At 62.5% G+C, this 226,849-nt stretch carries 215 protein-coding genes, 2 tRNA genes and 7 pseudogenes (2 of these 224 only partly in view); 106 read left to right on the top strand and 118 right to left on the bottom strand.

Translation table 11 applies throughout. The features are described from left to right. The 5 genes in view from BLS26_RS27935 to BLS26_RS27915 are tightly spaced (at most 28 nt apart) and all read left to right on the top strand, a layout consistent with a single transcriptional unit that may run on beyond the window. A protein-coding gene (locus BLS26_RS27935; protein ID WP_092515743.1) for a peptide ABC transporter substrate-binding protein crosses the window boundary here: on the top strand, positions 1–948 show its 3' portion. It extends 849 nt beyond the left edge of the window; 948 of the gene's 1,797 nt are visible here — the last part of the coding sequence; the start codon falls outside the window, past its left edge; the stop codon is at positions 946–948. A gap of 28 nt (positions 949–976) precedes the next feature. Further along, positions 977–1,936: an ABC transporter permease gene (locus BLS26_RS27930; RefSeq protein WP_092515742.1), complete on the top strand. Its 960-nt coding sequence runs from the start codon at positions 977–979 to the stop codon at positions 1,934–1,936. Further along, positions 1,902–2,819: an ABC transporter permease gene (locus tag BLS26_RS27925; RefSeq protein ID WP_092515741.1), complete on the top strand. Its 918-nt coding sequence runs from the start codon at positions 1,902–1,904 to the stop codon at positions 2,817–2,819. Before BLS26_RS27930 ends, BLS26_RS27925 begins: the two co-directional genes overlap by 35 nt. Beyond that, positions 2,820–3,800: an ABC transporter ATP-binding protein gene (locus BLS26_RS27920; RefSeq protein WP_092515740.1), complete on the top strand. Its 981-nt coding sequence runs from the start codon at positions 2,820–2,822 to the stop codon at positions 3,798–3,800. Continuing rightward, complete coding sequence (locus BLS26_RS27915; RefSeq protein ID WP_305764654.1) at positions 3,797–4,795, top strand: ABC transporter ATP-binding protein; 999 nt, start codon at positions 3,797–3,799, stop codon at positions 4,793–4,795. The genes BLS26_RS27920 and BLS26_RS27915 overlap by 4 nt, the downstream gene beginning before the upstream one ends. 35 nt (positions 4,796–4,830) lie before the next feature. Here BLS26_RS27915 and BLS26_RS27910 read toward each other — a convergent pair. The 3 genes and pseudogenes from BLS26_RS27910 to BLS26_RS27900 all read right to left on the bottom strand — a co-directional run bounded on the left by BLS26_RS27910 (position 4,831) and on the right by BLS26_RS27900 (position 9,338). Beyond that, positions 4,831–5,759: pseudogene (locus BLS26_RS27910) on the bottom strand (dihydrodipicolinate synthase family protein). Between the two features lie 12 nt (positions 5,760–5,771). After that, positions 5,772–6,956 carry a CaiB/BaiF CoA-transferase family protein gene (locus BLS26_RS27905; protein WP_092515739.1) on the bottom strand — a complete coding sequence of 395 codons (1,185 nt, stop codon included), beginning with the start codon at positions 6,954–6,956 and terminating at the stop codon, positions 5,772–5,774. Between the two features lie 57 nt (positions 6,957–7,013). Further along, positions 7,014–9,338 carry a xanthine dehydrogenase family protein molybdopterin-binding subunit gene (locus BLS26_RS27900; protein WP_172804718.1) on the bottom strand — a complete coding sequence of 775 codons (2,325 nt, stop codon included), beginning with the start codon at positions 9,336–9,338 and terminating at the stop codon, positions 7,014–7,016. A gap of 102 nt (positions 9,339–9,440) precedes the next feature. On the opposite strand from BLS26_RS27900, the gene BLS26_RS27895 reads away from it, so the two are divergent. Then, positions 9,441–10,331 carry a hypothetical protein gene (locus BLS26_RS27895; protein ID WP_092515737.1) on the top strand — a complete coding sequence of 297 codons (891 nt, stop codon included), beginning with the start codon at positions 9,441–9,443 and terminating at the stop codon, positions 10,329–10,331. 115 nt (positions 10,332–10,446) lie between these two features. Continuing rightward, positions 10,447–10,905, top strand: coding sequence for a dCMP deaminase family protein (locus BLS26_RS27890; protein WP_092515736.1), 459 nt, complete (start codon positions 10,447–10,449; stop codon positions 10,903–10,905). A gap of 15 nt (positions 10,906–10,920) precedes the next feature. Here the strand turns inward: BLS26_RS27890 and upp are convergent, their stop codons facing one another. From upp to BLS26_RS27865, 5 genes are all read right to left on the bottom strand, one after another. Further along, on the bottom strand, positions 10,921–11,550 hold the full coding sequence (upp, locus tag BLS26_RS27885) for a uracil phosphoribosyltransferase (protein ID WP_092515735.1): 630 nt from the start codon (positions 11,548–11,550) through the stop codon (positions 10,921–10,923). A gap of 15 nt (positions 11,551–11,565) precedes the next feature. Then, positions 11,566–12,810 carry a URC4/urg3 family protein gene (locus BLS26_RS27880; protein ID WP_092518684.1) on the bottom strand — a complete coding sequence of 415 codons (1,245 nt, stop codon included), beginning with the start codon at positions 12,808–12,810 and terminating at the stop codon, positions 11,566–11,568. 8 nt (positions 12,811–12,818) lie between these two features. Beyond that, positions 12,819–14,066, bottom strand: a complete 1,248-nt coding sequence (locus BLS26_RS27875) for a GTP cyclohydrolase II (protein WP_092515734.1) — start codon at positions 14,064–14,066, stop codon at positions 12,819–12,821. A gap of 579 nt (positions 14,067–14,645) precedes the next feature. After that, positions 14,646–15,071, bottom strand: a complete 426-nt coding sequence (locus BLS26_RS27870; protein WP_092515733.1) for a DUF2147 domain-containing protein — start codon at positions 15,069–15,071, stop codon at positions 14,646–14,648. Positions 15,072–15,188: 117 nt separating this feature from the next. Continuing rightward, positions 15,189–16,211, bottom strand: a complete 1,023-nt coding sequence (locus BLS26_RS27865) for an NADP-dependent oxidoreductase (protein WP_092515732.1) — start codon at positions 16,209–16,211, stop codon at positions 15,189–15,191. 74 nt (positions 16,212–16,285) lie between these two features. Here BLS26_RS27865 and BLS26_RS27860 point away from each other — a divergent pair, with 74 nt between their 5' ends. Both BLS26_RS27860 and BLS26_RS27855 read left to right on the top strand, forming a co-directional pair. Continuing rightward, complete coding sequence (locus tag BLS26_RS27860; RefSeq protein WP_092515731.1) at positions 16,286–16,711, top strand: MerR family transcriptional regulator; 426 nt, start codon at positions 16,286–16,288, stop codon at positions 16,709–16,711. Positions 16,712–16,888: 177 nt separating this feature from the next. Then, positions 16,889–17,755, top strand: coding sequence for an SDR family NAD(P)-dependent oxidoreductase (locus BLS26_RS27855; RefSeq protein ID WP_092515730.1), 867 nt, complete (start codon positions 16,889–16,891; stop codon positions 17,753–17,755). Between the two features lie 183 nt (positions 17,756–17,938). On the opposite strand, the gene BLS26_RS27850 is transcribed toward BLS26_RS27855, so the two are convergent. The 5 genes from BLS26_RS27850 to BLS26_RS27830 form a co-directional block, all read right to left on the bottom strand. Next, positions 17,939–19,099, bottom strand: a complete 1,161-nt coding sequence (locus BLS26_RS27850; protein ID WP_244541708.1) for an amidase — start codon at positions 19,097–19,099, stop codon at positions 17,939–17,941. 167 nt (positions 19,100–19,266) lie between these two features. After that, a complete protein-coding gene (dctA, locus tag BLS26_RS27845; protein ID WP_092515729.1) occupies positions 19,267–20,562 on the bottom strand; it encodes a C4-dicarboxylate transporter DctA in 1,296 nt (431 codons plus the stop codon). A gap of 66 nt (positions 20,563–20,628) precedes the next feature. Further along, positions 20,629–21,879 (bottom strand): NAD(P)/FAD-dependent oxidoreductase, encoded by a 1,251-nt coding sequence (locus BLS26_RS27840; protein WP_092515728.1) that lies wholly within the window; start codon positions 21,877–21,879, stop codon positions 20,629–20,631. Continuing rightward, complete coding sequence (locus BLS26_RS27835) at positions 21,879–22,130, bottom strand: 2Fe-2S iron-sulfur cluster-binding protein (protein ID WP_244541707.1); 252 nt, start codon at positions 22,128–22,130, stop codon at positions 21,879–21,881. Before BLS26_RS27835 ends, BLS26_RS27840 begins: the two co-directional genes overlap by 1 nt. A 95-nt stretch (positions 22,131–22,225) precedes the next feature. Then, positions 22,226–23,542 (bottom strand): (Fe-S)-binding protein, encoded by a 1,317-nt coding sequence (locus BLS26_RS27830; protein WP_092515726.1) that lies wholly within the window; start codon positions 23,540–23,542, stop codon positions 22,226–22,228. A gap of 103 nt (positions 23,543–23,645) precedes the next feature. On the opposite strand from BLS26_RS27830, the gene BLS26_RS27825 reads away from it, so the two are divergent. Continuing rightward, positions 23,646–24,608, top strand: coding sequence for a LysR family transcriptional regulator (locus BLS26_RS27825; RefSeq protein ID WP_092515725.1), 963 nt, complete (start codon positions 23,646–23,648; stop codon positions 24,606–24,608). A 384-nt stretch (positions 24,609–24,992) separates the two neighbouring features. Here the strand turns inward: BLS26_RS27825 and BLS26_RS27820 are convergent. The 10 genes and pseudogenes from BLS26_RS27820 to BLS26_RS27775 all read right to left on the bottom strand — a co-directional run. Continuing rightward, positions 24,993–25,193, bottom strand: a pseudogene (locus tag BLS26_RS27820) (SRPBCC domain-containing protein); the annotation flags it as partial. Between the two features lie 935 nt (positions 25,194–26,128). After that, on the bottom strand, positions 26,129–27,220 hold the full coding sequence (locus BLS26_RS27815) for a hypothetical protein (protein ID WP_092515724.1): 1,092 nt from the start codon (positions 27,218–27,220) through the stop codon (positions 26,129–26,131). A gap of 33 nt (positions 27,221–27,253) precedes the next feature. After that, a complete protein-coding gene (locus tag BLS26_RS27810) occupies positions 27,254–28,831 on the bottom strand; it encodes a hypothetical protein (protein WP_092515723.1) in 1,578 nt (525 codons plus the stop codon). A gap of 19 nt (positions 28,832–28,850) precedes the next feature. Further along, positions 28,851–29,495, bottom strand: coding sequence for a hypothetical protein (locus BLS26_RS27805; RefSeq protein ID WP_157676603.1), 645 nt, complete (start codon positions 29,493–29,495; stop codon positions 28,851–28,853). A gap of 223 nt (positions 29,496–29,718) precedes the next feature. Beyond that, the gene (locus tag BLS26_RS27800; RefSeq protein WP_092515721.1) at positions 29,719–30,003 is read right to left on the bottom strand and encodes a hypothetical protein; all 285 of its coding nucleotides are present in this window, start codon (positions 30,001–30,003) and stop codon (positions 29,719–29,721) included. Positions 30,004–30,048: 45 nt separating this feature from the next. Then, positions 30,049–30,333: a hypothetical protein gene (locus BLS26_RS27795; RefSeq protein ID WP_092515720.1), complete on the bottom strand. Its 285-nt coding sequence runs from the start codon at positions 30,331–30,333 to the stop codon at positions 30,049–30,051. 101 nt (positions 30,334–30,434) lie between these two features. Further along, the gene (locus BLS26_RS27790; RefSeq protein WP_092515719.1) at positions 30,435–32,882 is read right to left on the bottom strand and encodes an arylsulfatase; all 2,448 of its coding nucleotides are present in this window, start codon (positions 32,880–32,882) and stop codon (positions 30,435–30,437) included. Between the two features lie 302 nt (positions 32,883–33,184). Continuing rightward, positions 33,185–34,894 (bottom strand): arylsulfatase, encoded by a 1,710-nt coding sequence (locus BLS26_RS27785; RefSeq protein WP_172804717.1) that lies wholly within the window; start codon positions 34,892–34,894, stop codon positions 33,185–33,187. Next, complete coding sequence (locus BLS26_RS27780; RefSeq protein ID WP_172804716.1) at positions 34,891–35,814, bottom strand: formylglycine-generating enzyme family protein; 924 nt, start codon at positions 35,812–35,814, stop codon at positions 34,891–34,893. The genes BLS26_RS27785 and BLS26_RS27780 overlap by 4 nt, the downstream gene beginning before the upstream one ends. A 614-nt stretch (positions 35,815–36,428) precedes the next feature. Then, positions 36,429–36,761: a sensor histidine kinase gene (locus BLS26_RS27775; RefSeq protein WP_244541706.1), complete on the bottom strand. Its 333-nt coding sequence runs from the start codon at positions 36,759–36,761 to the stop codon at positions 36,429–36,431. A 292-nt stretch (positions 36,762–37,053) separates the two neighbouring features. Here BLS26_RS27775 and BLS26_RS27770 point away from each other — a divergent pair, with 292 nt between their 5' ends. Continuing rightward, entirely contained in the window at positions 37,054–37,416 is a 363-nt protein-coding gene (locus tag BLS26_RS27770) for a hypothetical protein (RefSeq protein WP_092515716.1), read from the top strand. 142 nt (positions 37,417–37,558) lie between these two features. Here the strand turns inward: BLS26_RS27770 and BLS26_RS27765 are convergent, their stop codons facing one another. The 4 genes from BLS26_RS27765 to BLS26_RS27750 form a co-directional block, all read right to left on the bottom strand. After that, positions 37,559–39,400, bottom strand: coding sequence for an ABC transporter substrate binding protein (locus BLS26_RS27765; protein ID WP_092515715.1), 1,842 nt, complete (start codon positions 39,398–39,400; stop codon positions 37,559–37,561). A 204-nt stretch (positions 39,401–39,604) separates the two neighbouring features. Continuing rightward, positions 39,605–39,958, bottom strand: coding sequence for a response regulator transcription factor (locus tag BLS26_RS27760; protein WP_244541705.1), 354 nt, complete (start codon positions 39,956–39,958; stop codon positions 39,605–39,607). Positions 39,959–40,145: 187 nt separating this feature from the next. Further along, complete coding sequence (locus tag BLS26_RS27755) at positions 40,146–41,597, bottom strand: DUF1254 domain-containing protein (protein ID WP_092515713.1); 1,452 nt, start codon at positions 41,595–41,597, stop codon at positions 40,146–40,148. A gap of 62 nt (positions 41,598–41,659) precedes the next feature. Continuing rightward, positions 41,660–42,346 (bottom strand): hypothetical protein, encoded by a 687-nt coding sequence (locus BLS26_RS27750; protein WP_092515712.1) that lies wholly within the window; start codon positions 42,344–42,346, stop codon positions 41,660–41,662. A 232-nt stretch (positions 42,347–42,578) separates the two neighbouring features. Between BLS26_RS27750 and BLS26_RS27745 the strand changes: the two genes are divergently transcribed. The 5 genes from BLS26_RS27745 (at position 42,579) to BLS26_RS27725 (ending at position 47,174) form a co-directional block, all read left to right on the top strand. Further along, complete coding sequence (locus BLS26_RS27745) at positions 42,579–43,688, top strand: HlyD family secretion protein (protein WP_092515711.1); 1,110 nt, start codon at positions 42,579–42,581, stop codon at positions 43,686–43,688. A gap of 193 nt (positions 43,689–43,881) precedes the next feature. Then, entirely contained in the window at positions 43,882–44,529 is a 648-nt protein-coding gene (locus tag BLS26_RS27740; RefSeq protein WP_092515710.1) for a response regulator transcription factor, read from the top strand. 135 nt (positions 44,530–44,664) lie between these two features. Then, positions 44,665–45,156 (top strand): helix-turn-helix domain-containing protein, encoded by a 492-nt coding sequence (locus BLS26_RS37115; protein WP_092515709.1) that lies wholly within the window; start codon positions 44,665–44,667, stop codon positions 45,154–45,156. 111 nt (positions 45,157–45,267) lie between these two features. After that, entirely contained in the window at positions 45,268–46,341 is a 1,074-nt protein-coding gene (locus tag BLS26_RS27730) for a transporter (protein ID WP_092518678.1), read from the top strand. 272 nt (positions 46,342–46,613) lie between these two features. Beyond that, positions 46,614–47,174 carry a hypothetical protein gene (locus BLS26_RS27725; RefSeq protein WP_092515708.1) on the top strand — a complete coding sequence of 187 codons (561 nt, stop codon included), beginning with the start codon at positions 46,614–46,616 and terminating at the stop codon, positions 47,172–47,174. Positions 47,175–47,256: 82 nt separating this feature from the next. Here BLS26_RS27725 and BLS26_RS27720 read toward each other — a convergent pair whose 3' ends face one another. From BLS26_RS27720 to BLS26_RS27710, 3 genes are all read right to left on the bottom strand, one after another. Next, positions 47,257–48,018: a DUF4239 domain-containing protein gene (locus BLS26_RS27720; protein ID WP_092515707.1), complete on the bottom strand. Its 762-nt coding sequence runs from the start codon at positions 48,016–48,018 to the stop codon at positions 47,257–47,259. A gap of 60 nt (positions 48,019–48,078) precedes the next feature. Next, complete coding sequence (locus tag BLS26_RS27715) at positions 48,079–48,300, bottom strand: hypothetical protein (RefSeq protein ID WP_092515706.1); 222 nt, start codon at positions 48,298–48,300, stop codon at positions 48,079–48,081. A gap of 99 nt (positions 48,301–48,399) precedes the next feature. Continuing rightward, positions 48,400–49,719: a TAXI family TRAP transporter solute-binding subunit gene (locus BLS26_RS27710; protein ID WP_092515705.1), complete on the bottom strand. Its 1,320-nt coding sequence runs from the start codon at positions 49,717–49,719 to the stop codon at positions 48,400–48,402. 351 nt (positions 49,720–50,070) lie between these two features. On the opposite strand from BLS26_RS27710, the gene BLS26_RS27705 reads away from it, so the two are divergent. Continuing rightward, positions 50,071–51,513, top strand: a complete 1,443-nt coding sequence (locus BLS26_RS27705; RefSeq protein WP_092515704.1) for a DUF1254 domain-containing protein — start codon at positions 50,071–50,073, stop codon at positions 51,511–51,513. 124 nt (positions 51,514–51,637) lie between these two features. Further along, on the top strand, positions 51,638–52,072 hold the full coding sequence (locus BLS26_RS27700) for a DUF2721 domain-containing protein (protein ID WP_092515703.1): 435 nt from the start codon (positions 51,638–51,640) through the stop codon (positions 52,070–52,072). A gap of 119 nt (positions 52,073–52,191) precedes the next feature. Here the strand turns inward: BLS26_RS27700 and BLS26_RS27695 are convergent, their stop codons facing one another. Continuing rightward, the gene (locus BLS26_RS27695) at positions 52,192–52,500 is read right to left on the bottom strand and encodes a hypothetical protein (protein WP_157676602.1); all 309 of its coding nucleotides are present in this window, start codon (positions 52,498–52,500) and stop codon (positions 52,192–52,194) included. Positions 52,501–52,739: 239 nt separating this feature from the next. Between BLS26_RS27695 and BLS26_RS37325 the strand changes: the two are divergent. The 3 genes and pseudogenes from BLS26_RS37325 to BLS26_RS27685 all read left to right on the top strand — a co-directional run. Then, a pseudogene (locus tag BLS26_RS37325) lies at positions 52,740–53,090 on the top strand (PAS domain-containing protein); the annotation flags it as partial. A gap of 117 nt (positions 53,091–53,207) precedes the next feature. Continuing rightward, entirely contained in the window at positions 53,208–54,356 is a 1,149-nt protein-coding gene (locus BLS26_RS27690; protein ID WP_371361040.1) for a sensor histidine kinase, read from the top strand. A gap of 422 nt (positions 54,357–54,778) precedes the next feature. Then, entirely contained in the window at positions 54,779–55,060 is a 282-nt protein-coding gene (locus BLS26_RS27685) for a DUF3551 domain-containing protein (protein WP_092515700.1), read from the top strand. Positions 55,061–55,083: 23 nt separating this feature from the next. On the opposite strand, the gene BLS26_RS36950 is transcribed toward BLS26_RS27685, so the two are convergent. Then, complete coding sequence (locus tag BLS26_RS36950; RefSeq protein ID WP_244541704.1) at positions 55,084–55,278, bottom strand: hypothetical protein; 195 nt, start codon at positions 55,276–55,278, stop codon at positions 55,084–55,086. Here BLS26_RS36950 and BLS26_RS37320 point away from each other — a divergent pair. Both BLS26_RS37320 and BLS26_RS27675 read left to right on the top strand, forming a co-directional pair. Beyond that, entirely contained in the window at positions 55,201–55,458 is a 258-nt protein-coding gene (locus BLS26_RS37320) for a DUF3551 domain-containing protein (RefSeq protein ID WP_371361038.1), read from the top strand. The two genes, BLS26_RS36950 and BLS26_RS37320, sit on opposite strands and share 78 nt — an antisense overlap. A gap of 71 nt (positions 55,459–55,529) precedes the next feature. After that, entirely contained in the window at positions 55,530–56,915 is a 1,386-nt protein-coding gene (locus tag BLS26_RS27675; protein WP_092513362.1) for a transposase, read from the top strand. Between the two features lie 141 nt (positions 56,916–57,056). Here the strand turns inward: BLS26_RS27675 and BLS26_RS27670 are convergent. After that, positions 57,057–58,418: pseudogene (locus BLS26_RS27670) on the bottom strand (transposase); the annotation flags it as partial. A gap of 192 nt (positions 58,419–58,610) precedes the next feature. On the opposite strand from BLS26_RS27670, the gene BLS26_RS27665 reads away from it, so the two are divergent. Then, positions 58,611–59,237, top strand: coding sequence for a tyrosine-type recombinase/integrase (locus tag BLS26_RS27665; RefSeq protein ID WP_092515698.1), 627 nt, complete (start codon positions 58,611–58,613; stop codon positions 59,235–59,237). A 614-nt stretch (positions 59,238–59,851) separates the two neighbouring features. Continuing rightward, positions 59,852–60,028 (top strand): hypothetical protein, encoded by a 177-nt coding sequence (locus tag BLS26_RS36395; protein ID WP_172804715.1) that lies wholly within the window; start codon positions 59,852–59,854, stop codon positions 60,026–60,028. 208 nt (positions 60,029–60,236) lie between these two features. Here BLS26_RS36395 and BLS26_RS37315 read toward each other — a convergent pair. The 5 genes and pseudogenes from BLS26_RS37315 to BLS26_RS27640 all read right to left on the bottom strand — a co-directional run. Then, positions 60,237–61,799, bottom strand: a pseudogene (locus BLS26_RS37315) (GMC family oxidoreductase); the annotation flags it as partial. 188 nt (positions 61,800–61,987) lie between these two features. Then, positions 61,988–62,356, bottom strand: a complete 369-nt coding sequence (locus BLS26_RS37095) for an aldehyde dehydrogenase family protein (RefSeq protein ID WP_256385929.1) — start codon at positions 62,354–62,356, stop codon at positions 61,988–61,990. Next, a pseudogene (locus tag BLS26_RS36935) lies at positions 62,263–63,464 on the bottom strand (aldehyde dehydrogenase family protein). Before BLS26_RS36935 ends, BLS26_RS37095 begins: the two are co-directional and overlap by 94 nt. Positions 63,465–63,518: 54 nt before the next feature. Beyond that, positions 63,519–64,298 carry a glutathione S-transferase family protein gene (locus BLS26_RS27645; protein ID WP_092515697.1) on the bottom strand — a complete coding sequence of 260 codons (780 nt, stop codon included), beginning with the start codon at positions 64,296–64,298 and terminating at the stop codon, positions 63,519–63,521. Positions 64,299–64,486: 188 nt separating this feature from the next. Then, a complete protein-coding gene (locus BLS26_RS27640; protein ID WP_092515696.1) occupies positions 64,487–65,368 on the bottom strand; it encodes a LysR family transcriptional regulator in 882 nt (293 codons plus the stop codon). A 93-nt stretch (positions 65,369–65,461) separates the two neighbouring features. Here BLS26_RS27640 and BLS26_RS27635 point away from each other — a divergent pair, with 93 nt between their 5' ends. The 5 genes from BLS26_RS27635 to BLS26_RS27615 all read left to right on the top strand — a co-directional run bounded on the left by BLS26_RS27635 (position 65,462) and on the right by BLS26_RS27615 (position 69,543). Further along, entirely contained in the window at positions 65,462–66,601 is a 1,140-nt protein-coding gene (locus BLS26_RS27635; RefSeq protein WP_092515695.1) for a Gfo/Idh/MocA family protein, read from the top strand. Positions 66,602–66,738: 137 nt separating this feature from the next. Continuing rightward, positions 66,739–67,740, top strand: a complete 1,002-nt coding sequence (locus BLS26_RS27630; protein ID WP_092515694.1) for a quinone oxidoreductase — start codon at positions 66,739–66,741, stop codon at positions 67,738–67,740. Positions 67,741–67,820: 80 nt separating this feature from the next. After that, positions 67,821–68,438 (top strand): nitroreductase family protein, encoded by a 618-nt coding sequence (locus BLS26_RS27625; protein ID WP_092518676.1) that lies wholly within the window; start codon positions 67,821–67,823, stop codon positions 68,436–68,438. Positions 68,439–68,591: 153 nt separating this feature from the next. After that, positions 68,592–69,041 carry a carboxymuconolactone decarboxylase family protein gene (locus BLS26_RS27620; protein ID WP_092515693.1) on the top strand — a complete coding sequence of 150 codons (450 nt, stop codon included), beginning with the start codon at positions 68,592–68,594 and terminating at the stop codon, positions 69,039–69,041. 166 nt (positions 69,042–69,207) lie between these two features. Further along, positions 69,208–69,543, top strand: coding sequence for an antibiotic biosynthesis monooxygenase family protein (locus BLS26_RS27615; RefSeq protein WP_092515692.1), 336 nt, complete (start codon positions 69,208–69,210; stop codon positions 69,541–69,543). A gap of 566 nt (positions 69,544–70,109) precedes the next feature. Here BLS26_RS27615 and BLS26_RS27610 read toward each other — a convergent pair. After that, positions 70,110–70,184 (bottom strand) — tRNA-Gln (locus BLS26_RS27610). 316 nt (positions 70,185–70,500) lie between these two features. On the opposite strand from BLS26_RS27610, the gene BLS26_RS27605 reads away from it, so the two are divergent. From BLS26_RS27605 to BLS26_RS27595, 3 genes are all read left to right on the top strand, one after another. Further along, a complete protein-coding gene (locus BLS26_RS27605) occupies positions 70,501–72,285 on the top strand; it encodes an acyl-CoA dehydrogenase (protein ID WP_092518674.1) in 1,785 nt (594 codons plus the stop codon). Positions 72,286–72,333: 48 nt separating this feature from the next. Then, a complete protein-coding gene (locus BLS26_RS27600) occupies positions 72,334–73,515 on the top strand; it encodes a MalY/PatB family protein (protein ID WP_092515691.1) in 1,182 nt (393 codons plus the stop codon). Between the two features lie 681 nt (positions 73,516–74,196). Beyond that, positions 74,197–75,159 carry an IS110 family transposase gene (locus tag BLS26_RS27595; protein ID WP_092509475.1) on the top strand — a complete coding sequence of 321 codons (963 nt, stop codon included), beginning with the start codon at positions 74,197–74,199 and terminating at the stop codon, positions 75,157–75,159. A gap of 341 nt (positions 75,160–75,500) precedes the next feature. On the opposite strand, the gene BLS26_RS27590 is transcribed toward BLS26_RS27595, so the two are convergent. Then, complete coding sequence (locus tag BLS26_RS27590; protein WP_092515690.1) at positions 75,501–75,710, bottom strand: hypothetical protein; 210 nt, start codon at positions 75,708–75,710, stop codon at positions 75,501–75,503. A gap of 210 nt (positions 75,711–75,920) precedes the next feature. Here BLS26_RS27590 and BLS26_RS27585 point away from each other — a divergent pair, with 210 nt between their 5' ends. Next, the gene (locus tag BLS26_RS27585) at positions 75,921–76,487 is read left to right on the top strand and encodes an invasion associated locus B family protein (protein WP_092515689.1); all 567 of its coding nucleotides are present in this window, start codon (positions 75,921–75,923) and stop codon (positions 76,485–76,487) included. A 357-nt stretch (positions 76,488–76,844) separates the two neighbouring features. Further along, the gene (locus BLS26_RS27580) at positions 76,845–78,269 is read left to right on the top strand and encodes a PHB depolymerase family esterase (protein WP_092515688.1); all 1,425 of its coding nucleotides are present in this window, start codon (positions 76,845–76,847) and stop codon (positions 78,267–78,269) included. A 100-nt stretch (positions 78,270–78,369) separates the two neighbouring features. On the opposite strand, the gene BLS26_RS27575 is transcribed toward BLS26_RS27580, so the two are convergent. After that, entirely contained in the window at positions 78,370–79,515 is a 1,146-nt protein-coding gene (locus tag BLS26_RS27575; RefSeq protein WP_197681281.1) for an efflux RND transporter periplasmic adaptor subunit, read from the bottom strand. Positions 79,516–79,572: 57 nt separating this feature from the next. Beyond that, positions 79,573–82,749, bottom strand: coding sequence for an efflux RND transporter permease subunit (locus BLS26_RS27570; protein ID WP_092515687.1), 3,177 nt, complete (start codon positions 82,747–82,749; stop codon positions 79,573–79,575). A 202-nt stretch (positions 82,750–82,951) separates the two neighbouring features. Here BLS26_RS27570 and BLS26_RS27565 point away from each other — a divergent pair, with 202 nt between their 5' ends. Continuing rightward, positions 82,952–83,878: a LysR family transcriptional regulator gene (locus BLS26_RS27565; RefSeq protein ID WP_092515686.1), complete on the top strand. Its 927-nt coding sequence runs from the start codon at positions 82,952–82,954 to the stop codon at positions 83,876–83,878. A 2-nt stretch (positions 83,879–83,880) separates the two neighbouring features. Here the strand turns inward: BLS26_RS27565 and BLS26_RS36930 are convergent. After that, a pseudogene (locus tag BLS26_RS36930) lies at positions 83,881–84,100 on the bottom strand (hypothetical protein); the annotation flags it as partial. 60 nt (positions 84,101–84,160) lie between these two features. On the opposite strand from BLS26_RS36930, the gene BLS26_RS27560 reads away from it, so the two are divergent. The 9 genes from BLS26_RS27560 (at position 84,161) to BLS26_RS27520 (ending at position 94,610) form a co-directional block, all read left to right on the top strand. After that, positions 84,161–84,922 (top strand): crotonase/enoyl-CoA hydratase family protein, encoded by a 762-nt coding sequence (locus BLS26_RS27560; protein ID WP_092515685.1) that lies wholly within the window; start codon positions 84,161–84,163, stop codon positions 84,920–84,922. 168 nt (positions 84,923–85,090) lie between these two features. Next, positions 85,091–86,758 carry a bifunctional UDP-sugar hydrolase/5'-nucleotidase gene (locus BLS26_RS27555; RefSeq protein WP_092515684.1) on the top strand — a complete coding sequence of 556 codons (1,668 nt, stop codon included), beginning with the start codon at positions 85,091–85,093 and terminating at the stop codon, positions 86,756–86,758. A 115-nt stretch (positions 86,759–86,873) separates the two neighbouring features. After that, the gene (locus tag BLS26_RS27550; RefSeq protein WP_092515683.1) at positions 86,874–87,800 is read left to right on the top strand and encodes a histone deacetylase family protein; all 927 of its coding nucleotides are present in this window, start codon (positions 86,874–86,876) and stop codon (positions 87,798–87,800) included. Positions 87,801–87,873: 73 nt separating this feature from the next. Then, positions 87,874–88,125, top strand: coding sequence for an exodeoxyribonuclease VII small subunit (locus tag BLS26_RS27545; RefSeq protein ID WP_092515682.1), 252 nt, complete (start codon positions 87,874–87,876; stop codon positions 88,123–88,125). A 163-nt stretch (positions 88,126–88,288) separates the two neighbouring features. Then, positions 88,289–89,587 (top strand): hypothetical protein, encoded by a 1,299-nt coding sequence (locus BLS26_RS27540; RefSeq protein ID WP_092515681.1) that lies wholly within the window; start codon positions 88,289–88,291, stop codon positions 89,585–89,587. Between the two features lie 350 nt (positions 89,588–89,937). After that, entirely contained in the window at positions 89,938–91,863 is a 1,926-nt protein-coding gene (gene dxs, locus BLS26_RS27535) for a 1-deoxy-D-xylulose-5-phosphate synthase (protein ID WP_092518670.1), read from the top strand. Between the two features lie 188 nt (positions 91,864–92,051). Next, a complete protein-coding gene (locus BLS26_RS27530) occupies positions 92,052–92,612 on the top strand; it encodes a nucleoside 2-deoxyribosyltransferase (RefSeq protein WP_092515680.1) in 561 nt (186 codons plus the stop codon). Positions 92,613–92,614: 2 nt separating this feature from the next. Then, positions 92,615–93,370 carry a TlyA family RNA methyltransferase gene (locus tag BLS26_RS27525; RefSeq protein WP_092515679.1) on the top strand — a complete coding sequence of 252 codons (756 nt, stop codon included), beginning with the start codon at positions 92,615–92,617 and terminating at the stop codon, positions 93,368–93,370. Next, positions 93,363–94,610: a class I SAM-dependent RNA methyltransferase gene (locus BLS26_RS27520; protein WP_092515678.1), complete on the top strand. Its 1,248-nt coding sequence runs from the start codon at positions 93,363–93,365 to the stop codon at positions 94,608–94,610. The genes BLS26_RS27525 and BLS26_RS27520 overlap by 8 nt, the downstream gene beginning before the upstream one ends. A 144-nt stretch (positions 94,611–94,754) precedes the next feature. Here BLS26_RS27520 and BLS26_RS27515 read toward each other — a convergent pair whose 3' ends face one another. Further along, positions 94,755–94,946 (bottom strand): metal-sensing transcriptional repressor, encoded by a 192-nt coding sequence (locus BLS26_RS27515; protein WP_371360681.1) that lies wholly within the window; start codon positions 94,944–94,946, stop codon positions 94,755–94,757. A 225-nt stretch (positions 94,947–95,171) separates the two neighbouring features. Here BLS26_RS27515 and BLS26_RS37090 point away from each other — a divergent pair, with 225 nt between their 5' ends. The 5 genes from BLS26_RS37090 to BLS26_RS27500 all read left to right on the top strand — a co-directional run bounded on the left by BLS26_RS37090 (position 95,172) and on the right by BLS26_RS27500 (position 99,145). Next, on the top strand, positions 95,172–95,294 hold the full coding sequence (locus tag BLS26_RS37090; protein ID WP_256385887.1) for a hypothetical protein: 123 nt from the start codon (positions 95,172–95,174) through the stop codon (positions 95,292–95,294). A gap of 47 nt (positions 95,295–95,341) precedes the next feature. After that, positions 95,342–95,587, top strand: coding sequence for a hypothetical protein (locus BLS26_RS36015; RefSeq protein WP_157676599.1), 246 nt, complete (start codon positions 95,342–95,344; stop codon positions 95,585–95,587). Further along, the gene (locus BLS26_RS36010; protein WP_157676598.1) at positions 95,584–96,015 is read left to right on the top strand and encodes a hypothetical protein; all 432 of its coding nucleotides are present in this window, start codon (positions 95,584–95,586) and stop codon (positions 96,013–96,015) included. The genes BLS26_RS36015 and BLS26_RS36010 overlap by 4 nt, the downstream gene beginning before the upstream one ends. A gap of 69 nt (positions 96,016–96,084) precedes the next feature. After that, entirely contained in the window at positions 96,085–97,821 is a 1,737-nt protein-coding gene (locus tag BLS26_RS27505; RefSeq protein WP_092515675.1) for an ABC transporter permease subunit, read from the top strand. Positions 97,822–97,834: 13 nt separating this feature from the next. Beyond that, the gene (locus BLS26_RS27500) at positions 97,835–99,145 is read left to right on the top strand and encodes an AAA-associated domain-containing protein (protein WP_092515674.1); all 1,311 of its coding nucleotides are present in this window, start codon (positions 97,835–97,837) and stop codon (positions 99,143–99,145) included. A gap of 58 nt (positions 99,146–99,203) precedes the next feature. Here BLS26_RS27500 and BLS26_RS27495 read toward each other — a convergent pair whose 3' ends face one another. After that, a complete protein-coding gene (locus BLS26_RS27495; protein WP_092515673.1) occupies positions 99,204–100,070 on the bottom strand; it encodes a DUF1194 domain-containing protein in 867 nt (288 codons plus the stop codon). 179 nt (positions 100,071–100,249) lie between these two features. On the opposite strand from BLS26_RS27495, the gene BLS26_RS27490 reads away from it, so the two are divergent. Together BLS26_RS27490 and clpS are read left to right on the top strand one after the other, a co-directional pair. After that, positions 100,250–101,128, top strand: a complete 879-nt coding sequence (locus tag BLS26_RS27490; RefSeq protein WP_092515672.1) for a c-type cytochrome — start codon at positions 100,250–100,252, stop codon at positions 101,126–101,128. A gap of 93 nt (positions 101,129–101,221) precedes the next feature. After that, positions 101,222–101,527, top strand: coding sequence for an ATP-dependent Clp protease adapter ClpS (gene clpS, locus BLS26_RS27485; protein ID WP_092515671.1), 306 nt, complete (start codon positions 101,222–101,224; stop codon positions 101,525–101,527). Positions 101,528–101,530: 3 nt separating this feature from the next. Here the strand turns inward: clpS and BLS26_RS27480 are convergent, their stop codons facing one another. The 4 genes from BLS26_RS27480 to BLS26_RS27465 all read right to left on the bottom strand — a co-directional run bounded on the left by BLS26_RS27480 (position 101,531) and on the right by BLS26_RS27465 (position 105,396). Then, positions 101,531–102,457, bottom strand: coding sequence for a sigma-70 family RNA polymerase sigma factor (locus BLS26_RS27480; protein WP_244541703.1), 927 nt, complete (start codon positions 102,455–102,457; stop codon positions 101,531–101,533). Then, positions 102,454–103,212, bottom strand: a complete 759-nt coding sequence (locus tag BLS26_RS27475; RefSeq protein WP_092515669.1) for an SDR family NAD(P)-dependent oxidoreductase — start codon at positions 103,210–103,212, stop codon at positions 102,454–102,456. Before BLS26_RS27475 ends, BLS26_RS27480 begins: the two co-directional genes overlap by 4 nt. Before the next feature lie 79 nt (positions 103,213–103,291). Further along, entirely contained in the window at positions 103,292–104,065 is a 774-nt protein-coding gene (locus tag BLS26_RS27470) for an SDR family oxidoreductase (RefSeq protein WP_092515668.1), read from the bottom strand. Between the two features lie 137 nt (positions 104,066–104,202). Beyond that, positions 104,203–105,396 (bottom strand): adenylate/guanylate cyclase domain-containing protein, encoded by a 1,194-nt coding sequence (locus tag BLS26_RS27465; RefSeq protein WP_092515667.1) that lies wholly within the window; start codon positions 105,394–105,396, stop codon positions 104,203–104,205. Positions 105,397–105,526: 130 nt separating this feature from the next. Between BLS26_RS27465 and BLS26_RS27460 the strand changes: the two genes are divergently transcribed. Then, on the top strand, positions 105,527–107,221 hold the full coding sequence (locus BLS26_RS27460; protein WP_092515666.1) for a GMC family oxidoreductase: 1,695 nt from the start codon (positions 105,527–105,529) through the stop codon (positions 107,219–107,221). Positions 107,222–107,246: 25 nt separating this feature from the next. Here the strand turns inward: BLS26_RS27460 and aroC are convergent, their stop codons facing one another. Together aroC and BLS26_RS27450 are read right to left on the bottom strand one after the other, a co-directional pair. Beyond that, positions 107,247–108,335 (bottom strand): chorismate synthase, encoded by a 1,089-nt coding sequence (aroC, locus tag BLS26_RS27455; protein ID WP_092515665.1) that lies wholly within the window; start codon positions 108,333–108,335, stop codon positions 107,247–107,249. Between the two features lie 195 nt (positions 108,336–108,530). Further along, positions 108,531–109,130, bottom strand: a complete 600-nt coding sequence (locus BLS26_RS27450; RefSeq protein ID WP_092515664.1) for a histidine phosphatase family protein — start codon at positions 109,128–109,130, stop codon at positions 108,531–108,533. A gap of 258 nt (positions 109,131–109,388) precedes the next feature. Here BLS26_RS27450 and BLS26_RS27445 point away from each other — a divergent pair, with 258 nt between their 5' ends. Next, complete coding sequence (locus BLS26_RS27445; protein WP_074280304.1) at positions 109,389–109,877, top strand: RNA polymerase sigma factor; 489 nt, start codon at positions 109,389–109,391, stop codon at positions 109,875–109,877. A 144-nt stretch (positions 109,878–110,021) separates the two neighbouring features. Further along, the gene (locus tag BLS26_RS27440; RefSeq protein WP_092515663.1) at positions 110,022–110,792 is read left to right on the top strand and encodes an anti-sigma factor; all 771 of its coding nucleotides are present in this window, start codon (positions 110,022–110,024) and stop codon (positions 110,790–110,792) included. Positions 110,793–111,205: 413 nt separating this feature from the next. On the opposite strand, the gene BLS26_RS27435 is transcribed toward BLS26_RS27440, so the two are convergent. Beyond that, entirely contained in the window at positions 111,206–112,174 is a 969-nt protein-coding gene (locus BLS26_RS27435; protein ID WP_092515662.1) for a DnaJ C-terminal domain-containing protein, read from the bottom strand. A gap of 96 nt (positions 112,175–112,270) precedes the next feature. Next, a complete protein-coding gene (locus BLS26_RS27430; RefSeq protein WP_244541702.1) occupies positions 112,271–112,678 on the bottom strand; it encodes an RT0821/Lpp0805 family surface protein in 408 nt (135 codons plus the stop codon). Between the two features lie 119 nt (positions 112,679–112,797). Here BLS26_RS27430 and pdxH point away from each other — a divergent pair, with 119 nt between their 5' ends. Then, positions 112,798–113,439, top strand: a complete 642-nt coding sequence (gene pdxH, locus BLS26_RS27425; RefSeq protein WP_092515661.1) for a pyridoxamine 5'-phosphate oxidase — start codon at positions 112,798–112,800, stop codon at positions 113,437–113,439. Further along, complete coding sequence (locus BLS26_RS27420) at positions 113,439–114,194, top strand: SDR family NAD(P)-dependent oxidoreductase (RefSeq protein ID WP_092515660.1); 756 nt, start codon at positions 113,439–113,441, stop codon at positions 114,192–114,194. The genes pdxH and BLS26_RS27420 overlap by 1 nt, the downstream gene beginning before the upstream one ends. A gap of 26 nt (positions 114,195–114,220) precedes the next feature. Here the strand turns inward: BLS26_RS27420 and BLS26_RS27415 are convergent, their stop codons facing one another. Together BLS26_RS27415 and BLS26_RS27410 are read right to left on the bottom strand one after the other, a co-directional pair. Beyond that, on the bottom strand, positions 114,221–114,445 hold the full coding sequence (locus tag BLS26_RS27415; protein WP_092515659.1) for a hypothetical protein: 225 nt from the start codon (positions 114,443–114,445) through the stop codon (positions 114,221–114,223). A gap of 249 nt (positions 114,446–114,694) precedes the next feature. After that, the gene (locus BLS26_RS27410) at positions 114,695–115,672 is read right to left on the bottom strand and encodes a magnesium transporter CorA family protein (RefSeq protein ID WP_092515658.1); all 978 of its coding nucleotides are present in this window, start codon (positions 115,670–115,672) and stop codon (positions 114,695–114,697) included. Between the two features lie 339 nt (positions 115,673–116,011). Here BLS26_RS27410 and BLS26_RS27405 point away from each other — a divergent pair, with 339 nt between their 5' ends. After that, positions 116,012–116,689 (top strand): L,D-transpeptidase, encoded by a 678-nt coding sequence (locus BLS26_RS27405; RefSeq protein ID WP_092515657.1) that lies wholly within the window; start codon positions 116,012–116,014, stop codon positions 116,687–116,689. Between the two features lie 36 nt (positions 116,690–116,725). On the opposite strand, the gene BLS26_RS27400 is transcribed toward BLS26_RS27405, so the two are convergent. After that, positions 116,726–117,874 (bottom strand): extensin family protein, encoded by a 1,149-nt coding sequence (locus BLS26_RS27400; RefSeq protein WP_092515656.1) that lies wholly within the window; start codon positions 117,872–117,874, stop codon positions 116,726–116,728. Positions 117,875–117,957: 83 nt separating this feature from the next. On the opposite strand from BLS26_RS27400, the gene BLS26_RS27395 reads away from it, so the two are divergent. Then, positions 117,958–119,586 carry a fatty-acid--CoA ligase gene (locus tag BLS26_RS27395; protein WP_092515655.1) on the top strand — a complete coding sequence of 543 codons (1,629 nt, stop codon included), beginning with the start codon at positions 117,958–117,960 and terminating at the stop codon, positions 119,584–119,586. 52 nt (positions 119,587–119,638) lie between these two features. On the opposite strand, the gene BLS26_RS27390 is transcribed toward BLS26_RS27395, so the two are convergent. Beyond that, entirely contained in the window at positions 119,639–120,847 is a 1,209-nt protein-coding gene (locus tag BLS26_RS27390) for a hypothetical protein (RefSeq protein ID WP_092515654.1), read from the bottom strand. A 242-nt stretch (positions 120,848–121,089) separates the two neighbouring features. Here BLS26_RS27390 and BLS26_RS27385 point away from each other — a divergent pair, with 242 nt between their 5' ends. After that, positions 121,090–121,944, top strand: coding sequence for a DUF1499 domain-containing protein (locus BLS26_RS27385; RefSeq protein WP_092515653.1), 855 nt, complete (start codon positions 121,090–121,092; stop codon positions 121,942–121,944). A 126-nt stretch (positions 121,945–122,070) separates the two neighbouring features. On the opposite strand, the gene BLS26_RS27380 is transcribed toward BLS26_RS27385, so the two are convergent. From BLS26_RS27380 to ribB, 3 genes are all read right to left on the bottom strand, one after another. After that, positions 122,071–122,988 carry an MBL fold metallo-hydrolase gene (locus BLS26_RS27380; RefSeq protein WP_092515652.1) on the bottom strand — a complete coding sequence of 306 codons (918 nt, stop codon included), beginning with the start codon at positions 122,986–122,988 and terminating at the stop codon, positions 122,071–122,073. A gap of 192 nt (positions 122,989–123,180) precedes the next feature. Continuing rightward, positions 123,181–124,395 (bottom strand): acyl-CoA dehydrogenase, encoded by a 1,215-nt coding sequence (locus BLS26_RS27375; RefSeq protein ID WP_092518666.1) that lies wholly within the window; start codon positions 124,393–124,395, stop codon positions 123,181–123,183. 189 nt (positions 124,396–124,584) lie between these two features. Next, a complete protein-coding gene (ribB, locus tag BLS26_RS27370) occupies positions 124,585–125,661 on the bottom strand; it encodes a 3,4-dihydroxy-2-butanone-4-phosphate synthase (protein WP_092515651.1) in 1,077 nt (358 codons plus the stop codon). A gap of 230 nt (positions 125,662–125,891) precedes the next feature. On the opposite strand from ribB, the gene BLS26_RS27365 reads away from it, so the two are divergent. Continuing rightward, positions 125,892–126,248: a tripartite tricarboxylate transporter substrate binding protein gene (locus BLS26_RS27365; RefSeq protein WP_197681280.1), complete on the top strand. Its 357-nt coding sequence runs from the start codon at positions 125,892–125,894 to the stop codon at positions 126,246–126,248. Positions 126,249–126,250: 2 nt separating this feature from the next. Here BLS26_RS27365 and BLS26_RS27360 read toward each other — a convergent pair whose 3' ends face one another. Continuing rightward, positions 126,251–127,978: a cation:proton antiporter gene (locus BLS26_RS27360; protein ID WP_092515650.1), complete on the bottom strand. Its 1,728-nt coding sequence runs from the start codon at positions 127,976–127,978 to the stop codon at positions 126,251–126,253. A gap of 58 nt (positions 127,979–128,036) precedes the next feature. Here BLS26_RS27360 and BLS26_RS27355 point away from each other — a divergent pair, with 58 nt between their 5' ends. The 3 genes from BLS26_RS27355 (at position 128,037) to BLS26_RS27345 (ending at position 130,834) form a co-directional block, all read left to right on the top strand. After that, positions 128,037–128,576: a DUF3124 domain-containing protein gene (locus BLS26_RS27355; protein ID WP_092515649.1), complete on the top strand. Its 540-nt coding sequence runs from the start codon at positions 128,037–128,039 to the stop codon at positions 128,574–128,576. An 83-nt stretch (positions 128,577–128,659) separates the two neighbouring features. Next, on the top strand, positions 128,660–129,898 hold the full coding sequence (locus BLS26_RS27350) for a PLP-dependent aminotransferase family protein (protein WP_092515648.1): 1,239 nt from the start codon (positions 128,660–128,662) through the stop codon (positions 129,896–129,898). A gap of 57 nt (positions 129,899–129,955) precedes the next feature. Beyond that, positions 129,956–130,834 carry a DMT family transporter gene (locus tag BLS26_RS27345; protein ID WP_092515647.1) on the top strand — a complete coding sequence of 293 codons (879 nt, stop codon included), beginning with the start codon at positions 129,956–129,958 and terminating at the stop codon, positions 130,832–130,834. 4 nt (positions 130,835–130,838) lie between these two features. Here the strand turns inward: BLS26_RS27345 and BLS26_RS36925 are convergent, their stop codons facing one another. Beyond that, positions 130,839–131,102, bottom strand: coding sequence for a helix-turn-helix domain-containing protein (locus BLS26_RS36925; protein ID WP_244541701.1), 264 nt, complete (start codon positions 131,100–131,102; stop codon positions 130,839–130,841). A 106-nt stretch (positions 131,103–131,208) separates the two neighbouring features. After that, positions 131,209–132,489 carry an amidohydrolase family protein gene (locus BLS26_RS27335; protein ID WP_092515646.1) on the bottom strand — a complete coding sequence of 427 codons (1,281 nt, stop codon included), beginning with the start codon at positions 132,487–132,489 and terminating at the stop codon, positions 131,209–131,211. Between the two features lie 258 nt (positions 132,490–132,747). Here BLS26_RS27335 and BLS26_RS27330 point away from each other — a divergent pair, with 258 nt between their 5' ends. After that, positions 132,748–132,972: a hypothetical protein gene (locus BLS26_RS27330; protein ID WP_092515645.1), complete on the top strand. Its 225-nt coding sequence runs from the start codon at positions 132,748–132,750 to the stop codon at positions 132,970–132,972. Positions 132,973–133,169: 197 nt separating this feature from the next. On the opposite strand, the gene BLS26_RS27325 is transcribed toward BLS26_RS27330, so the two are convergent. Next, positions 133,170–134,339 carry an acetyl-CoA C-acyltransferase gene (locus BLS26_RS27325; protein ID WP_092515644.1) on the bottom strand — a complete coding sequence of 390 codons (1,170 nt, stop codon included), beginning with the start codon at positions 134,337–134,339 and terminating at the stop codon, positions 133,170–133,172. Positions 134,340–134,451: 112 nt separating this feature from the next. Then, positions 134,452–135,270 carry an aldo/keto reductase gene (locus BLS26_RS27320; protein WP_092515643.1) on the bottom strand — a complete coding sequence of 273 codons (819 nt, stop codon included), beginning with the start codon at positions 135,268–135,270 and terminating at the stop codon, positions 134,452–134,454. 136 nt (positions 135,271–135,406) lie between these two features. On the opposite strand from BLS26_RS27320, the gene BLS26_RS37085 reads away from it, so the two are divergent. Further along, entirely contained in the window at positions 135,407–135,535 is a 129-nt protein-coding gene (locus BLS26_RS37085; RefSeq protein ID WP_256385886.1) for a hypothetical protein, read from the top strand. Between the two features lie 12 nt (positions 135,536–135,547). Here BLS26_RS37085 and BLS26_RS27315 read toward each other — a convergent pair whose 3' ends face one another. From BLS26_RS27315 to BLS26_RS27305, 3 genes are all read right to left on the bottom strand, one after another. Next, the gene (locus tag BLS26_RS27315) at positions 135,548–137,131 is read right to left on the bottom strand and encodes an alkaline phosphatase (RefSeq protein ID WP_092515642.1); all 1,584 of its coding nucleotides are present in this window, start codon (positions 137,129–137,131) and stop codon (positions 135,548–135,550) included. A gap of 197 nt (positions 137,132–137,328) precedes the next feature. Further along, a complete protein-coding gene (locus BLS26_RS27310; protein ID WP_092515641.1) occupies positions 137,329–137,721 on the bottom strand; it encodes a hypothetical protein in 393 nt (130 codons plus the stop codon). Between the two features lie 141 nt (positions 137,722–137,862). Further along, positions 137,863–141,336: an indolepyruvate ferredoxin oxidoreductase family protein gene (locus BLS26_RS27305; RefSeq protein ID WP_092515640.1), complete on the bottom strand. Its 3,474-nt coding sequence runs from the start codon at positions 141,334–141,336 to the stop codon at positions 137,863–137,865. A gap of 197 nt (positions 141,337–141,533) precedes the next feature. On the opposite strand from BLS26_RS27305, the gene BLS26_RS27300 reads away from it, so the two are divergent. From BLS26_RS27300 to BLS26_RS27290, 3 genes are read left to right on the top strand one after another with little or no spacing between them, the layout of a single operon-like run. After that, positions 141,534–142,478 carry a hypothetical protein gene (locus tag BLS26_RS27300; RefSeq protein WP_092515639.1) on the top strand — a complete coding sequence of 315 codons (945 nt, stop codon included), beginning with the start codon at positions 141,534–141,536 and terminating at the stop codon, positions 142,476–142,478. 47 nt (positions 142,479–142,525) lie between these two features. Beyond that, entirely contained in the window at positions 142,526–143,080 is a 555-nt protein-coding gene (locus tag BLS26_RS27295) for a carboxymuconolactone decarboxylase family protein (protein ID WP_092515638.1), read from the top strand. 1 nt (position 143,081) lies between these two features. Beyond that, the gene (locus tag BLS26_RS27290) at positions 143,082–143,882 is read left to right on the top strand and encodes an SDR family NAD(P)-dependent oxidoreductase (protein WP_092515637.1); all 801 of its coding nucleotides are present in this window, start codon (positions 143,082–143,084) and stop codon (positions 143,880–143,882) included. Here the strand turns inward: BLS26_RS27290 and BLS26_RS27285 are convergent. Further along, positions 143,830–144,384 (bottom strand): response regulator, encoded by a 555-nt coding sequence (locus tag BLS26_RS27285; protein ID WP_092515636.1) that lies wholly within the window; start codon positions 144,382–144,384, stop codon positions 143,830–143,832. The genes BLS26_RS27290 and BLS26_RS27285 overlap by 53 nt on opposite strands. 391 nt (positions 144,385–144,775) lie before the next feature. On the opposite strand from BLS26_RS27285, the gene BLS26_RS27280 reads away from it, so the two are divergent. Then, positions 144,776–145,000, top strand: coding sequence for a hypothetical protein (locus BLS26_RS27280; protein ID WP_092515635.1), 225 nt, complete (start codon positions 144,776–144,778; stop codon positions 144,998–145,000). Between the two features lie 30 nt (positions 145,001–145,030). On the opposite strand, the gene BLS26_RS27275 is transcribed toward BLS26_RS27280, so the two are convergent. From BLS26_RS27275 to phnG, 9 genes are all read right to left on the bottom strand, one after another. Beyond that, positions 145,031–145,642 carry a pyridoxamine 5'-phosphate oxidase family protein gene (locus BLS26_RS27275; RefSeq protein WP_092515634.1) on the bottom strand — a complete coding sequence of 204 codons (612 nt, stop codon included), beginning with the start codon at positions 145,640–145,642 and terminating at the stop codon, positions 145,031–145,033. A gap of 152 nt (positions 145,643–145,794) precedes the next feature. Continuing rightward, on the bottom strand, positions 145,795–146,391 hold the full coding sequence (gene phnN, locus BLS26_RS27270) for a phosphonate metabolism protein/1,5-bisphosphokinase (PRPP-forming) PhnN (protein WP_092515633.1): 597 nt from the start codon (positions 146,389–146,391) through the stop codon (positions 145,795–145,797). Next, on the bottom strand, positions 146,388–147,539 hold the full coding sequence (locus tag BLS26_RS27265; RefSeq protein WP_092515632.1) for an alpha-D-ribose 1-methylphosphonate 5-triphosphate diphosphatase: 1,152 nt from the start codon (positions 147,537–147,539) through the stop codon (positions 146,388–146,390). Before BLS26_RS27265 ends, phnN begins: the two co-directional genes overlap by 4 nt. A 15-nt stretch (positions 147,540–147,554) precedes the next feature. Next, the gene (phnL, locus tag BLS26_RS27260) at positions 147,555–148,253 is read right to left on the bottom strand and encodes a phosphonate C-P lyase system protein PhnL (RefSeq protein ID WP_092515631.1); all 699 of its coding nucleotides are present in this window, start codon (positions 148,251–148,253) and stop codon (positions 147,555–147,557) included. Between the two features lie 9 nt (positions 148,254–148,262). Further along, positions 148,263–149,063, bottom strand: coding sequence for a phosphonate C-P lyase system protein PhnK (phnK, locus tag BLS26_RS27255; RefSeq protein WP_092515630.1), 801 nt, complete (start codon positions 149,061–149,063; stop codon positions 148,263–148,265). Then, complete coding sequence (locus BLS26_RS27250; RefSeq protein WP_092515629.1) at positions 149,056–149,940, bottom strand: alpha-D-ribose 1-methylphosphonate 5-phosphate C-P-lyase PhnJ; 885 nt, start codon at positions 149,938–149,940, stop codon at positions 149,056–149,058. Before BLS26_RS27250 ends, phnK begins: the two co-directional genes overlap by 8 nt. Beyond that, positions 149,937–151,040, bottom strand: coding sequence for a carbon-phosphorus lyase complex subunit PhnI (locus BLS26_RS27245; RefSeq protein ID WP_092515628.1), 1,104 nt, complete (start codon positions 151,038–151,040; stop codon positions 149,937–149,939). The genes BLS26_RS27250 and BLS26_RS27245 overlap by 4 nt, the downstream gene beginning before the upstream one ends. A gap of 2 nt (positions 151,041–151,042) precedes the next feature. Then, the gene (gene phnH, locus BLS26_RS27240; RefSeq protein WP_092515627.1) at positions 151,043–151,651 is read right to left on the bottom strand and encodes a phosphonate C-P lyase system protein PhnH; all 609 of its coding nucleotides are present in this window, start codon (positions 151,649–151,651) and stop codon (positions 151,043–151,045) included. Positions 151,652–151,654: 3 nt separating this feature from the next. Continuing rightward, positions 151,655–152,131: a phosphonate C-P lyase system protein PhnG gene (gene phnG / locus BLS26_RS27235; protein WP_244541699.1), complete on the bottom strand. Its 477-nt coding sequence runs from the start codon at positions 152,129–152,131 to the stop codon at positions 151,655–151,657. A gap of 123 nt (positions 152,132–152,254) precedes the next feature. On the opposite strand from phnG, the gene phnF reads away from it, so the two are divergent. Then, positions 152,255–152,983 (top strand): phosphonate metabolism transcriptional regulator PhnF, encoded by a 729-nt coding sequence (gene phnF, locus BLS26_RS27230; protein ID WP_092515626.1) that lies wholly within the window; start codon positions 152,255–152,257, stop codon positions 152,981–152,983. 3 nt (positions 152,984–152,986) lie between these two features. Here phnF and phnE (BLS26_RS27225) read toward each other — a convergent pair whose 3' ends face one another. The 4 genes from phnE (BLS26_RS27225) to phnC form a co-directional block, all read right to left on the bottom strand. After that, a complete protein-coding gene (gene phnE / locus BLS26_RS27225; protein WP_092515625.1) occupies positions 152,987–153,835 on the bottom strand; it encodes a phosphonate ABC transporter, permease protein PhnE in 849 nt (282 codons plus the stop codon). Further along, complete coding sequence (gene phnE / locus BLS26_RS27220; protein WP_092515624.1) at positions 153,832–154,716, bottom strand: phosphonate ABC transporter, permease protein PhnE; 885 nt, start codon at positions 154,714–154,716, stop codon at positions 153,832–153,834. Before phnE (BLS26_RS27220) ends, phnE (BLS26_RS27225) begins: the two co-directional genes overlap by 4 nt. An 83-nt stretch (positions 154,717–154,799) precedes the next feature. Further along, positions 154,800–155,732: a phosphonate ABC transporter substrate-binding protein gene (gene phnD / locus BLS26_RS27215; protein ID WP_092515623.1), complete on the bottom strand. Its 933-nt coding sequence runs from the start codon at positions 155,730–155,732 to the stop codon at positions 154,800–154,802. Between the two features lie 76 nt (positions 155,733–155,808). Continuing rightward, a complete protein-coding gene (phnC, locus tag BLS26_RS27210) occupies positions 155,809–156,624 on the bottom strand; it encodes a phosphonate ABC transporter ATP-binding protein (RefSeq protein ID WP_092515622.1) in 816 nt (271 codons plus the stop codon). Positions 156,625–156,848: 224 nt separating this feature from the next. On the opposite strand from phnC, the gene BLS26_RS27205 reads away from it, so the two are divergent. From BLS26_RS27205 to BLS26_RS27195, 3 genes are read left to right on the top strand one after another with little or no spacing between them, the layout of a single operon-like run. After that, positions 156,849–157,517, top strand: a complete 669-nt coding sequence (locus tag BLS26_RS27205; protein ID WP_092515621.1) for a chloramphenicol acetyltransferase — start codon at positions 156,849–156,851, stop codon at positions 157,515–157,517. Beyond that, complete coding sequence (locus BLS26_RS27200; RefSeq protein WP_092515620.1) at positions 157,514–158,704, top strand: alpha-D-ribose 1-methylphosphonate 5-triphosphate diphosphatase; 1,191 nt, start codon at positions 157,514–157,516, stop codon at positions 158,702–158,704. The genes BLS26_RS27205 and BLS26_RS27200 overlap by 4 nt, the downstream gene beginning before the upstream one ends. Positions 158,705–158,724: 20 nt before the next feature. Next, positions 158,725–159,420 (top strand): DUF1045 domain-containing protein, encoded by a 696-nt coding sequence (locus BLS26_RS27195; protein ID WP_092515619.1) that lies wholly within the window; start codon positions 158,725–158,727, stop codon positions 159,418–159,420. 13 nt (positions 159,421–159,433) lie between these two features. Here the strand turns inward: BLS26_RS27195 and BLS26_RS27190 are convergent, their stop codons facing one another. From BLS26_RS27190 to BLS26_RS27180, 3 genes are read right to left on the bottom strand one after another with little or no spacing between them, the layout of a single operon-like run. Next, the gene (locus tag BLS26_RS27190) at positions 159,434–159,817 is read right to left on the bottom strand and encodes a cupin domain-containing protein (RefSeq protein WP_092515618.1); all 384 of its coding nucleotides are present in this window, start codon (positions 159,815–159,817) and stop codon (positions 159,434–159,436) included. Positions 159,818–159,829: 12 nt separating this feature from the next. Then, on the bottom strand, positions 159,830–160,534 hold the full coding sequence (locus tag BLS26_RS27185) for an SDR family oxidoreductase (protein ID WP_092515617.1): 705 nt from the start codon (positions 160,532–160,534) through the stop codon (positions 159,830–159,832). A gap of 21 nt (positions 160,535–160,555) precedes the next feature. Beyond that, the gene (locus BLS26_RS27180; protein WP_092515616.1) at positions 160,556–162,355 is read right to left on the bottom strand and encodes a thiamine pyrophosphate-binding protein; all 1,800 of its coding nucleotides are present in this window, start codon (positions 162,353–162,355) and stop codon (positions 160,556–160,558) included. A gap of 219 nt (positions 162,356–162,574) precedes the next feature. On the opposite strand from BLS26_RS27180, the gene BLS26_RS27175 reads away from it, so the two are divergent. The 6 genes from BLS26_RS27175 (at position 162,575) to BLS26_RS27150 (ending at position 170,500) form a co-directional block, all read left to right on the top strand. Continuing rightward, entirely contained in the window at positions 162,575–163,468 is an 894-nt protein-coding gene (locus BLS26_RS27175; RefSeq protein WP_092515615.1) for an IclR family transcriptional regulator, read from the top strand. 164 nt (positions 163,469–163,632) lie between these two features. Next, entirely contained in the window at positions 163,633–164,871 is a 1,239-nt protein-coding gene (locus BLS26_RS27170; RefSeq protein ID WP_092515614.1) for an ABC transporter substrate-binding protein, read from the top strand. A gap of 75 nt (positions 164,872–164,946) precedes the next feature. Further along, positions 164,947–165,822, top strand: coding sequence for a branched-chain amino acid ABC transporter permease (locus BLS26_RS27165; RefSeq protein ID WP_092515613.1), 876 nt, complete (start codon positions 164,947–164,949; stop codon positions 165,820–165,822). Continuing rightward, positions 165,819–168,359, top strand: coding sequence for a branched-chain amino acid ABC transporter ATP-binding protein/permease (locus BLS26_RS27160; RefSeq protein WP_092515612.1), 2,541 nt, complete (start codon positions 165,819–165,821; stop codon positions 168,357–168,359). The genes BLS26_RS27165 and BLS26_RS27160 overlap by 4 nt, the downstream gene beginning before the upstream one ends. Positions 168,360–168,474: 115 nt before the next feature. Next, positions 168,475–169,428, top strand: coding sequence for a sugar ABC transporter substrate-binding protein (locus BLS26_RS27155; protein ID WP_092515611.1), 954 nt, complete (start codon positions 168,475–168,477; stop codon positions 169,426–169,428). 103 nt (positions 169,429–169,531) lie between these two features. Further along, positions 169,532–170,500, top strand: coding sequence for a tripartite tricarboxylate transporter substrate binding protein (locus tag BLS26_RS27150; protein WP_092515610.1), 969 nt, complete (start codon positions 169,532–169,534; stop codon positions 170,498–170,500). A gap of 6 nt (positions 170,501–170,506) precedes the next feature. On the opposite strand, the gene BLS26_RS27145 is transcribed toward BLS26_RS27150, so the two are convergent. The 3 genes from BLS26_RS27145 to BLS26_RS27135 all read right to left on the bottom strand — a co-directional run bounded on the left by BLS26_RS27145 (position 170,507) and on the right by BLS26_RS27135 (position 172,061). Beyond that, a complete protein-coding gene (locus BLS26_RS27145) occupies positions 170,507–170,803 on the bottom strand; it encodes a hypothetical protein (protein WP_172804713.1) in 297 nt (98 codons plus the stop codon). Between the two features lie 70 nt (positions 170,804–170,873). Then, a complete protein-coding gene (gene hemC / locus BLS26_RS27140) occupies positions 170,874–171,821 on the bottom strand; it encodes a hydroxymethylbilane synthase (RefSeq protein WP_244542037.1) in 948 nt (315 codons plus the stop codon). Between the two features lie 163 nt (positions 171,822–171,984). Beyond that, positions 171,985–172,061: transfer RNA gene (locus BLS26_RS27135), tRNA-Pro, on the bottom strand. A gap of 69 nt (positions 172,062–172,130) precedes the next feature. Between BLS26_RS27135 and BLS26_RS27130 the strand changes: the two genes are divergently transcribed. The 4 genes from BLS26_RS27130 to BLS26_RS27115 are packed head-to-tail and all read left to right on the top strand — an operon-like array spanning position 172,131 to position 175,635. Continuing rightward, a complete protein-coding gene (locus BLS26_RS27130) occupies positions 172,131–173,123 on the top strand; it encodes an L-threonylcarbamoyladenylate synthase (RefSeq protein ID WP_092515607.1) in 993 nt (330 codons plus the stop codon). Positions 173,124–173,158: 35 nt separating this feature from the next. Then, complete coding sequence (locus BLS26_RS27125) at positions 173,159–174,586, top strand: FAD-binding oxidoreductase (RefSeq protein WP_092518650.1); 1,428 nt, start codon at positions 173,159–173,161, stop codon at positions 174,584–174,586. Next, on the top strand, positions 174,583–175,032 hold the full coding sequence (locus tag BLS26_RS27120) for a GNAT family acetyltransferase (protein ID WP_244541698.1): 450 nt from the start codon (positions 174,583–174,585) through the stop codon (positions 175,030–175,032). Before BLS26_RS27125 ends, BLS26_RS27120 begins: the two co-directional genes overlap by 4 nt. A gap of 21 nt (positions 175,033–175,053) precedes the next feature. Beyond that, positions 175,054–175,635 carry a GDP-mannose pyrophosphatase gene (locus BLS26_RS27115; protein WP_092515606.1) on the top strand — a complete coding sequence of 194 codons (582 nt, stop codon included), beginning with the start codon at positions 175,054–175,056 and terminating at the stop codon, positions 175,633–175,635. On the opposite strand, the gene BLS26_RS27110 is transcribed toward BLS26_RS27115, so the two are convergent. Beyond that, positions 175,636–176,196, bottom strand: coding sequence for a TetR family transcriptional regulator (locus BLS26_RS27110; RefSeq protein ID WP_092515605.1), 561 nt, complete (start codon positions 176,194–176,196; stop codon positions 175,636–175,638). A gap of 154 nt (positions 176,197–176,350) precedes the next feature. Between BLS26_RS27110 and BLS26_RS27105 the strand changes: the two genes are divergently transcribed. Further along, on the top strand, positions 176,351–176,776 hold the full coding sequence (locus tag BLS26_RS27105) for a Tautomerase enzyme (protein ID WP_092518646.1): 426 nt from the start codon (positions 176,351–176,353) through the stop codon (positions 176,774–176,776). 49 nt (positions 176,777–176,825) lie between these two features. On the opposite strand, the gene BLS26_RS27100 is transcribed toward BLS26_RS27105, so the two are convergent. Next, positions 176,826–177,650 (bottom strand): 2-keto-4-pentenoate hydratase, encoded by an 825-nt coding sequence (locus tag BLS26_RS27100; protein WP_092515604.1) that lies wholly within the window; start codon positions 177,648–177,650, stop codon positions 176,826–176,828. Positions 177,651–177,658: 8 nt separating this feature from the next. Beyond that, positions 177,659–178,423: an SOS response-associated peptidase gene (locus BLS26_RS27095; RefSeq protein ID WP_092515603.1), complete on the bottom strand. Its 765-nt coding sequence runs from the start codon at positions 178,421–178,423 to the stop codon at positions 177,659–177,661. Positions 178,424–178,494: 71 nt separating this feature from the next. Here BLS26_RS27095 and BLS26_RS27090 point away from each other — a divergent pair, with 71 nt between their 5' ends. The 10 genes from BLS26_RS27090 (at position 178,495) to BLS26_RS27045 (ending at position 186,928) form a co-directional block, all read left to right on the top strand. Then, positions 178,495–178,998 (top strand): hypothetical protein, encoded by a 504-nt coding sequence (locus BLS26_RS27090; RefSeq protein ID WP_172804712.1) that lies wholly within the window; start codon positions 178,495–178,497, stop codon positions 178,996–178,998. Positions 178,999–179,083: 85 nt separating this feature from the next. Further along, positions 179,084–179,503 (top strand): NUDIX hydrolase, encoded by a 420-nt coding sequence (locus tag BLS26_RS27085; RefSeq protein WP_092515601.1) that lies wholly within the window; start codon positions 179,084–179,086, stop codon positions 179,501–179,503. Between the two features lie 75 nt (positions 179,504–179,578). After that, positions 179,579–179,956 (top strand): TIGR02301 family protein, encoded by a 378-nt coding sequence (locus BLS26_RS27080; RefSeq protein ID WP_092515600.1) that lies wholly within the window; start codon positions 179,579–179,581, stop codon positions 179,954–179,956. Between the two features lie 35 nt (positions 179,957–179,991). Beyond that, on the top strand, positions 179,992–180,627 hold the full coding sequence (locus tag BLS26_RS27075) for an HAD family hydrolase (RefSeq protein WP_092515599.1): 636 nt from the start codon (positions 179,992–179,994) through the stop codon (positions 180,625–180,627). Between the two features lie 232 nt (positions 180,628–180,859). Continuing rightward, entirely contained in the window at positions 180,860–181,126 is a 267-nt protein-coding gene (locus tag BLS26_RS27070; protein ID WP_092515598.1) for a hypothetical protein, read from the top strand. 251 nt (positions 181,127–181,377) lie between these two features. Beyond that, positions 181,378–182,259: a folate-binding protein YgfZ gene (locus tag BLS26_RS27065; RefSeq protein ID WP_092515597.1), complete on the top strand. Its 882-nt coding sequence runs from the start codon at positions 181,378–181,380 to the stop codon at positions 182,257–182,259. 36 nt (positions 182,260–182,295) lie between these two features. Then, positions 182,296–182,922, top strand: a complete 627-nt coding sequence (locus tag BLS26_RS27060) for a DNA-3-methyladenine glycosylase I (protein ID WP_092515596.1) — start codon at positions 182,296–182,298, stop codon at positions 182,920–182,922. Next, positions 182,919–183,533, top strand: coding sequence for a YfbR-like 5'-deoxynucleotidase (locus BLS26_RS27055; RefSeq protein WP_092515595.1), 615 nt, complete (start codon positions 182,919–182,921; stop codon positions 183,531–183,533). The genes BLS26_RS27060 and BLS26_RS27055 overlap by 4 nt, the downstream gene beginning before the upstream one ends. Before the next feature lie 78 nt (positions 183,534–183,611). Further along, positions 183,612–184,118 (top strand): tyrosine phosphatase family protein, encoded by a 507-nt coding sequence (locus tag BLS26_RS27050; RefSeq protein ID WP_092518644.1) that lies wholly within the window; start codon positions 183,612–183,614, stop codon positions 184,116–184,118. Between the two features lie 110 nt (positions 184,119–184,228). Further along, positions 184,229–186,928 (top strand): DUF2339 domain-containing protein, encoded by a 2,700-nt coding sequence (locus tag BLS26_RS27045; RefSeq protein WP_092515594.1) that lies wholly within the window; start codon positions 184,229–184,231, stop codon positions 186,926–186,928. Between the two features lie 3 nt (positions 186,929–186,931). Here BLS26_RS27045 and BLS26_RS27040 read toward each other — a convergent pair whose 3' ends face one another. From BLS26_RS27040 to BLS26_RS27005, 8 genes are all read right to left on the bottom strand, one after another. After that, entirely contained in the window at positions 186,932–188,683 is a 1,752-nt protein-coding gene (locus BLS26_RS27040; RefSeq protein WP_092518642.1) for a HAMP domain-containing methyl-accepting chemotaxis protein, read from the bottom strand. Positions 188,684–188,962: 279 nt separating this feature from the next. Next, positions 188,963–189,196 (bottom strand): hypothetical protein, encoded by a 234-nt coding sequence (locus tag BLS26_RS27035; RefSeq protein WP_092515593.1) that lies wholly within the window; start codon positions 189,194–189,196, stop codon positions 188,963–188,965. A 159-nt stretch (positions 189,197–189,355) separates the two neighbouring features. Continuing rightward, complete coding sequence (locus BLS26_RS27030) at positions 189,356–189,964, bottom strand: hypothetical protein (protein WP_092515592.1); 609 nt, start codon at positions 189,962–189,964, stop codon at positions 189,356–189,358. Between the two features lie 118 nt (positions 189,965–190,082). Then, a complete protein-coding gene (locus BLS26_RS27025) occupies positions 190,083–191,069 on the bottom strand; it encodes an MDR family oxidoreductase (RefSeq protein WP_092515591.1) in 987 nt (328 codons plus the stop codon). A gap of 190 nt (positions 191,070–191,259) precedes the next feature. Then, positions 191,260–192,501, bottom strand: coding sequence for an MFS transporter (locus BLS26_RS27020; RefSeq protein WP_092515590.1), 1,242 nt, complete (start codon positions 192,499–192,501; stop codon positions 191,260–191,262). 300 nt (positions 192,502–192,801) lie between these two features. Then, complete coding sequence (locus tag BLS26_RS27015; RefSeq protein WP_092515589.1) at positions 192,802–194,262, bottom strand: cell wall hydrolase; 1,461 nt, start codon at positions 194,260–194,262, stop codon at positions 192,802–192,804. 417 nt (positions 194,263–194,679) lie between these two features. Then, positions 194,680–197,562: a pyruvate, phosphate dikinase gene (gene ppdK, locus BLS26_RS27010; RefSeq protein ID WP_172804710.1), complete on the bottom strand. Its 2,883-nt coding sequence runs from the start codon at positions 197,560–197,562 to the stop codon at positions 194,680–194,682. A 90-nt stretch (positions 197,563–197,652) separates the two neighbouring features. After that, positions 197,653–197,808: a DUF3096 domain-containing protein gene (locus BLS26_RS27005; RefSeq protein WP_092515587.1), complete on the bottom strand. Its 156-nt coding sequence runs from the start codon at positions 197,806–197,808 to the stop codon at positions 197,653–197,655. A gap of 243 nt (positions 197,809–198,051) precedes the next feature. On the opposite strand from BLS26_RS27005, the gene BLS26_RS27000 reads away from it, so the two are divergent. Further along, positions 198,052–198,408: a DUF1236 domain-containing protein gene (locus BLS26_RS27000; RefSeq protein ID WP_092518640.1), complete on the top strand. Its 357-nt coding sequence runs from the start codon at positions 198,052–198,054 to the stop codon at positions 198,406–198,408. A 219-nt stretch (positions 198,409–198,627) separates the two neighbouring features. On the opposite strand, the gene BLS26_RS26995 is transcribed toward BLS26_RS27000, so the two are convergent. The 7 genes from BLS26_RS26995 to BLS26_RS26965 all read right to left on the bottom strand — a co-directional run bounded on the left by BLS26_RS26995 (position 198,628) and on the right by BLS26_RS26965 (position 205,025). Beyond that, entirely contained in the window at positions 198,628–199,230 is a 603-nt protein-coding gene (locus tag BLS26_RS26995; RefSeq protein WP_092515586.1) for a bifunctional 2-polyprenyl-6-hydroxyphenol methylase/3-demethylubiquinol 3-O-methyltransferase UbiG, read from the bottom strand. 3 nt (positions 199,231–199,233) lie between these two features. Beyond that, entirely contained in the window at positions 199,234–201,333 is a 2,100-nt protein-coding gene (gene glyS, locus BLS26_RS26990; protein ID WP_092515585.1) for a glycine--tRNA ligase subunit beta, read from the bottom strand. Continuing rightward, positions 201,333–202,268 carry a glycine--tRNA ligase subunit alpha gene (locus tag BLS26_RS26985; RefSeq protein ID WP_092515584.1) on the bottom strand — a complete coding sequence of 312 codons (936 nt, stop codon included), beginning with the start codon at positions 202,266–202,268 and terminating at the stop codon, positions 201,333–201,335. The genes glyS and BLS26_RS26985 overlap by 1 nt, the downstream gene beginning before the upstream one ends. Before the next feature lie 179 nt (positions 202,269–202,447). Beyond that, on the bottom strand, positions 202,448–202,639 hold the full coding sequence (locus BLS26_RS26980) for a hypothetical protein (RefSeq protein WP_092518638.1): 192 nt from the start codon (positions 202,637–202,639) through the stop codon (positions 202,448–202,450). A gap of 109 nt (positions 202,640–202,748) precedes the next feature. Further along, positions 202,749–203,657: a S49 family peptidase gene (locus tag BLS26_RS26975; protein WP_092515583.1), complete on the bottom strand. Its 909-nt coding sequence runs from the start codon at positions 203,655–203,657 to the stop codon at positions 202,749–202,751. 279 nt (positions 203,658–203,936) lie between these two features. Next, positions 203,937–204,713, bottom strand: a complete 777-nt coding sequence (locus BLS26_RS26970; RefSeq protein ID WP_092518636.1) for a tRNA1(Val) (adenine(37)-N6)-methyltransferase — start codon at positions 204,711–204,713, stop codon at positions 203,937–203,939. 84 nt (positions 204,714–204,797) lie between these two features. Continuing rightward, positions 204,798–205,025, bottom strand: coding sequence for a DUF2007 domain-containing protein (locus BLS26_RS26965; protein WP_092515582.1), 228 nt, complete (start codon positions 205,023–205,025; stop codon positions 204,798–204,800). Positions 205,026–205,222: 197 nt separating this feature from the next. On the opposite strand from BLS26_RS26965, the gene BLS26_RS26960 reads away from it, so the two are divergent. Continuing rightward, complete coding sequence (locus tag BLS26_RS26960; protein ID WP_092518634.1) at positions 205,223–206,233, top strand: polyprenyl synthetase family protein; 1,011 nt, start codon at positions 205,223–205,225, stop codon at positions 206,231–206,233. A gap of 40 nt (positions 206,234–206,273) precedes the next feature. Continuing rightward, the gene (locus tag BLS26_RS26955; RefSeq protein WP_092515581.1) at positions 206,274–206,900 is read left to right on the top strand and encodes a LysE family translocator; all 627 of its coding nucleotides are present in this window, start codon (positions 206,274–206,276) and stop codon (positions 206,898–206,900) included. 108 nt (positions 206,901–207,008) lie between these two features. On the opposite strand, the gene BLS26_RS26950 is transcribed toward BLS26_RS26955, so the two are convergent. From BLS26_RS26950 to BLS26_RS26940, 3 genes are all read right to left on the bottom strand, one after another. Beyond that, positions 207,009–207,896, bottom strand: coding sequence for a 4-(cytidine 5'-diphospho)-2-C-methyl-D-erythritol kinase (locus BLS26_RS26950; RefSeq protein WP_092515580.1), 888 nt, complete (start codon positions 207,894–207,896; stop codon positions 207,009–207,011). A 42-nt stretch (positions 207,897–207,938) separates the two neighbouring features. Further along, on the bottom strand, positions 207,939–209,735 hold the full coding sequence (locus BLS26_RS26945; RefSeq protein ID WP_092515579.1) for a tetratricopeptide repeat protein: 1,797 nt from the start codon (positions 209,733–209,735) through the stop codon (positions 207,939–207,941). A 437-nt stretch (positions 209,736–210,172) separates the two neighbouring features. After that, positions 210,173–211,834: an electron transfer flavoprotein-ubiquinone oxidoreductase gene (locus BLS26_RS26940; RefSeq protein WP_092515578.1), complete on the bottom strand. Its 1,662-nt coding sequence runs from the start codon at positions 211,832–211,834 to the stop codon at positions 210,173–210,175. 140 nt (positions 211,835–211,974) lie between these two features. Here BLS26_RS26940 and BLS26_RS26935 point away from each other — a divergent pair, with 140 nt between their 5' ends. Together BLS26_RS26935 and BLS26_RS26930 are read left to right on the top strand one after the other, a co-directional pair. After that, complete coding sequence (locus BLS26_RS26935) at positions 211,975–212,805, top strand: uracil-DNA glycosylase family protein (RefSeq protein WP_092518632.1); 831 nt, start codon at positions 211,975–211,977, stop codon at positions 212,803–212,805. Between the two features lie 8 nt (positions 212,806–212,813). Then, on the top strand, positions 212,814–213,581 hold the full coding sequence (locus tag BLS26_RS26930) for a hypothetical protein (RefSeq protein WP_092515577.1): 768 nt from the start codon (positions 212,814–212,816) through the stop codon (positions 213,579–213,581). A gap of 4 nt (positions 213,582–213,585) precedes the next feature. Here BLS26_RS26930 and BLS26_RS26925 read toward each other — a convergent pair whose 3' ends face one another. The 5 genes from BLS26_RS26925 to BLS26_RS26905 all read right to left on the bottom strand — a co-directional run bounded on the left by BLS26_RS26925 (position 213,586) and on the right by BLS26_RS26905 (position 218,429). Then, complete coding sequence (locus tag BLS26_RS26925; RefSeq protein ID WP_092515576.1) at positions 213,586–214,197, bottom strand: hypothetical protein; 612 nt, start codon at positions 214,195–214,197, stop codon at positions 213,586–213,588. A 34-nt stretch (positions 214,198–214,231) separates the two neighbouring features. Then, the gene (locus tag BLS26_RS26920) at positions 214,232–215,740 is read right to left on the bottom strand and encodes a glycosyltransferase family 39 protein (protein ID WP_092515575.1); all 1,509 of its coding nucleotides are present in this window, start codon (positions 215,738–215,740) and stop codon (positions 214,232–214,234) included. A gap of 138 nt (positions 215,741–215,878) precedes the next feature. Next, positions 215,879–216,619 (bottom strand): ribonuclease HII, encoded by a 741-nt coding sequence (locus tag BLS26_RS26915; RefSeq protein WP_092515574.1) that lies wholly within the window; start codon positions 216,617–216,619, stop codon positions 215,879–215,881. 94 nt (positions 216,620–216,713) lie between these two features. Beyond that, entirely contained in the window at positions 216,714–217,163 is a 450-nt protein-coding gene (locus BLS26_RS26910; RefSeq protein WP_092515573.1) for a VOC family protein, read from the bottom strand. 105 nt (positions 217,164–217,268) lie between these two features. Further along, positions 217,269–218,429 carry a PA0069 family radical SAM protein gene (locus tag BLS26_RS26905; RefSeq protein ID WP_092515572.1) on the bottom strand — a complete coding sequence of 387 codons (1,161 nt, stop codon included), beginning with the start codon at positions 218,427–218,429 and terminating at the stop codon, positions 217,269–217,271. Between the two features lie 194 nt (positions 218,430–218,623). Between BLS26_RS26905 and BLS26_RS26900 the strand changes: the two genes are divergently transcribed. From BLS26_RS26900 to BLS26_RS37310, 3 genes are all read left to right on the top strand, one after another. Next, positions 218,624–219,196 (top strand): glycosyl transferase, encoded by a 573-nt coding sequence (locus BLS26_RS26900; RefSeq protein ID WP_092515571.1) that lies wholly within the window; start codon positions 218,624–218,626, stop codon positions 219,194–219,196. Between the two features lie 294 nt (positions 219,197–219,490). After that, the gene (locus BLS26_RS26895) at positions 219,491–220,435 is read left to right on the top strand and encodes a helix-turn-helix domain-containing GNAT family N-acetyltransferase (RefSeq protein ID WP_092515570.1); all 945 of its coding nucleotides are present in this window, start codon (positions 219,491–219,493) and stop codon (positions 220,433–220,435) included. Further along, on the top strand, positions 220,432–220,590 hold the full coding sequence (locus tag BLS26_RS37310; RefSeq protein ID WP_371360673.1) for an RSP_7527 family protein: 159 nt from the start codon (positions 220,432–220,434) through the stop codon (positions 220,588–220,590). The genes BLS26_RS26895 and BLS26_RS37310 overlap by 4 nt, the downstream gene beginning before the upstream one ends. 146 nt (positions 220,591–220,736) lie before the next feature. Here the strand turns inward: BLS26_RS37310 and BLS26_RS26890 are convergent, their stop codons facing one another. The 4 genes from BLS26_RS26890 to BLS26_RS26875 all read right to left on the bottom strand — a co-directional run bounded on the left by BLS26_RS26890 (position 220,737) and on the right by BLS26_RS26875 (position 224,063). Continuing rightward, on the bottom strand, positions 220,737–221,906 hold the full coding sequence (locus tag BLS26_RS26890; protein ID WP_244541697.1) for an IS110 family transposase: 1,170 nt from the start codon (positions 221,904–221,906) through the stop codon (positions 220,737–220,739). An 83-nt stretch (positions 221,907–221,989) separates the two neighbouring features. After that, positions 221,990–222,178, bottom strand: coding sequence for a hypothetical protein (locus BLS26_RS26885; RefSeq protein WP_092515569.1), 189 nt, complete (start codon positions 222,176–222,178; stop codon positions 221,990–221,992). 239 nt (positions 222,179–222,417) lie between these two features. After that, on the bottom strand, positions 222,418–222,981 hold the full coding sequence (gene moaB / locus BLS26_RS26880; RefSeq protein ID WP_092515568.1) for a molybdenum cofactor biosynthesis protein B: 564 nt from the start codon (positions 222,979–222,981) through the stop codon (positions 222,418–222,420). A gap of 140 nt (positions 222,982–223,121) precedes the next feature. Next, positions 223,122–224,063: a neutral zinc metallopeptidase gene (locus BLS26_RS26875; RefSeq protein WP_092515567.1), complete on the bottom strand. Its 942-nt coding sequence runs from the start codon at positions 224,061–224,063 to the stop codon at positions 223,122–223,124. A 250-nt stretch (positions 224,064–224,313) separates the two neighbouring features. Here BLS26_RS26875 and BLS26_RS26870 point away from each other — a divergent pair, with 250 nt between their 5' ends. From BLS26_RS26870 to BLS26_RS26860, 3 genes are all read left to right on the top strand, one after another. Then, a complete protein-coding gene (locus BLS26_RS26870; RefSeq protein WP_092515566.1) occupies positions 224,314–225,447 on the top strand; it encodes a site-specific DNA-methyltransferase in 1,134 nt (377 codons plus the stop codon). A 93-nt stretch (positions 225,448–225,540) separates the two neighbouring features. Then, the gene (locus BLS26_RS26865) at positions 225,541–225,858 is read left to right on the top strand and encodes a hypothetical protein (protein ID WP_092515565.1); all 318 of its coding nucleotides are present in this window, start codon (positions 225,541–225,543) and stop codon (positions 225,856–225,858) included. Positions 225,859–226,197: 339 nt separating this feature from the next. Continuing rightward, positions 226,198–226,849, top strand: the 5' portion of a protein-coding gene (locus BLS26_RS26860; RefSeq protein WP_092518630.1) for a glutathione S-transferase family protein. The gene runs 35 nt beyond the window's last position; 652 of the gene's 687 nt are visible here — the first part of the coding sequence; the start codon lies at positions 226,198–226,200; its stop codon lies off the right edge, out of view.

The following is a 226,849-nucleotide window of genomic DNA, read 5'->3' as shown; positions in this document are numbered from 1 at the left end:
GGCGAATATGACTATGCCTGGAACATGCAGGTCGAGGACGAGGTCCTGCTGCGCCTCGAAAAGGGCGGCAAGGGCAAGACCATTTACGCGGTCGGCGGTGACATCGAGTTCATCGCCGTCAACTTCACCGATCCCTACACCGAGGTGGATGGCGAACGTTCCTCGATGAAGACCAAGCATCCGATCCTGTCCGATCCGAAGGTGCGCAAAGCACTGTCGCTGCTGGTCGACCGTGACGCCGTGCAGAAGGTGATTTACGGCCGCGCCGGCCGCACCACCGCCAACTATCTCAACGGGCCCGGACCGTTCGTTTCCAAGAATACCTCGTGGGAGTTCAGCATCGAGAAGGCGGGCAAGCTGCTCGACGAGGCCGGATGGAAACCGGGCGCCGACGGCATCCGCGAGAAGGACGGCAAGAAGCTGAAGCTGCTCTATCAGACCTCGACCAACGGCCCGCGGCAGAAGACCCAGGCCATCGTCAAGCAGGCCTGCCAGAAGGCCGGGATCGATGTGGAACTGAAATCGGTCGTCGCATCGGTGTTCTTCTCTTCCGACGTCGCCAATACCGATACCTACTCCAAGTTCTACGCCGACATCGAGATGTTCCAGATCCCGATGACGCAGCCCGATCCGGCCCTGCAGATGCGCCGCTATCATTCGCGCTACGTGGCCACCAAGGAGAACAAGTGGCAGGGCCAGAATTTTCCGCGCTGGGTCAACAAGGATTACGACGCGGCGGTCGATGCGGCGGAAAACGAAATCGACCCGGTCAAGCGCGCGGAACTCTACATCAAGTGCAACGACCTGATGTGGCAGGACAACGCCATGATTCCCGTGATGCACCGCATCAAGGTCGGCGCCTCCTCCAATTCGATGCGCCCGGTGATGAGCGGCTGGGCCAACGACCTCGACAACCTGCAGGACTGGTATCGGGAGGCGACGGGATAGCGTCGAAGGGCAAAGGGATTATTCCCTCATGGGCCAATATGTCCTGCGTCGCCTTCTGATCGCGATACCGAGTCTGCTCGGCATCTCGCTCGTTCTGTACACCGTGCTGGCGCTGGCGCCCGGCGATCCCTTTGGCGAACTGGCGACCAACCCGAACGTGCCGCCCGAAGTCGCCGCGGCGCTGCGGGCCAGCTTCGGCCTCGATGACCCGATCTATCTGCGCTACCTGCACTGGCTGGTGGCAATGGCGCACGGCGACTGGGGTTTTTCCTTTGTCAGCCGGATGAACGTCGACGCGCTGATCCTGCAACGGCTGCCGACCACGCTCTATGTGATCGGCTCGGCGCAACTGCTGGCCCTCTCCATTGCAATCCCGGTCGGCGTCTACGCCGCCACCAAGCCGTATTCGATCTTCGACCAGATCGCCAACACGCTCGCCTTCATCGGCTTTTCACTGCCGACCTTCTTCACCGGCCTGCTGTTCATCCTGGTGTTTTCGGTCAAGCTGGACTGGCTGCCCTTTGTCTATTCGACCGACGTCAAGGGAAGTGGCATCCACTGGGTGCTCGAACAGATCAAGCAGGCGATCATGCCGGTGATGGTGCTCGGCCTGTTCCAGGCGGCTTCCATGACCCGCTTCGTGCGCTCGGCGATGCTGGACGTAATCCGGCTCGACTACGTCACCACCGCCCGCGCCAAGGGGCTCGGTCAGGCCACAGTGATCGTCAAGCATGTGATGCGCAACGCCATGATTCCGGTCGTCACCCTGATCGCGCTGCAGATGCCGGCCGTGTTCGGCGGCGCCATCGTCACCGAACAGATTTTTCGCATTCCGGGCATCGGCTCGCTGCTGATTTCCTCCATCCTCTCCAATGACACGCCGGTCGTGATGGCCGTGACGTTCGTCTTTGCCTGCCTTGTCGTGCTCTTCAATCTCATCGCGGACGTCCTGTATGGTTGGCTTGACCCTCGCATCTCGCTCCGCTGAGCGACGCGGCTACTCGCCCTGGCGCGAGACCTGGCGGCGCTATCGCCGCCACAGGCTCGCCGTGGTCAGCGCGGTGCTGCTGCTGGTGCTGGCCGCGGCTGTTATCGTCGGCCCGTTCCTCTGGCGTATCCCGATCAACGAAATCGATTTCACCGCGCGGCTCGAAGGCCCCTCGCTCGCCCACCCCTTCGGCACCGACGATCTCGGCCAGGACATTCTCGCCCGCATGATCTATGGCGGGCGCATCTCGCTTGCGGTCGGGCTTGCCGCGATGGCGGTGTCTGTCATCGTCGGCACGCTGATCGGCGCACTCGCCGGCATGTCGCGCGGCGCGCTGGGCCATGGGCTGATGTGGCTCACCGACCTGTTTCTCTCGCTGCCGCAATTGCCGCTGCTGCTGCTCCTGATCTACCTGTTCCGCGACGGACTGAAGGCCGCGTTCGGCCCCGAGGGCGGCATCTTCATTCTGATCGTGCTTGTCATCGGCGGCCTGCGCTGGATGCCGGTCGCGCGCCTGGTGCGCGCCCAGTTCCTTTCGCTGCGCGAGAAGGAATTCGTCGAGGCCGCCCGCGCGCTCGGCGCCAGTCCGTTGCGGCAGATCGTCCGCCACATCCTGCCCAACGCGCTCGGACCCGTCATCATTGCCGGCACCATCGACGTCGCTGCGGCCATCATCGCGGAATCGACACTGTCGTTTCTCGGCCTCGGCTTTCCGCCGGATACGCCGACCTGGGGACGGTTGCTCTACGACGCCAAGGACTATCTCGACATCGCCGCACACTGGGCCATGTTCCCGGGCGGGGCGATCTTCATCGCCGTCGTCGCCATCAATTTCATCGGCGACGGGTTGCGCGATGCGCTCGATGCACGGCGGGTGATCTGAATGGCGCCGCTGCTCGAAATCAAGGGACTGAAGACCCACTTCTCCACCGACGACGGCATCCTGCAAGCCGTCGACGGTGTCGATCTCTCGATCAACAAGGGCGAGACGCTGTGCGTGGTCGGCGAATCCGGTTGCGGGAAAACCGTCACCGCGATGTCGATCCTCAAGCTGATCGCGATGCCGCCGGGCCGCATCGCTGCGGGCCAAATCATCTTCGAAGGCCGCGACCTCGTGCCGCTGACCAGCGATCAACTGGATGAAATCCGCGCCAAGGAAATCGGCTTCATCTTCCAGGAGCCAATGACCTCGCTCAACCCGGTGCTGACGATCGGCGAACAGATCGCCGAGAGCCTGCGCCGCCACGAGGCCGTGACGAGCAGGCAGGCAATCGCCCGCACCATCGAGATGCTGCAACTGGTGCAGATCCCGAATGCCGCGGGCCGCGTATATGACTACCCGCACCAATTCTCCGGCGGCATGCGCCAGCGCGTCATGATTGCGATGGCGCTGGCCTGCAAGCCCAAGCTCGTCATCGCGGACGAGCCGACCACCGCGCTCGACGTCACCATCCAGGCGCAAATCCTCGATCTCCTGCAGGACATGAAAGAGCGCTTCGGCATGGCGGTCATGCTGATCACCCATGCGATGGGCGTGGTGGCCGAGACCGCGCAGCGCGTGGTGGTGATGTATGCCGGAAAGGTCGTCGAGGAGGCCAGTGTCGACAGCTTGTTCGAAAGCCCGGGTCATCCCTACACGCAGGGCCTGATCCGCTCGATTCCCCGCATCGACCTCGCCGCCACCCACAAGACCCGGCTGGAGGCGATCGGCGGCTCGGTGCCGAGCCTGATCAATCCCGCCCCCGGCTGCCGCTTCGCCGCGCGCTGCCGCCATGTCATGAACATCTGTACCGAGGTGGAACCGTTGCTGCGCGAGATCGCGCCCGGTCACCGCATGGCCTGCCATCTCGGAGCCGTGCCATGAGCGAGCTTCCGATGAGCAAGCCTGAAACCAGCGAACCGCTGTTGCGTGTCACCGATCTCAAGAAGCATTTTGCCATCAAGGGCGGGCTGCTTTCGCGCGAGGTCGGACGCGTTCATGCCGTGGATGGCGTCTCGTTTGCGGTAAAGCGCGGCGAGACGCTCGGACTGGTCGGCGAATCCGGCTGCGGAAAATCCACCACCGCCCGCTGCGTGATGCGCCTGATCGAACCCAGCGAAGGCGAGATTATCTTTGACGGGCAGAATGTGCTGGGCCTCGACGGCGACGACCTGCGGGCGATGCGGCGCAACATCCAGATCGTATTCCAGGATCCGTTCGCCTCGCTCAATCCGCGCATGACCATCGGCGCGATCCTCGGCGAAGCCTTCATCATCCACAAGCTCGCCTCCTCGGCCAGCGAACGCGACGAGCGTGTCGCGAGCCTGCTGCTCAAGGTCGGGCTCAAGCCCGAGCACATGCGGCGCTATCCGCACGAATTTTCCGGCGGCCAACGCCAGCGCATCGTGATCGCGCGTGCGCTCGCGGTCGAGCCCAAATTCATCGTCTGCGACGAGCCGGTTTCGGCGCTCGACGTTTCGATCCAGGCGCAGGTGATCAATCTGCTGGAAGACCTGCAGGCCGAACTGAACCTCACATATTTATTCGTCGCCCACGACCTGTCCGTGGTCGAGCATATTTCCGACCGCGTCGCGGTGATGTATCTCGGCCGCATCGTCGAGCTTGCGCGCGCCAGCGATCTCTATCGCAACCCGCAGCATCCCTACACGCAGGCGCTACTCTCCGCCGTGCCGGTGCCGGACCCCAAGGTGAAGCGCAAGCGGATCCGTCTGCAGGGCGACGTACCGAGCCCGATGAACCCGCCGAAGGGCTGCCATTTCCACACCCGCTGCCCGATCGCCGAACCGCGGTGCCGCGAAACCTCACCGGAACTGAAGCAGGGCAGCGACGGACATTTCGTGGCGTGCCATCTGGCGTGAGGCGTGCGCGCCGCCTCACGCATGCGACGAGATAGTCACTTGCCCCAGCGCAACACCACCGGATCGAGCTGGCGCGCAATTTCGATCAGCCCTGCGCGCGTCTTCGGATGAAGTTTTTGCAGGGGATGGCGGACCATTTCCGATCCGATCACGCCGCCCTCCTGCATCAGGGCTTTACAGGCCTGCAGGCCGCATTGCCGGTTCTCGTAATTGATCAGCGGCAACCAGCGCGCATAGGCGGCCATTGCCTCGTCCCGGCGGCCGGCGAAGTACGGATCCATGATCTGCCTGATGCCATCGGGATAACCGCCGCCGGTCATCGCGCCGGTCGCCCCCGCCTCGAGGTCGGCCATCAGCGTAATCGCTTCCTCGCCATCCCAGGGACCTTCGATGGCGGTGCCGCCGGCGGCAATCAGATCGCGCAACTTGGCCGCCGCCATCGGCACCTCGACCTTGAAGTAGCTGATATTCCCGATTTCCCTTGCCATCCGCGCCAGGAACGCGACCGAGAGCGGCGTACCGGCCACCGGTGCATCCTGGATCATGATCGGAATTGAAATCGCGTCCGACACACGCTTGTAGAATTCGTAGATCGCGGGCTCGCCGACCCGGAAGGTCCACCGTGATAGGGCGGCATCACCATCACCATCGCCGCGCCGAGATCCTGCGCCCGCCGCGAGCGCTCGGCACAGATCTGCGAGCCGAAATGCGTGGTGGTGACGATGACCGGCACGCGCCCCGCCACATGGTCGAGCACGGCCACCATCACCTGATCGCGCTCGTCGTCGGTGAGGACGAATTGCTCGGAGAAATTGGCCAGGATGCAGAGGCCGTGAGAGCCCGCATCGATCATGAAATCGATACAGCGGCGCTGCCCTTCGAGGTCGAGTTCACCGGACTCGCCGAAGATGGTCGGAGCGACCGGGAAGACGCCCCGGTACGGCCGTTTGAACGTCGGACTCATGCTGCGTATCCTCTACACTACCCTGTTTTTCCGAAGCACCGCGATCGCGGCGGCGTCATAGCCGAGCTCAGCCAGCACCATATCGGTGTGCTCGCCGAGCGTCGGCGGCCGCGTCACGATCGCGCCGGGGGTTTCCGACAGCCGCACCGCGGCGCGCGCCGTCGGCGCGGGTTTCGGCAGACCGGGATAATCGACGTCCTGCAGGAACCCGGCGGCGCGAATATGCGGATGGTCCAGCGCCTCCTGCGGGCTCAGGACGGGACCTGCCGGAATCATCGCTTGGCCCAACGTATCGAGCGCCTCCTGCGAGGTACGCTCGGCGCACCAGCGCGCCATCCGCTCGCTGATGACAGGACCGTTCTCGCCGCGCTTGAGATCGTCGGCAAAGCGCGGATCCTGCAGCCAGTGGTCCTCGCCCATCAATTTGGCCCAGCGGATAAACAGCGGATGGCCCGTCACCTGACACAGCACCCAGCCGTCTTTGGTGCGATAGATATCGACCGGCGCCGCGGTCTGGCCGAGATTGCCGGTCGGCACGCGATTGGGCGCGATCACGGCCTGTTCGATCAGCCCCGCGTTGGTGAAGGACAGCGCGGTCGCCAGCAGCGCGCCCTCGACGATCTGGCCGCGTCCGGACTTCGCCTTCTCCATCAGCGCCGCCAGCGTGCCGAACGCGCAATGCAGCGCCGTTCCGAAATCGACCCAGTTGACGGCGGCGCGGTACGGCGGATCGCCCATGCCGGTCATATAGACCGCCCCCGACATCACCTGCCCGACGCCGTCGAAGCCGACGCGGTCGGACCACGGCCCCGGTCCGCCGAACGCGGTCGCCGTGGTCAAAATGATGTCCGGCTTGATCGCCTTCAACGACGCGTAATCGAGCTTCATGGCCTGGAGCGTTTGCGGTGGCAGATTGGCGACGACGACATCGGCGGTGGCGACCAGCCGGCGCATCACCTCCTGGCCCTCGGACTTCATCGGATTGAGCGTGATGCACTTCTTGTTGCGGTTGATCTGCAGAAACAGCGCGCCCTCGCCGCCTTCACCGACCGGTGCGACGAAGCGATCCTCGCTGCCATCGAGCTTTTCCACGCGAATGACTTCGGCACCGAACTCGGCCAGCAGGGTCGCGCAATACGGCCCCGCGATATAGCGCCCGAAATCCAGGACGCGCACGCCCTCCAGAACTCCCCCCATCAACCTATTCCCTTTGCTTTCGTTTGGCCGAAGCGTTCTCTAATTGCGGGCAGCGAGTCAACTGTTCTGGCTTCCTCGTCTGGCCGCCTCGATCGCGTGCCAGATGCGGGAGGGCGTTGCCGGCATATCGAGCTGCGTGACGCCCAACGGCGCCAGTGCGTTCATCACCGCGTTCATGATGGTGGCGGGTGCTGCGATGGCGCCGGCCTGACCGCTGCCCTTTACGCCCAGCCGGTTGGCGCGGCTCGGAAAGTCCGGCGTCAGGCTACCCTCGAACGCGGGAATATCAGCGGCGCGCGGCAGCGCGTAATCCATCAACGATCCCGAAAGGATCTGGCCGGTCTTGACGTCGTACAGCGCCTGCTCGAACAGCGCCTGTCCGATGCCCTGCACCACGCCGCCATGCACCTGTCCCAGCGTCAGGCGCGGATCGAGCAGGCGGCCGTAATCATCGAAGATCACGTACCGCTCGAGCTTCACCTCGCCGGTCGCGGGATCGATCTCGACTTCGGCGACATGGCAGCCGTTGGGAAAGGTGTAACGGTCGCAGAGGTGGGTTGCACGATGCGTCAGGCCGGGCGCGACATCGTCACCGGGCGATTGATATGAAGCGTGCGCCACTTCATCGAGGCTGATCTCTTGCCCGGTCGCGGCCACGCGCAAGGTGCCAGCTTCGTAACTGACGGCATCGACATTGGTTTGCAGCAGCCGCGCCGCCAGCCGCCGCGCATTTTCGATCAGGCCTTCGGCCGCCATCAGCAGCGCGGTCCCGCCCTGGTGCATCGAGCGCGCGCCGCCATGTCCACCGCCGCTGTCGAGATCGTCGGTATCGCCCTGCCGAAATCGAAATCGCTCCAGCGGCAACCCCAACGCATCGGCGGCGATCTGGGCATAGGTGGTTTCATGGCCCTGGCCATTCGAATGCGTGCCGACTTTGATATCGATCAGGCCATCCTCACCAAAGCCGGCTTCCGCCACTTCATTGGGTTGACCACGCGCGGTTTCAAGGAAGCAGGCATAGCCGAGACCACGCAGGCGGCCTCGCGCGCGCGAGCTTTTTTGGCGCGTCTTGAATCCTTCCATTGCTGCAACCGCATGATCGATCGCGTGCGCAAAGCTGCCCTGCTCGAGCGTAAGCCCCATTGCACTGGAATAGGGAAACCGCCTGACGATGTTCTTGCGCCGCAGTTTTAGCGCATCGATCCCGAGCCGTGCTGCGGATATATCGATCAGGCGCTCGATCAGATAGTTCGCCTCGGGCTTGCCGGCCCCGCGATAGGCGTCGACCGGCGTGGTGTTGGTGAACACGCCCTGCGCCTGAAATGCGATCAGCGGAATGGCGTAGACGCCGCCCATCGCGCTCGCCATCGCCATGGTCGGTACGACCGGCGCCACCGTCGAGACATAGGCGCCGAGATTGGCGAGGACCTTGGTTTCGAGCGCGAGGAAGCGGCCGTTGCGATCGAGCGCGAGGCGCGCCCGGATGAAGCTGTCGCGGCCATGCACCGAGGCCACGAAATCTTCGCCGCGGTCCCCGATCCACGTAACCGGACGGCCGAGGCGCCGGGCTGCGTACAGCACCAGCACCCATTCCGGATAGAGCACGTTCTTCATCCCGAAGCCGCCGCCGACGTCGGGAATACTGACACGAAGTTTTTCACGGGGGATGCGGAAGACCTGGTCGGCGAGCAGGTCGCGGATCGTATGCGCGCCAGCGGCCGATGCGGTCAAGTGTAGATGGCCACTCGCCGCGTCGAACTCGCCGAGCGCACCGCGTGTTTCCAGCGGTGCTGCGACCACGCGGTTGTTGACCAGTTCGCATTCCACGACATGCGCCGCACCGGCGATCGCGGCTTCCACCGGACCGATGTCGCCGCGGTTGAACTGGAACGCGATGTTGTCCCTGGCTTCCGGCCAGATCAACGCAGCTCCCGGCATCACGGCATCCGTGATCGTGACGACTGAAGCCAGCGGCTCGTAGTCGGCAACTACTGCTTCCGCCGCATCGCGCGCGTTTTCGGCGCTGTCCGCGACCACGAAGGCGATGGGTTCGCCGACATAGCGCACGACGTCACGCGCCAGCGCATGACAGGGCGGCACCACGAGCGGCGACGTCATCGGAATATGGGTCACCGCGCACGGCAGCGGGCCGAGTTGATCGGACGCCAGATCGGCGCCGGTGAGCACGGCTACGACGCCGGGCATCCGGCGCGCCGCGTCGACGTCAAGGCTGCGGATGCGTGCATGCGCATGCGGCGAGCGAGCGACAACGCCATGGAGCGCGTTCGGCGCGACCAGATCGGCGACGTAACACCCGCGCCCCCTTACGAAACGCGCGTCTTCCAGACGATTGATGCTGCGCCCCAGCAGTGGCTCGGTCATGTCAGGCTGTATGGAACTGGATGGCTGCCATGGCAATAGCAGCATCGAATGGCTCGATAACCCGGTTTAGTATAGCCTGCCTTCAGAGCCGGGACCGCATCCATGCATCAGACCTTCGATCGTGCCGCCGAGGACCTCGGCAACGCCATCCATCTCGAACACGTCAACGTCACGGTCCCCGATCAGCGTCTGGCAACATTGTTCTACATCGCGGGACTTGGGCTCACCCGCGATCCCTATCTGATGGTGTCCGACACCAACATGTGGGTCAATGTCGGCAAGAGCCAGTTTCACCTGCCTCAAGGCAAGGCGCAGGTGCTGCGCGGCCATACCGCGCTGGTGATAGAAGGCCGCGCGGCGCTGCTCGAACGGCTGGCGTCCGTCGCCAGGAAACTCGAAGGCACGGCGTTCGCCTTCGCCGAGCATAACGACTACGTCGAGGCGATCTGCCCGTGGGGCAATCGCCTGCGCTGCTACGAGCCGGATGCGAACCGTTTCGGACGCATCACGCTTGGCATTCCCTACGTCGAGTTCGACGTGCCGGTCGGAACCGCGCCGGCGATCTGCGCCTTCTATCCCGAGATTATGGGCATGCCGGCGAAGCTGCAGAATGGCGATGCGACCGTTGCTGTCGTGAACACCGGACGCGGCCAGCAGCTCCGGTTCCGCGAAACCGACCGGCCGCAGGGCGAATATGACGGCCACCATGTCCAGATCTACATCGCCAATTTTTCCGGACCGCACCGGCGGCTGGCGGAACGCAACCTGATCTACAGTGAGGACAACCCCTACCAGTACCGGTTTCGCGACCTCGTCGATCTCGCCAGCGGCAAGCACCTGTTCACGGTCGAGCACGAGGTCCGCAGCGCCACCCATCCGATGTTCATGCGGCCGATGGTCAACCGCAATCCGGCGCAGAACAACCGGAACTACGCCTTCGGCCACGACCAGTGGCTGTGGGCAATGGGGCCGGACGAATACGACCGCCGCTAGCGTCCGGCGTCCCGTTAACGGGGTCTTGACTGTTATTCGGGCCTATTTGATGCTGCAGCGCACGATAACGTCAGGGTGAGCGGAATTGCGAGACAGCAAATGGGATGAGCGGTTCATGCTTCTGGCCCACCAGTTGGCGGAATGGAGCATCGAGAAGGGACGGCGCGTCGGCGCCGTCATCGTCGGACCCGACAACGAGATTCGCTCCACCGGCTTCAACGGCCTGCCGCGCGGCGTCAACGATGCGGTGGAGGAACGTCACTCCCGCATCACCGGCGCGAAATACATCTGGAGCTGCCACGCCGAGCAGAACGCCATCTTCAACGCGGCCCGCATCGGCATCGCGCTGAAGGGCTGCGCGATCTACGTGCCCTGGTTTCCCTGCGTCGAATGCACCAAGGCGATCATTCAATCGGGAATCTCCGAGGTCATAGGCTACGAACTCGACCGTCCCAATTCCAATTGGGCCCAGGATTTCGCCATCGCCAGCACGATGCTGAAGGAAGCCAATGTCGTCGTCCGGTTCATTCCGAGACTCGCGGAGCTGCCGGACGTATCCGAAGACAATACCTGATCCGGGCGAGCTCCGTTATCTGGTGCCATAGGCGCGGTCGCCGGCGTCGCCGAGGCCCGGCACGATAAAAGCGTTCTTGTCGAGACCCTCGTCGATCGCAGCCAGCCAGACCGGAACATCCGGATGAATGCCGCGCATGCGCTCGATCCCTTCCGGAGAGGCGATCAGGCTGACGACCCGGATGTCATTGGCGCCCCGCTCCTTGAGCCGGTCGACCGCCGCGACCGACAGGTTCGCCGTCGCCAGCACGGGAGAGACCACGATCACCAGCCGTTCGTGCAGATCGCTCGGGGCCTTGAAGAAATATTCCACCGCCGTAAACGTCTCCGGCTCGCGATAGAGCCCGATATGGGCGACGCGTGCGGTCGGCACCAGGTCGAGCATGCCGTCGGCAAAGGTGACGCCGGCGCGCAGCACCGGCGCGAACACCAGCTTTTTGCCCGATATCTCCGGCGATTTCATCTTCGCCAGTGGCGTCTCGATCTCGACATCGGCGAGCGGCAGATCGCGCGTCACCTCGTAGCACAACAGCATTCCGATCTCCTTGAGGAGTTCGCGGAACGATTTTGTCGAGGTATCCTTGCTGCGCAACAGTGTCAGCTTGTGCTGCACCAGCGGGTGGCTAACGACCGTGACGCCTTCCATGGCAAAATCCTTGCTCTAAAATACCGTGCCGTCGCTGATGATTTTCACCGGAGGCGACGCGTCGGCGCGGCGCTCGCGCGCCAGCCGCCGTCCCGCCGCCCAGGTGCCGCCTTCCAGAATTTTTGCCAGCGGTAGTGCGCGTGCATCAAGCCCGAGACGCTGTCGCACACCGTCGGCGACGCGATCGAGCAACGCCACCGTCAGCGCCCGCCATTCCACGACAAGCGATGAAGCTACATCGTGCTCCCGGGACGCGTCGTCCGGATCGCGGAATGTCAGCACATCGTGATCGACGAACAGCCCGCCGTTGCGATATTCGGCAAGGCCCGTCAGCCCGTCGATATCGGTCACCTCGATGCCGGCCCGCTGCAGCGGTTCGATCAGCGAATAGGAAAGCCACTGCGAGAGCTTGTGCAGCGGCATCAGATAGCTGGTCGCGTCGCCGGTCGTCAGCATCGGATGCTTCCAGCAATCGCCGAGCGCGATGCCGCCGAGCGTCAGCCGCGACGGCCAGATTGGACCGAGTTCTTTCAACAGCCCCCACAAGATCGCCGGCGCCGGAAGCCTGCGATCGACGGCCAACGTTGCCAGCCAGTCGAACAGGCCGCCGGGCCGCGGCGTATCAAGGCTTGCGAACACACCCGGCTTCGCGGCCACCAGCCTGCCGAGGCTGCGCAACAGATTTACACGACCGTCGACGCCAACCAGCTGATTGTCGGCCGAGACCTGCATGCCGCGTTCGAGGTCGGCAACGGAGAAATTCGCTAATACCTCGGCATCGGCGCGAAGCGGATGTTGCGGATCGGACGAGAACGCGCCGCTGGTGAACATCGCAAGGCTTGCCAGTCCCAATCCTTCCGACCGACCGATCGCCGATCCGGTGACGGGATCGCGGTAGCGCCACGACGGGCCGGCGCCGGCATCGAGGAAGACGCTGACCATGGCAAGATCGAATTCGGCACGCCCCCGCGCCGCCGGGTCGGGCCATGCGATCCGGTCGGCCAGCGCAACCCAGCGGTCGACACCATTCAATGCAAAATGCCGCCAGCGCGAATGAAACGGGATCGCCAGTGTGGGGTAGGCCTTGCGCGTGGTTTCCACCACCAGCTCGGCGACAGAGTCCATGCGATCGAGGTGGATGCGAAAATTCGGCAAGCCGTCGTCGAGGCCGATCGCCAGCAGCCGATGGGCGCGCTGGCGAACGGCTGCGGCATTCAGCAACGACAACGCCGCCGCCGTTTCGGGGTTTTCGACGGACACGGCCGCGCTCAATATTTGTCGAGCGAGCGGCCGACAAAATCCCGCTGGGTCGGTTCATCCGGCGAATAGTAGCCGGCGGCCTTCTTCGCCACGATTTCGACCTGGGCATCCGCCGGCACCAGATCGTCGGGGATCGGTACGCGTTCGACGATATCGATGCCCTGGCTGGTCAGCGCATCATGCTTCATGTCGCTCATGGAAACGAAACGGTCGATCCGTTTCAGGCCGAGCCAGTGCACGACATCAGGCATCAATTGCTGGAATCTTGCATCCTGCACGCCTGCGACGCATTCGGTGCGCTCGAAATACTGGGCCGCGGCGTCGCCGCCTTCCTGTCGCTTGCGCGCGTTGTAGACCAGGAATTTGGTGACTTCGCCGAGCGCGCGGCCTTCCTTGCGGTTGTAGATGATGATGCCGAGTCCGCCGGTCTGTCCGGCGCGCACGCATTCCTCGATGCCGTGCAGCAGATACGGACGGCAGGTGCAGATATCCGAACCGAACACGTCCGAGCCGTTGCATTCGTCATGCACGCGGCAGGTGATCTGGGTGCGATGATCCGGCAGCTTGGTGACATCGCCGAACAGATAGCATGTGGTGCCGCCGATCGGTGGCAGGAACACGTGAAGGTCGGGCCGGGTCACCAGTTCGGGAAACATGCCGGCGGTCTGCTCGAACAACTGCCGGCGCAGGTTGTTTTCGGTGGTGCCGAACCGCGCGGCAAGTCCCGGCAGATACCACACCGGGTCGATCGCGATCTTGACGACGGAGACGCTGCCGCTCTCGTGAACGACTTCGCCGTCGCGCTTGAGCCGGCCCGCCGTGATCGCGGCCTGCAGTTCCGGCAGATCGAGGCGCGCGCGCGTAACCGCAATGCTCGGGCGGATATCGGTGCCCTCGGCGATTTGCTTGGAAAATTCTTCCGCGGCGAGATGTCCCCACGGATCGAGCGAGACGATCTTGTCCGGATCGGTCCATTGCGGGAACGGCCCGATCACCGCCGCCGGCTGGGTATTGGTCAGGTCGGGACGGCGGATCGGATCGAGCGCGCCCGACGACACCGCCAGCGCCCGATAGATCGAATAGGAGCCGCTGTGGGTGCCGATCACGTTGCGGTCCTGCGGACGTGAAACCGTGCCGATGACCGGCCCGCGCTCGCGCGCCGTCGCCGCACCCCAGTGGATCGGAAACTCAACCTTCGCGCCCGGCGCCGGGTGGGAAGTAATCCGGATATGGTCAGTCCGATTGGAGCGAGTCATCGTCACACACCAAAAGCTGCCGACTGTCCGCCGAGCGGAGGGGCCGGCCGCAACAATCGAAGGATTCTCCAATATGGAGCAATAGCCGCAGAATACAACGGGCGTTTGGCGGTGGCGCTGGCTGGCGACGCAGTGCCGATCGCACCGGTCTCCTGCAGAATTCCCTGCTAACAGGGAATTTTACAGGGAAATTCGAGATTTAGGCATGTCGGGGAAACGTTAGCAAAACTGCGCTGCAGGCACTTTTGGGGGTCCCTGACTAGGACAATTTGTGCGCAAGCAAGCAAGCCTTCATCTGCAACGGGGAACTGGGTTGGCAAAAAGTCGCCAGGAGCCTTGCTAACCTTGTATCGGAGGTTCTCCGTCCAAACCTTAAAGACCCACCAGCGATCGCCGCAAGACCACCTGGCACTCCCCCGGTCGCAGGGTCCCTGTTAAAGATCAGCGATAGCCCCAGTCCCAAGTGTGAAGAGCCGCGGCAACTTTGGCAGGTCGAGCGCCACTATCTGTCGACAGCTTACCATCAGTCCTTGGGCTGTGTCAGCTCGCCGGCGATAGGGCATATTTTATCGACTGAAGTTATTGGGAACGGACCCAAGCTTGGGATCTACAAAAGACTCCCATCACGCAACCAGTTACTGACAGTGAGTTTTTACCTGTGACTACAAGGCGTCCGGAATAACTCTTTCCGTCTCTCGGGTTGTAAAGCTGGCCTGCAAAACCATCTGCCGTCGGGGTTGGGGCCTGAAGTATCATCAAGCCTTCCAGCGGTCGTGTTCTTAATCTCAGATCCGGGTTGTTTGCATCGACGGCACCTTTTGTGGCGTTGACGATAGATCCACAATAACCGCGGCTACAGCGACTGATACGAACGGTCGAGCCCTGATCCTGCGTCAACCAGATACCCGACAGATCACCGTCCGTTTGAGCGTTCGCGTTGCCAGATGTCGCAATTCCGATAGCCAGTGCCAAACACACTGCCGTTATGCTCGAGACAAGTCCCATGTGGTCTACTCCTTTCTCTTCCACGAGTTCGAGCGCCGACGTGCGGGCGGGCCGGGGTCGACGTTGTAGGCGCGCTGACGGGCGTTGATGGTACCGGCGTCCATTCCAAATGGACGTTTACGGTCGAGAGGACGAAATTTGTTGGATGACGACGACCTTCCCTTTAGCGCGACCGGTCTCAACGTAAGCGAGGGCCTCGGCGACTTTGGCGAAGGGATAGGTTTTGTCGATGATGACCCGAAGGTGGCCTTGTTCGATCAGGTCCGCGAGCAGAGCCAGATCGCTCCCGCTCGGATGCATGAACAGGAATCTGTAGCCGACGCCCGCGCGCCGCGCGCGCTGCCTGACGCCGTAGCTGATGGCCCAGAAGGCTACGGCCAGAATCCTGCGACCGCCGAGATCCTTCCGCGCGGTCTGCGGCTCCGGAACGGCGGCGACCGACACGATCCTGGTCCCGGGCTTCATGATCTTGAACATCCGGTCCAAGGTCTCGCCCCCGATCAGGTCAAAGCCCGCGTCAAAATCCTTTCCGAACCTGGAGAGATCGTCGCTTGTGTAGTCGATCACCTCATCAGCCCCGAGCGAGCGCACCAAGGCCTCTCCCCGCTTCGAAGCGGTCGTCGTAACATGGGCGCCCAGCCATTTGGCGATCTGGATCGCGAACGTGCCGACGCCACCGGCACCGCCCGAAATGAAGACCCTCTGCCCCGACTTCACGCCGAGTTCGCCCCTCAAGGCCTGGAGCGCGGTCAGCGCCGCAAGGGGCACGCCCGCCGCTTCCTCGAAATCCATATTTGAGGGCATATGGGCGGCGCAGTCTTCACCGACAGCTGCCTGTTCCGCGAAGGCGCCCAGCCGATCCTTCTCGGTCCGGGCGAACACCCGATCGCCGGCGGAGAACCGTGTGACCTCATCGCCGACAGCGAGCACCTCGCCTGCGAACTCATTGCCGAGCACCTGGGGAAGCTTCAGCCGATAGATGGGCCGCAGCTTTCCTTGCCGAAAACCGATGTCCACCGGATTCAGACCCGCCGCGCGCACGTTGACGAGGATGTCCCGCGGCCGAAGCTTTGGTTCTGGGAACTCCATCAACGCCGAGCCTTCCGGGCCGCCGTATCGCGTGAGGACGTATGCAAGCATTCGTTTTTTGCTCCTGGACTGTCTCGTCGATAACATTCAAGTTAGGTTGAGGGTCAAGCGGCATTGGAGAAATCATGCAAATCGGAATACTGGCCAAGCGCACCGGGCTCACTGCGTCCCGGATTCGCTTCTACGAAGCCCAAGGCCTGATCAGCGTCGGCCGGCGGGCCAACGGCTATCGGATCTATTCGCCCGCTGCGCTCATGGCGCTGAACATCATTACCAGTGCCCAGGATGCCGGCTTCACCCTCGAAGAAATTCGCCGCCTCATGCCCGGTGACCTGTCCGGCGGCTACGATGGGGCTTTGCTCGGCGCCCTGCGGAAGAAGGTCGACGACATCAGCGCGATGGAAAAGCGCCTGGCGCGGGCGCGATTGCAGATCGAGGCCTTGATCGCCGATGTTGAGGACAGGCCTGAGGGGTTGACCTGTGAAGCGAACATCGACCGCGTTCTGAAGCAGTTCAAGGGCCCGCAGCGGACGCACGCCTTGGACAGGTGACGGATTGCGTTCGTCGACCGGCATGGCCGGCGCCACGAATGTCGATCGCACGTTCTCCGATTTGGCCGATTTTCGCCAATACCGCTTGACCCTCAACCACACTTAAAGGTTAGGGCTGTGGCGATCAGTGTTCGCACCGCTGGCTGCGCGGCGGGGCGAACAAGCCAGGGGACGAACATGTCTAAGACAGTTGTGGTGACCGGCGCGTCGACCGGTATCGGCTTTGCGACCAGCGTGGCCCTTGCCAAGGCGGGTTACGACGTCTTCGCCGGGGTGCGCTCAGAGGCCGCGGGCGAGCCGCTGCGCAAGGCCGCGGCCTCGACGCGGGGCAAGATCACCCCCATCATCCTGGAGGTCACCGATGCGGCCTCCGTCGCCGCCGCCGCCGGGCAGGTGAAGACGGCGCTCTGCGGCGAACCGCTGTTCGGCCTGGTCAACAACGCCGGCATCGGCCTCGGCGGACCCTTGCTCTATCAGCCGATCAACGCAATCCAGCAGGTGTTCGATGTCAATGTCATCGGTCTGCTGCGCGTGACCCAGGCCTTCGCCCCGCTGCTGGCGGCGACGCCGACCAGCCGGACGCGGCCCGGCCGGGTGATCAACATGAGCTCGATGGCCGGCAAGCTCGGCGCGCCCTTCGTCGGCGCCTACGTCGGCTCCAAACACGCGGTGGAGGGGCTGTCGGAGTCGCTGCGGCGCGAGCTGATGGTGTTCGGAATCGACGTGATCATCATCGGCCCGGGGGCGGTGGTCACCGCCATCTGGGACAAGGCTGAAGCCACCGATATCGGCTATCTCGCGGGCACCGTCTACGCGGGGCCGGCGAAACGGGTCAACGATTATTTCATCAAGAGCGGCCGTCAAGGACTGAAGCCCGAACGGCTGGGCGCCGTGGTGCTCATGGCGCTGACCGTCGACAAGCCGAAGACCCGCTACGCCGTGGTCAAGAACGCCCTGTTCAACTGGACCCTGCCGCGGCTGCTGCCCAAGCGGGCGGTGGACCGCATCTTCGCCAGGAAGCTGGGTCTGACGTCTCAGCCATAATCGGTATGTATGGCAAGGGGATCCGGACCGAACCATGCACCGGTGCTGCGCCTAACGACATGATCGACCGTGAAACTTAGTCGCCGCTGCATGCCATGAGTTCGATGATGTCGACGTGATCGTTGTCGAATAGCGACCCTACCCCGAGGTCACCGCCCTCCGGGGAGCGTGATCACGTCCACTTCAATCCAATGCTGCGAACTTCGCAGCAATTCGGTGCGCCAGTGCGAGTAGCTGACGGTCAGTACCGGGAGGTGTGATCAACGAAAGTCCATGTGGTGCATGGGACGTGCGCAAGAACGGAAGCGTCACCTGAGGACATCCACCAAGTCCCGCCACACAAAGAAGACGCATCGCATGCCGCCGATAGGCCTCAAGCGTTTCCACGGAAGCGGACCGCAGCGGGGCTGCACCGGGAACGGTGGGAATCACAATCACGTGTGTCCGCCGCCAGGTTCGCTCCAGTTGGCGGCGAATATCGTCGCGCAGAGCCGCTGCGGCCGAGACCTGCTCAGCGGTCACGCTTCGAGCGGCTTTCATCCTCTCCGCAATACCGGGCCCGAGCGCGGGTGTTGCGGCCTCCAGCCAGTCCTTCAGCTGCGCCCAGACCTCCGCCAGTTGCAATGTCCGGAACGTCTCGAACCAGAGGTCGAGCCCCTGTTCGCTCACCTCTCCGTCCTCAAGCCGGATGCTTGGGGACACGAGACCGGCAATCTGAACGCGGTGCGACGGGTCACACGCTTCCGGAATACTCCAGGCCTCGAGATCCCAGTGGATTACCGATGATTCAAGACCGAGTTGGTCCGGCGGCAACAACACGTCTCCCACTCGTTCAAGTATCCCAGGCTTGCGAGCGCACCATCCGACTACGTCGAAGGAGGGCGCAAGTGCGCAGACCCCAGTGGTCGACACTACGCCATGGGTGGGGCGAAAGCCGAACAGACCGCAGAAACTCGCGGGAGCACGGATGGAGCCGGCCGTATCCGTTCCTAGCGCAAAGTCGCAGAGCCCTGCGGCGACAGCCGCTGCCGACCCGCAGGATGAGCCTCCGGTCAGGCGATCGGGCGCAGCGCTATTGAGCGGGGCGCCATAGTGGTGATTTACACCGCTGAGACTGAAGGCCAGCTCGTCCGAGATGGTCTTACCCACCACGTGCGCACCGCGAGAGAGCACACGCTCGACGGCCCAGGCATGCGCTGTTGCCGGCGGATGGGTTCGCGCCCAGACAGGATTGCCGAAGCCCGTTGTCGCTCCCGCAATATCGAAGACGTCTTTGACGCCACAGGTGAAACCATCCAGCGGTCCTGAGCCCGTGGGATCGATATGAAGACGCGCTCCTGGCATGAAAGCGCCGACGGGATCATCCCTACGAGGAAGGGGTGGCGTGATAGGAGACATCATCAATCCTGCAGAAGGCTAACAACTCGATGCGCCGCGCGTTGCGCTTGTTTTGGGCCGATCAGATCCGGAAGCTCCCGGACCTCTGGAAGCGAGAGCTCGGTGACCGGCGCTCACACGTCCGGCGCCAAGGCTTGCATCATGGCCTTGTCGTCCAGTTCTCCTTGCCAACGCGACACGACCAGCGTTGCGAGCGCATTGCCGATGGTATTAGTTACCGCGCGAGCCTCGTTCATGAATCGGTCGACCCCAAGAAGTAGCGCAAGCCCGGCGACAGGAAGCGTGTGAGTCGTGGCCAGCGTGGCTGCAAGGGCGATGAAAGCGGCTCCAGCCACACCGGCGGAACCCTTGGATGTCACAAGCATGACGGCAAGCAGGGCGATCTGATCTGTTAGCGACAGAGTGGTGTTCGTCGCTTGCGATATGAACAACGCCGCGAGGCTCAGATAGATCGCACTTCCGTCCGGGTTGAAGGTTATGCCCGCAGGCATCACCAGCCCGACGATAGGCCTGGGACATCCCGCGCGCTCCAGCTTCTCCATGAGTTGCGGGAGCACGCTCTCAGATGAACAGGTGCCAAGAACGATGGCGATTTCGGCACGGATATAGCGCAGGAATTTCAGCATCGGCACACGGGCAATGCGCGCCACAGCTCCTAGTACAAACACAATGAAGAACGCTGACGTTAGATACATACAGGCCACAAGCAGCGCGAGATTGACAACGGAACTGATCCCGTATTTCCCGATCGTAAAGGCAAGGGCGCCGAACGCGCCAATCGGAGCGAGCCGCATGACGATGCGCATCACGCCGAAAAATCCATGAAGTGCGCTGTCCATCGCATCGACGGCGGACTGAGCGAATTTTCCGCTCAGAGAAAGCCCGACACCAAAGAGGACGGCAAAAATCAGGACTGGTAATATCTCTCCCTTGGACATGGCCCAAAGGATATTTTCCGGCACCAGTGTGAAGATCGTGTCGGCAAGTGTCGTAGAGCTTTTCTGGAATGTAGCGATCGATGCGGTATCAATCTTGGAGACGTCAACATTGAATCCTGCGCCAGGCTGAACGAAATTGCCGACGATTAGCCCAATCGCCAGAGCCATCGTCGAGATTACCTCGAAATAAAGAATCGTCTTAATTCCAACCGCACCGAGCCTTTTGATGTCGGTCATTCGGGCAACACCGACCGTGATGGTCAGAAAAATGATCGGGATAAGCACCATCTTGACGCAGCGAATGAAGAAATCGCCGAATATCTTCATCTCCGTACCTAGCGCTGGGAGATACCATCCTAGCGCTACGCCAAATATCGCAGCGATGACGACCTGGAAATAGATTGAACTCCAGACGCGTGGCGGACTCTTCTTTGGCGCTATGACCAGACCTTCGCTCAGAGAGATCGACATCTATTGTTCCTTAGTTATCTGGAAGACTTGGAGGCCTCGTTCGACCTTTCGGACCTTTCGGCAATTTCAGTTTTTTGCGGCCTGTGAAGGCGCACGGAGAAGAGAGGCCAGGTCGAACTTGGGATCTTCGGCCTGTTGCGGCCGGATCGGGACACTTGCGCCCAAGAGACGCCGGGCGATCACGTGCTCTGCTGGAGAATTCAATGTTTCGACGCTGGCGAGCAGGTCATTCTGAAAGGAAAATATCGAGAAGGATCGGTCATTTTTGGAGCGCCGCACCACCCGGTCGGCGCATTGCGGGACAAGCCCAACGATCTGCAGCTTGTCATCTGCCTGATCGCTCCAGAACCAGGGGACGGCGAAATATGAAGTCCGCACACCGGCAAGGCGTTTGGCGACGTGCCTGGCCTGATCGGCCGAATTCTGAACAGAGGTGAGCACGATAGCGCGGGAGCCTTCGCAAGGTGCAAATTGCGCGCAATCTCCGATCGCACTAATTCGCGGATCCGACGTCAGAAGATCGCGGTCGACGATGATTCCGATGCCCGTCCGAAGGTCGGCTTGCTTCGCAAGCTCGAGTCTCGGCGTGACGCCGACGGCTTCGACCACGAGGTCAGCATCGATCTGCACGCCGTTGGATAGGGTCAGAACACAGCCCAGCGAGCTATGGCGCCGGATGTCGGTTACGCCCACATCGAGGATGATCTTTGCGCCGCGTAAGCGGTGCCGATCGCCAAGATAACGGGATACGTCGCGCGACGTCGCCCGTTCCAGCACTCTCGCAGCCCGATCAACGATCACCACCTGTTTACCAAGAGCCACCACGGCTGCCGCGAGCTCCATTCCGATGAAGCCTGCACCGATGATAGCTACGCGGCGGGCGTGCGGCAGCGCGCCGCGCAGGCGCTCGGCCGATTGCAGATCATTGAGATTGGCAAGGTTTAAGCCTTCCGCCACAGCGAGCCGGTTGGGCTGTGCACCAAGGGCGAGTACAACATGATCGCACCGTATCTCGTCGCCTCGGTCCAAAAGCAACGCCAGTCGCGTTTGATCTATTTCTCTTACCCTGGCGCGAACGACATCGATCTTGGCGCTAACAAATGCATCCGGCGAACGCAGAGGCGTACTCAAGCCGCGCTGCAAGAAGGATTTGGACAGAGGTGGACGCTGGTAGGGCAAGGCATCCTCGCCATTGATCAGCGTGATCGACCCGTCGAAGCCGTGAAGGCGAAGAGCAAATGCTGCCTCGGTACCGGCATGGCCAGCACCGATAATGGCGATACTCCCCAACGTTCCCGGATTTATGCCCATTTGCATTAGAACTGCGTTGCCGGGATTTCGACGAACAACCCGGACAGGTCGGGCGTGATAGCAATCTGGCAGGCGAGCCGGCTGTCGGACCTGCGCTCCGCCGCCACCACCTCGAGCATGCTGCTCTCCGCTTCCGAGGGGGCCGGCAGGACCGCGCTGGCAGGCGCCGTGAGGTAAACATGGCAGGTGCCACAGGAAAGGGCACCGCCACACTCGGCCTCAATGCCGTGGATCGCATGATTGCGTGCAACGGCCATGAGGCTCTCGCCGATCCCGGCCTCGCATTCGCGATCGGTTCCCTGCGGAGTCCTGAAAACAATCCGTGTCATAATTGGCCTGTGCTGTTTGGGTGTTAGGCAATTTCCTGGATCGCCCCTTGGAGCACCTTTGCCCCGAGCAGGTCGGCAATGAGGGCGTCCCGGGCTTCATCGGCAGTGAGGCCGTGTTCGGCCAACAGTGACGCACTGTTCTGCAGCGCCTCGTCTACGGACGCTGCGAGCGCCAGCTTCTTGTAGGTATCTTCCACGCGGATGCCGATGCTTTCTCCGATGATCTCGACCACATTGACAATTTCGAAGGAAACGTCGTTCTCGAACTTGCAGAGCTCCCGATGGCATCCGTGAAAAATGGTTGCGAGAGTGGTGATGCCCGCGCGCGCCGCCGCCTCGAATTCCTCCGCACGCAGGCTTTCCTTGAACTTCGGAGTGACGTTCAGATAGGTGGACATCAGTCCAGCCCGCGGCACGTCGAGGTGCACGAGCTCGATGCCTGGAATCTCGCTCAGCAACCGCTCGACCGCGCGCAAGACATCGGGTGTTCCGGGTCGCTCGTTGATGGCGACCCGTTTGCGGATGTCGTGCTTGAAGAGTGGCCTCAGCTTGTCGAGATTGCGCTCGAGAAAGACAAAGAACGGCGTCAGGCCGGCATCATCGCGCCCCGTCATGAGCCGGTGTGCGGGCAGGATGACCTCCTCAAACTGCAACTGGCAGCTCGGGCACCACGACAGGTTGGTGGTGGCCTGCTTGGCCTCGATCTGGCTCAGCGCGGCCAGGCCGGCCCGCCCGGCGGTTTCGCCGTCACCCGCCCGAAATTGGTTGATGCCACAGCAGGCGCTCGAACCGCCGAGGATCTCGCAGGACAAGCCCATCGCCTGCAGGATCTCGACACACAGCAGGACAATGTGCGGCGTCTTTCCCACGTTGCAACCAATGTAGAAGGCGATGTCGGGCTTACATTCCTCCGTGGCGGGCTTGAGTGTCGGCTGCAGCCGCGCCACTGTGTTCTGATCCACTTGAAGCCTGGACACCATCCGCAGCGACTTTGCGACGGCGCGGAAGGAAGAAGCTCCGTTCTTGCGGACAGCGTCGCCGTCACGGCGACGGACATTCGCGTAATTTGCCATCTTCACAAGAAAGAGCGGGTCCACCCCGTAGTCACAGGCGTCGCGGCAGAGGCCGCTGCTTGAGCATGCGCTGGCCCAGCGTTGCGCAGCTTCGTTGCCATTGCCGCCGCGTATCAAATCGACAATGCCACCGAGCACCTCCTTCGGGTCGGCCTCGGAGAGGCCGATTGGCCCCTTCATTGGGCAGACCTCGAAACACTTGCCACAGCCGACGCACGCGGAGGCCACGTCTTGCATGCGCGTGTTGATTGCCTCGGTGAAATCCATTCGTCTGTTGCTCCCTCAGGCTACCGACCCTAGCCTCCAGCATTGAGTGGAGAGGCGTGTCTCCGGAATTGCCAAAGCTCGAATGGAGATATAAGAAAACGTTATGTCTACGCGAGACGATGCATTGCGGATGCGGCTCGGGCGTTCCCTGAAGCTTCGTGATCTTCACACCCTGACGGTCGTAGCCGAGCTCGGCAGCATGGCCAAAGCGGCGGCGTTTCTGTCGATCACCCAGCCTGCCGTTTCGCAGGCGATCGCCGACCTAGAGCGTTTCGCGGGCATACGTCTGCTCGACCGAGGCCCGCGCGGCGTGGTGCTCACCGTGGCCGGAGAAGCAATGGTCGCCCGCGGGCGTCAGGCGCTTGATACGCTCGACCTCGGCATGCGCGACATCGCGTTCCTGACGGACGGCGGCCGCGGAATCGTGCGCGTCGGTGCCGACATGGCATTCATCGCCGGAGGCCTGATGGCCGACATTATTGCAGATTTGCGCGGCCGCTATCCCGGAATATCCGTGCATGTCTTCGAGACCAGCATGCGCGTTTCAGGGACTGAATACCGCGAACTCATGGAACGCGGCATAGACGTTCTGCTGGGGCGGCGCTCACGCGAGGACATAGATAGCGAATTACTCATCGAGCACTTGATGGAGGAGGAGCTCAAGGTCGTCGTGAGCTCAACTCATCCTTTGGCAATGCGAGACGGGGTCGACTGGACGGACTTGACGGGAGAGTCCTGGATCCTGGCGGCCACCGACAGCATTGCCCGCACCATCCTGGAGGACGAATTCAGGCAGCGTGGCCTGACGGTGCCGGATGCGGCGATAGCGACCTATTCCATGCAACTGCGCCTGCAACTCCTCGGAACCGGAGGGTACGTCACAGTTATGACGGAATACTCTTATCGCCACGGCGCCGATCGTTGGGGGTTACACGCGCTACCGCTCGAATGTTCACAGCGCCTTCCGGTGGTAATCCAAAGACTCAGGCACAGGTTGCCGACGCCAGTGGTCGAGAGGTTCCTGCGGTCGGCACGCACGGTCATCCTAGGATCGTCGCGAGGTTGATGAGGAAACCGCGTGAACCTCCAGGATCGTAGCTTCGGTTATGCTTCACATCGATGTCATGTAATCTGCAATTCGACCACAGAAGCATCGTCCCCTCCGGACCCGAAACTGTAATTCCAGCGGGCCTCGCCGTTGGGATTCGTCGATCAGGCTTTATGGAATCTCCTTCACCATCGCGCGGACAATAAACTCTTTAGCTAGCTCGCCATCACTGGTGACGTCAGCCTCGCACCGCATCGCGTGGGGTTTCCGCTCAGCTCAAAAAAAAGCTGCTCCTAACAGCAGCTTAGTCAGGGAGAACTCTGCTGTCGGTCTCTTAGGCACTGCACGTTGAGCCCTCACGCAGATGAGGGCTCTCAATCGCCGCCACAAAAATCCCGCTAGCTAAAGGGCGTTTGCGAAATTGGCGAAGAACTCGTCGGCCAATTTCTTGGCCGTGCCATTGATCAGCCGTTGGCCGAGCTGCGCCAGTTTGCCGCCGATTTGCGCCTCGACCTGATAGCTCAGGAGGGTACCGCCATCCCTTTCGGCCAGGTCAACTTTTGCCCCGCCCTTCGCGAAGCCCGCGGCGCCGCCCTCGCCTTGGCACCGTTGCGCGCAGCGGCCACCAGCTACTCCACCGCCGCACGCGAGCACACGCGCGAGGATGGGTGCGTTGCGCGTATCGAGCCTCATTCATCATGGAAGACTTCAAACACGGGACCACCATTCAGTGACGGATCGTACCCCTTGTCTTTAGACGGGAAGAGCTTCCGGCAGGGCATGCCGAAAGTTCTCTTGGAGGTTTGTATGATAGTTGGAACCCCTCCCCTTGCTGTTGACCCTAGAAGTCGATGTTGGTCGGCTCGTCGTCAACCTGCAACTTGTTTGGGACGAGGGTCCAACACGGTCCAGCGCCTTGAGTTGCCGGTTAAAGATCGAGTGCGCCACGAGATTTATGCGACCCTCCTCGTGCGGCAGTCCAAGCGCGATTCCGAACATCGAGACCCGGAGATTGAGCCAAAACTGAGTGCCAAGGGTGGGCGGCAGTACTGATCAAACCCGTCTCCGCCGATAGTCTCCGTTAAACGGGAATATTCGCGGAAACCGCCGGAGACTTTCCGGGATTTCCGCCTCAACCTTGGCAAATCCGGTGTCTGGAGACCGGAGCCAACGCGCGAAAAGCCGGGATTTCCGGCCCATTCCGCGGTCTCTTGGGAAGCCTGGCAGAACGCAGGACTGCGTGGCTGGCGACGCAGTGGAGATCGCGCCGGTCTCCAGTCGAATTCCCTGCCAACAGGGAATTTTACAGGGAAAAACGCGATTTCGGGATTCCTCAGACCAATCCTATGCCAAGAAGCGGCTGTGCCGCATCAGTTTTCGCGCAATTCCTACGCAAATTAACAGGGAAACTATTTCGAATAACAGGGAATTTCTCGGCAGGAACAGGGAATGTGATCGACCAAGTCGCCAACGAATATTTGAGCACATTACGGATCACAGCTTCGCTTTTCGCACGGCGGCGCGGTCCGGGCTTCCCTTCAACGGACCGCGGAGCATTGTCCGCCCGCATGCGCTCGCGCCTTCCTGCTGGCAACCTCTGCCGGCCAGCGGGCGCGGTTGATGCTTCCTACAGGTGTGCTGTCAGGCGTCGCGTTTCCTGTGACGTCGAAATATACCGCTTCGCCTTCTTCTGGCGAAAGCTGCGAACTAGGCAACAGGGTAAGCCGCGCGACCGTGTGGAACGGCGCTTCGGCTGCGTTCCACTCGACGCTCGCGTTTTCGATCCAGAAGTCGGCTTCGCAATGCTTGCCCCAGTACGTCATCCTTTCGACGTCGAGAAACTGAACCGCAAAATCGAACCCGCTCATCTTGCCGTCCTCCTTCAGGTGCCGGGCTAGCTCGTCCTGCAGTCCTTTCGGGTTACCCTTTTGCAGCGGCCGCGCTGGATTATCCAGCAACGGTATGGCCGAAAACTTCACGACGTCGGTCGGCCCGTGACGAAACGGAACGGTGCTCCAATAGCGCAATTGTTGATAAGGCTTGATGGCCTGGCGGGCTTGTATTTCCGCCAAAGCGAGCGTCCTCACCACCCTCAGCTTGTCCCGAAACGGCAGCGACCACAGAGCACGGACTGGATTTGATGCCGTCATCACGCTGATGGTCGCCAGAAAGGCAGGCGAGTCGTTGATGGGCAGGGTCGTTGCGTTTTGCATCGAGAAATCCTGCCGACTAGGCTTTGCGTCAGGACCTTCGGTATCTTCCCGAGCGAGGCCGACCGAGAAAGACAACGACCTTACGTCGGGCTTGAAATCCGAGTTTACACTGGCGTCCGCATTGGCAAATCGTACCACCGCGGGATAGGCGTCAGGCTTTGCGAAAAGCCCCTGGGCAAGTCGTCTCGCCAGCGCGGGCTCGCGTCCGATGATTAGGTCAAACACTTCGAATTGCGCTCGGGCGCAGACACCCTTGGCGTGGGTTCCACGACACAGCGATCTCTGCTGTTTCGCGGCGGCATTCGCCTGCATCAGAAGCGATTTCTCGACGATCGCCTCGATGTCGGCCTTTTCCCGTGCCGGGTCCCGGTCTGCATCGCTCTCGGTCACGCCGAACCACCTGGTCAGGAACACCATTGGAAGTCTCCCACGAGATGCCGGTTCAAGGCCTCATCCCAACCCCGCGATAAACTTGATCGCGGTGACGCTTGGCAAAAAGCAGTACGCAGATGCTCGGGTCGTAACGAAACTCGAGAATCCCGTAAGTTTGGTCGGAGCGGCGCCGGCCGCCTGCGGAATCACGAAAATGCTCTCTGCCGGATCCTGCGTCCCGATCATCGGGTCCTTCGACTTGGGATTAAGCCGCACCGATCCGGCAAACTCACTGTCGTTGACCCAGTGTCCGAGCACGAACTCGTACTGGTTCTCGATGCTGGAGTTGATGAAATAGCCAAGCAGGCCGCGCTCGATGCCGTCGTAGGGCTGCGAAGGATCATAGACCGGCCCATATGGCAGGCCGCGGCGGATCAACCGGTGGGTATTGTTGCTGCCGCCGGGTTGTCCCTGGCCCGTGACGGGCTGGCCTCTCGGATTGATGCGGCGCATGTGCGCGCCGACGGGACAGCGCAGCCCCCTGGGATCACCCGACCCATCGGCGTTCACGTATTCGAAGTTGTTCAACTGCTCCGGTTGAATGCCGCCCGAGGGACTGTCCGTTTCCGGCGATAGCACAAGAGGAACGCCATTGCGCCAGCGCCCGCAGATCTTGGCGGCGAGTAGCTCGGGGTCGATCTTGTCCTTGTTCGATTGAAGATAGTTCTCGAATTTAACGACGTCCGTCTCGATCATCTTGAAGACGGCAAAGCTGCCGTTTAATCCGAGTTCACGGGGTTCCGGTACAAAATAATTCTCGGCTTCGTCCCGCAGCACGAACAGCCACGGTTCGCAAGGCTGCTGATGATCCGGCGGGTATCGTTCCGGACCGCCGCGAATGGTGGTCATGCTGATGCCGTCGGTGTAACCGAAGTGAACCTTGAAGGTAGGGACGGGCTCGCCGTCCCTCATTTCCATCAACGCCATGCCGTCGCCGCGCCAGATCTCCCGAAAGGCGCCGCCTTCGGCAAACAGAGCAACCAACCGATCGCTGTAACTTGTCATCGCCTGCGGACTCATGGCGTGCAGCGTCACGAGAACGTGGTCGCTGCCCTTGCCGAATCCGCCGATCCAGTGCTGCGGGGCGCTCTCGCCGGTATCGCCCACCAGTTTCGCACGCTCGGCGGCGCCGGCGACGAATGCACCGAACGATTTGAACGAGAGGCTCGGGACGCGCTGCTTGATTTCCAGCGCGATAAGCCCAGGCCAGGTAATGCCGAGGTTCAGGCAATAGTCGGGCTTGCGGCGCGGGGCGTCAGCGGGATTGTCTCCAGGTCCCGGCTCGAACCCCACGTGCCAATCTTCCGCGGTGGTGATCTGGGGCACGTCGGATTCGTTTCCATTGACGAATCGCCCGAGCAACTTGCGGGCCGCCGCGGGATCGCCGACCGAAAGCAGGAAATGCCGCACCATCGGCATCCTGTAGCCCCGCAGGATAAAGCCCTGAATATCGCCGAGGTCGAGTGGGTTCCCTGAACCGTCTCCGGAGCGGGGCTCGCGTTCAGTAACCTCGTGCTTCACGCGCCCGAACAGACCGCGGAAGAAGCTTCCGCCTTCTTTTGCAGCAGACGCCTGCGCCTCGTTGTCCCGGCTCATCTGGTGCCGCCTTTCACCATCACGCCGAGACGGACTGCGGCTTGGCGTCGGCGATCAGGGCATGGATGTCCTGGACTGATAGACCGGGATACGCCTGATAGAAACCGATCGGCGCGCGGTTTGCGCCCGCCGCAAAGTCGATGAATTCCTGCAAGTGCTTTCGGCAAGGCGACGGCGGCGGGTTCTTCGTGAACTTGAATATAAGATCGAATACCTCGCCGATGTTTTTGGTGAAATCGGCAATGTATTTGTCGAACGAACCGTCATAGACCGTAAAGAACCCGATCTGGTTGTCTTCGAGTGGAACGAACTGGGCGAAATGCGGCGTGCCGACCTTGTCCAGGTCTTTCGTCGTGCCGCTGCCGCGAATGCGCAGGAGCAGTTTAACCTCGATAAAAGCAAGCTTCGATTTGATAGGCAGGATCACCAGGAAGGGATTTAATTCACCGCGACCGCTGACGTCCGCGGCGGACGCCAGCGCCTTGATCTCCCGGGCCGTCACAGAAGGGTACGCAGTGTAGAGATTGATGGCATCGACGAGATGCGAGGCTGTCCATTCGACGAAGGCATTGACATTGTCGGCGACCGCGGTGGGCGGTGGATTTTCGATGTGCTGGAAAATGGCGTCGAATACCGGCCCCGCCTGCCTGGCGAGATCGGCCATGAGCTGACCGAATTCGCCGTCGAAGTCGCCAAGAAACAGCATGGTCTTTTCGCTCAGCACGGTAAAGCGTGAGTAATGAATCGTGCCGATCGCGTCGCTCGCCCGAAATAGCCCCGGCATCAAGGGTGAAAGTTGTTGCGCGAGCAACTTCGCATGTACCGGCGACTTCAAGGGAAAGCTGAGGGTGAAGTGGTTCTGGCTCATGACGAAACTCCCCTCCTGCTCACGGGATCATGCCGCATTCGTACATCTTGTTCAGAACAGGAGCGGCGATCTTGTTGATGAAGAAGATTCGCGCCTGCGAATCGTTGCGGAGAAATTGGACGGCTTCCTTCTCCTTGTCCGTTGGCGGCTCTTTCCGTTGCGCCTTCAATTCATCGCAGGTTGCCGTCTGGTACTTCTTGATCACCTTGTCGGCTGCGAAGTCCAGCAGCATGCCCTGAGCCGACGCTACGCGTGCGACGATCAAGGCTGAAATCAGCACGGCTGCACCGATTGATTTGTTCACGTCGAGCCTCCTGTCACGTTAAGCGGGGGCAGATCTGCATGAGGATCATGGAATGATCTCGCATTCGAACATCTTGTTCAGGACCGGCGCCGCGATCTTGTCGATGAAGGCGACACGCGCCTTCGGATCGTCGCGCAGCAAATCCAGCCCTATCTTTTCTTTCTCCGATGGCGGCTCGCTCTTCTGCGCCTTGAGTTGATCGCAGCTGGCGGCTTCAAACTTCTTGATCACCTTGTCCGCCGCGGCGTCCACGAGCACGCCTTGCGCAGCCACCGCACCTGCAACGATCAAGGTCGAGACAAACACTATGGCACCAATTGAACTGTTCATGTCGCGCTCCTCATGATGCTGAATGGTTCAGGCGTCCTGAAAGTAGCCGATGCATTCCCGGTCACGCCGCATTCCGGCGTCACCGGCTTATCGAGCCGCCTCTAGTCGTGCGCTCGCGCGGTCGCTTCCCGCACCTTCATCTCGTCCGCAGTCGTGAGCTGTGTCGGCCCAAGGTTGAACGTCACGTTGTCGATCTTGCCGTTGAAGCGGAACGGCACCTGATAGTCGAGGTCGTTCACCCCGGTGCGGGTATCCATCCCGACGTCGAAGGTCTCGTCCGCCGGCAGCAAGAACGGGATCGTCTTCGGGACTTGCAGCGTACGAACCTCGTTGCCATCGACCTTCAGCACGCCGGTGCCGCCCTTGGCGATCCCGGGGCCGTCATATTTGAAGTCGAATACGATCGTGTGCTTGCCCGCGGCGAGTGGCTGATCGCCTGCCCAGCGGGCCTGCAGGAGCAGGAGCATGTTATAATTGAACACCGGCACTCCCTTGAGCAGGTACAGCCCATAACCGCCCCAGCGTCCGCCCTCGGTGACGATCATGCCGTCGCCGCTTTCCGGGACCTCGACCTCGGCGGTGATCGTGAAAGACCGGTTCAGGATATGCGGTGCGTTTCCGTCGGGAATTCCGGGCATCTCACCGGAATAGGTGAAGACGGTCTGCCCCGCAGTGGCACTCGGCCGCGGCGCGATCGCTCGCGCGAACTGCGCGTTGTCCAGCGGAAGCACGTTGTATTTGGCCGCCTCCTGCAGGAACAGCCCCTGCATTTGCTTCAGCTTGTCAGGCATTTTCGCCGCAAGATCGTTGGCCTGGGAATAATCGGCGGTCAGGTTGTACAACTCCCATTTGTAATCGTTGATGGGGGGCAACGGCGCGTTCAGGATCCACGGCCCATGCGGCGGTGTCGTGTTGGCATACCAACCCTCGCTATAAATCCCGCGGTTGGCGGCCATCTCGAAGTACTGGGTCTTGCGCGTCGAGGGCACCGTGGCGTTCGCCTTGTCGAAGGTATAGGCCATGCTCACGCCTTCGATCGGGCTTTGCTTGATGCCGTTGACTGTCTGCGGCGCCTTGATACCCGTGGCTTCGAGGATCGTCGGCGCGATGTCGATCATGTGGTGGAACTGGGTGCGGATACCACCGACGTCCTTGATGCGGGCAGGCCACGAGATCGCCAGGCCCTGTCGTGTGCCGCCAAAGTGCGACGCCACCTGCTTGGTCCATTTGAACGGCGTGTCGAATGCCCACGACCACGCCACCGCCATGTGCGGATAGGTCGCTGCCGAACCCCAGACGTCATAATATTTGAGCTGCTCTTCGACCGGAATCTTCAGAATTCCGTTGTACGCGGTGTACTGGTTGGGCGTGCCGAGCAGCGTGCCCTCGGGGCTGGTACCATTGTCGCCGTCGATGTAGATGATCAGCGTGTTGTCGAGCTTGCCCATATCCTCGACCGCCTGGATGACGCGGCCGATCTCGTAGTCCGTATAGGCCGTGTAGCCCGCGTAAACCTCCGCCTGCCGCGCAAACAGCTTCTTTTCATCAGCCGAGAGCGTCTCCCATTTCGGCAGGTCATCCGGCCACGCAGTCAGCTCCGTATTCGCGGGAATGACGCCCAGCCGCTTCTGATTGGCGAAAATCTGCTCGCGCATGGCATTCCAACCCATGTCGAACTTTCCCTTGAACTTGTCGATCCATTCCTTCTTCGGCTGGTGCGGCGAGTGGCTGCCGCCGGGAACGTAGTAGACGAAGAACGGCTGCTCCGGCGATGCAGCGTTGAGCTGCTTCATTCGCGTGATCGCCTCATCGGCCATGTCCGTGATGAGGTTGTAATCGGACTTGCCAATCCACGGGAAAATCTGGGTGTGGTCGCGGAAGAGATAAGGCGTCCACTGGTCGGTCTCGCCGCCCATGAAGCCATAGAAATACTCAAAGCCCATTCCCGACGGCCATTGGTCGAAGGGGCCGGCTACGCTGTACTGGAAGCCCGGCGTGTTGTGGTTCTTGCCGAACCACGACGTCGCGTAGCCGTTGCCCTTGAGGATCGTGCCGATGGTTGCCTTGTCGGGAGTGATGATCGAGTCGTAGCCCGGGAATCCCGTCGACAGCTCCGCGATCACGCCGAAACCTGCCGAGTGATGGTTGCGCCCGGTGATCAGCGCCGCGCGGGTCGGCGAGCACAGCGCGGTGGAGCAGAACTGCGTATAACGTAACCCCGCCTTCGCGATGCGATCCAGCGCCGGCGTCGGAATAACACCCCCGAACGTACCGCTGACGCCATAACCCTGGTCGTCGGTCATGATCAGCAGCACGTTGGGCGCGCCCTTGGGCGGCACCACGCGCGGCGGCCACCACGACTTGGAATCCTTGGCAGTCTCCTTGATCACTCCGCCAAATTTCGGAGGTGGCGGCGGCAGTTGTTTGCCGTCGATTGTCGTCGTCGCGCTGGGCGAACCGGGCACGCCGTTGATCTGCTGGGCCATCACTCCGGGCAAATAACTTGTTCCGAGAAGAAAGCCCAATGAAAGGGCCGTCGTGATCTTCATGGCAACGTCTCCCTGATGACGGATCATTTGCAACCACTCGGTGAGCGACGAGGTAGCGACACAATTCTTGAAGCAGCCGCAGCTGACTATGCAAAAACGGGCAGTTCTTCAGTCTTGCGACAAATCTCGACCGAGCTTGGGTTTGTCGCCTCCTTGGTAGGAGCAATGCGATGAAGCTTGGCTGGTTGATTGCGTCCCTGTGTCCTTCGCGCGTGAGACGATCTCTCCTTCATCGTCACCAGACGCACACTCACAGCGGACGGCCCACACGAAGGCCGTCCGCCATGACGATCAGGAAATCCTTATTTAGCCATTGCCGCCCTCGCGGCCTCGATTTTCTCTTTCACGGCACTCAGGTTGAAGCTCGCACCCCTCTGCATCGGAGGGAACTCGATCGCCGTCATCGCCAGCTTTTCCACCTGCTGCTGGACAAATACGAAGCGCCAGAATTCGAATTTGAACCAGTCGAAGTATTGCTGGGCGCCGTCCTTTGTCCCGTTATTCGGCCAGCCCGTGCGCTCGAAGGGATCGAGGCGAAGGTTGATCAGGTAGGGCACGTCGGGCTTGGTTTTGTCACCAAGCCAGCCTCCAGGCTGGTCGATGAAGCGATATTTGTAGTCGTCGATGCGTACGGCGCCCAGTTCGCTTTCGCCGAAATACCAGATCTCGTGCCGGTTCGACGGCCCCTTGCCGGTGATCATGTCCATCTGGTTATAACCGTCCAGATGACACTTGTAGCTAGTGTCGCCGATCTGCTTGCCCTTCTTCAATTCTTCGACGATGTTCGGATTGCCGGCCGCGGCAAGGAACGTCGGGAACCAGTCCAGCCCGGAGATGATGCCGTTTTCGACCTTGCCGGCCGGCACTTTGCCCGGCCATCGGACCATGCAGGGCACACGGAAACCGCCCTCGAATACCGTGCCCTTGCTCTGCGCGAACGGCGTCTGCCCGCCATCAGGCCAGGTGAAAACTTCGGTGCCGTTGTCGGTGGTGAAGACGACGATGGTGTTGTCGTCGACGCCCATGTCCTTCAGTTTCTGCATCACGATGCCGATGTCATCGTCGAGCTGCGCCATGCCGGCCTCATGAATGGTCCAGCCGTTCTTGGAGTTGCGCAGCGCCTCGTACTTCGGCGACAGGTGGGTGACGATGTGCATCCGGGTCGGATTGAGCCAGAGGAAGAACGGCTTGTTGTCGGCCTTGGCCTTGTCGATGAACTTGAGCGCAAAGTCGCGGATTTCGTCGTCCACGGTTTCCATCCGCTTGGGATAGAGCGTTCCCGCGTCCTCGATCCGCTGCTTGCCGACCTTGCCCCAGCGTGGATCCACGGTGACGTCGTCGACATTGGTCGCATAACAATGGACCATGTTGCGCGGGCCGACGGTGTTGAGCAATTCCTGGGGGTAGGCGGGGTGCGCTGGATCTTCCATCGCGTCAAGGTGGTAGAGGTATCCGAAAAACTCGTCGAAGCCGTGCACCGTCGGCAGAAATTCGTTTTTATCGCCAAGGTGGTTTTTGCCGAACTGACCGGTGGCGTAGCCCATTCCTTTAAGCGCGGTAGCAATGGTAACTGCCTGCGCGGGTATCCCTGTGGGCGCACCGGCCTGGCCGACCGTGGTCATGCCGGTGCGGATCGGAAGCTCACCGGTGATGAAGTTGGCGCGGCCCGCCGTACAACTCGCCTCCGCGTAGTAATCGGTGAACAGCATGCCTTCGGCGGCAAGCTTGTCGAGGTTCGGCGTCCGCCCGGCCATCATGCCGCGGTGATAGGCGCCGATATTCCACATGCCGATGTCGTCACCCATGATGACGACGATGTTTGGACGTTGTCCGGCTGCCGCTGGCGCCGCCGGTTGTTGCTGCGCTTGCGCCGTGGTTGCCAGCCCGACGGCCGAGAGCGCCGAAGCAGCGACGAGCGAACTGCCGCTCAACAAGAGATCGCGGCGTTTCAATCCTCCGCCATTTTGCACGACGCCATCCTCCGGCTTTCCAAACTTTTGGTCCTCACTCATGACGCGCTCCTCTTCCTGGTGATGCACCTGAAGCCGACATGGCTTGCCGAGGTGTCGATCGGCTCCGCGTGCCGCGCGGCAGGCCGGTAGCGGCGGCAATAGTTCGGCGCACACAGATGCGAGCCGCCTTTCAAGACCTTCCGGGGAATCCGGATCTGTGGCTGGCTGGGATCGAAGCTTCCGTCCTCCCGTCCGCCGCGTGGATTTTCCGGAATGCAGCACGCCTTCGGCGCGTCCGCTTCATGCCTTTGCGAATACCAGTCGGACGTCCATTCCCAGACATTCCCGATCATGTCGTAGACGCCGTAGCCGTTCGGCGGAAAGGCCGTGACCGGCGAGGTGCGATCGAAGCCATCGGTGCAGAGATTTTGCCTCGGGAATTCGCCCTGCCAGGTATTGGCCATGTGGTTGCCGCCGGGCGCGAACTCGTCGCCCCACGCAAACTCCGCACCGTCAAGTCCGCCACGGGCGGCGAATTCCCATTCCGCTTCGGTCAGAAGATCCTTGTCGGCCCACCGCGCATAGGCGAGCGCGTCGGAATAGGCGACGTGCACGACCGGATGATTGTCGAGCGCATTGATGTTGCTCTTGGGGCCGTATGGATGGCGCCAGTCGGCGCCCTTCATGAATTGCCACCATTGGCTCCAGTCGCGGAGATCGACAGCCCGCGCGGGCGGTGTGAAAACCAGCGAGCCGGCATAGATCATGTGAGGGAGCGCGCCGGGATAGTCCTTCGGGTCGGGTGGAATTTCGGCAAAAGTGACGTAGCCGGTTGCCTTGACGAATTCCTTGAATTGCCGGTTTGTAACAGGTGTGTGATCGATATGGAATTCATCGACGGTCACGCGATGAACCGGCGCTTCCTCGGGATAGTGCCTGTCCGATCCCATGCGGAATGTGCCGCCGGGAATCCGCAACATTCCGTCAAATGCAGCAGTATTCTGACGATCAATCGCCCCAGAGCCGTGCATCGCCGCACTCCATCTGTTGATGTGATATGCTTCGAAATTGGCGAGGGTGACTATGCAAAAACGAACATCTGACAACAATTTGCGGCCGGCCAGCTCTGTCGAACTTATTATGGCCGACCGAGCTAACCCTACCGGCGAAGTTGGACTATGGCGCCGGGGCCGATGACGATGCTACACTGAGCAATTATGAGGACGAAACCGGATGACAAGATTTCGAGAAGCAGCGGCCCCAATCATTTGCGCGATTCTCTGCCTGTACGCTACGGTTGCTCAAGCCGGTCCTTGCAGCGAAGACATTGCTCAATTTGAAGCAGCTATGCGCCGGTCCGCGGGAAATCCAAACGCGGGATTGACGGCCCCACAGTCGGTTGGCGCTCAACTCGATCGGCAGCCAACACCGGAATCTTTGAAACGAGCCCAGGAGCGCCTGCAGGCAAAATTCTCAGCGACAATGGCCCGCGCCAAACGGCTGGATGCGAGGGGTGATCGCGCCGGCTGCAATCGCGCACTTTCCGCAGCCAAGCGAATGTATATTCTTTGAACGGACGATATTCGCCTGCTGCCTACTCGGCTTGCATTCTAGTTAGTGGAAGCGTGAACGAAAACACCGCACCGCGCTGGCGATTCTCGGCCCAGATGTCACCGCCGTAGCTTTCGAGTATCGTGCGCGCGATGGGAAGTCCCAGGCCGGTGCCCTGCGGTTTCGTCGTAACAAACGCATCGAATATGCTCGTCAGAGCGCCCTTGGCAATGCCCTTGCCGGAGTCTGAGATGCGCACTTCGACAACGTCGTACTCCGCATTCCGGCGGGTCCTGATCGTCAGATTATGCGGTCTCGGCTCGCCGTCCATGGCGTCCATGCCGTTCATTTTGCTGAGCTTCAAGACGTCGGACACGGCTCAGTCGCCTATCTGTGCGAAACGCTGGGTTTGCCGTCGTGCGACGGGTCAGGCTCTTGGGCAAAAAGCCAATCTGATTTGCTGAATTTTCAATTACCAACTCCCCTGTCGGAGGCCGTTGCAGTCTTTGCGCATAAGACAGCGCCATCATTCTGCGGAGCGCGACCAGATTAGTCGGTGAACGTAGGGGTGTAGGATTTTGCATAGTCGGATGGACTGAAAAACTATTCTATGCGGTCGTGTCATCTGCGCGATTTGGGTCGCACTAAACGAGCTGGAGTAACTTTTCATGCGAATGATATCATCCGCCGTTGTTGTCCTCGCCGTGCTTGTCGCAACCGAAGCATCGGCACAATCGATCAATCTGACCGGCGCGTATAGATGCGTCGAAGCATGTCGGGCGGGTCCCGTCGGCAGTCCCACTTTCATTACCCAGAACGGACCCGACCTCAATCTTCTCAACGAAGCCGGCCAGCCAGCCCGCGCATGGCCTGACTGGTTTGCGCCGGCGACGCGGATCTGGATCGACGCCTGGAACGAGGGCGCCGTCTATTCGCCTGATGGCATGACCGTCCAGTTCGACAACGGAACGATCTGGGCGCGCGATTTGGGCCCACCGCAGCCGCCACCCGTACTTCGGCGCCGCAAATAGGTCGCGTCGTTAGCCGCCGCGCATTGTCGCTGTCGATCTGGCGGAACATAGAGAGGCGATCGCCGCACCAGATCGAAACCTGTTCCCGGCACCGGTGCTCGCGACGCATTCTGGCGGCCCGCCCTAGGTTGCTTGCCGCATCTTACTTTGCTTGCGTCTTGGCCAATGGAAGCCTGAACGAAAACACCGCGCCACGTTGGCGATTCTCGGCCCAGATGTCACCGCCATAGCTTTCAACAATCGTGCGCGCGATGGGAAGTCCCAGGCCGGTGCCCTGCGGTTTCGTCGTAACAAACGCATCGAATATGCTCGTCAGAGCGCCCTTGGCAATGCCCTTGCCGGAGTCTGAGATGCGCACTTCGACAACGTCGTACTCCGCATTCCGGCGAGTCCTGATCGTCAGATTGTGAGGTATCGGCTCACCGTCCATGGCGTCCATGCCGTTCATGACGAGGTTCATGAGCACCTGCTGCAAATGGATCGGATCGCATCGCACCGTCAAGGTTTCGGCGGAAAGCAAGGTGCGCAACACAACTCCGCGCCGTTCCATCTCAAGAGCAACAAGCTTGGCCAGGGCCCGCACCGCGTCATTCAGATCAACCAGCCGCAGATCGGCCTCGGTTCGATTGTTCAACATGTTCCGCAAGCCGCGGATGATCTCGCTCGCGCGCTGCTCGTCCCTGACAATATCGGAAAGGATTTCGCCAATTTGCCCAAGGTCCGGTGGGTCAGCCTTTAGCAGCACTTGCGCGGCTTCGGTGTTGCTCAGGATGGCTCCCAACGGCTGGTTGAGTTCATGCGCGATGGACGACGACAGCACATTTGCCGTCGTCACCCGGTTCAAACGGACAACTTCCCGGCGGCGACTACTTGCTTCAGCCTCGGCGAAATGCCGCCGCCGATGCTCGACCAGCAACCAGGAAATGATGGCAGCCTGGAGCAGCAGGGCGGCGATCCCGGCACTGATCTGCAGGCGATACTGTTCCCATGGGCTGGGGGAGCGGAAGTAAATCTCGCTCCCGGCTGGTAGCCGACTTTCACTGACGCCCCAGCGTTGCAACTCCCTCCAGTCGTACTTTGGCGTTCCGGGCCTGATTGGAGGCGTGTGAATGCTTGCCGGCGATTCCCCGCCCAATATGCGCACGGCGGCATCGGCAGCCTGCTGGCCGACAGACGAAACCGAAATCAATGGCCCCCCGACAATCCCTTGTCCCAGAAAAACATCGGAATAACCAAAGATCGGTGCGTTGGTAACCGCGCGAAGACGGGCCATCGCCTTTCCTTCTTCATGCGGGACGCCGGCTGCATCAACAGACAGCAGTACGAAGAAGATAGCGGTGTTGGGCGGGAGCATGGTGGCCCGCCTGAGCACCTCTTCGAACGACAATTCGTTGAACCAGGTAAACGTGACTCGATTTTCGAACGTTTTCAACTCCGCGTGCATTTGCTCCGACCAATATCGTTCATTGGGTGAACTACCCAGAACCATCGCAATATTCGTGACATTGGGAAGCAGCTTCAGAATGTTCTCGATGATCAAGTTGAAATCAACGTCGCTCGCGATCAATGCGTCATGCGTCGTAAGATCGATCCGCGAAATTCTGCGCTGGTCCACCCCCATGAACACCGCAGGGACGGATGAAAAAAGCTGCTCCCGGTGCTTCTGGATAAAACTGATTGCCGGGCTACTGATGGCCACGACCAGATCCGGCTTGCGCTTGGCAAAAAGAGCCTGCACATAATCGGCAAATGGCCCCTCTTCCCCGTCGCTGGAACGCGCGGAGACGAGTGAAGTCTCGTAGAGGTCGATACCTTCCGGCGATTGGCGGAGCAATTCCTCGCGAACGGTCTTTCCGTATTGGCTCCACGGCACAAAATCGCGTCCGAAGGGATGCAGAACCAGCACCCGTTTCGGCTCGGAGAGGGCCGCACCAGCCGTGGCAAGAAGCAACACAACCGTACTGAGAAGGAGCCGAAATCTCATGTCTTAGCGAACCCCGTGTGAGTGTTCGCGGGATTGGATCAGTGCGCGCCGGTTGCATCCATTGTAGCCTGACCGCTGGCATTGTGGGAGGTATAATATGGCAATTCGGTCAATGCGCTCGCACAGCAGGTGTACCGTGATGAAACAACGGAAATGGCCCAGTCGCTTCACCGCGAACCCCAGCGGCTCCTGGTCACAAGGCTCTCACGGGACCTTATTGATGGCGTCGATGAGCAGATTTGCCAAAAACGGCTTCCGAAGATACGCAACGCAACCGGCATCAAATGCCTCCTGACGGGTGGCTTCATTGTCGATTGCCGTCATGAAGATAACAGGCAGATCGGTACCCGATGACGTCAGCCGCCGTTGCAGATCAATGCCTGAAATCCCGCCGAGGTGAATATCCAGAAGAAGGCAATCCACCTCGCACGCTGCGAGATTTTCGAGAAATAATTCTGCCGAAGTGAACGTTTGAACGCGGAAACCGTGTGCTGACAGCAGGCGGTCGAGGCCCTTTAGCATGCTCGGATTGTCGTCAATGACAGCTATGGTGCGCATGCGATTGCCCATCCACATGGACCGGCTGACGATAGTTCTGAGCAATGGCAAACAATCATTTTTGATTTTTGAGCACACTCCGCTAGAACGGCTTCGCCAAGGGTCCACTCCGTGTTGCCTTCATCAATTCCTGACTTGGCTAGAAGGTGAGAATGCCGGCGTAGATAGCGCCGGCATTCTCAGCCAATTACTGAGCCGACAGGCCTACCGTTGTCTGTGCCTTTACGACCGGCGGCGGGTTCCATTTTCCGGTTAGCGCCTCAGACTTGGGGCTGTAGAGGCGCATGGTTAGGTTGAAGGCGCCCTTCGGCGCCGGGAGCCAGTTGGCTTCGAGGTCCTTGCCGGGGCTCGCGTTCTGAAAATAGAGGTCGAGCGAACCATCCGCGTTGTATTTGAACGGCATCCAACTGGAGACCGCGAAGCGGTTCAGGACGTTGCCTACCTGGAACCCTTCCTGATCGTAAAGGGTGATCGACCAGAAGGCATTGACCGGCGGGGCGGCGCCATTCGCAAATGTGATCGTGTACTTGTTTGCGCCATCCAGCGGTTTGCCGGATTCGTCACCGATATTAAGGGGATAAATAGCATCCTCGGGCAGGTTCGCTCCGAGCCCTACCTGCGAAACCATGGCCCGCTTCAGGTAGTAGTTGCCGTAGACACCCATTGTATCGGTGTTCATCGACCAGCCATTCGCAACCCGCGCCAGCGTCGGCACCTTCCAGGCCATCAGCTTCTGGCCGTCCTGCGGCGCGGTCTCCAGCGCTCTTTGCAGGACTGGATCGAGCCTGCCGATATCGAAGCTCTTGCCAGGCTCGATTCCGATTCTCTTCATCTGCGCGATAATCGGCTCGTCGGTGATATGTGGCGGGTGAAGCTTGAGCAACTCAGCCGCATAGGCGAAATACACGCCGGCCGACATCGTATCGACCTGAATCTTTGGCGGCGTCTTCATGTCGACGCTTGGGTCGATTTTGACCTCGACCGGCTTTGGCGGTTTGCCAAATTCCGAAAGCAGTGTGGCTTTATAACCGGCCTGGATCTTGTGAACCGCATCGTAGTCCGCCGGACCGTCGGTCTTGGTGCGGCCGATGATCCAGACATAAGGCGTCGGCGCCTCGATGCGCTGGGTGTCCTTCGGAAGCTTGAACTCGTCGATGAATTTGTCGCGCAAGTCGGGCCTCCAGCCCGGAGGGGTCACGATGTAGGTTGCGGCGGTTGTCCCGGTTGTGCGCCAACCCGGCGAGGCGAACACATCGGTCCACATGTCGAGCATCGGCAGGAGGTAGTAGCGACCGCCGGTGTCCGGCGCCGAGACCACCATTGGCTCTTTCCTCAAGTCGAGCCACGCAATCGAATAGAGCGTATCAAAATTGGAGCGGACCACACCTTTGAAATCCGCCGGCGGGTATTCGGGAACGCTGATGAACATGTTCATCGGCCCTTTTCCGAGCTCCTTGCCGGGTTCGATGTTCGTGAACTGCTGGCGCGTGACGTCCATCGATAAGAGCGAGTAGAAGTAGACATAGGCGTCCACCGCTATGGCATGCGCCTCCTGCTCGGTGATCGGCGCCGCTCGGACCGGCGCGGCAGCCGCGCCAAGACAGAGGGACAAGGTCAGTGTCAGAATTCCTCGAAACATGTCGGATACTCCTCTTCAGCTATGTGAACGGGAGAAGCACACGCCTCCCCGTCGCATTCACCTCAGTAGCAAGGCGGATAGGGGTAATAGCCGCACGCCGGGCGGACATAGGGCGCAGCGTATGCCCCATACGCAACCGCTCCGGCGGCACCGGCATACATGGCACCGCGAAACGCCGAGCGGCGTGCAACGCCGGCAAACGACATCGGCGTAAACGGCCGCCCGATAATGTCGATGAAGACCGCCGCCGCACCGTCGGCGCCGGTGAGATCGCCTTCCAGGGTCTGGACAGTGAACGTCAGCTTGTCGCCCTCGAGCTTCGGATTCTTCAGCACCACCACGGCGTCTTTCACCGAACCATCCTTGTTCAGGACGGAAACGGTGGCGTTGGGCGGATTCTTGGTAAAGCTGTCCTCGCCCGATCCCCATTCCGCGATCACGTCTGCAGTGGGCTGGTGGCCTGCGGACCTGACGGGACGATCGGCAAATATGATGGAGTTCGGCGTTATCCCTGTGAGGGCCAACGTATCGCCCTGCAGCGTCGCGCCGCGCGAATTGAGCACGAACAGCGAGGGTACGATGTCAGGCTTGGCAGCGGCTACAGGAGTGCCGATCGTCTTCATGGAAGAAGGCGGCGGCATGGAAGAAGGCGCCGAACCCGTCGTTTGAGCAGTGGCCGTTCCCACACTACCTAGCATCGCCACCACCGCGAGCAGCCCGGCGATCTGAACCAATTTTGTGCGCTTCATGTGAGCCTCTCCTGTTGGACGGGTGAAGATTTCTCGAAATAGCCTTCGCGGAAGGTCACGCTCATCGAACTTATGAAAAAGCCTCGCAGCGGCGACTATGCAAAATCGGGCAGGCATCGAAATATAAAAGGAGCGTTCAGGGAAAAGAGGTTTTCGCGCCGATTTTGCATAGCGCTCGCCAACAAACCTCTCGCTAATGAGCGTCTGCGTCAGCAAATGATGGGGCTCTGCCGTGCTTATCATCCTGTGCCTCTACCTTGTCGGGCTGTGGGCCGTATTCTCCAAGTTCAAGCTGGTGCGCTGGGGCTGGGCGTCCGGAACTGTCGCCGTGCTTGCCGGCGCGTTCATTCTCGCGATATTTCTCGCGCTGTTTAATTACCTGACGCCTTCAGGCAGGGTGACCGTGGCGGGCCGTGTGGTGGAAGTCACGCCGAATGTGACCGGTCAAATCGTTGCCATTCCGGTGAAGCCGAACGTGCCTGTGAAGAAAGACGACATGCTGTTTCAGATCGATCCGGCGCCTTTTCAATACAAGGTCGCGCAGCTCAAGGCGTCGCTGGCCGGGGCAAAGCAACAAGCCGAGATCTTGAAATCGAATTACGAGCAGGCCACCGCGAATGTCGTCGGTCTGACCGCGCAGGTCGCGTTCCAAACAAAACGCAACGCGGACATTCAGAAGCTTGCAGCGGAAGGGGCCAATACGGAATTCCAGGCTCAGGACCGTCAGAATCAATACGAGACGACACTAGCGCAACTCAACGTGGCCAAGGCGGCGCAGCAAAGCGCCAAGCTCGCCATGGATTCCGAGATCGGCGGCGTCAACACCACGGTTGCCCAGATCCAGGCGCAGCTTGAGGATGCGAGCTGGGAGTTGTCGCAGACCACGGTTCGCGCGCCTGCCGACGGCTATGTGACGGCCGTCGCGTTGACTGTCGGCGATCGAGCCTTGCAGGCCCGCTCGACGATGTCGTTTATCGTCGAGAACGAGATTACAATTGTCGGAATGTTTTCACAGAACGGCTTCCAGACCATCAAGACCGGTACCCCCGTCGATATCGTTTTCGACAACGCGCCGGGGCGCATCTATCACGCCACGATCACGGCAATCCCCAAGGGCGTCGGCCAGGGGCAAGTTGCGGTGTCCGGAACGCTGGCGCGCACCAATGCGCTGGGTGGGACATCCGTCTTTCCCGCGGAGATTTCCATTCCGGACGAAATGAGCCGCGACGGACTGCGGCTAGGGATGTCCGGAAGTGCCACCGCATTCGCCGAAAATGCCGGCGTTATCGGGCTCCTGGCCTCCATCCTTGTCTGGGTCAGCTCGTATACCGCCTACCTTTGACTGCGCTGAGTTATTGCGCTGCGGCGACACAAGATCGCCGCGCTTCTTTTGGGATATTGGATGCCATGTCAGGCGGAACGACCCGCGTTTGACCATTGTCACACACGCGCGGTACTCTCAATCGCCAGCGTTGTAACATCGCGCTTCGGAAAGCCTTGGCCGTATCCGGCCGGCTTCCCCAGCGAACGTGAGCATGAACGGCGCCCCTATGATTCATGTCGTAGACGACGACGCTTCATTTCGGACTGCGATTTCGCGCGTTCTGAACGCCTCCGGCTATGAGGTTGCAGCCTACGAGTCGGCCGCCGGTTTCTTGCGCAACATCGGGAATGCTAGTCCAGGTTGTATCCTGCTCGACGTTGAGATGCCGGCCGTGGGCGGTTTGCAGCTCCAGGAAGAACTCGCGAAGCTGTCGCACGGCTGGCCGATCATCTTCATGACAGGTCATGGCGATATCCCGACCAGCGTACGCGCAATTAAGGCCGGCGCCGAAGACTTCCTTACCAAACCCGTTTCCCGGCAAACTCTGCTGGAAGCGATCCAGCGTGCACTTGTTCGCCATGCTGCGCGGCAACAGAGCCAGGACCAACTCAATTCCCTCAAAACCCTTGTCTCGACGCTGACACCACGCGAGAGCGAAGTTTTTGCGCTCATGGTCCGTGGCAAATTGAACAAGCAAATTGCCCATCTGCTCGGTACATCGGAGCGCACCATCAAAGCCCACCGGCACATGGTGATGGAAAAGCTGCAGGTGCAGTCGTTTGCGCAAGTGGTCTCGATCGCGGAGCGCGTCGGGCTGCTGGCGTCGTCGACCTCGGCAGACGCCGAGAATCCGGGATAGAACCAGACATCGAGCCTCCTCTGCGGCCGCGCGGGCGGAAAAACCTCCGGTTGCCCCAAGGGACAATATCGCCTGAGCGCAAGGTTGTGGTCAGCTTGCGCCTGCCAGATCGTTCTCGCGCGTGCAGGTGCTTCGATGAACATTGATCAATGGCTCGCCATCGTTGCGGAAACCCCTTTCACTCGGGAAAGCAACCCGTGCGGCGATCTCGTCGAACAGGCAGAGAGATTGGCTCTCGCCCATCTAGACGAGCCGCTGCACATGTCGGCCTTGTGCCGGACCCTTGCGGTAAGCGAGCGGACGCTTCGCAAGGCATTTCACAAAATTCACGGGCTTCCTCCGTGCCGGCATCTTCGAATGTTGCGGCTGTCTCAGGCCAGGCGCGCCCTTCTGTCCGCGGATTCCGGGCGCGTAACTGTAACGGAGATTGCGACATGCTTTGGCTTCGTCGAGCTGGGTCGCTTTTCCGTCGAATATCGAAAGATGTTTGGTGAGAGCCCCTCGCAAACGCTGCATCGCGCCTTCCCGGGCAACATTCTCAAGATCAACGCTGCTGTCCAAGACCGTGTCCCTTTGGGAGGACGTGCGTTTTTTGCAAACTTGTTGATGGCGGTTAATTCAAAGTGACATTAGAGCAACACGGCAACGCAGATTTTGCATGGCGGCGATTTGCGGCGAGACATCCAATCTATGGTTGATAGAATGTTCAGATTGTTCTCCAGCATTGGGAGCACGCAGATGACGCGCCGGTTATCCGAACGAAATTCTGGTCGTTGGCTCCCCCACTTTAGCATCGGCGTAGCCGTGTTGATGTTCGGGTCCCTGTCCCAGGTAGCCTACGCCGACGAGGGCGGCGTCTCGTACTGGCTTCCAGGGCGGTTTAGCAGCCTTGCGGCGACCCCCGAAGTGCCGGGCTGGTCCATGGCCGAGGTTTACTATCACACCACTGTATCGGCATTTGGCGGTGTTGCCGCGGCAAGAGAGATTACGATCGGCAGGTTCGCGCCGACAGTTAACGTCAGTTTGAATGCAAGTCTGCATGCGCAAGCCGATCTCCTGTTGCTCAACCCGACCTACACATTCGCGACGCCGGTGCTGGGCGGGCAATTGGCGATCGGCATGACCGGCCTGTTCGGCCGATCGGCGGCTTCGATCGATGGAACGCTCACCGCAGGGTTCGGACAGTTTGCGGCAATGCGCATGGGAAGCATCGGTGATTCCATCACCTCCGTCGGCGATTTGTATCCGCAGGCGACGCTGAAGTGGAACGCGGGCGTCAACAACTTTATGACCTATCTGACAGGCGACATTCCCGTCGGCGCCTACAGTCCCACGCGCCTCGCCAACCTCGGCATCGGCCACGGCGCGATCGACGGCGGCGGTGGGTACACCTACTTCAATCCGCAGACGGGCCACGAGTTTTCGGCCGTCGCGGGATTTACCTACAATTTCAAGAACCAGGACACGCAATACCAAAACGGCATCGACTTCCATCTCGACTGGGGCGCCTCCCAGTTTCTCTCGAAGCAGCTTTTCGTGGGTCTCGTCGGATATGCCTATCAGCAAGTCACCGACGATTTCGGTCAGCATCCCGTTCTCGGCGGGTTCCGGTCGCGCGTGATCGGGGTTGGGCCCCAGATCGGATTTCTGTTTCCGGTTGGAGACATGCAGGGCTACCTTAATCTGAAGGGCTACGGCGAATTCGATCAAGCCAACCGACCGGCGGGATGGAACACCTGGTTGACGTTCTCGATCTCGCCCATGGCGCCAACCAGTACTGTGACGCCGACACATCGAATGGTGATGAAGTAATCAAATCGATCCGAGTTCGGAATCGGCGGCAGCTCTAAGGCGACCTCGCAACAGATGGAGGCTCGCAATTTCGCAGCGGCAGAGCGCGGCTATCGCGCCATCTTTGACGACTTCCCCGGTGATCCCGGGGCCAAGTTCATGCTGAAGGAATGCGAGGAACGGCAGACATCTCTCGTAGTCAATTCTTGACGCTGAACGGCCATCAAATAGCGAGATGGTGGAAAAGGAAACTGTCAGATGAGATGCTGCTCAGAACCTAATGGCGGCAGCTCATGATGGCGCGATTCCCGCAGTCGTCGGAGACAGCAACGGAAAGCGGTGCGCAATCCGAGATCTCGTTCCGTGAAAAAGCAAGCGGAGAACTGAAGGAGTTCGTTATTCTTACAGCCTATCTCTACGTTTGCTTCGCGGCGTTGATCTATCTCAAGGCCGCGATTCTGCAGGCGCAAGGTGTCTCCTACGCCCATCTGGGCCTGGCAATCATTAAGGCCGCTCTTTGCGCAAAATTCATGCTGGTGGGACGGGTCTTCCACCTTGGAGAGCGCTTCAAAACTCATCCCCTCATTGTTTCAACGCTACATAGATCGCTGGTATTCGTCCTGCTTCTGGTCATTCTGACGTTGATCGAGGAGATTGTGGTAGGAAAGATCCACGGTCGAACGGTCTTTGACTCACTTTCCGAAATTGCGGGAGGAACGGCACATCAGATCGTTGCAACAATCCTTATAATGTTCTTGGTTCTTGTTCCCTACTTCGCGTTCCGTTCACTCGGCGATATCGTTGGTGACAGGACACTTGTTCGGCTTTTCTTCGAGCGGCGTCACAACACTTGAGCAGGCCTGATTGCATGTCGATAGGCTTATGTTGGCGCAGCCTGACGCCGACGGCAAATGGCACGTCCCATCCGGGGATCGCTTAGGAACCGAACGGCGCCAGCGCGTTGCGCAGTGGCGCACTGGAGATTTGCATAAGCCCCGCAAATGGCTGCCCCAGTTCCAGGATCAGGTAAATCGCCCCGGCAGCCGACAGTGCGAAGATCAGCAGAGAGCCGATAACGATTGCGTTGGGTTCGGCAAACAGGCTGAAGCTTACAAAGATGATGGTGAGCCAGAAGATGAGCACCACCAGAAAGGGCATGGGAATTGAATTGGTCCTCTGCGCGAACAAGAGCAAGCGCGTTTGCGCAATGTCGGTGCTGAGCTGTATTGCTCGGGCTTGCAGAGAGCGTTGAGCGTCGTTTTGAGGCGAAAGCTCCTGGAGTTTCGCATAGAATTCCTCACTCGCAGTGCTCGCCTCAAACGGGGCCGTCTTTCCAAGGTCGGAACCGTTCTCGCGCCACATTCGGTTGGCCAAAACAACGATGCCGCGGCGCAACAGATCGCGCGCTGGGCCCGCCTCCGCCCCATACTGCGCCAGGAGACGATCCAGCAGAACAACATTGGCCGTCATCTGCGTAATTTGAGTACTCTGCGTGTCGTACGAATTCTTCGCCGAGGCGATCAGCAAGCCGAGGACAAGCGCCGCTATGGTGCCGATGAGGCCCGTACCCAGCCTCACCACATCCTTTGCATCGGTGCTCAGATGGTGCTCCGGTAACGCCTTGCGAAGGAACATGCCGAGCAAAACGCCGCCCGAAATGCACACAAACGTGATACAGGCCAACGCGATTGCGCTCATGATTCCTCACCATTGTCAGACCACTAGAAGCCTTCGCGTTGCCCGCGCGCGCAAGGATTATTAGTAGACCCTGCGGCGAACGGCGACTCCCCGCGGCGCGACGACAGCGCCGGCAGGACGAACAACGGGCCGCGCGACGACGGCGGCCCCGACGGCGGCCCCACCGGCGGCGACGCAGCCGGCGCGAACCACGCCGCGAGCACAGACGACAGCGCTTGCTTCCATGTTGCTCAACGCGATGAAGCCTCCTGCCAGCAATAGAGCAATGATCAGATGTTTCATGACTACTCTCCTTGGGTTGCTAGTCTTTCGGGTTGCTAGTCTATCATTCGGTCAATCGCCATTCCGCTTTGTCTGAAGACTTGGTACTGCGTCGCTTGGTTAGGCCGCAGAGGCAACTGCTGGCCTCGTTGCAAGCAGAGTCCGTCGATCATGAATCAAGCTTTCCAGCCGGTGGGCTGCGACATTCAATGTCGCGTCGTCAACCGCGCTCTCATCTCCGCGGGCGGATTTGGCGCGTTCTGCTTTGAGAATGTTGTCGATTTCTTCCTCAATATCTGACAGCTCAGCCTCTGTATCGACCTTCCGGATTCGGCGCGCCAAGGCATAAAGGGAATCCAGAGGCCCCTCGCGGGTTGCGGGCCCGATCCCCAGAAATTTCCAGGCCGCAGCAAGTACGGTGGCGACGCCTCCCAGCACCATTGGCGTCAAATAGATCCAGTTGCCGTATTCATCCATGAAGCTCTGTTGGGTGCCGTTGTAAAAGGCCGCCGCTCCAGGGTGCAGCGGAAGATAGGCGTCCTGGTCGGTACTGGGGGCGGTGATTTGTGCGAAAATCGGCTGCTCGCCCAGAAGATCCCTGCGCACGCTCATAAGCGTCTGCGTGAAACGGGTCATCAAATCGGTGCCGAGCTTCTTGTTCGCAACCAGATACAGCGAAGCCTGCAGGGTTGTCAGATCATCGTCCGGAACCGGCGGCGATCCCCGCAGCGTGCCCTTCGGGACGTCGAAACTTTCGTAGGCTCGGTCGGCCTCTGCGATTGCCCCGGCGGAATCGATTGGGATCAGTACCGGTACGGTTTTGGGTCCGGACTGAAAGACCCCACGCACGAGTGACAGATATTTTTCGGCCAAAGGGATCACCACGAGAAGGGCGCTAACCTCCTTGGATTGAATCGCGCGCCGAGCATCCGACAAAGCGATTTCCTTAAACACCTTTGCTGCATCGAGCCCATATTCCTTGCTCAGCACATCGATAACTTTGGAGTTTGCTACTCCACCCACCACGCCCACGGTATGACCCTTCAGCTTGCCCACGCTGTCGATGGTCGAACCCGGCGGCGCGATGATGAGAGCGACCACGTGGCTTACAACGACGACGGCCTGCGCCTGCGACAAGTCACCGACGTCGCCGCGAACCACGGCGAGATCGACTTTACCTGCCGAAAACAGGTCTGCGGCCCCGAGCGCCGTGCCGCTATCGATAATCTTAAGCCGTATCGACGCGTTGGTGGAAACGAGACGGCTCGCAATGGCTGACATTGCTTTGGCAGCCTCCCCGTCGATCGAGCCGACAGCTACGGTAAGCGTTACGGGGTGAGTAAAATACCGGTAGCCAAAGAGGCCAGCGCCCGCGGCAAGAATAGCGGCACCGATGAGCATAGTAGCGCGAAGCCACAGCGGCAATTTTATCGACATCAAGTTGCTCCGTCGCTCCAAACAAGTTGGCCGATCGCCTCCGCCGCGGGCCTTGCTAGTCGCGCAACCAAAGACCGATCAGGCAAACCCATCTGCATTCATACGAACCGAATTAGTCCTTTGCCTATGCAAAATCGGACAGCGCATGCGGGCCTATTTGCGTTCCGGGGCCGCTTTCCGTTGGCAAAACAAGCAGAAATTCAGAGATCAGGGCGAGTTCCTCAGGATTGTGTCGGCGCGCCAGGAATTGCCTGATTTTGCATAGTCACACGCCCCCAGCGTGCGTAATTTTGCGAAACCAACTTTCGGACAAATGGCTCACCCGCGCTCACAGGCCGCGAAGAGGAAGGTCAAATGCTCACAAAGCGCGATCTTCTTCGTTCCGCCGCCTTGGCCGCAATCACCGCGTCGACGGCGAAGTCCGTCCCGGTGCTCGCGCAAACGAGCGCCGACCGCCCAGGCTTCCTCAAGGCAAAGGACATTGCCGAAGCGGGTTTCATCTACGGCCTGCCCATCGTGATGGGCTACGGCGTCATGTACGAGTTTGCGGTGGATCGCAATTCCGGGCAGTTCAAGGCGCCGTTCAATCAGATCGCGAACGCGGCCAATGTATTCACCTACAAAGACACGGCCGTTGTCACACCGAACAGCGACACGCCTTATTCAGTCGTATGGATGGACTTGCGGGCGGAGCCGCTCGTGCTTTCGGTCCCGCCGGTGGACCCGAAGCGCTACTACTCGGTCATGCTGTGCGACGGCAATACCTACAACTACGGCTATATCGGGACCCGTGCCACGGGAAGCGAAGCCGGCGACTACATGGTAGTCGCTCCGGACTGGAAGGGTGCAACTCCGCCTGGAATTAAAAAGGTGTTCCGGTCGAGCGCCCAGTTCTCGCTGGCGATATATCGCACCCAACTCTTCAGCCCCGACGATCTCGACAACGTCAAGAAGGTCCAGGCCGGCTACAAGGTGCAGACGCTTTCGGCCTATCTGAAACAACCGACGACGACGGCCGCAGCAACGATCGATTTTCCGAAAATCGACAAGGAACTCGCGAAGACGAACTTTTTCGACTACCTCGACTTCGCGCTGCAATTTGCTCCCGCCCAGGAGAACGAGAAGGAGATACGCGCGCAGCTCGCCAGTATCGGCGTCGGACCCGGCAAAACCTTCAACTTCAAGGACCTGCCGCTGGAGCAAAAGCTCGAAGTCGGCTTGGGCATGAAGGAAGGTGAGAAGAAGGTCGATGAGGCCGTCGCCAATGCCGGCAAGGCGATCAATGGCTGGCGAGTCAGCTCGCTTTTCGGCAATAGTGATTTTTTCAACGGCGACTGGTTGAAACGCGCTGCCGGCGCGAAGGGGGGAATATACGGCAACGACGCAGCAGAGGCGATGTATCCCGCCAGGCGCACCGACAGCGATGGTCAGACCCTAGACGGCAGCCAACACAATTACACGCTGACATTCCCAGCGGGGCAGCTGCCGCCGGTGAATGCCTTCTGGTCGCTGACCATGTACGACGGCAAGTCGCAGTTGCTGATCGAGAACCCGATCAATCGCTATCTGATCAACTCGCCGATGCTGCCGACCATGAAGACAAATGCGGACGGGTCGCTCACGCTCTACATCCAGAACAAATCGCCAGGCGCTGACAAGGAATCGAACTGGCTGCCCGCTCCAAGCGGCCCGATCTACCTGGTGATCCGGCTCTACTGGCCGAAGGCCAAACCACCTTCGATCCTGCCGGTGGGTGAAGGCACCTGGCAGCCGCCCGACGTCAAGCGTGTCTCATAGATGCAGCGAGTCCGGTTCGTAACGCCGTTCGCAGTAGCGAACTAGCCTTCATGCCGGTCGCCGTCATCGGCCCGATGATGGCGACCGACTCCATCTTGCATTCCAGATCGAGACCGGATCCTTTATGTATCCAGATACGCCCTCCGTCAGTCAGCTATCGCACGTCATTTCGCTGGCTGCGGCGCCCGCATTCCTGCTGGGTGCGCTCGCGGCCTTCCTTGCCGTCCTGATCGTCCGCCTGAACAGGGTTATCGATCGAACGATCGTGCTCGACGCGATCTCCGACGATGACACAGCTAAATCCAGGCTCAAAGCCGATCTTCCACGTCTGATGCGCCGCACGGTAATGCTGAACAGGGCGCTCTTCTGGGCTGTGATCATCAGTATCACGATCACGCTTCTCGTGATCGTCGCGTTCGCGAGCGCTTTATTTGAGATTCAACACGAGCGCGGCGTCGCCATCCTTTTCATGGTTTCGCTGGCCGCCTTCATCGTATCGCTCGTCGATTTTGCCCGGGAAGTGAGGATTGCGCTCAGCGAATTCGATCACTACGCCTGACGCAGAAGGTCACCCTACAGCGTTTGGCTGCTGGCGAGCTCGAAATCAGGCCGACTGATGGCTTACCTGGCCCACTGACCCATCTGGAGACATGTCAGCAGGCCAGGCCGACTGATGGCTTACCTGGCCCACTGACCCATCTGGAGACATGTCAGCAGGCTAACGTAACTCGGCGTCCCGCCGATGCTCTCTTGCGAGACACAACTTGCCCGGCTTGCTGCGGGAAATTTCGACCATTGTGCGACGAGTTTCTGCCGCGCTCCCCGTTCGTCATTGATGCAACTCTTTGTCGATTGATCGACAGAAAGCCCCGCCGTTGCGGCAACATCGAGCTTGCAACTTCTGGCGATATCGAACTTCGGCACTCCGTCAGCCACCGGCATAACCAGCTGCGAACTCAACATGATCATCGAGATTGAGATAGGCATTTTCTAGCCTCCTGGACCTGTCGGCGTGGCCGCCTCTCTTCGTCAATTTGTAGCGCTTGGCAGATTTCCGACTATGCGAAAACCGACAGGGGCCCTGAAGATAGACGACCCCGGCCTGCTGGCGTGGTCGTTTTCGCATAGTCTGGAGCGCTCGCTTGGATAATCATTCCATCTCGCGGCCGGCATAAACAGGCAGGGGACGCCCGTTGCAAAACGGTCAGGAGCACGACGGAGCCAGGGTGAAACGATCACCGCTTCTCGGCGTGCCCCCTCCCCAGCCGCCAGCTCTGCAACTGATCTATGATACGGCGCCGATTGGTCTTGCGTTCCTCTCGCCCGACTGCCGCTATCTTCAGATCAACCAACGTCTCACCGAGATCTGCGGCATTTCGGTCGAGGATCATCTTGGACGATCGGTTCGAGATTGCGTGCCTGCCTTGGCCGAGGCGGTCGAAGGCATCGTTGGTTCAATCATGAAGACGGGAGATCCCGTAATCGGCGTCGAGGTCGCCGGTCAGCGCGCTGATCAGACCGAGGAGCGATCTTGGGTCACCTACTGGCACCCGCTACGCAATCCGGCCGGGGAAATCGTCGGCGTCAATGTCGCGGCGGAAGAGATCACCCAGCGAAAACGCGCGGAAGCGGCGCTTAAGGCCAGCGAACGCCAGTTCCATACGCTCGCCGATTCCATTCCGCAACTGGTGTGGATGGCCGATGCGGGAGGCAAGATCTTCTGGTTCAACAGCCACTGGCACGAATATACGGGCATAGCTATCGGGGAAACTCATTCGCATGACTGGCAGGCGATCCTTGCGCCTGCCTCGTTGCACGAAGCACGGGAGCGTTGGACGCAAGCGCTGGAGGCCGGAACGCCATTGGAAATGGAGTTATCCCTGCGCGCGAAGGATGGATTGTATTGTCCGTTTCTCACACGTACGGTCCCGCTTCGTAATTCGGCCGCTACTATCTATGGCTGGATCGGCACCCACATTGATATCAGCGAGCGCAAGCGCAGCGAGCAAGAGATCCGCAGCGCCCGGGACGCCGCCGAAGCAGCCTTGAGAAACCTGAGAGAGACTCAAGATTCCCTGATCGAAGCGGAGAAACTGGCAGCCCTGGGGCGGCTGGTGGCCGGCGTCGCGCACGAGATCAACACCCCCGTGGGCACAAGCTTGACGGTCGCCTCTTCGCTGGAACGCAAGACGGCCATGGTTGCGGAACAGCTTGCGCGCGGCAATCTCAAGCGATCGACGTTGAATGACTTCCTGGAGGTCAGCCGCGAGGCGTCGTCGCAATTGGTCGCGAACCTCAATCGGGCCGCGAACCTGATCCAGTCGTTCAAGCAAGTAGCTGCCGATCAGAGCTATTCAAATCAACGTATCTTCGATCTCGGCGATCTGACCGCGCAGCTCGTCACGAGCTTGCTGCCAGCCTTGCGAAAACAAGATCTCGCTCTCCACGTTGAATGCGAACCCGATTTGACGATGAACAGTTATCCCGGACCGTACGGGCAAGTGCTGACCAACCTCTTCCTCAACTCGGCCGCGCATGCATTTCCTGGTGGCCAAGGCGGCAACGTCGATATCCGGATCAGGGCAGCCGGAGATCAGCACGTTGAGATCTTCTTTTCCGACGACGGCTGTGGCATGAGCCTCGAGGTCAAGCGCAAAGCCTTCGATCCATTCTTCACGACCCGACGGGATCAAGGCAGTACCGGCCTAGGTCTCCATATCGTCCATACTCTCGTCACGAATTGCTTGGGCGGCAGCCTCCGCCTCGATAGCGAGGTGGGCAAAGGAACAAGCATCCAGTTGATCCTGCCCCGGGTGGCGCCGACACAGGCCGGTGCCGGGTAACCCGCTTGGCTCAGACGACCGGACACGGGCAGAGCTGAATATTCCATCGCTGCTTCGGTGGAAGACAGTGAACCTGCCGATTTCGCATAGACGAAAGCCCATGAGCGGAGGTTCAATAAAGCGAGCCAACTTCAACCACCGACACGATTTCAAAGGGAACGCCAAATGAAATCGAATATCGCTTATTCCGCGCTCGCCGCCGCTTCGCTGCTAGCGCTGACACAGCCTGCCGCGGCCCAAGGAACGTCAGGAACAGGGGCCGCTGCATCCATTCCCGGCAGCGTCGTAAGGGGCCATGAACAAGGGCCTGGTCTCATCAGCATTATGACCGGTCCTACCTTGCCAGACCCTGGCTTGGATTCGAGACGAAGGACGGATCGCTCGGGCCAAGCTGAGCGGCTGTCCAGGCCGAAGGCCGAAAAATGATCCGCCTTCTGCTTCTGGCTTTGCCGATGGCCGCTCCGGCCTCGGCCCAGACAGCCATCGGCCAATACCCATTTTGCATCCAGGGTGCTGACAATCCCGGTTGGAGCGGCTGCTCGTTTAACACCCTCCAGGCATGTCAAGCCGCGGCTTCCGGCACCGAAGCCGAATGCCTATCCAATCCCTGGTACCAGGCCGGCGCGAACGCGGCGGCATCCGTTCCTGACACCGATCAAATCGGCGCCAACGCTCCGCTTCCCGTTGGCCCGCCGCCGAATTAGGCCGTGGACGCATTAGCGCGCAATCAAATTCGGATTGGTGCGGGTTTGTGGCAGTAGGCCGCGAGTTCGTCATATCGGGCGCGACGCGCCGACATTGCCTGATCTTGTTGAAGAAACCATTCGATCACGTTGCGCTGAGCGTGCGCCTTGCTGCTAATGATCCGCCTTCTGCTTCTGGCTTTGCTGATGGCGGCTCCGGCCTCGGCCCAGATTGCCATCGGCCGATACCCATTTGCATCCAAGGTGCTGACGATCCCGGTTGGAGCGGCTGCTCGTTTGACACCCTTCGCGCATGTCAAGCCGCGGCTTCCGGCACGGAAGCCGAATGCCTATCGCGCCATGAGCGGTTCCATAACCGCCCATTGAGCGGAACGACCGCTTTGCGCCGATATTGTTGATTTAGTCCGCCGTTGATCGGCGGTGGCTGGCGTGATTCCATCCTCGTATTGATTTGCGGAGGAGCGGGACGATGATGGGGATGCAGACGGCGCCGGCGCAGCTGTTCTACGATTTCTGCCTCGACGACCATGTCCCCGAAGATCACCTGCTCCGACGCATTGACCGGTTCCTCGACCTCGAGAAGGTGCGCACGGAGCTGAAGCCGTTCTACAGCAACATCGGCCGCCCCTCGATTGATCCCGAACTGATGATGCGGATGCTGATTGTCGGCTACTGCATGGGCATCCGGTCCGAACGGCGGCTGTGCGAGGAGATCCATCTCAACCTGGCCTATCGCTGGTTTTGTCACCTCGGGCTCGACGGCAGGGTTCCGGACCACTCCACCTTCTCGCGCAACCGGCATGGTCGGTTCCGGCAGAGCGATATGCTGCGGCATTTGTTCGAGACCGTGGTGGAGCGGTGCCTTCGCGAGGGTCTTGTCGGTGGCGAAGGCTTTGCGGTGGACGCGAGCCTGATCGCTGCCGACGCCAACAAGCAGCGGTCCGTTCCCGGCGACCAGTGGCCGATCGCAAGTCTGGGCGCCGATGCCGGCAGGGCCGTTCGCGAGTATCTGGCAACGCTGGACGATGCTGCCTTCGGTGCGGCCAGCGAGGTGAAGCCGAAGTTCGTCTCACCGTCGGATCCGGCGGCGCAATGGACCGGCGCCCACAAGGGGCACGCCTTCTTCGCCTACGCCACCAACTATCTGATCGATACTGAGAATGCTGTCATTCTCGACGTCGAAGCCAGCCGAGCCATCCGCCAGGCGGAGGTCGGCGCCTCACGTACCATGATCGATCGAACCGCCAGACGCTTTGGCATAATGCCCCGGCACCTTGCCGCTGACAGCGCCTATGGCTCGGCCGCAAACCTGGCCTGGCTGGTCAAGGAGAGGCAGATCGAGCCGCATATTCCGGTGTTCGACAAGTCCAACCGGACCGACGGGACCTTCTCGCGATCCGACTTCGTGTTCGATGCTGAACGCAACCATTACACTTGCCCGCAGGGCAAGCTGCTGGTGCAGTTCCGGCGGACATTCGCGACGCCGCGCTCAGGCATCACCAAGGAAGGGACGCGGTTATACCGCTCAAGCAAGTCTGATTGCCAAGGCTGCGCCTTCAAGCCAAAGTGCTGTCCCAACACGCCACAACGTAAAGTGCCGCGCGATCTCGACGAAGATGCGCGGGATGTTGCCCGAAGCTTGGCAAACACGCCGGCCTATGAGCGTTCGCGACATCGCCGGAAGAAGATCGAGATGTTGTTCGCCCATCTCAAGCGCATCCTCAGACTCGGTCGCCTTAGACTGCGCGGTCCGAGCGGTGCGCGAGACGAGTTCCTACTCGCGGCCACGGCGCAGAATCTGAGGAAGCTCGCAAAGCTTCGAGCGATGCCAGCCGCTTGCCCCGTGCCGGCATGACGGCTCCAAAGAAATCGGCGCCGATGCCCGGCCCGATCCTGAGACAACACCCCAAAAAATAGACCATGACCCTGAAAACGGAGGAGTCCGAAACAAAGCGGCGACTAAATCAACAAAATCCGCCGGCACGGGGCAAGCGGCTGGCATCGCTCGAAGCTTTGCGAGCTTCCTCAGATTCTGCGCCGTGGCCGCGAGTAGGAACTCGTCTCGCGCACCGCTCGGACCGCGCAGTCTAAGGCGACCGAGTCTGAGGATGCGCTTGAGATGGGCGAACAACATCTCGATCTTCTTCCGGCGATGTCGCGAACGCTCATAGGCCGGCGTGTTTGCCAAGCTTCGGGCAACATCCCGCGCATCTTCGTCGAGATCGCGCGGCACTTTACGTTGTGGCGTGTTGGGACAGCACTTTGGCTTGAAGGCGCAGCCTTGGCAATCAGACTTGCTTGAGCGGTATAACCGCGTCCCTTCCTTGGTGATGCCTGAGCGCGGCGTCGCGAATGTCCGCCGGAACTGCACCAGCAGCTTGCCCTGCGGGCAAGTGTAATGGTTGCGTTCAGCATCGAACACGAAGTCGGATCGCGAGAAGGTCCCGTCGGTCCGGTTGGACTTGTCGAACACCGGAATATGCGGCTCGATCTGCCTCTCCTTGACCAGCCAGGCCAGGTTTGCGGCCGAGCCATAGGCGCTGTCAGCGGCAAGGTGCCGGGGCATTATGCCAAAGCGTCTGGCGGTTCGATCGATCATGGTACGTGAGGCGCCGACCTCCGCCTGGCGGATGGCTCGGCTGGCTTCGACGTCGAGAATGACAGCATTCTCAGTATCGATCAGATAGTTGGTGGCGTAGGCGAAGAAGGCGTGCCCCTTGTGGGCGCCGGTCCATTGCGCCGCCGGATCCGACGGTGAGACGAACTTCGGCTTCACCTCGCTGGCCGCACCGAAGGCAGCATCGTCCAGCGTTGCCAGATACTCGCGAACGGCCCTGCCGGCATCGGCGCCCAGACTTGCGATCGGCCACTGGTCGCCGGGAACGGACCGCTGCTTGTTGGCGTCGGCAGCGATCAGGCTCGCGTCCACCGCAAAGCCTTCGCCACCGACAAGACCCTCGCGAAGGCACCGCTCCACCACGGTCTCGAACAAATGCCGCAGCATATCGCTCTGCCGGAACCGACCATGCCGGTTGCGCGAGAAGGTGGAGTGGTCCGGAACCCTGCCGTCGAGCCCGAGGTGACAAAACCAGCGATAGGCCAGGTTGAGATGGATCTCCTCGCACAGCCGCCGTTCGGACCGGATGCCCATGCAGTAGCCGACAATCAGCATCCGCATCATCAGTTCGGGATCAATCGAGGGGCGGCCGATGTTGCTGTAGAACGGCTTCAGCTCCGTGCGCACCTTCTCGAGGTCGAGGAACCGGTCAATGCGTCGGAGCAGGTGATCTTCGGGGACATGGTCGTCGAGGCAGAAATCGTAGAACAGCTGCGCCGGCGCCGTCTGCATCCCCATCATCGTCCCGCTCCTCCGCAAATCAATACGAGGATGGAATCACGCCAGCCACCGCCGATCAACGGCGGACTAAATCAACAATATCCGCCACAAGCGGTCCGTCGCGCGTTCATAACCGCGCAAAATGGTCGCTCGTCATAGAATAAACCGCTCACGAAAGAGCGACGCGGTGGGCGGGATGGCGGAGGATCCCTCATGCCTGTATGTCGCGTCAGCCCCAGTCGTCAACAACCTTGGAACAAGGGCGTGCTCGTCGGCCAGAAGAAGCCTCTCGAACCGAAGCATGTGTGGTCGATTCGAGTTCGGTTAGAACTCGCGGGATCAAAGCGCGATCTTGCAATCTTTAATCTAGCAATCGACAGCAAGCTGCGCGCTTGCGATCTGGTCAAATTACGGCTGGACGACATTTTCTCTGGGTTAACGGTACGGCGACGTGCAACGATCGTCCAAAAGAAGACTGGTCGACCAGTCCAATTCGAGATCACGGAGCAGTCAAGGAATTCCGTCGAAGCGTGGCTACCATCACTCCGGGCCGCGGGCTCTCGATACCTCTTCCCAAGTCGACTTCACGCGAGCCCTCACATATCAATTAGGCAATATGCCCGGCTGGTGCACCGTTGGGTCGAAAGCATCGGCTTGGAGCGAGCTGTTTATGGCACGCATTCGATGAGGCGGACGAAGGCCGCCCAGATCTACCGCAAAACCGGAAACCTCCGCGCCGTGCAACTTCTCCTCGGCCATACAAAGCTCGAGAGCACCGTCCGATATCTCGGGATTGAGGTAGATGACGCGCTAAATATCGCCGAGCAGATCGAACTCTAACAGCCGCCGGTGGTTATCGACGAATCGTGGAGCATCATCGCCACCATCGCTGACATCGCGTAGCCCGCGCGTAGCGCGGGACGTCTGCGCCGCTCATAATCGCAAGACTGCAACGCTCAAGGACGCGCGTTAATCTAACGTGGTATAGTTTTTGCTAGTTTCGTGTTAGCTTGATGGCGCGCGCGCTGGTTCGCAGCGTCCGCACATTCGTAAAGCCAGCCAACCCCACGAGGAAGACATGGCAAAGAAAGCGAAGAAAGCAAAGAAGACTGCCAAGGCGACCAAGAAAGTCGCGAAGAAGACCAAGAAGATGAAGAAGTAAGCGCGCGGTTTTCCGCAGGCCAAAGCCGCCGCAGTATCGCGACCACCATCGCTGGTGAGCTTGACGCATCGCAAGATGTCTCTGGCCGAAAACCGCGGCGACAATCAGACCGGCCCCATGTGCACACGGCTCAAGAAGCCTACGATTAATGCACATGGGTCCGGTTTTTTTCCGGTCGTTGGTCGGGTGCCCGTCGCGCCGGTGTCAGACGATTCCCCGGCTTGCGACTTAGCGCTCTTCGTCCACCCCTTCGTTGAAGGGGCGGCGTCCGGGCGCCTCCAGCGCTCATTCATTGACGATAGCGACCGCTGTTTTGCGCCATAACCGCCCGTTCCATAACCGCTCATTCCGCGAATTGAGCCGGCCAGCTCAACTCGACGACAACGTCGCCGCCTCCGGCCTAGTTATCGACCCGGCCCTGTTCGCCAAGGCCGAGGCGATCGTCGCAGCGATCCGCACGGCGCCGTAGACTGCCGCCGGCGGCTACTTCACTGCATGGAAGCGCGAGGCGGTACTCTGCCTCGCGCTGCCGCGATCGATGAAACTGGTGGATCGGCATTAAATCGAGGATCGATGGCCACCGGCGCTTGCCTGGACACCTTTCGATGATCAGCCATACCAACTAGGCCGTCGCCTCGACCGAAATTTTCGCGAGCTTCTAGGGCTAAGGCGTCCGGTTACTGCGCGGCGGCAACGCGCCCTGTGTAGGTCCCAGTCAGAAGATCGACGCCCTTGTCGGCGACCGCCATGACGGTGGCGTTCGTGATCCTGGGCATAATGGAAGCGTCCATGACCCGAAGGCAGTCTATCCCCTTGACCCGCAAGTCGGGCGTGACCACGGTCGTGGGGTCTTCCGCCCTGCCCATTCGGCAGGTGCCGACCGGGTGAAAGTTGCTCTGCGTCGTCGCTTTCATGTATTCGACGAGCTCCGCGTCGTCCGTTATTGCCTGTCCCGGCGACAGCTCTTCTTCCACGATGTCAATGAACGGTGCTGTTGCGACGATCGTCCGGAGATACTTTAGCGCCTTCAATCGGCGTCGCGTGTCCTCCGGATCGCTCATCCAATTCGGATCGACCTCAGCGTCATCCTCTGGAAGGACCGACTTCAAGCGGACTGACCCGTAGGAAAGCGGGCGAACCAAATTGGCGAGAAGCGTAACGGCGTTGCGTGGCTTCACCGTCAGTGTCGGCCACATCAGACCAATGCAATAGATTTGGATATTGGGCGGCCCGGCGGGATCGTCCAAATTGACGAACGCCATCGTCTCGGATCCCGTGGAAGCGATAGGGCCTGTGCCAAAAGCGGAATACTGAATGACGTTCCGGATCAGCTTGATCCCTGCGTCCTCGCCGAAATAACCAACCGGGCGCTTCGTCGAAAGCGACAGAAAAACTTCGTTGTGATCTTGCAGATTCTGGCCGACGCCGGGTAGGTCGGCTACGACTGGGATGTCGAACTGGGCCAGGTGATCGGCGGGTCCGACCCCTGAAAGCATCAGGAGCTTGGGCGTGGCGAACGCCCCGGCCGTCAAGACGACTTCATGCGTCGCCTTCGCCTGATGGACCTTCCCGTCTTTGACGTATTCGATCCCGGTCGCCCGCTGACCGTCGAACAGCACCCGGTTGGCCCTCGCTTCGGTAACCAGGGTCAACCGCTCATCGCCGATCACCGGCCTCAAGAACGAGTCCGCCGAGCTGCGGCGTTTTCCTCGAAAGGTCGTCGATTGTTCGTACCCCACGCCGTGCAGCTGACCGCCCGTGAAATCGTCGGTGAAAGGGACTTTCAGTTTTTGCAGCGTCCGGATGAAGATGTTGGCGGCCTCGGAGATGTATGCCGGGTCGGAAACCTTGAGAGGCCCGTCTCCACTGTGCGCGGCGTTCTCCAGCCTGACGTTGCCCTCCTGCTTGCGGAAGTAGGGGACCAGGTCGTCCCAGCCCCAGCCGGCATCGCCGGATAACGTGTTCCAACGGTCATAGTCGTCCTGGAGCCGCGGGCGTAGGTCATGGCGTTGACCGAGCTTCCCCCGCCAACGACGTTCCCTTGCATGATGTCAACGGCCCGCCCCTCGAGCGCGGGCTGGGGCGTCGAAGTGTAGCGCTTGATGTAGGGCGATTTGCCGAACACGATTTTGACGGCGCCAGCGGGCATGTGGATCAGCATATTGTCGTCGAGCGGCCCGGCCTCCAAAAGCAACACCGTCGCCCCATGGTCTTTGACCAAGCGGCTGGCCACGACGCAGCCGGCGCTGCCTGCTCCCACTACGATGTAGTCAAAGGTATCCGACACTGAGGTCATTTGGTTTTCTCCTGGTCGATCTCCCGGCCGCTTCAATTGCTGGCGCGAGGGAGGGCTGAAATAGGGCGGGATTTGGCGTTGGCGTGAACCGATAGGACGGTTGCAGTTCACGCCAAATCGCAGATATGGACCTCAGGTCTTGGCTGAAATCACGCGCAAGTAACAATATTCCTTCAGGCCTTCGGCGCCATACTGCACGCCAAAGCCCGAGTCCTTGTTACCGCCGAACGGCACGTTCGGATTTACGACCAAGTGCTGGTTGATCCAAACGGTCCCGGCCTCCATCCGATGAGCGACCGCGTCCAGCTCGGCCGGGTCGCGGCCCCAAACCGATCCCCCAAGCCCGTAGTCTGTGGAATTGGCGATCTCGATCGCCTCGTCGATGGTGCCGTACTTGATCAGCGACCTCAGAGGACCGAAGTTTTCGAGCTTCGCGTAGTCGGCGTGGGGGGACGGGTTGTCGAGGATCGTGACTGGAAAGAAGTTGCCTTTCCCTTCGATCTCATCGCCGCGGTAAAGAACGGCGACGCCATCTTTTTGAATGCCCAGGTCGCCTGCAGCCGCAGAAGTTGCGCTCGGTTTTGGATGGGCCCGATCGTGGTGGCGGGATCGAATCCATCGCCCGGGACTTGCTCGGCGGCAAATTTCGAGAGCGCCGCGGCCACTTCGTCGTAGCGGCTTTCATGCACCAACAGCCGCTTGATGGTGATGCAACCTTGACCGTTTACCAAGAACATCCCCCAAAAAATGGGAGCGATCGCCGCATCAACGTCGACGTCCGGCAGCACAATCCTGGCGTCATTGCCGCCCAACTCGAGGGTCAGGTGCTTCAGCGTCTGGGAGGCGGACTCGAAAACCCGCCGGCCGGTCTGAGTGGAGCCCGTGAACGAGATCTTGTCGGCTTCGGGGTGGGACGTCATCCAGGGGCCCACATTGTCGCCTCCAGTCACCACGTTCAGGATGCCGGCGGGGAGAATGTCCCGCACCAGTTCCGCGACGCGCAACACGGTCAGCGGTGTGTAGAAGGACGGCTTCAGGACGACTGTGTTGCCCGCCATCAGGCAGGAACGACCTTGTCGTACGACAGAAGTAACGGGAGATTCCAGGGACTGATGGCCGCGACGACGCCGAGGGGCGCATAGTGCCGGGTGACCCGGCCAACGCCCGGTTGGGTTGTTTCCACGTCGGGAAGGCTTTGCGCGAGAACGCTCGGCGCGAAGTCATCCAAAACAGCCGCGACTTCCCACAACGCCAGGCTTCTCGGGCGCCCTCCCTCGGCCATGAGGAGGGTGACGAGCTCTTCACGATGCGCTTTGACATTCTCGAACGCCTTCTCGAGGATCGATCGTCGCGCCTCCCAGGTCAGTTTGCTCCACGAGGAAAAGGCTCGGCGGGCGGCCGCGAACGCTGCATCCATTCCGTCGCGCTCAATGTCGGGCACTTTGGCGAGCAGCTCGCCGGTGGCGGGATCAAGAACATCCAGGGTGTTGCGAGCACTGACACTCTTTCCGTCGATCAGGTTTGTAAAAATGCCGCGGACGCCGGCGGCTGCGAGAGCACTCTCGCGAAGCGCTGACACGGAGTCAGCCGGAACGGATTGCTCGACCATGAGCGTGTTTCCTTCAAATAATAGCCAGGACTCCGCAAACTCTAGGCAATAGACCTAGAAGTCGCGATCGAGGTCGGGGAAGAACTCGGTAAGCAAATTGCCGATGTACTTTGTGAGGTTCGGCAGGCTTCGGGCGTAGTCGGTCAGCCTGGGATGCATCTCGCGGAGCTGATAGACCAGGATAGTCATTCCGAAGACGACCGCGTCAAAAGACGTCGGCCGGTCGGTCCCGAGAAGATAGCGATTTTCGCCCAGAATTTCGGCGACGGCCGCGAGGTCCTTGGACGCCTTGTCCACGATTTCGTCGGGGGTATAACGCGCGGTGCCCTGCTTGTAGGTGCGGTCTTCCATGTCGTCCCGCAGCCCCTGAAGGCCGGGGCCCATTCCGCCGAAGGCATGCTCGAAGAACCAGTCCGAACCTTCCTGATCGTAGAACTCGTAGATCAGGGCGATCCAATAGAGGTGGTCCTCCAACGTACGCTGGACGAGGTGGCCGACAGCGCGCTGATGGTCACTCAAACCGGCGTCGGGATCTGGAAAGGCGGTCTTCAGAAAGCCGATGACCAGGTCGGAATCGGCGACTTTCACGCCATCGACCGTGATGAAAGGCACCTTTCCACGCGGCGCATTGCCAACGCTCTGCTCAGCGACGGGTTCGAAGGGGATTTCTTGGAAACGAAGATGAGCTGTCAGCTTCGCAGAAAAAGGCGACAGCGTCGGGACCCTGCGCGCGACGTCGGGATCGAAAATGCCGAAGCGGTGCAGAGTCATGACAGTCGATGGTCCAAAATGGACCTTATCGTACGGGTTCACATAGACGGGGATCTTTTTCATCACGGGCGTCCTTCATCTCGATTCACGCTCACAGCCGTGAGCAGACCAGAGACCGAAGGCGGCGGCTCCGCCCGTCGTTTCTGGTGCACGTGGGATATCGCGCATTGTCGCGACGATGATAATCGGATGAATGTCGACAGGACTTTTCGGGATTTGCGAGCAATGTCGTTAAAGCGGCACCGGAAAGGTCAGTCCGCGATCAGATTCTTCGCCAGGAAATCGATCAACGTTCGCACACGCTGACTGGAGACGCTGCCTGCGGTGACGGCGTACAGATTGGCGTTGGAAGTCACGAACGTGTCGAGAGCGGTGACAAGTGCGCCAGAGGCAAGCTCCTTGCGGATATCCAGATCGTTTCGCATGACGACGCCGTGGCCGTCGAGCGCCCATCGGCGAAGAACGCCGCCATCGTTGGCAACGCGATTGCCCGCAACACGAACCGTAACCGGTCGTCCCTCGACGGTGAAAGACCACGAAGAAAAGGTCGATCCAGGGCGCGGGTGGACGAGGCAATTGTGCGCGGCCAGGTCATCTGGGTGATTGGGTGCAGCATGGTTTGCCCAATAGGATGGCGCGGCGCACACCACGCGGCGCCCTCGAAGCATCAGTCGGGCCTTGAGAGCCGAATCCACCAAGGGGCCATTGCGGAGTGCCAGGTCAATGTCCTGCTCCACGAGATCGACGACACCGTCGGACAAGTGCAGCGCAATTTGTACGGCGGGGTGTAAGTCGAGGAAGCGATCGATCAGCGGCGCTACTTCGGTCCGGCCAAAATCTTGCGTGGCCGTCATCCGGATTGGGCCGCGCAAGGGCCCATCCTGAACCCCGGCGATGGATGCGTCCCAGTCTGCCAAGAGCTTTCTGGCATCGGCGAGAAAACGCCGCCCTTCGAACGTGAAGCTCAATCTGCGGGTCGATCGTGTGATCAGAGTAACACGCGCCTGTTCTTCCAACTGCTGAAGTGCGACCGTCACCGTTGAGGTCGAAACAGACACTTGGCGGGCGGCGGCTGAAAAGCTGCCGGTCTCAGCGATAGTTACGTACAGGCGGAGGGCTTCCAGGGTGTCCATTTCTCGCAAATCCCGAAAGGTCCAATCGAGAATAGCCTAATTATCAACGAGACAAAAGCAATCGATATTGGCTTCAACAAGCAGGAGAAGCCCATGTCCACCTCATCGACGATAGCCGACAGCCGTGCCCCCTGTGCCAACCACACGATCATCCGTGTTGGCCTGATCGGCATCGGAAACTGGGCCTTGAACGGCCCCGTTCGCGTGCTCAGCCTTATGCCGCAATATGAAATGGCGGCTGTCTACAGCCAGCGTCGCGACGCCGCGCAGTCTGCGGCGGACACCTTCGGTATCCGGCATGTCGTCGGATCGATCGATGAATTGGTTCGCCATCCAGACGTCGACATCGTCCTCGTGCTCACGACAGGTCCGCAGCACGAGGAAGCGGTACGCGCAGCGATCGCTGCGGGGAAGACCGTGTACTGCGAGTGGCCCTTGACGCCGGACTCGAAGACCTCGGCTGAACTGGTCGACCTTGCGGCAAAAGCTGGTGTGCAAACCATTCTCGGCACCCAACGCCGGTTCGCGCCGGGGCTGCGCTATCTGAAGGATCTTCTCGGCGATGGCTACGTCGGTCGTGTGCGCTCGGTCAGGATGCATGTGACGGTGAGCGGTTTCGGCAAAAATCGCAGCAAGGCGCTTCGTTGGAGCGCCTTCCCGGAAAATTTCATGGGCGTTACCTCGATTTTCGGCGCGCACTTGATGGACCCGCTGTTCTCGATCGTAGGCCGTCCGACTGAGATCTCGGCCGTTTCTGTCAACCAGTGGCCGCAAATCACAATCGTCGAAACGGGCGAGGAGATCAGCACGAAGGTTCCGGATCAATTGCTGCTGCAAGGCATCCTCGCAAGCGGAGCCGTGTTCGCCGTTCATATCGAGGGCGGGAAGCATCATGGCACCGGCGTTCAGATCGATATCACGGGTGAAGATGGTGACTTGCAGATCACCAACACCTCGGCGTTCGGGGACGTGGGCGAAGAATATAAACTATTCGGTGCCCGCGTAGCGGACACCAGGATGGCGCCACTCGCAGTGCCCGCATCGTACAACTGGCTGCCACCCTCTGATCTTCCTAGCGGCGTGCTGGAACTCGCCGATCTCTTCGAGGTTCACGCCCGCGATCTCGCAAGCGGCTCGCGAACCGTGCCCAGCTTCGAAGACGCCCTCTTCCTGCAGCGGCTGCTTGAACAGGCAGCGGTCTCGTCAGCCAGCGGACGTCGTATCAAACTTTAGACGATGTCGCGGCCGGTCATCCGCCTTGGGGCAGATCGCACCGGTCGCGACCATCCTCCACCAACTGCCAAGTGACATGCGCGCCGCTCTGCGAGCAGGCGAACGATGATCGCTGGCGCTTTGAAAGGCGAAATGTCATGCCAACCACCGCGAGAGTCGCCCGTATTCACGAGTATGGTCCTCCCGAAGTCCTGAGGTTCGAGGACATCGTCGTGGGTGAGCCGGGCGACGATGAAGCATTGATCCGCAACACCGTCATAGGTCTCAACTTCGTCGACGTTTATTATCGTAGAGGTACTCTTCCGGTCCCCGCCTTTCCAGCGATCATCGGCGACGAGGCCGCCGGGGTAGTCGAAGCCGTTGGCAAAAACGTCAAGAACGTCAGCGTGGGTGACCGCGTCGTCTATGGCGATATCGCATTTGGCGCCTACGCTACGGCCCGTTTGCATCCCGCAGACCGGCTTGTCCGCATTCCGGCAGGTGTTTCTGACGACCAGGCAGCCAGTGCCTTTCTAAAGGGGCTCACCGCTCGCTATCTGCTCAAAGAGGTGCTCGAGCTCCGACCCGGTGACACCGTTCTGTATCATGCAGCAGCGGGCGGTGTAGGCCAGATTTTCGTTCAATGGGCGAAAGCACTTGGTCTAAAGGTGATCGGCACAGTGTCCAGCGACGCTAAGGCGAAGCTTGCGCGTCATGCCGGCTGCGACCACGTCATCAATTATTCCTCCGAGGACTTCGTCGCCGATGCGCTCGCGTTCACCGCAGGCAATGGCGTGGCAGCTGTTTTCGACTCCGTCGGCGCGGATACGTTCCGTGGGTCGCTGGCAGTTCTCAGGCCGCGCGGAACGCTTGTGCAATTCGGGAAGGCGTCTGGGTTCCCGGAACCGGTGGACCCATTCGAGTTGGCGCCACGCGCGCTTTATCTGACGTGGCCCATTCTCCCTCATTATACGTCCACTGCGGAAGATCTGGCGATCGCCGCAGCCGACCTCTTCGACGCGATCGCGACGGGAATTCTCAAGGTCGATCCCAGCAATCTTTATCCGTTCAGCCAGCTGATCGAGGCTCACCATGATCTCGAAGAGCGCCGAACCGCCGGCGCGGCAGTGCTGCGTGTCACGGCCGCCGACCTCCCTTGATCAAATCTCATGCGCCGCGACGTCCGGAGACGCGCGCGGCCCCGATCCACGAAACAATGCTCAACGAAAGGAACAACGCGATGAATACCTCTGTGATTGAAGCAATCGAGCGCCAGAAAACCACCAACCTTTACGATGCGTCGAAAAGCATTCCCGACGATGACATTCGTGAGCTGGTGCGCCTGGCGACATTCTCCCCGACCGCGTTCCACCTGCAGAATTGGCGCTTCATAGCGGTGCGGTCGCCGGAAGCCAAAGCAAGGCTGCGGGCGGTTGCGGCTGATCAGCCCAAGGTTACCGAAGCTGCCGTCACGTTCATCATGGTCGGTGAACTAGCCGTGGCTGACGTGATGGCTGATCGACTGGCGGGCTCGGTTGCGGCCGGTTTCATGCCTGTCGAGATGGTGCCGGGTTGGGAAGCCGCAGCAAAATCGCTTTACTTCGAGAAGCCTCAGACCCAGCGCGATGAGGCAATTCGATCGGCGACCTTTGGCGCAAGCGGACTGATTCACGCCGCGCAGGCGATGGGTCTGGGCACTACGCCGATGATCGGGTTTGATCCGGTCGGCGTGTCACGTGAGTTTAGTCTCACCGATCATGAGGTCCCGGCACTCCTCGTTGCCGTCGGCTATCCGACGGAGGCGAATTGGCCGCAGAAGCCGCGTCGGCCGATTTCGGACGTGCTCGCGTTCGCGTAACTCTTCTGACCAGCACCGGTCACGTTTCACACCAGCCTCGTCGAACTTTCGGGAGATCGGTTGTGTGGTGAATCCGCCCAGTCGTCCGCCCGCCAGAACCGGTTGGTTCGCCTAAAACGCTGGCGTTATCTAATCCGACCTTAAGGAATGTCCATGACCCAACGTTTGAACTACGCCACCATTGCTCCGGTCGGCGTAAAGACCCTTGGCGGCGTTTACGCCTATATCGCTCAATCGAATTTGCCCGCTCAGCTCGTCAATCAGGTCTATCTGCGCGTCTCGCAGATCAACGGCTGTGCCTATTGCATCGACATGCATTCTCGCGACCTGCTTAAGGGCGGCTTGGCCGTCGAAAAGCTGGTGCTCATCCCTGCCTGGCGCGAGGCAGGCTCCCTGTTCGACTCACGCGAACGTGCGGCTCTGGCTTGGGCTGAAACAGTCACGCGCGTCGCCGACACCGCTATACCGGATGGCGAATTCGAGTCTGCGTCGGCGGCGTTCTCTGAGAAGGAACTGGCCGACCTGACGATCGCGATCGGGCTGATGAATGCCTATAACCGGCTGGCCATCGGATTCCGCACCCCACCCAAGGCAGCTAGTTGAATGTGAACGAAACACGCCGACGGGCCGCCCATCCGGCGACGGAGGCTGGTTTCGCACGGAGCTTTAGCTCAGGCCACAAGACGGGAAGCCTCGATATGCTGTCCGGTCACCCACCAGCAGCGTAGCTCCGGCCTCATCTTGACCCCTCTCTGAAGGAAACGACACTATGACCACGATTTCTGCGAAAAGCGATGTAATGACCCTGATCAACATGTTCACGGTTGAACCGGCAAACCAGCGACGGCTCGTTGAACTTCTGACCGAAGCAACGGAGGTTTCAGTGCGTCGGGCGCCGGGCTTTGTTTCTGCCAGCCTCCATCGCAGCACTGACGGGACGAAGGTCACGATGTATGCACAATGGCGGAGCATCGATGATTATCAGGTGATGCGTCAGGATCCTGCCCCGCCTCCGTTTCTTCAGGAAGCGCTCACGATCGCCAAGTTTGAACCCGGCGTCTACGAGGTCGTGCGAACCTTCACACCCGCCGGCGAACCGAATTGAAGCGACTACAGTTTTGTCCGCTTTGCGCCAATATTGTTCAAAAAATCTTTTTGGGATGACGAACGAAAATTCTCAGAGTCATTGGTTGCACTATATAGGCTACCAAGCTCGTAAGTGAAGAGAAGTTACTGGAAATGCGCAGCTTTTTGGGGTCGTAGCATTCCCGGGGCTGTCCCGAGCGCCACGATGCTTGTGGACCTGTGAAACGCCCACCGGAGCACGCAAGGCGCGCTGGTTGGCAGCGAATCCAAACGCATCGCCTACAAGGCGGCGCCCGAAAGCCACGGACTTAGGACGTACGGGAATTTTACGTTCGGTTTTTTCTCTTCTTCCGTGAATCGCGTGAATCGCAGTGCCACGGTCGGGCGGCAGTTCTGATCGAACCCGTCTCCGCCGATAGTCTCTCCAAAACGGGAATATTCGCGGAAACAGCCGGAGACTTTCGGGACTTCCGCCTCGAGTTCGGTGAAGTGGGGAGTCCAGAGACCAAAGCGAATGCGCGAAAAGCTGGGATTTCCGGCCCTTTCTCGCGTCTCCTGGGAAGCCTGGCAGAACGCCGGAATGCCTGGCTGGGGCGGGAGGGATCGAACCTCCGAATGGGGGAATCAAAATCCCCTGCCTTACCGCTTGGCTACGCCCCAACAGGCCGCTTCGGGACGTGCGAGACTGCGGGTCCCGACGCCTGTGCGGCAACGCCGGTCTATAGACGGAGTTCGGCCATTTCAACAGGCTAACGACCCGATTTTCACCCGAAATCGGCCCTCGCGGACCGGACCCTTTATATAAGGTGATTTCCCGGTTTCGCCGCCCGGTCGCTTTTCGCACCCAGGGCGCTCCAGTCTGCCCCAAGGCGGCCCGATACCGCTGATCGGAGAGTTGAGAGACGGCCGGTTTCGTGGGAAGACGGCAGCCTCTGTTTTCGCTTTCCGTGTTTTCCGCCAACGCGAGATGCCCGTCATGACCTACCGCGCGCCGATCAACGATATCCTGCTCGCGCTCAACCACGGTGCAGGCCTTCAGGCCGCCGTGAAAGCCGGCCATTACGGCGATTTCGACGGCGACATCACCGCGGCCGTGCTGGAGGAAGCCGGCAAATTCGCCGGCGACGTGCTGGCGCCGCTCAATCGCGTCGGCGACGAACACGGCATCAAGCTCGAAGCCAACAAGGTGACCACCCCCCCCGGCTGGCCCGATGCGTATCAGCGCTGGATCGCGGGCGGATGGAACGCGGTGTCGGGGCCAGAAGGCTTCGGCGGTCAGGGCCTGCCGATGGCGATCAATGCGGCCTGCACCGAAATCTGGAGTGCGTCGAACATCGCCTTCGGCCTCTGCCCGCTTCTCACTCTCAGCGCCATCGAAGCGCTCGATGCCCATGGCAGCGACGAACTGAAAAAGATCTATCTGGAGAAGCTTGTCACGGGCGAGTGGACCGGCACCATGCAGCTCACCGAACCGCAGGCCGGCTCCGACGTCGGCGCGCTGCGCACCCGCGCCGAACGCGCACCCGACGGCAGCTATCGCATCAAGGGCACCAAGATCTTCATCACCTATGGCGACCACGACATGACCGATAACATCGTGCATTTCGTGCTGGCCCGCCTGCCCGATGCGCCCGCGGGCACCAAGGGCATTTCGCTGTTCCTGATTCCGAAATTCATGGTCAATGCCGACGGATCGCTCGGTGCCCTCAACGACATCTATCCAAGCGGCGTCGAGCACAAGCTCGGCATGCACGCTTCGCCGACCTGCACCATGACCATGGGCGATAACGGCGGCGCCATCGGCTACCTGATCGGCGAGGAAAACCGCGGCATGCTCTGCATGTTCACGATGATGAACCAGGCCCGCCTCGGCGTCGGCCTCGAAGGCGTCGGCATTGCCGACCGCGCCTATCAGCAGGCGCTGGCCTTTGCGCAGGAACGCCGCCAAGGCCGCGGCATCGGCTCGAAGACCGACGGCATGGACACCATCATCGTCCATCCCGACGTCAAACGCATGCTGATGCAGATGCGCGCCATGACGGCGGCGGCGCGCTCGATCTGTTACGCCACGGCGGTTGCGATGGATATCTCCGTACGCGCCAAGGACGCCAAGGTGCGTGCCGATGCCGCCGTGCGCGGCGCGCTGTTGACGCCGATCGCAAAGGCGTTCTCCACCGACATCGGCAACGAGGTGACGTATCTCGGCGTCCAGATCCACGGCGGCATGGGTTTCATCGAGGAGACCGGCGCCGCCCAGCACTATCGCGACGCCCGCATCACCTCGATCTACGAGGGCACCAACGGCATCCAGTCGATCGACCTCGTCACCCGCAAGCTCGCGGCCAATGGCGGCGCCTCGGTGTGGGCGCTGCTTGATGAACTCTCCGGCATCGTCAAGCAGGTCGAAGCCTCGAACGATCCAGGCTTCGGCACCACAGGCGCCAAGCTCCGCGACGCGCTGGGCTCACTCGATCGCGCCAGCAAGTGGCTTTTGGAGCGCGTCGCCTCGGCGCCGAACGACGCGCTGGCGGGAGCGACGCCGTATCTGCGCCTGTTCGGCTCGACACTCGGCGGCTGCATGCTGGCCGGCGAAGCGCTCGCCGCCAAAGCCAATGGCGACGCCGGTGGCGATCCGCAGCGTTACGTCACGCTGGCAAGGTTCTTTGCCGAGAACGTCACGGTGCAGTCCGGCTCGCTGGAGAAGACCGTGATCGACAGCGCCGACGCCGTCAACGGCGCCGACGCGGTGTTGCTGGCGTAAGGGCGCACGTGACGCCGCAACATTTCTCAGACAGGAGCCATCGTCCCGATGTTTGATTTCGATCGCGTCATTGACCGCCGCGGCACGCACGCGTCGAAGTGGGACATGATGGCCAAGCTTTCCGGGATCACCGCCGCCGACGGAATCCCGATGTGGGTTGCCGACATGGATTTCGCGGCACCTCCGGGCGTGACCGAAGCGCTGAGCGCCGATGTGACCCGTGCCGTCCATGGCTATTACGCCGACACCGGAAGCTGGGCGACGGCGGCATCCGAATGGCTGGCGCGACGGCACGGCCTGAAGATCGATCCGGCGTGGGTGAGCCAGACGCCCGGCGTCGTCTCCGGCCTCGGTCTCATCCTTCAGGCCGTCACCGAACCCGGCGACGAGGTCGTGGTGTTTCCACCGGCCTATCATGCCTTTCGCAAGATCATCCTCGCCAACGAGCGGCGCATCCACGACGCACAACTGGTGCTGCGCCAGGGCCGCTACGAGATGGACCTCGAGGCGCTCGGCGCAAAACTCACGCCGCGAACCAAGATCGTGTTCTTCTGCAGCCCGCATAATCCGGGCGGCAACGTCTGGTCGGTCGAGGAAATCCGCGCGCTCGCCACCTTCTGCGCCGAACGCAATTTGATCCTGGTGTCGGACGAAATCCACTGCGACCTCGTGCTGAACGGCGCCAGGCACACGCCGACTCTGACGGCCGCGCCTGAAATCGCCGATCGCCTGATCACCTGCATCGCCGCCACCAAGACCTTCAATCTCGCCGGCGCCCATGTCGGCGCCTGCTTCACGTCCAATCCGGTGTTGAAGGCCAAGCTCGACGCCCGCATCGCGGCCAGCGGGCTCGCCTCCTACAACGCTTTCGGCATGATCGCGACCGAAGCGGCCTGGCGAACCGGTGAAGCCTGGCTCGATGCGCTGCTGCCCTATCTCGCCGGCAACCACGATCTGCTCAACACCCGCATCGAGCGCGCCGCGCCCGGCGCGCGTGCAATGCGGCTTGATGCCACCTATCTCGGCTGGGTCGATTTCTCCGGAACCGGATTGGCGGCGGCCGACGTTGCCGCGCGGGTCAAGGACCGCGCGCGGATTTTTGCCAGCCCCGGCGAGCAATTCGGACCGGGCGGTGAAACCTGGCTGCGCTTCAATTTCGCCACGCCGCGTCCGCTTCTCAATGAGGCGCTGGATCGGCTGGATGAGGCTTTTCGGGATCTGCGAAGGTAACCTGCGCACGCGATAACGTAGGATGGGTGGAGCAGCGATACCCATCAATACCTCCCGTGTGGCGATGGGTATCGCTTCGCTCCACCCATCCTACGATTCTGAATACGACTTCGCGATCTCGCGGCGCAATGCGCCCGGAGTTTTGCAAGAAATCCTTGCCCTCGAAATCAGAGGGCGCGGGGAAGACCGGGTGCGCGCTGCACCCGCGGTCTCGCAGGCGTGTTGCAAAAAGATATGCTGCCCACGAGCATACAGGTTCAGCGGAGAGCCTCCGGCCTTCCCTGCGCAATGGCTTTACGGCTTATACGATTTCGTCCTGGTGACCGGCTTTCTTGCCACCATCGCTTGCTTCAGCTTTCGCTTCCGCTCGCTTGACGCCAGCACCGGGGCGTCGGACCCAAACGATTTCACCGTACGGCAAGTGCCGCGCTCGTCAGTCGCGACCTTGCGTCCACCGCTCCCTGCCCCTCGTTTGCGACGATGGCCTACGCCCCTTGTGTCCAAAAAATTTGGCAGAATGAGCGAACGGGCGGTTGCGGACCAACCGCCCGTTGCTGGAACTGAGCCCGTACGCCCCAAAGGCGACAGAGCCTGTACCAGAGCGAGGGACAGCTCCGGCGTCTTCCTCAACCCGAACAGTTGCAAGGGCTTCGAGCCCGTACCGAGCAAGGAAGGGAGTGGATGATGGCACAAGATGATCGCATTGTCGTGGGCATCGATGTGGCAAAGGACAAGGTCGATGCGTGCATTCGCTCGCTGTCATTGCGTCAGGTCTGTCCGAACACGGGACAAGGCCACCGCAAGCTGGTGGCCTGGCTTCGCAAGTACAAGGCAACCAGGGCTGTGATGGAGGCGAGCGGCGGTTACGAGCGTGACTGGGCCAAGCTACTGCGCCAGGCCGGTGTCGAGGTGCGGATCGTCGACCCCAAACGCGTCCGCAGCTTCGCGCTATCGGCCGGCCGGCTGGCAAAGAACGATGTGATCGACGCGGAGATGATCGCCTGGTTCGCCGAGATATTTACCGAGGCGCCGAGCCAGACCCACGATGCCGCACGCGAGGAGTTGCTGGCGCTGGTGAAAGCGCGCATCGGTCTGGGTGATCTCAAGACGCGCTTGCAAAGCCAAAACGAGCATGCTGCACCAGGACTGGTTCAGAAAACGCATGCCCGCGTCTTGAAGAATCTGGTCAGTGAAATTGCCAAGCTCGAGGCGGCAATTGCGGCCAAGATCAAGGCCTCGCCACACCTTGCCGAGCGTGCCGAGATCATCGAGAGCGTGCCGGGCCTCGCCGAAACGACCTCCGCCAACCTCATTGCGGGGATGCCGGAGCTTGGGCAGGTGAGCAACAAGATCGCCGGTGCGTTATTAGGCGCCGCCCCGTACGACGACGATAGCGGCCATCGGCGCGGTGAGCGTCATATCAAGGGTGGCCGCCGCTGGGTCCGCAACGCCATCTACATGCCCTGCCTCGGCGCAGCCACGCAGAACAACCCGGTGCTCAAGGCCTTCTACGACCGCCTGATTGCCAAGGGAAAGAAGCCGAAAGTGGTGCTTGTCGCCTGCATGCGCAAGCTCATCGTCATCCTCAACATCATGATCGCACGACGGCAGAAATGGGATCCCAGCCGTTACGCACTGAACTGAGCGAGCGCACCTCACCGCGCTCGGTCATCGACCGAGCGCATGCCAAGCCAACAGACCGGAGAGCGGACGGGGTCAAGGCCGTAAGCCGCCGAAGGCGGGGCGCGCCCCGCGCCAGCCTTGAGGCCCGGCCGATCGCCGGTTTACTTCAGCACAGTTGCTCTGGTGGGACAGGATGGCGGGAGTTAAACGACTGATTTGCCCGACGGGGCCAGCGATTTATTTTTGCGCAGAGGGCTGGACAGGTTTTATTGATTTGCCCGTCGTGCCATTTTGTCGCGGACGCTACCAGTTGACTCGTCGGCCAAATCAGCTTCCCGGCGAACGAAACCGTCAACGCATTCTCAGTTTGGCCGGCCTGTCTTCTTGATACAGGTCGGCCCGCCCTGAGGCTGTGCGGTGCATTCCCATTCGGGTCCGAAGCCGGCATTGAAATTTCGCTGCAGCGAGGGAAGGAAAATGAAGGCGGCGCCCAGCACGACGAGCAGGATCGCCACCAGCAGCAGCGTCCGCACATTGCCCGCAAGATCGGGGTTCCATCGAGGCCAATTCATCACAAGCAAATCCGCACTAGCGGGCGACAGCGGAACGGATACCCCTTTTGAGAAGCACGACAGTGATGCGTATCACGTCTGCCTTCGGTCTCCAATCCACGGTGGACAGGCCTCAATTCCCTAATGCGGACAAAGTCCGCGGCATCCTTGAGTTCATATCCTCTTGGGGAAGCGGTTATGTACTGCACGCGATAGCGTTGCTTCGCCACCATGGCGTTTGCATGTCTCCTTGCCACGCCGGTAATTGCCGAGGAGACAGCTTTTCCGGCACTAACTTACACTCCCTGGACTAAGTTCTGCTTGAGCAACACCTGCTTTGTCGGCAGGGACGGACACTCGATCCCAGACTGTAGACCGGTTGTAGCAGTCGCGCTGATCGAGCGAAGCGGAGACACGAAAAAGACTTTGCGCGTCACCCTGCCGACCCGAGTGAGCCGGGAGCATGGTGTTCGCATCATCATCGATCAGAACCAGGCAATCGAGCGGCCCTTTGGGAGCTGCTTTGCCAACGGCTGCAACGCCGACTACGATGCAGGAGCGGAATTGGTCGATCAGCTCAAGCAGGGGCGGATGCTTGTTCTTGAAGCGATCGACAAAGCCAATTCGCCGATCAGCTTGACCGTACCGCTGATCGATTTCGCCAGCGCCTACAATGGACCCGCAGAAGAGCCGAAAGTGTTCGAGGAGGTCGTTTCTTCAGTAGAGGAAATACGGGCGAGATTGGAGCGCGCGACGCGAGCCGAAGAGGAGCGCAAAGCCCGCTGCGAAGCAAGGTAGCCATCGCTATCGTCGTCTTCTGATGCCGTTAGGTTCGCGGATATACAGACTGCAAAAATAGAGGCGGTCGACCTCGCCGCTGTTGGGCACGCAACTCGTTCGGCCCGCGACGTCCCGGTGATTTTCCCGCCGGGCGATCTCGATCGATTCGGTCACGTGAAAGCATCCATGGCCGAACAATTTGAAGAATAAGGCCGCGATCTTGGTAATCGCTTGGCAGACTTGATGCTTTTGGTTCCCCCAGCATTTGTGATCGACCGACGGCCTGCCCGTTTAAGTTGAACGTGGCTCAATTCTTGAATGTGGTAAAGTGGAAGCCCCGGCCGCCAAAATCCGGACAGGGGTGAGGAGTATCCCATGCGCACCGGACCGCTTTGCTGCATTACCGTTGCCCTCACCGCTGTCATCATGGCGATATCGCCGCTCGCCGCCGAACCGGTGGCGCTGCGCGGCTACAATGCCGCCATCGGCGAAAGCTCGATCTCCGGCATCTCGTCCGGCGCGTTCATGGCGGTTCAGTTCGGAACGGCATGGTCTTCGGTGATCAAGGGCGTCGGTGTGATCGCCGGTGGCCCGTATTGGTGCGCCAAGGCCGACGCGGATGACTTCATCAACGGCTTCACGCTGCCGATCATGACGGCGACGGGTTCATGCATGAAGGGGCCGCCGCCGGACCTGAACATCTTCATCGCCAAGGCCGACGCCAAGGCAGCGTCGGGAGACATCGATCCGGTGCAGAACCTGCGCCGACAAAAGGTGTACCTGTTCCACGGCACCAATGACGCCGTGGTAGCCAGACCGGTCACGGATGCCGCCGCCGACTTCTATCGCCACTATTTGGGCGATGGCAACCTCGGCAACCTGTATTACCAGTCTGCCGTCGGAGCCGGACATTCTCTGGTCGTGGAGCAAAAGCCGCAAATCAACGGCCTCAACGGCTGCGCCGACAATCAAGGTCCGTTTATCGACCAATGCGGGTACGATCAGGCCGGAATCGTCCTGCAGCATATTTACGGTGCATTGAATCCGCCGAACCGCGGTCAGCTCACCGGGACGATGCAGCGCTTCGACCAGTCCGTCTATTCGAAGCCGGACGACACCAACGCACTAAGCCTCGGCGACACCGGCTTTGTTTACGTCCCCAAAGACTGCGCCGACGGCCAGGCTTGCCGCGTCCACATCGCACTTCATGGATGCAAGCAGGACGCCGGCGACATCGGTCGAAAGTTTATCGACGACACCGGGTACAATTCCTGGGCGGACACTAATCATCTCATTGTTCTCTATCCGCAGACCGCTTCCAGTTCGTTCGCGCCGTTCAATCCGCAGGCATGCTGGGACTGGTGGAGTTACGTCAATCACGAGGACAGTTACGTCACCAAGTCAGGCGCGCAGATCAAGGCGATCAAGGCCATGCTGGATGCCCTTACTGCGAACGCAGCCGCTATCACGGCCCCCGCCGGATCTCCGGATCAAGCCCCGACAGCGCTCGCGGTCGTCGACACCTCGGATACCGGCGCCGACATCGTCTGGAATCCGGTCAAGGGAGCGACGGTCTATCGGGTGTGGCGCGCAGACGCGGACGGTCCGTTCGCAGCGATCTCCGATATTGCCGGACCGAGCTTTGGCGACTCCGGCCTGAAGCCCCGCTCGGTCTATCGTTGGCGCGTTGCGGCCATTGTCAACGGAGCGGAAGGCCCGGTGTCGATCGAGGCCACGGCCAGCACGCGATCCACCCCTGCGCCGTGCGACAGCCCAGGCACCTGCCCGGTTGGGAGATGATCTCTCGACGACGCAAGTGACGTTCCTGCACTATCTCCTTCGGAAAACCGCCGCCCACTTTACCGGATCAGGCTCTACCCGATCGACTTCAATCCCCGCCTCAATGCTGTGACGGGTTCGATGCAGCGGCGGCAGCCGGCGATGTCGCCGTCGCTACGCGGACAGCGTCGCCCGTAGCCAATGTTTCCGCGGGGCTATTGATAATCCGATCAGATGGGGTCAGGCCGGCAAGAACCTCCACGCTGTCCCCGAGATCACGGCCCAGCTGGATGCTCTTGAGGACGACCTTGCTATTGCCGTCGAGGGTTGCGACTTGCGTGCCCTGATTGCCGGGGATGAGCGCGGTCGATGGGATCTTCATCAGATTTTCGTCGGTCGGAATTTCGAAATGTACGTTGCAGTAACTCCCACCGAAGAACTTTCCGGCGGCGTTGTCGGCCTGAAGCTCGACCTGCATGCTGTGGGACGCCGGATCGATGGCCCTGGAGATATGGGACAGCGTCGCGTCGAATTGCACGCCGGGGTATTGCGGCATTTCGAATGTCGCCTTCATCCCCACCGAAAGCCCGGCCGAGAACGATTGCGGCACCTGCACGTAGATGCGAATCCGGTGCAGGTCCGACACCTCGAACAGCGGCTGACCGGAACCTCCCGAGTTGATCAGCATCCCGATTTCCACGCTTCGGGAGGTCACGACGCCGTCAAAGGGCGCGGCGAGCGTCTTGAACGATTGCATGGCCTCGAGCTGGCGGACGTTGGCTTCGTTGGCGTCGACGACGGCCTGCTTTGCTGTGGCGTCAGCAGCGGTCTGGTCTGCAAGCTGCTGGGCAACGATCTGCTTTTGCACCAGGATATTGTTGCGGCTGGCAGTCAGCGTCGCAATTTGCTCATTGGCCCTTACGCTCGCCAGCGTCGCTCTGGCCTGACTGAGCTGCTGATCGAGATCGGGAGCGTCGATGGTAGCCAGCACCTGTCCGGCCTTCACCGCCGACCCGATGTCGTGGTCCCAACTCTTCACATATCCGTTCACCCGCGCGAAAATCGCCGCCTTGTTAAGCGGCTGGATATTGCCCGGCAGCGTCAACGTTTGATGGCTGGCGCCGGCGATGGACTGAGCGAGGGCAACGGTCGGGATCGCCTGCGCGTCGGTCCACTGCACGACTTCCTGCTTGCTCTGCGCGCGGCTGATGAAGCCATAGCCGATCACGATGCCGGCCAGGAGAGCTCCGGCGGCTGCCGTCGTCACCAGGTTCCGCCGACTTGGGACTTTGATTTGTTCCGTGGACATGGTCTTGGTCTCCGCTCAATGCGACGATGAGGTTGCGGCATCCGCTGAATCTGCGGTGCCATGCGGGCGGCTGTGCACCAGGCTGAAGATGGTCGGCACCAGAAACAGCGTGGCGGAGGTGGCAAAGATCAGCCCGCCGATCACGGCACGCCCGAGCGGTTGGTTCTGCCCGGCCTCGATCGCCATCGGCAGCATCCCGATGACCATGGCGAGCGCCGTCATCAGGACCGGGCGAAACCGCGAAGCGCCCGCCTCGAAGGCTGCCGCCATGGCATTTGCGCCGGCCGCCATGCGTTCGCGAGCAAAGCTGATCACCAGGATGCTGTTGGCGGTCGCAACCCCCATGCACATGATCGCGCCGGTGAGTGCGGGAACCGAAAGCGTCGTTCCGGTTCCGAACAGCATCCAGACGATACCGGCCAGTGCGGTCGGCAGCGCCATCACGATAACGAAGGGATCGATCCAGGATTGGAAGTTGATGACGATCAGCAAATAGATCAGCACGATCGCTGCCGCGAGACCGACGAACAATTGCTGATAGGCGCTGGCCATCGTGCTGACCTGACCGCGCAACGCGACACTCGCACCCTTGGGCAGATCTTTTGCGGTGTCGTGAATCGCCGTTCGAATGTCCGACGCGAGCGCACCGAGATCACGTCCCTGCGGGGTTGCAAAGATGTCGATGACGGGCTGAACATTGTAGTGGGACACCACGGCATTGCTGTTGGTCCGCTTGACCTGCGCGAGGCCGCCGAGGAGCTGGGTATTGGCGCTGGCCGCGGACGTGACCGGAATGTTTTGCAGACCGGTCATGGTGTTGATATCGCGTTGCGGGGTTTGCACCGAAACCGCGTAAGAGACGCCGTTGGCCGGGTTCAGCCAATAGGTCGGGGCCGATTGCGAGCTTCCCGACAGCGTCGTCAGCATGGCGGTGGCGACATCCTTTTCGGTGAGGCCGGCCAGCGAGGTCAGCGAGCGGTCGACATTGACGTCGAGGGTCGGCTGCTGAAACGCCTGCTGGATGCGCGCATCGGCGACGCCGGGAATTGCCCTGATTTTCGTCAACAGCAAATCTGCGTATTTGCGATCTGCCGCAAGATCGCTGCCGGCCACCTGCAGGTCGATCGGAGCCGGCACGCCGAAATTCAGGACCTGGCTGACGATATCAGCCGGAAGAAAAGCGAAACTGGTGCCGGGAAACTGCTGCGGCAGCCGCTCGCGCATGGTCTTGATGTAGTTGTCGGTCGGCGCGTGTTGGGGCTTGAGGCTGATCAGGATGTCGGCGTCGCCGACGCCGATGGTGCCGGAGTTGTTGTAGGCCATGTTGATGCCGCTGACCGAGAGTCCGATATTGCTCACGATGCCGCCAAGCTCTTTGGAGGGAATGATGCCGTGGATAGCGGTCCCGATCCGGTCGGTCAGGCTGGTCGTTTCCTCGATCCGCGTTCCCGTGGGGGCGCGGATATGCAGCTTGATCTGGCCGCCATCCACGGTCGGGAAGAAGTCCTGGCCGAGATAGGGCGCAAGACCGAACGACAGCAGGCTGAAACAAAGGAACCCGGCGACCAGCTTGATCCGGTTGCGCAGACAGAGCTGCAGCAGGCCGAGATAGGTTTCGCGGATTTTTTCGAACATGCGCTCGAAGCCGCGCTGGAAGCGGGCGAGCGGATTGCGGCTCGGCCCGGCATGACCGGCCGAGCCGTGGACCTGTTGATTGCGCAACAGATAGTTGGCCAGCGTCGGCACCAGCGTGCGCGACAGCACATAGGAGGCAGCAAGCGCCAGCATCACCGCTTCGGCGAGCGGCCGGAACAGATAACCGGCGACGCCGCCAAGCCCGAACATCGGCACGAACGCGATGCAGATGCAGAGCAGCGACACCGTCGCCGGCACCACGATCTGCTGCGCGCCGTCCAGTATGGCCGGTTCGATCTCTTTGCCCTGCTCGAGATGCCAGTTGATGTTCTCGATGGTGACGGTGGCGTCGTCGACCAGGATACCGACCGCGAGCGCCAAGCCACCGAGCGTCATGACGTTGATGGTCTCGCCCAACAGCGAGAGGCCGGTCAGCGCCGCCAGGATCGCCAGCGGGATCGAGAGCGTAATGATCAGGGTCGAGCGCCAACTGCCGAGGAACAGCAGGATCATCATCCCGGTCAGTACCGCCGCGATCACGCCTTCCCTGACCACGCTGGACACCGCGTCGGTGACGAAAACGGACTGATCGCCCACCGCGGTCAGCTTCAGGCTGCCCGGCAGCGTCTGCGACACCGAAGGCAGCAGGTTCTTGACGCCGTTGATGATGTCGAGCGTCGAGCTTGCGCCCGCCTTCATGATGGTCAGCAGCACGGCGCTGGCGCCGTTGACGTGAACCGCGTTGGTCTGCGGCGGACTGCCGTCATGCACATAGCCCACGTCACGCATATAGATGACGGTGCCGTTGACGGTCTTGACCGGAAGGTCGTTGAAGGCCGCGACCGCTTTCGGCGAGTCGTTCAAATTGACGGTATATTCATACGAGCCGATCTTCTGGGTTCCGACCGGCGTGATCAGGTTCTGCAGCGAAAGCGCGTTGATGACGTCGTTGGCGGAAACGCCGTATTGATGCAGCGCCTGCTGGTTGAGATCGGCCTGGACCTGGCGCACCTTGCCGCCGAACGGAAGCGGCAGCGCGGCGCCGGGAACCGGGGCCAGCGCCGGACGGATGAAATTCAGCGCGGAATCGAAGATCTGGGTTTCGGACATCTGGTCGCTTGAGAGCGCAAGCTGCAGGATAGGCACGCTCGAGGCGTTAAAACTGAGGATCAGCGGCGGGGTGATGCCCGGCGGCATCTGCTTCAGCACGGTCTGCGACATGCCGTTGACCTGCGCCAGCGCGGCATTGATGTTCACGGTCGGCTGAAAGAAGATCTTGATGATCCCGTAATTCACGATCGACTGGGATTCGATATGCTCGATGTCGTTGACGCTGTTGGGCAGCGACCGCTCGTAGAACGTGACGATACGGCCGGCCATATCGTCGGCCGGCAGACCGGTGTAGCTGAACACGACGCTGATGACGGGGATATTGATGTTCGGGAAAATGTCGGTCGGCGTACGCAGGGCCGACGCCGTCCCAAAGATCAGGATCAGAAGCGCCATGACGATGAACGTATAGGGCCGTCGCAGCGCGAGCCGAACGATTCCAAGCATGACGCTCTCCCTCGTGAACGATGTTCCCGCTGCGCCGATCCATGGAATTACCTTGGCGCGTCGGATAGCCGCATGCGGTTCGCACAGCCGCCATGCGCGATGTCATCGACAAGCCGGAATCTAGGGTTGAGTTTCGCATTCGTAAAATGCATTCTCTTCATCCTTACATGTGCATTTTGAATTGTGATGGAGTTCCAGTCGCTTGAGCAGGACGGCGCCGAAGCTGGCCGCGCTCGATCTGAACTTGCTGGTGGTGTTCGACGCCATCATGCGGGATCGATCCGTCACGCGGGCGGGACAACGACTGGGCCTGAGCCAGCCAGCGATGAGCCATGCCCTGACGAGATTGCGTCACACGCTGAAAGACGAGCTGTTTGTCCGCAGCCCAAACGGAATGGTGCCGACGCCGCGGGCCGAGGAACTCGCCACGCCGGTCAGGATTGCACTCGACGGGTTGCAACAATCGCTGGAAACCGTGCAGTTCGATCCGTCCAGGGCGACGGCAACCTTCCGCATTGCCGTCGATAATTATGCGGCGATCGTTCTGGTCGCGCCGATAGCGGCACAAATTGCCAAAATTGCTCCCGGGGTGAAGCTGGATTTTCGGCCGAGCGGCACGTTAAACGTTCTCGAGCAGCTTGATCGAAGCGAACTGCACCTGGCGCTGGGTCCATCTGGCGTCCAGGGCGAGCGATTCTCGCGGAAGCGGTTGCTGCAGGACCAGTTCGTCGTAGTGCATCGCAAGGGCCACCCGGCAGCGAAGGCACCGGAGTTCTCGACGGAAAAGCTGGCGACGCTCGCTCAATTGGAGATCTCGTCGGCGCAGTTTGGCGCCGATTTTGTCGACGCTGGTCCTGGACGATCAAGACCTGGCCCAGGACCGGCGATGCGGGCGCCATTTCTGTCGGCGGCGCAGATCCTGGCGACGTCGGACCTGGTGTCGGTGCTTCCGCTGAACGTCGCCAAAAACATGACAACGTCTCACCACCTGGTCTTCCGTCGACTGTCACGCCCGCCCAAGCCGATCGAAGCCGCCATGATTTGGCTGCGACGGCTCGACAATCAGCCTGCGCACGCGTGGCTGCGCGATCTCATCGGTCGGATTACCCGCGACTTGCAGGACAAGTGAGCGGGATCGGCTTTGCCGCCGGCGTAGAACAGATGACAGGCCGAGGCGTCATCCTGATTGACGGTCTTCTTGACCAGCCGGATGGTGGGCAGACCGGCATAAAAGGCCAGATTCTCGCGGCTTCGCCGGGATCGCGCCCGGATGACGAATTCCGGCTAGCTGCCTTGCATAATCCTTTAGGGGGAAAACGGGTGCGGCGATTTGGGCCTTTTCAGGGATCATGTAGGATGTAGCCTGATGACTCGCCAGCGGCACCGTCGCCGCCTGCTTCAGGGACACATCATGACCGGGCACCTCATTGTCTCCGACGACGACGCCATGCGCGTGATCACGCTGCGGCGGCCCGAGAAGAAGAACGCGATCACCCAGGAAATGTATCGCCTGATGAGCGATGCGATCGACACCGCGCAGAACAATCCGAAGATCCGCTGCATCGTCATCACCGGCGGCTCCGGCGTATTCACCGCCGGCAACGACCTCGAGGATTTCCTGAAAGAGGGAACCAACAACACCGACACGCCGCGGGCTTCCAATGCCGCAAAATTTCTTTATTCGCTGGCCCACAACGTCAAGCCGATCATCGCCGCCGTCGACGGTATCGCGATCGGCATCGGCACCACCATGCTGTTCCATTGCGACTACGTGCTGGCCAGCAAGACCGCGACGTTCAAGACGCCGTTCATCAATCTTGGCCTGGTGCCCGAGGGCGCCTCGAGCCTGCTGATGCCGCGCACCATGGGCCACCAGCGCGCGTTCGCGATGCTGGTGATGGGCCGCACCTTCACCGCCGACGACGCCCACACTGCGGGGTTCGTCAACGTGGTGGTATCGCCCGGACATACCGAGGCCGAAGCCCGCAAGGTCGCGCGCGAAATCTGCGCGCTGCCGGCGGAAGCGGTCGCGATCTCGCGCAAGCTTTTAAAACTGCCGCCGGAGGACATGACGCGCCGGATCGACCAGGAAGGCCATCTGTTCGGCGAACGAATGCGCTCCAAGGAAGCGATCGCCGCCTTCAAGGCGTTCTTCTCGCGCAAGAGGGGGTAGGATACCGCCCTCTCCGCCGTCATTGCGAGCGCAGCGAAGCAATCCATCTTGCCGCGTCAAGAAAGAATGGATTGCTTCGCTTCGCTCGCAATGACGAGAAACAAAAGCGTGACACGCCTTCTCCAAAACTTCGTGAAATCGTCGCGCGGAATGCGTAATCTCGGGTCCATGAAAAATTCATTCTCACCGATACTTCTCGTCGCCCTTTCGCTGGCGTTCCTCTTCTCACCGGCCCTTGCCCAGACGCCTGCGCCGGTGGAATTGCGCATCCTCGCCATCAACGACTTTCACGGCAACCTGCGCCCGCCGCCGGGCGGCATCCGGATCGCCGATGCCGCCGACAAGACCAAAAAGATCGTGGTCAATGCCGGCGGAAGTGAGCGGATGGCGACATTGGTCAACCAGCTTCGCGACGGCCACAACAACACCATCTTCGTCGCGGCCGGCGACCTGATCGGCGCCAGCCCGTTTCTGTCGGCGATGTTCCACGACGAGCCGACCATCGAGTCGATGTCGATGATGGGACTGGCGCTTTCGGCGGTCGGCAATCACGAGTTCGACGAGGGTAAGGACGAGTTGCTGCGGATGCAGAACGGCGGTTGCCACCCGGTCGACACCTGCCAGGGCCCGCATTCCTTCACCGGCGCGAAATTCCGCTATCTCGCCGCCAGCACGATCGACAAGGTGAGCGGCAAGACCGTGTTTCCTCCTTACGAGATCCGCACGTTCGACGGCATTCCGGTGGCCTTCATCGGGCTGACGCTGAAGGCGACACCTGAAATCATTTCGCCGCAAAGTGCTGCCGGTCTCGAATTCCGCGACGAGGTCGAGACCGTGAACGCGCTGGTGCCGGAACTGAAAGCGCGCGGCGTCGAGGCGATCGTGGTGTTGATCCATCAGGGCGGCACGCCCACAGGCGATTACAACGAGTGCCCTGCGATCGCGGGCCCGATCGTCGATATCGTCAAGAAATTCGATAAAGCCGTCGACGTCGTGATCTCAGGCCACACCCACCAGGCCTATGTCTGCGAGATCGACGGACGGCTGGTCACCTCTGGCGACAAATACGGCACGCTCGTTACTGCTGTTGACCTCAAGCTCGATCCCGTCACCCGCGACGTCATCAGCGCCAAGGCCGAGAACACCATCGTTCGCGTCCCCGATCTGGCGAGAGATCCCGAGCAGACCGCGCTGCTCGAAGCCTATGACAGAGTCGCGGCCCCCCTCGCCAACCGTCCGGCCGGTTCGGTGACGGAGACGCTGTCGCGCGTGCCGAACAATGCCGGCGAAAGCCCGCTCGGCGATATCATCGCCGACGCCCAGTTGGCCGCGACCGCTACGCCTGAGAAAGGCGGCGCGGTGATGGCCTTTACCAATCCCGGCGGCGTGCGCACGGATATCGCGCGCAAGGACAGCGGCGCGGTGACGTTCGCCGACCTGTTCGCCAGCCAGCCGTTCCGCAACCAGCTGGTGACGCTGACGCTGAGCGGAAAGCAGATCAAGGACATGCTGGAACAGCAATGGCTCGATCCGAAGCGGCCGCGGATCCTGCAGGTCTCGAAGGGATTCAGCTACGCCTGGGACAACTCGAAAGGCGACGGCGAGCGCGTCATCGCCGAGCGGATGTCGTTGAACGGGCAACCGATCGATCCTGCCGCGTCCTATCGCGTCACGGTCAACAACTACCTCGCCGTCGGCGGCGACGGCTTTACGGCATTGCTCGGCGGGACGAAGCCGCAGACCGGCAGCTACGACAGCGACGCGCTGCATGCTTATTTCACGGCCAACAGCCCGATCAGCCCCACTTCGGGCGGCCGCATCGTCCGGATCAACTGAACCGGGGCGCCGGAACGGCGTTATACCCGGCGGCCAGGGCTCTTTCCGAGCGGGCTCCGAACGCCTAGATTGGAACCTTCCCGCCAAGCGCAATTGAAATGCGCCAGGATTTTGCATGACGCTGCTTCTGACGCATTCCGCCTGTCTCGACCATCTGACGCCCCCGGGGCACCCCGAACGCCCTGACCGGCTGCGCGCCGTCGCCGAGGTTTTGGGCGAAGATCGCTTCAAGGCGCTGGTGCGCGGCGAGGCGCCGGAAGGCAGCCTCGATTCCGTCACGCTCTGCCATGGCGAGCATTATGTCGGCGAACTCCGCCACATCGCGCCGAGCAGCGGCCTGATCTATATCGACGGCGACACCTCGATGTCGCCCGGCACCTGGGAAGCCGTGATGCGCGGCGTCGGCGGCGCGGTCGCCGCGACCGACGCGGTCATGACCGGTCAGCATCACAATGCCTTCGTCGCGGTGCGTCCGCCCGGCCATCACGCCGAGGCCAGCAAGCCGATGGGCTTCTGCTTCTTCGACAATGCCGCGATCGCCGCCCGTCACGCCCAGCGCAAATACGGCATCGAACGCGCCGCGGTCGTCGATTTCGACGTCCATCACGGCAACGGCACCCAGGACATCTTCTGGTCCGATCCGACCGTGATGTATTGCTCGACGCACCAGATGCCGCTGTTTCCCGGCACCGGCGCCTCTGGCGAACGCGGCGAGCACGACACCATCGTCAATGCGCCGCTGGCCTCCGAAGACGGCAGCGCCAAATTCCGCGCCGCATTCGAAAACCTGATCCTGCCGCAGTTGCAGAAATTCGGCCCGGAACTGATCATCATTTCGGCCGGCTTCGACGCGCATTACCGCGATCCCCTGGCTTCCCTGAACGTCAAGGCCGAGGATTTCGGCTGGGTCACGCGCAAGCTGATGGACACGGCGAACGCCAGCGCCGGCGGCCGGGTTGTCTCGGTGCTGGAGGGCGGCTACGACCTGCAGGGGCTGAAAGAGTCGGTGGCGGAACACGTCACCGCATTGATGGCCGGGTAGATCCCCGCCACAATACGTCCCTATAAATTTGTTTGATTCTGCGCCCTGACGGGGCGCAACCGGGAACGCAAGTATGGCCGAGACCACCCAGGCGGACGTCAAGAAACTCACCTTCGAGCGCGCGATCGAGGAACTGGAAACGATCGTGCGGCGGCTCGAGGACGGCAAGGTGCCGCTGGAGGAATCGGTCGCGATCTACGAGCGCGGCGAGGCCTTGAAACGGCGCTGCGAGGAATTGCTGCGGCAGGCCGAGGCCCGGGTCGACAAGATCACCACCGACGCCTCCGGCCAGGTGACCGGGACCGAGCCGCTCGACGTGCAGTAGGCGGTGCGCGGCAATATCGCGCGGGCCGTCTTTCGAGAACATTAAGCGAATTCAGCGCGTTCCGCGGCCACCTGAAGCAGGCGGCTGCACAATTTGCCATCGAATTAGCTCTTGGCGCGCCAGACGGCCTGATATAGTCCCGCCAACAGTCTGGGGACAGTTCGTGCGCGTTCAGCACCGCCATATCATCTACATCCAGGGATACGATCCGCGCGGGCTGGCGCAGTATTACCGCATGTTTCGGACCGAACTGCGGAAGTTCTCCCGGCTTTACGGGCTCACCGCCACGCTGGGCCGTCCGCAGGCGGCGCCCGACGGCGAAATCGCCTCCTGGTCCATCGAGACCAAGGCCGACGACTGGCAGACCCGCACCAGCTACGATTTCCTGCGGTTTGAAGACTTCATCCAGCGCGACCTCGCACAGCCGATCTGGCGCACGGTGCTGCAGGCGGTCTGGATCTACTGGCGGCTGGTATTTTCAGGCACCATTGCGCGGTTCTGGCGCGCCAACTGGCGGTTTGCGACCTTCATCACCTACCCGCATTTCCTGCTGCTGCTGGAGGCGATCGCGGCGGCCGGGCTCGCTTATGCGTTCGAGAAAGGGCTCGATGCGATCGGTATCCCCAATGCCTTCAGCATCGCCGCGGCGCTGGCGGCGTTCGTCGCCGTGCTCGGCACCGTGCTCAAATACACCGAAAACCAGACCTATCTGCTGTACGTGCTGTCGGACACGATCTGGACCTGGGAATTCTCGCACCGCGCCCGCCCCGAATGGGACCAGCGTATCGACCGCTTTGCGCAACATCTGGTCAAGACCGCGCGCGAGAGCGACGCCGAGGAAATCGTCATCGTCGGCCACAGCTCGGGATCGTTCTTGGGCACCGAAATGCTGGCGCGGGCGCTGCAACTCGATCCCGATCTCGGGCGCCACGGCCCGCGCATCGTGCTTTTGACGATCGGGGGAAACTTCCCGATCGTCGGCTTCCATAAGGTGTCGCAGCCGTTCCGCGAGCACTTGCGGATGCTGGCGGTCGAGCCTTCGATCGACTGGATCGACTGCCAGTCACGCAAGGACGTGATGAACTTCTTTCCGTTCGATCCGATCGCCGGCCATGACATCGACGTCGGTTCGAACCGGCGCAATCCGAGAATCGTGGTGGTGCGGTTTCGCGACATCATCAATCCCGACCATTACAACGTGTTCCGCTGGAAGTTCTTCCGGGTCCATTTCCAGTTCGTGATGGCCAACGAGCGGCCCCACGCCTACGATTTCTTCATGATCGTCTGCGGACCGATCCCCCTCGCCGCACGCATGGCTATCCCCGACGCCGCGCTTGATGTCGCGACCGGCGACCCCGCGACCCGGGAATGGGCCTGGAAAAGGATCGAAACGGCTAAAACGGATGCCTCCGGTGGCACCGAATTGGGCGAAATTGAACCTTCCGCCCGCCGCAGCGGCTAAGAAGCGGAGGTATTTGAGCCCGGCGGCCTGGAACCGGGCCCGGTTCGGCGGGTTGGCTTTGGCCCGTGGTTTGGTGTAAAGCTTGCACTTCTATGGGCTGAGGAGCGCGGCCTGCCGCCGCTTTACGACGGCAGTAAGCACTTCAAATAGCTAAAGAAACTGACCGGGAAGGGTTAAAGCTACCAACGTGATGCATATCACATGGTCTGATCCGGAGTGCATCTAGGCTTTCAAATCAGTCACCAGCCTGCCGAGATGGCAGCGGCGTCTGGATTTTCGCAGCGCGGTTAACGCGCACCCCATCTCGCGTCGGGCCGTTCGCCCCCGACATGCAAAATTGGAATATCGCTGTGACCACATTTAGTAAAACGCCGCTTCTCGACACCATCCGCACGCCCGATGACCTGCGCAAGCTCAAGATCGAGCAGGTGCGGCAGGTTGCCGACGAGCTGCGGCAGGAAACCATCGACGCGGTCTCGGTCACTGGCGGCCATTTCGGCGCCGGCCTCGGCGTGGTCGAGCTGACCACCGCGATCCATTACATCTTCGACACGCCCCGCGATCGCCTGATCTGGGACGTCGGCCACCAGGCCTACCCGCACAAGATCCTGACCGGACGCCGCGACCGCATCCGCACGCTGCGCACCGGCGGCGGCCTGTCCGGCTTCACCAAGCGCACCGAGAGCGACTACGATCCGTTTGGCGCTGCGCATTCCTCGACCTCGATCTCGGCCGGCCTCGGCATGGCCGTCGCCCGCGACCTCTCCGGCGGCAAGAACAACGTGATCGCCGTAATCGGTGACGGCTCGATGTCGGCCGGCATGGCCTATGAGGCCATGAACAATGCCGGCGCGATGAATTCGCGGCTGATCGTCATCCTCAACGACAACGACATGTCGATCGCGCCGCCGGTCGGCGCCATGTCGGCCTATCTGTCCCGCCTCTACTCCGGCAAGACCTATCGCACGCTGCGCGAGGCCGCCAAGCAGATCAACAAGCGGCTGCCGAAGATCATCGCCAACCGCGCCAACCGCGTCGAGGAATATTCCCGCGGCTTCATGATGGACGGCGGCACGTTGTTCGAGGAGCTCGGCTTCTATTATGTCGGCCCGATCGACGGCCACAATCTCGACCATCTGCTGCCGGTGCTGAAGAACGTCCGCGACATGGAGACCGGCCCGATCCTGGTCCACGTCGTGACGCAGAAGGGCAAGGGCTACGGCCCGGCGGAAGCCTCCGCCGACAAGTACCACGCTGTCGCCAAGTTCGACGTCGCCACCGGCGCCCAGGCCAAGGCCAAGCCGAATGCGCCGTCCTATCAGAACGTGTTCGGCCAGAGCCTCGTGAAGGAAGCCGAAAAGGACGACAAGATCGTCGGCATCACCGCCGCGATGCCCTCGGGCACCGGCATCGACATCTTCAACAAGGCATTCCCGAAGCGCACCTTCGACGTCGGCATCGCCGAGCAGCATGCCGTGACCTTCGCGGCCGGTCTGGCCACCGAAGGCTACAAGCCGTTCTGCGCGATCTATTCGACCTTCCTGCAGCGCGGCTATGACCAGGTGGTCCACGACGTCGCGATCCAGAGCCTGCCGGTTCGCTTTGCAATCGATCGCGCCGGCCTGGTCGGCGCCGACGGCGCGACCCATGCCGGCTCGTTCGATCTCGCCTATCTCGGCTGTCTGCCGAACTTCGTCATCATGGCGGCCTCCGACGAGGCCGAGCTGGTGCACATGGTTGCGACCCAGGTCGCGATCAACGACCGCCCGAGCGCGGTGCGCTATCCGCGGGGCGAAGGCCGCGGCGTCGAAATGCCGGAAGTCGGCATTCCCCTCGAAATCGGCAAGGGCCGTGTCGTCCGCCAGGGCAACAAGGTGGCATTGCTGTCGTTCGGCACCCGCATGGCCGAATGCGAAAAGGCTGCCGACGAACTCGCCGCCCACGGCCTGTCCACCACCATTGCCGACGCCCGCTTCATGAAGCCGCTGGATGTCGAGCTGGTGCTGAAGCTGGCGCGTGACCACGAGGTGCTGCTGACCATCGAGGAAGGCTCGATCGGCGGCTTCGGCTCGCACGTCATGCAGACGCTGTCCGACAACGGGATGCTCGACGGCGGCCTGAAGATGCGCGCGATGATCCTGCCCGACGAGTTCATCGACCACGACTCGCCGAACGCGATGTATGCCCACGCCGGCCTCGACGCCAAGGGCATCGTTGCCAAGGTGTTCGACGCACTCGGCAAGGACTACAAGGCCGAGACGGTTAAGTTGGCCTGATTGCAAGCTCGCCTGATCCTGGTGAGTAACGCGTAAGCGTTGTCACGCGAAGCGGCGACCGCTTCGCGTCGGGAAAGATCGCCGAATTAGAGCCTTGAATTAAGGCTCTAACTTTTGTTTTGACGCGTTTTCTTCACGCGAACCGGCGTCCACTTCGCTCGAAAACGCTATGGACCGCCGGTGACCTCATGAAGATCTATCTGGCAGGCCCCGATGTGTTCCTGCCGGATGCTGTCGAGATCGGAAAACGCAAAGCCGCGATCTGCGCCGGCCACGGCGCGCGCGGCCTCTATCCGCTCGACAACGCGATCGACCTCACCGCCGGCGACGCTTCACTTACGATCTTCAAGGGCAACGAAGCGATGATGGACGCCGCGGATGCTGTTATCGCCAACCTGACGCCGTTTCGCGGCCCCAGCGCCGATGCCGGCACCGTCTATGAACTCGGCTACATGGCCGGCCGCGGCAAATTCTGCCTCGCCTACAGCAACGATCCGGCCGTTTATGTCGAGCGCGTCAGGCGGTTTGGCGCGGTGACGAAATCCGCCGATGTTTGGACCGACAAAGACGGCCTCACCGTCGAGGATTTCGGCCTGCCCGACAACCTCATGATGATTCACGCACTCGACCTGCACGGTGCTAAACTGGTGGCGCCGCGACAGGCGCCGGCCGATATCTGGCACGACCTCACCTCGTTCGAGGCCTGTGTCGTTCTCGCGGCGGGTCGCGCCGTCGGCAAAACGAGTTGAACTTGGCCAACAAGAGCGACAGCGAAACATCTTCCCGCAAGCGCGCGGACGTGCTGCTGGTCGAGCGCGGCCTGTTCGAAAGCCGCGCCCGCGCCCGTGCCGCGATCGAGGCGGGTTTTGTGATCGCCGGCGGCAAGCAGGTGCTGAAGGCGTCGGAGACGATCGCCACTGACGTAGAAATTTCCGCGCAGCCCGCCCACCCATGGGTCTCGCGCGGCGGCGTCAAGCTGGCCGGCGCGCTGGAACAGTATCCGATCGAGATCGAAGGCCATGTCTGCCTCGACGTCGGCGCCTCCACCGGCGGCTTTACCGAGGTGCTGCTGGCGAACGGCGCCAGCCTTGTGTTCGCCATCGACGTCGGCCACGGCCAGTTGCACCACTCGCTGCAAAGCCATCCCCACATCGTGTCGATGGAAGAAACGGATATCCGCGCCTACGAAGGCAAGCGGCTGCCGGCGCGGCCCGATGTCGTCGTCATCGACGTCAGCTTCATTTCGCTGAAAGCCGTGCTGCCGGTGGCGCTGTCGCTGGCGGCGGCGCCGATGCACCTGCTGGCGCTGATCAAGCCGCAATTCGAGGCCGAACGAAAACATTCCAAGCACGGCATCATCAAGAACGCGTTCGTGCACCAGCAAGTCTGCGACGATATCTCGGCCTTTGCGACATCGCTTGGCTGCACCGACATCCAGGTGTTTCCGTCCTCCATTGCCGGCGGCGACGGCAACATCGAATTCTTCATCGGGGCGCGCCGTGGCTGACACCGAGCGTCTCGTCATCGACCATGTCGGCCATCGCGGCGACGGCGTCACGACTGTCGGCGGCGCGAGCGTCTACGTGCCGTACACACTCGGCGGCGAAGCGATCGAGGTCGCGCCGGTCCCCGGCCACCATCCCGACCGCCGCCGGCTGATCGCGGTCGATAAAGCCAGCCCGGAACGGATCGCGCCGTTCTGTCCGCATTTCGGCGTCTGCGGCGGCTGTGCGATCCAGCACTGGGAGACGGAACGCTATCGCGCCTGGAAGCGCGACATCGTGGTGACGACGCTGGCGCAGGACGGGGTCGCATGCGACGTAGCTCCGCTGGTCGATGCGCACGGCGCCGGCCGCCGCCGCATCACCCTGCACGCGCGGATGGGAACGCACGAGGTGCTCAAGGTCGGCTTCGCCGCGGTCAGTTCGCACGACATCGTCCCGATCGACCGCTGCCCGATCCTCGACCCGCATCTCGACGGCGCGATCGAGGCCGCCTGGGCCATTGCCGAACCGCTGATCGGCGTCGGCAAGCCGCTCGACATCCAGGTCACCGCCACCGCGAGCGGGCTCGATGTCGACGTCCGCGGCTCCGGGCCGGTGTCGACCAAGCTGATCGAAAAACTCTCCGAGGTCGCCAAGCAACACCGGCTGGCGCGGCTGACCCGCCATGGCGAACTGGTCCTGATGCGCACCGTACCTGTGATCAGCGTCGGCTCCGCGCAGGTCGCGTTACCGCCGGGCTCGTTCCTGCAGGCAACCGTCGCCGGCGAAGAAACGCTGGCGGCCCTCGTGGCCGATCATTGCAAGCGCGCCAAGCATATCGCCGACTTGTTTTGCGGCGTCGGCCCGTTTGCGCTGCGGCTGGCCGCGAAAGCACGGGTCGCGGCGTTCGACAACGACGCCGGCTCGATCGCAGCGCTGCAGAAAGCCGCGACATCGACCTCGGGATTGAAGCCGCTCAAGGCCGAGATGCGCGACCTGTTCCGGCGTCCGCTGGTGCCGCAGGAGCTGCGCGACTACGACACGGTGGTGTTCGACCCGCCCCGCCAGGGCGCGCAAGCGGTTGCGACCCAACTGGCGGCCAGCAAAATTCCGACGGTGGTCGCGGTGTCCTGCAATGTCGCGACCTTTGCGCGCGACGCGAAAATCCTGATCGACGGCGGCTACAAGATCGACGGCGTGACGCCCGTGGATCAGTTCCGCCACACGCCGCATGTCGAACTGGTGGCGCGGTTCAGGCGGTAGGCGTACTTCGACTCCCCCGGCTTTGGAGGGAGGCGATCGGTCGCGCAGCGAGCGGAGCGGCTGATCCTTCCGCAAATGAGATTCGTGTGATCTCTACATCGAACCACCGGGCGGGAAACACCGCCACGGGGGTGCGGTTTCGCGTCAGAGATATTTTGCGATCAACCGGAAGTCTCTGAGCGCAGCCTGACCTTTCGAACCCGATGCTTTGAACGATCGTTCGAGGCCATGGCTGATATGATCGTGTATCAACGCCTTCTTCGCATTCTCGATGGCGCTCTCCACGGCTTGAAGCTGTTGTGCGATCTGGGCGCAAGGCCTGCCCTGCTCGATCATCGCTATGATCTTTTCGAGGTGGCCATTGGCGCGCTTCAGGCGCCGGCCGATTGCAGAGTGCGGGTGGTCCGTCATTGGAATCTCCTATCCTCCGTGGAGGATAACCACGATCCTCCCGGGAGGATATGAAAATGCGCTTGACAGCGATGCAGGTCAGGCGTACCTGCCAAATTGTTGTCCAGAGCATTTTGTTCGAGACAAGCATCCAACGCCAATAGAGAGCCCATGGGCAGTACCACCTTTGGCAACGTCACCCCGACGACCATGATCGGTCTGGCGATGCCGCAAAACAAGAAGATTGATCGCGCGGGCAATGGCCGCGTGAGGGTGATGGTCGCGACTGGCTGACCGTCCGCTCACCGGCCTGCCGCGCAAAGCGGATATGGAGGTGAGCGATGTTCGAAAAACTCGCAAGATTCCGGCGTTTTGAGCCGCGGCATTTTATGCCGCGCCGGCTTGAGGCTGCACATTCCAATGACAATCAGCCGGGTCGTCGCCGTCCCGAAGACCGGCACCGGTGTGCGCAGCCGTTGCTGGCGTGCCATTGGTCGATCGTCGATGAGACCCGGCTGGAATGCCGGTGGGAAATTGTGAGCATCGACGACAGCGAGCGGCGTGCGGACGGGCAAGGAATCCGATGATCGTCGAACCCGACAATGCACCTGGAGGGGTGATCGGTGCCTCATCACTACCGGCAAAGGCAATTGGCTCATCGGCTGCTCGCGTTCGTGCTGGTGACGCTGCTTTCCTGCGCCGCAATCTTCACTGCAATTTTCTGGATATCGCCGTGAGAACAAGGATGGGGGTCGCCTTGGAAAGCGCGAGACGATGGGCCGCCATCGGCATTCTTCGGTTCGCGAGCCTCACCTTGCATTGCGCAATGAACCTGCACCAGCAGCGCAGGATTTCACACAACGGTCTTCGAACCGTCCTATCGGGAACGCGGGTGCTGGAGCGGTTTGGAGCATGGTTGGCTCTGGGCCACCGCCGAAAGCGACAACAGGACGAGCAGGATTTTCACAGTGAACGCCACGGCGGATTATCAACTCATTGCAAATCCCGCCTATAACGCCGACCGTGGACCCGTTTCCATTTTCTCAGCCCGCCTGCACGGCGAATTCCAGACAAGGCGGCAGCGATGACTCTGCAAGAACTTCTGACGCCGAGATTGGGGCAGGCGCTGCGGCCCAACATCTGGGACGCCGTTGCGCTGATCCTCGTGATCGGCGCCATGGTGCTGATCGTCTACGGCGGCGAGCAAACCACCCTTCCCTTGTCGGCACTCGACGTCACGCCGGTATCGCTCGATCCCGCGAATCTGCCGGGTTACGCGTTGCGAACGACCATGCGGATGCTGCTCGCCATCATCTGCTCGATCGTGTTCACCTTCACCTATGCGGCCCTTGCTGCCAAAAGCCGGCGCGCCGAGATGGTGCTGGTTCCGCTGCTCGACATCCTGCAGTCGGTGCCGATCCTCGGCTTCCTCACCTTCACGGTCGTTTTCTTCCTGAATCTCTTCCCGGGCCAGGTGTTCGGCGCCGAACTTGCCTGCGTGTTCGCCATCTTCACCAGCCAGGCCTGGAACATGACGTTCAGCATGTACCAGTCGATGCGCAACGTTCCGAAGGACCTGGAGGAAGCGGCTCAAAGCTTCCACCTCAGCGGCTGGCAGCGGTTTTGGCGACTCGACGTACCGTTTGCGATGCCGGGGCTGATCTGGAATACGATGATGTCGATGTCAGGCGGCTGGTTCTTCGTGGTAGCGTCGGAGGCCATCACCGTCGGCAATACCACGGTCACGTTGCCCGGCATCGGCTCCTACGTCGCATTGGGTATTCAACAGCAGAACCTGCCTGCGATCGGCTATGCAATCCTGGCGATGCTTCTGGTCATTGTCGCCTATGACCAATTGCTGTTTCGCCCCGTAGTGGCATGGGCCGACAAATTCCGCTTCGAGCAGACCGCATCGGCGACCGCACCGACATCCTGGATGCTCGGTCTATTCCGTCGCACGCGGGCCTTGCGGGCTCTGACCTATCCGTTCGCGGCCCTGACCAGAGCCATCTCGAATTTTCATATGGCGTTTCCAAGCCGGCTCCGAATGGTAGCGCGACGAAGCGATCAGCCGTCCCGCATTGTCGATGCTGTCTGGCTCGCATTGATCATCGCCAGTACCGGCTATGCCGCCTGGAGGGTCTATGCATATCTCTCGGCGACCTTGGGCCCGTCGGATATCTTCAGCGCAGTTGGATACGGTTTCATTACGCTGGCGCGCGTCATCGTGCTGATTGCGCTGGCGACCCTGATATGGGTACCGGTCGGGGTCTGGATCGGACTTCGGCCAAAGGTGGCCGAACGAATCCAGCCGCTCGCGCAGTTCCTGGCCGCGTTTCCCGCCAACCTCGCCTTTCCGGTGTTCGTGGTGATTATCGTCCGTTATGGCCTGAACGCGAATGTCTGGCTCAGCCCGCTGATGATCCTGGGCACCCAGTGGTATATCCTGTTCAATGTTATCGCCGGTGCGAGCGCCTTCCCGACCGACCTGAAAGAAGCTGCCGGCAGCTTCCATCTCAAGGGATGGCGCTGGTGGATAAAAGTCATCCTGCCGGGCATTTTTCCATACTATGTCACGGGAGCAATCACCGCTTCGGGCGGATCATGGAATGCCTCCATCGTCGCGGAGGTCGCAAGCTGGGGCGACACCCATCTGACCGCCGCAGGTCTTGGTGCCTATATCGCGACCGCGACCGAAGCCGGCGACTTCCCCCGCGTCGTGCTCGGCATCGCCATCATGTGCGTGCTGGTGACGCTCTTCAACCGGCTGCTCTGGCGGCCGCTCTATGCCTTCGGCGAACGCCGCCTTCGTCTCGGCTGATCAGGAGAAACCTATGCTCGATCAACTCCAACAGCCAACTCTGCTCGACATCCACGGCGTCTGCCGGTCGTTTCCGAAAGGCAGCGGCGAGGAATTGCTGGTGCTCGAAAAGGTCGACCTTTCGATCCGCGCAGGCGAGATCGTCGGCCTTCTCGGCCGGTCCGGATCCGGCAAGTCGACCTTGTTGCGCATCATCGCCGGACTTATCGCACCGTCCTCGGGCGACGCGAAATGCCGCGGCGAGACAATCAAGGGGCCTCCGAACGGTGTCGCCATGGTGTTTCAGTCGTTTGCGCTGTTCCCGTGGCTGACGGTTTTGCAAAACGTCGAACTGGGTCTGGAAGCACTGGGAATCGACAGCACGGAGCGCCGCACCCGCGCGCTCGCGGCGATCGACCTGATCGGCCTCGACGGCTTCGAGTCCGCCTACCCCAAGGAATTGTCAGGCGGCATGCGCCAGCGCGTCGGATTTGCGCGGGCGCTGGTGGTTCATCCGGACCTGCTGCTGATGGACGAGCCGTTTTCCGCCCTCGACGTGCTGACGGCCGAAACCCTGCGAACCGACCTGATCGATCTCTGGATCGAAGGCCGGTTGCCGATCAAGTCGGTGCTGATGGTGACGCACAACATCGAGGAAGCGGTGTTGATGTGCGACCGCATCCTGGTGTTTTCCTCCAATCCCGGCCGTGTCGCTGCCGAGATCAAGGTCGAGCTGCCGCACCCGCGCAACCGGCTTGATCCGACATTCCGGCAGCTCGTCGACAGCATCTATGCCCGCATGACCCAGCGCGTTGATGTGCGTACGCCGGCGGTCGAGGGCATTCCCGGCACCGGCGTCGGCATGATCCTCAACCATGTCTCGTCCAATGTCCTTTCCGGCCTGATCGAGACTCTTGCAGGGCCGCCCTATGACGCGCACGCCGATTTGCCCGTCCTCGCCGCCCATCTGCAACTCGAAGCGGATGAGATATTTCACCTCGGTGAGGCCCTACAACTATTGCGCTTCGCACAGCTGAGCGAGGGCGATCTGATGCTGACGGATGCCGGAAAGCGCTTTGCTCATCTTGAGACAGACGCCCGGAAAAGACTGTTCGCGGAACACCTCATCAACTATGTCCCGGTGATTGGCCTGATCCGCCGCGTCCTCGACGAACGGCCGTCGCACTCCGCGCCGGCCGCGCGCTTCCGCAACGAACTTGAGGACTATATGTCGGAGGACTATGCCGACGAAACCCTCAAGACCATCGTCTCGTGGGGGCGGTATGCGGAACTATTCGCCTATGACGAACAGGCGGAACTGTTCAGCCTCGAAAATCCGCATTGAGCGATTACGCCCCAAGGCGCAACGTGCCACAAATGCGTTTATCCTCTCGATTGGGCAATCACCTTCCCCACCGGTCCTGCCAGATCTTCTCGCCGATCAGGCAACTGACGCGCGGTTCCTTGGCCATGGCGGCGGCGGGGACGACCTGAAGTTCCGGGGTGCGGCCGGCGACTTCGAGCAGCAGCTTGGTGCGGATCGCTTCCTTGAATTTTTCGCGGTCCTTGATCGCGACCACGAAGGCGCCCGGGCCGCCGATGACGCAATCCTCGTAGTAGAAATCGAGGTTGTCGATGTCCATGGTGGAATAGGACGGTTCCTTGACCATGATCGGCAGGCCGTTGATGACGATCCCCTTCTCGATCGCGGCATCGCGGGCAACCACCACGGGGCCGCCGTTGTTGTTGGGGCCGTCGCCGGAAATATCGATCACGCGGCGCAGGCCGCGATACGGGTTCTCGTCGAACAGCGGCATGGCGAAATTGATCGCGCCGGAGATCGAAGTGCGCGACGCCCGGCGGATCGGAGTCTTCATGATCTCGTTGGCGACCGCGTCGGCGGTTTCGGGACCGTCGATCACCCGCCAGGGGATGATGATCTTCTGATCGCTGGAAGCCGCCCACTCGAAATAGGTCACCGCGATCTTGCCGTTCGGGCCGCTCTTCAGCGCCTGCAAAAATTCTTTTGAGATAATCGCCTGGGCGTAGCCCTCACGCTGGATCGCAAGTTCGTCCATGTCCATCGAATAGGAGACGTCGACGGCAAGAATCAATTCGACGTCGACCGACGGCGTGGCTTCCTTGTCGGCGGACTGGCGGCCGGACATTGGAATTTGGTTCTGCCGGCTCGGCGCGGCAACCCCCGCGACGTCGCCGCTGGCGAGAACGCCTGCCACAAGCACGGCCCCGATCGAGACATACCAGCGCATCGCTGCCCTCCCGTCGACTGGCGGCAATCGTGACACGCAAAGGCGCCCGCGCAAAGCGCTGAGTTCATCCATCCTTCACAAAACGGTGCGCCCGAATTGTCCGCGGCTGCCCGGGTTTCGCCAAAGATTGCCGAGTCTCGATTCGCCTGCGATAGATCGGTACGGGCTGGAGGAACATTATGCTTCGAACAGGTATCGTAGCCGCCGCAATGTTGCTGGCGGCCTCGAATGGCGCCACTGCGGAAACACCGGTCGAGCGCGGCGCCTATCTCGTCAACTCGATCATGGCCTGCGGCAACTGCCACTCGCCGCGCGACGCCGGCGGCAGGCTGATCTCCGACAAGGCCTTCTCGGGCGGACTCACCTTCAACACCCCGCCCTTCATCGCCACCGCTGCGAATATCACCCAGGACATCGAGACCGGAATCGGAAGCTGGAGCGACGCCGAGATCAAGCGCGCGCTGGTCGAGGGCATGCGGCCCGATCACGGCCACCTCGCCAGCGTGCCGCTGGCGGCGATCATGCCGGCGAACTTCTACAAGGCGCTGCTGCCGGATGATCTCGACGCCGTCGTCGCTTACCTGCGCACCGTCAAGGCGATCCGGAACCAGGTTGCCGATCCCGTCTACAAGGCCCCGGTGCGCCGCGATCCCTATCCCGACGCCGATGCCGGATTCAACAAGGCTGACCTGGCCAATCCACTGAAGCGCGGCGCCTATCTCGTCACCATCGGCCATTGCATGGAATGCCACTCGGCCTGGTCGCGCGGCGTCTCCGATTTCAGAGGCGGCCTCGGCGGCGGCGGCCGCGTGTTCCCGCCGCGCGACGGATCGCCGGAGGGAACGCCGCCAACCATCATCCCCAACATCACGGCGCATCCGACCGCCGGCATCGGCAGCTGGACCGATGCGGAGATCGTCCACGCCGTCACCCATGGCGTCGCGCGCGACGGCCGGCCGCTGAAGCCGCCGATGGCCTATGGTTACTATGCCAGCCTCACAAGCTCCGATCTGGCCGATATCGTCGCCTATCTGCGAACCGTGCCGGCACTACCGTAGAACCCGTCTGCACGACCGGTTTCGTCACGGCCCGAGACGGGGTATTCTGGCCCGGCTGGACCATGTCAGACGTCGTTAGGGGTATCTGCTGGAATGATCGATACCGTCGCCAAGCCAAAGACGAAGGTCAAGACCAAGACCGAGCGGCCGCGCCTGCACAAGGTCATCCTCGTCAACGACGACTTCACGCCGCGCGAATTCGTCGTCACGGTGCTGAAGGCCGAATTCCACATGACCGAGGACCAGGCTCACAAGGTCATGATCACCGCGCATCAGCGCGGCGTCTGCGTGGTCGCGGTCTTCACCAAGGACGTCGCCGAGACCAAGGCGACGCGCGCCACCGACGCCGGCCGCGCCAAGGGCTATCCGCTGCTGTTCACCACCGAGCCGGAGGAATGACGCTCAGCCCGACTGCCGTCCCTGCTCCGCAAAGACCAGATCGGCGCCGTCCAGAATATACCTCGCATAGCGAAAGTCGCGAATCCGGACGATTTGCGAACCGCGCCATTCGACCCGCATCAGATAGGTGGGCTGTTCGGCGTCGGCAGGCGCGAAAACGGCGATGACTTCGTCGCCACGGCCGCCATCGAGATAAGCGGGCACGAGGCGAAACTCCGGGGTCGAAGCGTAGATCGTGAAGAACAGGCTGACCTCGGCACGTCCCTTCCGATCGGGATGCGAAATCTGCGTCAGATGAACATCTTCGGCCAGCAGTGACCGCAGGGCGTCCCAGTCGCGCCGGTTGAACAGCGAGGCAAACCGCTCGGCTGCTGCCGATGCGGGCTTCACCAGGCGTGGCTCGATTGGCTTGGCGTTTATTTCTCGCAATCGGGATCGGCCGCGGCTCAGCGCTGCCTTCACGGCATTGACGCCGAGGTCGAGCAGGACAGATATCTCCTCGAGTGAGTGCCCGAGCACATCCTTGAGGATGATCACGCTGCGCTGGACGATCGGCAACTCGGTGAAACGCGAGAGCGCGGTGTTGACGGCCTGCTGTCGCTCCAGCGCCTCGGCCGGATCCGGGGTCAGGTCGTCCGCGACTTCAGCCGCCGCTTCAATCGGCTCGCCCTTTCTCACGGCCCGGCTCCTGAGGTAATCGAGCGCACGGTTGTGGGCAATCCGGAACAGCCACGGCCGCAGCGGCGTCCCGGCTTCGAGACCGTCGATTGCAACGAGGGCGCGGAGCAGAACGTCCTGCACGATATCGTCGCCATCGAAGACCGACCCCGCCAGTCGCGCGCAATAGCGGTGAAGCTCAGGGCGCACCTCGGCCATGATGGCAAGAAGCCGGGTCCGGGCCTCGGATGGCATCGACGTTGGATCGCTCAAGCAGCCTCCCCTTCGAGGACCGATATCCCGCTGTCTCCCTTTAAGCCGAAGGCGCGGCCGCCTTCAAACTGTGGATCCGACAACAGCGTAACGACATGTTCGCCAAACTGACGCGGCGGCATTGGCGCACCAAACCGGGACAGGAATTGCTCGGGCGTGACGCCAGCCCTGGCGCTGTAGGCCAATGCCCCCGCCTGGCCGACCCCGGTGCCACCGATCATCTGCAAAGGAACGACAGTCTGGAAGCGGATGCCCAGTCTGTTTTCGGACGACACGCCGTTGGCGTAGTTCGCCAGGGTCCACAGCATGCGCTTGGCGCCGGCATATCCGCCGGACATCGGCGAGCCGTTGACCGCGGCGCCGCTCGACCCGACCAGAACGCGGCTGCCTGGCGGAAGCGGCGTCGTCAACGCCGCCTGGAGCCAGTAGAGGCCGGCCTTGACGTCGGTGTCCCAGGTCGTGCTGAACGCCTCCCAGGATTGCTCGACCAGCGGGGCCATTTCAGGCGTCGCGCCGGCGTTCAGAGCCAGGATCGTTGGCCGCAACGCGGAAAGGATCCGTCCGGCCTCCGCGCGGTCGGTGACGTCGGCGGCGATGGTCGCTACGCCGAGGCGGCTTGAAACGCGATCAAGGTCGCGGGCCGTGCGGGCGACGACGGTCACCCTGGCGCCGCGCTCGACCAGGGCTTCGACGAGCCCGAGGCCGAGGCCGCGGCTGCCGCCGGTCACGACGGCGATTTGATTTTTCAAGTCCATGATCGGGGCTCCATGATGCATCTGCAATCAAGACGTTTGAGAGGCGCGAAAAGAGTCGCAAGACCGTGACGGCGAGAGCTTACCCGGCCCCGGCCGGCACCAGCTTCCTGGAGGCCTTCCAGAGCTGACCATTGATGAAGTTGGGCGCGAGGCGGCGCATGAAGGCGAGCTGTCGGGACTGCCCCGGCAGGATCTCGACGGCGCCCGCCTTGAGGGACGCAAAGGAGAGCTTCACCAATTCAGCCACATTGATCAGGGTGAAGCCGTCGCCCTCCGGAAGGTCTGCCGTCATGTCGGTCTTCACCGCAGGCGGCAGGATTTCGATGACCTCCACGCCGGTTTCCTCCAGCTGGAACCGAAGCGACTGGGTGTAGGAATGGATCGCCGCCTTGGTCGCGCAATAGATCGGAATGCACGGCAGCGGCACGAAAGCGAGGGCGGACGAAATGTTGATCAGGGTGCCCCTGTTGGCGGTGAGGATATCGATGAACGCAGACGTCATGCGAACCACACCGCCGACATTGACGTTCATCTCCGCCATCAGCCCGGCGAGGTCGGATGACGGCGCCTTCAGGTTCTTGTAGTGGGAAATGCCGGCATTGTTCACCAGCACGTCGAGCCTGGGGAATTCCGCCTTTACGCGTGATGCAAGTGCTGCAATCTGCGCGGGGTCGGCGACATCACTCCTGATGGTGTGGAGACCAGGGTGCTTCGCCTTCACTTCGTCGAGCACCGCCTGGCGACGGCCGGTGACGATGACCTGGTTGCCGAGGCCGGCGAATTTGACGGCGAAGGCCAGGCCGATGCCGGCGGAGCCGCCGGTGATGAGAATGGTGCGACCGGTAAGTTTCATGTGGGTCCTCTGCTGATCGCTCGCGCCGGCGCCGCCGCAATGGCGAATGCGGCGCTGGTTGCGACGTTTCTGCAATAAGGACGTTTGACCGCTTCGGAAAGAGTCGCGGGTTTTGAAAAAAACCAGGCGGCGCTGGCCTAGTGACTTGTTTCCGCCGACGTCTCCTCGACCAGGCCGTAGACGCGCTCGGCTTTCGAAAAACCTGCGATCGGAAACTCGCCGAGATCGCTCCATCCGCCACGGCAGATCGAGGCAAAGCCTTCCGATGCCACTACCGTGCGCTGCAGACGGCTTGCGATCTTTTCCAGCCGCGCCGCGAGATTGACCGCCGGACCGATGCAGGTGAAGTCGAGCCGGCTGCCACCGCCGATATTGCCGAACAGGATCGGCCCGACATGCAGCGCCAGCCCGAACCGAAAGCGTTCGACGGTGTCGCCGATCGGATATTCCAATTCCGCGACGCTGACGCGGGATTCGTGCGCGGCTTCCAGCATGCGCGCACAGACGTGCTGGGCATCATCGACATATTCGTCGACCGGGAACACCGCGAGCAGCCCGTCGCCCATGTATTTCAGCACTTCGCCGCCATGCGTCCGGATCGAAGCGACCTGACAATCGAAGTAGAGGTTGAGGATATCGACCACGGTCTCCGACGGAAGCCGGTCGGACAGCGCGGTGAAGCCGCGCAGATCGGACAGCCAGATCCCGGCATTCATGGTCTCGGTATGGCCGCGGCGAATTTGTCCACCCATGATCCGCTCGCCGGCGCGGTTGCCGACATAGGTGTCGAGCAGGCCCGACGCGGTACGGGACAGCGTGACGATCTCGCTGATCCGCGCCAGCGGCGTTACGATCCGCCGCAGCGCCGCGAGCTGCGCGTCGGTGAAGCCGCCGGGTTGCTTGGTGGTCCAGCTCGACGCATGGATCGAGCCATCGATAAACAGCAGCGGCAACGCGATGTAATCGGTGACCCCTTCGGCACGCAGGTCGGCAATAATCGGAAAGCGGCTGCTGGCGGGATCGTCGACGCGGGCGCGGATCTCGATCCCTTGCTGAAACACGAGGGCCAGAGGACTGTTCTGGTAATCCGGCGACTCCAGGATATGGAAATCGACCGTGCCCATCTCGACCTCGGCGCCCGGCTTCCAGATGAAGTTGCGGCCGAAAATTTCGGGATGAAGCGTCCGGATGAAAAGGCCGACCCGCCACAGCGGCAGGCCCGCCGCGACAATCCGTTCACAGGTTTCGGCAAACATGTGGGTCGAGTTGGCCGCCGACCGTGCACCGTCGATCAGCCAATCCGCCAGGTCCTGGACATCCGATCCGTTCATGCCAGTAGCATGTGGACACAAGTTCCGCGTGCGTCAAGGCGGACAGTCGCTGCGTTTGGGCACCAACTGCCGGCGTGACCCGGCGGCCAAGCTGCGCTAGCCTGCCGGCAAAACAACCGGGAAACATCCATTGTACGACTTCATCATCGTTGGCGGCGGGTCGGCGGGCTCGGTCATGGCCCACAGACTCTCCGCAAAGAGTGCCAACAAGGTCCTGCTCTGCGAAGCCGGACAGGACACCCCACCGGGCAACGAGCCGGCCGAGATCAGGGATAGCTATCCGGGCACGGCCTATTTCGATCCGCGCTTCCACTGGACCGAACTCAAGGTCACGACCCAGGTCGTCAGCCATAACAATCCGAACGAAGCGCGGCCGCCGTTGCGCAAATACGAACAGGCACGCGTGCTCGGCGGCGGCTCGTCGATCAACGGCCAGATGGCCAACCGCGGCGCACCGACCGACTACGATGAATGGGAAGCGCGGGGCGCCACCGGCTGGAACTGGAACGGCGTACTGCCCTTTTTCAAGAAGGTCGAGCGCGACCTCGATTTCGACGGACCGTTCCACGGCAAGGATGGTCGGATCCCGGTCCGCCGGATTCCGCGGGAGCACTGGACACGGCATTCGCAGGCTTTCGCCGAGGCGTTCCAGCAAGCCGGCCATCAATTCGTGCCGGACCAGAATGGCGAGTTCGTCGACGGATTTTTCCCGGTAACGCACTCCAATCAGGCCGAGCAACGCGTCTCGGCCGCGATGGGCTATCTCGACCGCGACACGCGCAAGCGCGCCAACCTCACGATCTCGACCAATACGCAGGTCAAGGAGCTGCTGTTCGAAGGCACGCGGTGCGTCGGCGTCAAGGCCGTGGTCGACGGGCGGGAGCAGGAATTCCGCGGCCACGAGATCATTCTCTCCAGTGGCGCCATCCATTCGCCGGCGCATCTGTTGCGCGCCGGGATCGGCCCGGTCGGTCACCTCAAGGATATGGGCATCCCCGTCGTGATGGGCTTGCCCGGCGTCGGCCAGCGCCTGATGGATCATCCGTCGATTTCGCTGTCATCCTTTATCCGCCGCGGCGCGCGCATGAATGAGCATACCAGACGCCACTTGCAGCTCGGCTTGCGCTATTCGTCCGGGCTGCCTGATGTGCCGAAGGGCGACATGTTCGTTGTCGTGCTCAGCAAATCGGCCTGGCACGCGGTCGGCGCGCAAATCGGCTCGCTGCTGACCTTCGTCAACAAGACCTATTCCGAAACCGGGCAGATCAAACTCGCCTCGCGCGATCCCACATCCGAACCGATCGTCGAATTCAACCTGCTGTCCGACCGGCGCGACCTCGAGCGCCTGATGAGCGGTTTCCGCAAGATGGCGGCCGTGCAGATGAGCGATGCGGTCAAGGCGGTGACGGACAAGCCGTTCCCGGCGGCGTATACCGACCGCGTGCGCAAGATCGGCGTGGTCAATACCAAGAACAGGATTCTGACCAACATCGCCGCTGTCATGATGGACGGGCCGGCGGCGCTGCGCCACTACATGATCGACAATTTCGTGGTCGAAGGTTTTACGTTCGATGACGTGATGAACGACGACGAGGCGCTGGAAACCTTCGTGCGCAAGGGGACGATCGGCGTGTGGCACGCCTCGTGCTCATGCCGCATGGGCCGGGCCGACGATCCGATGGCGGTGGTCGACACCCAGGGCCGCGTCAAGGGCATGCAGGGCCTGCGGGTGGTCGACGCCTCGATCTTTCCGGTGGTGCCATGCGCCAACACCAACTTCCCGGTCCTGATGGCGGCGGAAAAGATCGCAGACGCCATGCAATGAGCGAGGCTGGACGTCTTGAGGCGTTCTACCCGCCCACCTGACCGCGATGGCGCAGCAAATGGTCCGCCAGCACGCAGGCCATCATGGCCTCGCCGACCGGCACCGCGCGGATGCCGACGCAGGGGTCGTGGCGGCCCTTGGTCATGATGTCGGTGTCATGGCCGGTGCGATCCACGGTCTGGCGCGGCGACAGGATCGACGAGGTCGGCTTCACCGCAAAGCGCACCACCACCGGCTGGCCGGTCGAGATGCCGCCGAGCACGCCGCCGGCATGGTTGGACAGAAACCGCGTGCCGTTATTGCCGGTGCGCATCTCGTCGGCGTTTTCCTCGCCCGACAATTCGGCGGCACCGAAGCCGGCGCCGATCTCGACGCCTTTGACCGCATTGATGCTCATCATCGCCGCCGCGAGCTCGCCGTCGAGCTTGGCATAGATCGGCGCGCCCAATCCGGGCGGCACGCCGTCGGCGACCACTTCGATGACGGCGCCGATCGAGGAGCCGCTCTTGCGGATGCCGTCGAGATATTGCTCGAAGAACGCGGCCTTATCCTTGTCCGGGCAATTGAACGGATTGCGCGCGATCTCGTCCCAATCCCATTTCTCGCGATCGATCTTGTGCGGGCCCATCTGCACCAGCGCGCCGCGCACTTTTACATCTGGCAGGATTTTTCGCGCGATGGCGCCGGCCGCGACGCGGGTCGCAGTTTCGCGCGCCGACGAACGGCCGCCGCCGCGATAATCGCGCAGGCCGTATTTGGCTTCATACGTAAAGTCGGCGTGACCGGGGCGAAACTTGTCCTTGATCTCGGAATAGTCCTTGGAGCGCTGATCGGTGTTCTCGATCAGAAGCGCGATCGGCGTCCCCGTCGTCACCTGCACGCCGGTCTCGGGATGCGCCATCACGCCGGACAGGATCTTCACCTGGTCCGGCTCCTGGCGCTGGGTGGTGAAGCGCGACTGGCCGGGACGGCGGCGATCGAGATCGATCTGGATGTCCTCGTTGGTCAAGGAGATCAGCGGCGGACAGCCGTCGACCACGCAGCCAATCGCGATCCCGTGGCTCTCGCCGAAGGTCGTGACCCGGAACATGTGGCCGAAGGTGTTGAAGGACATGAGGCTTCGTGTGCTCGTCTGTGCAAACAGTCAGCGTTTTGCGGTGTATGTCAACGTGACGGGTGCTTGGTAACGCGGGTGACTTGCGGGGTCAAACCTCAAGCCAGTCATTCCGGGATGGTGCGTTAGCACCAGACCCGGAATCTCGAGATTCCGGGTTCGCCCTTCGGGCGCCCCGGAATGACGGCGGCTGGATTAACTATACTTCTGCAATCCGCCGTCGCGGAACACGTAGACGGCGCCCTGCTCGATGGTCAGGTCGGCGGCGCTGAGCGGCGTTTCGATGCCGAGCGCCACCATCAGCGCCCGCGCGGTGCCGCCATGCGCCACCGCGACCGTATCGTCCCGCAGCGAGGCATACCAATCCTGCATCCGGGCCTGGACCTCGACATAGCTCTCGCCGCCGGGCGGCGATACCGTCCATTTCTCGGTCTGGCGCTTCGCGTACAGATTGGGGTCCTCGACCTGCATCTCGGGCAGGGTCGCCCCCTCCCATTGGCCGTAGCCGATCTCGCGCAGCCGGTCGTCGAGCGCATAACCGGCCGGCGGCAGTTTCAGTTCGCCGCGCACCAGCTCCATCGTGGTGCGGGCGCGGATCAAGGGACTGGCGACGAAGGCCAGCGATGATGGTTCTCGGCCGTCGCGCGCGAACAGGTCGAGGAGAATATTGCCGGCCTGGACCGCCTGCCTGTGGCCGAGGTCGTTGAGCGGAATGTCCTGCACGCCCTGCAGCCGGCCCAGCGCGTTCCACGACGTCTCACCGTGGCGGATGTAGTAGATGACGGGCGCGGGCATCGGACGTGCAGCACTTCCTTGATCAGCGAAACGTCCGGCGCTTCCGCAACGCTTGCCGACGATGTGGTAGCCGGAATTCCGGCGGTGTGGAGGTACACCAGCACTCTCGTGGGGTACAGCCCAAATCCGCCCCGGATTAATGCTGCTTTGCGCGCGCAGCGATCACCGGAATAGACGCGTCGATTGGGTGTTATGCTGAGTAAGGCGTTCGCGCCGGACCAAGCTATCGATATGATGACGTCTAACGATCTGGAAGCTATGACCGCGTTTCGCCAAAGTGTCGAAGCCATGATACCGGCGCTCCGCCGCTATGCACGCGCGCTCGCGCGCGATGCCGACATCGCCGACGATCTGGTGCAGGATACGCTGGTGCGTGCGTTGCGTTCGGAACGGCTGTTTCTCGGCGGCGACGTCAGGAGCTGGCTCTATACGATCCTGACCAACCTCAACAAGAACCGGCGGCGATCGCTGGCGCGGCGGCCGCAGTTCATGCCGCTGCTCGACAACAACCCGGACGCCAGCGGCACCGAGGCCGAGGGCCGCGATATCGCCCGCGCGCTGGCGACGCTGGTGGAAGAGCAGCGCTCGGTATTGCTGCTGGTGATGCTGGAAGGATTGAGCTACCGCGAGGTCGCCGACATCCAGGGCGTGCCGATCGGCACCGTAATGTCCCGGCTGGCGCGGGCACGGGCACATGTGAAAGCTTCGCTCGAAGGCGAGCGCACGGCGCTGCGTCGGGTGAAATGATGGCTAGCGTTATGCATAGACAGATTTCGAAACAAATCTCGACTTGGAATAGACGGCCTCAGGAATAGACCGACAAGAACTAGACGGACACTGCGCCAAAGACATTTGAATAGACCGACCTTGGAATAGGCAGAGACGACGACAATGACCGAGCCCAACATTCCCGTCACCGAAGACGAGCTGCATGCTTACGTCGACAACGAGCTGCCGGCGGAACGCCGCGGCGACGTCGAGGCGTGGCTCGCGGCGCATCCCGACGATGCCGCGCGGGTGCAGTCATGGCGCGCGATGGCGGAGGCGCTGCATGCGCGTTACGACGCGGTCGCCGACGAGGCGGTGCCGAAGCGGCTTGAGATCGAGCGGCTGGTGCAGCAGCCGCGCCGATGGATGTATGGCGCGATTGCCGCGACGCTGGCGGCGTTCATCATCGGCGGCGGCACCGGCTGGGTGGCGCGCGGCGCTGCCGCAGCACCCTCGGCGTTCCAGAATTTCACCGTCGATGCGCTCGATGCGCACCGGCTTTATGTGGTGGAAGTCCGCCATCCCGTCGAAGTGCCCGGCAGCGAAATCACCCATCTGCAGCAATGGCTGACCAAGCGCTGCGGCTGGGATGTGCGCGCACCGGAACTTGCGGCGGCTGGACTGAAGCTGGTCGGCGGCCGGCTGTTGCCGGGCCCGACCGGACCGGCGTCCTTCCTGATGTATGAGAGCGCGTCGGGCGAGCGCTTCACGATCTACACCGCGAAGTCGGAAGCCGAGGCGACGCAGATGCGATATGCGGCGCAAGGCAGCGAGAGCGCATTGTTCTGGGCCGATCGCGGCGTCGGCTATGTCGTGAGCGGTGGCAACGACCGCGGACGCCTGACCCAAATCGCCCAGGCGGTTTACGACCAGATGGAAAAAAGCGGCGGCTGAGCGGAGCTGCTGCAGCGCGGTAGCCGGGACCAAGAAAAGCGGCGGCTGGGCGCTTTTTTCGTTCTGACGCGCTTTCTTCACGCGAACCGGCGCCCACTTCGCTCGAAAACGCTACCCAGGGCCCGCTGTCCCAATTCGGACACCGAAAATCTGGAATCAAGTCATGGGCGCGTCTCATTATCGCACCGGGTACTCACGAAAAAATGAGTAGCGCTCGATCCGCCGATCGGCGCAAGCGGCCTCGATCGGGGTTTGGTACCGCGCTGGTCCCCCTTTCGAGGCCGCCCCTCATTTCCTGAAACACCTTGTTTTTCAGGAAATGATCGTATTTTTCAGAGATATTTTTTGGGAAGGACCTGCCGGGGACTCCGCTGTGAACCTGGGTCTTTTTCGGCGCGCGAATCACCCTCCGCTTAGCCGAAATCGCTGCGCGGATGGTACGGGTGGCCGTCACGCCATTTTTCCATCAATGCCTCAAGCTCACGATCGTTCCCGTCGGGGAGGATAATTTTGGTGGTGACGAACAGATCGCCGACAGCCCCCGCCTTCGGCAGGCCCTTGCCCTTGAGGCGGAAGGTGCGGCCGCTCGAGGTATTCTTCGGGATCGACAGTTCGACCGCGCTGCCGAGCGTCGGCACGCGGACCTTGCCGCCAAGCACGGCTTCATAGAGCGTAATCGGTAGATCGACCCGCAAATCGCTGCCGTCGACCTTGAAGAACGGATGCGGCGCGATGCTGATCGTGATCAGGAGATCGCCGGGCGGATGGCCGGGGGCGGTCTCGCCCTGGCCCTTCAGCCGGATCTGCTGACCCGGGGTGACGCCGGCGGGAATTTTGACATTAAGCTCCCTGCCGGTCGGAAGCCGGACGCGCTTCTCGCCGCCCTTGACCGATTCTTCCAGCGACACCGACATGGCGACGTTGAGATCGAGATCGACGCCGATCCCGCCGGTATCGAATTCAAAGGTCCTGCTGCCGCCGCCGCGCCCGCCCCGGGCCGCCGCGCCGCCGAACATGCTGTTGAGGATATCCTCGAAGCCTGCGCCGCCCATGCCGCCGGGACCGGCGCCGCCACCGGTCCGGAAGGTGTGGGACTGGAAGCCGCCGGGCCCGCCGGCGCGGCTGCGCGGGTCGCCGCCGGGAAAGCCCTGAAAGCGGGGCTTGCCCTCGGCGTCGATTTCGCCGCGATCGAACTGCTTTCGCTTGTCCTCGTCGCCGATGATCTCGTTGGCCGTATTCAACTCGGAAAAACGGTCCGCGGCCTTCGGGTCGTTCTTGTTGCTGTCCGGGTGATGCTTCTTGGCGAGCTTGCGGTAGGCACTCTTGATCGCCGCAGCGCTGGCGCCCCGCGGCACCCCCAAGATCTCATAGGGGTCGCGCATACGTCAGGTCTCCTTCAGGAATTCGGTTTCGCGAAGCTTAGGGCAAAATGCCGGCTTTGGCTTCATCTGGGGAGCCAGTTGCATTTTTGCAACGGGTTAGCCCCGCCTCCAGGGTCTGAGTGTGTGAATTTCCCACCGACCCTGGCTGGCCTTGCAGGCGGCGCCCTGCAGCCAGCTTTCGGTGCGTCCGTTGACATAGCTCGCCAGGAAATCCCGGCAGGTCCGGCCATCCTCGGCGGCATAGGACTGGGCGAGCGGCGTCACCGACCCCCGCGCCCCGGTTTCCGGGTTTTCCCAGGGCTGGCTGGAATCCTTGTCGCCCTTGGTCAGGACGTCGGAGGCGGCAGTGCGGGCAAACGCCAGATCGCTCTCGGTCGGGGTCGGCGGCGTAGCCGGGCCGATCGATCCCGTGACTTCGCTGTCGTCGTACTTGGCGAGCGTCTGGTCCGACCGGTTCAGGCTGCAGCCGCTCGAGCCGAGGCCGACCAAAATCAGTGTCACCATCGCGCTCGCCGGCTTGATCGCCGATAGGCCAACGCGTCCCCATGTCCTATATAGGGCGAACCTATACCGGGGCGATGGCGCGCTCTGGGACGCGAACGGACGCAACTGGAACTCCTGACATGACGGACACAACCTCCATCAAACACCCGACACCGTTAACATCGGGTGATTTTACCGCCGCCGAGGAACCGTTGGCGCTGTTCGGCGAGTGGTTTGCGGAAGCGGTGAAGTCGGAGCCGAACGATCCCAACGCGATGTCGCTCGCAACCGTCGATGCCGACGGCCTGCCCGACGTGCGAATGGTGCTGATGAAAGGCTATGACGCGGACGGTTTCGTATTCTACAGCCACATCGCCAGCCAGAAAGGCCGCGAACTCGCCGCAAATCCTAAGGCCGCTTTACTTTTTCACTGGAAGTCGCTGCGCCGTCAGGTCCGCATCCGCGGCAATGTGACGCCGGTAACTTCAGAAGAGGCCGACGCCTATTTCGCGACCCGGCCGAAGCAGGCGCAGATCGGCGCCTGGGCCAGCAAACAGTCGCAGCCACTGGAAAGCCGCTTTGCATTCGAGCAGGCGATCGCGCTGTTCGCCGCCAAGCACATCATCGGCGAGGTGCCGCGGCCGCCGGGCTGGAGCGGCTGGCGCATCATGCCGTCGCGTTTCGAATTCTGGCACGACCGTCCGTTCCGCCTGCACGACCGCATCGAGTTTCGCCGTGATGCGCCTGATCAGGCATGGTCCAAGGTGCGGATGTATCCCTGATGGTAAGCTCGTCCAACCACGGCCCCCGACGCACGATGCTCCTGACCGGGGCCAGCCGCGGCATCGGCCATGCCACCGTGATCCGCTTCTCCTCCGCCGGCTGGCGCGTCATCACCTGCTCGCGGCATCCGTTTCCGGAAAACTGCCCGTGGGATGCTGGCCCTGAGGATCACGTCCAGGTCGACCTTGCCAACCATGCCGACACCACGCGGGCAATCTCGGAAATCCGCGATCGCCTCGAAGGCGGCGCGCTGCATGCGCTGGTCAACAACGCCGCGATTTCGCCGAAGGCTCCGGGCGGCGGACGCATGGGCACCATGGACACCGACATCGACACCTGGAGCCACGTATTTCAGGTGAACTTCTTCGCACCGATCATGATGGCGCGCGGGCTGATCGAGGAATTGAAGGCCGCCAGGGGGTCGGTCGTCAACGTCACCTCGATCGCCGGCTCCCGCGTCCACCCGTTCGCGGGCGTGGCCTATGCGACCTCGAAGGCGGCGCTGGCTTCACTGACACGGGAAATGGCGTCGGATTTCGGGCGGGTCGGCGTCCGCGTCAATTCGATCGCGCCGGGCGAGATCGATACCTCGATCCTGTCACCGGGCACCGAAAAGATCGTCGAGGAAGATATCCCGCTGCACCGGCTCGGCACGCCCGACGAAGTGGCGAAGATCATCTACGTGCTCTGTACCGAAACCAGTTCCTATGTGAACGGCGCAGAAATCCACATCAACGGCGGCCAGCACGTTTAGGTGCGGGCACCGCGTTCGAAGCAATATCAGATCAACCCACGCAAAATCTGCGCGGCCTGCCAGCGCAGGGTGGTGTCGTCGACCCTGAACGTGGCGGAGCACTCGTCCTCGTTCTCGCCGTCGGCCAGAACAGCGCCGCAATGCCGGCAAAGCCGTGCCGAAATCGCCTGCGCCCGTACTGCCGCGCGCCCCTGTTGATAGCGCGCCAGATCGATGACGTTACGGGGTGACGTTAGAGTTTTCTCAACCATTGTATCCTCACGGCCTGAAGCACTCTTATCGCAGACAAGTTTCGATCAATCGTTCAGCGCACCGCTCAAATTTTAGTAGTGGAATTGAGGCGGGATTCGTATGTCGGGAAAGCCGGGAACCGCGGCCTGTTCCTTTGTTTAACGCGTTTTCTTTACGCAGATAAGTCTACGCAATCTGCGTAAACTTGATTGCTACGCCGGTGCCCACCCACGGATCACGTCCGAGGGCATGCTTCGCTTGAAAACGCTCTAGAGCCACTTCTTCCACTTGAAAATGAAGTACGGCACGATCGCCGCGGCGACCATCAGCACCAGGGCGTAGGGATAGCCGTGCACCCATTCGAGTTCCGGCATCGCCTTGAAGTTCATGCCGTAGATCGAGGCGATCAGCGTCGGCGGCATCAAGACCACCGCCATCACCGAGAACAGCTTGATGATGTTGTTCTGCTCGAGATTGACGACGCCGAGCATCGCATCCAGCACGAAGGTGATCTTGTTGGAAAGATAGGAGGCGTGGTCGGTCAGGGAAGCGACGTCGCGCTGCATGGTCTTGAGCTGCTCGCGCATGTCCTTGGACCATTTGACCCCTTCCATGACAGCCGACAGGAAGGTGACGACGCGGCCGATCGAGACCAGGCTTTCGCGGACTTTCGAGGTCAAATCGCCCTTGCGGCCGATCGCCTGCAGGATCTGCGAATACTGCTTGGCGTGGCCGTGGCGCTCCTCTTCGGGTTCGAAGATGTCGTGCGAGACCTGGTCGACATCGGCGCCGACGCGCTCGAGAATGTCGGCGCAGCGGTCGATCACCGCATCCAGCAGCTCCATCAACACCATTTCGCCGGTGATGCCGGCCGCGCAGGATCGCGCCAGCTTGTTCTCGACCAGCGCAAACGGCTTCGGTTCATCGTAACGCACGGTGACCAGGCGATGGCCGGTGAGAATGAAGGTGACGGCCGTGGTGCGCGGCATATCGGTGTCGGAATGGCACATCAGCGTCGCGGTCATGTAGCGCGCGCCGTTCTCGATATAGAGCCGGCTGGAAATCTCGATTTCCTGCATGTCCTCCCGGGTCGGGACCGCAATCCCGGCCAGTCGCTCCACCGCGTGGTCCTCCGACGCCGTCGGCTTCACCAGATCGATCCAGACCGCGGCCTCCGGCAGGGCCGCCGGGTCGGCGACCTCAGCCTTCTTGAGGGAGGTTTCCGAGGGGACGTACACCGAGAACATGGGCAACTCCGGAACAGGGCACAGACCGTACCCAGCGGCACTAAACGCGATTCTGACAAGCGCTTCATGACTGGCATATTAACCGCCGGTCCACATTTGTGGCGGTGGGGTGGCGGTAGCGTGGCCCTGATTCGGCACCAGCGCCACCCCTGCCCAAGAATCGACCCCAAACCGCAAAACTTGCGGCATAAAAGCCACAGCCAGCCTCCCGCAGCGCCGAACGGCTACGCAAGCACTGGAATAATTGCCGGTTTTTGTCGATAATGAGATTAATGGAATCGTCGCGTTTGAGGCGCAGATTTGCCGCCGCGAACGCAGAGCTTTCGATTGGAAGTAAACATGTCGTCGCTGAAAGCTACATTGGGTATCCTTGCGGCCAGTCTGATGTTGTCAGGCTGCATCCAGGGCGCGACCTACGAAGCGACCAACACCCAGAATTTCAAGCCGCGCGACAAGGAACTGCTGGCCAAGGTTTCCTACGTGAAGACCCCGGTTCCGGAGGCCTTCCGCCGCGCGATCGTCGACTATCACCGCAAGGAAGCGCCGGGCTCGATCGTGGTCGATTCCGACAACCACTATCTCTATCTGGTTCAGGCCAACGGCAAGGCGATCCGCTACGGCATCACCGTCGGCGAAGAAGCCATGGCGTGGTCGGGCATTGCCAAGATTGGCAGCAAGACCGAGTGGCCGCCGTGGCATCCGACGCCGGGCGAGATTTCGCGTCTCGGTGTGCCGAAGTTCGTTGCACCCGGACCGGACAATCCGATGGGTTCGCGCGCGCTCTATCTCTACTCGGGCGGCAAGGACACACTGTTCCGTATTCACGGCACCAACCAGCCGGAATATATCGGCGCTTCGATTTCGTCGGGCTGCATCCGCATGACCAACGAGGACGTGATCGACCTCTATGACCGCGTCGGCCTCAATACGGTCGTCGTGGTGCTGGAGCCGAAGCACGGCGACTCCCCTTTCAACTCGGCGCTGGCCCTACAGGGCGGCGGCGCTAACGTCCAGTAAGCCCTGTACGTTTAGGCAAGATCAAAAGCGCCGGTTTTACCGGCGCTTTTTTGTTGCAGGCTTTTTTGTTGCCGGCTTGGCCGCGGGCTCCGGTTCGGCCTCGTCCGATTTCTCGGCTTCCGCCGGTGCGGCGGCTTCAGGCGTTGCTCCGTCAGACTTGGCTCCATCAGACTTGACTCCATCAGACTTGGCACCGTCAGATTTGGCGGCGACCTCACGCGGCGGCGCGTCGTCGGGGCGCACCGCAGGCAACAGCGGCGCTACCTGCGGCAGCGGGTCCAGCACGTCCCACTGACAGATCCGGTAATTGTTGCGCCGTTCCATCAGGTCGAGGTGGATGTGATCTTCATGATACCAGTCCGAACCGGGGCCGAGCACCGTGGTGAATCGCGCGCAGACCGAATGCAGCACGGTCTCGCGTACCTCGCGCGGCACCGTGCGGTCGGTCAGCGCGATCGAGCGGCCATTGGCGAGCTTGAGCGCGCGCACGTCGAGCGCGTTGGCACGGCCATGTTCGGACAGTCTTGCGCCGACGATCCGGTTGCGGCCGCGGCATTCGAACGAGTCGAAATTGTCGAGATCGGAAATCGTGCTGCCGAGGCTGACCGCGAGCGGCGCGATGTCTTTGCGAATCCAGTCGGCCAGTTCCGAGGCCATGGCGCAACGCAGGATCGCCGCGGGCTTCACCGATACACGCCGCGCGTCCGGCAGCACGATCGCCTCGAGCCGCACTAGATCCTCGCCGCCGCAGCCGCCGGCACCATGGATATCGAGAATGCTGGGGGCGATGGCGATCGCCTCCGTCAGCGCCTGCCGGCAGGCCGAGGCTTGCGGCGCTGGCGGAGGTGCAGGCGGGGACGCGGGTGCGGCCTGCTCGGCGGGCTTGCCGGCCTGGGGTGGCTGCGGCTCGGCCGCAGGGCCCGTCCCCGTCTCCGCCGCCGGAGCATCGGCCGGACGCGGCTTCGGCAGCGGCACTACCGCGCGGCGTACGCTGCCCCTCGGCTTGGGCGGGTCACCGAACAGATCGCCCCACGGCGCCGGGCGGAAGCCCCTCGCGGCGTGAACCGGGCCTGCCGGCGCACCAAGCAGAAGCAGCACCGCGGCAACGGTAACCATTGCCGCTCGTGTGCGGCCAAAGGCGCCATTAACCCATTTTCGGCTTGCTTTCTCCGCGCTACAGTTCATGTCAATTCCATGATCTCACGCCAAACCACCAGAACTTTGGCGGGATCATGCGGGAGCGAATAACCATCGGGAGGGACGTGCGTATGCTCGGATTGATGCAAGACTGGCCTTTGCTTTGCCACCGGATTATCGAACACGCGGCGAAGTATCACGGCACGCAGGAAGTCGTTACGCGGTCGGTCGAAGGTCCCATTCATCGCACCAATTACGCCGAAATTCATGCCCGCGCCCTGAAAGTCTCGCAACGGCTCGAACGCGACGGCATCAAGCTCGGCGACCGCGTCGCCACCATCGCCTGGAACACCTGGCGCCACCTCGAAGTCTGGTACGGCATCATGGGAATCGGCGCGATCTGCCATACCGTCAATCCCCGTCTGTTCCCCGAGCAGATCGCCTGGATCATCAACCATGCGCAGGACCGCGTGGTGATGGTCGATATCACCTTCGTGCCGGTGCTGGAAAAGATCGCCGCCAGCCTGCCGAGCGTCGAGCGCTACATCGTACTCACCGACAAGGCCCATATGCCGCAGACCACGCTGAAGAACGCGGTCGCCTATGAGGACTGGATTGCGGAAGCCGACGGCAAGTTCCAGTGGAAGAATTTCGACGAAAATACCGCCGCCGCGATGTGCTACACCTCGGGCACCACGGGCGATCCCAAGGGCGTGCTGTATTCGCACCGCTCCAACGTGATTCACGCGCTGCTGGCCAATTCAAAGGATGCGCTGGGCACCTCGGCCGCCGACGTCATGCTGCCGGTGGTTCCGCTGTTCCACGCCAATTCCTGGGGCATCGCGTTCTCCGCACCCTCGATGGGCACCAAGCTGGTCATGCCCGGCCCGAAGCTCGACGGCGCCTCGGTCTATGAACTCTTGGACACCGAGAAGGTCACCTATACCGCTGGCGTTCCGACCGTCTGGCTGATGCTGCTCAATCATATGGCCGCCGGCAACCTGAAACTGCCGCATCTGCGCATGGTGGTGTGCGGCGGCTCGGCGATGCCGCGCTCGATGATCAAATCCTTTGTTGATATGGGCGTCGAGGTCCGCCACGCCTGGGGCATGACCGAGATGAGCCCGCTCGGCACCCTCGCCACGCTGAAGCCGCCCTTCGACCAACTCGATGGTGAAGCACGGCTCGATATCCTGCAGACGCAGGGCTACCCGCCCTACGGCGTCCAGATGAAGATCACCGACGATGCCGGCAAGGAGCTGCCGTGGGACGGCAAGACCTTCGGCCGGCTCAAGGTCTCCGGCCCCGCGATCGCAAAAGCCTATTTCCGCGTCGATACCGACATCCTCGACGATGAAGGCTATTTCGACACCGGCGACGTCGCGACCATCGACGCCCACGGCTACATGCGGATCACCGACCGCTCCAAGGACGTCATCAAGTCCGGCGGCGAGTGGATTTCGTCGATCGACCTGGAAAACCTCGCCGTCGGCCACCCCGCGGTGGCGGAAGCGGCGGTGATCGGCATCCATCATCCGAAATGGGACGAGCGCCCGCTTCTGATCGTCCAGCTCAAGGCCGGCCAGAAGGCCTCGCGCGAGGACATCCTGAAATACATGGATGGCAAGATCGCGAAATGGTGGATGCCCGACGACGTCGCCTTCGTCGACGGCATTCCGCACACCGCGACCGGCAAGATCCTCAAGACCGCACTGCGCGACCAGTTCAAGACCTACAGCTTCCCGAACGCGGCGGCGTGAGCGACGACCCGGGGGGCGTGCCACAAGCAAGCTCCCCGAACACGGATGCACATTACAGCTCGGCGCACCGATAGCCGGACTCCGGACGGCTGAAAAACATCCGCTGTTCCGTGACGATGAGAACCAGCTGGCTGCGGTCGCGCATGCCGCTGCAAACGCTTTTGGCGACCGCCTTGAACACGCGGGTTTCCGAATACGGCGTCACGTTGAGATCTTCCATCGCCCAGCGTTGTATGTTCAGGACGTTGGTATCGGGCGATGTGTGGACCAGCCGCGACCTGATCGCGGGGGCAAGCGAGGCTGCTCCGATGTCGCTGAGGTAGATCTGCGCCTCCGTGAGATTGCCGGAATAGAGCGCCGATGACAGGTACGAATCCCACAGGTTGAAAAAGCTCAGCAAGGGAAGCAGCGCAAACAGCATGATCGCGGCCAGAAGGGAGGGTTCTCGCCTGGTTGCGGCCTTGCGCCACGAAAAATCCGAGGCCTGCGAAAACAACAGGACGTCGAAAGCCGCCATTGTCGCGGTCCACGGCCATATCACGTCGTTCCAGTTCAGGCCCGCGGGCCCGAACATGGCCAGGATAAACAGATGCATGCAGACGGCCGACCACAGCGAGACGCGGCGGTAGCGCTGCGTCAGCAGACCAATGCCGAATGCGACCTGTATGAACGGCACCACGAATCCGAACGCCCCCAACACGCCGCTGGCGGACGGGAGCAAGCCGCTGATCGGAGAGACGATCCACGGAAAATCATTCTCCATGAAGTTCAGGTTGATCTTCTGGAGCCCGGAAAAGACGTAGGTGAGAGCGACGATCAGCCGGGCGATGTCGAGCACGCGCGCCTGATCGCCCTGCCCGGAGCCGGCCCGCGGACAGAGCGCAACGATCGCCAGCAAAAAACCGTACTGAAAGACCCAGGGCTGCCATCGCGTCTGGTCGGTGAGGCAGAACACGGCAATGATCGCAAGAAAGCCCGCGACGCACCACCGGGGTCTCGGCAGGACGACGGCGAGAGCCGCCAGCAGGAAGAGACAGCCATACAGGCCTGCCGCCACCACGCCCTCGATCGGCGGCAACAGCGACGAGACCGGCACCACCGGATAGGAGCGCGGCCCGATCCAGAGCGCCGGGCACATCAGCAAACCCGCGCAAAAGGCCACGATGACGGTCGTCTTCAGCAGGAACAGCCGGTCGACGGGGCGCCGCAGCAGATTCCGCCATCCTGTGCGGTGCTCGATCTCGCTTCCCTGCCCCCGCATCCGTCCTACCCGTCCCCAAGCCTGCGTATCAGCCAATTCATTTGTGGCGCATCTTGGCGCACAGGTTCGAATTGACCCCTGCGAAACGCCCGGTACGGTCAAGGGCAAGGCCTGTTCCGGTACAGGATAAAGCACTTTCCAGCGCCGCGGAAAATGCGCTAGGTCAGCCTTGATCCCGTCGCCCGGCGGCCCCCAGGTCCGGCCCCAAGTCCGGCGACCAAATCGGTGATGGAACACGAAGGATGGCCCGCAGGTTTTCCGCTCCCTACCAGTCGGAGCCCGTGTCCGGTCTCGCTACCTGGTCGCGCAACCTCGCACTGTTCGCCATCATCGCGGTCGTGGTCTCGATCCTGATCGTCCGCTTCGGTTTCCTCGAAATGAAGCCGGCGCTGGCAACGTTCTTCGGCGCCCTGGCGCTGGCGGGCCTATCCATTCTGCTCGGCCTCGCCGCCTTTGCCGCGATCTGGCAGAACGGCTCGCGCGGCATGAGCCGGATCCTGCTGGCGCTTGTGATCGACGCGGTCATTCTGGCCTACCCGGCCTATCTCGGCCTGCAATACCGCAAGCTGCCGCCAATCCACGACATCACCACCGATCCGATCGATCCGCCGCGTTTCGAGGCGCTGGCGCGGCTGCGCAGCGGCGAAGGCGCCAATTCCGCGGTGTATGCCGGCCTCTATTCGGCCGAGCAGCAGCGGCTGGCCTATCCGGATATCGAGACCGTCGAGCTCGAGGTGCCGCCGCAACGCGCCTATGACGTCACGCTTGCGCTGGTCACCAAGCGCAAATGGCTTGTGATCGACGAACGGCCGCCGCTGCCGCCCCGCCGCATCGGCCGCATCGAGGCGGTGGCGCGCACGCCGATCATGGGTTTTCGCGAGGACGTCTCGATCCGCATCACCCCTGACGGCGAGGATTCGCGCGTCGATATCCGCTCCTCGTCGCGCTATTTCGAGAGCGATCTCGGCAGCAACGCCGCGCGTGTCAGCAAGCTGATCGACGACATCAATACGGCGGCCGAGGCGGCTGCGCTGAAGCCGGTGAAGAAGACGCCCGCGCCAACGCCGAAGGCGCCGGCCAAGACGGTGAAGAAGTGACGCAAGTCATTCCGGGATGCGCGTAGCGCAGACCCGGAATCTCGCGCGGCAATCTCGGGATTCCCCGATGCGCAATTGCGCATCTGAGGTTCGATGCTTTCGCATCGCCCCGGAATGACAAGCAAGTCACGCCATCCGGTACGTTCCGCCGATCACCGGATCGCCGTCGGTGGCAACGATACCGCGCCCGACCAGATCTTCCAGATGCGCCAGCACGGAATAGCCGGCGGCGGTGGTCAGCCGCGGGTCAAGGCCGATATAGATCGCGCGCACCATGGTCGGAATGTCGGCATCACCCTTGGCGAGACGGTGCAGGATCGAGGCCTCGCGGGCCTTGCGGTGCCTCGTCAGGAAGCGGACGTAACGCGGCCCTTCCGGAATTTCCGGTCCGTGCCCTGAGAAATACAGATCTTCCGCGCGCCGCTCCAGGCGTTCCAGCGAGGCCATGTAGTCGATCATCGATCCGTCCGGCGGCGCCACGATCGAGGTCGACCAGCCCATGACGTGGTCGCCGACGAAATTGATCTTCCGCTCCGGCCAGGCAAACGCCAGGTGATTGGCGGTGTGGCCGGGCGTCGCCACCGCTTCGAGCGCCCACCCCTGACCTTCGATGGTGTCGCCGTTCTTGACCTCGATATCCGGCCGAAAGTCGCGGTCGGCGCCGGATTCCGGATTGTGCTTCTCGCTTTCGAAGCGCGGCCGCGAGGCGCGATGCGGCCCCTCGGCATAGACAGGCGCGCCGGTGGCGGCCTTGATCCGCGCGGTGTTCGGCGAGTGGTCGCGATGGGTATGGGTGACCAGAATATGCGTCACGGTCTCGCCGCGCACCGCATCCAGCAGCGCCTTCGCATGGGCCTCGTCGTCGGGACCGGGATCGATGATCGCGACCTTGCCCTGGCCCACGATGTAACTGACCGTGCCGGTGAAGGTGAAGGGGCTCGGATTGTTGCAGAGCACCCGCCGCACCCCGGGGCGCGCTTCATCGACCACACCAGGTTTCAGCGGGAAGTCGCGGTTGAACGGGATGTCGTCGTTGTCGGCCATGGGAATTCCTATCAGCGGCGACGCGCAGGCCGCGAAACAACCTCGATCGTCATACCCCGCGAAAGCGGGGTATCCAGTAGACGCAGGCATTCGAGATGAAACGATAGACCTCTGGAATACTGGATCGTCCGCTTTCGCGGACGATGACAGTGTGTGGTGCGGCCACGACCGGGGCTCACGGAGGAGCAGCTTTTACGAAAACGCCTGAATGCCGGTGATCGCCCGGCCCAGGATCAGGGCGTGGACGTCGTGGGTGCCTTCATAGGTGTTCACGGTTTCCAAATTCGCGGTGTGGCGCATTACGTGATATTCGATCTGGATGCCGTTGCCGCCGTGCATGTCGCGCGACACCCGCGCGATGTCGAGCGACTTGCCGCAATTGTTGCGCTTGACGATCGAGATCATCTCCGGGGCCATCTTGCCCTCGTCCATCAGGCGGCCAACACGCAATGAGGCCTGCAGGCCGAGCGCGATTTCGGTCTCCATGTCGGCGAGCTTCTTCTGCACCAGTTGGGTTGCCGCCAGCGGGCGGCCGAACTGCTTGCGGTCGAGCGTGTACTGGCGGGCGCGGTGCATGCAGTCCTCGGCGGCGCCGAGCACGCCCCAGGAAATGCCGTAGCGGGCGCGGTTGAGGCAGCCGAACGGGCCCTTCAGGCCGGACACGTTGGGCAGCAGCGCGCTCTCCGGCACCACCACGCCGTCCATCACGATCTCGCCGGTGATGGAGGCCCGCAGCGACAGCTTGCCGCCGATCTTCGGCGCCGACAGGCCCTTCATGCCCTTCTCGAGGATGAAGCCGCGGATCTGGTTGTCATGCGCCGCCGATTTCGCCCAGACGACGAACACGTCGGCGATCGGGGCGTTGGAGATCCACATCTTGCTGCCGGTCAGCTTGTAGCCATCCGACACCTTTTCGGCGCGGGTCTTCATGCCGTTGGGATCGGAACCGGCGTCCGGCTCGGTCAGGCCGAAGCAGCCGACCCACTCGCCGGTGGCGAGTTTCGGCAGGTACTTCTTGCGCTGGGTTTCGTCGCCATAGGCGTAGATCGGATACATCACCAGCGACGACTGCACCGAATTCATCGAGCGATAGCCGGAATCGACGCGCTCGATCTCCCGGGCCACCAGGCCATAGGCGACGTAGCTCGCATTGGCGCAGCCATATTCTTCCGGCAGCGTGATGCCGATCAGGCCGAGCTCGCCCATCTCGTTGAAGATCTCGCGGTCGGTCTTCTCTTCAAGGTAGGCCTTGGTGATGCGCGGCATCAGCTTGTCCTGCGCATACGCGCGCGCGGTGTCGCGGATCATGCGCTCGTCTTCGGTGAGCTGCTCGTCGAGCAGGAACGGATCGTCCCACTGGAAACCGGCGGCAGTCGGCTTGTCCTTGGTCTGAGGGCGCACGCTCATGAAAATCCCTTTCGCATCTTCGTTTGCGGAATTGGCCGCCAAACTAAAGGTCTATGGGCGGAATCGCAAATCTTTCCCGTCGTCATTCCCCGGTGCGCGATTGCGCACCTGAGGGCGCGAAGCGAACCTCAGGGGTGCAATTGCACCCCTGAGGTCTGGTGCTAACGCACCATCTCGGAATGACAGCGTTCAACCTTCCAGCTTCTCGTTGGAGGTGATCTCGATGCCGAAACCGGACAGTCCCTTGTAGTCGTGTACCGAGGACGTCAAATGCCGGATCGAGGTAATGCCGAGATCGCGCAGGATCTGCGCGCCGACGCCGACTTCACGCCATTGCCGGTTGCGATCGGCTTCGGCCGATTTCTGCTCGCCGACCGGCTCGACCGGAACCCCGGCGGCGCCATCGCGCAGGTAAACCAGCACGCCGCGGCCGGCCTGCTTGAAGTGGTTGAGCACGACCTGCATCCGGGCCTGCCCCGTGAAGAGGTCCTTAACGATGTTGGGCTTGTGTAGCCGCGTCAGGACGTTCTTGCCGTCGCCGATGCCGTTATAGACGAACGCGGCATGCGCGATCTCGTCGAACGGCGAGCGGTAGGCATATCCCTGCAGCGGCCCGATCGGGCTTTCCGTCGTGAAGGTCGCGACCCGCTCGATCAGCTTCTCGCGCGCCTGGCGATAGGCGATCATGTCAGCGATTGTGACGTGCTTGAGCTTGTTGACGGCGGCGAATTGGGCAACCTGCTCGCCCTTCATCACGGTGCCGTCGTCGTTCATCAACTCGCTGATGACGCCGACCGGCGGCAGGCCGGAGAGCTTGCAGAGATCGACCGCGGCTTCGGTATGGCCCGAGCGCAAAAGCACACCGCCGTCGCGGGCGATCAGCGGAAAGATGTGGCCGGGCCGGGCAAAATCATTGGCGCCGGCATTCGGATTGGCGAGCGCGCGGCAGCAGGACGCGCGTTCGTCCGCGGAGATGCCGGTGCCGCCATCCGGCTTGTAATCGATCGAGACCGTGAAGGCGGTGGTGTGGTTTGAATCGTTGTGCGCCACCATCGGATCGAGCCGCAGCCGGCGGGCGTCGTCCTGGGTGATCGGCGCACAGACGATGCCTGAGGTGTGACGGATGATGAACGCCATCTTCTCGGCGGTGCAGAGCGAGGCGGCGACGATCAAGTCGCCCTCGCCCTCCCGGTCTTCGTCATCGGTGACCACGACGAGTTCGCCGTTGGCAAAAGCTTGCAGAACTTCCTGGATCGTATCGGGCATTTTCTTGAGGTCTCGCTTGGTGCAGGGAGTGCATTAGCCGGACTCTAAGGCCCGCGCCAGCGACAAAAAGGCCTACGCCAGCGCCAATACGCAGGGCAGGAAGTCGCGGATAAGGGCTGGCGGCAAGGACATGCTGCGACAGGGCCGGACAGGAAAAATCATTGACGAGGTCCTGTCCCAATCGCCATGGTCCCAGCCATAAAAACAAGAAGCAGGCGTCGGGTCGAAACATGATGCGTTTTCAAACGAATTTCCGTCTGATGGCATGGGCCGGTATCGCTTTGCTGGCAGCCGTCGCGGCACTATCGCCGCCCTCCCACGCCGCCGACGAGTGGCCGACCTGGGACATCACTTTCTACGTCCCCTACGCGCCGGGCGGCTCCACCGACCCGATCAGCCGCAAATATGCCGAGCTGCTGGAGAAGCAACTCAAGGTCAAGGTGATCGTCGAGAACAAGCCGGGCGCGTCCGCCACGATCGGCACCGGCGCGGTGATCCGCGCCACCCCTGACGGCTACACCATCGGACTCGGCTCCAGCCGCCGCGCGGCGTTTGCCGACGCGATGGCGCAGGAAAGCAGTCTGTAGGCCTACGGCAGCACCTCGCGACGCTCGCTGAGCAGCGCATCGGTCTCCGCGCGCCGGTCCTCCAGCAAGCCCGCCTGGGCGGCCTCGATCACCTTGTACAACTGGTGGGCATCGCTGAGCCGCGTCACCGTGACGTAATCGGCGCCGGCCTCGTAGAGATCGTTGACGTCGGACAACAACTCCGCGGTTGCGACGATTTTGGCGGTCGGGTTGAGCGAACGGACGTGCCGGACCAGTTTTTCGTTGTCGGCGCCCTTCAACAGCGAGTTCGGGATGCTGAGGATGATCAGTTCGGACCTGGCTACGCCGGCATGCAGCAAGGTATCGACGTTGCTGATATCGCCATAGACCACATGCATGCCGCGGTCCGTCAATGTCCGGAACACGACCGGATTGAAGTCGATCACCGTGATCTGCTCGAGGACGGCTGGATTGCGAATCTCGATCTCGCTCAACAGCGCACTGGCGGCGCGGAAGAATCCAAGGATGACGATCCGCCGCGCCTCGCCGTGTCCCCCCTGATGTCCGGCATCGGCGTCGTGGCCGTCGTCGAGATCGCGCAGCCCGATCCGTTTCAACGGACCGATCAGGCCGCGCGTGACCTGATCGCTGCGCGCCATCACGAACGTGCTCAACACCGCCAGCAGCACGAAGGCAAACGATGCCGCACTCGACGTCGCGGTCGAGATATGGTTGGCGGCCACGCCGGTCTGGATCACGACCAGCGAGAACTCCGATATCTGCGCCAGGTTGATCGCCGGCAGCAGGCTGGCGCGCAGACCCTGCTTCATCAGGTACAGCGGCGTGAACGTCGTCACCACGCGGCTGACCACCGTGAAAGCGGCGATCAATAGCGCCATCCCGATCACGGACAGTCCGGGAATGGGAATGGTCATGCCGAGCGCAACAAAGAACAGCGTGATGAAGAAATCGCGCAGCGTCGTCACCTTGGCGGTAACGTCGAGCGCATAGGGAAAGGTAGACAATGAGACGCCCGCCACCAGCGAGCCCATTTCGCGCGACAGATGCAGCCGTTCGGCGATCTCGCCGATCAGGAAGCACCAGGCCAGCGCGCCCAGCAGAATCAGTTCCGGCCGGCGCGCGATCTGGTGGAACAGCCGCGGCAGCACATAGCGGCTCAGCACCAGCGCAGTCGCCACCAGCACCCCGACCCGGCCGATCGACAGCAGGATCACGCTTACCTGCAGATTGTCGAGGCTCGGCTGCACCGCCAGGAACAGAATCGCAAAGATGTCCTGCAGCACCAGCACGCCGAGCGTGATGCGCCCTGGCAGGGTATCGAGCTCGCGCTTCTCGTACAGCACCTTGACGATGATGACCGTAGAGGACAGCGCGCAGGCGACGCAGAGATACAGCGCATCGAAATGGCCGCTCCCCATCGACAACCCGATCCCAAGGAAGAACAGCATCCCGAGCAGGCAGCCGCCGATCAACTGTCCGCCCGCGGCAAACAGGATGACCTTGCCGGCGCGCACGATCTTTTTGAGGTCGATTTCGAGCCCGATCATGAACAGCATGAAGATCAGGCCGAGTTCGGAAATGACGCTGATCGATTCCTGGGACTTGACCCAGCCCATGCCGAATGGACCAATGAAAAACCCGGCGATAAGGTAGGCCAGGATCAGCGGCTGCCGGGAAAAATGGGCCAGCAGGCCGAGCACCCAGGCGAACAGGATGCATAAGGTGATATCGCCAATGAGTTCGTGCATAATTCCGGACTTTTCCTGCCCGCAACCTAGAGGTCCCCGCGCCGGGATCAAACGAGCAATGTGTCACATCCGCGCAGCGGGCTTTATTCTCGCGATTTTGGCCACCCTGTCGATCCATACCTCGACCGCCCGAGCCGAGGCTGCGGGCTCGGTCGAGCAAAATTTCGCTGGTTCCCTCACCGCTTTGCCGGCGGAAAATCTCTCCGTTTCCGGAGCATTTTACGTGCCGGTCTATTCCAGCGTATCGATGAGCGCGGGCCGGCTGCGGGGCGACTTTTCGGTGACGCTGAGCATTCACAACGCGTCGGAGACCAGGCCGCTGGTGCTGAAGCGAGTGGCCTATTTCGACACATCCGGGAAAATGGTGGAAAGCTACCTCAAGACGCCGGTGGCGCTAAAACCGTTCTCGACCATCGAGGTCTTCATTGCCGCGACCGATGTGCGCGGCGGCACCGGAGCCAATTTCGTGGTCGACTGGGCGGCCACCAGCGAGATCGCCGAACCCGCGGTCGAGGCGCTGATGGTCGGCAGCGTCGGCCCCGGGCATTATGCCTTCATCAGCCAGGGGCGCCCGATCAAGCTGGTCGGCAAGAACTAGTCTGCAAGAAACCTGAATGAGAACGAGCCGGAAGGCCGGAGCAACCGGCTTTCTCAACAAGAAACAAACGGGAGTGAATATCCATGTCGACCGCGGCACCTTTCGATTTTGCAGACCTGTTGCCCGCCGGATTGCCGGCGCCGGCGGCGCGGTGGACGGGCCTTGCCAAATACAGCTTCGTCGGCGGCAACAACGATCCCGACCAGGTGCCGGTCGAGGGCCTGATCGATGCGGTCAACGCCGTGCTCCGGCGCGAGGGCAAGACGCTCGCGACCTATGGTCTGGCGAGTGGCCCGCAGGGCTATCGTCCGCTGCGGGAATTCCTGACCACCAAGCTGAAGCGCGACGCCGGCATTAGCTGTGCCGCCGACGACATCATGATCGTGTCGGGCTCGCTGCAGGCGCTCGATCTCGTCAACCAGACCTTGCTGGCGCGCGGCGATACCGTGCTGATCGAGCAGGAAAGCTATCAGGGCGCGATCAACCGGCTGACGCGGCTTGGCGTCAAGGCGGTCGGCATTCCCCTCGACGACCAGGGCATGCGGATGGACGCACTGGCGGCGGCGCTGGCCGACCACAAAGCCCGCGGCATCACGCCGAAATACATCTACACCATCCCGACCGTGCAGAACCCGACCGGGTCAATCATGCCGGAGCAGCGGCGCGCGGAGATGCTGAAACTGTCGCAGCAATACGGCGTGCCGATTTTCGAGGACGATTGCTACGCCGACCTGATCTGGACCGGCGAACGGCCGCCGGCGATCTATGCCATGAGCCAGCAGGCCAACGTCATCCACATCGGCTCATTTTCCAAATCGATTGCCCCGGCGCTGCGGGTCGGCTTCATCGTCGCGCCCTGGGCGATGATGTCGCGGATGCTGGCGCTGAAGACCGACGCCGGCTCCGGCGCGCTGGAGCAGATGGTGCTGGCGGAATATTGCACACCGCATTTCTCCAGCCATGTGCCGAAGCTGACCCGCGGCCTGCGCGCCAAGCTCGATACGCTGATGGAGGCGCTCAACGAGCAGTTCGGCACTTCAGCGGAATTCGAGGACCCCAAGGGCGGCATCTTCCTGTGGGTCAAACTGCCCGACAATGTCGATACGCTGAAACTGTATCAGGCGGCACTCGCCGCCGGCGTCGCCATCAATCCGGGGCCGGAATGGTCGACCGACAAGGCCTATTCCGGCAGCCGGTTGCGGCTGTGCTTTGCCAGCCCCTCGCACGAACAGATCCGCGAGGGCGTCGCCGTGCTCGCCGAGGTCTGCCGTAGGGAGTTCGGCGTACCCGAGCGCAGTTCCAATGTGGAGAAGCGGGCGTAGACATAGCCTCAGGCGGTTTCAGCGGTAGCATACCCGGCAATCAGCAGGATCAGTGGAATGGCCGGGGCGCAATCGCAGCATCGCAAGGGGATCACCCTTGTCGTCGCGGCGGCGATCGCGTGGAGCACCGCGCCGTTCTTCACGCGGCTGCTGCCGTTCGACTCCTGGACCATCCTGTTCTGGCGCGGCCTGTTCGGCGCCGCGATGATCGCCGCCATTCTGTTCCTGCTGCAGGGCCGCGCCGGCCTGCGCGATTTCACCCGCATGGACAGGACCGGCTGGCTGGTCGCGTCGCTCTCGACGCTGGGCATGGTGTGCTTCATCCCTTCCCTGCAACTGACAAGCGTATCGAACGTCGCGATCATCATCGCAACCGGACCGTTCGTCACCGCCGCGCTCGCGTGGGTCTGGCTCAAGGAAGTGCCGCGGCTGCGGACCACGCTGGCCAGTATCGTCGCGCTCGTCGGCATCGCCATCATTGTCGGCGGCGCTCAGCCCGGCTCCGACTTTCTCGGCCTCACGCTGGCCGTCATCATGACCGTCGCGATTGCCGTGATGACGGTCATCGTCCGGCAGCACCGGAACACATCGATGGTCGCGGCTGCGGCGCTGTCGAACATCCTGGGCTGCGTCGTCAGCATTCCCTTCGCGCACGGGATTGCCACGGTTACGGCCCACGACATCTTCATTTTCGCGATGTTCGGGTTCTGCCAGGTCGCGCTCGGCCTGTCGCTGTACATGCTGGGCTCGCGCCTGCTGCCCTCCAGCCAGGCCGCTTTGATCGCCACGCTCGAGACGCCGCTGATGCCGTTCTGGGTGTGGCTGGCGTTCCAGGAGGCCCCATCCTCCCGGGCTCTGATCGGCGGCGCGCTGGTGATGGGCGCCGTGATCGCCGACATCATTGGTGATAACCGCGAGCAGAAACAGGCCGCCTGATCCGCTACGTGCAGCGAAACACTAAAGCGATCCGCAACAGCCGCACGATCGACACGTTGCCCTTGCCGGCCTCGATCATGGCCACGTAGCGTTCGGAAAGACCGCAGCGGCGCGACAGTTCGCGACGCGACATGCCGTGAACGGCGCGCATCTCGCGCACCCGGCCTCCGAGTTGCGCGAGAAATTCGGTTTCATAGGCCAGACGGTCGAGATCGGCATCGGGGATCGCCCGTTCGCGACCGTCCAATGGCTGCTCGGTATAGGACACGCTACGCACCACGCTCCACCCTTTCGACGGTGACCGTCGCAAGGCAAGCCGGGTCCCGCATTGATCGGGATCAAATGATCCGTCGAAGTCCGGTTGCCCTCGCCTTCTACCGCACCGCGAACGGCGACTGATAGGGCCGGCCGAACGGCACGCCGTTGATCACGGTCTGCACGGGTTTCAGCAAAGCCTTGCCATCGCGCTTGTTGTTGCGGGTGTCGACGAACGAGACCGGCCCTTCCACCAGATCCATGATGGCGACATCGCCGGGGGCGCCGATCTGCAGCGTGCCGATTTTGGGCGCGCGGTTGATGATCTTGGCCGGCGCCGTGGTCGCCATCGTCACCACCTGCTCCAGCGAGAAGCCCAGCGCCATGAACTTGCTCATCACGTTCGGCAGATAGGGCACCCCGGGCGAATTGCCGGAGAAGACGTGGAGGTCGGACGAGATCGTGTCCGGCGTGCAGCCGCCGGGGATCGCCACTTCCGCCACCGTGAAATCGAAACTGCCACCACCATGGCCGACATCGAAAATGACGCCGCGCTGCTTGGCGGCGAGTGCCGCCGGCAGCAGCTTGCCGTCCTGCACGATGTTGGTGAACGCACCGGCATTGTTGGGGGCGCCGGAATAGGCATGGGTCAGCACGTCGCCGGGCCGCAACAGGTCGAGTATCTCTGACATCAGCTCCTTGGTCTCGACGCCGCCGATATGCACCATCATCTTGGCCGGCCACCCGCACATCTCGCAGGCCTGGATGCCGCGCTTCAGCGGCTCGAGGCCGTGCTTGTAGATGATGTTCTCCGACATCCGCACCTTGACGCCGATCAGAAAATCCGGATTTTCGGCGAGCGCCATGGCGCAGGCTTCGACTTGCGCATTGTCGATGTTGTAAAGTTCGGCAATCGGGAACGCCGACAAGCCGTTGTTGGCGATGTGGACGAAGGCGTAAATCCGCGCCCTTGATTGCGCCACGATGTAGCGGCGCAGCGCGGCGAGGTTATTGACGCCGGCGTCGCCCGCCGACACCACCGTGGTGGTGCCCTGAAACTGCACCAGCTCGTCGGCGGGAATGCCGATCGCGGAGCCGTAGGGGTACACATGGCAATGCAGGTCGATCAGCCCGGGCGTCACCAATTTGCCCGAAGCGTCGATCGACTTCGAAATGCGGGCCGCCGGAATTTCGTTTTCGATCGCCTCGATCACGCCCCAGCGAATGCCGATGTCACGCTTGCCGCGCAGCGACTGGCTGGGGTCGAGCACGTCGCCGCCCTTGATCACGAGGTCGAACTTGTCGTTCGGTCCCATCGCGGCGCCGGCCGGGCCGGCCATCGCGGCCACCGCCGCCGATCCACTCAGGCTCAGAAAGTCACGGCGTGAAAATCCGGTCATGGCAGCGCTCCCCCTGATATGTTTTTTTATGGTGTGATGATGCGCCGCCATTCGGTCTTGCGCAAGCGGCCGCTGAATTCTCGCAAGGTTGCTCGCGCAAGGCGAGATGCCTGGATCGCCTTCAACCGATGATCCAGGGAGCGCGAACGAGAGAAAAATCGCCTGACTGAACAAGCGTTCAGAAATCTGTTCAGGTTCCGCGGGAACGATCGCATCGCTGCGCTGTTACATTCTCGATTCCATTGAGGAGGACAGAACATGAAGAAGTTTGGATACGTATTGGCTGCGCTTGGCGCGATCGTCATCGCGGCGCCGTCGATCGCAAGTGCTGAGACCGTTGTGATCAAGCGTGGCGATCACGGCTGGCACCATGGCTACGGCGCGCGCGCCGAATTCCGCGAGCACCGCGATCGTGGCTGGCATCGCGGCTGGGAGGGTCATCACCGCGACCGCACGGTGGTGATCCGGAAGGATCGCTACTAAGGCTTTATCGCCGAAGGAGCCCGGTTCTGATTCAGAACCGGGCTCCTTGATTTTGTTGGACGCGTTTTCTTAACGCGAACCGGTACCCACTTCGCTTGAAAACGCTATGAACGGAAAATGGCTCCTCGCGGAGCCATTTTTTGTTTGTTGCGAGTTCGCTGTCTGCGTGGCTGCTACAACGCGCCGTTCGAAAAATCTCAGTAGATTTCGAACAGGCCCGCGCCGCCCTGACCGCCACCGATGCACATGGTGACGACGCCCCACTTTGCCTTGCGGCGGCGGCCTTCCTGCAGCAGGTGGCCGGTGAGACGCGCACCGGTCATGCCGAAGGGATGACCGATCGCGATCGAGCCGCCGTTGACATTGTACTTCTCCGGATCGATCCCGAGCTTGTCGCGCGAGTAGAGGCACTGGCTGGCGAAAGCTTCATTGAGCTCCCAGAGATCGATGTCGTCGATCTTGAGGCCATGGCGCTTCAACAGCTTCGGCACGGCGAAGATCGGGCCGATGCCCATCTCGTCCGGTTCGCAGCCCGCCGCCGCCCAGGCGACGAAACGGCCCATCGGGTGGAGGCCGCGCTTTTCGGCATCCTTGGCTTCCATCAGGACAACCGCTGCGGCGCCATCCGAGAGCTGGCTGGCGTTGCCGGCGGTGACGTACTTGCCGGGACCCTTGACCGGCTCGAGCTTGGCGAGGCCTTCCAGGGTCGTTTCCGGACGATTGCACTCGTCGCGATCGACGACGTAGTCGACGATGCTTTCCGCCTTGGTCGCCTTGTCGACCACCTTCATCTTGGTCTTCATCGGGACGATTTCGTCCTTGAACTTGTTGGCCTGCTGGGCGGCCGCCATGCGGCGCTGCGATTCCAGCGAATACTCGTCCTGGTATTCGCGGCTGAGCTTGTAGCGCTCGGCGACGATATCGGCGGTGTCGATCATCGCCATGAAGATATCGGGCGCGGCCTTGAGCAGGTCGGGATCGATCGATTCCTTGGGCGAACCACCGCCGGGGATCGAGATGCTTTCGACGCCGCCGGCGACGATGCAATCAGCGCCGTCCGAGCGGATCGAGTTGGCGGCCATTGCGATGGTCTGCAGGCCCGACGAACAGAACCGGTTGACCGAGACGCCGGCCGTCGACTTTGGCATGCCAGCGAGCAGCGCGGCCTGACGGCCGATATTCGGCGCGCCATGGGCGCAATTGCCGAGATAGCAGTCTTCGACATAGTCCTTGGCGACGCCGGCGCGCTCGACAGCGTGCTTGACGGCGTGGGCCGCCATCGACATCGGAGGGGTAATATTGAACCCGCCGCGGCCGGACTTGGCCAGACCCGTGCGAGCATAGGAAACGATAACAGCTTCACGCATTTTTAGACCTCCCTTGGATGCGGGCCAGTATGGACTGGACCACAGTCGGTGTGTAGCAAAACCTTGAATTCCGGCGGACGGAAAAGGCCAAGAATCGGCACAAGAATCGGCATCAGTCCCATGCCGGTGCGAAGCCGGGATTTACACACCGTTTGTCCTTCGGCAAGGCCGCGATCACAGCCCGATCGGCATCATCGAGCTGCACCTTCAGCGCATCGAGATTGGCCTGCTGGCTTTCGGCCCGCGACGCCTTCGGAATCGCAGCCACGCCATCCTGGTCGAGCAGCCATTTCAAGGCCACCTGGGCCGCACTGGCGTTGTGCTTGCGCCCGATCGCGGCCAACGCCTCGTCGGAGGCCACCCGGCCCTGCGCCAGCGGACAATAGGCCACCAGCGGGATCGATTTCGCAGAGAGAAACTGGCGCAGCTTCGTCTGATCCAGCATCACATGGTATTCGACCTGATTGCAGGCGATCGGGGCCTTGATCTCGTCGACCACGGTCTTGAGCAGCGCGATGTTGAAATTGGCGACGCCGATGGCGCGGGTGCGGCCCTCCTCCTTCAATTTCATCAGCGTCTCGAAGATGTCCGGCAGGTTCATGTTCAGCGCCGGCCAATGCACCAGATAGAGATCGACATGGTCGAGCCGGAGCTTCTTCAGCGACGCATCGAGGGCGCGGCGGATGGCGTCTGGCGCCAAATTCTCGTTCCAGACCTTTGTGGTGACGTGCAGGTCCGCGCGGGCGACCTTCGAGGCGGCCAATGCCGCGCCGATCGCCTCCTCGTTGGCGTACATCTCGGCGGTGTCGAGGTGGCGGTAGCCCAGATCGAGCGCGCTCTCGACCGCGGCGCGGCAGGCATCGCCCTGCATGCGGAAAGTGCCGAGCCCGAGCTTGGGCAGGTTGATACCTTGGGTCCTGATATTTTCCATGGTGGTTCCTGAGGGAGGTAGGGCGCCGTGTCCGTGGCGAAAGCCACGCAAGCGGGTATTTCATTGCGGGAAATAGACCGCTATGGATAGCCTGTCGGCACGGTGCTGAGCAAATCAAGATCAAGTCAGGACGGCGATGGCAAGGGCGTTGCGAGAGTGGCTGGACAGCCATGGACTGCCGGCGATCATCGCGGCCGTGCTCGGTGTGATCGTTGCGCTTGCGCTCCTGCTCGTGGTCGGCGGCTATTTCCTGGTGACACCCTAAGCTAGGTGCCGCTCAGATATGCTGCGCCATGATCTGACCGGGCCGCGCGTCCGGACGGGGATCGATATCGACCGACCATAGATCGCGGTCGTCGACGTCCTTCAGGGTCACGGTCATGACTTCGGTTTGGCCGTCGATCGCGACGTGACCGAAGAACTGCAGCCCAAAACAGGGCGCCAGATTTTCGCCCTGCTCCGCGCTGCAGCCCTTCTGATACACCGCCTTGGGCCCAAACGTGTTGTCGAGATCGCCGGGCGCCCAGGTGCCGGCGTGCAACGGGCCGGAGACGAATTCCCAGAACGGCTCGAAATCCGCGAACGGAGCCTGGTTCGGGTCATAGTAATGCGCTGATGTGTAGTGCATGTCGGCGGTCAGCCACACCGTGTTGCGGATGCCGGCGCGCTTCATGAACGACAGCAAATCGGCGATCTCATGCTCGCGGCGTTGCGGCGGGCCGTCGCCGAGCGCAACCGCGTCTTCGCTGATCAGGCCGATCGACATGTCGGCGGCGATCACCTTCCAGGTCGCGTTGGAGGCGACCAGTTCGCGCTTCAGCCACGCCAGTTGCGCCGGCCCGAGGATGAAGGTGTCGCTGTTGTCATCGCGCTTGTTCCAGGTGTTGTCGCGGTAACTGCGCATGTCGAGCATGAAGACGTCGAGCAGCGGGCCATAGCCGATCCGGCGGTAGACGCGGCCGTTGTCGCCCGCCGGCTCGCGCATCGGCATGAATTCATGGAACGCGCGACGGGCGCGGGACACCAGTTTCGGGACGCCGTCGTCGGCAAAGCCGCTCTCGTCATAGCTGCCGAGCGGCGCCCAGTCGTTGGTCACTTCATGGTCGTCCCATTGCGCGAACATCGGGACTTCGGCGTGGAAGGCGCGAAAATTTTCGTCGAGCCAGTTGTATTTGTAGTTGCCGCGAAACTGGGCCAGGCTGTGGGCGGCGACGGATTTTTCTTCCGTGACGATGTTGCGCCAGATCTCGCCGTTCGGCAGCTTCAGTTCGGATGGGACCGGACAATCGGCATAGATGTGATCGCCGGAATGAATGAAGAAGTCAGGTCGATTGTCGCGCATGGTGCGATAGGTTCGCAATCCCCCGCGCGCAGGATCGATGCCCCAGCCCTGGCCCACGGCATCGCCGGACCAGACGAACGATACCGAACGTCGCTCTGACGGCGCGGTGCGGAAATGGCCGACCCGGGTTTCTCCGGCGAGTCCGCCCGCGATATCGTCGAAGCGCACGCGGTAGAAGATGTCCTGCCCCGCGGGCAGGCCATCGAGCAGTACTTTCGAGGTGAAGTCGCTGTCCGGCAGCGCATCGGCGGAAACGGTGCGGATGATGGTCTTGAAGCTCTCGACCGTCGAACACTCGACCTGCATGCGTGCCGCACGATCGGCGCGCGACCAGATGACAGCGGAGTCCACCGCAACGTCGCCGGATTGAATGCCGCAGGCGATCAACGGACGATCGGCGGCGCGGCTCAGATAGGGCCTTGCGATGCTGCCGAGCCCGGCGACGGCCACCGTCGCTGCCGAGCGGACCAGCAGTTGACGCCGGTTCAGAGCATGCTTGGCGCGTATCGCAGATGGCATCGAGTCACCCTCGTCGAATCATGACAAAGGTGTGCCCGTTGAATTTGACTCCCAGCCGAAGGTTTTACGACAGGTGGATGACTCTGAGGGAACTGTAGGGTGGGTTAGCCGAAGGCGTAACCCACCAACTTCGTGCAGCGCGGTTGATACCGCGGTGGGTTACGGCTTCGCCTAACCCACCCTACGAAGCGCGATTGTTATCGCTGCCAGCCGCAAATGCCGCCCGACTTGCACGGCCAAGTCTGGATTCGCGTATCGCGTGCCTGCGCATCGAGCGGGTTGCCGTGGCGATGCGCCAATTTGGCGCGAGCTGCGGCGCGCGGTGGCGTAGCGTTGACACGCGCCACGTGCGTCTTCCGCATGACGATCTTGGGTTCCGTCACCGTCGTTGTGCGCACGCGATCGGTTTTCGCCTCGATCGGAACCGGGGCGAATTCCGCTTCCGGCCCGAGCCGCTTCGGTGAAAGCACGACTTTGGAGAGATCGAGCCGGAGGAACTCGTCGGGACGATACTCGTCGGCCATAGCCGCGCCGCCCAGCATCAGGAACCCGGTACAAACGAATGCCGCAAAGGCACTTTTCAGGCCCATTCATGGCCTCCTGAAACCAAAGAAAAAACGAACTATCGACATCATGTAGGAAGCCGGCACGACAATGCCAGCCGTTCGTGCCGGCAAGGTTACTGGGAAACTATGGTGGCCGTGAAAAGTTTCACCGCCAGCATAACGCTTCTACTCCGCCGCCTGGGCTACAGGCTGCCCGATCGCGCTTTCGAGGCGCGCGGTTTCGGTGCGGAATTTCGCGACGTTGGCTTCCTTGATGTGGCCGTAGCCACGCACTAGTTCGGCCGACTTCGCCAGTGTTACCAGCCGCGGCAGATCGAGCGGCTTGTTCGCATCGAGGTGGCGGAAGATCATCGCCGAATATTCGCCCGGCAGCGCGCGCTCCATTTTGCGCTCGCTGGTATAGCCGAACGGATCGAACGCGGTGCCGCGCAGCGACTTCATCCGTGCCAGCAGACCGAACGCCTTGAACATCCACGGTCCGAATTCGCGCTTGCGCAGGTGTCCGGTCGCCTTGTCGCGTGGCGCGAACATCGGCGGCGCGAGGCTGACCTTGACACTGGTGTCGCCGTCGAACTGTTCCTTCAAGGCTTTCGCGAACTCCCCGTCGGTGTAGAGCCGGGCGACTTCGTATTCGTCCTTGTAAGCCATCAGCTTGAACAGGCCTTTGGCGAAGGCTTCCGTCAGTTCCTGAGATCCAGGCGCAGCCTTGGCCTCCGCGGCGCGAACGCGTTCCACTTCGGAGAAGTAACGCTTCGAATAGGCCTCGTTCTGGTAATCGGTCAGGAATTTGGCGCGGAACGCGATGCTTTCGTCAAGCGAGCGCTTGGCCGGCGTCGCGCCCGAGTTCTTGAAGCGCGCGGCTGAGATCACGCGCTGCAGATCATGCGCCGCCAGACGTCCCCACGAGAACGCCAACTTGTTCATATCGATCGCCGCACCATTGAGATCGATCGCCTTCATGATTGCTTCCAGCGACAGCGGGATCGCACCGCGCTGGAACGCAAAGCCGAGCATGAAGGCGTTGGTAGCGATGCTGTCGCCCATCAGCGCAGTGGCAAGACCCGTCGCGTCGAGAACGTCGAGATCGGCGGCGCTGACGGCCTCGTTGAGCGAGTCGCGCATGGCGCCGGCCTGGAAATCGATATCCGGATCGATCACGAAGCTCGCGGTCGGCAACAAGTCGGCATTGACCACCGCCCGCGTCACGCCGCGCTCGGCCCGGCTCAGCGCCGGGACCGAGGTGGCGACGACGATGTCGCAGCCGAGAATGAGGTTAGCACTGCCGGGCCCGATCCGGACGTTGGCAAGATCGTCCGCGGACGGCGCGATCCGGATGTGGCTCATGACCGCGCCGTTCTTCTGCGCCAATCCAGTAAAGTCCAGCGTCGAGCACGCCTTGCCGTCGACATGGGCGGCCATGCCGAGCAGCGCGCCGATGGTGATGACGCCGGTGCCGCCGATACCAGTGACGAGGATATTGAACGCGCCATCCAGCGCCGGCGGCGTCGGCAGCGGCAGATCGGCGAACAGCGCCGACGGATCGGCAGCGGTGCGATCGGCCTTGCGCAGCTTGCCCCCATGCACGGTGACGAAGCTCGGACAGAATCCCTCGATGCAGGAAAAATCCTTGTTGCAGTTCGACTGATCGATCTTGCGCTTGCGGCCGAGTTCGGTCTCCAGCGGCTGCACCGAGACGCAGTTGGAAGCCACCGAGCAGTCGCCGCAGCCCTCGCAGACCCGCTCGTTAATGGACACGCGCTTTTGCGGATCTGGATAGGTTCCACGCTTGCGGCGGCGGCGCTTCTCGGCGGCGCAGGTCTGGTCGTAGATCAGGACGGTGAGGCCCTTCACTTCGCGCAAATCCTTCTGCACCGCGTCGAGATCCCTGCGGTGATGGATGATGGCGCCGGCCGGAAAATAGTTCGGCGGATATTTGTCGGGCTCGTCGGTGACGATGGCGAGTTTCTTGGCCCCTTCCGCCGAGACCTGATGCGCGATCTGCGACACGGTCAGGCCGCCTTCGGCGGGCTGGCCGCCGGTCATCGCCACCGCATCGTTGTAGAGGATCTTGTAGGTGATGTTGACGCCGGATGCCGCTGCAGCCCGCAGCGCCAGCAGGCCGGAATGGGTATAGGTACCGTCGCCCAGATTCTGGAACACATGTTGTTCGCTGGTGAACGGCGCCTGCCCGATCCACGCCACGCCTTCGGCGCCCATATGCGAGATCGTCGCGGTGCGGCGGGCCGGGATCGAGAGCGCCATGCCGTGACAACCAATGCCGGCCATCGCGCGGCTGCCTTCCGGCACCTTGGTCGAGGTGTTGTGCGGGCAGCCCGAACAAAAATACGGCGTTCGCTGCAGCTTCGCTGCGGCAATACCCTCGGCCGGCCGGTCGAAAGCTTCGAGCTTGGCCAGGCGCTGCTCCAGCGCGGGACTGCGATGACCGAGCTTGCGCAGCCGCGCCACCACGGCAGCCGCAATCATGGTCGGTGTCAACTCGCCTTCGCTTCGCAACAACGGAGCGCCGGTCTCATCGCGCTTGCCGACCACCGAAGGCCGCCGGGAGGCATCGACGTTGTAGAGAATGCGAAGCAACTGGTCCTCGATGAAGCCGCGCTTCTCCTCGACGACCAGTACATCCTGCAAGCCTTCGGCGAAGGCGCGAGCGCCCGACTGCTCCAGCGGCCAGGTCAGCGCGACCTTGTAGATGCGCAAACCAAGCGCCTGGGCTTCGCCGTCGGTAATACCGAGATCGGCCAGCGCCTGGCGCAGATCGAGATAGGCTTTGCCGGTCGCCATGATGCCGAGCCGCGCCGGCTTCGAATCCAGCACGATGCGGTCGAAACGGTTGACGCGGGTGAAGGCGGCGACCGCGTCCATCTTCGGGCCATGCAGCCGGCGTTCCTGCTCCAGCGGCGCATCGGGCCAGCGGATGCCGAGCCCGCCCGGCGGCATCTCGAAATCGTCGGGCATGATGATCTTGATGCGATCGGGATCGCTGACGATCGAAGCCGAACTCTCGACCGTCTCCGAGATCGCCTTGAAGCCGATCCAGCAACTGGAAAAACGCGACAGCGCAAAACCGAGAATGCCGAGATCGAGATAATCCTGCAGCGTCGCGGGATTGACGATCGGCATTAGCGCCGATGCAAACACCTGTTCGCTCTGATGGGCGAGCGTCGAGGACTGGCAGCCATGGTCGTCGCCGGCCAGCGCGATCACACCGCCGTTCGGCGAGGTACCCGCCGAGTTGGCATGCTTGAGCGCATCCAGCGACCGGTCGACACCAGGGCCCTTGCCATACCAGATGCCGAACACGCCATCGACCTTGGCGCCGGGAAACATGCCGACCTGCTGGCTGCCCCACACCGCGGTCGCCGCCAGATCCTCGTTGAGTCCAGGCGCGAATTCGATGTCATGCTGCTTGAGGAAGCTTTTGGCGCGCCAAAGCGCGTGATCGTACATGCCGAGCGGCGAACCCCGATAACCGGAGATAAAGCCCGCGGTATTGAGGCCCTGCGCGCGGTCGCGTTCGCGCTGCAGCATCGGTAACCGGACCAGCGCCTGCGTACCCGAGAGAAAAATCCGCTTCGCATCCAGACGATACTTGTCGTCCAGCCCAACTTCCAACAATGCCATGATTAGTTCCCCGCCGCGCTTTGTTCTCGCCGGTTGCTCGAACCGGTCTCGTTGAGATTAGAATGTACCTAATTTGCCATGCGTGCCCAGCGTGAATCCATGGCCGCAGGACATATCTCGACCGCCCGCGGACGTTTCATCGGCCTTGCCGAAGCCCCGCTTCTTTGAGACGCTGACGGTAAAGGGAGAGGCTAGTGATGACAGAAGCAGCGTTCACGATCGAGATATTGGAGAGCGGCAACCTGCTCACCGGGCCGTGGCGCAAGCCGGCGCAGATGCTCCATGCGCAGGTCTACGACTCGCACGCCTCGATCCACGACGATGCGACCGCGCAAAAGCTCGGTTTTCAGGGCGGTACCATCGAGGGACCAACCCATTTCAGCCAGTTTGCGCCGTTGTGCGAACGGATCTGGGGTCCGGCCTGGTTCGCGACCGGCTGCCTGTCCGCGCACTACCGGAACCCGGCCTTCGAGGGCGAGGAAGTCCAGGCCAACATCGAAAAGCCGAAGCCGGGCCAGACCACCCTTGCGATTGGCATGACCAAGCGCGACGGCACCGAGATCCTGCGCGGCACAGCCTCAGTCGGCGGCGATGGAACGGAAACCGCGCTCGCGAAGCGACTCGGCGAATTGAAACCGCTCACCGATCCCGTGATTCTCGCGGATCTCAACGTCGGCATGAAGACCAGCCGGCAGAGCGTGAAAATGGATTTCGACCAGAACATGGGCGACCTCTATCCGTTTTCGCTGGCCGACAAGCTCAAGGTCATCACCGAACCGTCGGCTTTTTATTCGCAGGAGCTCAATCCCTGGGGCCGCGCCATCATCCCGTTCGAGATGCTGAGCGTGTTGTTTCAATACCGCGCCCGCGAGGACCGCTTGCCGGTGCGCGGACCGGCGGTCGGCCTGTTTGCGGATCAGGAAATCCGCCTGCTGCGCGGCCCGCTATTCCCCGGCGAGACTTATGTCACCGAGCGTGAAGTCGTGGCGCTGAGCGGCAGCCGCCGCACCGAAAGCATGTGGGTGAGAACGACCGTCTTCGCGACCGACGAAACGCCGGTCGCAACCATGCTGCTCAATCTCGCCAGCATGAAGGACTCCTACGCCAATTTTGAACGCGAGCACAAAGCGCTCTACGGCTGAGCTAGCGCATTCGACTTCGATAGTGCCAAACAGGGAAAAAACAACAAATGGCCCGCCTGCCCTATCTCGAAGCCGACCAGATCGCCCCCGAATATCGCGACATGCTCAAGCGCAACACCAACCTGCACAAGCTGTTGGTCAACTCGCCCGACATGGCGCGGGCCTTCAACGGCATCGGAGGCTACATCCGCTTCAAGAGCAAGCTCGACCCGCGCCTGCGCGAACTTGCGATCCTCCAGGTCGGCTGGATGGAAAAATCCGAATACGAGTTCACCCATCACGTAAAGATCGGCAAGGAATTCGGCGTTACCGACGACGACATCAAGGCCATGATGGCCGAGACCGAGGGCAAGCCGTCGAAACTCGAACCGCTGGCGAAAGCCATCCTGCGCGGCGCCCGCGAGATGGTGCGCGAACTCGCGATGTCGGATGCGACCTTTGCCGAGATCAAGAAGGATCTGTCGGACGAGCACATGACCGATCTGGTGCTCACCATCGCCTTCTACTGCGCCGTCGTCCGCGTGCTGGCGACGATGAAGATGGACAACGAACCCTATTACAAAGAGGTACTGCAACAGTACCCGATCCCGGGAGTGGAATGAAATGCGTTTGAAAGATCGTGTAGCCATCGTTGTCGGCGCCGGCCAAAGCCCCGGTGAAGGCATCGGCAACGGCCGCGCCACCGCGCTGACCTTCGCACGCGAGGGCGCCAAGGTCCTGTGCGTCGATCACAACCTCGCCTCCGCCCAGGAGACGGTGGATCTGATCACGGCCAAGGGCGGCACTGCGGCGGCGTTCCAGGCCGACGTCACCAAGAATGCCGACCTCAAGGCCATGGTGGCCGACGCCCATGGCCGCTGGGGCCGCATCGACGTGCTTCATAATAATGTCGGCGTCAGCCTGTCCGGCGGCGACGCCGAACTGCTCGACATCACCGAGGAGGCGTTCGACCGCTGCGTCGCGATCAACCTGAAGAGCTGCATTTTCGCGGCCAGGCACGTGATCCCGATCATGCGCCAGCAGAACAGCGGCGCCATCATCAACATCTCGTCGATGGCCGCGATCACGACCTATCCCTATGTCGCCTACAAGGCGACCAAGTCGGCGATGATCGCCTTCACCGAACAGCTCGCCTACCAGAACGCGCAATACGGCATTCGCGCCAACGTCATCCTGCCCGGCCTGATGAACACGCCGATGGCGGTCGATACCCGCGCCCGCGAGTTCAAGAAGAGCCGCGCCGAGGTCGAGGCCGAACGCGACAGCAAGGTGCCGCTGCGCCAGAAGATGGGCACGGGCTGGGACGTCGCCAACGCCGCGCTGTTTCTGGCGTCCGACGAAGCGAGCTTCGTTACGGGCGTGACGCTGCCGGTTGACGGCGGCGCGAGCGTGCGGCGGGGGTAGCGTCGGCGCGATGGGCTTCCTTGGTGCGGCCGACAAAGGCGCCGCCCCAGTCGTGAATCGCCGGCAAGCCCTGGATATCCTTGCCGAGGTTGGCAAGGCAGATCCGAAGCGAGGCCAGATCGATCGGCTTCGGCAAACCCTGCGCTTCGATTCCCAGCGATCTCGCATAGTTGCGGGCGGCCGAGCGGCGGCGCGAATCGGTGCCGCTGATGATGATCAGGGCGCCGACATAACCCGTGCGCACCATGGCGCCGCAGACTTCGACACCATCGCCATCGGCGAGTTCGAGATCGAGGATCACGCAGTCGAAGCTATCGGTTTCCAGATGGCGGATCGCTTCGCCACACGAGCCCGCAATCGTCATCTCGAACTTGGAACGTCCGGCCGCCCGCTTCAGCAGTTCCTGCTGCACGACATCGTCGTCGACGATGAGCAGCCGCAACGGGCGGCGCGTCACGCCGGGTTCGAGATCGGTTGTGGTTGATTGCGGATCGATGGCCATCAAGGTGCTCCTTTTTCTTGAGGGGAACCTTGCACACCAATTGTATGAGTGGCGTGAAGTGTTTCACGCGCAGTTGTGCCGGCGCCTTAAGCAATTTTGCAGCATGTGGCGACGCACCCGTATTGCCACGCCCCGGCAGATTAACCTTCTGTTAACAATCTGGTCATAAGGGTTGCCCTAATCGGGGCGCGCTTTTTGACGCTCCTGCTCACGCCATCTGTGCCAGCGTTATTTGTCCGGCCAATCAGCGTGATTCGAAACAATCGATCGATTCCAATGACACGATGATGTGACAGCAAGTCACCATCAGTCGAAATCCTGACTCGTTGTGGTCGCACGAATTTCACGTGCGCTCGCTATGAGCAACCCAAGAACTGGGAATTGAAATACCATGCAAGACGAATTCGACTACGACCTTACGCCCGGCCAGTGGGAAGCGCTGAAAGCCGTTCGCACTTCGGCATCGCGGCTGCCACAAATCAGCCGCTACGCGGTCGAGAGCCTGATGGCGCTCGGGCTCATTGCCATGAGCGGCGACGCCCCTGTGATCACGCAGACAGGCCGCAAGGTGCTGATCCGAGGTTCTTCACAGCTTTTGCTCGATCTGGCAGCGTAATCACCTTTTTTTGTTCGACGCGTTTTCCGCTCACCACATCGTCTGCCGCGCACGCTCGGGCCATTCGCGGTCGTATTTCTCACCGCCGACCATGTCGTCGCTCATCTCGGCCAGAATTTGCCCCGGCGTCGGCAAGGTTTTGGGATCGACCCGCTTGTCGGGGTTCCAGAGATCGGAGCGCACGATGGCCCGCGCACACTGAAAATAGATTTCTTCCACCGTCATGACGATCACGGTGCGCGGCGCCTTGCCGTCCATCTTGAACGACTGCAACAGGTCGGGCTCAGCCGATACATACGCGCGGCCATTGACCCGCAGCGTGCTGCCGGAACCGGGAATCAGGAACAGCAGCGCTACACGGGGATCGCGCACGATGTTGCGCAGGGAATCGCAGCGGTTGTTGCCGCGGCGATCCGGCATCATCAGCGTCTTGTCGTCGTGAACGCGAACGAAACCCGCGAGGTCGCCGCGCGGCGAACAATCGAGCCCTTCCGGCCCAGAGGTCGCCAGCGCCGCGAATGGCGACTGGTCCATCAGCGCGCGATAGGCCGGCGTGACGCGGTCGGCGACCTTGACCGTCGAGGCATCGTTGGGAAAGCCGTAGATGGCCTCGAGCTGCTCGATGGTCGCAATAACCGTCATTCCCGATCTCCTGGAGCCTGATCGGTTCTGATTGCATCAGAACCGGGCTCCATCTCTTGTTTGACGCGTTTTCTACCGCAGATAAGTCTACGCAATCTGCGTAAACTTGATTGCTATGCGAACCGGTATCCACTTCGCTTGAAAACGCTTTGTTACTCGGCCCACTTCTCGCCCTTGACGATCCGCACGAACTGGCGCGCGTGATATTCGGCGCTGGAGACATTGATGATGGTGACGTCGGGCGCGGCCGACGTATCCTCGACCGTGCGGTTAAGCCGCTGGTCGAGCCTGCCGTCGCTGCCGCGGGCGCGCAGCGCGATACGCTCCGCCAGCACGTTCGGCGGCGCCGTGATCGAGACCACCACGACATCGGCATAGGCCCGGCGCATCCCGGCAATCACGGTGCGCGAGACATTCGCGACCACCGTGCGTCCGGCACGAATATCGTCATCGATCGCCCGCGACAGGGCATAACGATGGCCATGGGCTTCCCAATGGACAGCAAAATGACCGCGCTCGACCGCCTCCTGGAACGTCCCGGCGCTCACCTCTTCGTTGTCCTCGGAGGCAGAAGCCTGCCTCGTGATCACGCGGCGCGGAAACACGATGGTGGGATCATCCGTGCAGGCGGCCTTTGCCAGACCAAGCAGCGTATCCTTGCCGGCGCCGCTGGGGCCAACGACAAGGATAAGCCAGCCGGGTCCGATCGCGTTCGCACCGCCTGTCGTGTGGGTCAGAGTTTCCGTCATGCGACCCGCTCCCCTTCCCGCCAGACGCTGCGCACCACCGGAATGTCGCGGGCGACATGCACCCGGATCAGGTCGGCGCGCTTGCCGGTTGCGATCTCGCCGCGATCCGAAAGCCCCACGGCCTCGGCCGGCGTCTTGGTGACGGTGCGGACGGCGGAAGCGAGATCGATCGCCGGAACGCGCTGCGGCAGTTGCAGCGCCGCCATCAACAGGCTCGACGGGATGTAGTCGGAGGACAGGATGTCCAACAGTCCCTCGCGGGCGAGATCGACGGCGGCGATATTGCCGGAATGCGAACCACCGCGCACCACGTTCGGCGCGCCCATCAAAATGCCGATGCCGGCCTGGTGCAGACCGCGCGCCGCCTCCATCGTGGTCGGAAACTCCGCCACCGAGACACGATCCTGAATCGCGTCGGCGACGTTTTCCTCCGTGGTGTCGTCATGGCTGGCAAGCGGGATCTCGTACTTGTGGGCAAGCGCCACGATCTCGCGCATGTTGGTCGCGGCATAAGCCTTTTGATAGGCAAAACGCTTTTCGAACAGGGCATCGAGTTCGGCGTCGGTCATCCCGGCGCCCTTGCCGCGATAATAATCGCGCAGCTTGCCTTCATCGCGGAACTGACGCTGCCCGGGCGTGTGGTCCATCAGCGACATCAGCCGCACGTCGGGCCGGTCGATCAGCTCCAAGGCTTCCTCGACCACGCTCGGCATCGGAATTTCACAGCGCAGGTGCAGGAAGTGTTCGGCGCGCAGCAAATTGGCCTCGCGCGCCGCGGTGATCGCTTCCGCCAGAATGCCTGCCCTGCCGTCAACCTCCTCGGCGCCGTCCTCGCGCCAGACCCGAAGCGAATCCAGCACGGTGGTAATGCCTGACGTCGCCAACTGGCCGTCATAGGAAACCACCGCCGCGATCGGATCCCAAAACACCTTTGGGCGCGGCACGTAATGCATTTCGAGATGGTCGGTGTGCAGCTCGATCAGGCCCGGCATGATCAAATCACCGGCGGCATCCATGCTGCCCTTGGGCGCGTCACCCTCGCCGAATTCGGCGATGCGGCCGTTAGCGATGGCGATCCAGCCGCGTTCGATCACGCGATCGGCCAGCACGACGCGGGCGTTGCCAACAATGGTTTCTGTCGAAGTCATCTCACGTCTCTTCCTTCAAGCCGCGGCGGCAAACGATGTCACGTCGACGATTCGGTCGGCGATCAGATGGCGTATCTCGTCGTCATGGACGATGGCGACCATCGCCACGCCCTCGCGCTTCTTCTGGGCGACCAGCTCGACCACGACGGCGCGATTGGCGGCGTCCAGCGAGGCGGTCGGTTCATCCAGCAGCAGGATCGGCAGATCCGAAATGAACCCGCGCGCGATGTTGACCCGCTGCTGTTCGCCGCCCGAGAACGTCGACGGCGGCAGCGCCAACAGCCGCTCGGGAATATTGAGCCGGCGCAACAAGGCGCCGGCCTTTTCGCGGGCTTCGGCGCGCGCCGTTCCGTTCGCAATCAGCGGCTCGGCCACCACGTCGATCGTCGCCACACGGGGCACCGCCCGCAGAAACTGGCTGACATAACCGATGGTCGAGCGCCGCACGCTCAGCACCTGCCGCGGCTCGGCGGTGGCGAGATCGATCACCGAGCCCTGGTGACGGATTCCGATCTTGCCGCCGTCGCAGCGGTAATTGCCGAAGATCATCTTCAGGATCGAGGATTTCCCGGCGCCTGACGGCCCCGACAGTACCACACATTCGCCCGGCTCGACACGGAACGAGACGCCGTGCACCACGGGCAATTCGATGCCGCCCTGCAGGTGCATCGTGAAACTCTTTTTGGCGTTGGTGATGTCGATCATCGCGGTCATTGTTTCAGCTCACGCCGGCAAAATCGAGGAAACGAGCAACTGGGTGTAGGGCTCGCGGGGATCGTCCAGCACCTGATCGGTCAGCCCGGTCTCGATGACGCGCCCGCCCTTCATCACCATCACGCGATGCGACAGCAGCCGCGCCACGGCGAGATCGTGGGTGACGACGATGGCGGCAAGCCCGAGTTCGCTGACGAGGTTGCGCATCAGGTCGAGCAGGCGCGCCTGTACGGAAACATCGAGCCCGCCGGTCGGCTCATCCATGAACACCAACCGCGGCTCGGTGACGAGGTTGCGCGCGATCTGCAGCCGCTGCCGCATGCCCCCCGAATAGGTTTTCGGCGCGTCGTCGATGCGATCGGTATCGATCTCGACCCGCTCCAGCCAGGATGACGCAGTATCGCGGATGCGGCCGTAGTGATTCCAACCCACAGCCATCAACCGTTCGCCGACATTGGCGCCGGCCGACACCGCCATCCGCAGGCCCAGCGCGGGGTCCTGATGTACATAGCCCCAGTCGGTACGAAACAAAAAGCGCCGTTCGGCTTCGCCGAGACCGGCGAGATCGCGCAGCACGCCGTCGCGCATCCGGTAGGAGACATGCCCGGCGCTCGGCGCGAGCTGCGCCGACAGCAGTTGCAGCAGCGTCGACTTGCCCGAGCCGGACTCGCCGACGATGGCCAGCACCTCGCCCGGATAGAGCGCAAAGGATACGTCGCGGCAGGCGGTCAGCCGGCCATAGTTCTTGCCGAGGTTATCAGCGACCAGCAGCGGCTGGTCATCCTGCGCGAGGGTTTTGGGCTCAGCCATGTGCCCTCTCCTTGTGCGGGGCCGCGCTCTCGCTGCCGCGATGGCCAGCCAACTGGCGCGACTCACAGTAATCCGTATCGGAGCAGACGAACATCCGGCTACCTTTGTCGTCGGTGACGATCTCGTCGAGATAGGAATCGCCGGCGCCGCACAGCGCGCAGGGGGCGTCGAACCGGTAGCGCGTGAACGGATGATCCTCGAAGTCGAGCGACACCACATGAGTGTGCGGCGGGATCGCATAGATGCGTTTCTCGCGGCCGGCGCCAAACAATTGCAGCGCCGGGCAATTGTCCATCTTCGGATTGTCGAATTTCGGCGTCGGCGACGGATCCATCACATAGCGCGCGTTCACCTTCACCGGATAGGCGTAGGAGGTCGCGATATGGCCGAAGCGCGCGATGTCCTCGTACAGCTTGACGTGCATCAGACCGTATTCAGCGAGCGCATGCATGCGCCGGGTCTCGGTCTCGCGCGGCTCCAGGAAGCGCAGTGGCTCGGGAATCGGCACCTGATAGACCAGCACCTGGCCGCCATGCAGCGGCGCCTCGGGAATCCGGTGCCGGGTCTGGATCACGGTGGCATCAGATGTCGCGGTGGTGGTGGCGACGCCGGCGGTCTTGCCGAAGAACTTTCGGATCGAGATCGCGTTGGTGGTGTCGTCGGAGCCCTGGTCGATCACCTTCAGCACGTCATCTGGTCCGAGGATCGCCGCCGTCACCTGCACGCCGCCGGTGCCCCAGCCATAGGGCATCGGCATTTCGCGGCTGGCGAACGGCACCTGATAGCCGGGGATCGCGATCGCTTTCAGGATCGCGCGGCGGATCATCCGCTTGGTCTGCTCGTCGAGATAGGCGAAATTGTAAGCCGGCGCGTTCATTCCGCGGCCTCCTGCATCGGCGGCGCTTCATTCGCCTCGGAAAATTCCTTGCGCAGTTTGCGCAACAGGCCGAGTTCGGACTGGAAGTCGACGTAATGCGGCAGCTTGAGATGTTCGACGAAGCCGGTCGCCTGGACGTTGTCGGAGTGCGACATCACGAACTCGTCGTCTTGTGCGGGGGCGATTACTTCCTCACCGAGTTCGCGGGCACGCAAGGCGCGGTCTACCAGCGCCATTGACATGGTCTTGCGTTCGCTCTGCCCAAACGCAAGTCCGTAGCCGCGCGTGAAACACGGCGCTTCGGTGGCCGAACCCTTGAACTGGTTGACCATCTGGCATTCGGTCATCGCAATCGAGCCGAGTGGCACCGCGAAGCCTACGTCCTCGGCCATGAACTCGACCTCGACCTCGCCGAAACGAATTTCGCCCGCGAACGGATGGTTGCGGCCGTAGCCACGCTGCGTCGAATAGCCCAGCGCCAGCAGAAACCCCTCGTCGGCACGCGCGAGATTTTGCAGGCGCAGATCGCGGTCGGCCGGAAAATTCAGCGGCTCCCGCGTCAGGTCGCCGACGGGTTTGTCGGCGCCTGCCTCGGGCGATGTCTCGATCAGGCCGTCGCGGCCGAGAATGTCGGTCACGCGTGGTGTCGCCGCGGTCGATGCTTCGCCGGTGGCCGGTTCTTCCGGCGTAAATCCTTCGGCGAGTTGCGGATCCAGCAGGCGATGGGTGTAATCGAAGGTGGGGCCGAGAATTTGCCCGCCCGGGATGTCCTTGAAGGTCGAGGAAATCCGGCGACGCACTTGCATCGCGCCGGTATCGACCGGCTCGGTGGCGCCGAAGCGCGGCAGGGTGGCGCGGAAGGCACGCACCAGAAAGATCGCCTCGATCATGTCGCCGCGCGCCTGTTTCATGGCCAGCGCGGCCAGTTCGCGGTCGTACAGCGAGCCTTCGGTCATGACGCGATCGACACCGAGCGAAAGCTGCCCCGAGATCTGGTCCAATGACAGTTCGGGAACGTCGCGGTCGCCACGCCGCTCATGCGCCAGCAGGCGATGGGCGTTTTCGATGGCGCGCTCGCCGCCCTTGACGGCTACATACATCGTCAGTCTCCCTTCGCAACAAGCCGCGTCGTGCGCGGTATCGCGACAATGGCGTCGTCATGAACCAGCACGACGTCGATGCCGCGAGGAAACAGCGCGGAATTGACCGCGAGCCGTTCGAACAGGTCGTGCGGCTCGATCCCGGCTCGCAGGGTTGCGGTGCCGTCGATGCCGGGACCGCGCAATTCGAAAACAGTACCGTGCGCCAGGCTTTCGACCTGCAGAATCAGCGTCGTCGCGCGGTCCGGATATTCATTGCTGCCGAACGCGAAGCGATCGAGCGGCGGCAGGTTTGCGGGATCGCCGATCAGCGCGAAGCTCGCGATCGACGAATCCGCAATGACAGGCGCGCTGGTATGGAACTTGAGCCATTTGGAAACATCAGGAGTTTCCGACATCGCCGAATCCAGCCAAATCGGCGTGTCGTGGTCGAACAGGGTCAGCGCGATGGCCGCAGAGCCGCGCATCATCGCGTCTGGTGTACCGGCGGTAGCGGCGATACGCTGGACGCTGCCGGGGCGCGCCATCGCATCCATGACTGAGCGGAAGGTCGATTGCGCCGACAACACCTTGTCGGCAAATCCTGCGGGCAGTTCTGCAACCGTTGTCATGTCTCAGCCTTCCCCGCGCACCAGCGTGTAGAAATCGACCCGCGTCGCCGCGGCCTCGGCGGCCTTCTGGTTCCGCACTGCGATCATCGCCGCGCGCAGCGGCGCAATCACTTTGGTTTCCACGATTTCAGCGAATTCAGCCGACTGCACCATGGCATCGCACAGCGCGACCATCTGCGCCTTGTGCCGGTCGCGGCCGAGCGTGTAGCCGAAGCCGACTTCGCCGGTCGAAAGCCGCACCGCCGCGCGCGACACCGTGGCTTCGCCGAGGTTGAACGCCGCGCCGTCGCCGCCGACGCGGCCGCGCACCATCACGAGGCCGTTCTCGGGCTCGCGTAAATTCTCGTGCACCGGCGATGCGATGGCGCCGAGACGATCCAGGATCTCGGCCGCGTCAATGTGCGCCAGCACCGCCATGGCGGCCTTGCGGCGCGCCTGCCCTGCGCTTTCGTGCTTCTGATTTTCGTCGCTTGCCATCATGTCGGCCTTGCCGGACTTAAGTTGTCTATGATACTAGACAACTCGATAATGGAATGCCATGACTGTTTCGTGACGACAAGGTAATTTTTTCCCGATGGAACACTTCGCGCCACTGACCGCAACATGAGCATGCAGGACACGGCTTCGGGCGTGGCGCTGTGGCGGCAAGTTGCCGACGGCATCGAGCGCGGCATCGCCGACGGCCGCTTTGCCGCCGGCGAAAAGCTGCCGGGCGAGATGGAGATCGCCGAAACCTACCGGGTCAACCGCCACACCGTGCGCCGCGCGCTGGCAACGCTGGCGGAACGCGGGCTGGTGCGGGCCGAACGTGGCAGCGGCACTTATGTCGAGGTCCGACGCCTCGCTTATCCGCTGCGCTCACGGACGCGGTTCTCCGAGATCGTCGGCGCCGGCGGCCAGGAGCCGCGCGGCCAGTTGATCGACGCCTCCGACGACGTCGCGACGCGGGAACTCGCGCGGGAACTGGGTTTGAAGACCGGCGCACCGCTGATCCGGATCGAATCGATCAGGTCCGCCGACCGCACGCCGATCTGCGTCAGCACCACCTGGCTTTCCGCCGAACGTTTCCCCGACGCCGGAAAAGTCTTCGCCAACCTGCGCTCGATGACCAAGCTGCTGGCGCATTACGGCGTTCGCGACTACCGGCGGTCGTCGACCAGGATCACCGCCGGGATCGTCGAGGCCACCGATGCCGCACGATTGGACCTCACGCTCGGACGCCCGATCCTCGTGGTCGACAGCACCGACGTCGACACCGAAGGAAGGCCGCTGGTGACAAAGCGCTCGCGCTTCGCCGCCGAGCGTGTCGAGTTTTTGGTGGAGAATAGTTGAGGGCTACGTCACCGCGCGCTGGCCGATGATGGCGAAGCGCAATTTGGTGGAAATCCAGTCGATTGCGGCGACCGCGACCAGGATCATCAGGATCAGGAACGAGACCTTCTGCCATTCCAGCACGCGGATCTGCTCGGCGAGCTGCAGGCCGATGCCGCCGGCGCCGACGATGCCGATGATGGTGGCCGAGCGGGTGTTCGATTCGATGAAATACAGCACCTGCCCCGCGATCACGGGCAGCACCTGCGGCATCAGGCCGAAGCGTATCTCGTGCAGCGCGTTGCCGCCGGAGGCCCGGATGCCCTCGACCTGCTTCTTGTCGGCGGCCTCGATGGCTTCGGAAAACAATTTGCCGAACGCGCCGAAATCCGACACCGCGATTGCCAGCACGCCGGCGAACGGGCCGAGGCCGACGACATTGATCCAGACCAGCGCCCAGATCAGCGTGTCGACGCCGCGGATCGAGTCCAGAAAACGCCGCACCGGAAAGCGGATGAAATTGGAGGGAACGATGTTGCGCGCCGCCAGCAGGCTGACCGGTAATGCCATGATGGCGGCGAGCGTGGTCCCGAGCAGCGCAATCGAGAGGGTTTCGCCCAGCGCAGAAAGATAGAGCGGCAGCGACGATCCGGGATCGGGCGGGATCATCATCAGCGTGATCCAGCCGAGCTGGTGTAGCCCGTTGAACAGTTTCGTCGGCGAAAACTCCAGATCGACCAGCCCGAAGACGAAGATGGCGAAAGCGCCAGCGATCATCGCCGGCATCGCCAGCCGGGCAGAAGCCGGTCGATCGAAAACATCAGGGTATTTCGCCCGCAACCGTTGGCGGTCCGGCTTCGGCAACTGGCTCATGACCGGGCATCCTTGCCGAACAGCCGGCCGCGCAGCCAGCCGGTGCCGATGTCGATGATGAAGACGGTCGCGATGATGGTCACGAGGATCGCGCTGACATCGGAGTAATAGAATTTTCGGATCGCGACCACGAGCTCCTGGCCGATGCCGCCGGCGCCGACGAAGCCCATCACCGATGCCTCGCGGACGTTGATCTCGAAGCGCAGCAACGCATAGCTGGCATAGCCCGCCGACACCTGCGGCAACACGGCAAAGCGCATGCAGGACAGCCAGCTCGCGCCGGTCGAGCGCACGCCTTCGACCGGTTTCATGTCGGCGTTTTCAACGATCTCCGAGAACAGCTTTCCAAGCGCCCCTGTGGAGTGGATCGCAATCGCCAGCACGCCCGCCATCGGGCCGAGGCCGAAGGCGATGACAAAGATCAGCGCGAATACGATGCCGGGAACGGTGCGGGCGAATTCCAAGAGACGCCGCACCGTGAAGCGCAGCCACGGCCCCGGCGAGGTGTTTTGCGCAGCGAAGAAGTTCAGCGCGAACGCCAGCACCGCACCCATCAGGGTGCCGACATAGCTGATCAGGATGGTTTCGCCGAGCAGCCGGAGCCATTTGTGCCAGCCCCAGAACCATTCCGCCGGGTTAGTCCAGACCCTGGTGCCGTCTTCCAGCGTGAAGATCCGGTCGAAATAGCTGAGGAAGTTTCCGAAGAACTTGAAGAACGTGCGCAGGTTTACTTCAGCGCCGACGGCCGCGACGACCAGCGCGGCAAAGAAGACCGCTGCCGCCACCGTCAACCGAAGCCGCTTGCGGGCGACGGCCTTGCGATAGGCCTCGCTCAAGGCAGCCAGTTGCGGCGCTGGAAGGATGGATACGGCGGTCGCCATCGAGGCTCGCTACTCCGGTTGGAAATCAGGACGGAAAAAGGCCGGGTCGCTGCGACCCGGCCTGTACACGCTCCGCCGAACGATCAGGACGCCTTCTTGCGAAGATTGTCCACGAACTTGATCAACTCGATGGTCTTGTCGTAGTCGGCGTTCGTGATCGGCTGCCAGGGCAGGTTCTTGCCGTCTGACAGCTTCTTGAAGCCTTCGCTGTCCTTTTCTGCCATCTCGAGGAACGCCTTCTTGATCGCGGCCTTCATGTCGTCGGGCAGGTCGCTGAGATAGGCATAGGGCGAGTTGATGATGAGGTCGGACTTCACGATGATGCGGAAGTCTTCCTTCTTCAACGACGTTCCGTCGCTCGACTTGACCATGTTCTTGTTGAGCATGCGGGTCAGGTTCGAATCGTTGTCAGCGTTCCACCAGTTGGCGGCGACGTCGACGGTGCCCTGCGCCAGCGCCAGCACCGCATTCTCGTGGCTACCCGTGAAGATAACCTTGGAGAAGAACGCATCCGGGTCGATGCCGACCTGGTTCAGCTTGAAGCGCGGCATGTTGTTGCCGGAGGTCGAGTTCGGGTCGACCAGCCCGAGATTCTTGCCCTTCAAATCTTCGATCTTCTGGTATGGGCTGTTGGCGCGCACGTAGAACACCGAATAGTAGCCCTTGGAGCCGTCGGCATTGACGTCGATCACGAACGCGTCGGTCTTGACACCGGTCACGCGCGCCCGGGCGAAGGAAGCCGGGCCGTAATAGCCGATATGGATGTTGCCGGCTCGCTGGCCTTCGATAACAGCGGCATAGTCGTTGGCGACGCGCAGATTGACCTTGATGCCGAGTTCTTTCGACAAGTAGTTTACCAAGGGCGTGTAACGCTCGGTGACTCCAGAACCGTTCTCCGCCGGGATCACCGCGAAGGTGATTTCCGGATATTTCGCTTTCCAGTCCTCGGCGAATGCGCCGGATGCGGAGAACGCCAGCGCGGCGGCGCCGGCAAGAACGATGCGACGATTGATCATGATATGCCCTCTTGTTGTAGATGCGCCTATCGGCCGGTGCAGGTTCGCAACGGCCGCCTGTACAGAAAAAGGAAACTCAGGCCGCGGCGGCGGTGCCGAGCGCGGGAACGCCTGAAACTTCGGGAGCCGCGACCGGCGCACCGCCCATGACGTCATTGGCTTCGAGATCGTAGAGCTCGCGCGCGATAAGGTCGGTCAGAACAGCCGGCGCGCCGTCGAACACCACGCGGCCCGCGGACATCCCGATCAGGCGGTCGCAATAGCTCCGCGCCAGATCGAGCGAATGCAGGTTGCAGATCACGGTGATGCCGAAATGCTTGTTGATGCGCAGCAGCGCGTCCATCACGATCCGCGTGTTGCGGGGATCGAGCGAGGCGATCGGCTCGTCGGCGAGAATGATGTCAGGTTCCTGCACCAGCGCGCGAGCGATCGCGACCCGCTGCTGCTGGCCGCCGGAAAGCTGGTCGGCGCGCTGGGCCGCGAGCGAGGCCATGTCGAACTGTTCGAGCGCCGACATCGCCAGCGCCCTGTCCTGTTCCGGCCAGGTTTGCGTCAGCGAGCGCCAGGACGGGATGTCGGCAAGCCGGCCCATCAGCACGTTGGTGAGCACGTCGAGCCGGCCGACCAGATTGAATTGCTGAAAGATCATCGCCGAGCGCGCGCGCCACTGCCGCAAGTCCTTGCCCCGCAGCGCAGTCACGTCGACGCCTTCGAACAGGATGCGGCCTTCGGAAGGTTCTGCAAGACGGTTGATCATCCGCAGCAGCGTCGACTTGCCGGCGCCCGAACGGCCGATCACGCCGACGAAGCTGCCTGGCGCGATTGAGAATGACGCATTATCCACCGCGGCTTTTGTGCCGAAACGACACGTCAAACCTTCAACCACCAGCATGCAATGCTCCAGACGCCAAGGCTTCAGATGCCAAGTCGTGAACCATCGCTATCGGCTGGATATTTCAGTTGTGTGACAGCAGCGCTGCGATGCGGCAATCGTCCACACCGGCGATGTCAGTCATGCAATCGTCATGACGTTGTCATGAAGTGCCCTGATGACGTGCGCACTCGCACCTCTGAGCTGCGTAGTACCCGCACCTCGGACTGCCGAAGGGAATGCAGATGGCCGGCAAGACGCTTTCCACCGAACCGACGATCGATCCCACGGCGTCGGTGCGCGAAAGCAAGCTCGGCGCCTATACCGAGGTCGGCGCGCGGACCATCCTGCTCGAAGTCGCGATGGACGACTATTCCTACGTCGTCAACGACGCCCAGATCACCTACACGACGATCGGAAAGTTCTGCTCGATCGCGGCGATGACGCGAATCAACCCGGGCAACCATCCGATGCACCGCGCCACGCAGGCACACTTCACCTATCGCGCCAGCGCCTATTTTCCCGGCGAGGCCGACGATGCCGAATTCTTCGCCTGGCGGCGCGAACACCACGTTTATATCGGCCACGATGTCTGGATCGGGCATGGCGCGGTGATCCTGCCGGGCCGCAGCATCGGCACCGGCGCCGTGGTCGCCGCCGGCGCGATCGTGACCAAGGACGTTCCGGCCTACAGCATTGTCGGCGGAAATCCGGCCCGCGTCATCAAGCGGCGATTCACCGAAAGCGTCGCCGGCCGGCTTGCCGAACTGGCCTGGTGGAACTGGGATCACGAAACGCTGCGCCGTGCCCTGCCCGATTTCCGCAAGCTTGACATCGAAGGCTTTCTCGAAAAATACGAGGCGGCAGCCGTCTCCACCCGTGCACCCCTCAGGCATCAAGGCGCCGCATCGTGACCGATATGTTGATCGAAGGTGGCCGGGTTCTGCTCGGCACTGAAATAGTGGACACCCCGCTGCGGATCGCCGGCCGCGACATTGTTGCAGTTGGTTCGGATCACGGGCGTGGCTCTCTCGGCATCGATGCCGGTGGCCTGCTGGTGCTGCCCGGGATCGTCGACCTCCACGGCGACGCCTTCGAGCGGCAGATGATGCCGCGCCCCGGCGTCGATTTTCCGATCGACGTTGCCTTGGTCGACAGCGACCGGCAGGCGATCAGCAACGGCATCACCACCGTCTATCACGCCACCACCTGGTCGTGGGAGCCGGGCCTGCGCAGCGCCGACAATGCGAGACGGCTACTCGACGCGATCGAGGCGATGCGGCCGCAGCTCGCGGCCGACACCCGCTTCCATCTGCGCCAGGAGACCTACAATCTCGACGCCGAGACCGAGATCATGGAATGGCTGCCGGAAGGCCGCGTCGACCTGCTCGCCTTCAACGATCATATGGCTTCAACCGTCGCCAGCCTCACCAAGCCGCAGAAGCGCAGCCGCATGGTGGAGCGCACCGGTCTCTCGGGCGATGCCTTCGACCGCCTGGTGGAAAGCGTGGTTGCCCGCGCCCATGACGTGCCGGCCTCGGTCGCCCGGTTGGCACAGGCGGCGCGCGACGCCAATGTGCGGATGCTGTCGCATGACGACGACAGCCCGGAGATGCGCAAGGCGTTCCGCTCGCAGGGCGTGGGCATCGCCGAATTTCCGGTCAACGAGGAGACCGCGCGCGAGGCGGCCAGCGCCGGCGACTTCATCGTGTTCGGGGCGCCCAATGTCGTGCGCGGCGGCAGCCATACCGGCTGGACCAAAGCCTCCGACATGATCGCCAAGGGCCTGTGTTCGGTGCTGGCATCCGACTATTACTATCCGGCGCCGCTGCTGGCGGCGTTTCGTCTGGCCGCCGATGGCGTGTTGCCGCTGGCCGAGGCCTGGCGACTGATCTCGTCCGCGCCGGCGCGCGCCGCCGGCCTGACCGATCGCGGCACGCTCGCCGCGGGAGCCCGCGCCGACATCCTGCTGGTCGACGACACGCTGCCGTTGCGGCCGCGAATCGTCGCGGTGATATCAGCCGGACGTCTGGTGCATCTGACCGAGGCCCACCGTCTCGTGCATGCGCCGGTCGCACGCAAGGCAGTTGCGGCCGCCTGACACGGCTCTATTCTGACGCAATGGCAACTCACCCACGTTACGCAATCTATTACGCCGACGCGCCCGGCAGCACGCTCGACCGTTTCGGCGCGTCGCTGCTCGGCTACGATGCTTACAGCGGCGAAGAACTGCCGTTTCCGGACGGCTTACCGCCGGACTGGCGCGAGCTGGCGCAGGATCCCCGCAAATACGGCTTCCACGCCACGCTGAAAGCGCCGATGACGCTGGCGCCAGGCCGAACCGAAGCCCAGCTTGTCGCCGCCTGCGAACTGTTTGCCGATGCGGCGCGGCCAGTTCCCCTGATCAAGCCAGCGATCGATACCATCAGCGGCTTTATCGCGGTAATCCCGGCTGAACCATCGCCGGAGCTCGAGCGGCTGGCCGCCGATTGCACCCGCGCGTTCGACTTCTTCCGCGCGCCACTCACACCCGAGGACCGCGCGCGGCGCAATCCAGCAAAACTGACGGCGCGGCAGTGCGAGTATCTGGACCGCTGGGGCTATCCTTACGTGATGGAAGAGTTTCGCTTTCACATGACGCTGACCGGGCGGCTGCCCGCCGAGCGGCGCGATGGCGTGGTGGCGATGCTGCGAAGCCGCTTTGCCGCGATCGAGCTTGCGACGCTGGAGATCGACCGGATTGCCCTGTTCCGTCAGGACGACGCGGCGTCGCGCTTCGGGATTATCGGCCACTGGCCGTTGCGGGCCAGCGCCTGAAGCAGCCCGTGCATCACACCGGCTTTTCGTCGTCCGTCACCGGCGAGGTGATCACCAGGAACACGAGATCGGTCAGCCCCGAATTCGAAATCGCATGTTCGACGCCCGGCGGCAGGAAGATGAAGTCGTGCCTGCGCACGACGTGGTTCTTTCCTGCGATCTCCATCAGCCCTTCGCCCTCGAGCACGTGGTAGATCTGCTCCTGGACCAGATGCTTGTGGCGCGCGACATGTGCCATCGGCTGGTACATCGAAATGCGGTAATCGATGTGACGGGAGCCGGCCGTCTCCGGCATCACCAGCGGTTTTGACAGCGCACCACCGAAATGATTGGGGAATTCGCGCCACGGCACCTCGGCGATGTTGCGAATGAAGGCGCCGTTGTTCTCTGAAGCCATGCTTGCTTCCTCTCAGATCACCAGCGCGCCGCCGTCGATATAGACGGTCGCCCCGGTCGCAAATCCGTTCGCCATGAAACTCAGGATTTGCCGGGCGATGTCCTCGCCGACGCCGACGCGGCCAACTGGCAACGACGCCGCGGCTTTCGCCAGCATCTCACGCCGCGCTTCTTCCGGCATCGCGGCGCGGATCGGCGTGTCGATAATGCCGGGCGATACGCAGTTTACCCGCACCGGCGCCAGTTCGAGCGCCAGCGCCCGCGACAGTGATTCCAGCGCGCCGTTGGCGGCGCTGACGATGGCTGAATTCGGCCGCGGCCGAACGCTCAGGAATCCGGATACCAGCGTCAGCGATCCGCCGGCGCGGATTTCGGCATGTTTTGCCACCCGCCATGCGCCCCAGAACTTGCCTTCCATCGTGCCGCGCACATCCTCCATCGTGACCGTCTTGAACGGGCCGGAGCGAAGCTGCGCTGCCGTGACCACGACATGATCGACCGGGCCGCAGCTACGGAACAGTTTGGTGACGCTGTCGTCGCTGGTGACGTCGGCAGGGATCGCGATCGCGTTCAACGCGTCGGCGGCCTTGTCGAGCCGCTCGACATTGCGCGACGCGATGATGACGTCGGCACCCTCGCGCTTCGCCATTTCGGCGGTCGACAGACCAATGCCGGAGGAGCCACCGACGACGACGACCTTCTTGCCTGCAAGCAACATGTGATTTCCCTTAAAGTACGATCAGACCGGCTCGTATCGTGTGCCGATCGCGGGCTTGCTTTGTCCAAGCCCGGGCAACTCCCAGATTCCGGCGCCGGCGGGATTGATATCGGCGGCGATATCGACATCGATCAGATAGGGCCTATTGGCGGCGATGCCTCTGCGGATAGCCTCGGCGAGATCAGCGGCGCGGTCGATGCGCACGCCCTCGACGCCGCAGGAACGCGCCATCGCCGCGAAGTCCGGGTTGTAGCGTTGGCCGGTGACCGGATCATGGAAGTCGGTCGCGAGCTCGCGGCCGCCCATGTAGCCGCGCTGCAGCCCGCGGATCGAAGCGTAGGCATAGTTGTTCCACACCACCCATACGCATGGCAGATTATATTCGACCGCGGTGCCGAGCACATTGGCTTGCATGAAAAATGCTCCGTCGCCGCATACTGATACGCAGGGCCGGTCGGGCGCTGCGAATTTAGCGCCGAGCACGCCGGCGACACCGAAGCCCATGGAGCCGAATGCCATACAGCCGATCATTGAATCCGGACGGCGCGGCTTGCAATAGCCGAGCAGCCAGTTGTGGTGCACGCCGATGTCGCTGACCAGGATCGCGTCGTCGGGTAGTCCGCGCTGAATCTCGAATGCCGCGCGCTGTGGATTGATTGGCTGGGTGTCGTCGGTGAAGCCCGGTGCCACCAGTCTGTCCCACTCCTTGCGGTAACCCTCGATCTGAGCCAGCCATTTTTTGCGCGCTTCAGCTTTTTTGGTGAGGTCCTTGCGCCGATCGAGCTCCGCAAGGACCTGGCGCAGAAAGGTGCGGATGTCGGCCATCAGACCCAACGCCACCGGATAGTTACGGCCGATCTCATCCGGATCGATGTCAACGTGAATGAGCCGTGTCGGCGGGATAGTGAACGAGTAACCCGGAATCCAAGAACTTGAAGTGCGATCGTCGAAACGCGCACCGAGCGACATCAGCACGTCGGCTTGTCGCGTCGCGTGATTCGCTTGATAATGGCCGCCACGCGCCACCATTCCCAGCGAGAGCGGATGCAGCGTATCGATAGCGCCGAGTCCGCTCATCGAAGCCGCCACCGGAATCTGAAGACGTTCGGCAAGCTGGAGCAATTCGCCGGCCGCGCCGCCATGGCGGATCGCCTGGCCGACAAAGATGACTGGGCGTTCCGCGCCGAGCAGCATATCGACAGCCTTCACGACACCTTCCGGATCGGCACCGCAACGACTGGAAATGTTGCCGTTCCACGCCTTCGCGTCCGGCACTTCCTCGGCAGCCGATTCCATGAACACGTCATATGGAACATCCAGAACTACCGGTCCGGGACGGCCGGTCACCATGGTTTTCCACGCCTGCCTGACGGCGAGTGGCACCATCTCGCCGCGCGTCGGCTGAAATACCCGCTTACAGATGCCGCGCACGGTCGATGGGAAATCGGCCTGGTTCTGCCGGTACATCTCCTGAAAGGCGCCGCGATTAAACTGGCTGGTCGGTACATTGCCGGTCACCGCCAGGAACGGCACCGAGTCAAGATAGGCGGTGGCGAGCGCGATCGGCAGTTGCGCCGAACCCGGACCGCACGATGTAAAGGTCGCAGTCACCTTGCCCGAAACGCGGTAATAGACGTCGGCCATGAAGCCGGCGACGCTTTCGTGGTGCGTCGATATTGTCTTGATGTCGGCCGAGCGCTCATAGAGCGCATCGATGAACTGGATATTGCCGTGCCCGCACAGGCCGAACACCTGCGGCACCTTCTCCTGGATCAGGTAATCGACAATGACCTGGGCACCGTTGAGCGTATTACCGGACATCGATCACTCTCTCCCTGCTCAACGCTTCGCCCTGCCCAGCGCCCCGGCTGCCGCGTCTTGGATGCGCGGCCGGCGATTGGCTGCGACCCTATTTCCCATAATACTGTACGTCAATTGCTATTGTGGTATGCTCGTGTAGCCGTCCGGAGCAAGGCGTCTCGCGGTTGATGGGCGGGGACGGTGTGAATAGACTTCGCGCCCATGGGGAGAGCTGATTCCGTGACATCGCGCACCAAGCTGAAGACCAGCGACAAGCCGGCCAGTCCACGCAAGACGTCGGTTGCGCGCCTGGTGCAATCGACCGAGCAAAACATCGACGACGACGCCGAGGACCGTGCGCGCAGCGGCGTGCAGTCGCTCGGACGCGCGTTCGCGATCCTGGAAGAAGTCGCCCGTCACCGCGAGGGCATCGGGCTTGCCGAACTCAGCAAGCTGGTCGGCCTGCACAATTCCACCACCTTCCACCTCGCCAAGACGATGGTCTCGCTCGGCTATATGCGGCAGGAGCGAGATTCCAAGCGCTACCGCGTCGGCCGGCCGCTGTTTGCGCTTGCCGCCAGCGCGCTCGACGAGATCGAGATGGTCAATCTGGCGACGCCCATTCTCGAGGACTTGTCGCGGGAAAGCGGTGAAAGCGGCCATTTCGCGGTGCGGATGGGCGATTCCGTGGTGGTCATCGCCCGCACCAGCGGGGCCGGTGCGTTTCAATTGACCGACCGGGTCGGTGTGGTGCGGCCGGCGCATTGCACCGCGCTCGGCAAGATCATCCTGGCGTCGCTTCGCCCCGATCAGCTGAAGCGCTTCCTCGAACGGGTCGAACTGATACCCTCGACCAAGAAGTCGATCACCGATCCATCCGCGCTGCTGCGCCAGATCACCGAGATCCGGCGCGACGCCATTGCCTTCGACGATGGCGAGTTCAACGCCGAAGTGCGCTGCGTCGCGGTGCCGGTCTACAACTTCACCGGCGAGGTGATCGGCGCGCTCGGCATCTCCGGTCCGATCTGGCGGATGACGGACCAGGTGCTGCAAAGCCGCGCCAAATTGGTGCAAACCGCCGCCAAACGGCTGTCCGCCGAGTTCGGCGCCAGAGATCTCGCCAAATCCTCCTGACGCCTGTCCAGACCATTTGACGCCCGCCTGCGGCGGATTTGGCGTTGACAGGAGCCACCGCGTCCGGAAATATCCTCCAACAATAAAAAAACGTCTCTCACATCCTCGCATAAGCGGGAATCGGAGGCAGGACGTCGCGACGCGCCCCCGGGAGGAGATCAGTGATGACCCGCTACAGCCGACGTACGTTGTTGAAAGCCAGCGCGGCGTTTGCCGGCGCTTCCGCGATCGGATTTCCCTCCATCGTCAGTGGCCAGACCGAGAAGATCAAAATCGGCCACCTGACGCCGCTGACCGGTTTTCTCGGCGCGCTCGGCGCCTATGCCCAGCTCGGCATCCGCATGGCCGAGGAAGAAATCAACGCCGCCGGCGGCGTCATGGGCCGCCAGCTCGACATCACCTCGGAAGATTCGGTCAATCCCGCCACCGCGGCGACCAAGGCCCAGCGCATGCTCGACCAGGACGGCGTGGCCGTGCTGATGGGTGAGATCAATTCGGCCTCGGCGCTGACCATCATGCAGGTCGCCGAACGCAACAAGCGGCTGTTCATGCAGATCGGCGCCCGCTCCGACGCGCTGCGCGGCAAGAACTGCAACAAGTACACCTTCCACGTCGATATTCCCTCGACGGTGATGGTGAACGCGGTCGGCAAGGCGCTGGTGCGCGACAACATGATGAAGGACAAGAAATTCTATACGCTGACCGCCGACTACATCTTCGGCCACGATCTGGCGCGCGCCGCCAAATCGTTCTTCGACGCCAATGGCGGCAAGCTGATCGGCGACGAACTGGTCGCGACCGACGTCACCGACTTCAGCCCGTATCTCCTGAAGATCCGCCAGGCCAAGCCAGATGTGGTCTGCTCCAACCTCGCCGGCAACCAGGTCACCAACCTGATCAAGCAATATGCCGAATTCGGCCTGCCCTACCCGATCGTCGGCTTCAACCTTAACACCGCCGACGCCTGGGCCGCCGGCGACGGCAATCTGAGCGGCACCTGGCCGACGGTCTGGTACCACACCTCCGATGTTCCGGCGTCGAAGACGTTCGTCGCCAACTTTATCAAGAAGAACGGCAAGCCGCCGGAGAACCATGCCTGGATCGAATATGTCTCGCTGAAGATGATGGCGCAGGCCATGAACGAGACCAAGTCGACCGACACCGACAAGCTGATCGCCTACTTCGAGAAGGAAACCCAGTTCGACATCCTGAAGGGTCGCAAGGCCTATTTCCGCTCATGGGATCACCAGTTGATGCAGGAAGCCTATCCCTTCACGGTCAAGGCCAAGGGCCAGGCCAAGGACAAGTGGGACACGCTGGATCTCGGATCCGCGATTCCCGGACCGAATGACTCGCTTGAAAGCATCGCACTGACCAAGGAGCAGAATCCCTGCTCGATGTAAGCTTCCAGGTTCTAAGCCTGCAAGTCTGCGCCTGATCGCCACCGAAAGCCGAGGCCCGCGCCTCCGGGACAAAGCATGCAATTCGGATTCCTGCTGGAACAGGTGGTCAATGGCCTCGTGCTCGGCGGCTATTATCTGCTGATCGCGCTCGGCCTGTCGCTGATCTTCAGCGTCGGCGGCATCGTCAACCTGGCGCATGGCGCGTTCTATGCGCTCGGCGCCTACGCTTCGATCGAGATCACCCGATATCTCGGCTTCGGCCCGGCGATCGTGCTGTCGCCGGTCGCCGTCGCCCTGCTCGGCATCCTGTTTGAACGGTTCATCCTGCGCCGGTTCTACAGCGCCGATCCGATCCTGAGCCTGTTGGTGACGTTCGGTCTTGCCATGGTCACCGAACAGGCGATCCGGATTCTATGGGGCGCGGCGCCGTTGCCGGCCTCGATCCCACCGGCGTTTCGCGGTTCGATCATCCTCGGTGACTTCCTGTTCTCGCGCTATCGCCTGCTCATTCTCGCCGTCGTCGCCCTGGTGCTGCTCGGCATCTGGCTGCTGCTGCACAAGACCTCGTTCGGCCGCGTGGTGCGCGCCGGCATCCAGCGGCCGGACATGGTCGCCGCACTGGGTATCCGGCTGCAGCCCTACATGACCGCCGTCGTCATGCTCGGCGTCGGCATGGCCGCGCTTGGCGGCGCGTTCCAGGCGCCGATCACCAATGTGCATCCGGCGATGGGCGCCGAGATTATCACGGTCGCCTTTGTCGTCGTGGTGATCGGCGGCCTCGGCAGTTTCTGGGGCGTGGTGATATCGGCGCTGCTGGTCGGCGTGGTCAGAGGGATCACCATCCATTTTGCGCCGGCTGCGGGCGAAGCCTCGATCTATGTGCTGATGTTCCTGGTGCTGCTGGTGCGGCCGCGCGGGCTGCTCGGCGAGCGCATCGAGAAGTTCGAATGAACATCACCTCGCCCATCGCGAAATACCGGCCGCTGTTGCTGGCAGCGCTCGCCATGATCGCGCTGCCGTTCGGCCTGCATCTGCTTGGCCTGTCGCTCAACACCGGGACCATGGTGGTGGCACTCGCCATTGCCGCGATGGGGCTCAATCTCTGCGTCGGCTATACGGGTTTGGTCTCGTTCGGCCACGGCACCTGGTTCGGCATCGGCGCCTATGCCGCCGGGCTGATCCAGCTCAACTGGTTCCGCGGCGAAATATTTCTGCCGCTGCTGCTGTCGATGGCCGTGGTGGCGGTGGCGTCCACCGTTGTCGGCATCATCATCCTGCGGCGTCGCGGCGTGTACTTCTCGCTGCTCACATTGGCGCTCGCAGCCCTCACCTACACCACCGCGTTCCGCTGGAGCAACCTGACCGGCGGCGAAGACGGCCTCGGCGGATTGAAGCGCGGCCATCTCGGGCCGGTCAATCTCGACGATACGCTCAACTATTACATCCTGGTCTCCGTGCTCTGCCTCGCCGTGCTCTATCTGCTGCTGCGGCTGGTGCGCTCGCCGTTCGGCCACGTGCTGATGGCGATCCGCGAGAACCAGTTGCGCGCCACCTTCCAGGGTTATCCGGTCGATCGCTACAAGCTCGGCGTCTTCGTGATCTCGGCCGTGGTGACGGGCTTTGCTGGCGGCCTGATCGGATTCCAGAACTATCTGGTCTCGGCCGAAGCGGTCTCGGTGCCGTTTTCCGGCGAGTTGCTGGCGATCGTCGTGATCGGCGGCATGCGCAGCATGCTCGGTCCGGCGCTGGGTGCGCTGTTCTTCATCCTGTTCCGCGAATTGTTTTCGATCTGGACGCCGAACTGGCTGCTCTGGTTCGGGCTGATCTTCATCGCCTTCGTGCTGTATTCGCCGGGTGGTCTCGTCGGCATCTGGGCGACGCTTGCGAGGCGCTGGTGGCCGGCGCCGGAAGAGACCGCCGCCATGAGCCGGCGCAAGATCTATGACGGCCTGCCGCTGCCGGGCTTTCTGTTGCCCAAGGGACTCTCCGGCACCGTGCTCGAGGTCAGCGGCGTCTCGAAAACGTTCGGCGGCATCCGCGCCGTCACCAATGCCAGCCTCACGATCGGCGCCGGCCAGATTCACGCACTGATCGGCCCGAACGGCGCCGGCAAGACCACGCTGTTCAACCTGATATCCGGCCTGTTCCCGACCGACAACGGTACCATCAAGCTCAACGGCCGCGAGATCCAGGGCGTGCCGTCCGATCTGATCTGCCACCAGCGGCTCACGCGCTCGTTCCAGATCACCAACCTGTTCAAGGGCCTTTCGATCTATGAAAACCTGTGGCTGTCGCTGCAGGCGCGCAGCGACATGCGGTTCAATCTGTGGCGTGACATCGACAGCTACGAAGGCATCCACGCCGAGACCGCGGAGCTGATCAAATTCCTCGGACTCGAAGGCATCGAAACCATCGAAGGCGGCGAGCTGTCCTATGGCGGCCAGCGGCTGGTCGACCTCGGCATCGCACTCGGCTCCAAGCCACAGGTCCTGCTGCTCGACGAACCGCTGGCCGGCCTGGCCGCCGCCGAGCGCGAGCGCGTCTCGAACCTCATCAAGAACATCGCCGCCAACATTCCGGTCCTGATCGTCGAGCACGATATCGATCGCGTGCTCGGCTTTTCGCACGAAGTCACCGTGATGAACCAGGGCGAAGTGCTGATGACCGGCACACCGGATGCCGTGCGCGCCGATCGACGGGTGCAGCAGATCTATACCGGCACCGGTGTGCCCGAGGTCGAGCACAGCCGCAGCGAGGCAGCCCGTGAGAATTCAGCGCCGGTGCTGCGGTTCGAGCGCGTCAATGCGTTCTACGGCAAGAGCCATATCCTCCACGACGCCACGCTCGACGTGCGCGAGGGCGAAATCGTCGCTCTACTCGGCCGCAACGGCGCCGGCAAGTCGACGCTGTTGAAGACGCTCGCCGGCCTGGTGCCGCTGTCGTCGGGCGCAATCGAATATGCCGGCGCCGACATCTCCCGTTTGCCGGCGCCAGACATTGCGCGCGCGGGGATCGGCTATGTGCCGCAGGGCCGCGGCCTGTTCGCCGGCATGACGGTGCGGGAAAATCTCTCGCTCGGCCGTCTTGCGCGCAAGACCGACGGCAGCAACGGCGTGGTGTGGAGCGAGGAGCAGGTCCTCAATTATTTTCCGCGCCTGCGCGAACGCATGGACGTCGCAGCGGATTATCTCTCCGGCGGCGAGCAGCAGATGGTGGCGGTGGCCCGCGCGATGTCGGGCAATGTGAAATTGCTGCTGCTGGACGAGCCCTTTGAGGGCCTGGCGCCAACCGTGATCCTCGAACTGTTCAAAGTGTTCGACCAGTTGCGGCAGCATATTTCCATCGTGATCGTCGAACACAATTTAGATCTGGTGCTGGCCCTGGCCGACCGCGTCTTCGCGCTGGAGCGTGGCGCCGTATTCCATCAGGGGCCCGCTGCCCCGCTGCTGACCGACCTCGAATATCGCAAGAAGATCTTGTGGCTGTGACTCCACCCGTCATTGCGAGGAGCGAAGCGACGAAGCAATCCACGCTTTCTTTCTGCCGCAAGATCTATTGCTTCGCTGCGCTCGCAATGACGGCTTACCATTCACGGAGGCGATCATGCGAACTCTGACGGCGGCAATGATATCGGGCGCCATGACTCTCTGCAGCTTCAGTGCCAGCGCCGCCGACATGACCATCGCGGTCTTCACCAAGAACCTGACCAACCCAGCCTACGAAGCCTTCCGCATTGCCGCCGACCAGATCGCGCGCACGACCGGCGCAAAGGTCGTGCACTTCGTGCCGAAGCATCCTGACAACGTCGACGAGCAGAAGGCGATGGTGGATCAGGTGATCAAGGACAGGCCGGACGCCGTCATCTTCATTCCGGTCGACGACGTCGCCATGGTCGATTCCGTGAAGAAGCTCAACGATGCCAAAATCCCGGTGGTGCTGGTTTCCAATCCACTGCCGGGCCAATTCGTCACCTATGTCGGCGCCGACGATTTCGAGATCGGCTACCGCGAGGCGCGCTATCTGTTCGACAACATGGGCGGCAAGGGCAAGATCGCCGTGATCGAGGGCACGCCGGCGGCACCGACCAACCGCGAGCGCGTCCGCGGCTACCAGCGCGCTCTTGCCGAATTTCCCGGCATCGACGTGCTCGGCTCCGGCATCGGCAATTACCAGCAGCCCGACGCCAGGCGCGCGATGGAGAAGCTGTTGGCCGAGCATCCGCAGATCGATGCCGTGCTCTCGGCCAACGACAGCATGGCGCTGGGCGTGCTGGAAGCCTTGAAGGCGGCCAACCGGACCGCGATCGTGATCGGCATCAACGGCATTCTCCCTGCCGTGAAGCAGATCGAGACCGGCGCCATCCTCGCCACCGTCGATTTCAACATGTTCAAGATCGGCTGCACAGCGACGCGGGCGGCGGTGCGGTACCTCAAGCGCGAACCACTGCCGGACAAGGTGTTGCTGCCGGCCGAGGTCATCGACAGGACCAACTACAAGGCGTGGCTGGTGCCGGTCGACCAGCGCACCTGTCCGGAGTGGAGCCAGGTCGCGCGCTAAGCATTTATCGCGATCGGACGACTCCGTCAGACTTCTATCATTGCGGACTGGGGTTCGATATCGTGGCCCTGAACAAGAAGAAGACCAGGCAGGAGACCAACTGATGAGCGCCCCAGGGATATGCCGCGCACTCCTTGTCATCTGTCTGGCGCTGGCAACGTCGCCGACGGCCCGCGCGGAGGACTATCCGACACGTACGATCAAGCTGATCGTGCCGACTGGCGCCGGCGGCATCACCGATATTCTGGCGCGGCTGGTCGGAAAGCACATCACCGAGCAGTTTGGCCAGCCCGTCATCATCGACAACCGCACCGGCGCCGGCGGCACCATCGGAACCCGTGCCGTCGCGCAGGCCGAGCCTGACGGCTACACCTTGCTGATGGTGTTTCCGAGCCATGCGGCCAATCCGGCGCTCTATGCCAAGTTGCCCTATGACAGCGAGAAGGATTTTGCGCCGATTTCGATGGTGACGAAGGTCAGCGAAATCCTGCTGGTGCCGAAAACATCGCTGGCGAAGTCGGTCAAGGAGTTTGTGGAACTGGCGCGCAAGGGGCAGCTGAACTACGCCTCGGTCGGTGTCGGCAGTCTGGCCCACCTGTCGATGGAGCTGTTCCTCTCTACCGCCGGCGTGAAGATAACGCATGTGCCCTACCGAAGCGTGCCGCAGGCGCAGCAGGCCGTCATGACCGGTGAAGTCGCAGCCTTCTTCGACACGCCGGTCACGGCGTTGCCGCAGATCAAGGCCGGGACGGTGCGCGCACTCGGCATCAGCACCGCCAGGCGCCTCGCCGTCGCACCTGAGCTTCCGACGATCGCGGAAGCGGGATTGGCCGGCTACGAGGTCATCGGCTGGAACGGCGTGCTGGCGCCAGCCAACACGCCGCGGCCGATCATCGACAAGCTCAACAAGGTCATTGTGGATGCGCTGAAGACGCCCGAGATGGAGAAGCTCCTGATGGAGCAAGGTATCGAGCCGGTCGGCAACAGCCCCGAGGAATTCGCGGCCCTGATGCATGCCGACATCGAGAAATGGAAGCGCGTGACGCGCGAAGCCGGCATTGAGCCGCAATAGGCGACGCTACTCGGTGCAGAGATAGGTTCGCGGCACGACGCGATAGGCGCTGTATCGGTAATACGGCCGATAGGCACGGCCGCGATACAGCGCCGGCGGCTGACCGGCATACCAGGCGCCGTGATAGAAGTTATCCGCAGGCCCGTCGCTGCAGCGATACGGAATCCAGGTATAGCGCGCGGGCGGCGGGCCGATGCCAATCTCTTCGGGGATTACCGGCCAGCGCTCATGGGCTTGCGCAGGCAGCGAGACGATCACGGCAACGGCTGCCAATGTTGTCTTCAGCATTGAAGCGTACCGCATGCGCGCGCCCTCCGGTCTCACCGATGTAACGGAAGGTATCAACAAGCGCGCTTCCGCGAAAGCAGCTTCGCTAATGCTCGTTCGGCCTGTTGCGCTCGATGATTTCGGCGGCACCCTTGTCCAGCAGCTCGAGGCCGACCGCACGGCCGAGTTCGCGGGGCCGGTCTGCCGTTCCACGTCGCGACGCCTCGATGAAGTGGCCAGTTGCTTCGTCCAGCACCGCGCCCGTCAACGTCATCTCGCTGCCATCGATCGTCGCATGGCCGGCGATCGGCGAGTTGCAATGGCCGTTCAGCACCCACAGCACCTCGCGCTCGGCCTCGGCGCAGCGCCGCGACGGCATATTGTCGATCATCGCCAGGTACCCGCGCGTGACCCAGTCCTTCTCGACACATTCGACCGCGACGATGCCCTGCCCAACCGCCGGCAGCATTTCAGCGACCGAGAAATCATGCGCGATGCGCGACGTCAGCCCGATGCGCTCAAGCCCCGAGCGCGCCATGACCAGCGCATCCGCCGGACCGACCTCGCCGCCGCCGGGGAGCCGCTGCATGTCGCCGCGATCGAGCTTGGCGACACGGGTATCGGCAGCACCACGGTAATGAATCACCGTGGCTTCCGGAAACAGCCGGCGCAGATAGGCCGCGCGCCGCACCGCGTTGGTGCCGATCTTGAAACCCTTGCCGCGCTGGGCCCTAAAGATTTCCAGCGAGAGACCGGGACGCAACACCAGCGAATCATTGGCGGCGTCGCGCGCCAGCATCGCGGCGAGCACCAGGCCCGGCGTCTCCTCGTTGCCGGGCACGTCCTTGAGCGAATGCATCGCCGCCTGCAATTCGCCCGCGCGCATGGCCTCGCGAATTTCGGCGACGAACGCGCCGCCCTTGCCGCCATGGCGGAGCAATTTGCTGGTCTGGTCCTGGTCTCCGCGGGTTTCGAACCTGATAATCTCGACGGCGAGAGCGGGATTGGCCGATCGCAGCAGCCGGGCGACCTCATCCGTCTGCGCCAGCGCCATCGCACTCTTGCGCGTGCCGATCCGTAAGCCTTGTTCTGACACCCGGTCTCCGTTTCGAACGCGATCAGGCTGCGGGAAATGGCGAAAAGCTGAGGGTTTTCAGCGTTGAGTTGGTAGTTGACTCGGGGTACCACCGGCGATCAGAACCTGATCTGACGGTGAATGGTCGGAGTGGCAGGATTCGAACCTGCGACCCCTGCGTCCCGAACGCAGTGCTCTACCGGGCTGAGCCACACTCCGACTAAGAACGCGGCTTATAGCCTTGGGTTTCGGCCACCGCAAGGCGGCGATTTGAGGAAATAAATCACAGTGAATGTTGGCCTGAAGACCCCGATTTTGCCCGCCGGCGAGGCTGCCGTGGCGGCGGCCGCGCGTTCCCTTGGGAGTGGCGGGCTGGTCGCGTTCCCGACCGAGACCGTTTACGGCCTCGGCGCCGATGCCACCAATGCGGCCGCCATCGCCCGCCTCTACCAGGCCAAGGGCCGGCCGGCGTTCAACCCGCTGATCGCCCATGTCGGCGATATCGGCGCCGCCCGGCAGATCGCCCGTTTTGACGGTCCCGCGATGGCGCTCGCCGAAGCGTTCTGGCCGGGTCCGCTGACACTGGTTTTGCCCAAGGCCGACGGCTGCGCGGTCGCCTATCTTGCCACCGCCGGCCTCGACACCGTCGCGATCCGGATACCGGCCCACCCTGTGGCCCGCGACATCCTGCGCCTGTTGGGCCGGCCTGTCGTGGCGCCGTCGGCCAACTTGTCCGGCCACGTCTCGCCAACCACGGCGGCCCATGTCGACAGCGACCTTTCGGGGCGGATCGACCTGATTGTCGACGGCGGTCCCGTCGCGGTCGGCGTCGAATCGACCATTGTCGGCTGCTTCGGCCAGCCGATGCTGCTGCGGCCCGGCGGCCTGCCGCGCACCGAGATCGAACGCGTGCTCGGCCGGCCGCTGCTGCAACCGCCTGTCGACGCCGACAGTGACAGCGGACAGCCGCTGGCGCCGGGCATGCTGGCCTCCCATTACGCACCGCGCGCCAGGGTTCGGCTTCATGCGAGCCAAATCGAGCCCGGCGAGGCATTGCTCGCGTTCGGCCTCGGAGCAATTTCGGGAATTGACGCCGCTGCCGCAGTGATGAATCTGTCTGCACGCGGCGATCTCGCTGAGGCCGCCGCCAATCTGTTCGGTCACCTTCGCGCGCTCGATGCCAAGGGCGTGCGCAGCATCGCGGTCATGCCGATCCCCGTCGAAGGATTGGGTGAAGCCATCAATGACCGGCTGCGCCGTGCGGCGGTCGGACGGGAATAACACCGCCGCCAAGAGCGGCAATGAAAGAGACGATGATGAATATCGCTCCAGCCGCCGTGCCGCCGCTGCCGCCCGAACTGGTCGCGAAATTTCGCGCCATCGTTGGCGACAAGTATGCGGTGACCGACACCGCGGATATCGCGCCCTATGTCACCGAGGAACGCGACCTGTTTCACGGCCGTTCGCCGCTGGTGTTGCGGCCGGGCTCGACCGCCGAAGTGTCTGCGATCTGCAAGCTCGCGACCGAACACAAAATCGCGCTGGTTCCGCAGGGCGGCAATACCGGTCTGGTCGGCGGACAGACGCCGCATAACGGCGAGGTCGTGGTTTCGATGCGCAGGCTCGACAAGATTCGCGAGATCGATCCGGCGTCGAATACCATGACCTGCGAGGCCGGCGTGGTGCTGCAGATCGCGCAGAACGCGGCCCGCGACGTCGACCGGCTGTTTCCGCTGTCGCTCGGCGCCGAGGGAAGCTGCACCATCGGCGGCAATCTCTCCACCAATGCCGGCGGCACGGCTGCATTGGCCTATGGCGTGGCGCGGGAGATGGCGCTCGGCCTCGAGGTGGTGCTGGCCGACGGGCGAATCCTCAACGGGCTGTCGAAGCTGAAGAAGGACAATACCGGCTACGATCTGCGCAACCTCTTCATTGGCGCCGAAGGCACGCTCGGTTTCATCACCGCCGCGACGCTAAAGCTGTTTCCGAAGCCGCGCGCCGTGGAGACTGCCTATGTCGGTCTCAAATCGCCGGCCCAGGCGCTGAAGCTGCTGTCGATCTCGCAGAACGAGGCCGCGGGCAGCCTCACCAGTTTCGAATTGCTGGCCGACATCGCCGTCGATTTCAGCATCCGTCACGGCATCGACATCCGCGATCCCCTCACCAGCAAGCATCCCTGGTACGTGCTGATGGAACTGTCGTCCTCGCGCGACGACGCCCGCGATGCTCTGGAAGCGATCCTCGCCAAGGGCATGGAGGACGGCATCGTCGACGACGCCGTGATTGCCGCGAACCTGACCCAAAGCGCCGGCTTCTGGAAACTGCGCGACGAGATGTCGGCGGCGCAGAAGCCGGAAGGCGGTTCGATCAAGCATGACATCTCCGTGCCGGTCGCCGCCGTGCCGGCGTTCATCGAGGAAGCCAACGCCGCCGTCGTCAAGCTGATCCCGGGCTCGCGGCCGGTGCCGTTCGGCCATCTCGGCGACGGCAATATCCATTACAACGTCTCCCAGCCGGTCGGCGGCAAGTCGGAGGATTTCCTGGCGCGCTGGCACGAGGTCAACGCCGTCGTGTTCGCGATCGTGCTGCGGATGGGCGGATCGATTTCGGCCGAGCACGGCATCGGGGTGCTCAAGCGCGACGAACTGCCCGACGTCAAGGACAAGGTCGCGATCGAACTGATGCGCGGCATCAAGGCGATGCTCGATCCGCATGGCATCATGAACCCGGGCAAGGTGCTGTGAGCCAACCAGACATCACGCTCGTCATCGCGCCGATCGAAGATCAGGACATCGCCGACGTCATCGCACTCTGGCATCGCTGCGGATCGACGCGTCCGTGGAACGATCCTGCCGCCGATATTGCGCTCGCGCGCCGCGGCGACAATTCCACGGTGCTGGTCGGCAAGTGCGACGATGCCGTCGCCGCATCGGTCATGGTCGGTTATGACGGCCATCGCGGCTGGGTCTATTACGTCACGGTCGATCCCGATCGCCGCTACCTGAATTTTGGCCGCGCCATCATGAACGCCGCGGAAGCGTGGCTGCGTGAGCGCGGTATCCTCAAGCTGCAATTGATGGTGCGCAAGGACAATGCGCAGGTTCATACATTCTACCGGTCGATCGGCTATTACAATCAGGAGACGGTGACGTTCGCCAAGTGGCTCGACGGCCGCGAGCCGACGCCGTAGCGCGAGACAGACAGGAACGACATGACCGTCTCCGATCGCATTCGCATCAAGGACGTTCGCGTCCTCTCCGACAATCACTACCTGTTGAAGACCACCACGTTCGAATACCGCCGCGGCAACGGCGAGTGGCAGACCCAACACCGCGAGACCTACGACCGCGGCAATGGCGCGGCGCTGCTGCCGTACAATCTGGCGCAGCGCACCGTGGTGCTGGTGCGGCAGTTTCGTTTTCCGGCCTATGTCAACGGTTACGACGGCCTCATGATCGAGGCTGCCGCCGGCCTGCTCGACAACGCCTCGCCGGAGGCGCGAATTCGCGCCGAGGCCGAGGAAGAGACCGGCTACCGGCTCGGCACCATCAGCAAGGTGTTCGAAGCCTTCATGAGTCCCGGCGCGGTCACCGAGAAGCTGCACTTCTTTATCGCCGAATACGAGCCGGCGATGCGGGTCGGCAGCGGCGGCGGCCTGGCCAGCGAAGGCGAGGACATCGAGGTGCTGGAGCTTGCGATCGACGAGGCGCTCACGATGATCGCCGATGGCCGCATTGCCGACGCCAAGACCATCATGCTGCTGCAATACGCAGCGCTGCATATCTTCAAGTAGTCAGACCGCCTTCGCCGCCACGCGCGCCGCGGAGAGGATCTCGCGCCTGATCTTCTGATCCTTCACCGCCCTGGCCATCGCCGCCGCGCCCGAGAGCACCGCGAGGAACGACCATGCCCGCTCGCTGGCATGCGCGCCGCGAAATCCCGCAACCAGCACCTCGACCAGGCGTTTCAGTTCTTCCTCATAGACCAGCCGTGTCGCATCGTCGGCGCGCGCCACGTCCGGCGAGAAGCTCGGCAGGCCGCACGCCTCGTCGAGGCCGACTTCCATCCGTTCGCCGAGATAGAAATCGACGAACGGATCGCGCCAGAAGCGGCCGTGTTGTTCCTGAAACGCGGCGACGCCGTTGCGCAGCGTTGCGATCCCGTCCGAGACCGCCAGCCGAAATGCCTCGGCCTTGGAATCGAAGTGCGCGTAGAATGCGCCTGACGTCAGGCCTGCGCCTTTCGCCAGCGCATCGACGCCGGTGCCGCCAAATCCGCCGGTACGGAAGCCGCGCCCGGCTGCCTCGACCAGACGCGCCCGCGCATCGCCCTCGTTTGCCTTCGACCGCGCCATCGTGGCCTCTCACGTCAAGTTGATAACGATCGTTATATTAGGATTGACCAAATAACGATCGTTATGTTTAGTGGATAACGATCGTTATCTAGTGATGGCGACGTCCGCAGGCAACCGCGGGGCGCATCCGGTTGTGTCGTTCAAGGAGAGAAAAATGCCGATCCAGATCATCGTTCCCGAGGGTGTCCTGACCGCGGAGGCGGAAGCCGAGGCCTTTCGCAAACTCACCGAGCTCTTGCTTCGCCTGCACGGCCTCACCGGCAACAAGTTCATGACGCCGAACGTGATCGGCGAAGTCACCGTGGTGCCCAAGGGCCGCACCTTCTCCGGCGGCAAGCCGACCGACATCGCGGTGTTCGAACTCAAGGTGCCGTCTTTCGTACTGCCGACGCAGGAACTGAAGGATGCCTGGATCGGCGAAGGCACCGCCATCATCGAGGAGGCCGCGCGAGGCCGCATCAAGCGCGAGCATATCTATGCCAGCGTCAGCTACGCCGTCGACGGCGCCTGGGGCATCGGCGGCATCGCCTACAGCAACAGCGATCTCGGATCGGCCGTCGCGGCGCAGGCCGCGGCGTAGTCGCGTCGGGACATGAGGGTGGGCATGGCGCGAAAGCGACCTTGCCCACTCAAACAAAACGAACCGTGACGCCTTCGAGCGCGATACCCGATGGCTTCGCCGTCCAGGTCTCGCCAGGTGCGACCGGCATCGCTTTCGTCAGCGTGCCGGTGCTGATGATCTCGCCGAATGCAAGCGGCGGATTGACCGAATCGCTTTCCAGCAGTTCGACCAGATGACGCAACGCCGAGAGCGGGCCTTCCAGTACATTTTTGGCGTGGCCGCGATCAATCAGGCGGCCGTCGCAGCTTAGATCAATCTCGAATTCGGTCAGCGCGCGCCGCCACTCCGCGGCACGCGGCGCGAACGGATGGCGCGGGCCGATCAGCAGCGCCCCGTGCAGGCCACCGGCGGCGATGGTGTCCGCCGCCGCAAATTGCCAGCCTGGATAGATCGACTGCACGATCTCGTAGCCGAGCGCGACCCAGTCGATGCAGGCGGACAATGCAGCCTCGTCCATCCCGCCGGAAGGCACGCTCCCCAGGCCGAACATGATTTCGGGCTCGATGCGCGGTTCGGAAAATGGGCGAAGCGACAATGTCGGCGTGACCGCAAGGTCATGCACCGTGCGATCGTAGGCATATCCCCAGATCGGCGCGTAGACGTTGTATTGCTGCCAGATCGTGCGGTTGGTGAATCCGATCTTGCGGCCCTTCACCTTCGCGCCATGGGCCTCGAACATCTGCCTGACCCGAGGCGTCACGCGGTAGGCGTCGTCGACCGTCAGCCCGGGCGGACGCGACGAGAATGGTGGAATCTGGTGTGTCTGCCCCAGCGCACCGAAGGCTTCAGTGGCAACGATGTCCAGAGTTTCGTCGCTGGTGTGATGATCCATCCCGTTCCTCAAAACAATGATCCCTGTCCTTCGTCTTCCGGCCCCGGCGCGGTCTTGCGCGGCGCGGCTTTCTTCGCCGGCTTCGGCGCTTCGGCCGCCCTCTCCTCGTCGGTGATCGGCAGCACCAGTTGTTCGTCGTCATTGGCGACGCGATTGACGCGCGTCGAAACCTCGTGCCAGGCGAATTCGCCTTCGCCAGGGGCCTTCAACAGCGTCATGACGTCGTCGGCATCGTTCGCCCGCCCATCGAGCCAACGCTCGAAATCATCGGGCGCGATCGTCACCGGCACCCGGTGATGCAGGGCCGCGAGATCGGGACTGGCCGCCGTGGTGACGATGGCGACGCTGTCGAACTCCTCGCCGTTCGGCCCCATCCAGGTTTCCGCCAACGCGGCAAAACCGACCGGCTGGCCGTCGCGGCGATGGATGAAAAACGGCCGCTTGCGGCCGTCTTTGTCCTGCCACTCGTAGTAGCCGTCCGCCGGAACCAGCACGCGCCGCCGCTTCATCGCGTTCTTGAAGGCCGGCTTCTCCAGAACCGTCTCGGAGCGTGCATTGATCAGCAGCGTAAACTTCCTGGCGTCTTTCACCCAGGCCGGCACCAGCCCCCAGCGCATCAGCCGAAAATGCCGGCCGCCATTTTCGAGCATGACCACCGGGATCGGCTGGGTTGGCGCAATATTGTGCCGCGGCGGAAAATTAGGCTGTTCGATATAGCCAAAAATCTGCCTAAGTGCCGCTGGCGGCGAGGTAATTACAAAGCGTCCGCACATTTTCCAGGCCAAACCGGCGATTATTTAACGTCTTTTAACTCCAAACCTTAACACTGCCGCGGATGACCTCAATGGCCTCCACATCCGCGCGATCCGTTCGCCCGACATCGCCATCAACGGGCCCGATCAGCGAGGCCCGCGCGGCGCAGTTGAAGGCTGCCAATATCAATCCCCGCACCGGGCTTGCCACCGACTATCTGAATCACTTCAACGAAGCCATCATGCTGCTCGAGATGGTTCCGGACATGCCGGAATGCGCCGAGGATTTCCTCGCCTGGAGTCCGTTGTCCTACGCCCAGCATTTCGTAGCCTCGAACTTCAAGGACCGCGACCTCGCGATCGAGGCCTATGAAATGGCCGAGCCGACGATCCGCGCCGAGTTTGACAAGCTCACCGACAACATGACCTCAATCCTAAGCGCAGTGGGTTCGGCGATGCGCGAGGCTACCCAAGACAGGACCCGCGCCACGCTCGCCGAACAGGCCACCGGCTGGGTCAAGCCGCTGGTGATGCTGACCGCCGGCGTCATCAACGGCGCCTCCGAAGCCGACGTCGAACAGATCATGGCGAATTGACTTCGCCATCTGCCACCGAGTTAGACCTTGGCGGATCGTTCGGGCATGATCCCGGCGCAGAGTTCGCCCATTTCCGGATCATGCCTTGAATTCCCCGCCTCATCCGACCCGTCCCCAGCTTGCCGTCAGCGGCGCGATCTTTCGCGACGGCAAGGTCTTGCTGGTTCGCCGTTCCCGCTCGCCGGGCAAGGGCTTCTATTCGTTCCCCGGCGGCCGGGTCGAATTCGGCGAATCGCTGCATACGGCGCTGCATCGCGAGGTCGACGAGGAAACCGGGCTTCGAATCGAAATTCTGCAGCTCGCCGGTTGGCGCGAAGTGCTGCCGACCGCCGCGGGCGGCGGGCATTACCTGATCATGTCGTTTGCGGCGCGCTGGACCGCCCGGGAACCCGTCCTGAATGACGAGCACGACGATTTCAAATGGCTGGCGCCGGACGCGATCGGCGATCTCAAGGTCACCGGCGGCCTCCTGGAGGTCATCGAGGCGGCCCGAAGGCTCATTTAACCCGGAACTCACTGGGGATTGCGCCTTGCCTCGGGCGTATTGAGGGGGCATATCGGGCGGGTTCTGGACCCCCAAATGCTCAAGCAATTTCTGGCTTTCCTCATCCTCATCACGGCCTGCAACCTCGTCCCCGCCCGGGCCCAGGATGCCGCCGCCCCGTTTGACGGCGACCTGCAGCGGCTGGCCGAAATCCTCGGCACGCTGCACTATCTGCGCGGCATCTGCGGCACCAACGAGGGCGCCAAATGGCGCAACGAGATGCAGGCGCTGGTCGACGCCGAAACCCCCTCCGGCGACCGCCGCGCCCGCATGATCGCCGGCTTCAACCGCGGCTATAACGGTTTTCAGCAGACCTACCGCACCTGCACCCCCGCCGCCTCGGTGGCGATCCGCCGCTACATCGAGGAAGGCTCGAAGATCTCGCGGGATCTCACGGCGCGTTACGCGAATTAGCGCTCCACGCAAACATCTGACTTGGGCACAATTTCTTGGACACGATCTTCTTCGACCTCGACGGCACGCTGACCGATCCGAAGCCGGGCATCACCCGCTCGATCCGCTATGCGCTGCAGAAGCTGGATCACGCTGACATTCCGACCGAGGACGAATTGACCTGGTGCATCGGCCCGCCGCTGCGATCGAGTTTTGTCAAAATGCTCGGCGAAGATTCCGCCGACCGCGCCGTCACGCTTTACCGCGAACGCTTTGCCGATATCGGACTGTACGAGAACCGGGTCTATGACGGCATCGACGCGGTGCTGACCACGCTCAGACAATCCGGCCACCGGCTGTTCGTCGCCACCAGCAAGGCCCATGTCTATGCCGACCGCATCATCGACCATTTCGGGCTGCGGCCGCATTTCGAACGCGTGTTCGGCGCCGAACTGGACGGCACACGCTCCGACAAATCGCATCTGCTGGAATATGCGCTGAAGCAGACCGCGACCGATCCGGCCAAAAGCCTGATGATCGGCGACCGCAGCCACGACATGGTCGGCGCCGGGAAAAACGGCATCAAGGGCGTTGGCGTGTTGTACGGCTATGGCAGCCGGGACGAGCTGATCGGCGCCGGCGCGCGGCATCTGTGTGCCACGCCCGCGGAGATTTTGGGCTGTGTTTCGTAGGGTGGGTTAGGCGAAGCCGTAACCCACCAACCGGACCATCCGCGCCGCACGAAGTTGGTGGGTTACGCTGCGCTAACCCACCCTACGCACCGGTGTTGGAACTCCGCCGCAAATTCGAGCACCGCCGTTAACCTTTCCTAAAGATGTGCCTCGCCGGAAGCCCGCCGCGTGCTACAGCTTTAGGCGTTCGACGCGCTCCGCCCTGGATCGCGCACAGATTTCGTTGAGTTTCATGAGCCATCCCGCGACCTTCTCGATCGCCCGCGATCCGCTTCCCGACCACGAACAGAAGCAGGCGGCGCTCAGCTACCTCAACGAGGCCTGGGCCGAGGCGCGGCACGATGGCGTCGACGGCGACTGCCTGGCGCAAGCGAGTCTGTTCACGGCGCTGGCGGAACTGGTCTCCACCTACGGCGAGGACGCGGTGGCGAAATTCGTCGAAGGACTTCCGGCCCGCGTTCGCAACGGCGAATTCTCGCTGGCGCTGGCGAAGCAGTAAGCGCACCACAAGTTGCGCTGACATTGCCCGGCTTGACCGGACAACCCAGTATTCCAGAGACGCTTGTTACTAACCGAGAAGCTGCGGCGTACTGGATCACCCGCTTTCGCGGGTGACGACAATTGTGGGTGTGGCAGCATCCTGGACTGGCGATCATTGCCAGCACATGCCGCGGCGCGGCCTTCCCCGGGCCTTGTCGTTTATGCCCCGGCGGCTTACGTTCCTCGCAACATGTCACACGGGATTTTTGCATGAAAGCAGCGTTCCTCAGGGATCGGGGCGTGATCAAGGTCGGCGGCGAAGATGCCCGCAACTTCCTCAACGGGCTTGTCACCACAGACGTCACGCTGCTGCGGCCGGGGCTTGGCCGGTTCGGTGCACTGCTGACGCCGCAGGGCAAGATCACGACCGATTTCCTGATCACCGAAGCCCCGTCAGGCCATGGCGGCGGCTTCCTGATCGATGTCCCGCGCCCGCTGGCGGCCGGCCTCGCCACCAAGCTCGGCTTCTACAAGCTGCGCGCCAAGGTCGTGGTGGAGGATTTGTCCGACAGCCTCGGCGTGCTGGCGGCATGGGGCGGCGAACCCGCCATGAAACCCGATCTGGCGTTCGCCGATCCGCGTAACGATGCGCTGGGCTGGCGCATTCTGGTGCCGGAAGAGCTCGCGTCAAAAGTGGCCGACCTTGTTGGCGCCGACCTCGTCGACAGCGACGCCTATGAGGCGCATCGCATCAAGGCAGGCGTGCCGCGCGGCGGGCTCGACTTCATGTATGGCGACGCGTTCCCGCACGAGACCAACATGGACCGCCTGCATGGCGTCGATTTCGACAAGGGCTGCTATGTCGGGCAGGAAGTGGTGTCGCGGATGCAGCATCGCGGCACCGCGCGCACCCGGATCGTGCGCGTCGTTCTCGACGACTTCTCGCCGGAGGCCGGCGCTACCGTTCTCGCCGGCGAAAAATCGGTCGGCACCATGGGTTCGACGTCAGGCGGCAACGGGCTGGCGCTGCTGCGCACCGATCGCGTCGCCGACGCGCTCGATGCCGGCGCGAGCTTGAGCGCCGGCGGCCTGGCGATCCATCTGACAGATCCCAACGACATCAGGCCCGCACCGAAGCAGACCGTCGCGTGAGAACATTCCCAAGAAAATTCCCATGAGCCAGCACCAATGAGCAGATCCGCGCGCCTGCACGCCGACGGCAAGACCCGCTGTCCGTGGCCGGGCGAAGACCCGTTCTACATGGAATATCACGACACCGAATGGGGCGTGCCCGAATATGACGACCGCGCGCTGTATGAAAAACTGATCCTCGACGGCTTCCAGGCCGGATTGTCGTGGATCACGATTTTGCGCAAGCGCGAGAACTTTCGCAAAGCGTTCGACGATTTCCAGCCGGAGAAGATCGCGCGCTATAACGAGAAAAAAGTTCACGCGCTGATGAACGACGCCGGTATCGTGCGCAACCGCGCCAAGATCGAAGGCGCCATCAACAGCGCCAAGGGCTATTTGAAGATCATGGAGGAAGGCGCAGGATTTTCGAAATTCCTGTGGGACTTCGTTGACGGCAAGCCGAAAGTGAACCAGTTCAAGACCACCGCCAGCGTCCCGGCTTCGACGCCGCTGTCGATCCAGATTTCGAAAGAGCTCGCCGCGCGCGGCTTCAAGTTCGTCGGGCCGACCATCGTCTACGCCTTCATGCAGGCCACCGGCATGGTCAACGACCATCTGGTGACGTGTTTCTGCCACGAGGCCTGCAGCGGCAAACTTCGCAAGCCGCGGCTCAAAAATAAATGACGGCGCGAAAGCCGTTCGCGCCCGACATGACGCGGGCCTGGCAGCGGATGCTGTCGGGACGGCGGCTCGACCTGCTCGACCCCTCGCCGCTCGATATCGAAATCGTTGACATCGCCCACGGGCTGGCGCGCGTGGCACGCTGGAACGGGCAGACCTCTGGCGCGCATATTTTCTCGGTGGCGCAGCACACGCTGCTGGTCGAACTGGTACTGCGCGAGCAGATGCCGCGCGTGGATGTGCGCTTTCGGTTGGCGGCCTTGCTGCACGACGCGCCGGAATATGTCATCGGCGACATGATCTCGCCGTTCAAGGCGGTGCTCGGCGGCGACTACAAGGTGGTGGAAAAACGCCTGCTGGCGGCGATCCACATCCGCTTCGGCCTGCCGCCGGTGCTGGCGGACGAGATTACGCAGGCGATCAAGGCCGCGGATCGCGGCGCCGCCTATCTCGAGGCGACTCATCTGGCGGGTTTTTCGATTGCCGAGGCCAAGCGGCTGTTCGGCCGCGATCCCGGCCTGCCAGAGGCTGTGGAACGCGACTATCTGACGCCCTGGACCGCGGCGCGCGCCGAAAAGCAGTTTTTGGCGCGATTTGGGCTGTTGCTTGATTGAATGCCGGGCGCAAACCTGCTTTCACCACCGCGCACGCGGCCCTATAATCGCGGCAAGAAGAACGATCCAGGGAACGCCATGCTTCACGTCTGCTCGCTCGCCGCCCTGCCCGAGACCGTCAAGGCGACCGGCGCCAGCCATGTCCTCACCGTGATGGCCAATGTCGACCAGGTGCAACGGCCGGCTTCGGTGCTGGAGGCCAACCATCTGAAAGTGTCGATGGACGACATCACCGAGCAGATCGATGGCTTCGTGGCACCGTCGGACCAGCATATCGAAAAGGTGCTGGCCTTCGTGCGCGGCTGGGATCGCCGTGCGCCGATGGTGGTGCATTGCTATGCCGGCATCAGCCGCTCGACCGCGAGCGCCTTTGCCGCCGCCTGCATGCTCAATCCGCACCGCGACGAAATCGAGATCGCCAAACAGATTCGCGCCCGTTCGGCGATCGCCTCGCCGAACCGGCTGATCGTCAGCCTCGCCGACAAGGCGCTGGGACGCGACGGACGGATGCTGCGCGCGCTCGACGAGATGGGCCCGGGCAGCATGACCGTCGAGGGCAAGCCGTTCCAGCTCGATCTGGAGTAAATGCCGCGGATGCCGGTTTGAACTTTTAGCCGGCAAAGCTGCACTCACTGGATGGCAACGGGCCGCTGATGTGACCGGTGCGTATCTTACTGCGCCCATCTGGAGGCCTGATGCTGGATAACCCGTTCGATTTCGCCGCGATCGTGATCGCGATCGTCGCCCTTATCTTCGCCCGCAAGGCGATGAACCAGGCGGCGGCGCTGCGCACGCGGCTTGATTTGATGCAGCAATTGGCAGCGGATCGATCCGTTCCGCCGCCGCTGACGCCCGCACAAGCGGCCGAGCAGACCATGGCACCGGCCGCATCAGTCGTTGAACCTGCACCGCCGGTGATTCCTGATGTGGAATCGATCGCGCCCACAGCCGAGCCGGTGCCGGAAGTCGCCAGTGGCCCAACAGCCGTACCGCCGCCGCTGCCGGCGCCCGATCGTGGGTTTGAGGAAACCGTCGGCACCCGCTGGGTGGTGTGGATCGGCGGGCTGACGCTGGCGCTCGGCGGATTCTTCATGGTGCGCTATTCGATCGATGCCGGCCTGCTCGGCCCCGGCGTGCGCACGATCTTGGGCGGGCTGTTCGCATTGGCGCTGCTCGCCGCCGGCGAATGGACCCGGCGCAAGGAAAGCATCTCCGCCATCGAAGCGCTGCCGGTCGCCAACATTCCGGCTATTCTCACCGCCGCCGGCACCGCGGTCGCCTTCGCCACCGTCTACGCAGCCTATGCGCTGTACGGCTTCCTGGTGCCCGCCACCGCCTTCATCCTGCTCGGGCTGGTGGCGCTGGGCACATTGGCGGCGGCGTTGCTGCATGGACCGGCGCTCGCCGGCCTCGGCGTCGTCGGCGCCTTCGCGACGCCGGTTCTGGTCTCGTCCGACAGACCGGACTTCTGGGCGCTCTACGTCTATCTCGCCATCGTCACCGCGGCGGCGTTCGGCCTCGCGCGGGTGCGGCTGTGGCGCTGGCTTGCGGTCACCACGATCGCGTTCGCTGCCTTGTGGACCCTGCCCTGCCTGCAATGCGGACCGTCGATGGTGGCGCCGCATGCGTTCCACGTGCTGGCCGGATTTATCCTCGCAGCTCTGCTGGTGGTGTGCGGCTTCATGTTCGGCCCACCCGCGAATGAAGGGGAGATCGAGCCGATCTCGTCGGGATCGCTCGCGGCCTATCTCGGCGGCGCGACCTTGATCGTGCTGAACGGTTTTCATGCCGACACCGCGATGATCGTGTTCGGCCTGCTGGTGGCCAGCAGTCTTCTCGTCGCCTGGCGCAGCGATGCTGCCACCGGCGCCGTCGGTGCCGCGGCTGCCCTCGTCTTTGTCGTGTTCGCCGAATGGGCGATCCGTGCCAATCCGGATATGCTGGTGCTGCCCGGCGGACCGTTGGCGGGCATCGGGCCATCCGCTACCGATGGATCGGTCTCGCTGCATCTGATCTCGGCCACAATCTTCGCCGCCGGATTCGGCCTCGCCGGATTTCTGGCGCAGGGCCGCTCGACGAGATCAATCATTCCCGTGATCTGGTCGGCGGCTTCCGTATTCGTGCCGCTGGCGCTGCTGGTCGCGCTCTATGCCCGCATCGCGCATCTCGACCAATCGATTCCGTTCGCCATTCTCGCGGTGGTGCTGGCCACAGCCTATGCCGCTGCGACCGAGATATTGGCCAAGCGCGAAGAGCGGCCGGGATTGCAGGCAGCCGTCGCGCTGTATGCGACCGGCACACTGGCGGCGCTGGCGCTGGCATTGACGTTCGCGCTGGAAAAAGGCTGGCTCACGATCGCGCTGGCGCTGATGTCGGCGGGAACGGCCTGGGTTTCGCTGCAGCGGCCGATTCCGTTCCTGCGTTCGCTTGCCGCCATCCTCGCCGGCATCGTGGTGATGCGCATTGCCGACGATCCACGCATTGTCGGTGACGCCGTCGGCACCACGCCGATCTTCAACTGGCTGCTGTGGGGCTACGGTATTCCGGCGGCCTCGTTCTGGGTCGGCAGTATCTTCCTGCGCCGCGGCGGCGACGATGCGCCGTTGCGCTCGGTGGAAGCGGCCGCGATCCTGTTCACGGTGATGCTGGCGTTCATGGAGATCCGCCACGCGGTCAACGACGGCGATCCCTACTTCACCTCCGCCGGTCTCACCGAAGTGGCGCTGCAGGTCTGTGTCGCGCTGGCGATGGCAATCGGGCTGGAACGACTGCGCCTTCGCACCGGCAGCGTCGTGCATAACGCCGGCGCCATCCTGCTGACCGCATTCGCCGGCCTCGCGACCCTCGGCGGGCTGCTGGTGCTGGAACAGCCGCTGCTCTGGACCATCGACGTCGGCGGCCGCTTCATCAACCTGCTGTTGCTGGCCTACGCGCTGCCGGCCGTGCTCGCTCTGTTGCTGTCCTATGTGGTGGCGGGCCATCGCCCGGCCGCCTACGCCAATACGCTCGCAGCCGGCGCCCTGATCCTGGCGCTCACCTATGTCACCGCCGAAATCCGCCGTCTCTACCACGGCCCCGTCATGGTCGTCGGCTCGACCGGCGGCGCCGAACAATACACCTATTCGATCGCCTGGCTGGCCTTCGGCGTGATCCTGCTCGGCATCGGCATCCTCTTCAACTCGCAGCGCGCGCGGCTGGCATCTGCCGCCGTGATCGCGCTGACGATCCTGAAGGCCTTCGTGATCGACATGTCGGCGCTGACAGGCGTCTACCGCGCGCTGTCGTTCATGTGCCTCGGCCTGGTGCTGGTCGCAATCGGCTGGCTGTATCAGCGGATCCTGTTCCGCCGCCAGGCGGCGGCATTGGCAGCCCCCGCCGCACCGGCAGGGGGTTAATGGTTATGCAGCTCTCACGGTATCGAGGAACCTCGCCACCTCGATCTTGAGGCGGTTAGAGTCGCCGGACAGCAGTTGTGCGGCTGAAAGCACCTGCGAGGATGCCGAGCCGGTCTCGGCGGCGCCGCGCTGCACGTCGGTGATGTTGGCGGAGACCTGCTGGGTGCCCTGCGCGGCCTGCTGGACGTTGCGGGAAATCTCCTGCGTCGCCGCGCCCTGCTCTTCCACCGCAGCCGCGATGGTCGAGGAAATCTCCGACAGTCTTTCGATCGTGCCGCTGATCTCCCGGATCGCGCCGACCGACTCCTGGGTCGCGGCCTGGATGCCCGAAATCTGCTGGCCGATCTCGCCGGTGGCTTTCGCCGTCTGTTCGGCCAGCGCCTTCACTTCGGAAGCCACGACCGCGAAACCACGGCCGGCTTCACCGGCACGGGCCGCCTCGATGGTGGCGTTGAGCGCCAAGAGGTTGGTCTGGCCGGCAATGGTGTTGATCAGTTCGACGACGTCGCCGATGCGGGCTGCCGCCTTCGACAGTTCGCCGACGCGATCGTTGGTGGTCCTCGCCTGTCCGACGGCCTCAGTCGCCATCCGCGCCGATTCCTGCACCTGGCGGCTGATCTCGGTGACGGAAGAAGAAAGCTCTTCGGTGGCGGATGCCACCGCCTGCACGTTGGTGGAGGCTTCTTCGGACGCCGCTGCCACCATGGTGGTCAGCTCCTGGGAGCGTTCGGCCGTCGCGGTTAGCGTCGAAGCCGACGCTTCGAGTTCGGTCGACGCCGACGAGACGGTTTCGATGATCTCGCCGACGGCGCCCTCGAACTGATCGGCCAGCCTGACCATATCGGCCTTGCGCTGTTGCGCGGCGATCTGGTCCTGCTTCGTTTTGGCTTCGGCCTCGTCGCGCGCCTTCTTCTCCGAGACGACCTTGAACTTCTCGACCGCACCGGCGACGTCGCCAACCTCGTCCTTGCGGCCGAGACCGGGCAGCACCACCGCAAAATTGCCGTCGGCAAGTTCTTCCATCGACGCGCTCAGGGCGCGCATCGGACGGGCGATCGTGAAGACGGAAAACACGCAAGTGGCGATCAGCAGAAGCCCCACGGCAATACCGGCTGTCAGCGATGTCCGCTCGACCGAAGCGGCCTCGGCGACGGCAGCCGTGCGTCCCTGTTCGCTGCGGCCCTTGGCAAACTCCGTAACCTTGTTGGCAAGCGCCTCGATTTCCGTGTTGATCGGCGCGGTAACTTCTTTGCGGATGCGGGCGATTTCCTGGGCCAGCTTGGCCATCTGCGCCGACGCTTCGGCGCCATGATCGGCATTCTTCGACTCGATCGCAAGTTGCTGCTTGCGCACGATCTCGATCTGCTCCTTGGCGCTACGAAAGTTTTCGATCAGAACCTTCAGCCGCGCAATCCGCTCGCCGTTCTCGACCGACGTCGACAGCTTCGCCATCTCGCCGGCAAATTTGAGCGCGGCCGCCGTCCGATCCGCAAAATAGTCGGCGCCCTTCTTGAGTTCGTCCGGACCAGTCGCCATCAGAATGTCGCGGATGCCCATCTGCATGCCGCGTACCGAAGCCTTTGCTTCCGCTGCATTCTGGGCGATGGCTTGCTGTCGCGCGGCGTGGTCATCGGCCTTGCGAACCTCGGCACCGCCGGTCATCTGCAAATAGATCATGACCGCAACCACCAGGATCGTCAGCGCCGACGTGATCGCAAGCTTGGTCCCGATTCTCAAATCCTGGATCATCCGCATCATGGCAATGTCCTCAATGCATCTGGGGATCGGCATCGGAGACACCGATCGCCATGCCGATCGCGAGCGACAGCCGCTCCTGATGACACGAACGATACCGTTGGGGATGTCTTGTTAATCTTAACGCGAGGACCGTAAGAATACGCAGAATCGTGAAAAAACTTGCGTTTTCAGACAGTTACAGCGTGCATTAGCCGCCGCTCACACGCGAGGATACTGCCATGTTCGGTCATATCCCCGGCAGCCAGGATGAATCCGGCAAAGCCTTCGCTGATGAGGTTAGCCGACGGATTCCGCGACCAGGCGAATCCGGAAAACCGGCTTTCTGGTTTCGTCGAGCATTTCCATCTGCCATTCGGCATTCTGCTTCAGGCTGCGCGAAATGCTGGCGAGCAGATTGCCGCAGACTTTGGTCATTTCGGCCCACGCGGCCTCGCGACTCTCGAATTCGGAGCCCTGATCGGACGCGCCGGCGTAGCGGCCGCTGCTGATCCGGAAAAAATACATCGGCATGGTTGGTCTCACGGTTCGGGCCGCCTCCCGGCCTCTTTGACCGCGACGTTGCAATGCCAGTCGCTACCGGGGGGTGAATTCCTCACGCCGTAGGACTACGGGCGAGAGTTCCCGCGATTGTGCCGAGAGCCAAACCGCCGTCGAACCATTCCGGAAAGATCAGTCCGTCGAGCGGCGCAGTTCCGGCGCATTCTCGGCCTTCGCCGGTTCGGCCTTCACTTCAGCTTTGGGCTCGGACTTGACCGGCTCGAGCTTGGCGCTCTCGACCGCCGGCGTCTCGACGCGCGCGGAGACTTCGGCGCGGGCATCGGCCGAGCGGCTCGATTCCGACCCATGCAGCGAACGCGGCCGCGCCACGGCACGCGCCATCAGCATCGAGGCCCCGCCCTGGTGGCGGAAATCGCAATAGGCAAAGCCCATGCCCGAGACCGAGCCGCGGAACGAGCGGTCGTCGCGCTTGTCGAGGTTGAAACACGGCTCGAACGGCAGCCCCTTGATGGAAGCGCAGACAGCCTGGCCGCGGATCTGAAGCGTATTGCCGGGCATGCGGATATGGCGGATCGGGCCCGAGCCGGAGAACTGGACCGAGCCGGCGGCGCCCATGTCGTCGAGGATGCGGCCAGCGCCGCGGGTCCCGTCGAAACAGTTGAATGCGAACACCTTGCCGGACACGAACTTACGCGCCTCGTCGGCATTCATCATCCCGGCCAGCGCGGGCACAATCATCGCACCGGCCGTGACGGCCCCCAGAACCAAACGCGCAAGCATGCAGCTACTCCAACTGACCTACGAGTGCGGGCATCGGCCTCACGGCCTCTTTACCCGCTACTTACCATATCAACCGTGGCAACTTTGGAGCAGCTTGGTTGGTAAAGTCTGAACGCGGCTAGACAATTTTTACCACGATTCGACCGCGGACCTGGCCGGCCAGAATTTGGGCGCCTGAGGCGATCACCTGTTCCAGACCGATTTCCTGAGTAATATCAGTGAGTTTCTTGTGATCCAGATCGACGGCGAGGCGGCTCCAGGCGAGCTTGCGCTGCTCGATCGGGCACATCACCGAATCGATGCCGAGAAGGCACACCCCGCGCAAAATAAACGGCGCGACCGAGGACGGCAGGTCCATGCCGGCGGCCAGGCCGCAGGCGGCGATGGCGCCGCCATACTTCGTCATCGACAGCAGGTTGGCGAGTGTGTTGGAGCCGACGCTGTCGATTCCGCCCGCCCAGCGCTCCTTGGCGAGCGCCTTGGCGGGAACTGACAGTTCGTCGCGGCCGATCACCTCGGCGGCGCCGAGGCCCTTCAGGTAGTCGGCCTCCGACATCCGCCCGGTGGACGCGATGACGTGATAGCCGAGTTTCGACAGCACGGCGATCGCGACCGAACCGACGCCGCCGGCAGCACCCGTCACCACGACCGGACCGCTTTTCGGGGTCAGGCCGTGCTTCTCCAGCGCCAGCACCGACAGCATCGCGGTGTAGCCGGCGGTGCCGATCGCCATGGCGTCGCGGGTCGAGATGCTCTCGGGCAACCGCACCAGCCAGTCGCCCTTGACGCGGGCCTTCTCGGCATAGGCGCCGAGATGGGTCTCGCCCATGCCCCAGCCGTTGCAGACCACCTTGTCGCCGGCCTTCCATAGCGGATGCGAGGATTGTTCGACCGTGCCGGCAAAGTCGATGCCGGCAATCATCGGGAAACGCCGCACCACCGGCGCCTTGCCGGTGACGGCGAGGCCGTCCTTGTAGTTCAGCGTCGACCACTCGACGCGAACAGTGACGTCGCCTTCCATCAGTTCGGCTTCGTCGAACTGCGTCAGCGCGGCGGTGGTGCCTTTTTCCGCCTTGTCGATCCTGATGGCCTTGAACGTTCCCACGATACTATCTCCCAAAACTCGCGTTGATTACTAACCGTCATGGCCGGGCATAGCCGTCCGAAGGACGGCGTCGCTTCCGCTCGCCTATGTCCCGGCCATCCACGTCCTCGCTTCCGAAAAAAGAAGACGTGGATGCCCGGCACAAGGCCGGGCATGACGAAAAGCATTTCTTGGGAAGCTGTTTACCGGATCAGGCGGGCTGCGCAACCGGTCGTGCTACGGGCTGCTCGACGATCGGCAGGTTGATCAGCGCCGACAGCAGGCCGAACAGCACCGAGAGCCACCAGATCGGCGTATAGGAGCCGAATTTCTCGAACACGACGCCGCCGAGCCAGACCCCGAGGAAGCCGCCGACCTGATGGCTGACGAAGGCGAAACCATACAGCGTGGCGAACCACCGGGTGCCGAACATCAGCGCTACCAGGGCCGAGGTCGGCGGCACCGTCGACAGCCAGGTTAGCCCCGTCGCGGCGCCGAACACGATCGCGGAGAAGGTGGTGATCGGGAACGAGATGAAGGCCACGATCGACAACGCGCGGGCGAGGTAGATGATCGACAGGATGTAGCGCTTCGGAAACCTGTTCTGCAGCCAGCCGACGCTGAGCGAGCCCACGATGTTGAACAGGCCGATGGCCGCCACCACCCAGCCGCCGGTCTGCGCCGAGACGCCGCGGTCGGACAGATAGGCCGGCAGATGCACGGTGATGAAGGCGAGCTGGAAGCCGCAGGTGAAGAAGCCGAGCACCAGCAACACATAGGAGCGATGGCCGAACGCTTCGGCGAGCGCGGTCTTGAACGATTGCTGGTCCGCGACCGGCACGTTCGACGACGTTGCTGGCGGCGTCGAGATCGCCAGCGCCAGCGGCACGATCAACAGCATCAGGAGCGCAAACACCATCAGCGCCGACTGCCAGCCGAAATTGTCGATCATCGCCACACCGAACGGCGCAAACAGGAATTGCCCGAACGAACCCGCTGCGGTGCCGGCGCCGAGCGCCAGCCCGCGCTTCTCCAGCGGCAGCAATTTCGAGAATGCCGACAGCACCAGGTTGAACGAACAACCGGACAGGCCGAAACCGATCATCACCCCGGCGCCGAGATCGAGCGAGCCTGGAGTCCCCGCGTAGCGCATCACCAAAAGACCGCCGGCATAGAGCAGCGCGCCGACGATCATTACGCGCAACAGACCGAACCGATCGGCGATCGCACCGGCGATTGGCTGACCCAGGCCCCACAACAGGTTCTGCAGCGCCAGCGCGAGGCCGAAGACGTCGCGGCCCCAGGTAAATTCGCGGCTCATCGGCTGGATGAAGAAACCGAGGCTGGAGCGCGGCCCGAAACTCAACAGCGCGATCACGCAGCCGCAAATGATGATGACGAGCGGCGTGCGCCAGGTCGATGCCGGACGAAGATCGTCTGCCGTTACAGCCATGGTGCTTCCCCCAGGAATCCGGTCTGTCGAGAACGTTACGGGGAGTTAATGCATTCGCATGGAAATCCCAAGGGCGGCGGGGAAAAATTTTTCGCCGCAGGGCAGCCCTGCAAAATCGGCGAGAGCAATGAAGGGGATCGGCGAGGACAATCCTATTCGTCGTCCCTGCCTAGTGCGCAATTGCGCACGGGCGCAGGGACCCATACACCGCGGCAGTTGTTGTGCGAAAGGTCTCAGCCACCGCGCCTTATCGATAGATCACGCGGTATGGGTCCCTGCGTTCGCAGGGACGACAACGCCTCACCGCTTCAGGCTGGCCTGCTCGGCTGAGCTCTGCGCGGCTTCGGCGAGCTTGGCGGAGATCGCGGCGGTCTCGGCGGGGCTGCCCCAGCTCGGCGCGTCGCTGCCGTCACCCCAGGCGCGCGGACGATAGAAGGTGTGGACGCCGAACTTGTACATCTTCTTCATTTCACTGACCCAGGACGGACGCACCCAATAGGCATGGTAGTGCGTCGACTTGTCTACTTCCGGCAGCCACAGCCGGCCGTCCAGCATCGCTTTGGAGATCTTCTGCGCGCGGTCCCACATGTCGGGTTCGCGAATGATGTCGGCATTGTTATCGCAGGCGAAGGTAAACTGGCACGCCAGATGGCGATGCTTGTTCTGATAGACCACGCCGCACACCGTGTCCGGATATTTGCCGGAGAAGGCCCGGTTCAGCACCACCTGGGCGACTGCGATCTGGCCACGCACCGCCTCGCCGCGGGCTTCGAAATAGACGGCTTCCGCCAGGCATTTTTCGGATTTGGCGCGCGACTTGTCATCGAACAGGCCAAGGCGCTCGGCCGGCGTCTTGGCGTGCTGGTTGTCGGAATTGACCTCTCCCTTCGGCGCGATGCTCTCGCCCATCTCGCCGGCGCGGACCGGGCCGTCGGCATCGACCGGCAATGACGCCATCACCTTCATGTCGGGATCCGGAGCCACGTTTGGAACCACGATGGTCGGCTCTTCGCCGGGCTGCCAGCGTTCGATACTCTCGGGTGAGCCGAGCGACGAGCCGAAGAACAGGTTGGAAGTCTTGAAGGAAAAATTGTCGCGCCGCGGCGCAGGCGCGAGGGGCACCAAGGCCAACGGCGCTTGTGGAGCGCCCTTGAGATCGTCGAGCGGATTGGCTTCGAGCGACATCGACACGTCGTATTGCGCGAGCGGCGGCGCGCTGAGCGCGGCCTGCAGTTCCGGATCGAGCGGCGCGGGCTCAGTCGCCGGCGCGCGCTCGACGGTCTTGGCGCCCTTCACCAATGCGTTGGAGGTCGCGGGATCCTCGATCGCCGGCACATGGTCGGCCGGGTTGGCGGCCTCGTTCGATTGCGGCGGCGTCACCACCAGCCGGTCGCCCTTGGCCGTGCGATCTACTTTGGGAAAGTCAGCGGCCTGATAGCGCGGCGGCGGAGATGCGAGCGGATTGCGCGTCACCGAACCGGTGATGTCGATGCCCTGATTATTGAGGCTCGCGAGCTGGTAGGTCGCGGTCTGCGGCGAGGAGGTTCCGATCGGCCGACCGAACGAGAAGGTCGCGACCTGGATGGTGCCGACGGCGGAGAACACCCGCTTCTGCCAGCGCTCGGCGACACCGGGCTGCCGGGCCAATAGCGAAGCGATATCCTGATATCCGATCTCGGTCGGCATCAATGCGAAGACGCAAAGACCGAGTCCGAAGGACGCGAACCGCGCGCCCTTCGGATGGTTACGCAACACAAACATCGATACGCTCTACGCAACGCTTACAAAACGCGATCGAACTTCAGTACGTCCGTAAAATTCGACCTTTTTCGTTGGTATCGAATTTAGGTTGCCGGGGAGTTAATCCGCGTTGCGTGTATGTCACAGGCAATGCACCGCAGGCTTTTGCGCATTGGCTTCGAAAGTGTTGGTAAATGCGCGCTCGATGAAAGTGGTAAACATCCCGTCAACGAACAGGATGAAGGAACTACGAGCGGAGGAATACGGGAACCCTACTCCGTCATTGCGAGGAGCGCAGCGACGAAGCAATCCAGTCTTCCGTTGGCGTAGCAAGCAAGATGGATTGCTTCGCTTCGCTCGCAATGACGGCTGTGCCAGAAACGAAAATGGCCGGGAAAAATCCCGGCCATTTCAATCTCGTCAGCAGTTAGTTGCGCGTTACGCCTGGCTCGCCACCGTCTTGCCAAGTGCTGCCTGTGCCGCGGCGAGGCGGGCGATCGGGACGCGGTAGGGCGAGCACGACACGTAATCGAGCCCGATCTCGTGGCAGAACGCCACCGATGCGGGATCGCCGCCGTGTTCGCCGCAGATGCCGACCTTGAGGTTCGGCCGGGTCTTGCGGCCGCGGGCGACGCCGATCTTCACGAGTTCGCCGACGCCGGCGCGGTCAACCGAGATGAACGGATCGATCTCGAGAATGCCCTTGGCCACGTAGGTGCCGAGGAAACTCGCCGCGTCGTCGCGGCTGATGCCGTAGGTGGTCTGCGTCAGGTCGTTGGTGCCGAACGAGAAGAACTCCGCGGTCTGCGCGATGTCGCCGGCCATCAGGCACGCGCGCGGCAGCTCGATCATCGTACCAACCTGATACGCGATCTTCTTGCCGGTCTCCTTCATGACAGCTTGGGCGGAAGCGTCGATGCGCGCCTTGACCAGGTCGAATTCGGCCTTGGTCGCGATCAGCGGCACCATCACCTCGAGGCCGACGGCCTTGCCGGTGCGCTTCTCGGCCTCGACCGCGGCCTCGAAGATCGCGCGCGCCTGCATCTCGGCGATTTCCGGATAGGCGATGGCGAGACGGCAGCCGCGGAAACCCAGCATCGGGTTGAACTCGGCGAGATCGCGGGCGCGATCGGCGAGCTTACGCGGATCGGTGTTCATCGCGCGCGCGACTTCCTCGATCTCGGCTTGCGTGTGCGGCAGGAACTCGTGCAGCGGTGGATCGAGCAGGCGGATCGTGACCGGCAGTCCCTTCATGATCTCGAACAGCTCGACGAAATCGGCGCGCTGCATCGGCAGCAGCTTGGACAGCGCAGCGCGGCGCGACTGTTCGTCCTCGGAAAGGATCATCTCGCGCACGGTGCGGATGCGGGTTTCCTCGAAGAACATGTGCTCGGTGCGGCACAGACCGATGCCTTCGGCGCCGAACTTGATGGCGGTCCGCGCATCATCAGGCGTGTCACCGTTGACGCGGACGCCGAGCTTGCGGACGGCGTCAGCCCAGCCCATCAGCGTGCCGAATTCGCCCGACAGTTTCGGCTCGATCATCGGCATCCGTCCGGCCAGCACCTGGCCAAGGGAGCCATCAATCGTGATGACGTCACCGGTCTTGAACGAGCGCGAACCGATGCTCATGGTGCCGCGGCCGTAATCGACGCGGATGGTACCGCAACCGGAGACGCAGGGCTTGCCCATGCCGCGCGCCACCACGGCGGCGTGCGAGGTCATGCCGCCGCGGGTGGTGAGAATGCCTTCGGCGGCGTGCATGCCGTGAATGTCTTCCGGCGAGGTCTCGATCCGCACCAGAATGACCTTGCGGCCGTCGGCCTGCAGTTTGGCGGCTTCATCGGACGAGAACACGATCTCGCCGGACGCCGCACCGGGCGAAGCCGGCAGGCCGGTCGCGATGACGTCGCGCTTGGCCGCGGGATCGATGGTCGGATGCAGCAACTGATCCAGCGACGCCGGATCGATCCGCATCACCGCGTCCTTTTTCGAGATCAGGCCTTCATTGGCGAGCTCGACCGCGATGCGGAGTGCCGCCTTCGCCGTGCGCTTGCCGCCGCGGGTCTGCAGCATCCACAATTTGCCCTGCTCGACCGTGAACTCCATGTCCTGCATGTCGCGGTAGTGCTTTTCCAGGAGCGTGTAGATCCGCGTCAGTTCCTTGAAGGCGTCCGGCATCGCGACTTCCATCGACGCCTTGTCGGAGCCGGATTCCTGGCGCGCAAATTCGGTGATGTCCTGCGGCGTGCGGATGCCCGCCACCACGTCTTCGCCCTGCGCGTTGATCAGGAATTCGCCGTACAGCTTGCTCTCGCCGGTCGAGGGATTGCGCGTGAACGCAACGCCGGTCGCCGAGGTCTCGCCCATGTTGCCGAACACCATGGCCTGGATGTTGACCGCGGTGCCCCACGATTCTGGGATATCGTGCAGGCGGCGATAGGTCACCGCGCGCGCGTTCATCCAGGACGAGAACACGGCGCCGATCGCGCCCCACAACTGCTCGTGCGGATCCTGCGGGAAATCCTTGCCGGTCTCGCGCGCCACCGCTTCCTTGTAACGGCCGACCAGTTCGACCCAGTCGTCGCCGGTGAGGTCGGTGTCGAGCGTGTAGCCCTGGCCGTCCTTGAAGGTGTCGAGGATGTCCTCGAAATGATGATGTTCGAAGCCGAGCACCACGTCCGAATACATGGTGATGAAGCGGCGATAGCTGTCATAGGCGAAGCGGCGATCGCCGGAGAGTTCAGCGAGCGCCTCGACCGTCTTGTCGTTGAGGCCGAGGTTGAGCACGGTGTCCATCATGCCCGGCATCGAGGCGCGGCCGCCGGAGCGGACCGACACCAGCAGCGGATTCTTCGAGTCGCCGAATGCCTTGCCGGCCAGCTTGCCGACGTGATCGAGCGCCTTCTCGACCTGCGCCTTCAACGCCGGCGGATAGGATTTGTCGTGGGCGTAGAAATAGGTGCAGACCGAGGTCGGAATCGTGAAGCCGGGAGGCACCGGCAGGCCAAGATTCGCCATCTCGGCGAGGTTGGCGCCCTTGCCGCCGAGCAGGTCGCGCAGACCCGCTTTGCCCTCGGCCTTGCCGTCGCCGAAGGTATAGACCCACTTGCCGGATTTTACCGCCTCAGCCACGGGCTTTTTCACTGCCGCCTTCTTCACAGCGGCCTTGGCGGCTGGCTTTGCTGCTGTCTTGGCCGCAGCCTTCTTCAGAGCCTTGCGGGCGGACGGCGGCGGTGCCGCCTTGGCCCGCGTGGATGGCTTTGATTTCACTACGGTTTTCACTGCAGTTTTTTTGGACTTCGCGACGGCTTTGGCCATGGATTCCAACTATCCGAAGATGGGGGATGATGCGCGCCTTACACCACTTTGGAGGGTTCCGCGCAAGCCGCGAAACCCGGCTTTCCAGCGCTAGAGGTGAAACATCCTGAGCACGCCGAGGCCGACCAGGCCGACGAAGATCAGGTAGATCGCCACGATGAAATTGAGCAACCGCGGCATCAGGAGGATCAGGATTCCAGCAATCAGGGCTACGATGGCGGGAACGTGCGCGGCGGTGATGGTCATTTCAAATGTCTCCGGCTGATTTGATGGAAATATCGAATCGAGATCGAGGACGGCAATCTACCCGCTGGCGCGGTTCCGCAACAGAAGACGTCCAGCCACTCAACGGGTTCCCACACTCCACGACAATTCCCCGGAATCGCCGCGTATGAGGCCGCGGATTCCCGGAACATTGCCGCGCGCGATGAATTGGGTCGCCTGATGCGCCGGCGATCGCCGGTGCCTTCCTCGCAAAAGGAGTTCGTCATGCGAAACAGGATATTGGCCATTGCCGCGATTGCAGGCGCCTTGGCGGCGCCGGTCGCCGCACAGGCGCAAAGCACCGTCGGTGTCGTCCGTGGTGGCACCGTCGTTATCGACGACAATGAGGGGATCGCCGTCGACCAGCGGCCGGCGTTCCGTGAATATATCGTGCGCGAGCGGGTCCCGAACTACACGATTCCCGATCGCGTGATCGTCGGCGGCGTGCTGCCGGAATCGGGCGTGACCTATTACGACGTGCCGCAGACCTATGGCGCCACGCCCTATCGCTACACCGTGGTGAACGGCCAGACCGTGCTGGTCGAGCCGCGCTCGCGTCGCATCGTTCAGGTGGTCGAGTAAGCACGCGCGATTGAACGCGTTCAAGGACGTCCGGGCGCCGCGCAAGCGGATGTGCGTGAGATCCGACCGGACAAGAAGGCCCCGCCTGGGTCCCCCCTCCAGGCGGGGCTTTTTGTTTTGGAAACTGCGTGGGTGGATTAGCCGCAGGCGTAATCCACCATGACACGTGCGAGAAAGATGGTGGATTACGCTTCGCTAATCCACCCTACGAACCACGATCTACTCGCGAATTTCCAGCCCCGGCTTCTTCACCACGAGGCGGTGGATCTTCTTGCCCGATGAGGCGCTGACGACCTCTTCGTCGAGCAACACGGTCGTCTCCTTCAACTCCGCCAGCACCAAGGCGGCATCGAAGGCGCAATAGAGCCGGCCCTGGGCGTCGCGCAGATCGGCATCGTCGGTGACGCGCCAGCTCAGGTACAGAATGCCGCTCGGCTTGACGACATCGAGCAGGCGGCGGACTGAAGCCGCGATCTGCTTGCGGTCGAGATGCATGATCACGGTTTCGCACAGCACATTGTCGAACGTGCCGACGCCGCGCAGCTCGGGCAATTCGGCGTGCTTGAACTTGAGCCCGGGATAGCGCTGGCAGGCTTCCTTGAGCAGGCCTTCCGAAGCGTCGAAGCCGGTGGCTGAGAATCCGTTGGTGTTGAGCCAAGCCACCTCGCGGCCGCTGCCGCAGCCGATATCGGCCGAGTTGCCGCCGCGGACGAAAAAACGTTCGACGACTTCCTGGAGATCAACCGGGGCCGGCTGATCGTGCCAGTCCTTCGCGAACGCCGCCGCATCCTGGTCGTAAGCGGCAAGCGTTTTGCGATCCATGGGCTAGCCTTCGATCTTCGAAAAATCTGCAACCGCGCGCGTCGCCGCGCGAATCTCGTTCAGGAGCTTTAGTCGGTTCTCGCGCACCTTAGGTTCATCGTCATTGACCTTGACCTTGTCAAAGAACGCATCGACCGCCGGACGCAGTTTTGCCATCGCGCTCATCGCGCCGGCGAAATCTTCCTTGGCGACGGCTTGGCCGGCCTCGCTCTTGACCTGATCGATCGCTTTCGCCAACGCCTTTTCCTCGTCGAGCTTGTACAGCGAGGGATCCGGCGCGCCGTCGAAAGCCCGCTTGTCCTTCTTTTCCTCGATCGAAAGGATGTTGCTGGCGCGCTTGGTGCCGGCCAGCAAATTCTTGCCGTCGTCGGTCTCAAGGAACTTGCCGAGCGCCTCGACGCGGCGGACCACCATCAGCAAGTCGTCCTGACCGCCGAGCGAGAACACGGCATCGACCAGATCGTGCCGCGCGCCCTGGTCGCGGAGCTGGACTTTCAGGCGATCGGCGAAGAACGGCAGCAGATCGACCACCTGATCGCCCATGCCATAACCGGCGGTGACATGGCTGCCGAAGGCCGACTGCGAAACCGCAGCCAGCGGGAAACGGATCTCGTTGTTGATCACCAGTCTGATGACGCCGAGCGCTGCGCGACGCAACGCATACGGATCCTTGGAGCCCGTCGGCTTCTCGTTGATCGCCCAGAAACCGGCGAGCGTATCGAGCTTGTCGGCCAGCGCCACGGCAATGCTCACCGGGTCAGCCGGCACGCGATCGGCCGGCCCCTGCGGCTTGTAGTGTTCCTCGCTGGCGGCGGCGACGGAAGCGTCCTCGCCCTGCGCCAGCGCGTAGTATTTGCCCATCAAGCCTTGCAGCTCCGGGAATTCGCCGACCACTTCGGTCAGCAGGTCGGCCTTCGCCAGATGCGCGGCGCGTTTTGTCTTCGCGACATCGGCGCCCACCAGCGGCGCGATCTCGGCGGCCAGGCGCTCGATGCGCTTGATGCGTTCCGCCTGGGTGCCGAGCTTCTCATGAAACACGATCTGGTCGAACTTCTTCAGCCGATCCTCAAGCTTCGTCTTCAGGTCAGTCTCGTAGAAGAATTTCGCATCGCTCAGCCGCGCGCGGATGACGCGCTCGTTGCCGCCGATGATGGTCTTGCCACCGTCGCTAGCCTCGATGTTGGCGGTCAGGATGAACTTGTTGGCCAGCTTGCCGGTCTTGGGATCGCTGACGACAAAGCATTTCTGATTGTTGCGGATGGTGGCGCGGATCACCTCGCCGGGAATCGACAAAAACTCCTGGTCGAACGATCCCATCAGGGCGACCGGCCATTCGACCAGTCCCGACACCTCGTCGAGCAGCACCTGGTCCTCGACCAGTTCGAAGCCCTGCGCCTGCGCCAGCGTCTTGGCGTCGGCCAGAATGATGTCCTTGCGGGCCTGCGGGTCGAGCACGACCTTGGCAGCCTTCAGCTTCGCTTCGTAATCGTCGAAACGGCGCACGGAGATTTCGGCCGACGCCATAAAGCGGTGACCATGGGTGGTCTGTCCGGCCTCGATGCCGTCGATGGCAAATTTCACGACCTCGGGTTCTTCGGTTTCGATGCCGAAGGTTGCGATGATCGAGTGCAGCGGCCGCACCCAGGTCAGCGAGCCTGATCGGGCCGAGCGTTCGCCCCAGCGCATCGATTTCGGCCACGGGAAGGTGCGGATGATCGGCGGCAGGATTTCGGCCAGCACGTCCAGGGTCGGACGGCCCGGCTTCTCGATCAGCGCGATGTAGAAATCGCCCTTCGGATCCTTTTGGATATTTGCCTCGTCGAGCGACTTCAAACCGGTGGCTTTCAAAAAGCCCTGCACCGCCGCATCGGGCGCACCGATTTTCGGTCCGCGGCGTTCGGTCTTGAGATCCGATTGGCGCGCCGGAATGCCGTGCACGGTCAAGGTCAGCCGCCGCGGCGTCGCGAACGCTTTCGCGCCTTCGTAGACCAGGCCCTCGGCAACCAGCTTGTCGGTCACCATGCGGCGCAGATCGTCCGCCGCCTTTGCCTGCATGCGCGCGGGAATTTCTTCGGAGAACAGTTCAAACAGAAGATCAGGCATCAGACCGCCCTGCCCGCTTCGGTGTGGACCCAGGCTTCGCCGCAGGCCTTGGCCAGTTCGCGCACGCGCATGATGTAGCTCTGCCGCTCGGTCACCGAGATCACGCCGCGGGCATCGAGCAGGTTGAAGACGTGGCTTGCCTTGATGCATTGGTCATAGGCCGGCAGCGCCATCAGATGCTCTTTCTGATTGCTGCCCTCCTTCCAGCCGGCCGCGAGATATTTCCGGCAGGCCTCCTCCGCCATCGTGAACTGCTTGAACAGCATTTCGGAATCGGAATGCTCGAAGTTGTGCCGGGAATATTCCTGCTCGGCCTGCAGATAGACGTCGCCATAGGTGACGCGCTCGTCGCCGTCGCGGCCGTTGAAGTTGAGATCATAGACGCGGTCGACGCCCTGCACATACATGGCGAGACGCTCGAGCCCATACGTAAGTTCGCCGGCGACCGGCGCGCATTCGACACCCGCGACCTGCTGAAAGTAGGTGAACTGGCTGACTTCCATGCCGTCACACCAGCATTCCCAGCCCAGGCCCCACGCGCCGAGCGTCGGGCTTTCCCAGTCGTCTTCGACGAAGCGGATGTCATGCAGCGCTGAATCGATGCCGATCGCGGCCAGCGACTTCAGATAGAGCTCCTGCAGGTTCGGCGGCGACGGCTTCATGATCACCTGGAACTGGTAATAGTGCTGCAGACGGTTGGGGTTTTCGCCGTAGCGGCCGTCCTTGGGCCGCCGCGAGGGCTGCACATAGGCCGCATTCCAGCGCTTCGGCCCCAGCGCCCGCAACGTCGTCGCCGGGTGGAAGGTGCCGGCCCCCATTTCCATGTCGTAGGGCTGCAGGATGACGCAGCCCTGCTCGGCCCAGAACCGCTGCAGGGCGAGAATGAAGCCCTGGAACGAACGTTCCGGGCGCATGTGGGCAGGCAGGGCGTCCATCGGCAGAATCGGTCTCGCAAGGGGGTTTTGAAGCGCGCGGGACCGTATCGGCGGAGCTGCGGGGAATCAAGGCGAAGGCGGGGCTTCGGTGACCTCGTCATTCCGGGGCGATGCGCAGCATCGAACCCGGAATCTCGAGATCCCGGGTTCGCTTCGCGCCCCGGAATGACGTGGGCAAACTAACCCGGCCGATAAGCCCCGGTCACCGGATCCCGTCGCAGGGTCGGAATATCGCCCGAACGGGCGGCCTCGGCGACGCGCGCCAAGCGCGCTTCTTCCAGTTCCTGATTGATGCGGACGGCGGTTCTATAGGCCCAGCGGACCACGGCCAGCCCACCCAGGGCGCCAGCGAATGCGATCAACGGCGGCATCGGTCGATCCTTGTCGTTCACGTGTCAGCCCCCAATGCCGGTATTCTCCCCCAAGCCGGTCCGCGCCGCAATTGCACTTTTGGGACTAAATGGCGCGGCTGGATCGGCTCTAAAACCCGAATTTGGCCCAAATTGCCCGCGTCTCCAGCGCCGAAATCAGCCCGTCCGGCAACCCCTGAATTCCGTCGAGCGACGATGTCCCCGCGCCGGCCGATCTGCGCCCCAGCAGTCCGGACAGCATCCCGCTGGCGGGCGCAATCACCGGCGTCAGCACCTTGTCGCCATAACGGGCGCGCAGCGTCGAACGGAGGTCGCCGATGGCGTCCGCGAGGCCGAGCGAAACGGATTTCTCGCCCGCCCAGTATTCGCCGGTGAACAGCAAATCGTCGGTACCCTTGAGGCGGGCGCCGCGGCTGCCCTTGACCAGGGCGATGAAGATGCCGTGGATTTCGCGCTGAAGCTGCTTCAGGCGCGCCACGTCATCGGGGTTTTCCGGCAGGAACGGATCCAGCGTCGCCTTGTGCTCGCCCGCCGTATAAAGCCTGCGCTCGACGCCGATCTTCCTGATCAGATCGACAAATCCAAAGCTGCCGCCGACCACGCCGATCGATCCGAGGATCGAGGAAGGGTCGCAAAAAATCTCGTCACCCGCGCAGGCGATCATGTAACCGCCGGAGGCCGCGACATCCTCGACGAACACCAGCACCGGCAATTTCTTTTCCGCAGCAAGCTGCCTGATCCGCAAGTAGATCTGGCGCGATTGCACCGGCGAGCCGCCGGGCGAATTGATCACCAGCGCCACCGCCTTGGCGTGCTTGGTGGCGAACGCGCGTTCGAGCGTTTTGGCGACGCCGGCCAGCGACATCCCCGGCCGCAGCGGGGTCACCGCGCCGATCACGCCGGACAATCGCACCACGGGCACCACTGCACTCCCGGGGCGGAATTTCGCCGGAACCAGTCGCTTCAGCCGGTCGATCAGGCCCGGCAATCCCGCGCGATCACTTATTTGTTCACTCATGCCGCTACCTCGAATTAACCATTTTTTATCGCGCCACTGTCATTGGAGAGGCGGCGACCCAATCGGGCTGGAACGCCTTTTGCATTGTGACCGTCATGGCTGCAATGGCGCAGCGGAGAGTGACATGAAAATCTACCTGCTGATAATGCTGATCGGCGCTCTTTTGACCGCGGTCAACTTCACTTCCGCCCCGAAACGGCAGTCGGAAACGCTCCCGCAATAGCCCGTTGCATACACGGCTCGACATCAGGCTCAACGCTTGGGCAATTGGCTGAATCCTTACCGGTTCGCCAGCGGCAATATTCCCTTCCCGCTCAGTATCTCCTGCACCCGTTTATTGGGCACGCCTGACTCATCATTGAGCAAAAGGGCGGCAAGAATCTTTGTCGGCGCCCGTCCACCCTTGATGGCGCGCACCAGAATCCGATTCGCAGGCGTTCTCACGTCACTGTGAACCGACAGGATTTCCAGGCTGCCGAAACCGTGATCGAGCGCCGACAACACCTCGGCGATCCCGTCCGCGCGCCAGATCAATGTCAGCACGCCCCTGGATTTCAGAACGCGCCGGGCGGCGTGAATCCAGCTCGCCAGCGTGGTTTCGGTCGCCACATGCGCCATGCCGCGCGCGCCGTCGGGCGAACGCCGGTGCCGCGCTGGATCGTTGAAGGGCGGATTCATCAACACAATATCGATGCTGTCGGGAGCCAATCCGCACGCCGCAAAAGCGGCGGCGTTGGCTTCGACGTCGAGCGCGATGACCTCGGCGGCAATTTCATTCGCCGCCGCATTGCCGCGCGCGAGATCCGACAACGTCGGATCGATCTCGACCAGAACCAGATCGATGCCGCCGACGCGGCGCGCCACCGACAGCCCGGCGACGCCGATCCCGGCGCCGAGATCGGCGACGCGATCGCCCGGACACGCCGGCGTCGCGGCCGCCAGCAACACGGCATCGTGACCGGCGCGGTGTCCCGACTTCAGTTGCCGCAGCCGCAATTGGCCGCCGAGAAACGCGTCCTCGGTCAGGTCGAGAGCCGAAGCCTGATCGGTTCTGATTTCATCAGAACCGCGCTCCGGACTGTTATCTTGACGCGTTTTCTTCACGCGAACCGGTCTCCACTTCGCTCGAAAACGCTCTGCTCAATCATCGGCCCGCAATTCGTGAGCAAGGCCGGCATCGGTCAGGATCTGCCGCGCCTCGCGGTTATCGTCCTCATGGACCAGAATCCGGCGCGGCAGCATGCCCAGGGACCCCTCGATCACGCTCATGTTCTGATCCAGCACCAGGTGATGAATATTGGCGCCGTCGAGCAGCGCGCCGACCGCGGAAACCAGCACGATATCGTTGGTCCGAACCAATTCCCGCAATTTGTGTTCTCCTCCCGTAGCGTTTTCGAGCGAAGTGGGTACCGGTTCGCATAAAGAAAACGCGTCAAAATAATGGGTCTAGCCCGATTGCGAGGGCTATGGCGCCGCTGTCAACCGTATCGTGCCCTTGCCGCCTCAGCCGGCACTTTCTATTGTAGGTCAAGGATAGTGCGAATTGAGCAAAAGTGGAGACCTGCGTGGCGGTTATTGTACCCTTCGAAAGCCCGTCGAACGCCTCGATCGATGCGCTGGTAGGCCTCGTCGCCGCCGACATGGAGCGGGTCAACGCCACGATCCTGTCGCGGACCGGTTCGGAAGTCACCATGATTCCCGAGGTCGCCAATCACCTGATCTCCTCGGGCGGCAAACGGCTGCGCCCGATGCTGACGCTGGCGATGGCCAACCTCACCGGCTATTCCGGCGACGGCCATATCAAGCTCGCCGCCGCGGTCGAGTTCATGCACACCGCGACCCTGCTTCATGACGACGTCGTCGACGAAAGTGAGCTGCGGCGCGGCAAGCTGTCGGCGCGGATGCTGTGGGGCAACGAGGCCAGCGTGCTGGTCGGCGACTTCCTGCTTGGTCAGGCGTTTCGCATGATGGTCGAAGTCGGCTCGCTGCGCGCGCTCGACATCCTCTCTTCCGCCGCGGCCACCATCGCCGAAGGCGAGGTGATGCAGCTCGCGGCCGCCAAGAACACCGCCACCACCGAGGACGAATATCTCGCCGTCATCCGCGGCAAGACCGCCGAGTTGTTTGCCGCCGCCTGCGAGGTCGGCCCTGTGATCGCCAACCGGCCAAAAGCCGAGCAGACCGCCTGCCGTTCGGTCGGCATGAATCTCGGCATCGCCTTCCAGCTCGTCGACGACGTGCTGGACTATGGCGGCAAGGCCGCCAAGCTCGGCAAGAACATCGGCGACGATTTCCGCGAAGGCAAGATCACGCTGCCGGTGGTGCTGGCGTTCCGCCGCGGCAATGACAGCGAGCGCGCGTTCTGGATCAAGGCGCTCGAGCGCGGCGAGATCGGCGACAGCGATCTCGATCACGCCATCGGGTTGATGACCAAGCATCGCGCGCTGGAAGACACCATCAGCCGCGCCCAGCATTATGGCGCCATGGCCGTCGACGCGCTGGCGCTGTTTCCGGCCTCGCCGATGAAATCGGCGCTGGAGCAGGTGGTGGCGTTCTGTCTGGCACGATCGCACTAAGCGGAATCGCGTCACCCATCTTACGAGGGCGATCGATCCAATGACCGGCATCAACTTCCCGCTATTCCTCCTCGCCGCGCTCGTCATCGCCGTCGTTCCCGGCCCCGGCATCTTCTATGTCGCGGCGCGAACATTATCGGGCGGCCGTAAAGCCGGCATCGCATCGACATTCGGAACCGCTATTGGCGGGCTGGTGCATGTGATCGCGGGCGCACTCGGCGTCTCGGCGATCATTCTTGCCAGCGCTGAATTGTTCACGGCGGTCAAATTCATCGGCGCGCTTTACCTGATCTGGCTTGGCATCAAGACGTTTCGCGAGGCTCGCACGTCTCTGCCGCAACCGATCGTCGCTTTCGAAGCACGGGCATTCCGCGACGGCGTGCTGGTCGAAGCGTTGAACCCCAAGACCGCGGCGTTCTTTCTGGCCTTCATTCCGCAATTTCTGGATCCGGCCGGCGGCGCGCCTGCGCTGCAGTTCATGACGCTGGGCCTGATTTCCGTAACGCTCAACACGCTGGCCGATTTCGTCGTCGTGGCAATGGCCTCGACCGCGCAAGCGGGCCTGTCGCGGAGGCCGCACCTGTTTCGGCGCTTGCGGCAAGGCTCGGGGCTGTTCATCGCCGGGCTCGGAATTTCGCTGGCGCTGGCGCGGCGGCCGGCGAGTTAGCGCTACGAACCATCCGCCGTCATTGCGAGGAGCGAAGCGACGAAGCAATCCATCTCGCCGCGCCAAGAACTCATGGATTGCTTCGCTGCGCTCGCAATGACGAGTCAGCTAGCTCAGCGTCCCCGCATGCACCCACCAGCCCGGGTGATCGGCCCTGATCTTCTCCGCGGCGCGCTGGGCTTCGGCGGTGTTCTCGTAGATCGCAAAACAGGTCGCGCCGGAGCCCGACATGCGCGTCAGCCAGGCGCCGTTGGTGGCGCTCAGCGCGGCAATAACGTCGCCGATGACGGATTGAATGCGCGTGGCGGGCGCTTCGAGGTCGTTGGAGCTGGCGGCAAGCGATTCGACCCACTCTTCGAGCGAGGCGCCTTCGTCGGGCCACTCGCGGTCCTGCAACAGCACGTCGGTGGCGCCGACCAGCAATTCGCCGCTGCGCAGGCCGAGCGCGCCGAACACGTCCTTGGTGGCGACGGGCACACAGGGATTGACCATCACGCACGGCATTTTCGGCAAAGCCAGCGGTTGCAGCGTCTCGCCGACACCGGTCATGACGCAGGCAAGCGACCTGACGCAGACCGGCACGTCGGCGCCGGTCAGCTGCGCGACCTCGATGATGCGGGGATCGTCAGGCTTCAGCCCGTTCAACTGCGCCAGCAAGCGCAGCGCTGCCGCAGCGTCAGCCGAACCGCCGCCGATGCCGGCCGCGACCGGCAATACCTTGTCGAGCGTGAAACTTCCCACCTTCATGCCGGGCACGCGTTCGCCCAACAGGCGCGCGGCCTTCAGCACCAGGTTGTCCGAGGTCTCGCCGCAGGCCTGCGCCAACGGCCCGGTCATCTGCAGGTTCAAATCGGCGCCCGGCGTCAACGTCAGTCGATCGGCGCAATCGGCGAACGCCACCACGCTTTCAAGATCATGATAACCGTCGCTACGGCGGCCATTCACCCGCAAGGTCAGATTGACCTTGGCGCGTCCCTCTTCACTCAGTGCCTGCACCGCAGTCCCACCCCCAACGCCCTTCAACCAACCACCTTGCGATTAGCCGCCCTTGCCGTCTTCCTTCTTCTTGTCGGCGGAAGCCGCAGAAGAGGTGTCCTCGGGCAGGCCGTTGGCGATCTTGGCCTCGATCTTCGGCAGTTCTTCCGCCTCGGGCTTGAGGTCGCGGGCATGGGCCCACTGGAATTTGGCTTCCAGCGTGCGGCCGATGCGCCAATAGGCGTCGCCGAGATGGTCGTTGATGGTGGGATCCTCGGGCTTGAGGTCGATCGCGCGCTCGAGATTCTTCACCGCGTCCTCGAAATTGCCGATGCGATAGTAGGCCCAACCAAGTGAATCCACGATGTAGCCGTCATCGGGGCGCTGATCGACGGCACGCTTGATCATCTTCATGCCTTCGTCGAGATTGATGCCCTGGTCGATCCAGGAATAGCCGAGATAGTTCAGCACGTGCGGCTGCTCGGGTTGCAGCTCGAGCGCCTTGCGCATGTCGGCCTCGGCCTTGCTCCACTGCTTGGAACGCTCCTCGCAGATACCGCGATAGTAATAGGTGACCCAGGTGTTCTTGTCGGTCGCAACCGGCGCCACGTCGAGCGCCTGCGAATAGGTCACGGCACAATCGCTGAACTTCTTGCGGCCGCGCTCGACGTTGCCGAGCGCCATGATGGCCTCGATATCCTTCGGATCCTCTGCCGTGACTTCCTTCAGGATCTTGATCGCCTCGTCGCTGCGGTCGGCGGCGTCGAGATCGGTGGCAAGCTGGATCTGCGCGTTGCGCTTCAGCGGCGAGTTCGCCGGCATGCGCTCGTAGACCTTGATCGCCATCTGCGGCTTCTTCACCGACTCATAGAGATCGGCGAGCGACAACAGCGCCAGCGCATGATTGGGCTGCAGATAAAGCGCGAGCTGCAGGTAGACCAGGGCAAGATCCTCGCCGCCGCGGCGGGTCAGCGTGGCGCCGATGCCGTACAGCGCCTCGGCCGCACCGGCCTGCGCGCTGTCGATCAGCGGCGGCATCTTCTTGCCGGCCTTGAGTTCCTTCAGGCCTTCCTGCACCAGCGGATGCCGCGGCAGCTTCTTGTCGAAGGTCTCGAAGATGGCGCTTGCCGCCGCCGTATCCTTGTTGCGTGAGGTCCAGCGCGCATAGGCCTCGGTGATCCGCAGCATCGAATCGTCGAGCTTGTAGGCGCGCTCGAAACGGGCGCCGGCGTCCTTTTCCTTGCCCGACAGTTCGAGGATCATGCCGGCGTGCAGGTCCTTGAAGATCGGATACCATTCCGGTCCGGTCAGCTTGTCGATGCCGACGATGGCGGCCTTGGCATCACCGGCGCCATAGCTGGCCCAGCCCGACAGCAGCGTCGCCACCAGGTCGGTGATCGGGCCGCGGATCGACTGGTTGATGTTGATCTGCGCGGTCGGATATTTCTTCTGCTTGAGATCGCGCACGCCGACCACCAGCCGGGCGACGCGATTGGACTTGTCCAGCGTCAGGATGCGGTCGGCGAGCTTGACGGCCTCGTCGATGTCGCCATCCGCCAGCGAGGAGATGAAGGCGCGGTCGAGCAGCTCGTTGTTCTTCGGATCGGAGCGCAGCGCCGAGCGATAGAACGCCGCCGCTGACGAAGCATCGCGCTCGACGCTGGCGTGACGCGCGGCCAGATAGCTGCCGGACGTGGTCAGCGCCTTCAGATCGGTCTTGCTCGGGAATTGCGCAGCGTTGTCGCCGGTATGCTCGGGCGTCTGCGCGGCAAGTTGGCCGGGTACGGCCATGCCTGCAACAGTGACGGCGGCGACGGTAACGGCAGCGATCGTCCAGCGATTGAAACGGGTGGAAAGCATCACGTTCGCCTAGCTCCAGGATTTACGGCAGGACATTACGATCAGTGACATCATGATCAGCGGTATTACGATCGGTCGGGCGATCAGTTTCGAATGCGAACCCAAGCGGCGCATCCGGGCCTTCGACCAAGGCTCTCGACAATGCCGCTTTTGGCCTTCATCCGCAAGGATACGGGTTGGCGAATCGATTGGCAGACTAGGCGCTTATTGGGTCCTTGGGCCGCCGATTTGGCCAGCCTGACCCGGAAACGCTTTTACTGTGGCGGTATCGTGGCCGGTGGGGGGTGTTACCCCGCCGCCAGAACGCCGAAAGGCGTTCTGATTGATATTTTGACGCGTTTTCTTCACGCGAAACCGGTGCCCACCCACGGATCAAGTCCGAGGGCATGCTTGGCTGGAAAACGCTTTGCTCACGCAAACGTGGTCGAAGCGATGCGTTACATCGCCTCGTAGTTGGGCCCGCCGCCGCCCTCCGGGGGAACCCAGGTGATGTTGCCGTTCGGGTCCTTTACGTCGCAAGTTTTGCAGTGGACGCAGTTCTGGGCGTTGATCTGGAAACGCGGGCCGGAAGATTCCTCGACCCATTCATAAACGCCGGCCGGGCAATAGCGGTTCGACGGCCCGGCAAAGACGTCGTGTTCGGATGTCTTCTGCAAATTGAGGTCGGCGACCTTGAGGTGAACCGGCTGGTCTTCCTCGTGGTTGGTATTGGACATGAACACCGACGACAGCTTGTCGAACGAAATCTTGCCGTCCGGTTTCGGGTAGGCGATCGGCGCATGGGCCTTCGCCGGGTCCAGCGTCTTGCGGTCGGGCTTGGCGTGCGACAGGGTTCCGAACACCGAAAAACCGAACAGCGTGTTGGTCCACATGTCAAAGCCGGAAAGCACCATTCCGAACATGGTGCCGAACTTCGACAACATCGGCTTGGCGTTGCGGACCTTGTAAAGGTCCTTGCCAACAGCGGAATCGCGCCAGGCGTCTTCATAGGTCACCAGTTCGTCATTGGCGCGGCCGGCGCCGAGCGCCGCGGCGACGTGTTCGGCGGCCAGCATGCCGGTGCCCATCGCGTTGTGCACGCCCTTGATGCGCGGCACGTTCACAAAGCCGGCCGCGCAGCCGATCAGCGCGCCGCCCGGAAAACTCACGCGCGGCACCGACTGGTAGCCGCCCTCGGTGATGGCGCGGGCGCCGTAGGCCAGCCGCTTGCCGCCTTCGAACACGGTGCGGATCGAAGGATGGGTCTTGAAGCGCTGGAATTCGTCGAACGGCGACAGATATGGATCGTCGTAGTTGAGATGCACGACGAAGCCGACCGCGACCTTGTTGTCGTCGTAGTGATAGAGGAACGAGCCGCCGCCGGTGCGGTCGGTCAGCGGCCAACCCAGCGTATGCTGGACCAGGCCCTTGTTGTGCTTGGCGGGATCGATCTCCCAGACTTCCTTGAGGCCGATGCCGAATTTCGGCGGCTCGCTGTTGGCGTCGAGCGAGTATTTCGCGATCAGCTGCTTGGAGAGGCTGCCGCGCGCGCCTTCGGCGAACAGCGTGTACTTGCCGAGCAGTTCCATGCCGCGGGTGTAGGAATCCTTGTGGCTGCCGTCCTTGGCGATGCCCATGTCGCCGGTCGCGATGCCGCGCACGGCGCCCTTGTCGTCGTACAGCACTTCGGCCGCGGCGAAGCCCGGATAGATTTCGACGCCGAGCGCCTCCGCCTTCGGCGCCAGCCAGCGGCAGACATTGCCGAGCGAGCCGATATAGCAGTGATGGTTGTGCATCAGCGGCGGCATCATGAAGTTCGGCAGCCGGAAGATGCTGCTCGGCGTCGCCAGGTAGAAGCGGTCGTCCTTGACCTGGGTCTTGAGGGGGCAGTCGGCGTCCTCGCGCCAGTCCGGAACCAGTTTATCGAGCGACACCGGATCGATCACCGCGCCCGACAGGATATGCGCGCCGACCTCGGAGCCCTTCTCCACCACGACGATGTTGAGGTCGGCGTTGAGCTGCTTGAGCCGGATCGCGGCCGACAGGCCTGACGGGCCCGCGCCGACGATCACGACGTCAAATTCCATGGATTCGCGCGGGGGAAGTTCTTCGGTGCTCATGATCAGGTCCCGGCCCGGTTGAGAAGGCTTCTAAAGGTGCGTTGTTTCCGATTTTTCGGGGGAGGACAACCACGGAAATGACATGTGAGGCGTTTCGCGGCGGGCCGATCCGTTCTAGATAGATTGGCATAATGGATTTCATGCCCGAACCAGCGCCTACCGTGCAGCAATTGCTGGCCTTTTATCTGGAGGCCGGGGTCGACTGCGCGCTTGGCGACGATCCGGTCGACCGGTTGGCCGAGCCGGACGCCGTCCCCGTTGCCGCCGCGCCCCGCGAGATCGTTCCGCCACGAGGATTGCGGGAAAATCCGGCGGCGATCCCGGCCGCTCCCCGGGCCGACGTCGCGCTGGCGCCGGACGAAGCGATTTCCTCCGCCCGGGAAGCGGCGCGAACCGCTCCCTCGCTGGAAGCGCTGCGGCAACTCCTGGAAAATTTCGACGGCTGCGCGCTGAAACACACCGCCACCCGGCTGGTGTTCGCCGACGGCAACCCGCAGGCGCGCGTCATGTTCGTCGGCGAGGCGCCCGGGCGCGAAGAGGATATCGAGGGGCTGCCGTTCGTCGGCCGTTCCGGCAAATTGCTCGACCGGATGATCGCGGCCATCGGGCTCGACCGCAGCAAGGCCTATATCGCCAACGTGATTCCGTGGCGGCCGCCCGGCAACCGGACGCCGACGCCGCAGGAAACCCAGATCTGCCTGCCGTTCATCCGGCGGCAGATCGAGCTGGTCAATCCCGACGTGCTGGTGACGCTCGGCAATCCCTCGACCCAGACGCTGCTGTCGACCCGCGACGGCATCATGAAGACCCGCGGCAAGTGGTTCGACTACGACACCGGCACACGCACCATCCGCGCCATCGCCACGTTCCACCCGGCCTATCTGTTGCGCTCGCCGTCCTACAAGCGGATGACCTGGCAGGACCTGCTGGCGATCGCAAAGGCGCTCGAGATTCCGGCCGCGGCACCGTAGCAAGATCGATGGACAGCACGCACGGCGGTCACGAAAAAAGCGAACGCTATGGGGATTTCTTCGACCTGCAGCTTCGCTTCGCCGAAGCGGTTGCCGAAAAGACGTCAACTCAGATCGCCGACGCGGTATTGCTCACGACCAACTTTCACCGCCGCTTCGGACTTGGCGACGCCCCCGCCGATGGCGCGGCGGGTCCGGCCTGGCAGGAATATGCGCGCGGGCTCGAAGCGCTCGCGACGCACCGGCAGCGCGCGGGCTGGACCCAGGCGTTCTATTCGCGATCACCTGAAGAGCAGTCTGCATTTCCCGATCACGTGTTCGGCTGTTTCGAGTTTCATGCCAGCGACGCCACCGACATCGTTCGCCTCCACTTCTACAACCGCGATGCATTGGGGCCGCTGAGCAAGACCCGGGCGGAGGCGCGGCGGCGCGAACTCGAAACCATGTTCGCTTCGATCAGGAAGCACTTTCCGAATGCCGCTCATGTCGACGGACGTTCGTGGCTCTACGGTACCGAAGCCTATCGACGCCTGTTTCCTGAGAGCTACGTTCGATCGCGCGTCGTGATCGAGAGCGGCGACCGGTTTCAGGGCATGGCGCGCTGGGGACAGTTTCTCGATCGCGAAGGAAACGTAAAGCCGGAGTTGAAGGAGATGTTTCTGCGAAACATCGCGCGGCTGAATCCGCACAAGCTTTGGGAAGCTTTTCCGCTGCCATCATTTCGCGTCAGCGCGCCGATCGGGGTTTTTTACGAGTGTTACGGAATTCCGGAATGAGCGATCAGGCGGATCCCTCGCCGGCGTTCGCCGCAGCCGGCGAAAGCGAATAGCGGCGCGCCAGGTAGCCAGCCAACCATTCGCGCTCGACCTCAGTGGCTGTTGGCGCAAGTTCGAGGCGCCGCGCGTCCACATCGATCGTCAACCGGTTGCCGGATTCCGTTTCCCGCAGACGCAGCGACTGCAATTGGCGCCGATCGATCTCGACACGGACGCGCTTGGCGAACATCGAGTTCCAGGCTTGCTTGGTACCCTTGCTGCGCCAGGATGAATCCATCTGCAGCGGCTGAATTCCGGAATCGTAAGCCACGCTATTTCGCTTCAACGTCAACGTTTCCGGGACGGCGGGACGGACGATGCGGTAGAGGCTGACCGCTGCAAAGACGCCGCCGACGGTCCAGCCACACAGCCAGAAGACAGAGAAGGCGTTGGCTTGCCCGGCCAGTACCTTTGAACCAACGTCCTTGAAGCCGACGGCCCACCCGCCCAGCCAGAACAGCAGGAACAATCCGCCAAAATAACGCGACGCGCTCGTCGTCGGCGGAATGACGATGGTTGGATCGATACCGTCAGATGCGATTGAAATGTTCGAGCCGGGCGGCGGATTCAGATCCATTGGGCTTCAATCCTCACATCGCCGGGCCGAAAAATTACTGCCCCTTCGGCCGCACGATCGCCCAGCCGACCCGCAACAGTGGTTGCCTGCCGTTGACGATCCATTCGAACGCGCGCGGCACTTCCGGCACCAGGCCGGGAAAGCGCTGCAAGAGTTCGGGCGGCGGCGCGCCAGAGGTGTCGGCCGCGCGCCAGACCACGACGCCGCCGGTCTCGTTGAATTTCGCAACCGACAGCCACGGCGTCCGCTCCGGCGTGGCATCGAGCAACAGATGCGGGCGGCCGGCATCCATGGTGATGAAGCTCGCCAGTTGCGGATCGCCGGCCACCGCGCGCAGCCGCTGGTTGGTCCGCCGCTCAAAGCTGTCGCCGAAGAAACGCGCGATCGCCTTTGCCGGCAGCGAGGTCGACACTTCGTTGGAGCCGGTCCAGGGCAGAAACAACGTGGCCCCGATCGCGACGAAAGCAGGTGCTGCAACCGCCGCCGCCCAGACCGAGCGCAACAGCCGCTGGCGCCTGAGATAGACGAGGTCGCCGGTCGCGACGATCGCGGCCAGACCGGACATCAGCAAGGCCACGCCGGCGCCGCCGGTAATGCGCTCGAGATTGAACACCCCCGCAACCACGCTGCCGAGCAGCGCCGGAGCGATCGCGAAGCAATAGACGAACTGGCGCGCCAGCGGATCGACCGGCGGCCGGTAGATGATCGGCGCCTCCTCGGCGTTGCGCGCGAACCAGCCGGAGTTGAGCACCACCAGCAGCACGACGCCCGACATCGCCAGCACCAGGCCGCCGAGCAGTGTGCCCCAATGCAGCGCGCGGGCCGAGAGATCATCGATCGCAGGCCAGGGCGGCATCGTCAGCACGTCGGCGCGGACGATCCAGATCAGCCAGGGCAGCGCCAGCACGACGATCACCAGCAGCGAATACAGCGGATCGAGCGACATCAGGGTGCGCCGCCCGCGCACGGTGGCGACCGCAAAGCCTGCGATCAGCAGCAACAGCCCGATCGCGGCCGAGGTCGTCAGCAGCAGCAGGCCGGCCTCGATCGACCAGGCGAACCAGGCGCTGCGCCGGTTCTGGCCGATGATCTGCCATGAATGCAGCAGCAACAGCGCCCATAGCGGCCGCGCCAGCACCAGCGGGCCGAATTCGACGCCGGGCGAGCTGAACGCCACCACCGTCATCGAGAGCAGCACCGCCAGCACCGCCTGCTGGCCGCCGACGATGGCGCGCGCGAGCTGATAGAAGGTCCAGAAGGTGGCGATCGCACAGAGCTGCGCCAGCAGATAGACGCCGAACATGTGATTGCCGACGGCGCGGAAGGCGATATCGGCGAGCCAGAACGCCAGCGGCGGACCGAACCAGGTTCCGACCTGGTACTCCCGGCCGAACGCCAGCACGGTCGCGAGTTCCCCGGGCGGGCTGCGATAGATCAGCACCGGCAGCATCAGCCAGAGGGCGGCCTGCAGCAGCACCACAAGCCAGACCACCAGCCGCGGCCGGGCGCGGATCAGTTCGACAACCAGGGAGGTGAAACGCATGAACCGTCCGAAATGCCCGGGCCGAGAAGCCCTGTCCGATGGCATTTGATAGAGCGCGGAGGCTGCGGAGGCAACCGTAGCGTTTTCAAGCGAAGTGGATCCGGTTCGCGTCAAGAAAACGCGTCAGAAAATAAAGTCCTAAACGGCTACCGGAAATTCGGTCACGATTTGGGTTTCGAGCGTAAATAGATCGCGCTCGACGACAACGTTCTCCGGATAGTGCTTCTCGCGCGCGGCGACGACAGGCGCAAAGAAGCGGCGGTGGTGCACGCTCGGACCCAGCCGGTCCAGCGCCTCGCGATGTTCCGGCACCGCGTAGCCCTTGTGGGTCTCAAAACCGTAGCCCGGGCAATCCAGCGCCAGCGCGCACATCAGCCGGTCGCGCGTCACCTTGGCGATGATCGAAGCGGCGGCGATCGACATCACGATGCCATCGCCGCCGATCACGGCGTCGCAATCGCAGGCGACGTCAAGCCGGTCGCGGCCGTCGACAAAAACGTGTCGTGGGTTTTCCGGCAGCGCCTGCACGGCGCGGGTCAGCGCCCACAGCGAGGCGCGCAGGATATTGTCGCGGTCGATCCGCGCCGGCGAGGCAAAGGCAACCGCAAACGACGCTGTCGCGCAGATCTCCTCGAACAATTCCTCACGGCGCTCGGCGGTGAGCCGCTTGGAATCGTCGATGCCTTTTGGAATTCGTTTCGGATCCAGCACGACGGCGGCCGCCACCACGGGGCCTGCCAGCGGCCCGCGTCCGGCCTCGTCGCAACCGGCCACCGGCCAGACGCCGCGCTTGATCAGCGCGCGCTCGCGGCGAAAGCTCGGCGGCGTCACCGCGATCGCACCCTTGGCTTTTGGCTTTGAAGACTTGTCCCGAATCATGCCGGGATGGTGCGAAAGTGGACACTGCGACGCAACCGGAAACCGCGTTCAATTCCCGCTATTCAATCCAACCTTTGCCAGCAAATACCGAAGCCTAGTCCGGCAGATGAACCCGCCGGTCATCGCCGACCTCGATGCCCGGCGCGACCACGACCTCCCAGGGATGGTTGTCGGGATCGCCGAAATAGCCGGAGTAGCCGCCATAGTCGGTCTGGTGCGCGGGCTTCAGCAGCGAGGCGCCCATCGAAATCGCGAAATCCAGCACCCGGTCGACTTCTTCAACCGAGCCGCAGTTCCAGGCCAGCGTCATGCCGCGAAAGGCTTTGGGCCGCGGCTGGTCCGGCAGCGTGACATCCGCCGCCAGTTGATCCCACGGGAACAGCCCGATCACCGTGCCGCCGGTATCGAAGAAAGCGACGGCCTCGCCGGTGGCGCGCATCTTTCGTTTAAATCCCAATGCTTCGTAGAAGGCGATGCTGGCGCGGATGTTGCTGACGCCGAGGGTGACGACGGTGAAGCGCGGGGTGGGTGGTTTGGTACTCATTACATCCTCCTGGTCATTGCGAGCGAAGCGAAGCAATCCAGCGCTTCGCGAGACAAAGAAAGTCTGGATTGCTTCGTCGCTTGCGCTCCTCGCAATGACGAGCTGCTAAAACAAACTCAACTGCTGCCCGTTTCGGTTCGGCTTGATGAAGTGATCCGTCGTCAACTTGGTGCGGCGCTTGTTGAGGCCGAGCTTCTCGCAGGCGACTTCGAAACGGCGCCCGATCATCCAGGCCATCGGGCCGGTGCCCTTCATCCGCATGCCCCACTTTGCGTCGTAGTCGCGGCCGCCGCGCATGTCGCGGATCAAAGTGAAGACGTGGCGATAGCGGTCGGGATAATTCGCCATCAGCCATTCGCGGAACAGATCGCGCACCTCCAGCGGCAGCCTCAGCAAGACGTAGCTGGCCTCCTTGGCGCCGGCATGGGCGGCGGCATCGAGAATGCGCTCGATCTCGGAATCGTTCAGCGCCGGGATCACGGGTGCTACCATGACGGTCGCCGGAATGCCGGCGTCCGTCAGTTTGCGGATCGCTTCCAGACGTTTTGGCGGCGTCGAGGCCCGCGGCTCCATGGTGCGTGCGAGCTTGGGGTCGAGCGTCGTCACCGAAAGCGCGACCTTGACCAGGTTGCGCTTCGCCATTCGCTGGAGAATATCGATGTCGCGCACGACCAGCGCCGATTTGGTAACGATGCCGACGGGATGGCCGACGCGCTCCAGCACTTCGAGAATGCCGCGCATGATTTTGTGCTCGCACTCGATCGGCTGATAGGGATCGGTGTTGGTGCCGATCGCGATCATGCGCGGTTCGTAACCGGGCGCCGCCAGTTCCTTCTCGAGCAGTTCGGGCGCGTCCGGTTTGACGAGCAGTTTGGATTCGAAGTCGAGCCCGGGCGACAGGCCGAGATAGGCGTGGGTCGGCCGTGCGAAGCAGTAGACGCAGCCGTGCTCGCAGCCGCGATACGGGTTGATCGAGCGGTCGAAGCCGATATCGGGCGAGTCGTTGCGGGCGATGACCTTGCGCGAGGTGTCGATCGAGACCGTGGTCTTGAACGGCGGCAGGTCGTCGAGGCTCTGCCAGCCGTCGTCGAAGGCGACCCGCGCCTCGGCTTCGAACCGGCCGCTGTCATTGGACTGGGCGCCGCGGCCGCGCCGCCGTTCGCGCTCGATGGCAACAGCGAGTTCGGGAAAAGGAGTCGCACCCGCCGGAGCGGAGGGCGCCGTGACCGGCGGGTGCTTGAGGGCATGAGAGGATGCTCGGCTCATGCGTCAGTACATAGCACGCCTTGAGAACAAATCAAGAACATGAATCGCAACGATCCACAGCGCGCGCGAAAAAATGCTGCTTGACCCACCCTTAGCGGCTGCCGCAAAAAACTGCACAACAGTGGCTGTTTTGAATGTGACAAGGTGATAACAGTGCAGCGTTTTTCACAGATTGAGCCACCGAAGCCTCATTCATGCTGAGCGTCATCATTCCGACCGAAGGGGTCGAACAGCCGGCCGTCGCCACCCTTGCGGCGCTGGTGCCGGGCGCCGCTGCCGGCATCATCCGCGAGGTGCTGCTGGTCGATCGGGCCGGCACCGGTGTGATCGAACGGGTCGCCGACGTCGCCGGCTGCGGCTTTCTGGCGTTCGAGGGCACCCGCGCCGCAGCAATGGCGGCGGGTGCGCGAACCGCACGCTCGCCGTGGCTGATGTTCCTGCATGCCGGCGCCGTGCTCGATTCAGGTTGGATCGAAGAGACCACGCAATTCATCCAGGGCGTTGCCAACAGCGGCCGGCCCCGCGCCGGCGTGTTCCGCTACGCCCGCTCGCCCTATGCCGACATTGGTTTCCGCGACGGCCTCAAGTTCCTCGCCCGCATGGTCGCGGGGCCATCGGCCGAACAGGGGCTCTTGATCGCCCGCGACCACTACGACCGGCTCGGCGGCTACCGGCCGGACTCGCGCCGTTCCGAGGCGCGGCTGCTGCGCCAGCTCGGCCGCTCCGCGCGCACGACCCTGCGCAGCCGGATCATGGTGGTGGCCTGAACCTAACTCGCCTCTCCCGCTTGCGGGGGCGAGACGAGCGAAGCTCGCTCTTAGGCCGACGCGCTCGAAGAGCGCGGCGGGTGGGGCTCTCTCCTCGCAGGCAGTGTCGACGTTGAAGCACCCCCGCCCCAGCCCTCCCCCGCAAGCGGGAGAGGGAGCGGGCGGTGCCGATGCTGCCGGACCCAAAATATCGAAAACAACCCCATACACAGTAGAACTGGAACCGGTGCGCCACGGAAATATACTTGCCAAAGTCAAATAATTAATTGACAATGGCAAGTATCGAGGTTTGCCATGACTTCCAGAAATTCGGCCCAGACGGATTCCGACCACGAGGTCGAGGCAGTTCGCGCCTTCAACCGCTTCTACACCCGCAAGCTCGGCGTGCTCGACCAGCAGCTGCTGAAAAGCCCGTATTCGCTGAGCGAGGCGCGGGTGCTGTACGAGCTCGCCCACCGCGAGGACCTGTCCGCCAAGGAGATCGGCAGCGAGCTGGGCCTCGATGCCGGATACCTCAGCCGGATCGTCCAGAATTTCGACGAGAACGGCCTGATCACGCGCAAGCCGCTGCCGACGGACCGTCGGCAGTACCGGCTCAGCCTGACCGCCAAGGGCCGGCAGGCCTTTGCCAAACTCGAGCGCAGTTCCCAGGACGACGTCGGCGCGATGCTGGCGGGCCTACCGGCAGGCGGCAGTGAAAGGCTGATCGGCGCCATGGCCCTGATCGAACGGCTGCTCGGCGCGCCGGATACCCCGCCACCGCCAGCCATCCTGCGCGGCCCCCGCCCCGGCGACATGGGATGGGTGGTGCAGAGCCACGGCGCGCTCTACGCCAGCGAATACGGCTTCGATTCCTCGTTCGAGGGCCTGGTCGCGGAGATCACGGCAAAGTTCCTCGCCTCGTTCGACGCTTCACGGGAACGCTGCTGGATCGCCGATATCGACGGCGCACAGGTCGGCTCGGTGTTTCTGGTGCGACACACCGACGATGTCGCGAAAATCCGCCTGTTGCTGGTCGATCCCGCCGGGCGCGGACAGCGCCTGGGCCAGCGGCTGGTCGCCGAATGCATCGCCTTCACAAAGGCCTGCGGCTACCGCAAGATCACGCTGTGGACCCAGAGCATCCTGCTGGCCGCCCGCAAGATCTATCAGGATGCCGGCTTCGTGCTGGTGGCTGATGAGGCGAACCGCAGTTTCGGGCAAGACCTGATCAGCGAGACCTGGGAACTGGAGCTATGAAGCCCGGCCGTCGCGACCCGCCCCCGCGACGCGTCACGCCGGATCTGATCGCGTTTTACATCAAGCGCGCGCATCAACTGCGCGCGGAATATTATCGCAATATGTGGCGCGCGGTATGGTCGTGGTTGATCGGGATCGGGCGGCGCCAATTGTAGCCACCGTCATTGCGAGCGAAGCGAAGCAATCCATCTTGCTGCGCAAAAGAAAGAATGGATTGCTTCGTCGCTTTGCTCCCTTGCACAAACGCTTCGCGTTTGTTGCAGGCAATGACGGAGAGTGCAGCGCGTAGCAACCATTAAAGCTAAGCATCTTTTTCGATCCACGGGGTACCGCGTTGAACGACGGTGTTGGCGTAGATCAGGAGCTTGCGGGCGCAGGCGATGAGTGCGGCGTTATGATGCTTTCCGGATGCTATTAGGCGTGCGTAGAGCATGGTGAGGGCCTTGTTCCACCGGAACACTGCTGGGAGGGCTGCCGCGAACAGGGAGCGCCGCAAGCGAGCTCGGCCGCCGGCGATGTGGCGTTGCCCTTTTTGCTGCCCGCTGTCGTTGTCGAAGGGAGCAAGTCCGGCGAGGGCTGCGGCTTCCTCCCGGCTCACGCGACCAAGCTCGGGCATACGGATAATGATTGCCAGTGCAGTCCGCTCACCGATTCCAGGAATACTGAGCACCAGATCAAAGCGAGCGGCGAGATCGGGGTGAGAGCGTAATTGCTTGGCAATGTAACGAACCTGGGCGAGCCGTCGCGCGTTCCATCGAGCAATTTCGCCAAGAACCATTCGCCGCAACCGAGGCTCGTGGATATGTTCCAGCCGGGTCTTGAAGCGCCTGAGATCCTCATCGATTTGATCGAGGAAAGTCAGATTTTCAGCCAATTCAGCCAGACGTGAATCTGGCGTAGTCTTCGGCGGATCGAGCGTTGCTGTGCAAGCCGCGATCAAGACCGCGTCGAGCGCATCGTTCTTGGCGCGGCACAGATGCACCCGGCCAAACGCCTTGACCTGGATCGGCTGCAGCACCAGCACGGTAAAGCCTGCCTCGCGTAAATGCTCCACCACACCACGTTCATACCCGCCGGTCGCCTCGATGCCGACGCGCGTCACGCCGGCCTTGGCTAGGTAACCGGCAAGGGCTCGCCAGCCAGGCAAGACGTTTGCGACCTGCCAACGCTCGGCACGATCGTGAACTGCGATGTCCAGTTTGGACTTGGACGTATCGATTCCAGCCGTCGTTATGATAATCTGTGTCATCTTCGTCGACCCTGCCTTGTGAAGCGAACCAAGTTGTTCCGGCAACCATCCGGGTCCGATGAAGGTGCTGACGACGATCTCGCTACGGAGCAGCCAAAAGTGGCTCTGGATGGGTACGATCCGATCGCCAGCGGCCTGCCGCGGATTGCCGTCCGTGGCAGGCCATTCCTTTCGGAACACACCGACAATAATCGATTTTGCTATTACAAGGATGGGTTGCAAGATCCCCACGTGAAAGCGCCGCCGTCCTTGCGGACAGCGGCGCTAGCAGAAGGCCGAAGCCAGAGATCGGCGATGTCGTGTAATTACTTCACGCCGGAGTCGTGCTTGTTCTTCGCGTAGAGCGCCTTGTCGGCGGCACTCACATTGCTCAAGAGCGGGTTGGTCGGGGTCGCGGCAGCGGCGACCTCTTTCGGCTTCGCCTTGCCTTTGGCCAAAGCACCTGAAGTGGAGACGGCGAGGATAGCAAAGCCAACAACGATAATTTTCTTCATGTTTCAGCTCCCTAAAAAAGACGCACGACAGTCCAACACAGAGGCTGAACCGAGGTCAAGTATCGAGAGTAGGATGGGTGGAGCGAAGCGATACTTGTGGCTGTCGTCATTGCGAGCGAAGCGAAGCAATCCAGAATCTGTCCACGGGGAAAGTCTGGATTGCTTCGTCGCTTCCGCTCCTCGCAATGACGGGGGGAATATCGTGGTTCCCGTCTTCGACACCGGGAACGACAGCAACCCTACGCCGATGCGCCCTTGGCCTTGGGCCGGCGCAGGTGCTCATCCAGCCGCGGCATAATCTCGACGAAATTGCAGGGCCGCGTGCGGTAATCGAGCTGGGGGCCAAGGATGCCGTCCCAGCCGTCGCGGCAGGCGCCCGGCGATCCCGGCAAACAGAAGATGAAGGTCGCCCCGGCAACCCCGGCGGTGGCGCGGCTCTGGATCGTCGAGGCGCCGATCTTGGCGTGGCTGAGCATGTGAAAGGCGATGGAAAAACCATCCATCCGCTTTTCGAACAAGGGCTCGACCGCCTCGGGCGTGACATCGCGGCCGGTAAAGCCGGTGCCACCTGTGGTGATGATGACGTCGACGCCAGCGTCGGCGATCCATCGCCTGATGACGACGCGGATCGCATCGACATCGTCGACGATGATCTCGCGCGCGGCGAGATGATGGCCGGCCGCCGTGAGGCGATCCGCCAGCGTACTGCCGGATTTGTCATCGGCCAGCGACCGCGTGTCTGAAATCGTCAGCACCGCGATGTTGAGCGGGATGAAGGCTTTTGTTTCGTCGATGGAGGACATTCGCTCTTCCTCGTGTCCCGGACGCGGTGCAGCGCGAAGCGATGCGCCGCAGAGCCGGGACCTACTCTGTGGCTACATGGGCCCCGGAACAGCAGCGCACCGCTGACGCGCTGCGCAGCATCCGGGGCACGCGAGCGCAACTACCCGCCCGCACCGAACGTGTTGCAGGCCTGCACCGTGCCCTGCTGATAGCCGGTCATGAACCATTGCTTGCGCTGTGCGGCGGAGCCATGGGTGAAGGAATCAGGCACCACCCTCCCCGTCGCCTGCCGCTGCAGCGTGTCGTCGCCGATCGCGCTCGCCGTGGTCAGCGCCGCGTCGATATCGCCGGCTTCGAGGAAACCCGGACGTTTCTTCTCTTCGCGATTGACCCAGACGCCGGACAGGCAATCGGCCTGCAGCTCGACCTTGACCTGCAGCGCATTGGCTTCCGCCTTGCTGCCGGCCTGCTGCTGCAACCGCGTGACGCGCGGCAGGATGCCGAGCAGGTTCTGGATGTGATGCCCCGCTTCATGCGCGATGATATAGGCGGCGGTGAACTTGCAGGCATTGCCCGAGCAGCCGCGGAAGCGGGTCTCGACCTCGCGGAAGAAATTGGTGTCGAGGAAGATCTGCTTGTCCGGCGGGCAGTAGAACGGCCCCATCGCTGCCTGAGCCATGCCGCAGCGGCCGCCATTGGTGGCGTTGCGGAACAGCACGATGCGCGGTCCCGAATAGGTTTGCCCGCTGGCCTGGAAAATCTCGCTCCAGCGATCGTCGATTTCGCCGAGGACGCCGGAGATCATGCTGCCCATCTCGTCCTTTGGCGCGCCGGTCTTGGCCGGCCCCGAGCGACGATCGGTCTGGTAGGACGGCGCCTGGCTGCCGCCCCCGGTGAGGATTTCGGCGCCGCCGATCAGGATGCGCGGATCGATGCCGAAGGCATAGCCGACCAGGCCGAGCACGATGATGGTGCCGATGCCGAGCCCGCCGCCCCCCATCGGAAGACCGAAACCGCCGCCACCGCCACCCATTCCGCCGCCGCCGCTATCGTCACGACGGTCATCGATATCGTCGCTGCGGCGAAAATCATCGTAACGCATGGCGGTATTTCCTCATCCCGGCTGGTTGCAGGTACCCAACGCAGCAATCACGTAAAATTTCCATCCCGTTAATCAATAACCCGCCCGGCAAATTCTGCCTAGTGGACTTAACAGGCAATATCTCCTCGGCAAATCTCTCTCAGTACTTCGACGGTTAAGTCGATTTTTACTTTGCCCGGTCAATGTGTGGCCAGTCGGTTGTTTAGTCCCGCGTCGCCGACAGCGTCGCCTGAGTCAGAGTAGTTGAGTCATGGTTGTGTCGCGTCGCGGGGCGTCTGCAAGGGCGCCCCGCACTAAATTCGAGTCCGAATCCAGCGCTCGCATCGTCGTCGGCGATTGCGTCGCCGAGATGTCGAAGCTTCCGGCCGGTTCGGTCGATCTGGTGTTCGCAGATCCGCCGTACAACCTGCAGCTCAAGGGCGACCTGAAGCGCCCCGACGAATCCCATGTCGATGCCGTCAACAACGACTGGGACAAGTTCTCATCCTTTGCCGCCTATGACGATTTCACCCGCGCCTGGCTCCTGGCCTGCCGCCGGATCATGAAACCGTCGGCCACCCTGTGGGTGATCGGCTCCTATCACAATATTTTCCGCGTCGGCTCGATCATGCAGGACCTCGGCTTCTGGGTCCTCAATGACATCGTCTGGCGCAAGACCAATCCGATGCCGAATTTCCGCGGCCGCCGCTTCACCAATGCCCACGAAACCATGATCTGGGCGGCGCGCGACGAAAAGGCCAAGGGCTACACCTTCAACTACGAAGCGCTGAAGGCCGCCAACGAGGACGTGCAGGCGCGTTCCGACTGGCTGATTCCGTTGTGCACCGGCGAAGAGCGCCTCAAGGGCGCCGACGGCAAGAAGGTGCATCCGACCCAGAAGCCCGAGGGCCTTTTGGCCCGCGTGCTGCTGTCGTCGTCGAAGCCCGGCGATCTCGTGATCGATCCCTTCAACGGCACCGGCACGACAGGCGCTGTGGCAAAACGCCTCGGCCGCCGCTACATCGGCTTCGAGCGCGACCAGACCTATGCGACCGCGGCGGAAGAGCGCATCGCCGCGATCGAACCGCTGCCTGAGGCCACTTTGGCGCCGTTCATGACCGCGCGCGATGCCCCGCGCGTGGCGTTTTCCGAACTGATCGAGCGCGGCATGATTTCGCCCGGCACCAAACTGGTCGATTCCAAGAAACGTCATGGCGCTTTGGTCCGCGCCGACGGCGCCATCATGCTCGGCGACAAGGTCGGCTCGATCCATCGCATGGGTGCGGTGGCGCAAGGTTCCGGCGCCTGCAACGGCTGGACCTTCTGGCACATCGAGACCAAGAAGGGCCTGCGCCTGATCGACGAGCTGCGCGCCGAAATCCGCTCCGGGATGGCGGTGGGCTGACACCGCGCCGCGTTCACGCCCTTTCGACTTGATTGGTCGCGAAAGCCGGGCCTAGAATTGGCAATATCAGTTGCTGTTTCGATTGGTCCGCCGATGCGCAGTCGATCCGAGACATTGCTGCTCCTGCCGCTGCTGCCGATATTCCTCGTCAGCATGTTCCCGATGCTGCTGATCGGCATGCTGGGATCCGCCGGCCTTGTCATCTTCGGCATCCTCCTGATCCGCGTTGGCATTGCCTGCACCATGGACGCCCATGGCGATTTCGATCGGGAAGTCATCGTCCACGGCTATGCGCGGGGACCGGACCGCGCCGCCCAGGTCTCCGACCTGAAGTCGGCAACCCGCATGGCTGTGCCGCTGCACCTGTCAGGCGCAGCAATGATTGTCGCAGGCCTCTTCCTGGTCGGCTGATCGACGAGCCGCGCGCCGAAATCCGCTCCGGGATGGCGGCGGGCTGAGGTTTTTTCCGCGCTACAGTTGTCATCCCCCGCGAAGGCGGGGATCCAGTACGCCGCGGCTTCTCGGTTCAATCACTGCTGCCTCTGGAATACTGGGTCGCCCGGTCCCGGCTACGCCAAGGCTTCGCCGAGGCGCGGCAAGCCGGGCGATGACAGTTGAGTGCGAGGCCGCCCTCACGAACTCGTCGCTTGCTTCCCCCTCAAAAATTTGCGCATGGACAGACCGCCGCGCGGTTACCGTCGCCGCGGCCGGATTTTTGACGACAACAACAGAGGCAGGGAGAATTTCCAAATGCTCAAATTCTACTTCAACGGATCGCCCAACCCGACCAAGGTCGCGCTTTTCCTCGAAGAAGCCGGCCTCGCCTATGAGCCGGTGGCGGTCGACACCCGCAAGGGCGACCAGTTCACGGCGGACTATCTCGCCATCAACCCGAACGCCAAGGTGCCGGCGATCGACGACGGCGGCGTCAAGGTGTTCGACAGCAACGCCATCCTGCTCTACCTCGCCGAAAAGACCGGCAAGTTCCTGCCCGCGAATACCCCGGCCAACCGCGGCGAGCTGCTGTCCTGGCTGATGTTCGTCGCCACCGGCGTCGGCCCGTTCTCGGGTCAGGCCGTCCACTTCAAGCATTTTGCGCCGGAAAAGGTCGACTACGCCCATAACCGCTACCAGTTCGAGGCACAGCGGCATTTCGGCATTCTCAACGACCACCTCGCCGGCAAGCGCTACATGGTCGGTGACACCTACACCATCGTCGACATGGACGTGTGGGGCTGGGCCCGCATGATCCCGTACGTGATGGGCGAGGACGCGTTTGCGAAATATCCCAACGTCAAGAAGCTGGTCGACGAAATCTCGGCGCGGCCCGCGGCCGCCAAGGCGATCGCGCTGAAGGATAACTTCAAGTTCAAGGCCGAGATGGACGACGAAGCCCGCGGCA

Source organism: Afipia sp. GAS231, assembly GCF_900103365.1.
Lineage (GTDB): Bacteria > Pseudomonadota > Alphaproteobacteria > Rhizobiales > Xanthobacteraceae > Bradyrhizobium.
The sequence above is the reverse complement of the archived record's forward strand: the minus strand, read 5'-3'. Positions and strand labels throughout refer to the sequence as shown.

Bases quoted from the DNA above. Each gene is read 5' to 3' on its own strand.
- BLS26_RS27515 (WP_371360681.1), bottom strand. From the start codon at position 94,946: ATGATCGAGCAGGGCAGGCCTTGCGCCCAGATCGCACAACAGCTTCAA.
- BLS26_RS27065 (WP_092515597.1), top strand. From the start codon at position 181,378: ATGAAAGCAGCGTTCCTCAGGGATCGGGGCGTGATCAAGGTCGGCGGC.
- BLS26_RS27105 (WP_092518646.1), top strand. From the start codon at position 176,351: ATGCCGATCCAGATCATCGTTCCCGAGGGTGTCCTGACCGCGGAGGCG.
- BLS26_RS27095 (WP_092515603.1), bottom strand. From the start codon at position 178,423: ATGTGCGGACGCTTTGTAATTACCTCGCCGCCAGCGGCACTTAGGCAG.
- phnD (WP_092515623.1), bottom strand. From the start codon at position 155,732: ATGATCAATCGTCGCATCGTTCTTGCCGGCGCCGCCGCGCTGGCGTTC.
- BLS26_RS27190 (WP_092515618.1), bottom strand. From the start codon at position 159,817: ATGGCTTCAGAGAACAACGGCGCCTTCATTCGCAACATCGCCGAGGTG.
- BLS26_RS27055 (WP_092515595.1), top strand. From the start codon at position 182,919: ATGACGGCGCGAAAGCCGTTCGCGCCCGACATGACGCGGGCCTGGCAG.
- BLS26_RS27350 (WP_092515648.1), top strand. From the start codon at position 128,660: ATGTCGACCGCGGCACCTTTCGATTTTGCAGACCTGTTGCCCGCCGGA.
- BLS26_RS27435 (WP_092515662.1), bottom strand. From the start codon at position 112,174: ATGCGCGACCCCTATGAGATCTTGGGGGTGCCGCGGGGCGCCAGCGCT.
- BLS26_RS26915 (WP_092515574.1), bottom strand. From the start codon at position 216,619: ATGATTCGGGACAAGTCTTCAAAGCCAAAAGCCAAGGGTGCGATCGCG.
- BLS26_RS27110 (WP_092515605.1), bottom strand. From the start codon at position 176,196: ATGGCGCGGTCGAAGGCAAACGAGGGCGATGCGCGGGCGCGTCTGGTC.
- BLS26_RS27115 (WP_092515606.1), top strand. From the start codon at position 175,054: ATGACCGTCTCCGATCGCATTCGCATCAAGGACGTTCGCGTCCTCTCC.
- BLS26_RS27705 (WP_092515704.1), top strand. From the start codon at position 50,071: ATGCTCACAAAGCGCGATCTTCTTCGTTCCGCCGCCTTGGCCGCAATC.
- moaB (WP_092515568.1), bottom strand. From the start codon at position 222,981: ATGTCCTCCATCGACGAAACAAAAGCCTTCATCCCGCTCAACATCGCG.
- BLS26_RS27790 (WP_092515719.1), bottom strand. From the start codon at position 32,882: ATGAAGATCACGACGGCCCTTTCATTGGGCTTTCTTCTCGGAACAAGT.
- BLS26_RS27585 (WP_092515689.1), top strand. From the start codon at position 75,921: ATGGCGTTTGCATGTCTCCTTGCCACGCCGGTAATTGCCGAGGAGACA.
- BLS26_RS27625 (WP_092518676.1), top strand. From the start codon at position 67,821: ATGAATACCTCTGTGATTGAAGCAATCGAGCGCCAGAAAACCACCAAC.
- BLS26_RS27020 (WP_092515590.1), bottom strand. From the start codon at position 192,501: ATGGCTGTAACGGCAGACGATCTTCGTCCGGCATCGACCTGGCGCACG.
- BLS26_RS27195 (WP_092515619.1), top strand. From the start codon at position 158,725: ATGGCAACTCACCCACGTTACGCAATCTATTACGCCGACGCGCCCGGC.
- BLS26_RS27015 (WP_092515589.1), bottom strand. From the start codon at position 194,262: ATGTTTGTGTTGCGTAACCATCCGAAGGGCGCGCGGTTCGCGTCCTTC.
- BLS26_RS27465 (WP_092515667.1), bottom strand. From the start codon at position 105,396: ATGAACGGATCGGATGTCCAGGACCTGGCGGATTGGCTGATCGACGGT.
- BLS26_RS37310 (WP_371360673.1), top strand. From the start codon at position 220,432: ATGAAGCCCGGCCGTCGCGACCCGCCCCCGCGACGCGTCACGCCGGAT.
- BLS26_RS27595 (WP_092509475.1), top strand. From the start codon at position 74,197: ATGATGGCACAAGATGATCGCATTGTCGTGGGCATCGATGTGGCAAAG.
- BLS26_RS27005 (WP_092515587.1), bottom strand. From the start codon at position 197,808: ATGACCATCACCGCCGCGCACGTTCCCGCCATCGTAGCCCTGATTGCT.
- BLS26_RS27875 (WP_092515734.1), bottom strand. From the start codon at position 14,066: ATGACTCGCTCCAATCGGACTGACCATATCCGGATTACTTCCCACCCG.
- BLS26_RS27825 (WP_092515725.1), top strand. From the start codon at position 23,646: ATGTCTACGCGAGACGATGCATTGCGGATGCGGCTCGGGCGTTCCCTG.
- BLS26_RS27760 (WP_244541705.1), bottom strand. From the start codon at position 39,958: ATGCGCACCATAGCTGTCATTGACGACAATCCGAGCATGCTAAAGGGC.
- BLS26_RS27400 (WP_092515656.1), bottom strand. From the start codon at position 117,874: ATGAACTGTAGCGCGGAGAAAGCAAGCCGAAAATGGGTTAATGGCGCC.
- BLS26_RS27835 (WP_244541707.1), bottom strand. From the start codon at position 22,130: ATGGCCGTTGCACGCAATCATGCGATCCACGGCATTGAGGCCGAGTGT.
- BLS26_RS36015 (WP_157676599.1), top strand. From the start codon at position 95,342: ATGTTCGAAAAACTCGCAAGATTCCGGCGTTTTGAGCCGCGGCATTTT.
- BLS26_RS27805 (WP_157676603.1), bottom strand. From the start codon at position 29,495: ATGGCCGATCTCGCCAGGCAGGCGGGGCCGGTATTCGACGCCATTTTC.
- BLS26_RS27000 (WP_092518640.1), top strand. From the start codon at position 198,052: ATGCGAAACAGGATATTGGCCATTGCCGCGATTGCAGGCGCCTTGGCG.
- BLS26_RS26945 (WP_092515579.1), bottom strand. From the start codon at position 209,735: ATGCTTTCCACCCGTTTCAATCGCTGGACGATCGCTGCCGTTACCGTC.
- BLS26_RS27545 (WP_092515682.1), top strand. From the start codon at position 87,874: ATGGCCGAGACCACCCAGGCGGACGTCAAGAAACTCACCTTCGAGCGC.
- BLS26_RS27405 (WP_092515657.1), top strand. From the start codon at position 116,012: ATGTCGTCGCTGAAAGCTACATTGGGTATCCTTGCGGCCAGTCTGATG.
- BLS26_RS27785 (WP_172804717.1), bottom strand. From the start codon at position 34,894: ATGAGTGAGGACCAAAAGTTTGGAAAGCCGGAGGATGGCGTCGTGCAA.
- BLS26_RS27375 (WP_092518666.1), bottom strand. From the start codon at position 124,395: ATGAGCGTGCGCCCTCAGACCAAGGACAAGCCGACTGCCGCCGGTTTC.
- BLS26_RS27365 (WP_197681280.1), top strand. From the start codon at position 125,892: ATGATGCGTTTTCAAACGAATTTCCGTCTGATGGCATGGGCCGGTATC.
- phnE (WP_092515624.1), bottom strand. From the start codon at position 154,716: ATGGCGACCGCCGTATCCATCCTTCCAGCGCCGCAACTGGCTGCCTTG.
- ppdK (WP_172804710.1), bottom strand. From the start codon at position 197,562: ATGGCCAAAGCCGTCGCGAAGTCCAAAAAAACTGCAGTGAAAACCGTA.
- BLS26_RS27420 (WP_092515660.1), top strand. From the start codon at position 113,439: ATGGTAAGCTCGTCCAACCACGGCCCCCGACGCACGATGCTCCTGACC.
- BLS26_RS26870 (WP_092515566.1), top strand. From the start codon at position 224,314: ATGGTTGTGTCGCGTCGCGGGGCGTCTGCAAGGGCGCCCCGCACTAAA.
- BLS26_RS27715 (WP_092515706.1), bottom strand. From the start codon at position 48,300: ATGAAACATCTGATCATTGCTCTATTGCTGGCAGGAGGCTTCATCGCG.
- BLS26_RS26885 (WP_092515569.1), bottom strand. From the start codon at position 222,178: ATGAAGAAAATTATCGTTGTTGGCTTTGCTATCCTCGCCGTCTCCACT.
- phnK (WP_092515630.1), bottom strand. From the start codon at position 149,063: ATGGCTGAGCCCAAAACCCTCGCGCAGGATGACCAGCCGCTGCTGGTC.
- aroC (WP_092515665.1), bottom strand. From the start codon at position 108,335: ATGTCCTTCAACACCTTCGGCCACATGTTCCGGGTCACGACCTTCGGC.
- BLS26_RS27780 (WP_172804716.1), bottom strand. From the start codon at position 35,814: ATGTTGCGGATTCCCGGCGGCACATTCCGCATGGGATCGGACAGGCAC.
- BLS26_RS27730 (WP_092518678.1), top strand. From the start codon at position 45,268: ATGACGCGCCGGTTATCCGAACGAAATTCTGGTCGTTGGCTCCCCCAC.
- BLS26_RS27600 (WP_092515691.1), top strand. From the start codon at position 72,334: ATGTTTGATTTCGATCGCGTCATTGACCGCCGCGGCACGCACGCGTCG.
- BLS26_RS26985 (WP_092515584.1), bottom strand. From the start codon at position 202,268: ATGGACGCCCTGCCTGCCCACATGCGCCCGGAACGTTCGTTCCAGGGC.
- BLS26_RS27750 (WP_092515712.1), bottom strand. From the start codon at position 42,346: ATGAAGCGCACAAAATTGGTTCAGATCGCCGGGCTGCTCGCGGTGGTG.
- BLS26_RS27290 (WP_092515637.1), top strand. From the start codon at position 143,082: ATGCGTTTGAAAGATCGTGTAGCCATCGTTGTCGGCGCCGGCCAAAGC.
- BLS26_RS27695 (WP_157676602.1), bottom strand. From the start codon at position 52,500: ATGCCTATCTCAATCTCGATGATCATGTTGAGTTCGCAGCTGGTTATG.
- BLS26_RS27410 (WP_092515658.1), bottom strand. From the start codon at position 115,672: ATGTTCTCGGTGTACGTCCCCTCGGAAACCTCCCTCAAGAAGGCTGAG.
- BLS26_RS27040 (WP_092518642.1), bottom strand. From the start codon at position 188,683: ATGCGGATGATCCAGGATTTGAGAATCGGGACCAAGCTTGCGATCACG.
- BLS26_RS27070 (WP_092515598.1), top strand. From the start codon at position 180,860: ATGAGCCATCCCGCGACCTTCTCGATCGCCCGCGATCCGCTTCCCGAC.
- BLS26_RS27620 (WP_092515693.1), top strand. From the start codon at position 68,592: ATGACCCAACGTTTGAACTACGCCACCATTGCTCCGGTCGGCGTAAAG.
- BLS26_RS27360 (WP_092515650.1), bottom strand. From the start codon at position 127,978: ATGCACGAACTCATTGGCGATATCACCTTATGCATCCTGTTCGCCTGG.
- BLS26_RS26940 (WP_092515578.1), bottom strand. From the start codon at position 211,834: ATGAGCACCGAAGAACTTCCCCCGCGCGAATCCATGGAATTTGACGTC.
- BLS26_RS27145 (WP_172804713.1), bottom strand. From the start codon at position 170,803: ATGCGGTACGCTTCAATGCTGAAGACAACATTGGCAGCCGTTGCCGTG.
- BLS26_RS27920 (WP_092515740.1), top strand. From the start codon at position 2,820: ATGGCGCCGCTGCTCGAAATCAAGGGACTGAAGACCCACTTCTCCACC.
- BLS26_RS27580 (WP_092515688.1), top strand. From the start codon at position 76,845: ATGCGCACCGGACCGCTTTGCTGCATTACCGTTGCCCTCACCGCTGTC.
- clpS (WP_092515671.1), top strand. From the start codon at position 101,222: ATGATCGATACCGTCGCCAAGCCAAAGACGAAGGTCAAGACCAAGACC.
- BLS26_RS27895 (WP_092515737.1), top strand. From the start codon at position 9,441: ATGCATCAGACCTTCGATCGTGCCGCCGAGGACCTCGGCAACGCCATC.
- BLS26_RS27355 (WP_092515649.1), top strand. From the start codon at position 128,037: ATGTGTCACATCCGCGCAGCGGGCTTTATTCTCGCGATTTTGGCCACC.
- BLS26_RS27250 (WP_092515629.1), bottom strand. From the start codon at position 149,940: ATGAACGCGCCGGCTTACAATTTCGCCTATCTCGACGAGCAGACCAAG.
- BLS26_RS27080 (WP_092515600.1), top strand. From the start codon at position 179,579: ATGCTCAAGCAATTTCTGGCTTTCCTCATCCTCATCACGGCCTGCAAC.
- BLS26_RS27295 (WP_092515638.1), top strand. From the start codon at position 142,526: ATGGCCCGCCTGCCCTATCTCGAAGCCGACCAGATCGCCCCCGAATAT.
- BLS26_RS37090 (WP_256385887.1), top strand. From the start codon at position 95,172: ATGGGCAGTACCACCTTTGGCAACGTCACCCCGACGACCATGATCGGT.
- BLS26_RS27865 (WP_092515732.1), bottom strand. From the start codon at position 16,211: ATGCTTGCATACGTCCTCACGCGATACGGCGGCCCGGAAGGCTCGGCG.
- BLS26_RS27285 (WP_092515636.1), bottom strand. From the start codon at position 144,384: ATGGCCATCGATCCGCAATCAACCACAACCGATCTCGAACCCGGCGTG.
- BLS26_RS26910 (WP_092515573.1), bottom strand. From the start codon at position 217,163: ATGAGTACCAAACCACCCACCCCGCGCTTCACCGTCGTCACCCTCGGC.
- BLS26_RS27615 (WP_092515692.1), top strand. From the start codon at position 69,208: ATGACCACGATTTCTGCGAAAAGCGATGTAATGACCCTGATCAACATG.
- BLS26_RS27550 (WP_092515683.1), top strand. From the start codon at position 86,874: ATGACGCTGCTTCTGACGCATTCCGCCTGTCTCGACCATCTGACGCCC.
- BLS26_RS27320 (WP_092515643.1), bottom strand. From the start codon at position 135,270: ATGGAAAATATCAGGACCCAAGGTATCAACCTGCCCAAGCTCGGGCTC.
- BLS26_RS27720 (WP_092515707.1), bottom strand. From the start codon at position 48,018: ATGAGCGCAATCGCGTTGGCCTGTATCACGTTTGTGTGCATTTCGGGC.
- hemC (WP_244542037.1), bottom strand. From the start codon at position 171,821: ATGGCGCTGGCGCAGACGGATGAGGTCGCCCGGCTGCTGCGATCGGCC.
- BLS26_RS27530 (WP_092515680.1), top strand. From the start codon at position 92,052: ATGAAGATCTATCTGGCAGGCCCCGATGTGTTCCTGCCGGATGCTGTC.
- BLS26_RS27045 (WP_092515594.1), top strand. From the start codon at position 184,229: ATGCTGGATAACCCGTTCGATTTCGCCGCGATCGTGATCGCGATCGTC.
- BLS26_RS27440 (WP_092515663.1), top strand. From the start codon at position 110,022: ATGACCGAGCCCAACATTCCCGTCACCGAAGACGAGCTGCATGCTTAC.
- BLS26_RS26895 (WP_092515570.1), top strand. From the start codon at position 219,491: ATGACTTCCAGAAATTCGGCCCAGACGGATTCCGACCACGAGGTCGAG.
- BLS26_RS27765 (WP_092515715.1), bottom strand. From the start codon at position 39,400: ATGAGATTTCGGCTCCTTCTCAGTACGGTTGTGTTGCTTCTTGCCACG.
- BLS26_RS27475 (WP_092515669.1), bottom strand. From the start codon at position 103,212: ATGGACTTGAAAAATCAAATCGCCGTCGTGACCGGCGGCAGCCGCGGC.
- BLS26_RS27890 (WP_092515736.1), top strand. From the start codon at position 10,447: ATGCTTCTGGCCCACCAGTTGGCGGAATGGAGCATCGAGAAGGGACGG.
- BLS26_RS27505 (WP_092515675.1), top strand. From the start codon at position 96,085: ATGACTCTGCAAGAACTTCTGACGCCGAGATTGGGGCAGGCGCTGCGG.
- BLS26_RS27645 (WP_092515697.1), bottom strand. From the start codon at position 64,298: ATGAAAAAGATCCCCGTCTATGTGAACCCGTACGATAAGGTCCATTTT.
- BLS26_RS27840 (WP_092515728.1), bottom strand. From the start codon at position 21,879: ATGCAAATGGGCATAAATCCGGGAACGTTGGGGAGTATCGCCATTATC.
- BLS26_RS27160 (WP_092515612.1), top strand. From the start codon at position 165,819: ATGAACATCACCTCGCCCATCGCGAAATACCGGCCGCTGTTGCTGGCA.
- BLS26_RS27280 (WP_092515635.1), top strand. From the start codon at position 144,776: ATGCAAGACGAATTCGACTACGACCTTACGCCCGGCCAGTGGGAAGCG.
- BLS26_RS27385 (WP_092515653.1), top strand. From the start codon at position 121,090: ATGGCCCGCAGGTTTTCCGCTCCCTACCAGTCGGAGCCCGTGTCCGGT.
- BLS26_RS36950 (WP_244541704.1), bottom strand. From the start codon at position 55,278: ATGGCAATCTGGGCCGAGGCCGGAGCCGCCATCAGCAAAGCCAGAAGC.
- BLS26_RS27700 (WP_092515703.1), top strand. From the start codon at position 51,638: ATGTATCCAGATACGCCCTCCGTCAGTCAGCTATCGCACGTCATTTCG.
- BLS26_RS27265 (WP_092515632.1), bottom strand. From the start codon at position 147,539: ATGACTTCGACAGAAACCATTGTTGGCAACGCCCGCGTCGTGCTGGCC.
- BLS26_RS27690 (WP_371361040.1), top strand. From the start codon at position 53,208: ATGGCCGATGCGGGAGGCAAGATCTTCTGGTTCAACAGCCACTGGCAC.
- BLS26_RS27570 (WP_092515687.1), bottom strand. From the start codon at position 82,749: ATGCTTGGAATCGTTCGGCTCGCGCTGCGACGGCCCTATACGTTCATC.
- BLS26_RS27590 (WP_092515690.1), bottom strand. From the start codon at position 75,710: ATGAATTGGCCTCGATGGAACCCCGATCTTGCGGGCAATGTGCGGACG.
- BLS26_RS27090 (WP_172804712.1), top strand. From the start codon at position 178,495: ATGGCCTCCACATCCGCGCGATCCGTTCGCCCGACATCGCCATCAACG.
- BLS26_RS27450 (WP_092515664.1), bottom strand. From the start codon at position 109,130: ATGCCCGCGCCCGTCATCTACTACATCCGCCACGGTGAGACGTCGTGG.
- BLS26_RS26925 (WP_092515576.1), bottom strand. From the start codon at position 214,197: ATGGATCTGAATCCGCCGCCCGGCTCGAACATTTCAATCGCATCTGAC.
- BLS26_RS27380 (WP_092515652.1), bottom strand. From the start codon at position 122,988: ATGGCCGACAACGACGACATCCCGTTCAACCGCGACTTCCCGCTGAAA.
- BLS26_RS27635 (WP_092515695.1), top strand. From the start codon at position 65,462: ATGTCCACCTCATCGACGATAGCCGACAGCCGTGCCCCCTGTGCCAAC.
- BLS26_RS27490 (WP_092515672.1), top strand. From the start codon at position 100,250: ATGCTTCGAACAGGTATCGTAGCCGCCGCAATGTTGCTGGCGGCCTCG.
- BLS26_RS27725 (WP_092515708.1), top strand. From the start codon at position 46,614: ATGATGGCGCGATTCCCGCAGTCGTCGGAGACAGCAACGGAAAGCGGT.
- BLS26_RS27470 (WP_092515668.1), bottom strand. From the start codon at position 104,065: ATGAAACTTACCGGTCGCACCATTCTCATCACCGGCGGCTCCGCCGGC.
- BLS26_RS27900 (WP_172804718.1), bottom strand. From the start codon at position 9,338: ATGACCGAGCCACTGCTGGGGCGCAGCATCAATCGTCTGGAAGACGCG.
- phnC (WP_092515622.1), bottom strand. From the start codon at position 156,624: ATGCTGGTGGTTGAAGGTTTGACGTGTCGTTTCGGCACAAAAGCCGCG.
- BLS26_RS27870 (WP_092515733.1), bottom strand. From the start codon at position 15,071: ATGGGACTTGTCTCGAGCATAACGGCAGTGTGTTTGGCACTGGCTATC.
- BLS26_RS27755 (WP_092515713.1), bottom strand. From the start codon at position 41,597: ATGTTTCGAGGAATTCTGACACTGACCTTGTCCCTCTGTCTTGGCGCG.
- upp (WP_092515735.1), bottom strand. From the start codon at position 11,550: ATGGAAGGCGTCACGGTCGTTAGCCACCCGCTGGTGCAGCACAAGCTG.
- BLS26_RS27185 (WP_092515617.1), bottom strand. From the start codon at position 160,534: ATGTTGCTTGCAGGCAAGAAGGTCGTCGTCGTCGGTGGCTCCTCCGGC.
- BLS26_RS26920 (WP_092515575.1), bottom strand. From the start codon at position 215,740: ATGCGTTTCACCTCCCTGGTTGTCGAACTGATCCGCGCCCGGCCGCGG.
- BLS26_RS27855 (WP_092515730.1), top strand. From the start codon at position 16,889: ATGTCTAAGACAGTTGTGGTGACCGGCGCGTCGACCGGTATCGGCTTT.
- BLS26_RS26935 (WP_092518632.1), top strand. From the start codon at position 211,975: ATGCCCGAACCAGCGCCTACCGTGCAGCAATTGCTGGCCTTTTATCTG.
- BLS26_RS26900 (WP_092515571.1), top strand. From the start codon at position 218,624: ATGCTGAGCGTCATCATTCCGACCGAAGGGGTCGAACAGCCGGCCGTC.
- glyS (WP_092515585.1), bottom strand. From the start codon at position 201,333: ATGCCTGATCTTCTGTTTGAACTGTTCTCCGAAGAAATTCCCGCGCGC.
- BLS26_RS26975 (WP_092515583.1), bottom strand. From the start codon at position 203,657: ATGAGTGAACAAATAAGTGATCGCGCGGGATTGCCGGGCCTGATCGAC.
- pdxH (WP_092515661.1), top strand. From the start codon at position 112,798: ATGACGGACACAACCTCCATCAAACACCCGACACCGTTAACATCGGGT.
- BLS26_RS37085 (WP_256385886.1), top strand. From the start codon at position 135,407: ATGGCAAGGGCGTTGCGAGAGTGGCTGGACAGCCATGGACTGCCGGCG.
- BLS26_RS27605 (WP_092518674.1), top strand. From the start codon at position 70,501: ATGACCTACCGCGCGCCGATCAACGATATCCTGCTCGCGCTCAACCAC.
- BLS26_RS36010 (WP_157676598.1), top strand. From the start codon at position 95,584: ATGATCGTCGAACCCGACAATGCACCTGGAGGGGTGATCGGTGCCTCA.
- BLS26_RS27415 (WP_092515659.1), bottom strand. From the start codon at position 114,445: ATGGTTGAGAAAACTCTAACGTCACCCCGTAACGTCATCGATCTGGCG.
- BLS26_RS27770 (WP_092515716.1), top strand. From the start codon at position 37,054: ATGCGAATGATATCATCCGCCGTTGTTGTCCTCGCCGTGCTTGTCGCA.
- BLS26_RS27640 (WP_092515696.1), bottom strand. From the start codon at position 65,368: ATGGACACCCTGGAAGCCCTCCGCCTGTACGTAACTATCGCTGAGACC.
- BLS26_RS37115 (WP_092515709.1), top strand. From the start codon at position 44,665: ATGAACATTGATCAATGGCTCGCCATCGTTGCGGAAACCCCTTTCACT.
- BLS26_RS27495 (WP_092515673.1), bottom strand. From the start codon at position 100,070: ATGCGCTGGTATGTCTCGATCGGGGCCGTGCTTGTGGCAGGCGTTCTC.
- BLS26_RS26980 (WP_092518638.1), bottom strand. From the start codon at position 202,639: ATGCCGCCGTTGATCGCATTCGCTGGCGCCCTGGGTGGGCTGGCCGTG.
- BLS26_RS27810 (WP_092515723.1), bottom strand. From the start codon at position 28,831: ATGAGCCGGGACAACGAGGCGCAGGCGTCTGCTGCAAAAGAAGGCGGA.
- BLS26_RS27830 (WP_092515726.1), bottom strand. From the start codon at position 23,542: ATGGATTTCACCGAGGCAATCAACACGCGCATGCAAGACGTGGCCTCC.
- BLS26_RS27155 (WP_092515611.1), top strand. From the start codon at position 168,475: ATGCGAACTCTGACGGCGGCAATGATATCGGGCGCCATGACTCTCTGC.
- BLS26_RS26865 (WP_092515565.1), top strand. From the start codon at position 225,541: ATGCGCAGTCGATCCGAGACATTGCTGCTCCTGCCGCTGCTGCCGATA.
- BLS26_RS27100 (WP_092515604.1), bottom strand. From the start codon at position 177,650: ATGGATCATCACACCAGCGACGAAACTCTGGACATCGTTGCCACTGAA.
- BLS26_RS27740 (WP_092515710.1), top strand. From the start codon at position 43,882: ATGAACGGCGCCCCTATGATTCATGTCGTAGACGACGACGCTTCATTT.
- BLS26_RS27555 (WP_092515684.1), top strand. From the start codon at position 85,091: ATGAAAAATTCATTCTCACCGATACTTCTCGTCGCCCTTTCGCTGGCG.
- BLS26_RS27500 (WP_092515674.1), top strand. From the start codon at position 97,835: ATGCTCGATCAACTCCAACAGCCAACTCTGCTCGACATCCACGGCGTC.
- BLS26_RS27630 (WP_092515694.1), top strand. From the start codon at position 66,739: ATGCCAACCACCGCGAGAGTCGCCCGTATTCACGAGTATGGTCCTCCC.
- BLS26_RS27815 (WP_092515724.1), bottom strand. From the start codon at position 27,220: ATGGTGTTCCTGACCAGGTGGTTCGGCGTGACCGAGAGCGATGCAGAC.
- BLS26_RS27345 (WP_092515647.1), top strand. From the start codon at position 129,956: ATGGCCGGGGCGCAATCGCAGCATCGCAAGGGGATCACCCTTGTCGTC.
- BLS26_RS27170 (WP_092515614.1), top strand. From the start codon at position 163,633: ATGACCCGCTACAGCCGACGTACGTTGTTGAAAGCCAGCGCGGCGTTT.
- BLS26_RS27060 (WP_092515596.1), top strand. From the start codon at position 182,296: ATGAGCAGATCCGCGCGCCTGCACGCCGACGGCAAGACCCGCTGTCCG.
- BLS26_RS27925 (WP_092515741.1), top strand. From the start codon at position 1,902: ATGGTTGGCTTGACCCTCGCATCTCGCTCCGCTGAGCGACGCGGCTAC.
- BLS26_RS27315 (WP_092515642.1), bottom strand. From the start codon at position 137,131: ATGCCATCTGCGATACGCGCCAAGCATGCTCTGAACCGGCGTCAACTG.
- phnN (WP_092515633.1), bottom strand. From the start codon at position 146,391: ATGACGGAAACTCTGACCCACACGACAGGCGGTGCGAACGCGATCGGA.
- BLS26_RS27305 (WP_092515640.1), bottom strand. From the start codon at position 141,336: ATGGCATTGTTGGAAGTTGGGCTGGACGACAAGTATCGTCTGGATGCG.
- BLS26_RS26995 (WP_092515586.1), bottom strand. From the start codon at position 199,230: ATGGATCGCAAAACGCTTGCCGCTTACGACCAGGATGCGGCGGCGTTC.
- BLS26_RS27850 (WP_244541708.1), bottom strand. From the start codon at position 19,099: ATGCCAGGAGCGCGTCTTCATATCGATCCCACGGGCTCAGGACCGCTG.
- BLS26_RS27445 (WP_074280304.1), top strand. From the start codon at position 109,389: ATGACCGCGTTTCGCCAAAGTGTCGAAGCCATGATACCGGCGCTCCGC.
- BLS26_RS26930 (WP_092515577.1), top strand. From the start codon at position 212,814: ATGGACAGCACGCACGGCGGTCACGAAAAAAGCGAACGCTATGGGGAT.
- BLS26_RS27030 (WP_092515592.1), bottom strand. From the start codon at position 189,964: ATGCTTGCGCGTTTGGTTCTGGGGGCCGTCACGGCCGGTGCGATGATT.
- BLS26_RS27390 (WP_092515654.1), bottom strand. From the start codon at position 120,847: ATGCGGGGGCAGGGAAGCGAGATCGAGCACCGCACAGGATGGCGGAAT.
- BLS26_RS27915 (WP_305764654.1), top strand. From the start codon at position 3,797: ATGAGCGAGCTTCCGATGAGCAAGCCTGAAACCAGCGAACCGCTGTTG.
- BLS26_RS27300 (WP_092515639.1), top strand. From the start codon at position 141,534: ATGACAGAAGCAGCGTTCACGATCGAGATATTGGAGAGCGGCAACCTG.
- BLS26_RS27165 (WP_092515613.1), top strand. From the start codon at position 164,947: ATGCAATTCGGATTCCTGCTGGAACAGGTGGTCAATGGCCTCGTGCTC.
- BLS26_RS27685 (WP_092515700.1), top strand. From the start codon at position 54,779: ATGATCCGCCTTCTGCTTCTGGCTTTGCCGATGGCCGCTCCGGCCTCG.
- BLS26_RS27335 (WP_092515646.1), bottom strand. From the start codon at position 132,489: ATGACCGGATTTTCACGCCGTGACTTTCTGAGCCTGAGTGGATCGGCG.
- BLS26_RS27860 (WP_092515731.1), top strand. From the start codon at position 16,286: ATGCAAATCGGAATACTGGCCAAGCGCACCGGGCTCACTGCGTCCCGG.
- phnG (WP_244541699.1), bottom strand. From the start codon at position 152,131: ATGATGGCAAGCGACGAAAATCAGAAGCACGAAAGCGCAGGGCAGGCG.
- BLS26_RS27930 (WP_092515742.1), top strand. From the start codon at position 977: ATGGGCCAATATGTCCTGCGTCGCCTTCTGATCGCGATACCGAGTCTG.
- BLS26_RS27245 (WP_092515628.1), bottom strand. From the start codon at position 151,040: ATGTATGTAGCCGTCAAGGGCGGCGAGCGCGCCATCGAAAACGCCCAT.
- phnH (WP_092515627.1), bottom strand. From the start codon at position 151,651: ATGACAACGGTTGCAGAACTGCCCGCAGGATTTGCCGACAAGGTGTTG.
- BLS26_RS26875 (WP_092515567.1), bottom strand. From the start codon at position 224,063: ATGCGTTACGATGATTTTCGCCGCAGCGACGATATCGATGACCGTCGT.
- BLS26_RS27665 (WP_092515698.1), top strand. From the start codon at position 58,611: ATGCCTGTATGTCGCGTCAGCCCCAGTCGTCAACAACCTTGGAACAAG.
- BLS26_RS27795 (WP_092515720.1), bottom strand. From the start codon at position 30,333: ATGAACAGTTCAATTGGTGCCATAGTGTTTGTCTCGACCTTGATCGTT.
- BLS26_RS27150 (WP_092515610.1), top strand. From the start codon at position 169,532: ATGAGCGCCCCAGGGATATGCCGCGCACTCCTTGTCATCTGTCTGGCG.
- phnF (WP_092515626.1), top strand. From the start codon at position 152,255: ATGAGCATGCAGGACACGGCTTCGGGCGTGGCGCTGTGGCGGCAAGTT.
- BLS26_RS27050 (WP_092518644.1), top strand. From the start codon at position 183,612: ATGCTTCACGTCTGCTCGCTCGCCGCCCTGCCCGAGACCGTCAAGGCG.
- BLS26_RS27275 (WP_092515634.1), bottom strand. From the start codon at position 145,642: ATGACGGTTATTGCGACCATCGAGCAGCTCGAGGCCATCTACGGCTTT.
- BLS26_RS27560 (WP_092515685.1), top strand. From the start codon at position 84,161: ATGACCGGGCACCTCATTGTCTCCGACGACGACGCCATGCGCGTGATC.
- BLS26_RS27180 (WP_092515616.1), bottom strand. From the start codon at position 162,355: ATGTCCGGTAATACGCTCAACGGTGCCCAGGTCATTGTCGATTACCTG.
- ribB (WP_092515651.1), bottom strand. From the start codon at position 125,661: ATGCCCGATACGATCCAGGAAGTTCTGCAAGCTTTTGCCAACGGCGAA.
- phnE (WP_092515625.1), bottom strand. From the start codon at position 153,835: ATGAGCCAGTTGCCGAAGCCGGACCGCCAACGGTTGCGGGCGAAATAC.
- BLS26_RS27395 (WP_092515655.1), top strand. From the start codon at position 117,958: ATGCTCGGATTGATGCAAGACTGGCCTTTGCTTTGCCACCGGATTATC.
- BLS26_RS27035 (WP_092515593.1), bottom strand. From the start codon at position 189,196: ATGCCGATGTATTTTTTCCGGATCAGCAGCGGCCGCTACGCCGGCGCG.
- BLS26_RS26905 (WP_092515572.1), bottom strand. From the start codon at position 218,429: ATGAGCCGAGCATCCTCTCATGCCCTCAAGCACCCGCCGGTCACGGCG.
- phnL (WP_092515631.1), bottom strand. From the start codon at position 148,253: ATGACCGCGATGATCGACATCACCAACGCCAAAAAGAGTTTCACGATG.
- BLS26_RS27125 (WP_092518650.1), top strand. From the start codon at position 173,159: ATGAATATCGCTCCAGCCGCCGTGCCGCCGCTGCCGCCCGAACTGGTC.
- BLS26_RS27430 (WP_244541702.1), bottom strand. From the start codon at position 112,678: ATGGTGACACTGATTTTGGTCGGCCTCGGCTCGAGCGGCTGCAGCCTG.
- BLS26_RS27905 (WP_092515739.1), bottom strand. From the start codon at position 6,956: ATGGGGGGAGTTCTGGAGGGCGTGCGCGTCCTGGATTTCGGGCGCTAT.
- BLS26_RS27310 (WP_092515641.1), bottom strand. From the start codon at position 137,721: ATGGGCCTGAAAAGTGCCTTTGCGGCATTCGTTTGTACCGGGTTCCTG.
- BLS26_RS27325 (WP_092515644.1), bottom strand. From the start codon at position 134,339: ATGCGTGAAGCTGTTATCGTTTCCTATGCTCGCACGGGTCTGGCCAAG.
- BLS26_RS27205 (WP_092515621.1), top strand. From the start codon at position 156,849: ATGGCCGGCAAGACGCTTTCCACCGAACCGACGATCGATCCCACGGCG.
- dctA (WP_092515729.1), bottom strand. From the start codon at position 20,562: ATGTCGATCTCTCTGAGCGAAGGTCTGGTCATAGCGCCAAAGAAGAGT.
- BLS26_RS27675 (WP_092513362.1), top strand. From the start codon at position 55,530: ATGATGGGGATGCAGACGGCGCCGGCGCAGCTGTTCTACGATTTCTGC.
- BLS26_RS26955 (WP_092515581.1), top strand. From the start codon at position 206,274: ATGACCGGCATCAACTTCCCGCTATTCCTCCTCGCCGCGCTCGTCATC.
- BLS26_RS27330 (WP_092515645.1), top strand. From the start codon at position 132,748: ATGAAGAAGTTTGGATACGTATTGGCTGCGCTTGGCGCGATCGTCATC.